Source organism: Fibrobacter sp. UWB15, assembly GCF_900177705.1.
Classification (GTDB): domain Bacteria; phylum Fibrobacterota; class Fibrobacteria; order Fibrobacterales; family Fibrobacteraceae; genus Fibrobacter.
In genome coordinates this window covers 286370-517055 of sequence record NZ_FXBA01000001.1, presented here as the reverse complement: position 1 = coordinate 517055, position 230686 = coordinate 286370, and the positions used below count along the sequence as shown (strand labels likewise).

Annotated in this window: 197 protein-coding genes, 3 tRNA genes and 1 pseudogene (2 of these 201 cut by a window edge); 112 read left to right on the top strand and 89 right to left on the bottom strand. The window is 50.2% G+C overall.

Annotated elements, in window-relative coordinates; translation table 11 throughout:
* The 4 genes from ilvB to B9Y58_RS02175 form a co-directional block, all read left to right on the top strand.
* On the top strand, nucleotides 1–642 hold the 3' end of the coding sequence (gene ilvB, locus B9Y58_RS02190; RefSeq protein ID WP_073053863.1) for a biosynthetic-type acetolactate synthase large subunit. It extends 1077 nt beyond the left edge of the window; 642 of the gene's 1719 nt are visible here — the last part of the coding sequence; its start codon lies off the left edge, out of view; it ends in the stop codon at nucleotides 640–642.
* Nucleotides 643–653: 11 nt separating this feature from the next.
* On the top strand, nucleotides 654–1151 hold the full coding sequence (gene ilvN / locus B9Y58_RS02185) for an acetolactate synthase small subunit (protein WP_072799415.1): 498 nt from the start codon (nucleotides 654–656) through the stop codon (nucleotides 1149–1151).
* A 209-nt stretch (nucleotides 1152–1360) separates the two neighbouring features.
* On the top strand, nucleotides 1361–2008 hold the full coding sequence (locus B9Y58_RS02180) for a hypothetical protein (protein WP_073053861.1): 648 nt from the start codon (nucleotides 1361–1363) through the stop codon (nucleotides 2006–2008).
* A complete protein-coding gene (locus B9Y58_RS02175; RefSeq protein WP_073053859.1) occupies nucleotides 2005–3087 on the top strand; it encodes a radical SAM protein in 1083 nt (360 codons plus the stop codon). The genes B9Y58_RS02180 and B9Y58_RS02175 overlap by 4 nt, the downstream gene beginning before the upstream one ends.
* 4 nt (nucleotides 3088–3091) lie before the next feature.
* Here B9Y58_RS02175 and B9Y58_RS02170 read toward each other — a convergent pair whose 3' ends face one another.
* A complete protein-coding gene (locus B9Y58_RS02170) occupies nucleotides 3092–3505 on the bottom strand; it encodes a hypothetical protein (protein ID WP_073054722.1) in 414 nt (137 codons plus the stop codon).
* A gap of 328 nt (nucleotides 3506–3833) precedes the next feature.
* Here B9Y58_RS02170 and B9Y58_RS02165 point away from each other — a divergent pair, with 328 nt between their 5' ends.
* Nucleotides 3834–5174: a CobW family GTP-binding protein gene (locus B9Y58_RS02165; protein ID WP_073053857.1), complete on the top strand. Its 1341-nt coding sequence runs from the start codon at nucleotides 3834–3836 to the stop codon at nucleotides 5172–5174.
* 51 nt (nucleotides 5175–5225) lie between these two features.
* Here the strand turns inward: B9Y58_RS02165 and B9Y58_RS02160 are convergent, their stop codons facing one another.
* The 8 genes from B9Y58_RS02160 to B9Y58_RS02125 all read right to left on the bottom strand — a co-directional run bounded on the left by B9Y58_RS02160 (nucleotide 5226) and on the right by B9Y58_RS02125 (nucleotide 21440).
* The gene (locus B9Y58_RS02160; protein WP_073053855.1) at nucleotides 5226–5765 is read right to left on the bottom strand and encodes an RBBP9/YdeN family alpha/beta hydrolase; all 540 of its coding nucleotides are present in this window, start codon (nucleotides 5763–5765) and stop codon (nucleotides 5226–5228) included.
* A gap of 91 nt (nucleotides 5766–5856) precedes the next feature.
* The gene (locus tag B9Y58_RS02155; RefSeq protein ID WP_073053853.1) at nucleotides 5857–7218 is read right to left on the bottom strand and encodes a glutamate synthase subunit beta; all 1362 of its coding nucleotides are present in this window, start codon (nucleotides 7216–7218) and stop codon (nucleotides 5857–5859) included.
* A gap of 7 nt (nucleotides 7219–7225) precedes the next feature.
* Entirely contained in the window at nucleotides 7226–11644 is a 4419-nt protein-coding gene (gene gltB, locus B9Y58_RS02150) for a glutamate synthase large subunit (RefSeq protein ID WP_073054720.1), read from the bottom strand.
* Nucleotides 11645–11866: 222 nt separating this feature from the next.
* Entirely contained in the window at nucleotides 11867–14179 is a 2313-nt protein-coding gene (gene feoB / locus B9Y58_RS02145; protein ID WP_073053852.1) for a Fe(2+) transporter permease subunit FeoB, read from the bottom strand.
* Nucleotides 14179–14418, bottom strand: a complete 240-nt coding sequence (locus tag B9Y58_RS02140; protein WP_072799394.1) for a FeoA family protein — start codon at nucleotides 14416–14418, stop codon at nucleotides 14179–14181. Before B9Y58_RS02140 ends, feoB (B9Y58_RS02145) begins: the two co-directional genes overlap by 1 nt.
* Before the next feature lie 11 nt (nucleotides 14419–14429).
* Complete coding sequence (locus B9Y58_RS02135) at nucleotides 14430–14849, bottom strand: metal-dependent transcriptional regulator (protein WP_073053850.1); 420 nt, start codon at nucleotides 14847–14849, stop codon at nucleotides 14430–14432.
* 257 nt (nucleotides 14850–15106) lie between these two features.
* Nucleotides 15107–20695 carry a M26 family metallopeptidase gene (locus tag B9Y58_RS02130; protein ID WP_073053848.1) on the bottom strand — a complete coding sequence of 1863 codons (5589 nt, stop codon included), beginning with the start codon at nucleotides 20693–20695 and terminating at the stop codon, nucleotides 15107–15109.
* A gap of 28 nt (nucleotides 20696–20723) precedes the next feature.
* Nucleotides 20724–21440 carry a RipA family octameric membrane protein gene (locus tag B9Y58_RS02125; RefSeq protein WP_073053846.1) on the bottom strand — a complete coding sequence of 239 codons (717 nt, stop codon included), beginning with the start codon at nucleotides 21438–21440 and terminating at the stop codon, nucleotides 20724–20726.
* Between the two features lie 538 nt (nucleotides 21441–21978).
* Between B9Y58_RS02125 and rhuM the strand changes: the two genes are divergently transcribed.
* Entirely contained in the window at nucleotides 21979–22968 is a 990-nt protein-coding gene (gene rhuM, locus B9Y58_RS02120) for a virulence RhuM family protein (RefSeq protein ID WP_073054719.1), read from the top strand.
* 78 nt (nucleotides 22969–23046) lie between these two features.
* Here rhuM and B9Y58_RS14710 read toward each other — a convergent pair whose 3' ends face one another.
* The 4 genes from B9Y58_RS14710 to B9Y58_RS02100 all read right to left on the bottom strand — a co-directional run bounded on the left by B9Y58_RS14710 (nucleotide 23047) and on the right by B9Y58_RS02100 (nucleotide 28052).
* Nucleotides 23047–24447 (bottom strand): hypothetical protein, encoded by a 1401-nt coding sequence (locus B9Y58_RS14710; protein WP_199220933.1) that lies wholly within the window; start codon nucleotides 24445–24447, stop codon nucleotides 23047–23049.
* Nucleotides 24448–24680: 233 nt separating this feature from the next.
* A complete protein-coding gene (gene feoB / locus B9Y58_RS02110) occupies nucleotides 24681–27326 on the bottom strand; it encodes a ferrous iron transport protein B (protein ID WP_109639636.1) in 2646 nt (881 codons plus the stop codon).
* Entirely contained in the window at nucleotides 27326–27610 is a 285-nt protein-coding gene (locus tag B9Y58_RS02105) for a FeoA family protein (RefSeq protein WP_072799378.1), read from the bottom strand. The genes feoB (B9Y58_RS02110) and B9Y58_RS02105 overlap by 1 nt, the downstream gene beginning before the upstream one ends.
* Nucleotide 27611: 1 nt before the next feature.
* A complete protein-coding gene (locus B9Y58_RS02100) occupies nucleotides 27612–28052 on the bottom strand; it encodes a metal-dependent transcriptional regulator (RefSeq protein ID WP_073053844.1) in 441 nt (146 codons plus the stop codon).
* Nucleotides 28053–28548: 496 nt separating this feature from the next.
* On the opposite strand from B9Y58_RS02100, the gene B9Y58_RS02095 reads away from it, so the two are divergent.
* The 7 genes from B9Y58_RS02095 (at nucleotide 28549) to B9Y58_RS02065 (ending at nucleotide 36132) form a co-directional block, all read left to right on the top strand.
* Nucleotides 28549–28977 (top strand): MMPL family transporter, encoded by a 429-nt coding sequence (locus B9Y58_RS02095; protein ID WP_085534743.1) that lies wholly within the window; start codon nucleotides 28549–28551, stop codon nucleotides 28975–28977.
* 15 nt (nucleotides 28978–28992) lie between these two features.
* Nucleotides 28993–29781 carry a ZIP family metal transporter gene (locus tag B9Y58_RS02090; RefSeq protein WP_073053840.1) on the top strand — a complete coding sequence of 263 codons (789 nt, stop codon included), beginning with the start codon at nucleotides 28993–28995 and terminating at the stop codon, nucleotides 29779–29781.
* Between the two features lie 33 nt (nucleotides 29782–29814).
* Nucleotides 29815–30936, top strand: coding sequence for a cysteine desulfurase family protein (locus B9Y58_RS02085; protein ID WP_073053838.1), 1122 nt, complete (start codon nucleotides 29815–29817; stop codon nucleotides 30934–30936).
* A 20-nt stretch (nucleotides 30937–30956) separates the two neighbouring features.
* A complete protein-coding gene (locus B9Y58_RS02080; protein ID WP_073054715.1) occupies nucleotides 30957–31817 on the top strand; it encodes a tRNA 2-thiocytidine biosynthesis TtcA family protein in 861 nt (286 codons plus the stop codon).
* An 84-nt stretch (nucleotides 31818–31901) separates the two neighbouring features.
* Nucleotides 31902–34253 (top strand): efflux RND transporter permease subunit, encoded by a 2352-nt coding sequence (locus B9Y58_RS02075; RefSeq protein WP_073053836.1) that lies wholly within the window; start codon nucleotides 31902–31904, stop codon nucleotides 34251–34253.
* A 93-nt stretch (nucleotides 34254–34346) separates the two neighbouring features.
* A complete protein-coding gene (locus B9Y58_RS02070) occupies nucleotides 34347–35324 on the top strand; it encodes a hypothetical protein (RefSeq protein ID WP_073053834.1) in 978 nt (325 codons plus the stop codon).
* A gap of 19 nt (nucleotides 35325–35343) precedes the next feature.
* Entirely contained in the window at nucleotides 35344–36132 is a 789-nt protein-coding gene (locus B9Y58_RS02065; RefSeq protein ID WP_073053832.1) for a ZIP family metal transporter, read from the top strand.
* An 8-nt stretch (nucleotides 36133–36140) separates the two neighbouring features.
* On the opposite strand, the gene feoB (B9Y58_RS02060) is transcribed toward B9Y58_RS02065, so the two are convergent.
* Nucleotides 36141–38180, bottom strand: a complete 2040-nt coding sequence (gene feoB, locus B9Y58_RS02060) for a ferrous iron transport protein B (protein ID WP_073053830.1) — start codon at nucleotides 38178–38180, stop codon at nucleotides 36141–36143.
* A 2-nt stretch (nucleotides 38181–38182) separates the two neighbouring features.
* Complete coding sequence (locus tag B9Y58_RS02055) at nucleotides 38183–38434, bottom strand: FeoA family protein (protein WP_233247805.1); 252 nt, start codon at nucleotides 38432–38434, stop codon at nucleotides 38183–38185.
* 667 nt (nucleotides 38435–39101) lie between these two features.
* Between B9Y58_RS02055 and B9Y58_RS02050 the strand changes: the two genes are divergently transcribed.
* The 3 genes from B9Y58_RS02050 to B9Y58_RS02040 all read left to right on the top strand — a co-directional run bounded on the left by B9Y58_RS02050 (nucleotide 39102) and on the right by B9Y58_RS02040 (nucleotide 42812).
* Nucleotides 39102–41270 carry a fibrobacter succinogenes major paralogous domain-containing protein gene (locus tag B9Y58_RS02050; protein WP_073053828.1) on the top strand — a complete coding sequence of 723 codons (2169 nt, stop codon included), beginning with the start codon at nucleotides 39102–39104 and terminating at the stop codon, nucleotides 41268–41270.
* Between the two features lie 303 nt (nucleotides 41271–41573).
* A complete protein-coding gene (locus B9Y58_RS02045) occupies nucleotides 41574–41885 on the top strand; it encodes a hypothetical protein (protein WP_143154626.1) in 312 nt (103 codons plus the stop codon).
* The gene (locus tag B9Y58_RS02040; RefSeq protein ID WP_073053824.1) at nucleotides 41886–42812 is read left to right on the top strand and encodes an FRG domain-containing protein; all 927 of its coding nucleotides are present in this window, start codon (nucleotides 41886–41888) and stop codon (nucleotides 42810–42812) included.
* Nucleotides 42813–43018: 206 nt separating this feature from the next.
* On the opposite strand, the gene B9Y58_RS02035 is transcribed toward B9Y58_RS02040, so the two are convergent.
* Nucleotides 43019–43951: an Rpn family recombination-promoting nuclease/putative transposase gene (locus B9Y58_RS02035; protein WP_073053822.1), complete on the bottom strand. Its 933-nt coding sequence runs from the start codon at nucleotides 43949–43951 to the stop codon at nucleotides 43019–43021.
* Nucleotides 43952–44173: 222 nt separating this feature from the next.
* On the opposite strand from B9Y58_RS02035, the gene B9Y58_RS02030 reads away from it, so the two are divergent.
* From B9Y58_RS02030 to B9Y58_RS02005, 6 genes are all read left to right on the top strand, one after another.
* Nucleotides 44174–46549: an efflux RND transporter permease subunit gene (locus B9Y58_RS02030; RefSeq protein WP_083532174.1), complete on the top strand. Its 2376-nt coding sequence runs from the start codon at nucleotides 44174–44176 to the stop codon at nucleotides 46547–46549.
* Nucleotides 46550–46564: 15 nt separating this feature from the next.
* The gene (locus B9Y58_RS02025) at nucleotides 46565–47341 is read left to right on the top strand and encodes an outer membrane lipoprotein-sorting protein (protein WP_073054709.1); all 777 of its coding nucleotides are present in this window, start codon (nucleotides 46565–46567) and stop codon (nucleotides 47339–47341) included.
* Between the two features lie 98 nt (nucleotides 47342–47439).
* Entirely contained in the window at nucleotides 47440–48624 is a 1185-nt protein-coding gene (locus B9Y58_RS02020; protein ID WP_233247803.1) for a DUF1302 family protein, read from the top strand.
* Between the two features lie 9 nt (nucleotides 48625–48633).
* On the top strand, nucleotides 48634–49350 hold the full coding sequence (locus B9Y58_RS02015) for an energy transducer TonB (RefSeq protein WP_073053819.1): 717 nt from the start codon (nucleotides 48634–48636) through the stop codon (nucleotides 49348–49350).
* A gap of 38 nt (nucleotides 49351–49388) precedes the next feature.
* Nucleotides 49389–49970 carry a MotA/TolQ/ExbB proton channel family protein gene (locus tag B9Y58_RS02010; protein ID WP_073053817.1) on the top strand — a complete coding sequence of 194 codons (582 nt, stop codon included), beginning with the start codon at nucleotides 49389–49391 and terminating at the stop codon, nucleotides 49968–49970.
* Entirely contained in the window at nucleotides 49971–50366 is a 396-nt protein-coding gene (locus B9Y58_RS02005) for an ExbD/TolR family protein (protein WP_072809024.1), read from the top strand. It begins immediately after the preceding gene.
* Nucleotides 50367–50383: 17 nt separating this feature from the next.
* Here B9Y58_RS02005 and B9Y58_RS02000 read toward each other — a convergent pair whose 3' ends face one another.
* Nucleotides 50384–51385: a nickel/cobalt transporter gene (locus B9Y58_RS02000; protein ID WP_143154625.1), complete on the bottom strand. Its 1002-nt coding sequence runs from the start codon at nucleotides 51383–51385 to the stop codon at nucleotides 50384–50386.
* Nucleotides 51386–51640: 255 nt separating this feature from the next.
* Between B9Y58_RS02000 and B9Y58_RS01995 the strand changes: the two genes are divergently transcribed.
* The 3 genes from B9Y58_RS01995 (at nucleotide 51641) to metF (ending at nucleotide 55948) form a co-directional block, all read left to right on the top strand.
* Complete coding sequence (locus tag B9Y58_RS01995; protein ID WP_073053813.1) at nucleotides 51641–53761, top strand: glutamine synthetase III family protein; 2121 nt, start codon at nucleotides 51641–51643, stop codon at nucleotides 53759–53761.
* 213 nt (nucleotides 53762–53974) lie between these two features.
* Entirely contained in the window at nucleotides 53975–54949 is a 975-nt protein-coding gene (locus B9Y58_RS01990) for a hypothetical protein (RefSeq protein WP_073053811.1), read from the top strand.
* A 111-nt stretch (nucleotides 54950–55060) separates the two neighbouring features.
* Complete coding sequence (metF, locus tag B9Y58_RS01985; protein WP_073053809.1) at nucleotides 55061–55948, top strand: methylenetetrahydrofolate reductase [NAD(P)H]; 888 nt, start codon at nucleotides 55061–55063, stop codon at nucleotides 55946–55948.
* Between the two features lie 9 nt (nucleotides 55949–55957).
* On the opposite strand, the gene B9Y58_RS01980 is transcribed toward metF, so the two are convergent.
* The 6 genes from B9Y58_RS01980 to B9Y58_RS01955 all read right to left on the bottom strand — a co-directional run bounded on the left by B9Y58_RS01980 (nucleotide 55958) and on the right by B9Y58_RS01955 (nucleotide 64821).
* Entirely contained in the window at nucleotides 55958–56644 is a 687-nt protein-coding gene (locus B9Y58_RS01980; RefSeq protein WP_073053806.1) for a hypothetical protein, read from the bottom strand.
* 37 nt (nucleotides 56645–56681) lie between these two features.
* Nucleotides 56682–57764, bottom strand: coding sequence for a glycosyltransferase (locus B9Y58_RS01975; RefSeq protein WP_073053804.1), 1083 nt, complete (start codon nucleotides 57762–57764; stop codon nucleotides 56682–56684).
* A complete protein-coding gene (locus tag B9Y58_RS01970) occupies nucleotides 57761–60250 on the bottom strand; it encodes an NPCBM/NEW2 domain-containing protein (RefSeq protein ID WP_073053803.1) in 2490 nt (829 codons plus the stop codon). Before B9Y58_RS01970 ends, B9Y58_RS01975 begins: the two co-directional genes overlap by 4 nt.
* Before the next feature lie 101 nt (nucleotides 60251–60351).
* Nucleotides 60352–62010, bottom strand: a complete 1659-nt coding sequence (locus B9Y58_RS01965; protein ID WP_158278302.1) for a bifunctional diguanylate cyclase/phosphodiesterase — start codon at nucleotides 62008–62010, stop codon at nucleotides 60352–60354.
* Entirely contained in the window at nucleotides 62000–63877 is a 1878-nt protein-coding gene (locus B9Y58_RS01960; protein ID WP_073053801.1) for a sensor domain-containing diguanylate cyclase, read from the bottom strand. Before B9Y58_RS01960 ends, B9Y58_RS01965 begins: the two co-directional genes overlap by 11 nt.
* Before the next feature lie 116 nt (nucleotides 63878–63993).
* Nucleotides 63994–64821, bottom strand: coding sequence for a Cof-type HAD-IIB family hydrolase (locus B9Y58_RS01955; RefSeq protein ID WP_073053800.1), 828 nt, complete (start codon nucleotides 64819–64821; stop codon nucleotides 63994–63996).
* 37 nt (nucleotides 64822–64858) lie between these two features.
* On the opposite strand from B9Y58_RS01955, the gene B9Y58_RS01950 reads away from it, so the two are divergent.
* Nucleotides 64859–65818 (top strand): DHH family phosphoesterase, encoded by a 960-nt coding sequence (locus tag B9Y58_RS01950; protein WP_073053799.1) that lies wholly within the window; start codon nucleotides 64859–64861, stop codon nucleotides 65816–65818.
* On the opposite strand, the gene B9Y58_RS01945 is transcribed toward B9Y58_RS01950, so the two are convergent.
* Both B9Y58_RS01945 and B9Y58_RS01940 read right to left on the bottom strand, forming a co-directional pair.
* Nucleotides 65815–66441: a LysE family translocator gene (locus B9Y58_RS01945; RefSeq protein WP_073053798.1), complete on the bottom strand. Its 627-nt coding sequence runs from the start codon at nucleotides 66439–66441 to the stop codon at nucleotides 65815–65817. The two genes, B9Y58_RS01950 and B9Y58_RS01945, sit on opposite strands and share 4 nt — an antisense overlap.
* Nucleotides 66442–66503: 62 nt before the next feature.
* Entirely contained in the window at nucleotides 66504–66992 is a 489-nt protein-coding gene (locus tag B9Y58_RS01940; RefSeq protein WP_073053797.1) for a hypothetical protein, read from the bottom strand.
* A 57-nt stretch (nucleotides 66993–67049) separates the two neighbouring features.
* Between B9Y58_RS01940 and mraY the strand changes: the two genes are divergently transcribed.
* From mraY to B9Y58_RS01925, 3 genes are read left to right on the top strand one after another with little or no spacing between them, the layout of a single operon-like run.
* Nucleotides 67050–68198 carry a phospho-N-acetylmuramoyl-pentapeptide-transferase gene (mraY, locus tag B9Y58_RS01935; protein ID WP_073053796.1) on the top strand — a complete coding sequence of 383 codons (1149 nt, stop codon included), beginning with the start codon at nucleotides 67050–67052 and terminating at the stop codon, nucleotides 68196–68198.
* 3 nt (nucleotides 68199–68201) lie between these two features.
* Nucleotides 68202–69536 carry a UTP--glucose-1-phosphate uridylyltransferase gene (locus B9Y58_RS01930; RefSeq protein ID WP_073053794.1) on the top strand — a complete coding sequence of 445 codons (1335 nt, stop codon included), beginning with the start codon at nucleotides 68202–68204 and terminating at the stop codon, nucleotides 69534–69536.
* Nucleotides 69537–69569: 33 nt separating this feature from the next.
* A complete protein-coding gene (locus B9Y58_RS01925) occupies nucleotides 69570–70406 on the top strand; it encodes an LpxL/LpxP family acyltransferase (protein WP_073053792.1) in 837 nt (278 codons plus the stop codon).
* Here B9Y58_RS01925 and B9Y58_RS01920 read toward each other — a convergent pair.
* Nucleotides 70403–71188, bottom strand: a complete 786-nt coding sequence (locus B9Y58_RS01920; RefSeq protein ID WP_158278301.1) for a transporter substrate-binding domain-containing protein — start codon at nucleotides 71186–71188, stop codon at nucleotides 70403–70405. The genes B9Y58_RS01925 and B9Y58_RS01920 overlap by 4 nt on opposite strands.
* A 203-nt stretch (nucleotides 71189–71391) precedes the next feature.
* Between B9Y58_RS01920 and B9Y58_RS01915 the strand changes: the two genes are divergently transcribed.
* Both B9Y58_RS01915 and B9Y58_RS01910 read left to right on the top strand, forming a co-directional pair.
* Complete coding sequence (locus tag B9Y58_RS01915; RefSeq protein WP_073053788.1) at nucleotides 71392–71862, top strand: Smr/MutS family protein; 471 nt, start codon at nucleotides 71392–71394, stop codon at nucleotides 71860–71862.
* A gap of 78 nt (nucleotides 71863–71940) precedes the next feature.
* Nucleotides 71941–72014, top strand: a tRNA-Pro gene (locus tag B9Y58_RS01910).
* Between the two features lie 273 nt (nucleotides 72015–72287).
* Here B9Y58_RS01910 and B9Y58_RS01905 read toward each other — a convergent pair.
* The 3 genes from B9Y58_RS01905 to B9Y58_RS15110 all read right to left on the bottom strand — a co-directional run bounded on the left by B9Y58_RS01905 (nucleotide 72288) and on the right by B9Y58_RS15110 (nucleotide 73280).
* Nucleotides 72288–72584, bottom strand: coding sequence for a HigA family addiction module antitoxin (locus B9Y58_RS01905; RefSeq protein ID WP_073053786.1), 297 nt, complete (start codon nucleotides 72582–72584; stop codon nucleotides 72288–72290).
* Nucleotides 72585–72773: 189 nt separating this feature from the next.
* Nucleotides 72774–73085, bottom strand: coding sequence for a helix-turn-helix domain-containing protein (locus B9Y58_RS01900; protein ID WP_072977374.1), 312 nt, complete (start codon nucleotides 73083–73085; stop codon nucleotides 72774–72776).
* Between the two features lie 3 nt (nucleotides 73086–73088).
* Nucleotides 73089–73280, bottom strand: coding sequence for a type II toxin-antitoxin system RelE/ParE family toxin (locus tag B9Y58_RS15110; RefSeq protein WP_199220932.1), 192 nt, complete (start codon nucleotides 73278–73280; stop codon nucleotides 73089–73091).
* A 391-nt stretch (nucleotides 73281–73671) separates the two neighbouring features.
* Between B9Y58_RS15110 and B9Y58_RS01890 the strand changes: the two genes are divergently transcribed.
* From B9Y58_RS01890 to B9Y58_RS01870, 5 genes are all read left to right on the top strand, one after another.
* Entirely contained in the window at nucleotides 73672–74796 is a 1125-nt protein-coding gene (locus B9Y58_RS01890; protein ID WP_109639634.1) for an FISUMP domain-containing protein, read from the top strand.
* Nucleotides 74797–74856: 60 nt separating this feature from the next.
* The gene (locus B9Y58_RS01885) at nucleotides 74857–74952 is read left to right on the top strand and encodes an LEPR-XLL domain-containing protein (RefSeq protein ID WP_158278300.1); all 96 of its coding nucleotides are present in this window, start codon (nucleotides 74857–74859) and stop codon (nucleotides 74950–74952) included.
* A 487-nt stretch (nucleotides 74953–75439) separates the two neighbouring features.
* Nucleotides 75440–76345: a PD-(D/E)XK nuclease family transposase gene (locus B9Y58_RS01880; RefSeq protein WP_073053782.1), complete on the top strand. Its 906-nt coding sequence runs from the start codon at nucleotides 75440–75442 to the stop codon at nucleotides 76343–76345.
* A 269-nt stretch (nucleotides 76346–76614) separates the two neighbouring features.
* Nucleotides 76615–76884, top strand: a complete 270-nt coding sequence (locus tag B9Y58_RS01875) for a type II toxin-antitoxin system RelB/DinJ family antitoxin (protein ID WP_073053781.1) — start codon at nucleotides 76615–76617, stop codon at nucleotides 76882–76884.
* Nucleotides 76881–77174, top strand: a complete 294-nt coding sequence (locus B9Y58_RS01870) for a type II toxin-antitoxin system YafQ family toxin (RefSeq protein ID WP_073053779.1) — start codon at nucleotides 76881–76883, stop codon at nucleotides 77172–77174. Before B9Y58_RS01875 ends, B9Y58_RS01870 begins: the two co-directional genes overlap by 4 nt.
* On the opposite strand, the gene B9Y58_RS01865 is transcribed toward B9Y58_RS01870, so the two are convergent.
* Entirely contained in the window at nucleotides 77175–77774 is a 600-nt protein-coding gene (locus B9Y58_RS01865; protein WP_073053777.1) for a fibrobacter succinogenes major paralogous domain-containing protein, read from the bottom strand.
* A 49-nt stretch (nucleotides 77775–77823) separates the two neighbouring features.
* Between B9Y58_RS01865 and B9Y58_RS01860 the strand changes: the two genes are divergently transcribed.
* Both B9Y58_RS01860 and B9Y58_RS01855 read left to right on the top strand, forming a co-directional pair.
* Nucleotides 77824–78396 carry a hypothetical protein gene (locus tag B9Y58_RS01860; RefSeq protein WP_073053775.1) on the top strand — a complete coding sequence of 191 codons (573 nt, stop codon included), beginning with the start codon at nucleotides 77824–77826 and terminating at the stop codon, nucleotides 78394–78396.
* Between the two features lie 363 nt (nucleotides 78397–78759).
* Nucleotides 78760–81312 (top strand): ATP-dependent Clp protease ATP-binding subunit, encoded by a 2553-nt coding sequence (locus B9Y58_RS01855; RefSeq protein WP_073054707.1) that lies wholly within the window; start codon nucleotides 78760–78762, stop codon nucleotides 81310–81312.
* An 89-nt stretch (nucleotides 81313–81401) separates the two neighbouring features.
* Here B9Y58_RS01855 and B9Y58_RS01850 read toward each other — a convergent pair whose 3' ends face one another.
* The 3 genes from B9Y58_RS01850 to hisC all read right to left on the bottom strand — a co-directional run bounded on the left by B9Y58_RS01850 (nucleotide 81402) and on the right by hisC (nucleotide 87086).
* Nucleotides 81402–85025 carry a FlgD immunoglobulin-like domain containing protein gene (locus B9Y58_RS01850; RefSeq protein ID WP_073053773.1) on the bottom strand — a complete coding sequence of 1208 codons (3624 nt, stop codon included), beginning with the start codon at nucleotides 85023–85025 and terminating at the stop codon, nucleotides 81402–81404.
* Between the two features lie 145 nt (nucleotides 85026–85170).
* Nucleotides 85171–85980: a histidinol-phosphatase gene (hisN, locus tag B9Y58_RS01845; protein WP_109639632.1), complete on the bottom strand. Its 810-nt coding sequence runs from the start codon at nucleotides 85978–85980 to the stop codon at nucleotides 85171–85173.
* Between the two features lie 14 nt (nucleotides 85981–85994).
* Nucleotides 85995–87086: a histidinol-phosphate transaminase gene (gene hisC, locus B9Y58_RS01840; RefSeq protein ID WP_073053770.1), complete on the bottom strand. Its 1092-nt coding sequence runs from the start codon at nucleotides 87084–87086 to the stop codon at nucleotides 85995–85997.
* Between the two features lie 45 nt (nucleotides 87087–87131).
* Here hisC and B9Y58_RS01835 point away from each other — a divergent pair, with 45 nt between their 5' ends.
* Nucleotides 87132–87839, top strand: coding sequence for a hypothetical protein (locus B9Y58_RS01835; protein ID WP_073053768.1), 708 nt, complete (start codon nucleotides 87132–87134; stop codon nucleotides 87837–87839).
* A 47-nt stretch (nucleotides 87840–87886) separates the two neighbouring features.
* Here the strand turns inward: B9Y58_RS01835 and B9Y58_RS01830 are convergent, their stop codons facing one another.
* The gene (locus B9Y58_RS01830; protein ID WP_073053766.1) at nucleotides 87887–90217 is read right to left on the bottom strand and encodes a DNA internalization-related competence protein ComEC/Rec2; all 2331 of its coding nucleotides are present in this window, start codon (nucleotides 90215–90217) and stop codon (nucleotides 87887–87889) included.
* A gap of 96 nt (nucleotides 90218–90313) precedes the next feature.
* Here B9Y58_RS01830 and B9Y58_RS01825 point away from each other — a divergent pair, with 96 nt between their 5' ends.
* Genes B9Y58_RS01825 through B9Y58_RS01810 form a run of 4 tightly spaced genes read left to right on the top strand, consistent with a single transcriptional unit; the run spans nucleotide 90314 to nucleotide 94089 of the window.
* Nucleotides 90314–91573: a zinc metalloprotease gene (locus B9Y58_RS01825; protein WP_233247801.1), complete on the top strand. Its 1260-nt coding sequence runs from the start codon at nucleotides 90314–90316 to the stop codon at nucleotides 91571–91573.
* A 4-nt stretch (nucleotides 91574–91577) separates the two neighbouring features.
* Complete coding sequence (locus B9Y58_RS01820; RefSeq protein WP_073053762.1) at nucleotides 91578–92147, top strand: DUF4416 family protein; 570 nt, start codon at nucleotides 91578–91580, stop codon at nucleotides 92145–92147.
* Nucleotides 92144–93130: a tetratricopeptide repeat protein gene (locus B9Y58_RS01815; RefSeq protein WP_143154624.1), complete on the top strand. Its 987-nt coding sequence runs from the start codon at nucleotides 92144–92146 to the stop codon at nucleotides 93128–93130. The genes B9Y58_RS01820 and B9Y58_RS01815 overlap by 4 nt, the downstream gene beginning before the upstream one ends.
* Before the next feature lie 11 nt (nucleotides 93131–93141).
* Nucleotides 93142–94089: an asparaginase gene (locus tag B9Y58_RS01810; protein ID WP_073053758.1), complete on the top strand. Its 948-nt coding sequence runs from the start codon at nucleotides 93142–93144 to the stop codon at nucleotides 94087–94089.
* A gap of 52 nt (nucleotides 94090–94141) precedes the next feature.
* On the opposite strand, the gene fabV is transcribed toward B9Y58_RS01810, so the two are convergent.
* Nucleotides 94142–95344, bottom strand: a complete 1203-nt coding sequence (gene fabV, locus B9Y58_RS01805) for an enoyl-ACP reductase FabV (protein WP_073054706.1) — start codon at nucleotides 95342–95344, stop codon at nucleotides 94142–94144.
* A 177-nt stretch (nucleotides 95345–95521) separates the two neighbouring features.
* On the opposite strand from fabV, the gene dtd reads away from it, so the two are divergent.
* The 3 genes from dtd (at nucleotide 95522) to B9Y58_RS01790 (ending at nucleotide 98712) form a co-directional block, all read left to right on the top strand.
* A complete protein-coding gene (gene dtd / locus B9Y58_RS01800; protein ID WP_073053757.1) occupies nucleotides 95522–95956 on the top strand; it encodes a D-aminoacyl-tRNA deacylase in 435 nt (144 codons plus the stop codon).
* Nucleotides 95957–95971: 15 nt separating this feature from the next.
* Nucleotides 95972–97765: a homoserine O-acetyltransferase MetX gene (locus B9Y58_RS01795; protein WP_233247800.1), complete on the top strand. Its 1794-nt coding sequence runs from the start codon at nucleotides 95972–95974 to the stop codon at nucleotides 97763–97765.
* 65 nt (nucleotides 97766–97830) lie between these two features.
* The gene (locus B9Y58_RS01790) at nucleotides 97831–98712 is read left to right on the top strand and encodes a YicC/YloC family endoribonuclease (protein ID WP_072798762.1); all 882 of its coding nucleotides are present in this window, start codon (nucleotides 97831–97833) and stop codon (nucleotides 98710–98712) included.
* Nucleotides 98713–98784: 72 nt separating this feature from the next.
* Here the strand turns inward: B9Y58_RS01790 and B9Y58_RS01785 are convergent, their stop codons facing one another.
* Nucleotides 98785–99711: an FISUMP domain-containing protein gene (locus B9Y58_RS01785; protein ID WP_073053755.1), complete on the bottom strand. Its 927-nt coding sequence runs from the start codon at nucleotides 99709–99711 to the stop codon at nucleotides 98785–98787.
* A 25-nt stretch (nucleotides 99712–99736) separates the two neighbouring features.
* Nucleotides 99737–100852, bottom strand: a complete 1116-nt coding sequence (locus B9Y58_RS01780) for a glycosyl hydrolase family 8 (protein ID WP_073053753.1) — start codon at nucleotides 100850–100852, stop codon at nucleotides 99737–99739.
* A 94-nt stretch (nucleotides 100853–100946) separates the two neighbouring features.
* On the opposite strand from B9Y58_RS01780, the gene B9Y58_RS01775 reads away from it, so the two are divergent.
* Nucleotides 100947–101813 carry an NAD(P)/FAD-dependent oxidoreductase gene (locus B9Y58_RS01775; protein WP_073054702.1) on the top strand — a complete coding sequence of 289 codons (867 nt, stop codon included), beginning with the start codon at nucleotides 100947–100949 and terminating at the stop codon, nucleotides 101811–101813.
* 36 nt (nucleotides 101814–101849) lie between these two features.
* Nucleotides 101850–102683, top strand: coding sequence for a radical SAM protein (locus tag B9Y58_RS01770; protein ID WP_143154623.1), 834 nt, complete (start codon nucleotides 101850–101852; stop codon nucleotides 102681–102683).
* Here B9Y58_RS01770 and B9Y58_RS01765 read toward each other — a convergent pair.
* From B9Y58_RS01765 to B9Y58_RS01720, 10 genes are all read right to left on the bottom strand, one after another.
* Nucleotides 102680–104062 (bottom strand): TldD/PmbA family protein, encoded by a 1383-nt coding sequence (locus tag B9Y58_RS01765; protein ID WP_073053749.1) that lies wholly within the window; start codon nucleotides 104060–104062, stop codon nucleotides 102680–102682. The two genes, B9Y58_RS01770 and B9Y58_RS01765, sit on opposite strands and share 4 nt — an antisense overlap.
* A 1-nt stretch (nucleotide 104063) precedes the next feature.
* On the bottom strand, nucleotides 104064–104855 hold the full coding sequence (gene hisF / locus B9Y58_RS01760) for an imidazole glycerol phosphate synthase subunit HisF (protein WP_073053746.1): 792 nt from the start codon (nucleotides 104853–104855) through the stop codon (nucleotides 104064–104066).
* Between the two features lie 5 nt (nucleotides 104856–104860).
* Nucleotides 104861–105184, bottom strand: coding sequence for a thioredoxin (gene trxA / locus B9Y58_RS01755; RefSeq protein ID WP_072798747.1), 324 nt, complete (start codon nucleotides 105182–105184; stop codon nucleotides 104861–104863).
* 40 nt (nucleotides 105185–105224) lie between these two features.
* Nucleotides 105225–105872: a DUF3575 domain-containing protein gene (locus B9Y58_RS01750; RefSeq protein ID WP_073053745.1), complete on the bottom strand. Its 648-nt coding sequence runs from the start codon at nucleotides 105870–105872 to the stop codon at nucleotides 105225–105227.
* Between the two features lie 48 nt (nucleotides 105873–105920).
* Nucleotides 105921–106508: a DUF1007 family protein gene (locus tag B9Y58_RS01745; RefSeq protein WP_073053744.1), complete on the bottom strand. Its 588-nt coding sequence runs from the start codon at nucleotides 106506–106508 to the stop codon at nucleotides 105921–105923.
* Between the two features lie 15 nt (nucleotides 106509–106523).
* Nucleotides 106524–108068, bottom strand: a complete 1545-nt coding sequence (locus B9Y58_RS01740) for a hypothetical protein (protein WP_073053743.1) — start codon at nucleotides 108066–108068, stop codon at nucleotides 106524–106526.
* Between the two features lie 45 nt (nucleotides 108069–108113).
* Nucleotides 108114–108875, bottom strand: coding sequence for an RsmB/NOP family class I SAM-dependent RNA methyltransferase (locus B9Y58_RS01735; RefSeq protein ID WP_073053742.1), 762 nt, complete (start codon nucleotides 108873–108875; stop codon nucleotides 108114–108116).
* A gap of 52 nt (nucleotides 108876–108927) precedes the next feature.
* Nucleotides 108928–108998: transfer RNA gene (locus tag B9Y58_RS01730), tRNA-Gln, on the bottom strand.
* A 44-nt stretch (nucleotides 108999–109042) separates the two neighbouring features.
* Nucleotides 109043–110446: a hypothetical protein gene (locus B9Y58_RS01725; RefSeq protein WP_073053741.1), complete on the bottom strand. Its 1404-nt coding sequence runs from the start codon at nucleotides 110444–110446 to the stop codon at nucleotides 109043–109045.
* Nucleotides 110443–111294, bottom strand: a complete 852-nt coding sequence (locus B9Y58_RS01720; RefSeq protein ID WP_072798739.1) for a TIGR02147 family protein — start codon at nucleotides 111292–111294, stop codon at nucleotides 110443–110445. Before B9Y58_RS01720 ends, B9Y58_RS01725 begins: the two co-directional genes overlap by 4 nt.
* Before the next feature lie 94 nt (nucleotides 111295–111388).
* Between B9Y58_RS01720 and B9Y58_RS01715 the strand changes: the two genes are divergently transcribed.
* The 3 genes from B9Y58_RS01715 (at nucleotide 111389) to B9Y58_RS01705 (ending at nucleotide 113705) form a co-directional block, all read left to right on the top strand.
* Nucleotides 111389–112345 carry an alpha/beta hydrolase gene (locus B9Y58_RS01715; RefSeq protein WP_143154622.1) on the top strand — a complete coding sequence of 319 codons (957 nt, stop codon included), beginning with the start codon at nucleotides 111389–111391 and terminating at the stop codon, nucleotides 112343–112345.
* Nucleotides 112346–112480: 135 nt separating this feature from the next.
* A complete protein-coding gene (locus B9Y58_RS01710) occupies nucleotides 112481–113230 on the top strand; it encodes a hypothetical protein (RefSeq protein ID WP_073053739.1) in 750 nt (249 codons plus the stop codon).
* 16 nt (nucleotides 113231–113246) lie between these two features.
* Complete coding sequence (locus tag B9Y58_RS01705; RefSeq protein WP_073053738.1) at nucleotides 113247–113705, top strand: hypothetical protein; 459 nt, start codon at nucleotides 113247–113249, stop codon at nucleotides 113703–113705.
* On the opposite strand, the gene B9Y58_RS01700 is transcribed toward B9Y58_RS01705, so the two are convergent.
* On the bottom strand, nucleotides 113702–114427 hold the full coding sequence (locus B9Y58_RS01700; RefSeq protein WP_073053737.1) for a UDP-2,3-diacylglucosamine diphosphatase: 726 nt from the start codon (nucleotides 114425–114427) through the stop codon (nucleotides 113702–113704). The two genes, B9Y58_RS01705 and B9Y58_RS01700, sit on opposite strands and share 4 nt — an antisense overlap.
* Before the next feature lie 57 nt (nucleotides 114428–114484).
* On the opposite strand from B9Y58_RS01700, the gene B9Y58_RS01695 reads away from it, so the two are divergent.
* The 3 genes from B9Y58_RS01695 to lnt all read left to right on the top strand — a co-directional run bounded on the left by B9Y58_RS01695 (nucleotide 114485) and on the right by lnt (nucleotide 117756).
* Nucleotides 114485–115057: a hypothetical protein gene (locus B9Y58_RS01695; protein WP_073054701.1), complete on the top strand. Its 573-nt coding sequence runs from the start codon at nucleotides 114485–114487 to the stop codon at nucleotides 115055–115057.
* 1 nt (nucleotide 115058) lies between these two features.
* Nucleotides 115059–115742 carry a 16S rRNA (cytidine(1402)-2'-O)-methyltransferase gene (gene rsmI / locus B9Y58_RS01690; RefSeq protein ID WP_073053735.1) on the top strand — a complete coding sequence of 228 codons (684 nt, stop codon included), beginning with the start codon at nucleotides 115059–115061 and terminating at the stop codon, nucleotides 115740–115742.
* A 70-nt stretch (nucleotides 115743–115812) separates the two neighbouring features.
* The gene (lnt, locus tag B9Y58_RS01685) at nucleotides 115813–117756 is read left to right on the top strand and encodes an apolipoprotein N-acyltransferase (RefSeq protein WP_233247799.1); all 1944 of its coding nucleotides are present in this window, start codon (nucleotides 115813–115815) and stop codon (nucleotides 117754–117756) included.
* On the opposite strand, the gene B9Y58_RS01680 is transcribed toward lnt, so the two are convergent.
* Nucleotides 117753–118391 carry an alpha/beta fold hydrolase gene (locus tag B9Y58_RS01680; RefSeq protein WP_073053733.1) on the bottom strand — a complete coding sequence of 213 codons (639 nt, stop codon included), beginning with the start codon at nucleotides 118389–118391 and terminating at the stop codon, nucleotides 117753–117755. The two genes, lnt and B9Y58_RS01680, sit on opposite strands and share 4 nt — an antisense overlap.
* Before the next feature lie 280 nt (nucleotides 118392–118671).
* Between B9Y58_RS01680 and B9Y58_RS01675 the strand changes: the two genes are divergently transcribed.
* Genes B9Y58_RS01675 through B9Y58_RS01665 form a run of 3 tightly spaced genes read left to right on the top strand, consistent with a single transcriptional unit; the run spans nucleotide 118672 to nucleotide 120402 of the window.
* Complete coding sequence (locus tag B9Y58_RS01675; protein ID WP_073053731.1) at nucleotides 118672–119421, top strand: TPM domain-containing protein; 750 nt, start codon at nucleotides 118672–118674, stop codon at nucleotides 119419–119421.
* A gap of 7 nt (nucleotides 119422–119428) precedes the next feature.
* Nucleotides 119429–120118 (top strand): hypothetical protein, encoded by a 690-nt coding sequence (locus tag B9Y58_RS01670; RefSeq protein ID WP_073053729.1) that lies wholly within the window; start codon nucleotides 119429–119431, stop codon nucleotides 120116–120118.
* Nucleotides 120119–120132: 14 nt separating this feature from the next.
* Nucleotides 120133–120402: a hypothetical protein gene (locus B9Y58_RS01665; protein WP_073053727.1), complete on the top strand. Its 270-nt coding sequence runs from the start codon at nucleotides 120133–120135 to the stop codon at nucleotides 120400–120402.
* 51 nt (nucleotides 120403–120453) lie between these two features.
* Here the strand turns inward: B9Y58_RS01665 and B9Y58_RS01660 are convergent, their stop codons facing one another.
* Nucleotides 120454–122253: a CotH kinase family protein gene (locus B9Y58_RS01660; protein WP_073053725.1), complete on the bottom strand. Its 1800-nt coding sequence runs from the start codon at nucleotides 122251–122253 to the stop codon at nucleotides 120454–120456.
* A 360-nt stretch (nucleotides 122254–122613) separates the two neighbouring features.
* Here B9Y58_RS01660 and B9Y58_RS01655 point away from each other — a divergent pair, with 360 nt between their 5' ends.
* The 10 genes from B9Y58_RS01655 (at nucleotide 122614) to B9Y58_RS01610 (ending at nucleotide 138276) form a co-directional block, all read left to right on the top strand.
* Nucleotides 122614–123741, top strand: coding sequence for a DUF3300 domain-containing protein (locus B9Y58_RS01655; protein ID WP_073053723.1), 1128 nt, complete (start codon nucleotides 122614–122616; stop codon nucleotides 123739–123741).
* Nucleotides 123742–123788: 47 nt separating this feature from the next.
* Nucleotides 123789–125468 (top strand): glutamine--tRNA ligase/YqeY domain fusion protein, encoded by a 1680-nt coding sequence (locus B9Y58_RS01650; RefSeq protein WP_073053721.1) that lies wholly within the window; start codon nucleotides 123789–123791, stop codon nucleotides 125466–125468.
* Nucleotides 125469–125716: 248 nt separating this feature from the next.
* A complete protein-coding gene (locus B9Y58_RS01645; RefSeq protein WP_073053719.1) occupies nucleotides 125717–127477 on the top strand; it encodes an AAA family ATPase in 1761 nt (586 codons plus the stop codon).
* 94 nt (nucleotides 127478–127571) lie between these two features.
* Complete coding sequence (locus tag B9Y58_RS01640) at nucleotides 127572–128900, top strand: hypothetical protein (protein WP_109639630.1); 1329 nt, start codon at nucleotides 127572–127574, stop codon at nucleotides 128898–128900.
* 32 nt (nucleotides 128901–128932) lie between these two features.
* Complete coding sequence (locus B9Y58_RS01635; RefSeq protein ID WP_073053715.1) at nucleotides 128933–130114, top strand: LysM peptidoglycan-binding domain-containing protein; 1182 nt, start codon at nucleotides 128933–128935, stop codon at nucleotides 130112–130114.
* A 40-nt stretch (nucleotides 130115–130154) separates the two neighbouring features.
* Nucleotides 130155–132218 carry a sensor histidine kinase gene (locus tag B9Y58_RS01630; protein WP_073053714.1) on the top strand — a complete coding sequence of 688 codons (2064 nt, stop codon included), beginning with the start codon at nucleotides 130155–130157 and terminating at the stop codon, nucleotides 132216–132218.
* 2 nt (nucleotides 132219–132220) lie between these two features.
* A complete protein-coding gene (locus B9Y58_RS01625; RefSeq protein WP_073053712.1) occupies nucleotides 132221–132925 on the top strand; it encodes a response regulator transcription factor in 705 nt (234 codons plus the stop codon).
* Nucleotides 132926–132943: 18 nt separating this feature from the next.
* Nucleotides 132944–135457, top strand: coding sequence for a hypothetical protein (locus B9Y58_RS01620; RefSeq protein ID WP_073053710.1), 2514 nt, complete (start codon nucleotides 132944–132946; stop codon nucleotides 135455–135457).
* A 158-nt stretch (nucleotides 135458–135615) separates the two neighbouring features.
* On the top strand, nucleotides 135616–137358 hold the full coding sequence (locus B9Y58_RS01615) for an ABC transporter substrate-binding protein (protein ID WP_233247798.1): 1743 nt from the start codon (nucleotides 135616–135618) through the stop codon (nucleotides 137356–137358).
* Nucleotides 137359–137466: 108 nt separating this feature from the next.
* Entirely contained in the window at nucleotides 137467–138276 is an 810-nt protein-coding gene (locus tag B9Y58_RS01610; protein WP_073053709.1) for a CDP-alcohol phosphatidyltransferase family protein, read from the top strand.
* On the opposite strand, the gene mpaA is transcribed toward B9Y58_RS01610, so the two are convergent.
* Genes mpaA through ruvC form a run of 3 tightly spaced genes read right to left on the bottom strand, consistent with a single transcriptional unit; the run spans nucleotide 138273 to nucleotide 140208 of the window.
* The gene (mpaA, locus tag B9Y58_RS01605) at nucleotides 138273–138947 is read right to left on the bottom strand and encodes a murein tripeptide amidase MpaA (protein ID WP_073053707.1); all 675 of its coding nucleotides are present in this window, start codon (nucleotides 138945–138947) and stop codon (nucleotides 138273–138275) included. The two genes, B9Y58_RS01610 and mpaA, sit on opposite strands and share 4 nt — an antisense overlap.
* A 5-nt stretch (nucleotides 138948–138952) precedes the next feature.
* A complete protein-coding gene (locus B9Y58_RS01600) occupies nucleotides 138953–139630 on the bottom strand; it encodes a M15 family metallopeptidase (protein WP_073053706.1) in 678 nt (225 codons plus the stop codon).
* Entirely contained in the window at nucleotides 139627–140208 is a 582-nt protein-coding gene (ruvC, locus tag B9Y58_RS01595) for a crossover junction endodeoxyribonuclease RuvC (protein ID WP_073053704.1), read from the bottom strand. The genes B9Y58_RS01600 and ruvC overlap by 4 nt, the downstream gene beginning before the upstream one ends.
* 75 nt (nucleotides 140209–140283) lie before the next feature.
* Between ruvC and B9Y58_RS01590 the strand changes: the two genes are divergently transcribed.
* From B9Y58_RS01590 to B9Y58_RS01565, 6 genes are all read left to right on the top strand, one after another.
* The gene (locus B9Y58_RS01590; RefSeq protein WP_073053702.1) at nucleotides 140284–142176 is read left to right on the top strand and encodes a CHC2 zinc finger domain-containing protein; all 1893 of its coding nucleotides are present in this window, start codon (nucleotides 140284–140286) and stop codon (nucleotides 142174–142176) included.
* The gene (locus B9Y58_RS01585; RefSeq protein ID WP_073053700.1) at nucleotides 142176–143363 is read left to right on the top strand and encodes a glycosyltransferase; all 1188 of its coding nucleotides are present in this window, start codon (nucleotides 142176–142178) and stop codon (nucleotides 143361–143363) included. The genes B9Y58_RS01590 and B9Y58_RS01585 overlap by 1 nt, the downstream gene beginning before the upstream one ends.
* Nucleotides 143360–143677: a Dabb family protein gene (locus B9Y58_RS01580; RefSeq protein WP_073053698.1), complete on the top strand. Its 318-nt coding sequence runs from the start codon at nucleotides 143360–143362 to the stop codon at nucleotides 143675–143677. Before B9Y58_RS01585 ends, B9Y58_RS01580 begins: the two co-directional genes overlap by 4 nt.
* A 74-nt stretch (nucleotides 143678–143751) precedes the next feature.
* Entirely contained in the window at nucleotides 143752–144246 is a 495-nt protein-coding gene (locus B9Y58_RS01575; protein ID WP_109639628.1) for an SRPBCC family protein, read from the top strand.
* A 12-nt stretch (nucleotides 144247–144258) separates the two neighbouring features.
* Nucleotides 144259–146115 (top strand): UbiD family decarboxylase, encoded by a 1857-nt coding sequence (locus B9Y58_RS01570; RefSeq protein WP_073053694.1) that lies wholly within the window; start codon nucleotides 144259–144261, stop codon nucleotides 146113–146115.
* Nucleotides 146116–147765 carry a hypothetical protein gene (locus B9Y58_RS01565; RefSeq protein WP_073053692.1) on the top strand — a complete coding sequence of 550 codons (1650 nt, stop codon included), beginning with the start codon at nucleotides 146116–146118 and terminating at the stop codon, nucleotides 147763–147765.
* 41 nt (nucleotides 147766–147806) lie between these two features.
* On the opposite strand, the gene B9Y58_RS01560 is transcribed toward B9Y58_RS01565, so the two are convergent.
* The 4 genes from B9Y58_RS01560 to B9Y58_RS01545 are packed head-to-tail and all read right to left on the bottom strand — an operon-like array spanning nucleotide 147807 to nucleotide 153358.
* Entirely contained in the window at nucleotides 147807–149375 is a 1569-nt protein-coding gene (locus B9Y58_RS01560; protein WP_233247797.1) for a glycoside hydrolase family 57 protein, read from the bottom strand.
* Between the two features lie 39 nt (nucleotides 149376–149414).
* Nucleotides 149415–150605, bottom strand: a complete 1191-nt coding sequence (locus tag B9Y58_RS01555; protein ID WP_073053688.1) for a DUF4912 domain-containing protein — start codon at nucleotides 150603–150605, stop codon at nucleotides 149415–149417.
* 24 nt (nucleotides 150606–150629) lie between these two features.
* Entirely contained in the window at nucleotides 150630–151868 is a 1239-nt protein-coding gene (locus tag B9Y58_RS01550; protein WP_073053686.1) for a hypothetical protein, read from the bottom strand.
* Nucleotides 151868–153358: a hypothetical protein gene (locus B9Y58_RS01545; protein WP_073053684.1), complete on the bottom strand. Its 1491-nt coding sequence runs from the start codon at nucleotides 153356–153358 to the stop codon at nucleotides 151868–151870. The genes B9Y58_RS01550 and B9Y58_RS01545 overlap by 1 nt, the downstream gene beginning before the upstream one ends.
* A 117-nt stretch (nucleotides 153359–153475) precedes the next feature.
* Between B9Y58_RS01545 and thrC the strand changes: the two genes are divergently transcribed.
* Nucleotides 153476–154816: a threonine synthase gene (thrC, locus tag B9Y58_RS01540; RefSeq protein ID WP_073053682.1), complete on the top strand. Its 1341-nt coding sequence runs from the start codon at nucleotides 153476–153478 to the stop codon at nucleotides 154814–154816.
* Nucleotides 154817–154887: 71 nt separating this feature from the next.
* Here the strand turns inward: thrC and B9Y58_RS01535 are convergent, their stop codons facing one another.
* Complete coding sequence (locus tag B9Y58_RS01535) at nucleotides 154888–155067, bottom strand: hypothetical protein (protein WP_073053680.1); 180 nt, start codon at nucleotides 155065–155067, stop codon at nucleotides 154888–154890.
* Between the two features lie 169 nt (nucleotides 155068–155236).
* Between B9Y58_RS01535 and sufB the strand changes: the two genes are divergently transcribed.
* Nucleotides 155237–156652 (top strand): Fe-S cluster assembly protein SufB, encoded by a 1416-nt coding sequence (gene sufB / locus B9Y58_RS01530; RefSeq protein ID WP_073053678.1) that lies wholly within the window; start codon nucleotides 155237–155239, stop codon nucleotides 156650–156652.
* 7 nt (nucleotides 156653–156659) lie between these two features.
* Here the strand turns inward: sufB and B9Y58_RS01525 are convergent, their stop codons facing one another.
* Nucleotides 156660–157205: a DJ-1 family glyoxalase III gene (locus B9Y58_RS01525; protein ID WP_073053676.1), complete on the bottom strand. Its 546-nt coding sequence runs from the start codon at nucleotides 157203–157205 to the stop codon at nucleotides 156660–156662.
* A 138-nt stretch (nucleotides 157206–157343) separates the two neighbouring features.
* Between B9Y58_RS01525 and B9Y58_RS01520 the strand changes: the two genes are divergently transcribed.
* Both B9Y58_RS01520 and thrH read left to right on the top strand, forming a co-directional pair.
* Nucleotides 157344–158222, top strand: coding sequence for an Hsp33 family molecular chaperone HslO (locus tag B9Y58_RS01520; RefSeq protein ID WP_073053675.1), 879 nt, complete (start codon nucleotides 157344–157346; stop codon nucleotides 158220–158222).
* A gap of 4 nt (nucleotides 158223–158226) precedes the next feature.
* Nucleotides 158227–158844: a bifunctional phosphoserine phosphatase/homoserine phosphotransferase ThrH gene (gene thrH / locus B9Y58_RS01515; protein ID WP_073053673.1), complete on the top strand. Its 618-nt coding sequence runs from the start codon at nucleotides 158227–158229 to the stop codon at nucleotides 158842–158844.
* Nucleotides 158845–159281: 437 nt separating this feature from the next.
* Here the strand turns inward: thrH and B9Y58_RS01510 are convergent, their stop codons facing one another.
* From B9Y58_RS01510 to B9Y58_RS01475, 8 genes are all read right to left on the bottom strand, one after another.
* Nucleotides 159282–159932, bottom strand: a complete 651-nt coding sequence (locus B9Y58_RS01510) for a fibrobacter succinogenes major paralogous domain-containing protein (protein WP_143154620.1) — start codon at nucleotides 159930–159932, stop codon at nucleotides 159282–159284.
* Between the two features lie 145 nt (nucleotides 159933–160077).
* Nucleotides 160078–160821 (bottom strand): tryptophan synthase subunit alpha, encoded by a 744-nt coding sequence (trpA, locus tag B9Y58_RS01505; RefSeq protein ID WP_233247796.1) that lies wholly within the window; start codon nucleotides 160819–160821, stop codon nucleotides 160078–160080.
* A 122-nt stretch (nucleotides 160822–160943) separates the two neighbouring features.
* Complete coding sequence (gene trpB / locus B9Y58_RS01500; protein ID WP_083532166.1) at nucleotides 160944–162269, bottom strand: tryptophan synthase subunit beta; 1326 nt, start codon at nucleotides 162267–162269, stop codon at nucleotides 160944–160946.
* A gap of 462 nt (nucleotides 162270–162731) precedes the next feature.
* Nucleotides 162732–164294 carry a bifunctional indole-3-glycerol phosphate synthase/phosphoribosylanthranilate isomerase gene (locus B9Y58_RS01495; protein WP_073053667.1) on the bottom strand — a complete coding sequence of 521 codons (1563 nt, stop codon included), beginning with the start codon at nucleotides 164292–164294 and terminating at the stop codon, nucleotides 162732–162734.
* A complete protein-coding gene (locus tag B9Y58_RS01490) occupies nucleotides 164291–165484 on the bottom strand; it encodes an SLC5/6 family protein (RefSeq protein WP_073053664.1) in 1194 nt (397 codons plus the stop codon). The genes B9Y58_RS01495 and B9Y58_RS01490 overlap by 4 nt, the downstream gene beginning before the upstream one ends.
* Nucleotides 165485–165594: 110 nt before the next feature.
* Entirely contained in the window at nucleotides 165595–166521 is a 927-nt protein-coding gene (locus tag B9Y58_RS01485; RefSeq protein ID WP_073053662.1) for a LysR family transcriptional regulator, read from the bottom strand.
* A 124-nt stretch (nucleotides 166522–166645) separates the two neighbouring features.
* Nucleotides 166646–168241 (bottom strand): bifunctional anthranilate synthase component II/anthranilate phosphoribosyltransferase, encoded by a 1596-nt coding sequence (locus B9Y58_RS01480; protein ID WP_073053660.1) that lies wholly within the window; start codon nucleotides 168239–168241, stop codon nucleotides 166646–166648.
* 1 nt (nucleotide 168242) lies between these two features.
* Complete coding sequence (locus B9Y58_RS01475; RefSeq protein WP_073053658.1) at nucleotides 168243–169691, bottom strand: anthranilate synthase component I family protein; 1449 nt, start codon at nucleotides 169689–169691, stop codon at nucleotides 168243–168245.
* Between the two features lie 416 nt (nucleotides 169692–170107).
* Between B9Y58_RS01475 and B9Y58_RS01470 the strand changes: the two genes are divergently transcribed.
* The 17 genes and pseudogenes from B9Y58_RS01470 (at nucleotide 170108) to B9Y58_RS01395 (ending at nucleotide 186345) form a co-directional block, all read left to right on the top strand.
* Entirely contained in the window at nucleotides 170108–170776 is a 669-nt protein-coding gene (locus B9Y58_RS01470) for a hypothetical protein (protein WP_073053656.1), read from the top strand.
* A 33-nt stretch (nucleotides 170777–170809) separates the two neighbouring features.
* Nucleotides 170810–171535, top strand: coding sequence for a hypothetical protein (locus B9Y58_RS01465; RefSeq protein ID WP_073053654.1), 726 nt, complete (start codon nucleotides 170810–170812; stop codon nucleotides 171533–171535).
* Between the two features lie 25 nt (nucleotides 171536–171560).
* Nucleotides 171561–171932, top strand: coding sequence for a hypothetical protein (locus tag B9Y58_RS01460; RefSeq protein ID WP_073053651.1), 372 nt, complete (start codon nucleotides 171561–171563; stop codon nucleotides 171930–171932).
* Nucleotides 171933–171973: 41 nt separating this feature from the next.
* Complete coding sequence (locus B9Y58_RS01455; RefSeq protein WP_073053649.1) at nucleotides 171974–173050, top strand: TIGR04133 family radical SAM/SPASM protein; 1077 nt, start codon at nucleotides 171974–171976, stop codon at nucleotides 173048–173050.
* Between the two features lie 355 nt (nucleotides 173051–173405).
* Nucleotides 173406–175550 carry a RelA/SpoT family protein gene (locus tag B9Y58_RS01450; RefSeq protein ID WP_073053648.1) on the top strand — a complete coding sequence of 715 codons (2145 nt, stop codon included), beginning with the start codon at nucleotides 173406–173408 and terminating at the stop codon, nucleotides 175548–175550.
* Nucleotides 175547–176140 carry a hypothetical protein gene (locus B9Y58_RS01445; protein ID WP_072798612.1) on the top strand — a complete coding sequence of 198 codons (594 nt, stop codon included), beginning with the start codon at nucleotides 175547–175549 and terminating at the stop codon, nucleotides 176138–176140. The genes B9Y58_RS01450 and B9Y58_RS01445 overlap by 4 nt, the downstream gene beginning before the upstream one ends.
* A 27-nt stretch (nucleotides 176141–176167) precedes the next feature.
* Nucleotides 176168–176548 (top strand): NADH-quinone oxidoreductase subunit A, encoded by a 381-nt coding sequence (locus B9Y58_RS01440; RefSeq protein WP_073053647.1) that lies wholly within the window; start codon nucleotides 176168–176170, stop codon nucleotides 176546–176548.
* Nucleotides 176549–176561: 13 nt separating this feature from the next.
* Nucleotides 176562–177035, top strand: a pseudogene (locus tag B9Y58_RS15105) (NADH-quinone oxidoreductase subunit B); the annotation flags it as partial.
* Nucleotides 177036–177089: 54 nt separating this feature from the next.
* Complete coding sequence (locus B9Y58_RS15100) at nucleotides 177090–177812, top strand: NADH-quinone oxidoreductase subunit C (protein ID WP_369827938.1); 723 nt, start codon at nucleotides 177090–177092, stop codon at nucleotides 177810–177812.
* Nucleotides 177809–178951 carry an NADH-quinone oxidoreductase subunit D gene (locus tag B9Y58_RS01430; protein ID WP_083532165.1) on the top strand — a complete coding sequence of 381 codons (1143 nt, stop codon included), beginning with the start codon at nucleotides 177809–177811 and terminating at the stop codon, nucleotides 178949–178951. The genes B9Y58_RS15100 and B9Y58_RS01430 overlap by 4 nt, the downstream gene beginning before the upstream one ends.
* Before the next feature lie 3 nt (nucleotides 178952–178954).
* Nucleotides 178955–180073: a complex I subunit 1/NuoH family protein gene (locus B9Y58_RS01425; protein WP_073053645.1), complete on the top strand. Its 1119-nt coding sequence runs from the start codon at nucleotides 178955–178957 to the stop codon at nucleotides 180071–180073.
* Between the two features lies 1 nt (nucleotide 180074).
* Nucleotides 180075–180548 (top strand): 4Fe-4S binding protein, encoded by a 474-nt coding sequence (locus B9Y58_RS01420; protein WP_072798601.1) that lies wholly within the window; start codon nucleotides 180075–180077, stop codon nucleotides 180546–180548.
* Nucleotides 180548–181129, top strand: coding sequence for an NADH-quinone oxidoreductase subunit J family protein (locus B9Y58_RS01415; RefSeq protein WP_233247795.1), 582 nt, complete (start codon nucleotides 180548–180550; stop codon nucleotides 181127–181129). The genes B9Y58_RS01420 and B9Y58_RS01415 overlap by 1 nt, the downstream gene beginning before the upstream one ends.
* Nucleotides 181126–181431, top strand: coding sequence for an NADH-quinone oxidoreductase subunit NuoK (gene nuoK / locus B9Y58_RS01410; RefSeq protein ID WP_072798596.1), 306 nt, complete (start codon nucleotides 181126–181128; stop codon nucleotides 181429–181431). Before B9Y58_RS01415 ends, nuoK begins: the two co-directional genes overlap by 4 nt.
* Nucleotides 181424–183379 (top strand): NADH-quinone oxidoreductase subunit L, encoded by a 1956-nt coding sequence (nuoL, locus tag B9Y58_RS01405; RefSeq protein WP_073053644.1) that lies wholly within the window; start codon nucleotides 181424–181426, stop codon nucleotides 183377–183379. Before nuoK ends, nuoL begins: the two co-directional genes overlap by 8 nt.
* A 12-nt stretch (nucleotides 183380–183391) precedes the next feature.
* The gene (locus B9Y58_RS01400; protein WP_073053643.1) at nucleotides 183392–184903 is read left to right on the top strand and encodes a complex I subunit 4 family protein; all 1512 of its coding nucleotides are present in this window, start codon (nucleotides 183392–183394) and stop codon (nucleotides 184901–184903) included.
* 8 nt (nucleotides 184904–184911) lie between these two features.
* Nucleotides 184912–186345, top strand: coding sequence for an NADH-quinone oxidoreductase subunit N (locus B9Y58_RS01395; RefSeq protein WP_073053642.1), 1434 nt, complete (start codon nucleotides 184912–184914; stop codon nucleotides 186343–186345).
* A gap of 168 nt (nucleotides 186346–186513) precedes the next feature.
* On the opposite strand, the gene B9Y58_RS01390 is transcribed toward B9Y58_RS01395, so the two are convergent.
* The 3 genes from B9Y58_RS01390 to B9Y58_RS01380 are packed head-to-tail and all read right to left on the bottom strand — an operon-like array spanning nucleotide 186514 to nucleotide 189353.
* Nucleotides 186514–187842 carry an FISUMP domain-containing protein gene (locus tag B9Y58_RS01390; protein ID WP_073053641.1) on the bottom strand — a complete coding sequence of 443 codons (1329 nt, stop codon included), beginning with the start codon at nucleotides 187840–187842 and terminating at the stop codon, nucleotides 186514–186516.
* 10 nt (nucleotides 187843–187852) lie between these two features.
* Nucleotides 187853–188317, bottom strand: coding sequence for a hypothetical protein (locus B9Y58_RS01385; RefSeq protein ID WP_073053639.1), 465 nt, complete (start codon nucleotides 188315–188317; stop codon nucleotides 187853–187855).
* 1 nt (nucleotide 188318) lies between these two features.
* Nucleotides 188319–189353: an outer membrane protein gene (locus B9Y58_RS01380; RefSeq protein WP_073053637.1), complete on the bottom strand. Its 1035-nt coding sequence runs from the start codon at nucleotides 189351–189353 to the stop codon at nucleotides 188319–188321.
* Nucleotides 189354–189617: 264 nt separating this feature from the next.
* On the opposite strand from B9Y58_RS01380, the gene B9Y58_RS01375 reads away from it, so the two are divergent.
* Nucleotides 189618–192755, top strand: coding sequence for a GH116 family glycosyl hydrolase (locus tag B9Y58_RS01375; protein WP_073054690.1), 3138 nt, complete (start codon nucleotides 189618–189620; stop codon nucleotides 192753–192755).
* Between the two features lie 101 nt (nucleotides 192756–192856).
* Here the strand turns inward: B9Y58_RS01375 and B9Y58_RS01370 are convergent, their stop codons facing one another.
* From B9Y58_RS01370 to B9Y58_RS01355, 3 genes are read right to left on the bottom strand one after another with little or no spacing between them, the layout of a single operon-like run.
* Nucleotides 192857–194419 carry a hypothetical protein gene (locus B9Y58_RS01370; RefSeq protein WP_073053635.1) on the bottom strand — a complete coding sequence of 521 codons (1563 nt, stop codon included), beginning with the start codon at nucleotides 194417–194419 and terminating at the stop codon, nucleotides 192857–192859.
* Between the two features lie 15 nt (nucleotides 194420–194434).
* Entirely contained in the window at nucleotides 194435–195220 is a 786-nt protein-coding gene (locus B9Y58_RS01360; protein WP_073053633.1) for a hypothetical protein, read from the bottom strand.
* Nucleotides 195213–196046, bottom strand: coding sequence for a TIGR02147 family protein (locus B9Y58_RS01355; RefSeq protein ID WP_073053631.1), 834 nt, complete (start codon nucleotides 196044–196046; stop codon nucleotides 195213–195215). The genes B9Y58_RS01360 and B9Y58_RS01355 overlap by 8 nt, the downstream gene beginning before the upstream one ends.
* A gap of 228 nt (nucleotides 196047–196274) precedes the next feature.
* On the opposite strand from B9Y58_RS01355, the gene B9Y58_RS01350 reads away from it, so the two are divergent.
* The gene (locus B9Y58_RS01350) at nucleotides 196275–197267 is read left to right on the top strand and encodes a bile acid:sodium symporter family protein (protein WP_073053629.1); all 993 of its coding nucleotides are present in this window, start codon (nucleotides 196275–196277) and stop codon (nucleotides 197265–197267) included.
* A 2-nt stretch (nucleotides 197268–197269) separates the two neighbouring features.
* On the opposite strand, the gene nrdG is transcribed toward B9Y58_RS01350, so the two are convergent.
* The 8 genes from nrdG to B9Y58_RS01315 form a co-directional block, all read right to left on the bottom strand.
* Complete coding sequence (gene nrdG, locus B9Y58_RS01345; RefSeq protein ID WP_073053627.1) at nucleotides 197270–197827, bottom strand: anaerobic ribonucleoside-triphosphate reductase activating protein; 558 nt, start codon at nucleotides 197825–197827, stop codon at nucleotides 197270–197272.
* A 1-nt stretch (nucleotide 197828) separates the two neighbouring features.
* Nucleotides 197829–197975 (bottom strand): anaerobic ribonucleoside-triphosphate reductase, encoded by a 147-nt coding sequence (nrdD, locus tag B9Y58_RS15005; RefSeq protein WP_073053625.1) that lies wholly within the window; start codon nucleotides 197973–197975, stop codon nucleotides 197829–197831.
* A 25-nt stretch (nucleotides 197976–198000) separates the two neighbouring features.
* Complete coding sequence (locus tag B9Y58_RS01340) at nucleotides 198001–200331, bottom strand: anaerobic ribonucleoside triphosphate reductase (protein ID WP_073053623.1); 2331 nt, start codon at nucleotides 200329–200331, stop codon at nucleotides 198001–198003.
* Nucleotides 200332–200731: 400 nt separating this feature from the next.
* A complete protein-coding gene (locus tag B9Y58_RS01335; RefSeq protein WP_073053621.1) occupies nucleotides 200732–201505 on the bottom strand; it encodes an SIMPL domain-containing protein in 774 nt (257 codons plus the stop codon).
* A gap of 20 nt (nucleotides 201506–201525) precedes the next feature.
* On the bottom strand, nucleotides 201526–203019 hold the full coding sequence (locus B9Y58_RS01330; RefSeq protein WP_073053619.1) for a sodium:solute symporter: 1494 nt from the start codon (nucleotides 203017–203019) through the stop codon (nucleotides 201526–201528).
* Nucleotides 203020–203049: 30 nt separating this feature from the next.
* The gene (locus tag B9Y58_RS01325; RefSeq protein WP_073053617.1) at nucleotides 203050–204885 is read right to left on the bottom strand and encodes a sensor domain-containing diguanylate cyclase; all 1836 of its coding nucleotides are present in this window, start codon (nucleotides 204883–204885) and stop codon (nucleotides 203050–203052) included.
* Between the two features lie 10 nt (nucleotides 204886–204895).
* Complete coding sequence (locus tag B9Y58_RS01320) at nucleotides 204896–206035, bottom strand: LptF/LptG family permease (protein WP_073053615.1); 1140 nt, start codon at nucleotides 206033–206035, stop codon at nucleotides 204896–204898.
* Complete coding sequence (locus tag B9Y58_RS01315) at nucleotides 206032–207444, bottom strand: LptF/LptG family permease (RefSeq protein WP_073053613.1); 1413 nt, start codon at nucleotides 207442–207444, stop codon at nucleotides 206032–206034. Before B9Y58_RS01315 ends, B9Y58_RS01320 begins: the two co-directional genes overlap by 4 nt.
* Nucleotides 207445–207508: 64 nt before the next feature.
* Between B9Y58_RS01315 and B9Y58_RS01310 the strand changes: the two genes are divergently transcribed.
* Genes B9Y58_RS01310 through B9Y58_RS01295 form a run of 4 tightly spaced genes read left to right on the top strand, consistent with a single transcriptional unit; the run spans nucleotide 207509 to nucleotide 211848 of the window.
* Complete coding sequence (locus tag B9Y58_RS01310; RefSeq protein WP_073053611.1) at nucleotides 207509–208363, top strand: outer membrane protein assembly factor BamD; 855 nt, start codon at nucleotides 207509–207511, stop codon at nucleotides 208361–208363.
* A gap of 45 nt (nucleotides 208364–208408) precedes the next feature.
* The gene (locus B9Y58_RS01305) at nucleotides 208409–209230 is read left to right on the top strand and encodes a hypothetical protein (RefSeq protein WP_143154619.1); all 822 of its coding nucleotides are present in this window, start codon (nucleotides 208409–208411) and stop codon (nucleotides 209228–209230) included.
* The gene (locus B9Y58_RS01300) at nucleotides 209230–210807 is read left to right on the top strand and encodes a CehA/McbA family metallohydrolase domain-containing protein (protein ID WP_073053607.1); all 1578 of its coding nucleotides are present in this window, start codon (nucleotides 209230–209232) and stop codon (nucleotides 210805–210807) included. Before B9Y58_RS01305 ends, B9Y58_RS01300 begins: the two co-directional genes overlap by 1 nt.
* Nucleotides 210808–210816: 9 nt before the next feature.
* Nucleotides 210817–211848, top strand: coding sequence for a rhomboid family intramembrane serine protease (locus B9Y58_RS01295; protein WP_073053605.1), 1032 nt, complete (start codon nucleotides 210817–210819; stop codon nucleotides 211846–211848).
* Nucleotides 211849–211965: 117 nt separating this feature from the next.
* On the opposite strand, the gene B9Y58_RS01290 is transcribed toward B9Y58_RS01295, so the two are convergent.
* Nucleotides 211966–212649: a tetratricopeptide repeat protein gene (locus B9Y58_RS01290; protein WP_073053604.1), complete on the bottom strand. Its 684-nt coding sequence runs from the start codon at nucleotides 212647–212649 to the stop codon at nucleotides 211966–211968.
* A 109-nt stretch (nucleotides 212650–212758) separates the two neighbouring features.
* On the opposite strand from B9Y58_RS01290, the gene B9Y58_RS01285 reads away from it, so the two are divergent.
* The 3 genes from B9Y58_RS01285 to B9Y58_RS14520 all read left to right on the top strand — a co-directional run bounded on the left by B9Y58_RS01285 (nucleotide 212759) and on the right by B9Y58_RS14520 (nucleotide 214134).
* Nucleotides 212759–212831: transfer RNA gene (locus tag B9Y58_RS01285), tRNA-Thr, on the top strand.
* A 150-nt stretch (nucleotides 212832–212981) separates the two neighbouring features.
* The gene (locus tag B9Y58_RS01280) at nucleotides 212982–213962 is read left to right on the top strand and encodes a hypothetical protein (RefSeq protein WP_073053602.1); all 981 of its coding nucleotides are present in this window, start codon (nucleotides 212982–212984) and stop codon (nucleotides 213960–213962) included.
* A 16-nt stretch (nucleotides 213963–213978) separates the two neighbouring features.
* Nucleotides 213979–214134 (top strand): hypothetical protein, encoded by a 156-nt coding sequence (locus B9Y58_RS14520; RefSeq protein WP_158278299.1) that lies wholly within the window; start codon nucleotides 213979–213981, stop codon nucleotides 214132–214134.
* A 109-nt stretch (nucleotides 214135–214243) separates the two neighbouring features.
* On the opposite strand, the gene B9Y58_RS14320 is transcribed toward B9Y58_RS14520, so the two are convergent.
* The 5 genes from B9Y58_RS14320 to B9Y58_RS01255 form a co-directional block, all read right to left on the bottom strand.
* Nucleotides 214244–214927 carry a hypothetical protein gene (locus B9Y58_RS14320; RefSeq protein ID WP_143154618.1) on the bottom strand — a complete coding sequence of 228 codons (684 nt, stop codon included), beginning with the start codon at nucleotides 214925–214927 and terminating at the stop codon, nucleotides 214244–214246.
* A 170-nt stretch (nucleotides 214928–215097) separates the two neighbouring features.
* Nucleotides 215098–216873 carry a DNA repair helicase XPB gene (locus B9Y58_RS01270; RefSeq protein WP_073053599.1) on the bottom strand — a complete coding sequence of 592 codons (1776 nt, stop codon included), beginning with the start codon at nucleotides 216871–216873 and terminating at the stop codon, nucleotides 215098–215100.
* 86 nt (nucleotides 216874–216959) lie between these two features.
* Nucleotides 216960–217703: a YebC/PmpR family DNA-binding transcriptional regulator gene (locus B9Y58_RS01265; RefSeq protein WP_073053597.1), complete on the bottom strand. Its 744-nt coding sequence runs from the start codon at nucleotides 217701–217703 to the stop codon at nucleotides 216960–216962.
* A 29-nt stretch (nucleotides 217704–217732) separates the two neighbouring features.
* Nucleotides 217733–218533: a hypothetical protein gene (locus tag B9Y58_RS01260; RefSeq protein ID WP_073053595.1), complete on the bottom strand. Its 801-nt coding sequence runs from the start codon at nucleotides 218531–218533 to the stop codon at nucleotides 217733–217735.
* Nucleotides 218534–218557: 24 nt separating this feature from the next.
* Nucleotides 218558–220171: a phosphohexomutase domain-containing protein gene (locus B9Y58_RS01255; RefSeq protein ID WP_073053593.1), complete on the bottom strand. Its 1614-nt coding sequence runs from the start codon at nucleotides 220169–220171 to the stop codon at nucleotides 218558–218560.
* Nucleotides 220172–220366: 195 nt separating this feature from the next.
* Between B9Y58_RS01255 and B9Y58_RS01250 the strand changes: the two genes are divergently transcribed.
* From B9Y58_RS01250 to B9Y58_RS01240, 3 genes are all read left to right on the top strand, one after another.
* Entirely contained in the window at nucleotides 220367–220876 is a 510-nt protein-coding gene (locus B9Y58_RS01250) for a hypothetical protein (RefSeq protein ID WP_073053592.1), read from the top strand.
* A 67-nt stretch (nucleotides 220877–220943) separates the two neighbouring features.
* Nucleotides 220944–221900, top strand: coding sequence for a 4-hydroxy-tetrahydrodipicolinate synthase (gene dapA, locus B9Y58_RS01245; protein WP_073053590.1), 957 nt, complete (start codon nucleotides 220944–220946; stop codon nucleotides 221898–221900).
* 109 nt (nucleotides 221901–222009) lie between these two features.
* Nucleotides 222010–222708: a hypothetical protein gene (locus tag B9Y58_RS01240; RefSeq protein WP_073053588.1), complete on the top strand. Its 699-nt coding sequence runs from the start codon at nucleotides 222010–222012 to the stop codon at nucleotides 222706–222708.
* Between the two features lie 325 nt (nucleotides 222709–223033).
* On the opposite strand, the gene B9Y58_RS01235 is transcribed toward B9Y58_RS01240, so the two are convergent.
* Both B9Y58_RS01235 and B9Y58_RS01230 read right to left on the bottom strand, forming a co-directional pair.
* The gene (locus B9Y58_RS01235) at nucleotides 223034–224518 is read right to left on the bottom strand and encodes a DUF1846 domain-containing protein (RefSeq protein WP_073053586.1); all 1485 of its coding nucleotides are present in this window, start codon (nucleotides 224516–224518) and stop codon (nucleotides 223034–223036) included.
* 114 nt (nucleotides 224519–224632) lie between these two features.
* Nucleotides 224633–226009, bottom strand: coding sequence for a GGDEF domain-containing protein (locus B9Y58_RS01230; protein WP_073053584.1), 1377 nt, complete (start codon nucleotides 226007–226009; stop codon nucleotides 224633–224635).
* Nucleotides 226010–226290: 281 nt separating this feature from the next.
* Between B9Y58_RS01230 and B9Y58_RS01225 the strand changes: the two genes are divergently transcribed.
* From B9Y58_RS01225 to B9Y58_RS01200, 6 genes are all read left to right on the top strand, one after another.
* Nucleotides 226291–227757 (top strand): amidophosphoribosyltransferase, encoded by a 1467-nt coding sequence (locus B9Y58_RS01225; RefSeq protein WP_073053582.1) that lies wholly within the window; start codon nucleotides 226291–226293, stop codon nucleotides 227755–227757.
* A gap of 219 nt (nucleotides 227758–227976) precedes the next feature.
* Nucleotides 227977–228414, top strand: coding sequence for a 30S ribosomal protein S16 (gene rpsP, locus B9Y58_RS15070; RefSeq protein WP_073053581.1), 438 nt, complete (start codon nucleotides 227977–227979; stop codon nucleotides 228412–228414).
* Between the two features lie 114 nt (nucleotides 228415–228528).
* Nucleotides 228529–229086 carry a ribosome maturation factor RimM gene (gene rimM / locus B9Y58_RS01215; RefSeq protein WP_073053579.1) on the top strand — a complete coding sequence of 186 codons (558 nt, stop codon included), beginning with the start codon at nucleotides 228529–228531 and terminating at the stop codon, nucleotides 229084–229086.
* A complete protein-coding gene (gene trmD / locus B9Y58_RS01210) occupies nucleotides 229083–229787 on the top strand; it encodes a tRNA (guanosine(37)-N1)-methyltransferase TrmD (protein ID WP_073054688.1) in 705 nt (234 codons plus the stop codon). Before rimM ends, trmD begins: the two co-directional genes overlap by 4 nt.
* Before the next feature lie 15 nt (nucleotides 229788–229802).
* Nucleotides 229803–230150 carry a 50S ribosomal protein L19 gene (rplS, locus tag B9Y58_RS01205; protein ID WP_073053577.1) on the top strand — a complete coding sequence of 116 codons (348 nt, stop codon included), beginning with the start codon at nucleotides 229803–229805 and terminating at the stop codon, nucleotides 230148–230150.
* 22 nt (nucleotides 230151–230172) lie between these two features.
* Nucleotides 230173–230686, top strand: the 5' portion of a protein-coding gene (locus tag B9Y58_RS01200; protein WP_073053576.1) for a cyclic nucleotide-binding domain-containing protein. 404 nt of this gene lie beyond the right edge of the window; only the first 514 of its 918 coding nucleotides appear in the window; it begins with the start codon at nucleotides 230173–230175; the stop codon falls past the right edge of the window.

Sequence of the window (230686 nt, the reverse complement as noted above, 5' to 3'; positions counted from 1 at the left end):
CAGGGCGGTCTCCGTATGCAGCACATTGTTCAGACTGTTAGCGACCTAACGCAGGGCAAGGCCATTGTCACGACTGACGTGGGCCAGCACCAGATGTGGGTGGCTCAGTTCTTCCACACCAATTATCCGCGCCAGCTCCACTCCAGTGGCGGCGCAGGCACCATGGGCTTTGGCCTCCCGTCTTGCATTGGCGCCGCTTTCGGCAACACCACCGGCTGGCCGGTGGTGACCTTCTGCGGTGACGGTGGTTTCCAGATGACCGAAGCAGAACTTGCAACAGCCGCCATCCACAAGCTCCCCATCAAGATCTTCGTGATGGACAACAAGTACCTGGGCATGGTGCGCCAGTGGCAGGACATGTTCTACGACAAGCGCTACAGCTGCGTGGACATGAAGGGCAACCCCGACTTCGTGAAGCTCGCCGAAGCCTACGGCATCCTGGGACTCCGCATCAAGCGTAGTGCCGACGCCGAACGCGTGATCCAGAAGGCTCTGGAATACAACGAAGGCCCGGTGCTCATCCACTGCGAATGCGAAAAGGAAGACAACGTGTTCCCGATGATTCCGGCCGGAGCTCCGATTACGAGCATGATTACCGAACAGCCGAAGACTCAACTTGAAAAGCCCACGGGATCGACCTAAGGAGATAAGCCATGTTAAAGGATAAAGCACATTCTATTAGTTTGTTAGTTGCAAACCGCCCGGGCGTGCTCGTGCGCATCGCCCTCGTGTTCTCCCGCCGTGGTTACAACATCGATTCCCTGGTGGTCTCCCCCACGCTCGACCCGAACTTTAGCCGCATGAACATCATCGCTCACGGCAATCCCGAGATCTTGATGCAGATTATCAAGCAGCTCGAAAAGCTCGTGGACGTGGTGCAGGCCAAGGACCATACCGATACCGACGCCGTGGAAAAGGAACTCGCACTCATCAAGGTGCGTTGCACTCCGGACCAGCGTACCGAAATTCTGCAGCTTTGCGACCACTTCCACGCCAACACCGTGGACATGACCGCTACTTCGATGATCATCCAGATCACCGGAAACAGCCAGAAGGTCGACACGCTCAAGAGCCTGTTGCAGAAGTTCGAAATCGTCGAATACATTCGCACGGGTAAGGTCATCATGCTCCGCGGCGAAGAACAGACGTAGCGAACGCAAAGCGTTCGCAGTAGGCAGTAAACAGTAGACAGTAGACAGTTTTTGTAGACAGCTGCAACTCTTGCGCCTAGATTTTAGGAAATCCGCTCCGAAAGGGCGGATTTTCTTGTATTTGGTCACAGGTTTTTGCAAAATTGCCTTTCTTGTACAAAGCGGGAGGCGATTTATATATATTTTAATCAGAAGGAAGGAGTTCTGCTATGAAAATCGAGAAGAAAATCGTCAAAAACAGCACGAAGCTAAGCATTGCCGCCAAAAGCGCCATTGCTGCATCGCTTGGTATTGCGGCCGTTGCATTGACCGCTTGCGAAGAAAGTGGCACCGCAGCGGCCCCTGATCAGACCAATCTCGAGAATCCTGAAACAGGAGCTCCCGAAAACGAAACTCCGAGCAGTTCAAGCGTTGTCGATATTCCCCTGAGCCACGAGGCTCTTAGCAGTTCGGCCGTTGAAGCGCTGTCGTCTGCAGCAGAACCTTTGAGCAGTTCATCGTTTGAAGAACCGTATCCACCCCCTGAAGCGGGTACCATCGCCGCACCCACCGACGATGACATTTACGGTCCGAACTCCAGTTCTTCTTCAGATGAGGAAGCACAAAGCAGCTCCGCTGAAGAACCGGTACCGCTCGCAGGCGACCCAATCTTTATCGACGACTCCTTAAGTTCGGTCAACTCCTCAAATTCAGAAGACCCCGCCTCGTCCAGTTCCTTCAACCGCTATCAGGGCGAATGTCCCAATGGTCCTGCAAGCCCTGACTGCAACGTACGACTTTGCGTAGATCCTGACGGTCCTTGCAACTTGATAGTCAGCATGGTTACTACCTACGAGCCGGGCGATATTCGAACATGAACTTAGTTCTATGCCTTACGGAACAGTGTAACTTGCGCTGTTCCTATTGTTATTACAAGGACACGCAATCCGCTCGCCACAACGTGATGGATGACAAAACGCTCGAGCAGGCGATTCGCGTGGGGCTAGAGCGCAGCCTGTTTTTCAGGCAGACTTATCTGAACATCACCTTTTTCGGTGGCGAGCCATTGTTGCGCAAGGACGCTATTTTCAAGGGCGTGAACATCGCCAAGGCATTCCTTGCCGAGTCCATGGACAAAGGCGAAGCGCCCAGCAACTTCAAGCTCAATTTTGCAGTCAACACGAACGGCACGCTCTTTGACGATTCTTTTTTTGACTTTTGCGAACGCGAGCATTTTCGCATTTACCTTTCGCTTGACGGTCCGGAACACCACCACGACATTGCTCGCCGTACCATAAACGGCTGCGGGAGTTTCAAGGAAATCAAAAAGAACATTCCGCGATTCGTAAAGTTAGGCGCAGTCGCTCTAAGCACCGTAACGCGAGCCCACATAGAAACCCTTGCCGACAGCGTCAAGTGGCTGCATGAGCAGGGATTCAGGAGCCTTACCACGAGCGTCGACTTTGACGGCAAATGGACCGGCGAAGATTTTGACAGGCTCGCCCTACAATACCAGAAGATGGCTTTGTACTGGAAGAAATGTCGCGATAAAGGCGACAAGATGTTCTTGGGCACGATTCAGGACAAAATAAAATTATACCTTACGAATTTACGGTATAGGCAATATTCTTGCCATGTATACAACGGAGCCATTGGCGTTGCGACCAATGGCAACATGTTCCCTTGCACCAGGTTCATTACCTCAAACAATAATCCGCCTTACTTACAAGGTAACGTCTTCACCGGATTTAACGAAGACGCCTGCGAACAAATTAGACTGTTCTTGGACAACGACAAAAAAGAATGCGAAGGTTGCGACATACGCTACCGCTGTTGCGCCCATGAATGCGCCTGCACGAGCTTTTACAGCACCGGTTCTATTGAGGGCGTTTCGCCTGAAGTCTGCACGCATGAACGCATGCTTACTGAAATCACAGACAAATTAATTATTAAATAGAGAATCAAAAACCGAGGACAGCTTCGGAAATTTCGTTGGCTTCGTCGGAATAATCGTCGGCGTAGTCCGGGTTGAATTCGCCCCAGCCATCGCTGACACCGCAGCCCACGCCCACATCTAAAGAAGACCACTTGAATGCGCCGTACACGCGTTCGAAGCGATCCATAAGATCGGCAAAGAAATCTTCGGGAAGTTCATCTTCGATGAGTACGGAGCCATCCATTGCCAAGAGTTCGCCTTCGGGCAATTCTTCGAAACGGCATTCATATTCATCCATCATGACGTCGTCAACCGAGTACCACTCGCCAGAGTCCTCGCTGGGCAGGTCCATTTCGGGGTACTGCTCCATCAGGGCATCATAAACGGCGGAAAGTTCATCGGTAGTTCCGACGAAACGCATCAGTATTCGACAATTCATAGAATCTCCATTCATCAAGCAAATATAGCCGTTTTTGGCTCAAAAATGAACCTTTGATTACAAAAGCATCGATCAAAGCCCCCAAAAAGCGAAAATGGGACATTTTGTACCATCACTTCCTTCAAAATCACACAAAAATTACAAAAATAAGGAATATGTAAGAAATATTTCAGTTATTTACTTGTCGGAACATCCAAATTTTTATATCTTATACGACAGAACTCTTTGTTCTCCTCCTAACCCCCAAAAAACTAGTCCGGCTCTGCTGGGCTAGTTTTTTTTATGTTTTTTGCCGAAAAAAGCAAAAAAAGCTAAATTTGGGGATACTATGAAAAAGTCAGTACCTATTACGCTGCTCACCGGCTACCTCGGAGCCGGAAAAACCACCCTTCTCAATTTTGTTCTCAACAACCAGCAAGGTTACCATGTCGCTGTGATTGTAAACGACATCGGCGAAGTGAACATCGACCAGACGCTCATCGAAAAGGGCGGAAACATTACTAAAGAAGACTCCGGCAAGGTGGTGCCGCTGTCTAACGGCTGCATTTGCTGCTCCCTGAAGACCGACCTTTTGGAACAAATTGCCGAACTGTTGGAAATGAACAAGTTCGACTACATTTTGATTGAAGCAAGCGGCATTTGCGAACCGATTCCTATCGCACAAACGATTTGCATGGCCGGTGCCCAGTTGCAGAGCCGCGACGGCCGCCCACTCCCCTGCCACCTGGACAACATCGTATCCGTTGTTGACGTGGCTCGCCTCGCCGACGAATTCGCCGGCGGACAGAAACTGCTCGACAAGGATCTCGAAGAAGAAGACATCGCCAACCTGCTCATCCAGCAGATTGAATTCTGCAACACGATTGTGATGAACAAGGTTGATAGTTTGTCTAAAACAGACCTTGAACACGTGAAGGCCGTGGTTCGCGCCTTGCAGCCCGATGCCAAGATGATCGAGACGAATTACGGCAAGGTCGAAATGAAGGATATCTTGGACACCAAGCAGTTCGATTTCGAAAAGGTCGGCAACTCCGCCGCCTGGGCCAAGGAACTCATGAAAGAAACGTCTCCTGAAGACGATGACGATGACCACGACGAGCATGAGCACCACCATCATGACCACGATGACGATGACCACGACGAGCATGAGCACCACCATCATGACCACGATGACGACGATCATGACGAACACGAGCATCATCATGATCACGAGCATGAGCACGAAGACCACAGTCACTGCGACCATGAACACGGCGTGTGCCACTGCGGTCACCACCATGACAAGGACCATCCGCATGGTGACGAATACGGCATCGGCACGTTCGTGTACGAACGCCGCCGTCCGTTGATTCGTGAACGCTTTGAAGTGTTGCTTGACGACTACCCGACTAGCATTATCCGCACCAAGGGTCTCGTGTGGTTCGAAGACGAACGCGATAACAGCTACCTATTCGAACAGGCTGGTAAGCAGGCATCTGCCCAGAATTTCGGTCCTTGGTTTGCAAGCGAAAGCGAAGCCGAACAGAAGCGAATTCTGCGTGAAAATCCGGACTTGCTTAAGGTGTGGGACGAAAAGTACGGCGACCGTATTATCCGACTCGTCTTCATCGGCCAGCACATGGATAAGGGTAAGATTATCGCTGCAATGGATTCTTGCTTAGGCGAGTAAAAAACAGCTCTATCGCATAATTTCGCCCCGACAATGTCGGGGCGTTTTCATTTAAAGGCTTGATTCGAATTCGGCGAGGAAGCCGCGGCCTTGTTCCCATTCGCGAAGGTCGGAATCAGAATTGATGTGGCCAAGAGCGCCGGCGTTGTAGACCTTAACGCCCCAGGCGTTTGCGAAGAACAGCGAACGTTCCATGGTGACAAACGGATCGTTTTCGCTGGCCACCACACAAGCAGGAATCGGCAACTTTTCAAGCGGCATGGGAGCAAAGCTCTTGATGACGTCTATATTGTCAACATCGCTCGGAGAAACGAGGAATGCACCCTTGACGTGCGCAGGCACGCCTCCGCACGAAGCGGCCTTTAAAAGCCAGTTTACGGTGGTGCAAACACCCAAGCTGTGAGGAATCAGGATAGTATCGCCCTTCAAAGCGCGAACAGCCTTATCGAGAGTTTCAACCCATTCGCCCTTTTCGGGATTGTCCCAGCAACGTTGCTCCACGCGCGTGGCGTTAGGCAAGCTCTTAGCCCAAAAAGTTTGCCAATGTTTCGGTCCAGAATTATTCAAGCCAGGTACAATTAGATAATTCATCTCGTATTCTCCGTTTTATTCCCTACAAAAATAGTATAAAAGAGGCCTAAGCGGAACTTAAGCCTCTTCTATTTATGTCTATGGCGCAATTTTAAAGGGAAGCAACTTTCGCCTTAGCATCGGCCATGGCGCGGACCACAAGGGACGCGCCATTTGCGCAGTCGCCGACTGCGTAAATGTGGCGAGCCGGGTCCGGAATGATCGCTGTTCGCGGGGTAAGTTGCAGGCCCAGGTCATTCACGATTCCCTCGGCAGGCACGCCGGTGAAGCCCATGGCGAGCACCACCAAGTCGGTATCAATGACTTCGGTAGAATTCGGGACTTCAGCAGGCTTGAGGGGGCGGCCCTGCGGCGACATTTCCCATTCCACGCGGACAGCTTCCACACCTGCCACGCGGCCGTCTTTCACGATAAACTGCTTGGAAGAAACATTCCAGCGGCGTTCGCCACCTTCGTGCTGGGCGTAGCTGGTACGCAGCATGTACGGCCAATCCGGCCACGGAGTGGACGGGGAACGTTCCTCGGGCGGCTTGGGCATGAATTCCACCTGGAGCACGCTTTCGCAGCCTTCGCGAATCGCCTTACCCACGCAGTCGTTACCCGTATCGCCACCGCCAATCACCAAGACCTTGCGGCCCTTGGCGCTGAACTTTTCAGGATTCGTTTCGCCGGGCTTGTTTGCGCCGTGCAAGAAGTCGAGCGCAAGGAAGATTCCTTCGGCTTCGCGGCCCGGGATTTTCAAGTCGCGGGCGTTCGGCGTACCGATAGCGAGGAAGACTTCGTCAAAATTCTTGTGGATGTATTCCGCCGAAATGTCCTTGCCGATTTCGGTGCTGCAGACAAACTTGATGCCCGCTTCTTCGAGGAGCTTGACACGGCGATCGATGACCGACTTGTCGAGTTTCCAGTTCGGAATGCCGTAGCGTAAAAGACCGCCCACCTTTTCGCGCTTTTCGTAAACGGTAACGGCGTAACCCTTGCGACGGAGCGCTTCGGCAGCAAAGAGGCCTGCAGGACCCGAGCCGATAACCGCGGCTGTCTTGCCGTTCCATTCGACAGCGGGGAGCGTTACGCGGCCCTCTTCGAAGGCGGTTTCGATGATGTACTTTTCAATCTGGCGAACCATCACCGGATCGTTATGCACATTGCCCGTACAAGCGGATTCGCAAAGCGCGGGACAAACGCGGCCCGTAAATTCGGGGAAGAACGCCGTCTTGCTGATGATGTTGTAGGCACGTTCAGCATTCCCTACAGCGACAGCCGCATTGAATTCAGGCACCAGGTTACCGAGCGGGCAGCCAGCACCGTGACAGAACGGGATTCCACAACTGTGGCAGCGTGAACCCTGCTGCACGATTTCCAATGAAGTCAAGCGGCGTTCGACTTCGTTGTTGTCCTTGATTCGCTCTTCGACAGGGCGGTAAACATCTGCGATTCTTTTAACTTCTTGCATATTAACCTCAGCCCTTCTTAGCCAATGCGTTCCTGTAATCCACCGGGAAGATTTTCACGAACTTGGGACGTTCGCTGTTCCAGTTTTCAAGGATGCGCTTGCCCTTTTCGCTACCCGTTGCCTGAACGTGCTGCTCAATGAAGTCGAGGAGCTCGCGTTCGCTTTCAGTACCGGCAATCACACTTTCAAGGTCCACGGAGCCCACGTTGCAGCTCAGGTCGAAGTGACCCGTTTCGTCGTACACGTAAGCAAAGCCACCTGTCATACCTGCGGCGAAGTTCACGCCCACGCGACCGAGTACCACCACGCGGCCACCCGTCATGTATTCGCAACCGTGGTCACCCACGCCTTCACTTACCAGGAGCATACCGGAGTTACGGATACCGAAGCGTTCGCCCGCAAGGCCGTTAATAAACACCTTACCCGACGTACCACCGTAACCGATGACGTTACCGGCGATGACGTTGTCTTCGGCCTTGAAGGTGGCGTTGTGCGGCGGGCGCACGATAATCTTACCACCCGAAAGTCCCTTACCCATAAAGTCGTTGGCTTCGCCTTCCAGATCGAGCGTGACACCCGGAGCAAGGAAGGCTCCGAAGCTCTGGCCCGCGACCCCCTGAAGGTGAATGCGGATGGTATCTTCGGGGAGGCCCTTCACGCCAAAGTGTTCGTCCACTTCGCCGGAAAGTTCCGTACCCACCGTACGATCGGTGTTGTGCACCATCGCGCTGAGTTCCACGGCAGTCCCCTTTTCGAGCGTTTCCTTGACAAACGGCAAGAGTTCGCGGCGGTCGAAGTTGACCAGTTCTTCCTTGACATAGTTCTTGTCAAAGGACTTGACGCCACCCTTGACGGTTTCGAAAATCTTGGAGAAATCGAGGTTCTTTGCCTTGTAGAAGGCGATGGCGGAATCCTTTTCGAGGAGGTCGCTACGGCCGCAGGCTTCTTCGAGAGAGCGGAGACCGAGGCTTGCGAGGATTTCGCGGACTTCGTCGGCGATGAAGAAGAGGAAGTTTTCGACATATTCCGGTTTACCGGCAAAGCGCTTGCGGAAGTCAGCATCCTGCGTTGCAATACCCATGGGGCACTGGTTCGTATGGCACTTGCGGTCCATCACGCAACCAAGGCTAACCAACAAGTTCGTGGCAAAACCGAATTCTTCAGCACCGAGGAGGGCGGCCACCACAATATCGCGGCCCGTCTTGAGCTGACCATCGACCTGGAGCTTGATACGACCGCGCAAGTCATTGAGCACAAGGGTCTGTTCCGCTTCGGCAATACCGAGTTCCCACGGAAGGCCGGCATGCTTGATAGAAGTCAGCGGAGATGCACCCGTACCGCCATCGTGGCCAGAAATGAGCACCACATCGGCATGGGCCTTGGCGACACCCGCGGCAACCGTACCCACGCCCACTTCGGACACGAGCTTCACAGAAACACGGGCCTTCGGGTTGGAGTTACGCAGGTCGTAAATGAGCTGGGCCAAGTCTTCGATAGAGTAAATATCGTGATGCGGCGGTGGAGAAATCAGCGACACATTCGGCGTACTATGACGGATGCGGGCCACGAATTCGTTCACCTTGTGGGCCGGCAGCTGGCCACCTTCACCAGGCTTTGCACCCTGAGCCATCTTGATCTGCAAATCTTTGGCATGGCGCAGGTAATCGATTGTAACACCGAAGCGGCCCGAAGCAATCTGACGGATTGCAGAGCTACGGATATCTCCGTTCGGAGCCGGAGTATCGCGATCCGGGTCTTCACCACCTTCACCGCAGTTGCTCATGGCACCGATGCGGTTCATGGCGATAGCGATGGTTTCGTGAGCTTCAGGGCTCAAAGAACCAAGGCTCATAGCGCCTGCCACAAAGTGCTTGACAATGGATTCGCGGCTTTCGACTTCAGAAATATCGATCGGAGTCGCTTCCTTGAACTTGAAGAGGCCGCGGAGCGTTGCCTGACGTTCAGACTGATCGTTGATGAGCTTGCTGTAAACCTTGAACTTTTCGTAGTCGCCGCCCTGCACAGCCTGACGGAATGCAGCCAAGGACTGCGGAGTCCACAAGTGCTTTTCGCCTTCTTTGCGGTAAGCGTACTGGCCACCGGACTGAAGCACCTTGCTTGCGTCGGCAAAGGCAATCTTCTGACGCTCGCCCACTTCAGCAGCGATTTCTTCGAGGCCGATACCTTCGATGCGGCTTGCTGTCCCCGGCAAGAACTTTTCGACGAGTTCCTTGCTCAGGCCGACCGCTTCGAAAATCTGGGCGCTGCGGTAGCTACGGAGGGTAGAAATACCCATCTTCGACATAATCTTGAGGAGGCCCTTATCGACAGCCTTCACGTAGTTGGCGGCAGCTGTCACCGGATCCACATCGAGGTCGCCGTTGTGGCACATGTTGGTAATGCTCTGGAAGGCCAAATACGGGTTGATGACCGTAGCACCGAAACCGAGCAACAAGGCAAAATGCATGACTTCGCGGACTTCGCCGGACTGCACCACCAAACCGATTTCAGGACGTACACCGGCTTCCACAAGGGCGCGGTTCACGCTGGCCGTGGCAAGCAGCGACGGAATAGGCACGTAGCCCCAATCGATGTTCTTATCGGTCAGAACGATGATATCGAAACCGTCATTCACGGCACGCACGGCATCGCCAGCGAGGTTCTGCAAGGCGGCTTCGAGGACTTCCCCATTGCCACCGAGCGGGAACTGCATCTTGAGTTCCTTGGCCTTGAAGGCCTTATCGCCGATGTTTTCAAAGCGGCGGATTTCGTCTTCGGTCACGATCGGGCGCGGAATCTTGATGAGGTGCGCCTGCTCCGGAGTCTCTTCGAGGATATTGCCGTGGTTACCGATGTAAGTCGTAAGGCTCATCACCAGTTCTTCACGAATCGGGTCAATCGGTGGGTTCGTCACCTGGGCAAAGAGCTGCTTGAAGTAGTTGAACAGCGGCTGCGGCTTGTCCGAAAGTACGGCGAGAGCGGCGTCGTTACCCATAGAACCGATAGGTTCTGCACCGTTCTTGGCCATGGGCTGCAAAATAATGGAGAGGTCTTCGGCAGAGTAACCGAAGCGCTTCTGCTGCACCAGAATATCGTCAGGAACGTCGGCCGGGTTGATTTCGCTAAAGAGGCCACGAACGCTCATCTTGTTTTCGGCGACCCAGCGGCGGTACGGCTTGCTACGGGCCACGTAAGCCTTCATTTCGGCATTCTTCAAGATGTGGTGATTTTCGAGATCGAGGTAGATGATTTCACCAGGTTTGAGGCGGCCCTTTTCTTCGACTTCGTCGTCGGCCAAGTCGAGCACGCCTGTTTCAGAGGCCATCACGAAGAGGCCGTCTTTACATAAGGTGTAACGAGCCGGACGAAGGCCGTTGCGGTCGAGGATTGCACCAGCATTCACACCATCGCTGAACGCGACAGCGGCAGGGCCATCCCACGGTTCCATAAGCATGGATTCGTATTCAAAGAAGCCACGCACGTCGCGGCCGAGGTAATGCTTCTGGCCCCAAGCCTGCGGCAGAAGCATCATCATCGCATGCGGGAGGCTACGGCCCGCTGCGACGAGAAGCTCAAACATGTTATCAAGGCTAGCAGAGTCGCTCTGACCCGGCATAATGAGCGGCAAGAGCTTCGGCAAATCTTCACCGATGACTTCGCTCTTCAGGAGCGGTTCGCGGGCGCGAAGGCTGTTCAGGTTACCGCGCAAGGTGTTGATTTCACCGTTGTGAGCGAGATAGCGGAACGGGTGCGCCAACGGCCAAGTCGGGAACGTATTGGTAGAATAACGCTGGTGCACGAGAGCCAAGGGGCTTTCGAAATCGAGATCGTTCAGGTCCTTATAGAAGCCTTCGATCTGGCTTGCAAGCAACAAGCCCTTGTAAACAATGCTCTTGCGGCTGCAGCTGCAAACATACACGCCCTTGCAGGTCTTTTCGACCAAACGGCGCACCACGTAAAGCTTGATATCGAATTCTTCGTTGGTCTTAAACTTGGAACCGTCAAAGAACACCTGGCGAATGTGCGGCAAGGTTTCGCGGGCCGTGTGACCGATGGTAGCGGGATTCACCGGAACTTCGCGGAACTGAATGACATCGACACCTTCGGATTCGGCAACGCGCTTGATTTCTGCATCCAGAGCATCGGCGGCAAGCGTGTTTTCCACAAAGTACATTGCCACGCCGTAACGGGCCGGAAGGCTCGGGTAGAGCTTGCGGAAGAACTTATGCGGCATAGAAAGCAAAAGGCCAGCGCCGTCACCCGTTTCAGGGTCGCCACCAGCCGCACCGCGGTGCATGAGTCTCTTCAAGACCGTAATACCCTGCAGCACAATCTGGTGCGAGGCAACATTATTAATATTGGCAACAAGACCGACACCGCAGGCGTCGTGTTCGTTGGCCGGATCGTAAAGTGCTTGAGCGTTCATAAATAATCCTTGTTTTACTTTTTTGCGCTCCGTATTTGCAAAATCCGTGCCAAATGGACGAAACACCCGCCAATTATTGAAAAAGCGGTCAAAAATGTAAAACAAAAGCCGAATCTTAAAATTTGGCTAAATTTTCAATTTCAAAAATTGTAAAGAATTACACTGGTTTTACAATTTACGTAAACACCCGTAAATCAGACGCAGATTGCGCGAGAACGGGCGTTATTCGAACACTTTCTTCTTGCGTTGGTCGCGACCGATCAAAATGAGGCTCACGACCACACCGGCGAGGAGCACCACCGAGGTGATAATCAGCGCGACAGAATGTCCGCAGGTCAGTTGGAAGAACAGCACCGAGAGACTCCAGCCGATAACCGTCTGAAACACCATCATGAGCGTTCCGTAGAAGCGCCCGAGTTCACGGAAGGCGGTTCCCATGGCGGCAAGGCACGGCACGTAGAGCAATATAAATAGTAAGTATGCCAACACCTGGAAACGCCCCAGGTTGAAATGCGCCTGCATGGTCTTGTACGCGCCTTCGTTTCCAGCACCTTCGGATTCTTCAATCGCAGCCTTGACTCCCAGCGGGTTCGCAATGGAGGTAAAGACTTCCACTAAGTTCGCGGGGATGCTTACGAGAGCTTCTTTTACCGTAGATTTCAGGCTAAAGCTTTCGTCAGCGTCGGCAGTTGCAAGCGCGCCGGCCTCCCCCACAGCGTCAGCGTCGCCCGTGCCCTCAATGGCATACAGCGAATTGAGCGTTCCGACAATAGCCTCCTTCGCAAAGAGTCCCGTAAAGAGCGCCACCGAAGCAGGCCAATTGTCGCGTTCAACACCGAAGGGTTCGAACACCGGCGTAATCACCGTTCCCACGGCGCTCAGCACCGACTTTTCGTTGTTGTCGTTGCCGAAACTTCCGTCCGTGCCGACGGAGCCCATAAAGCCGAGCACCGTCACCATAATGAGCACGACCTTGCCCGCGCGGAAAACGAATTCCTTGAGGCGGAGCCATGCGTGACGGAAAAGGTTACGCGCCTTGGGCAAATGGTAAGGCGGCAGTTCCATGATGAACGTCGATTCCTTGCCCATGAAAACCGTATGGCGCAAGAGCAGGCCGTAAATCAGCGCAATCACGATGCCCGTCAGGTAAATCCCGAACACGAGCGTGCCTGCGCTTTCGCCGAAGAAAGCCGCACCAAATAGCGCATACACCGGAAGGCGCGCCCCACAACTCATGAACGGCACCAAGAACAAAGTAAGGAACCTTTCGCGCTTGTTTTCGAGCGTACGCGTGCCCATGAGCGCCGGCACCGAACAGCCAAAGCCAACGATCATCGGCACGAAAGCCTTTCCCGGGAGCCCGAGGAACCGCATAAAGCGATCCGCCACAAACGCCGCACGCGACATGTAGCCAGAATCCTCGAGGAACGAAAGGCAAAGGAACATGAAGAAAATGACAGGTATGAACGTCGATACCGTCTGGATACCCGTACCGATGCCGTTCGCCAACAGCGCCACGACAACGCCCGGCGCACCAATCTTCGTCAGAAGTTCCGTCATTCCGTCCACGAAAATTCCGCCGAACAGGATGTCGAAGAAATCGATGAACGCGCTGCCGACCTTCACCGCAAACCAGAACACCAGATACATGGCAATAAGGAAAAGCGGTATTCCTAGAATACGGTTCAGAAATAGTTTGTCGAGCTTGTCGGTCCGCGTGCGCTTGGTAGTATTGTCGCGGATGACGGCCTTCGCGATGTCGCGGGCATAGGAGTAGCGGGAATCGGCCAGTGCAAATTCCACCTCTTCGCCCAAGTCTTCTTCAATCTTGTCGTGCGGGATTTCGACACCGAGTTCGTCGGCAAGTTCCTGCACTCGCCCGCTATGCTCCAGGTACTGCACCGCCGTCCAGCGCGGGCTTGCGCCAAGCTTGTCGGCTACGGGCTTGAGCGGCACCGCAATTTCTTCAATCAGCTTTTCCAGAACTTCGGAATGCTTGACCGCCTTCGGGAGCGGAAGCTCGCGGCTGTTATGCAGCAACTTGTGCAAGTCGTTCACGAATCCTTCGCAGCTCTTGGGCGAAACCGCCGTAAGGCCAATCGCCGTCACGCCGAGAATTTCTTCGAGCTTGTGCAGGTCCACATGGATGCCGCGACTCGCCGCGATATCCATCATGTTCACCGCCAAGACCATCGGCACGCCCTTTTCCATCAGCTGGCTCGTGAGGAACAGGTTGCGTTCCAGGTTCGTAGCATCTAGAATGTTCACGACCAGGTCCGCCTCGCCCTTGAGCAAGTAATCGAGAGCGGCGCGTTCGTCTTCAGAATTCGCAAACAGCGCGTAAATACCCGGCAAGTCCACCACGCGAATCGTGTGGTTGTCGAGCTTGAACTGGCCTTCCTTCTTTTCGACAGTCACGCCAGGCCAGTTGCCCACAATCTGGTTCGAGCCGGTAAGCGAGTTAAAGAGCGCCGTCTTTCCGCAGTTCGGATTGCCTGCAATCGCAATCGTGAAAACTTCTTTCTCGATAGGCATCAGACTCTCCTCAACTTGAGCACATTGGCTTCTTGTTTGCGGAGCGAGAGCCTGTACGAAAGCACGCTCACCTCGACCGGGTCGCCGAGCGGAGCCACCTGCAAAACCTGCAGCACCACGCCACGCACAAGCCCCATCGACAAAAGTTTGGACTTGTATTGAGAATCACCCGTGTTGTATCCAATAATTTCGGCCTTGTCGCCTTTTTTTAGTTCCGAAAACTTCGGTTCGTTATTCATACACCAACGATTTACTTTTTCTTAGATTTAGCGGCGTTCGGCTTTTTCGCCGATTCATTGGGCGTGTTCACAAATTCCTCGATTTTCTCGAGAGTCTCCGCCGAAAGAATGTGTTCCATGCAGCAGGCATCCTTGTCGGCAATCGCCTCGGAGATACCGAGCTTAATCAGGAAACCCTTCAGCAGGATGTGACGGTTCAGAATCTGGGACGCCACAAGCGCACCTTCCGACGTGAGTTCGATGCCGCTGTACGGTTCCTGCGTCACAAGGCCCAGCTTCTTGAGTTCAATCACCGCCTTGGCAACCGACGGCATCTTGACCTTGAGCGCCGCCGCAATGTCGCGGACACGGGCAATCCCGTTCGCAAGGCGCAGCATGTGCACCATTTCCAAGTAGTCTTCAAGGCTCTGGCTTAACTTTACTTGTTCCATAGGACGGCTCCGATTAGACGAAAAACACACCTTATATATTAGTCAACGCTAAATTTAGAAAGCCACGGCTAATTAGTAAAGGCTAAGCTATGGAAATTGGGGGTAAAAAGGGGTGTTACCCGGCTCGTCCCTCGCCGGGTCGGGCTATACTCGCTTCGCTCACCGAGCCTTGCAAGCAAGTCTCCGCCCTTCGGGCGACTATCCCTAACGCAAAAGGGCGGACATGACGTCCGCCCAAACTTCGCTTTTGTTGGGAATTATTTTACGCTAATTCTCTGAACATGATTTCCGATTCGTATCATATAATTACCTGCTTGCGGTACGGCAATATTGAAATTGGCAGATTCAACATAGCCGTTCTTCAACACACTCCCCTGCACATCAAAGATTGCATAAACAGAGCCTACCGGAGCAGTTGAAATCTGAATATTGCGAGAAATTACGCTTACAGACATTTCCAAATTAGCAAATTGATTATCCATTATTCCGGCCAACTTCGTACTATCGAATACCGCATGATAGGCAGCCTCGCCAACAACTTTCTCTATCTTAGGGGACCAACCTGTAAATTCATAGCTGTAATTCTTTGTCGAAGCCTTTGTTGGTGTTTTGCCAGTGTATTTTGGCGAATCTCCATAAGCAATAGAATCTTTTTGCAGGGTATCTCTGCCATTCACAAAAGAAATCTGATACATTCTAATTGTACTGTCGAATACAGCCTTGTATTCAGCATCTCCTGCAACGGAAACAAGCGTTGGGAACCATCCCTTGAATTGGTATGTATAAGCCGTACTCATAGCTTTTTTAGGATTAGATGTCTTCAAAACCGGCATTTTTCCATATTCAATTTCAGAAGACTGCAAAAGACTATCTTCGCTATAAAAACTAATGGTGTATTTGCGAATTGTGCTATCATAGACTGCTTTATAAGAAGCGCTACCAGCAACCTTTACAATTTCGGGAGACCACCCTTTGAAGGTATATACATATTGAGCGGATTCTTTCTTTGGCAAATCTCCATCAAATTGAGGTAGATCCCCATATAGCAATGTATCTACCTGTAAAGTATCTTTGCCATATGTAAATACAATCACATTTCTCTTAACTGTTAAAGGAATTATTGCAGTTGCAGTAAGGTGATTTTGTGCATCCGCAGGAACGAATGTAATTTCATAGCCTTTATTTACTACATCCGGAATCACATTGGATTCAGACCAGATAAAAGAGCCATCCACATTGGCATCGCCGCCGTCAATTATCGCATCTGCCAATGTTTGACCGAAATAGACATCCTTTGCAGTCGGTAACTCTAAAATTGTCGAAGGGGCCTTTTCAATAATAAAATCAGCCTTTGCGGAACCAGAGTAATTACCCGTAAGAACGGCCTGAACAGAGCCCTTCCCCGCGTTAATGTTATTAGTGTAAAATAATCGATAATCTATCGGGTTTATCACGGTATCGGCAACTAGCACTGAAATATTTGGCGTTATAGAATCTCCATTATAAACCTGATTATCTATTGCAGCGATAGAAACAGCTACGTTTACTGGAGAAATCTCAAAAGAAACAGGTTTACACCCTGAATACGTCCCAATTCCACAAATATTTATTATAGCAGTTCCAGCATTTACATTATTTTGGTATGAAACCGTATAATCGGTTCCTTCATATAATGCTGTTCCGTACAATGTTATAGACTTCACAGCAGGCTTTTTTTCTTTGCCGTCATAAACAAAATCTTTAAGCGAAGCTGTTTCCACAATCGCCTCGGCAAGAGTTCCTACGAACCATGATAATCTTGGGTAAGACTCTCCGATAATTCTCCATGTATCTATAAAGTCCCAATTTCCATAAGTAGACGATGATTGCATTGCAGCAGTCGTTTGTGCTGGAGAATTAGAAATTGTGGCGATTCCCGTCTTGCCTTCAAACGTAAGATTACATTTTTCGCTATCAAAATAGGAATCCGCTATTTCCATAGAGCCATTTACATAGCCTACAATACAACCTGTATAAACGGGACCATCTTCAATGCCTTTTACCGAGCCACTTACATATGTTTCGGAAACAGACCCCTTTCCATAGCCAATCAAGCCACCGATATAGAAGTTTCCCACTTCATCGGCTGGATTTCCATAATATGAACCAGTTACATTTCCCTGAGCATAACTCTGCGAAATACTTGTTCCATCAAATCGACCGACAAGTCCCCCTAATTTTGTCGTTCCGCTAACATCACCTATAGCCAATGATTTTGAGATAGAGCCTTTATAAGCATACCCGACAAGACCACCCAAGTTATCGTTACCGGCACTAGAATTGTCAACATCGCCAATCACATTACCCGTTGCATACGAACAAGAGATATTTCCATAGGAACTTCCAATCAAACCGCCAACGTTATCGTCACCTTTGACATTTGCAGTCGAATAGGAAGAATCTACTCGACCATTCACGACTCCGACAAGACCTCCCACTTGGTAAATGCCTATTACAGAATCGCCAATAAAGTAGGATTTAAAAATATCACTTTCCGCAGATCCAGCAACGCCACCGACAGAATCTTTTCCAAAAGCATTTCCAATAAAAAAGGAATTTTCAATACTACCACCTTTTCCAACAATCCCTCCCACATTATTTACACCAACAACATTTCCCTGTTTGTGACAAACATTATTTATAATTCGAGAATTTCCTGCTATGCCACCAACAACATCTCCTGAAGCGAAGACATTTCCTTCTGACGACGAATTCGTCACCTCCCGAGCATATCCAGCTAAGCCTCCTACAAGTTTTTCGCCTGTAATATCCCCACCTATATGAGAAGACGAATCAATTTTTGTAACCGCATAGCCAGCAACACCCCCAACATATTCGCCAGATCCTTTAACATCGCCAATAGAATTGGACATTCTTATCGTTCCCGTATATCCCGCGATTCCTCCGACATAATTTCCGCGTCCATACACATTCCCTTTTGAATATGAATTTTTTAAATACGAAGCATGACCGACCAGGCCACCCACATACGAGGCTCCCTTTACATCGCCATTGATATGATAGATTGAATCAATTGGGCTAATGCTGCCAATCAGAGCTTTACCCGCAACTCCACCTACATAATCACCGGAACCAACTACTAGCCCTGAAGAATGAGTATTTCGCAAATACCCTGCCCCATTTTTTGTTTTAGATGAAATAAATCCTACGGCGCCTCCAACATAGTTTCCACCCATCACATCACTCTCTGAAAAACAATCAACTACATATGAAGCATATCCTACGACGCCGCCTACATAATCGGTTACGCCCGAGACATTTCCTTTAGAATAAGAATTCTCAATTTCTCCAAACAATAATCCTGCAACACCACCGACAAATCCCATTCCTTCTATATGTCCTTCTATATGAAACGAAGAATCTATATGCATACTATAATGTTCTTCATCTGGATAATCGGTCCTTCCCAACAATCCTCCGACATAATCATGTTTACCAACAACTCTACCTTTAAAATGTGATTTATAAATTATTCGAATTGGGGTATTTGAAATTTGTTTATAAAGAATAGTATCTGCATAAAAATAATCGGTTCCAACTAATCCACCGACAAAATTTTTACCATATACATCCCCCGTAGCATACGAATTCTGTAAAACTTTGATTTTTCGAGATTCATGAGTTGAGACCGCATTGCCATCTGATTGAAAAGCATAAAAATTCAATCCAACCAAGCCGCCAACATAATCGCATTCGCCAATCACAGATCCTTCCGAAAAGCTATTCGTTATAGATCCGGTCAATTGTCCAGCCAATCCTCCAACGTAGGAGATCCCATTTATACTACCATCCATATGATGTACTGACTCCATCAGCAAGAAGGAGTTTTTGACGCCATAATTATAATTTGATTTTCCAAGAACTCCTCCAACATAATTCCCCTCAGCCGTTACCGTCCCTTTAGAATAAGAATTATACATCACTTTGGTTATTAACGATAATGTTGTTATAGTATCTACGGTCGTCGAATCGCCATTGTAAATAGAGTCTAAACCCACGAGACCTCCCACATAATTTTGTCCTCGAATATCACCTATTGCATATGAGTTTCGCACAACATGAACAATTGTATCTCTGTCTGTTTTGCTATAGAAATAAGAATGTCCAACCAACCCTCCTATATAATTCTCACCCTCGACATTCCCCAATGAATGCGAGTTGAAGATTGTTCCCGACGATTGACCAACTAAACCACCTATGAAATTGTTTAATCCCGAGACATTCCCCTTTGAATAAGATTCTGTTATGGATGCTAAAGCAAAACCAACTAGACCACCAACATAGTCAATACCACCTACATTTCCTTCTGAATATGACGAATCAATCGTTCCACTAGCATAGCCGGCGAGACCACCAACAAAGTTATCTTCGCCCACAACATTTCCTTCTGAATATGACGAACGTATTCGGTTTGCATTTCCTACTAAGCCTCCTACATAGGCATGACCAGTTATGTCACCACCAATATGATAAACTCCATTCAACAAACCTTTTGAAAAACCAACAGAGCCGCCAACATATTCAGTTCCATTTACATTTCCCTTTGAATGCGACGAATCAATCGTCCCTCTAGCATAGCCGGCGAGACCACCAACAAAGTTATCTTCGCCCACAACATTTCCTTCTGAATATGACAAATGTATTCGATTTGTATTTCCAGCTAATCCACCTATATAGGCGCGACCGGTTATGTTACCACCCGTATGATAAACCGTACTTAACAATCCCTTTGCAGATCCAACTACACCACCAACATAACTTGAATCTCCTATAACATCTCCTTCTGCATAGCTAGTATATATTGAATTACTAAAGCCGGCTATTCCGCCAACATAATGACCACTTCCAATTACATTTCCCACGCAATGATGAACATTTTTTATCTCTTCTGAAATTCCCGCAATTCCTCCTACATAAGAAACACCCCTCACAGAACTTTCTGCGAAGCTGTTATTTACAGAAGAACATTGTCCAACCACGCCTCCAATGTAGGAACCTAAGCCAACAACATCACCACCTTCGTGATGGGAACCAGATATCACTGCAGACGCGCCAGCGATTCCACCAACATAATTACGACCTTGAACATATCCTTTGTCGTGAACGCTAGATTCAATTTCATCAACATAACCAGCAACGCCACCAACAGAATCTATTCCCAAAACACGACTTTCCACAGAACTTGCATTTAATTTTCCCGTTGAGAAACCTACTAAGCCTCCAACACAATTGGCTCCTGACACATTCACCTTACTATGTACATTCGTAATGATTGCGTTTATCGCATATCCCGCAACAGCTCCAACATAATTTTGGGCAGTAATACTTCCTGCAACTAAATCAAGGTTACTCACCTTTAAATGTTCTGTGTATCCAAAAAAGCCCGCATAATCATTTCCATTCTTAATGTACAACCCGAATATTTTGCGATTATTTTTCCCTGCTAGCGCATCAAATTCTCCCCTAAAAGGATTTTTTTTAGTTCCAATAGGAGTCCATTCAGTGTGAGAAATATTATACCATGAAGTATCTCCGATTCCTGCAGTATCATTCAAGAAAATATCAAATCCTAAAGTAATTGTTTTACCATCAAAATCAGATGTTCCCTCATTCACAAGCTTTGCAAGACCTGCGAGCTGTTCCGCAGTGGTCAGGTTATAAGCTTGCGCCCCGGGTTCATACCAAGAAATATCGGCTGAACCATCCCAAATTGCGGGTGCAGCATTCAGCACGCCAATCCATGTGGCACAAACCAAGGCAATCTTTTTGATTTTTTGCATCATCATAGAAACCTCTTGTATAAAGGTTAAGCGTTTAGGCTTTGTTGCGACAATTTGGGGGAAGTGGAGACTCCACAGAAAAATGCTCTCTAGTTGTACGCTTCAATTTATAATGATCTTCTACATTGTCTTTTATTTTTTCCCGAATACGCCCACAAACGATTATTGAAGCAAAAACAACGCAGAAAATTATCAGATACACTACAACTGGATAAAAAACGAATAAAAATTGGAAAATTTCTGTAATCTGTTTGGACGCAAACAATAGAATTATCGAAAAGAACCAGCCAATAATCATTAATTCGACAAAAAGCATAGTCAATTTCTGCGTCGAAAAACTTGATGGTTTTGTTAAAATACAGGAATCTTTATTGCAATCATAATACAGCCCATACACAAAACATGCTTCGTGAACAGAGAGACCACTGTTTAAACGTTCTTCATAATATTTAACCACATTAATCCAACTTATAATCCAGGAATAGTACCCTTTTACACTGCACAACCATAAAATGGATGTAATCATTCCCAAACAAGCAACTAACACAGCATATAGTTTGCAATCACCCTTTCCTAACAAGGTATAGAAAGCTACAAACAATGCACCAGTAAATATTGCGTATAAATTCACATATTTAACATAATGGTTATAAAAAGCATTCCTTCCTTCTATAGCCTTTTCGTAAAATTTCCACAATTCTTCACGATTTTTTTCGTTCTCAGATTTCACCATTTCTACTTTGAACGGCATACGGCATTCCCCTTCATTAACGCATAGAGATTAACTCTGGCGCAAAGAACCCAGTCAATTTTAGGAACACAAAAAGGCGTGAGTCGTTGCATTTACCACATTGAGGCTCGGGAAAGGGCCCTTACACGATAAACGCAAACGACCCACGCCCCGAAAGGGCTGTTGCCCATTGGTCATGCAACCAAAGGCCGACTAAAAGTCGGCACAGCAAACTGAAACACACCGCAAAAACGGCGTGCCTGCGTGAGCGTTCGCCTTGTCCTCGTGTAAGTTGAAATTTTCCCGATTTCAATGTGAGAACAAGAGCTAAAACTCTATTTACTTTCAAAAATACATAAATATTTACAAAGTGAGCGATAATTACAGAAGAAAATACCATCTAAGCACAAGAATAGGCAAATTTCGGTAAAATCATCGATTTTGGCATAGTCCAACTTGGAATAGTATTGTATATTTCATTCTGCGTCGGAAGTACTGACGCTTTTTTATATCCCCCGACAGGGGCCCGTTACGGGGCATGCGTTCCATAGGTAAGGCTATGGGAAAAACCAAGGAAAATGGAGATTCGTTGAATCCGATTGCGAAATCGGATTCTGGTGAAATCGTCCTTTACCAGCCGGAAGGTGAAGTCCGCTTGGAGGTGCGCGTTGAAAACGAGACGGTCTGTCTCACGCAGGCACAGATGGCACGATTATTCGAGAGAGATCGTTCCGTTATTGCAAAGCACATCAAAAACGCGTTCAATGAAGGCGAATTAGATTCCAAAGTGGTATGTGCAAATTTTGCACATACCACTCCGCATGGCGCAATCAAAGGGAAAACACAATCTTCGGAAGTCGTCCTATATAATTTAGATGTCATCATTTCCGTCGGCTATCGAGTCAAGTCCATTGCAGGAACACGTTTTCGCCAGTGGGCAAATAAAATCCTGAAAGACTACATGCTCAAAGGTTATGCCGTAAATCAACGAATGGTTGCGACTGGAATGCAGATCGCCAATCAGTTTCAGGAACAACGGCAATTAATTGAAAACCAGGGAACGAAACTCGAAAATGTGGACAATCGTCTTTCGACCGTTGAAAAACATATTGATTTCTTTGTCAAAGCCGTCCAAACACCCACAGGAGGCATCCTTGCGACAGGAACTCGGTTTGACGGACTTGTTCTGATTGCTGATTTGGTGAAATCCGCGAAGCGGTCCGTGGTGTTTATCGATCCATATGCAAATCTCGAGGTTTTAAAATTTGCCGCAATGCGTGCGAAAGATGTTAAGGCTGTCATTTATTCCGCACGTATCACTCCCGAATTTAAGGCAGCCAAGGACATGCACAATAAGCAATATCCCGACTTAGAACTGAAGACCATGCGCACTATTCACGATCGATTTTTGCTTGTGGATGATACGGTTTATCACTTTGGAGCCTCGTTCAAGGACATGGGTAATGAAATGACGGCTTTCAGCGTTTTGAATTTCGTGACGCCAGAAGAAGTCATCGCCAAAATCCAGGCAAGTATGAAGGGGAAATAAGCCCGCCATTCCCCTTCACATAAAAAAAGGACCGCGGCAAAACGCCACAGTCCCCTTTTTGCGCATTATGCGAGGTAATTAGAAGCTGTACACCGTTTCAAGACCGAAACGCAGAGCGTCATCGTCTTCGTTATCCTGCACGGCAACATCCACCATGCCGAAAGCGGTGATTTCCAGGTTTTCGACCGGAGTGATGTAGACGCGGGCACCGACATCGAACGTAGCAGCGGTATCGTCATCATCATCCAAAGTGTGCGTGTGGTATTCTACAGGAATGCCAACCTTGATGAATTCAGCAAACTTGAAAGCCGGTTCGGCGTACAGGAAGAAGTATTCCGGGATTTCGCCGTTATCAAGGTCGCTAGCATCCTCGGCTGCATCACCTCTGTCGATGAGGGCGTAGAAGGCAGTCGTCTTGATATCAAACATACCCACTTCGAAAGTCGGCTCAACCAAGAAGGCGTGGGCAGTAGAAGTCCAGTCCTGACCTTCCACGACATCACCGTCGTCCATCAGGTAATCAGCATGGAAACCATACACAGCCCTGAAGCCAAAGCCACCGAGAGAGAGGCCCGCTTCTACACCGGCATGGAGTTCGTTATGCTGAGTGGTCTGGAAGCTCTTGTAGTCCACATACGGACGCAAGTGCTGACCGGCATAGTCGAATTCGTAAGCGGCGTGGACATCGTAAACCTTGGCACCATCTTCGTCGGCCCAGTCGTTACCGCCACGACCAAAGCCAAAGCCAAGAATAAAGCCAGCCAAGTCAATTTCAAAACCACGGATATCATGTTCCTTCATGCCAGCAGCATTGTCAGCAGGATCATCGTAGTCATAGTAGGCAACAAATGCACCTTCCGAGAAGGTCAGGTCACCCAGCTTGACGGCGAAGAATTCAGCCGGCTGATACTGAATGTAGGCACCATTGTAAATGGCAAACGGATCCGTCGTTTCACCATCGGCTTCAAGACCCACGAAAGCAGACCACTTTTCATTGAACTTGACTTCAAAATTCAGGTCAAAGGTAGAAGCATAGGAATGGTTCAGGTCTTCATCTTCCAAGACATTGCCCGTGTAGATGTCAAATTCAACTTCGCCATTATACTTAACTTCCATCTTGGCTTCAGAAGTACCTTCGCTCATGCTGGCCTTGAGCATGTCGAAAGCGTTACCGGCAGCGTCGGCCACTTCGCCCGGGTTTGTATTTTCAGCAGGAGCAGATTCAGCGGATTTTTCTTCTTCAGCAGGAGCGGCAGCGACAGGCTGTTCAGCCGGTGTTTCCTGTGCCGGAGCGACGACAGGGGCTTCCTGAGCAGGAGCGGCCTGAGTTTCAGCAGGGGCTGCAGCAGGAGCTTCAGCAACAGGGGCTGCAGCGGGGGCTTCGGCGGCAGGGGCGGCTTCCTGAGCAAATGCAGACACTGCAAAGAAGGAAGCGGCGGCAAGGCCGAACAAAAGATTAGACGTCAAACGATTCTTCATTTTTCTCTCCCTTGACGGATTTATTTTCTGTTTTTGTAACACTCCGTCAGGTTTTTTACAAATAGTGCTACAAAAACGCTTGGCTATCGCCTTCTGTGTGCTATTATTGCAAAATGCGTGCCAAGATGTTTCAGTTTAGTTTCACAAATTAGACAAATCTAATTCAAGCTTTTTAATTAAGGGCTGGCAGGTTTTGGGCCTACCAGCCCTTAATAGTTCTTGATTCTAAAAGACTAGTCTTCGAATCTCTTTTCCTTGTTGGCCTTCATGCCGAAGAGCTTGAGGAAGATTCCCGTACCCACCAGCGCCACGATGGCAGCGACGATCCACTTGGTATCGCCTCCAACCGGCACCTGATAGAGGAGAACCGCCACAGCCCAAGCAAGAATCGTCTGAACCGTTGCCATAAGGATAGCAAGGCCGAGGCCGATTTCGCGGGCTACGACACCCATTGCAGCAAGGCAAGGTACATAGAGCAAGATAAAGATGAGGAATGCGAACACCTGCCAGTTAAAGCCATCCACCGGGTTACCGTTCTTATCCGGATTGTGGAAGTAAGAGCGGAGGTTAGCGTAGATGTCGGCTGTTTCGGAAAGGTCGCCTTCTTCGAGAGCGCCCATTTCGTCTTCATCGAGCGTGATGCCAGCAGCAGCGAGCTTTTCGAACACGGCTTCGCGGGTCTTTTCATCCTCTTCTTCTTCGCCGAAGGTAGCGATGGCAGCAAATTCTTCGCAGGTCAGCACCTTGGCGTCGGTAATCTTGTCGAGAGTTTCTTTCTTGAGTTCGGCAGCTTCCTGGCCTTCCAATTCACCGGCGGTTCCGAGAATGTCGGTGAGCGAGCCAAAGACTTCAGAGAGATTTGCCGGAATCGAGCCGAGAGCTTCGAGCACGGCACCCTTGATATCGGGAGCGCCACCTTCTTCCTCTTCTTCGGCGGGGCATTCGTCTACACCGGCGATAAGTACCTTTTCTTCTTCAGCCTTTTCTTCAGCAGGTGCTTCGGCAGCTTCTGCAGGAGCTTCTGCATTTTCACCGGCCATGGAATACAGCGAGTTCATGGTACCGATAACGGCTTCCTTGGCCAAAAGACCCGTGAACAGAGACACAGAGGCCGGCCAGTTTTCCTTTTCGACACCGAACGGTTCGAACACCGGCGTAATCGCCTTGCCGATGGTAGAAAGCAAGCTGTTTTCGGAGTCACCGTTACCGGCTGTAAATTCAAAACCTGCCGGTTCATCGGCCGGAGCATTTTCGTCCGCAGCCTTCTCCACAATACCGAAGCTATTCAGGAAGCCAAGTATTGCAACGGCAAGCGTAATCACCTTACCGGCACGCCAAATGTAGTCGCGCAGGCGCTGCCAGCAGTGGATCATCAGGGACTTGAACTTGGGCAAATGATACGGCGGAAGTTCCATCACAAAGTTGCTGGCCTGGCCCTGGAACAGGGACTTCTTCAAGAAGAGACCGTAAGCAACAGCGAAGAGAACGCCAGCGAGGTAAAGCAGGAATACGACCGTGCCAGCCATCTTGCCAAAGAATGCAGCAGCGAACAGCGCATACACCGGAAGGCGAGCGCCGCAGCTCATGAACGGCACCAAGAAGATGGTGAGGAAACGTTCACGCTTGGATTCCAGCACGCGAGAGCCCATAATGCCAGGCACGCCGCAACCAAAGCCCACCATCATCGGCACGAAGGCGCGACCCGGAAGGCCAAGGAATCTCATGAAGCGGTCTGCAACGAAAGCGGCACGAGCCATGTAACCCGAGTCTTCCAAGAACGAAAGGCACAGGAACATGAAGAAGATGACCGGAATGAAGGTCGAAACCGTCTGGATACCGGCACCGATACCGTCGGCGAGAATAGCGGACACAAAGCCCGGCGCATGGAGAACATCCGTGAGCACGTAGCCGAGGCCGTCCACAAAAATTGCACCAAACAGTACATCAAAGAAATCAATGAATGCAGAACCGATAGTGACTGCTACCCAGAACACCAAATACATGATAACAAGGAAGATCGGGAGCGCCGCCCAGCGGTTCAAAAGCACAGCATCAAGCTTATCCGAGAAGGTCTTCTTCTCGCGTGCAGCGACAATTGCCTTGCCTGCCACACTGTGCGAAATGGAATAGCGGTTTTCGGCCATCGCAAATTCCGGTTCTTCGCCAAGAATCTTTGTAACGTCGGCCTTGTTAATCTTTACGCCAGCTTCGGCAAACTTATCCGCATAGCTATTTTGGTTACCCAAATACATGAGCGAAACCCAACGAGCGTCCGCATCCAAGAGCTTTGCGACCGGAGCCACCTGCGGTTCCAAAACCTTGACGGCTTCTTCAATCTTGTCACCATAAACCATCTGTTTCGGGAGCGGCATCGGAGATGCCAGCACATGGCCCATTTGGCTGATAAAGTTAGTGACGCTCTTTTCGCTCACAGCGGAAAGCGGAATGCACGGCACGCCGTAAACGTCAGAAAGCTCATCGAGATCCAGCTGGATTCCACGATTTTCGGCGATATCCATCATATTGACGGCAATCACCATCGGGATATGCATATCGGCAAGCTGACTCGTGAGGAACAGGTTACGTTCCAGGTTCGTGGCATCGACGATGTTGATGATCAAGCTTGCTTCGCGGCTAAGCAAGTAATCGACAGCAGCGCGTTCGTCTTCGGCATTTGCGAACAAGGCGTAAGTACCCGGAAGGTCCACCAGGCGAATCTGGCGGTCGCCAAGTTCAAAGTAGCCTTCCTTCTTTTCGACCGTCACGCCGGGCCAGTTACCCACATGCTGACGGGCACCCGTAAGGGCGTTAAAGAGAGCCGTCTTACCGCAGTTCGGGTTACCGGCAATAGCAATCGTCAAAAGCTTTCTAGCAGCCATTATACCCTCCTCAGCTTGAGAACGTTGGCTTCTTCTTTACGGAGCGAGAGTCTATAAGAAAGCACAGCAACTTCGATCGGGTCGCCGAGCGGGGCAGCTTGCAAGACTTCGATCTGGACGCCACGCACAAGCCCCATCGAAAGAAGCTTGGACTTGTAGCGAGAATCGCCTTCGTTATAGCCGACGATTTCCACCTTGTCGCCCTTTTTGAGTTCCGAGAACTTGGGCTCGGTACTCCACTTTTTCGTTTGCGACTTTCCGCCGCAACCACAATTACAGCTCATATCATTCCTTTGTGTTTTTGACAACCCTTAGTTTTTTCACCGAAGAAACTTTTGCCGAGGCAATCGCATTCGACGGTTTCACAAAATCTTCAATCTTACCGAGCGTTTCTGCCGAAAGAATGTGTTCCATACTGCAAGCATCCTTGTCGGCAATCGCCTCGGACACGCCCAACTTAATCAGGAAACCCTTCAGAAGAATATGACGGTTCAAAATCATGGCAGCAACGCGCTCTCCCTCTTCGGTGAGTTCTACACCGCTGTAGGGTTCCTGCCTTACAAGGCCCATCTTCTTGAGTTCAACCATGGCCTTTGCGACCGACGGCATTTTCACGGCAAGAGCCGCCGCAATATCCTTGACGCGGGCAAGCCCGTTCGCTAGGCGCAACATGTGCACCATTTCTAAGTAGTCTTCTAAACTTTGAGTTAGTTTCGTATGGTCCATTTTAACCAGCCTTATTTAGACGCGGCTAATATAGTTTAATAAATCTAATTAGGCAAGGCTAAAATTATTACCGAAAGCGTATTTGTTTAGACAAAACTAATATTATAAGAAAAAATTTACATTTATTTCGCGATTTTGCCCTTGTTTTTGTAGTTAGTTTTATCTAACTTTTAATTAGTCAAGTCTAACTCTGGTTGTTGCCATAGCATTCAGATTCGGGCTTGCTAGGTTGAATCAAAAAAATCCAATTCCCTCTTTTGTGTCTCTTTGGGAATAAAGGTGCCCCCGCTCAAGTAGCTCTGAGCGGGGGCATTTTTTGATAATTTAGGTGATTTTTGAGGGTTGCGGCCCTACGCGCGTTTTAGCGGGGTCATACTCTTGGCACAAATCGCCATGGTCGAGAGGTTGTGCAGCAGGGCCGAGGTCGAGGGCGCCAAGAAACCGAAGAAGCCTGCCGCCAGTAACGACGTGTTGAAGGCCACAATAAAGCGGTAGTTTGCCTTCGGGCAGCATCAAGGCGGGCCTTATCGGGATGATTCCAAACATAGCGCCCGTTCTCCTGATTGGCGGCGTCATGGGCTATTCGGGCATGCCGCTCGACATGATCACGATGATCGTGATGACAATGATTTTGGGCATCGCCGTCGACGACACCATCCACATGAACAACCACATCAAATACGGCTTTGAACGCACAGGCAGCTACCGGCAAGCGCTCCTGCTCTCTTACCGCGAAATCGGAAAGACCATGGGCATGACCACCTTCATTCTTTGCGCGATGTTCCTCGTATTCATCTTCAGTCCCATGGGGGCCCTCCACAACGTGGGCCTGCTCTCCATCGTGGGTCTCGGTGCCGCACTCCTTGCCGATTACACGCTCACCACGGCGCTCGTGTACCTGAGCAAACCGTACGGGAAAGGTTAATACTATCTTTATGGCATGAACGAACCCGTCTTACAAATTGTTCAAGGTCTTGCCATCCCGTTTTTAGGGACGGTTCTCGGCGCTGCGTGCGTGTTTTTCATGCGAAATCAGATGAGTCAAAACCTCAAACGCGGCCTTCTCTCTTTTGCGGCAGGCGTCATGGTGGCAGCCTCCGTTTGGAGCTTACTTTTGCCTGCGATAAGCGCCAGTGAATCGATGGGGAAATTGGCATTCGTCCCGGCGACAGTCGGCTTCTGGGCCGGTATCCTGTTCCTGTTTATTCTAGATAAAATCACGCCGCATTTGCATTTAGGCAGCGCGACACCCGAAGGTCCCAAGGCAAAACTCAAGCGCACGACGATGCTCACGCTGGCGGTGACTTTGCACAACTTGCCCGAGGGCATGGCCGTCGGCATCGTTTTCGCTGGCTGGCTTTCGGGGAATGTGGCCATCACGCTTTCGGGTGCGTTTGCGCTTGCCATAGGCATCGCCATCCAGAATTTCCCTGAAGGGGCGGTGGTTTCGCTCCCGCTCCGTGCCGAAGGGGCTTCCCGCAAAAAGGCTTTCGCCTTGGGAGCGCTCTCCGGAGCCGTAGAACCCGTAGGCGCGTTAATCACGCTGCTTGCGGCTGAGGCACTTTCGCCGTTTATGCCCTACCTGCTCTCGCTTGCAGCGGGTGCCATGATTTACGTGGTTGTGGAAGAAATGCTCCCCGAAGTCAGCGAAGGCGAACACTTTGATGCCGGCACCATCCTTTTCGCCGTGGGCTTCACGCTCATGATGGTGCTCGACAGCGCGCTATAACCGCTCCCTCATTTTTCTATCTTTTTGGTAGTTATGTCCTATTTCGACTACACGGCAAATACCCCGGCATGCGAAGAAGCCTTGCAACGATTCTGCGAAGTTGAACGCGGGTTTATCGGCAACGCCAATTCGAATCACGAAGCAGGGCATGCAGCAAAAGCTTTCCTCGCCCAGGTGACCGATTCCATCGCGAAACTTTTGGGCGTAAACCCCGACGAGATCATTTACACCTCGGGCGCAAGCGAAAGCAACAACACCGCCATCCGCGGCATCGTCCAGGCCAAGCGCCATGTGGGCAAGCACATCATCACGAACCCGCTGGAGCATTCTTCGGTAAGCGCCACGCTCACGGCTCTGCAAGAAGCAGGCTACGAAATAGAGATGGTAAAAATCGGCACCGACGGGAAAATCGACCTGGAAGACTTGCGAAGCCTGCTCCGCAAAGATACGGTGCTCGTGACGGTGAACGCGGTGGATAGCGAACTCGGGACGGTGCAGCCGCTGGAATCCATCAGTAATATTGTACGCGAATTCCCGAACTGCAGCCTTCATATGGACGCGACGCAGGCCATCGGGAAAACGCCTATAAACCTGAATTTGGCAGACACGGCAAGCATCGGCGCGCACAAGTTCTACGGGCTTTCGGGCAGCGGGCTTTTGTACAAGAAAAACGGAATCGCCATGGAACCGCTCATTTACGGCGGCGCAAGCACCACTATTTACCGCAGCGGCACCCCGACGCTCGCGTTGGACGCGTCCCTCGAAACGGCACTGTCGCTTGCCGTGGAGCATTTCGAAGAACGATTTGCCCGCATCAAGGAGCTGCGAAAGATTTTGCAAGAAAAACTCTGCGGCTATCCGAAAGTCCGCATCAATTCGCCCGCAGACGCAGTCCCGCACATCTTGAACCTGAGTGTCGCGGGAGTCCGCGGGAACATTTTCCAGAAAGCTCTTTCGGACAAAGGAATTTACGTGTCGGTCAAGTCCGCCTGCAGCGTAGATGCGCTCCCCTCCCGCGCCGTTTTTGCCGTCTGCCGCGACCGCAAAAATGCTTTGAACTCCTGGCGCATAAGCCTTTCGCACCTCACCACCGAAAAAGAAATCGGCGAATTCATAGCCGAATTCGACAGCTGCTACAAGGAACTTTGCAAGTAAACGCAAAAAAGGTAATGAAAATGGCAAGAGAACTTTCATTTGTACAAAGCGTAGAACGGAGCATTTCGAAGACTTACCGCGAAAGGCTCTGGACGCCGTTCATTACCGCCATCAAGAACTACAAACTCATCGAAGAGGGCGACAAAATTGCCGTCTGCATTTCCGGCGGCAAGGATTCCATGCTCATGGCGAAGCTCATCCAAATGCTCCACCGCCACAGCGACGTGAAATTCGACGTGGAATATCTGGTAATGGATCCTGGCTACAACGAAATCAACCGCCAGAAAATCGAGAGCAACGCAAAGCTCCTGGAAATCCCCATCACCGTTTTCGAGACGAACATTTTCGACGTGGCGAACAACACGGAACGTTCCCCATGCTACGTTTGCGCAAAGATGCGCCGCGGCCACCTCTACCACAAGGCAAAGGACCTGGGCTGCAACAAGATTGCGCTGGGCCACCACCTCTCCGACGTCATCGAAACGACCGTCATGGCGATGTTCTACGGTTCGCAACTGCAGGGCATGATGCCCAAGCTCCACAGCCTGAATTTCGGCGGCATGGAACTCATCCGCCCCATGTATTGCATCAACGAGCAAGACATTATCAACTGGAAAAATTACAACGGGCTGCAGTTTATCCAGTGCGCCTGCCGCTTTACCGAAAGTTGCACCGTCTGTGACAACGGCGGTGGCGGTAGCAAGCGGCAAGAAATCAAGATGCTCATCAAGCGCCTCAAGCGCGAAAACCCGAATATCGAAAAGAGCATCTTCAACAGCCTGCACTCCGTCTGCATCGAGACGTTCCCCGGCTACAAGGCCGGCGGCGAGCTGCATTCGTTCCTGGAAGACTACGAAAATCGCGAACCGCAGAAAGGGTAAACGAGTCGTGTTTTTGAACCCGTCCGTTTGGAGTAGAAAAAACGGCGCTATGGCTCTATTTTTCCCTCAAAAATTGAGGGTTTTATGCAAGTTTCTCGTGTCAACAAGGTTTTTGCCCGATTGGGGCGTTTTCAGGTTCGTTTTCGCTGGTTGATTCTGCTGGTAACGGCATTTATAACGGTTTTGGCGAGTCTCGGGCTCCCGCATCTGCAGATGAGTAGCAGTGAAGAGGACTGGTTCGATGACTGGGATAAGGTGAAGATTGACCAGGCGCATTTCAACGAAAAATTCGGTAGCGACGATGGCTACATGGTGATGGTCCGCGCCGCCGACGTTTTTGCGCCAGAGGTGTTGCAGGCAATCGACAGGCTTTCGCGTAGGCTCGAAAACGAGGTCCCGTATGCCGACCGTGTGGTTTCGCTGACGCACAATTTGTCGATTCCGGTCGCAAATGACGAAGGTTTTGAAGTCATCGATCCGTTTGAGGAAGGCGTTCCCAACGACCCGCAGGAACTGGAATCGAAAAAACAGTTGATTCTTTCCCGCGAATCCCTCGTAAACAACATCGTCTCGGACGACGCGAAAGAAACCTGGATTATTCTCGCGCTAAAATCATACGAGGGCGGCATCAATTTTGGCAAAGACAGCATTGCGCCTTTTGCACGCGACATCATCTATTCCGACGAATTCAAGAGCGACAAGTTCGAAATGCTCCCGACGGGCATGAGCTACACGGAGATGGAAGAAAACGAGGTCATTTCGCGGGAATGTGCCATGCGCATCGGTTTCGGATTCCTGGTGATGCTCGTATGTCTTATCCTGTTTGTTCGTTCGCTGCGCGGCGTGGTGGTGCCCGCAATTGCAACAGTTGGCGGCATCGCCTCGGTGCTCGGCATCAATGCGTGGCTCGGTGTTGTCGGCGACGAGAGCATGGTCGCGCTCCCGGTGCTTTTGGGAATGGCGCTTTCGGTGGGCTATTCCATCCACTACATCAATTCATTCCGCATGCATTTTAGGCGCACGGGCAACCGTCGCGAATCCGTAATTTGCGCCGTCGAAGAAACGGGCGGGCCCATTCTCTTTACCGTCATTACTACGGTCGCATCGTTGATTTCGTTCCTGTTCGCGGGAATCCGCCCCATCCGCTGGATCGGCGGCATTTCGGCAGGCATCGTCACGATGGTTTATCTGTATGTCATCATCCTAATTCCGATTCTCATGAGTTTCGGCAAAAACGCGAAACCGAACCCGACGCAAGTAAAATCGGCAGGAGCCACCAAGGCAGACATCCTCTTTGAATTTTTCGGGCGCAAGGTTTGCAGACACAGCTGGATTGTCGCAACGATTTCGGCTGCAATTATGCTATTACAAGTTCCGGGCATGATGCATATCGACGTGAACATGGACTACACCGAGACCATGGGCGAAAAGATTCCCTTCGTAACGCGGCTCAAGGACATGCTCAGCGGAAAACTCGGAAGCCTTTACGACTTTAACGTGATGGTGGAATTCGAGAACGACGACGCGCTCAAGGATCCCGCCAACATGAAGCGTATCGAGCAACTCGAAAAGAAACTCGGCACGCTCCAGCTCACGAAAATTTCGGGCGACAAGCCGCGCGTGCAATCGGTGACGCGCCTCGTGAAAGAGATGAACCGCACGCTGAACGCCGACAGTATCGAGTATTACAAGATTCCCGACGCACAGGACATGCTTACGCAACTGCTTTTTCTGTACGAAATTTCGGACCCGGACGCACTCTTTGAACGCATGGACGAAAATTACAAGACAACCTTCATTCACATAGAACTCGCCGGCTACGATGCCAATAAAATCGTCGAGGACCTGGATTCGGCCAAAAGCTACGGCGCACAGATTTTCCCCGACGCAAGAGTTTCTGTCGTGGGCGAAGTCGTGAACTACGCCGAAATGAATGGCAAGCTGGTCGGCGGGCTTTTGCGCTCGTTCGGCGGGTCGTTCGTGATTATCGCCATCATGATGATTCTTGCATTCGGGAGCATCAAGGCGGGCCTTATCGGGATAATTCCAAACGTCGCGCCGGTTCTCCTTATAGGCGGCGTCATGGGCTATTCGGACATGCCGCTCGACATGATCACGATGATCGTGATGCCAATGATTTTGGGCATCGCCGTCGACGACACCATCCACATGAACAACCACATCAAATACGGCTTTGAACGCACGGGCAGCTACAGGCACGCGCTACTGCTCTCTTACCGCGAAATCGGAAAGACCATGGGCATGACCACTTTCATCCTTTGCGCGATGTTCTTCGTGTTCATCTTCAGCCCTATGGGCGCGCTCCACAACGTGGGCCTGCTCTCCATCGTGGGCCTCGGTGCCGCACTCCTTGCCGACTACACGCTCACCACGGCACTTGTTTACCTGAGCAAGCCATACGGGAAAGGATGGTAGAACAATAGTCCCCCTTATATTCTTCATAAATGCAAACGATCTGTTTGACAAACAAGTTAAAAAAGCATATTTTTTGGATATAAGGAGACAAATATGAATCGCTACATCTATCTGTTAGCATCAACTTTATTCTTTTTCGCCTGTTCCGACAACAACAGCGCAAGTTCATCGGAAAATTCTGAAACTTCAGAATACCAGCATGTGTCTATAGACAAAGAAAAACATCGCATCGTTGTCGATCAAGACGCTCATACCGAAGAATTTTGCACTTTGTACCAAGGCTCCTTTAACTGGGGCGAAATCTCTTATGAAGCGGACCAGGGCTCTGATGTAACTACCTACGAGATTCACGGCGACACTCTTGTCGTTTTTTTCTATGGCAATACGGATGATCCGCACTACTACCTTGGCGGTTCTACCGATAAAATTTATGGTACATGGAAGAATATTAATTGCTCTAAATATCAAGACAAAACAATTTGTCAGCCTCAGGAGGAGCGCGACTTTAGAGAACAATATGACGAATTCATTTTGACTATTTCCGAAAATAAATTTCAGGAAGAGGTTGTATATAAGCCCGCATATTTTAAATATGACGACTACATGAATTCTGTATACATTCCCAACCTTTATGCGGCTCTTGAAAACGATTACACATGGCCATCTATCGGCATGTTCGGCACATTGTTTTCTCCCGAACAGACGTCCTACATAAAGGCTATAGAAAAAGAACACAACATCAATGTTTTAGAACAGACAAAAACAGCGAAAAAATTCAAGTTGGAAGGAAAAACTTATGATGTCAAGATAACAGATATTGAGCGTGATTCCTTGAACTACAAGGTCGCTATCAGCGTAAAATCGGGTGACAAGGAATGTACGTACGAAGAACGTCAAGTAAACGTGACGAAAAAAAACTGCAAGGACCAGACTACAGAAGGTTTACAAGACTACGATGCCGACAGGGTCTTCAATGAAGAGCTTGCCATCAAGGGAACAATCGTGTACACGAAGGGACTCGATGAATTTGACAAGTGCATCAATGAAATCTCGGTATACTACGGAAGATAAAACATAATATCATTTCAGCATGAACGAGCCGGTTATACAAATTGCCCAAGGTCTTGCCATTCCGTTTTTAGGGACGGTTCTCGGTGCCGCCTGCGTCTTCTTTATGAAGAAGCAGATGGGGCAAAATCTCAAACGAGGCCTTTTGTCGTTTGCGGCGGGCGTCATGGTGGCAGCTTCTGTATGGAGTCTGCTTTTGCCTGCAATCAGCGCGAGCGAGTCGATGGGCAAACTGGCCTTCGTCCCAGCGACGGTCGGATTCTGGGCCGGCATCCTGTTCCTGTACATTTTAGACAAAATAACGCCGCACTTGCATTTAGGCAGCGCGACACCCGAAGGCCCTAAGGCAAAACTCAAGCGCACGACCATGCTTACGCTGGCGGTAACATTGCACAACTTGCCCGAGGGCATGGCTGTCGGTATCGTTTTCGCAGGCTGGCTTTCGGGGAATGTGGCCATCACGCTTTCGGGTGCGTTTGCGCTTGCCATAGGCATCGCCATCCAGAACTTTCCCGAAGGGGCGGTGGTTTCGCTCCCGCTTCGTGCCGAAGGGGCTTCCCGCAAAAAAGCTTTTGCACTGGGCGCGCTCTCTGGAGCCGTAGAACCCGTAGGAGCCTTAATCACGCTGCTTGCGGCCGAAGCGCTCTCGCCGTTCATGCCTTACCTGCTTTCGCTTGCAGCGGGTGCCATGATTTACGTCGTAATCGAAGAAATGCTCCCCGAAGTCAGCGAAGGCGAGCACTTTGACGCAGGCACCATCCTCTTTGCCGTGGGCTTCACGCTCATGATGGTGCTCGACAGCGCGCTATAAAATTTCACTTAGAAAATCAGCAATCCGATGTGGTAGCCGACAAAGGCGAGCCCAAGCGAAAGGGCGAGATAGTAACCCATGATGGTTGCTAGCCACTTGAACGAGCCTGCTTCGCGGTAGGTGGTACCCATCGCCAGCACGCAGGGAACATTGAACATCGACGCAAACAGGAACGCGAGCGCTTCGGGCTTGCTGATGGTACTTGCAAGCACCTCGCCCAGGTTTCCGCTTGCAGCCACGCGGGTCACAAGAGAGAACGCCTCGCCAGTGTGGTTGAAGAGCGTACTCATGATGCCAAGCGAAGCTTCCTTGCTGAACATGCCGCCCAGATACGACACGAAAAGTTCCCAGCGCATGCCAAAGAACATCGTCACCGGCTCAATCGCATTGCCAATCTTGTAAAGGAGCGTATTTTCTACATTGCCGTCGCCCGCGTAAGAAAGCGCCCAGAAAAGGGCCGCCACCATCAGGATCATCTTCAAGGCCTTCTTGAAAATGCCCCAGGTGCTGCGCCCGACCATCGCGGCAATCATCTTCCAATGCGGTTTGTGATACGGCGGCAATTCCATAATCATGCCCACGCGTTCATTCTGCGGGACAAGTTTTTTGCCGAACAGGCGCGAAGACAGATAGAAGCTCGCAAAAATCAGCGCCACATAACCGACGCCGAACAACGGAGCCGCCGACCCGAAGAATGTTGACGCAAGGAACAGCACCACCGCCACCTTGCTCCCGCACGGAATCGCCCACAACAGAACGAGCGCAAGCAAGCGTTGTCCGCGGGTATCGAGTACGCGCGTACCGCAAACCGCACCCGCCGTGCATCCAATTCCGGAGAACAGCGGCATAATCGCCTTGCCCTGCAGACCCAGACGCGAAAGCCAGTTGTCAAACGCATACGAGAAACGCGCCATGTAACCGATTTCTTCGAGAATACGGAATACGAAAATGATGGAGAAAATAAAGCTTGTCATGCAGATGGTTATGCATGTACCGCCAACCAGAACTAGCTTGACAAACGAAATGACGACAGGCCAGACGCCGAGCGCATTGCCCACGCGCTCCGCAAGCGATTCTAGCACAGGCTGCAAACCAAAACCGATTCCCATGCCAGGGAACGCAAGAATCATACACGCGATCAGCGATACAACCATGATGCCGAACGCAAAGAACTTGCCCTTGATATGGTGCGTCGCGATGCGGTCCCACTTGCTGAAAACTTTCTCGATGGATTTCGGCGTTGCCGATTCGCGCACAATCTTCGAAACCCAGCGGTACTTGGCTTCACCGGTGAGAATTCCGCCATCGCGCCCTTCTTCGCTATCGAGGATTGCATCAATTGCATTCTTCCTCGCGAACGGAAGCATTTCATTCACGACACCGCAAATGAGCTTGTCTTTTTCAAGGAGTTTTTCCGCAATCCAAACTTTTTCACAAACGCCGTACGCAAAATCGCCGAGGGTAGCCTCGATACGGCTGATGACATCTTCCCCATTTGATTTTTCACCGACGAGTTCCTCGCGCAAGCTACCACTATCAAGGCAAACAGGAGTCTTGATGGCCGAAACCATCTTCTTGAAAAATTCAGGATAACGTTCCGTTTCGGCCGCACTGAAGCCAAGCACCGGAACGCCGAGGCGCTTTTCAATCGCAGCCACATCAATCTTCTTGCCCGCCGCTTCAGCCACATCCATCATGTTGAGCACCAGCATCACAGGCATGCGAACGCCCACAAAATCCGCCAGCATGTAAAGGCTGCGCTCCAGCTGCGAAGCGTCCACCAGAATGCACACGAGGTCCGCCTTACCGCTCTGAATGTAGTCGCGGGTAACGACTTCTTCTTCGGAGTTCGCCGAAAGTCCGTAACTCCCTGGAAGGTCAATTACTTTATACGTCGTACCGTCAAAAACAAATTCACCCTCAGCCTGCTCCACCGTTTTGCCGGGCCAGTTGCCCACGCGCTGGTGAAGTCCCGTAAGGTTGTTAAAAAGCGTCGATTTACCAGAATTAGGCTGTCCGAGCAAAGCAATAGTCTTGATTTCGCTCATTTTTACAATTCCACCTTAACAAAAATCTGTGAACTTTCCTTATGATTGACGGCAATAACCGTATCGCGGCAAAAAACGAGCACCGGCGAGCGCCCGTCGTTCTTGAGGAGCGTAAAGGCGGAACCCGGCGTAAGCCCGATGGAAACAATTCTTGAAATAAAGCGGGAATCGCCCTCGATCTGGGCGACAGTTCCGCAACGATTCTCGCCCATTTCGGCGAGGCTCAAACGGTCGACAAATTCAGCGTTTTTCATGCGCCAAAAGTAGCCGAAAAACGCCCAAAAAACCGCTCCAAATAGGTTTTGAATACTCCGAGGAGATTTGAAGGGGAAAGTGTTCCCCTCGCTTCAGCCCCGCCCCACCCTTATTGTCATCGGGCATCTCTCATGCCCACCCTAGCGGGGCTTCCGCTACCCTTTCTAGCGGGCTTCAGACGCCAGCCCGCAACGCCTGGCTAATTAGCACATGCAATATCCTTATGCCAATTCACCTTCTAAATCGATTGGCAATAGATAAATTCATTCCAAGTTAGACTATGCCAAAATCGACGATTTTAGTGAAATTTGCCTAATTTTGTGTTTAGGCGCATTTTTCTTCTGAAAAAAAAGCTCTCTTTGTAAATATTTATGTATTTTTAAAGTTAAATAGAGTTTTTGCTCTTGTTCTCCAAACGAAATCTGCAAATTTCAAATAACCGAGGACAAGGCGAACGCTCACGCAGACATGCCGTTTTACGGTGTGTTTCAGTTTGCTATGCCGACACTTTGTCGGTCTTTGGTCGTATGACCAAGGGCAACAGCCCTTTTGGGGCGTGGGTCGCTCGCATTTATCGGTTATAGGCTTTGCAGAGCCTCGTTTGGATAAATGCAGCGACTTGCGCCTTTTTGTTTTCTCACAAAATTTGGCAGGATTTCTTGCAGAATGAGACGAAACCCTAATGCTAAAAAACATGGAGAGACCTGTGAGCAAAAAATTGACATCTTCTATAATTTGCCAACTCTTTTGTTAACAAAAAACAAGCATGCTTGGGGAAATCAGCTCTTATCAAAAGCGCTTTCACCCTACATTAATATCGAGGGACTTATGATTATAAAGAATCTATGTCAATTAATTTTATTTCTTGTCTTAACAAGTTTTGCAAATATTCATCCCGGCTTAAAAAATGCTATAGACAGGGGCGATATCAAGACAGCTGAAAATCTAATTAAGAAGTTTAATGTAAAAGACATATACTGTCCAGCAAGTCTTTCTTATGAAGACGCATTGGTAATATATGAACGTCCCTTTTCAAACAATCCATCTAGTATGTGGGAAAAATGTGACTCCATTTTTATAAAATCTGCAGAAAAGAATGTTTGTAAGACATCCGTTCCATTATGTAAGCTTTATCTAAACCAAATTTTACATGATGTAGATTCTGAAATTCTAGACACAGTATTTGAAGACATTCTGCAATCAAAATTGTTTGTTCAAAAAGAAAAAAGACTTGTTGAAAAAAAAGTAACAAAAAAAGCGTCAATACAAGAATGTCTAGAACAACTTGAAAACCTAAGGATAAACACGATTGATTCTGTTATAGGGGTATACAAAAAAGAGTGTATAGAAATTTTCGACGAAGAATATTGTACGAAAATGTTCAACAAGATTGGAACAGCCAACATTGATTCAATCAACAAATCTTTTTCTAGCAAAGCCAAACTATGCAATAAAAAACCTACAAAAACAGAGGTGGAACATGTTGAACAAGTGCTCTCTGTTAACCCATTTCTTTATGAAATTGAATATTACAACATTAAGTTATCCAAAAGAATGAAAAATCCGTTTTACACAAATATGAAGCCCATTGAAACTTATAAGAAATTGAAGAGCGTTTACATTCCTCTAGAAAAAAAGGATAATATACGTCCCGTTTTAGACATGGATGCTGCAGCATATTGTATTGCTTTTCCAAATAAAAAGTCGCGAGTTGAATTATGTCATGAATCTATAAAACAATATACAGATTCTTTAAATCTATCTTCTAGTAAGAACGAAGTCATCAAGAAAATATCTAATGCATATGCAATTTCTGGTTTCGTATCAGATTCTCTAATAACATTTTCTTGCAAGCTTTATCCTAAAATTGATAAAGACTTTTATGATGTTATGGAAGTGAATGTTTTTGATTGCAATGTTGTTAGCCAATATAATTCGGAAAATGAAAAATGTGCAAATTCTAGTAAAAACTACATCCAAACTTTTTCTTCAGGAATCAAATATGTTTGTGATAGTAATAAATGGAGACCACTTAAGCAAGGAGAAAATGAATATGGAGTTTGTTCTAATGAAGGCGATGTCAAAAAGAATATGTATTGTGCAAAAAATGTTGGATGGATAAAAAATGCAGGTTACAAGACATTTACAGACAATCGTGATAATAGAGTTTATCGTGCTATAAAAATAGGAAATCAGATTTGGATGGCCGAAAATTTAAACTATAGAGCAAAAAACAGCCGCTGTTATGAAGATGATAAAGAAAACTGCGAAAAATATGGGAGATTATATACATGGCGTTCAACAATGTCTGAAAATGACAACGGTTGTATGGATGACGGCAGATTAGCTTGTTTCAACAACGGTCTTATTCAAGGAATTTGTCCAAGCGGTTGGCGACTGCCGTCGAAGGAAGATTTAAAAAAATTAATTTCTACTGTTGAAAAAAATAATTGGTCTGTAGATATCAAATCTGAGAGTGGTTGGGCAAATGACAATAACGGAGTTGACACCTATGGTTTTAATGTTTATCCCACCGGAGAATGGTGTTCTGAAGGGTGCTTAAGAGGCAATCACAAAAAATCTTTTATAGAAAAAGAGTATAGTACAGGTTTTTGGAGCTCTTCTTTAGAAAATTCTTATTCAGCCAACATGCTATCTTTCTGTAATTACAATTCTTGTACAGGCATAAATACAAGAGATCTGACAGATGGATACTCTATCCGTTGCCTAAAGGATCTAAAACCTAAATCAGATAAGAATGATGTAAAAAAAGTTGGAATAAGCTCAAGTTACGCAAAGCTTCGTGCAAAGCAATTGAAAGAAAAGAAGAAATAACATTTGTAAATGTTATAAAAAAGTGCACTCAACCTAGTGAGGAATATGTCCTGAAAAACGCCATTTGTCGAATATAACAGACAGGCAAGATTTATAATGATGGAAGCCTTATGTTCTAAAATGATTTATGCATGCTCATCGACATTATGTATCAATTAATGCAGGAAAAACAGGATTTTCTCTTCGTTGTATAAAGGACTGATTATGAGTTTGACGAAAGAATCAATAACATACGGGTTCGCGTTTATTGGTTTTAGCGCACTAGTTTGTTACGTATCAAACAAATCAAAAAGGAGTTCAAGTATGGCGGAATACACAATCGTTGCAAAGATTACAAAAATCACATCTGATTCCGTTTTCATTAAAGGTGTAGGAAAATTTTGCTACGAAGATTCTAATAAAAAACAATGGAATCTTTTAGAAGGGACAAACAATTCTGCGCAACCAACGCTAATTAATACTGACACATCTTTTTCTATTGGAATAAATGAAAAAATCTCTTTATCTCTTTTGTCCCAAGCATTATTCCATCAAAAACCCTTGAAATTGCATATTCAGAATGAAGGGACAAAAGACGGTCTAAAATATAAAATCACCGCTGTGGAGATGCCTTAAATGGAATACGAAATCAGATCCACTGCGGAATATATTGAGAGTCTGAAAGATTTGTCAAAGAACGGCATAGATGGTTATCGAAACGAAAAAACAAACCTATATTACCGTGGAGAACCTGAAGATTATGGAGCTACTGCAGGACAACCTGGAATTGCTCGTGGAAAATGGCTAGAAAGCAACAACGAATCTGAGTTGTTTCGCGAGTGCGAAAGAAGACTTAGCCATGAATTTGTGAATTGCAAATCAACCTTTGAAAAGCTTGTTTTGATGCAACATTATGGTTTGCCTACAAGGATTCTAGATGTTTCTTTAGACCCGCTTCAATCGCTATTTTTTGCATTGTATTTAGACCCCAAATCCAAGTCTGATGACAGCAAAGACGCCGTCGTTCTCGTATATGAAGTTCCTAAAGCGAGTGTGAGAAATTATCATTCAGACGTTGTGAGCGTCATTTCTAATATAGCGGTATACCATTTTGATGATGATGCGTTATCAGTCAAAGACATGCCTTACACCGATGATCAATGGGGTAGAGAAAAATTTAATAAAGAAGATTCTATTAGACATTTAATTCACGAAATCAAAGCAGAAAAGCCTTATTTTAGCAATTGGATAAAAAAAGACAACATGGAGTCTATTTATTGTGTTCATCCGTTATTAGACAATCCGCGAATCCGTTCTCAGCAAGGAGCATTCCTCCTTTTTGGAATTGATGGCGACAAACACCATTTGGCAACACTTGAATCAAATAAAGGTCCGAAAATCCGAATGACTAAAATTCGCATTCCGCAATATGCGAAGACGCAAATTCGTGAAGAACTCAATTTACTTGGAAAAACAATAGATACAGTATATCCCGATTGGACTGGCGTGTCGGATTATTTCACAAGATTCTACAACAAAGAAGTTGAAGAGTATTACCGCTAAATTTGCGTTAGGGGGCGTCGCACTTTTGTGGCGAGACTTGCGATAGATCCTTCGACAAGCTCAGGATGACACATCGCAAGGCTCGATGAGCCGAAGGCGAGCAGCACCCGACCCGGCGAGCCGGGGAACGCCCCAAAACAGATTGTAAAAACACAAAAACTGGCCCGTAAGGACCAGTTTTCCTTTTTTGAATATCTGTATTTTGCTTAAAGCCCCTGTTCGCGAAGCGCCCTGCGCTTCTGAATTTCTTCTTGCGGAAGCCCCGAAACAACAGAAATGTCTTCGTCGGTCAATTTGGGCATGGCAAGCATGGCATCGACCATTTTGAGCTTTATTTCTTCTTCTTCGACTTCGGCGATGGACTTGTAGCCGTAAACTTCACTGCATTTCTTGAAATCCATTTTAAACTGCTCCTTGGCATCGCCGTTGAACCACTGTTTCAAATATACAAATGTTTGGGATAAAAACTCCTCGGCTTCTTCACGGGGAAGCGACTTGAGTCCTGCCATAGCCGCTTTCAGATGCTTTTTGAGTTTCTCCCCATTAAAAACATACTTCAAAGCAACCAGCGCAAGAGCAATCTTGGGCGAAATCCGAGGGATTTCCTCGTCCTCGAAGATATCACTCACGTCAATGAGTTCCAACAAAAACGGCAATCCAATCTTGTGGTAGTATTCGGGGTAATTCGGGAACATCGTCTCCTTTTCAATGCGCCAAGGATCCTTTCCATTGTAAAGGACAATGGCGATTGTCGGGATATTTTTCTGGTTACGGACCATAATCTGGAACCAGTATTTGACCAATTGCGGGATGATTCCCGTTTCGGGATAGCTCTTGTGTTCCTCGATGATGCCCACAAGGAGTTCTGCTTGCTTAGGTTCATCGCTGGCAATTTTTACAGTGAAAGCCAAATCACCATCACCATGGGTAACCGTGTCACTGAAAGCCTCGGAAATTTCTTGCAAAGTGTCGAGATTCACTGTCGCAAGGAACTGGGCAAGATTACTATTCTTTCTGGACGCAAGGCGAAGCAGCTCCGCCGTGCGAGCGGGATCCTTCAGCACCGAGCGAACATAAGGGTCGTGCGGAAATTTTTTGGTCGTAGAAGTTACTCTTTCAATATTTTCATTTTCAGACATTAGCGTGTCCTTGTTTTAAGGTGGCCTTACGGGCTCCCCCGCAAGGCGACAAGAACTTGGTCCTTGTCTATACTATACACGCTTTTTTTGGTCCCTCTGCACCAATTTTTCGAAATATTTATTTCTTTTTACAATCGTCCGTTCGGTTTTGCACAAAACCATTTGGAGTAGAAATTTTAGGTCCAAGTCCCTATTTTTGCACCGCAAAAAAAAGAGGATACAATGAGCCTACCAAAGATCAACATTGAAAAAATCAACGAGCGATTCGGCCGTTTTGGCGAATTTTTGCTCGGTCACCGCGCCATTTTGCTGGTGGCGTTTATCGTTTTGCTCGCGGTTTCGGTCGTGGGCATGAAAAAAATCTACATCGAGGCCTCGTGGGACAGCTACTTTATCGAAGGCGACCCGATGCTTGTCGAAACGGACAAGTTCAAGGAAACCTTCGGTAACGACTACTTCGTGGGCGTGCTGGTCGAAAGCGACCATTCCATCTTGACGCCGGACAACCTAAAGCTTTTGCGCGAACTTTCGAACGAACTGCGCGATAGTCTCTCGTATTCCGACGGCAAAGCGACTTCGATTGTCGATTTGGAATACATGCTCGGCACCGAAGAGGGCATGGAAATCACGCAGATTGTTCCCGAAGAAATCCCGACGGATGAGGCTGGCATCGCTGAAATCGAGAAGCGCCTAGCCGACAAGCCGGAACTTGCAAAGAAGCTGATTTCGACAGACCGCAAGCAAGCCTTCATCAACATCAAGCTGCGCCCCTTCCCCGAAGATTCCGTATGGAAGGCTGAAGGCGAAGCGAAGGGCGAAAAAGCAGAAGCTCCCGACATGAAGACGGGCCGCGAAACGGCCGCAATCATCGCGAAGGAAAAGTATGCACCGCTGAACCCGCGTGCAACAGGCATGCCTTACTTGAGCTTCGAGAAAATGACCTACATCGGTCAGGAAATGGGCCGCATTTTCATCATGACGATTCTCTGCGCCATCATCGTGATGTTCTTGGTGACGCGTTCGCTGCGCGGAATCGTCTCTCCGTTGATTACGACATTTGCTGGCGTCATTATGACTTTCGGTCTAGTGGGTTACCTTGGCCTTTATATGGACGTAACCAACATCATGGTGCCCGTGATTTTGGCCTTCGCCGTTTCGATTGCATACAACATTCACATCAATTCGTTCTTCCGCAAGAACATGATGCTTACAGGCAAGCGCAAGGAATCGGTGCTTTACGCCATGCGTGAAACGGGCTGGTCAGTGCTGTTCTCCGGCCTTACCACCATCGTGGCACTACTTTCGTTTCTGTCGGTGATGCTTAAGCCCATTCGTTCCGTGGGCATTCTTTCATCGATTGCGATTGCGTTTATTCTTCTCGTGGCACTGACGGTTTCGCCGATTCTCCTGAGTTTCGGTAAAGACAAGAAACCGAACGCGAAGGTGCTTGAACGCGGCGACACGCGCATGGGAATCATTCTCGATTCTATCGGCAAGTTCGTTCTCGGGCACGGCAAGCCGATTGCGATTGTATTCGCCATCGTAACTGCAATTTCGGTTTTCGGGCTCACCAAGATAGAACCCGCCTTTGACGTGGAACGCACCATGGGCCGCAAGGTCGAATACGTAAACAAGATGCTCTACGTGGCAGAATCCGAAATCGGAAGCTTCTACTCTTACGACTTGGTGATTGACTTTGGTACAAACGACAAGGCCAAGGAAGTTGAGAACCTGAAAAAATTGGAACAGTTGCAGGATCACGCAGGCAAGTATCCGCTCACCAAGCGTTCTACCTCCATTCTTGATATTGTCAAGGATTTGGACCGCACGCTGAACGAGAATCGCCAAGAAATGTACGCCATCCCCGAAAACGAGGAACAGGTGGCACAGATGCTCTTGCTCTACGAAAATGCGGGCGGCAGCGAGGCAACTTACTGGATGGATTACGATTACAAGAAACTCCGTTTGATGATTGAAATTTCGAGCTACAACTCCAACGAACTCCAGAAGGAAATCGAGGACTTGCAGAATTTCGCACGCAAGCTTTACCCGGACGCAAAGGTGACTGCCGTAGGAAACTTGCCGCAGTTCACCGCCATGCAGCAATACCTGGAAGTAGGCCAGATGACATCGTTCCTGATTTCTGTAGTCATCGTGGCAGTCCTTTTGATGATCGTTTCCGGCAGCATTCGCACGGGCCTTATCGGCATGATTCCGAACATTGCGCCGGGTATTTTCGTGGGCGGTTACCTTGGACTCACGGACATTCCGCTTGACATGATGACGGCGACGCTTATCCCGATGATTATCGGCCTTTCCGTTGACGATACGATTCACTTTATCAACCACGGGCATGTGGAATTTGACCGCACCCGCGATTACCGTGAATCGATTCTCAACGTATTCCGCACGGCGGGCCCGGCACTCGTGATGACGACGATTATCATGGTGGCGACCTTTGCGGGCTTTACCACCTCGGCCGCAACGCAGATGTTCAACTTCGGTTTCGTAGTGTTTATCGGCCTTGTTTCGGCATTGCTCGCCGACCTGTTCGTAACACCGCTTTTAATCAAGAAATTCAAGATTTTTGGAAAATAGGAGAAAAATATGAATATGAAATTCGCAAAAACAGCCGCAACAATTATTGTCGCCTTGACCGCCATGGTGAGCGCAGAAACTTTGACCGGCCGCGACATTGTACAAAAAGTGCATGACCGCCCCGATGGCGACACCCGCAGTTCCGAACTCTCGATGACACTCATCAACAAGAGCGGAGCTAAGCGCGAACGCAAGATTACCTCATTTGCAATGGACGTGGGCAAAGACACCAAGCAGATTATGTTCTTCCGCTACCCCAACGACGTGAAGGGCACGGGATTCCTGACCGTCGATTACGACGACATCAACAAGGATGACGACAAGTGGCTTTACCTGCCCGCCATGAAAAAGACGCGCCGCATTAGCGGAAAGAGTTCCAAAACGGATTACTTCATGGGCTCCGACTTCACTTACGACGACGTGGGCCAGCGCAACATCGACGAAGACACCCACAAACTCCTCCGCGAAGAAAAGGTCGACGGAATCGATTGTTGGGTGGTTGAATCCGTGCCGAAAAAGGGCGACGAAATCTTCTCGAAGAAAATTTCCTGGATTCGCAAGGACTGCCTGATTGCCGCCAAGGTGGAATACTACGACAAGCTCGGCAAACTGCACCGCTCGCTGAAGGTTGAAAACGTGGTTCAGGTAGACGGATTCTGGTCTATCGCCAAGATGAGCATGGAAAACGTGCAGACCAACCACAAGACGCTTCTTGAATTCGACGATATTAAGTTCAACATCCTGCTAGACGCAAAGACATTCACCGTGCCGCGCCTGGAAAGAGGACTGTAAAATAGTAGGCAGTAGGAAGTAGGCGGTAGGAAGTGTTAATAAATACGTCATTGCGAGCGAAACGAAGTGCAGCGAAGCAATCCATTGTTGCATTTTTATTGGCGGCAGCGGTCGCGGCAATCGCCCAGGATTCCCCGTTTCAATTCAACGGGTTCGTGGACACGTATCACGCCGTGCAAACGCAGCATCCTCACGATTTTACCACGTCGCGGACGCGCCTGCGCGCAGAACTTCGCGTAGATTACGAGAACGCCTACTTGTTCACTAGCCTGAATGGCGTGCACAACAGCATTCTCGAAGACCGCACTGGAGTGCAGTTGCAAGAGGCGTATTTCAACTACCAGAACGACTTCCTTGAAATCCGTGCAGGCCGCCAGATTGTGGTGTGGGGCGTTGCCGACGGGCTTCGCGTCACCGACCTGATTTCGCCTGTAGATTACACCGAATTCATGTCGAGCGATTACGATGACATGCGCATGGCCATTGACGGTTTCCGCATCAAGTACCCCGGCGAGCGCGTGAATGCCGAAGTCGTTTACGTGCCCGTGCCGCGATACTTCCAGATGCCCATGCAAGAAGAAAACCCCTGGCGTCCTGAATTGCCCGAAAAAGCGAGCATCAATTTCCCAGAAGGTCCCGATGCCAAATTCAAGAACGGAGATTTCGGAACGCGAGTTTCGTTCTTCCTCTCGAATCTGGATTTCTCCATTTCGGCGCTTCATACGCACAACCAGTCGCCCGTTACGGTCGCAGGCTACGACCCCGTCAAGGATTCCATTGTCATCCATGGCATTCACAAATCGATGACCATGTTTGGTGGCGACCTCTCGATGCCTGTCGGCGAATTCGTGCTGCGTGCCGAAATCGCAGAATACTTTGGCGAAGCGCTCGGTTACGCAAGCAATCTCGATTACGCCCGCAAGAACACGTTCAATGCCCTCGGTGGAATCGACTGGTACGCCGGCGACAACTGGACTTTCATGGTGCAGTATTTACACAAATATATCGCCGACTATTCGCACAACTTGGCTGCCGAAAAGAATTCCTCCGAAATGACCTTCCGCGTTTCAAAGGAACTGCTGAACAACACGCTCAAGTTCTCGCTCTACGGAATGTTCGATATAGACAACCTCGCTTATTACGCTCGCATTTCGGGCGATTACTCCGTCACCGACCAGGTAATGATTTCGCTCGGCTACGACCACTTCGGCGGCAAGCGCGGACAACTCGCAGGCTACGACAAAAATCGCGAAATCTGGGCGAAAGCGAAATACTACTTCTAATAAGATCTAATGAATTTTGAAATTGAACCGACATCGCGCCCGCGCAATCCCTATTCTGCATTCACGATGCGGCGCGTGTTTTGCGTCGGCATTGTTGTTGCCGTCTTGCTGCATGCGGGCTTTTACGCCTGGGGATTCTTAAAGCGGACGCAGGTGGTTACCACCCGCGAAGATGCCGAGGTGATTCATGTGGAGCGTTTGCTCTTGCAGCCGCCTCCGCCACCGCCTGAAGTCAAGAAAATCGTGAAGAAGGTGGTTCGCGCGAAAATTATTCCGAACATCGTACAAGATACCGTTCCGGAATCTGAACCCGAGCCAGAGCCGGAACCGATTGTGGTTACGGATGCCGAAACCGTTGTCGAAGCGCCTCCTGAACCTGTGGCACCGCCCCCGCCGCCACCTCCACCGCCGAAGCCATCGAAGGATTCGCTGATGAAGGTGACGAAAGCCTACCTTATCGGGCTTTCCAAGGCGTTCGAAAAGCAGAAGGACTACCCCGCTACGGCCCGCCGCTTAAAGCAGGAAGGCACCGTGCGCGTGCAGTTCACGGTTGCAAAAGACGGAAGCATCAGCGGAGCGGTTGTGGCAAAGCCCTGTCCGTATTCTTCACTGAACGAAAGCGCGCTTGCCGCCGTGCAAGCCGTGCCAAAGTTCGACCCGATTCCAGCGGTACTCGGCAAGGACACCTGGAAAATGGAGATTCCAATCAAGTATAACCTTCACTAATAAAGGAGATTCCCGGTCAAGCCGGGAATGACAAAACAATGAACTACATCTTAGATTTTATTCAACAGGGCGGCGTTATCGCCTACGTACTCGTGGCGATGAATTTCATCGGCTATTCCATCATCGTATGGAAAATCATTTCGCTGATTCTCTTTAACAGGAGCATCCGCAAGCGCCTTCCTTCCAAAATTCTGCACCGCGTGGTGAGCCACAATACCGACCACCACATCATCATGGAAAGCATCCGCACCGAAATCGCACTCGCTTTCTCGCCGTTGCAAAAGGGAATGACCACGATTGAAAATATCGCAAGCATTTCTCCGTTACTCGGCCTTTTGGGCACCGTGTTCGGCATATTCAACGCCTTCAGCGTCATCGCCGTTTCGGGCCTTTCTGACGCGGGCGCATTCGCAACAGGCATCAAACTCGCCCTCATTACGACAGTGATTGGCCTCGTGGTCGCCATTCCGCACGTTATCGCGTTCAACTACTTGAACGCAAGCATGGAATCGGAGCAGGACAACGTGGAAAACGATGTGCTTTTGCAGCTGGGCCGCATTCTCAAGGAAAAAGACCACATCCGTTCTCAGAGCGCCGATTCCGCAAACGAGGATGCATAAATGGCCAAGCGCACACGCCGAATCCGCCCCGACATGACGCCGCTCATCGACTGCGTCTTCTTGCTACTCGTATTCTTCTTGGTAACCTCCGTCTTCAAGCAAGACGAATCGGTGCTCAAGCTGATTCTGCCCGAAACTCAGACCGAAACCAAGCGCGACACGCCCGAGGGCCTGTACATTGAACTTTCCGAGACGGAGCTCGCCTTTAACGGCCAGCGCGGCACACCCGACGAACTCCGCGAAAAGGCCGCGACGGTGCAGAATAAGAAATCCCCTGTCGCCATCAAGATCGACAAGGGGACCACTTACGAACGCATCGCCGTCATCCTCGATATTTTACAGGTGCAAAAGCTGTACAATATCCAGCTGATTAACGAGATGGAAAGCGCGGAATAAGGCCGCTTGCGGCGTCGCTACACGCGGCCCGCGAACTGGTTCGTAAACAACAACAGCCCCGAAATAAAGATTATAACACCGCCTGCGAGAGTCACGACGGTGTATATTTTTGTCGCAATACGGGTATGGGCACTTCCCTTGTCAATTCCCTTGCGGAATGCAACTGCCGCAATACCGAAAGCCACATTCGTAATCGTCATGCCGACGCAAATGACAAGCGCTCCCAAGAGCGACAGCGCCACCATGGAATTCAGCAGGCAGAAGAGAACAATCAACGCCACAGCCGGGCAAGGTACGATTCCCGTAACGGCGGCAACGCCCAAGATTTCACGCCAGCGGGCAACCGGAGGCAATTTAGATTCCGCGACAGCACCTTCCGCAGACTCAAGCCGAGCGGAACATCCACAGCCCTTGTGCGACTTGAACACGTCGCGAATCGCAAGCACCACGAGCAACACACCCGTGAGCATAATGAGCGCATAGCTCGCCCGTTCGATTCCGATGCGGCCCGTCTCGAACGCCGTAAACACGGTCGCCTTGAAAATCGCGTACAAAATAAGCAGCAAGACAACCGCACTCATCGTATGCGTCACGGTAATGCCTGCGCCAAGCGCAACACCCTGCCGCCAGCGCCCCCGACGCGCAATAAAGTAACCTACCACAATCGACTTGCCATGCCCCGGGCCAAGCGCATGTAGCATGCCGTACACAAGGCAAATCGCAAGGAACTTCCAGATAGCATTCCAGTCGCCGCTTTTCATCGCCGAAATCGCCGCCGTCAACTTTTCGCGAAGAACCTTCTGTTCCTGCGCAATCACCGTATAAAATGAACGTGTTTTTCCCGCCGGTTTTTCAGGCACCGCAGCTACAGATTTCGCAACAGCAGTTTCCGCGGCAGCCTCCGGCACAGCAGACGCACCTTCAGCAGGCGCCACCATTTCCGTTGCAGCCGGAGCTTCGCCCCCACCCACGTCAAAACGTTTCTTCTTGACAGCCGCCGAAGCCGCCATTGCAAGCATAAAAACCAGAATACAAACAAGCAACTTATTCAATGGAAATCCTTTTTTATATAAGATAAAAAATTTCAAGCGATTTTCGAAACTTTTTACATTTTACAAAAAACGTAAGATTACAATCTATTTTTCAAATTTTGGAAAGCTCCGAATTTTTGTAACAGCTTTAAATTTGCGATTTTGTAACGAATTCGCCAATTTTTGATTTTGGCACGCGTTTTGCTTTTATGGCACCGAAAACAAAATTCATAGGAGATTGCCATGAGCAACGAATACAGATTAAAAGCTATCAAGGAAATCGCCAGCGAAAACGCCGGCGCCAACCTCCCCGCAGCACCCGCAAACATCGACTTCTACGGCGAAGACGTATTCAACGCCGAGGCCATGCGCGCATATCTTCCCAAGGACATTTGCAAGAAGCTCTTCGCCACCATCGATGGCGGCGCACCGCTTGACCCAAGCATCGCCGGCGAAGTCGCCCACGCCATGAAGAAGTGGGCTATCGACCGCGGCGCCACCCACTTTACGCACTGGTTCCAGCCCCTTACCGGTTCCACCGCCGAAAAGCATGACTCCTTCCTCGAACCCGAAGACGGCAAGGCCATCATGGCCTTCAGCGGCAAGAACTTGATTGTTGGCGAACCCGACGCGTCCAGTTTCCCGAGCGGCGGCCTGCGTTCCACCTTCGAAGCCCGCGGCTACACCGCCTGGGACCCGACCTCTCCGGCATTCATCAAGCGCCACGGCAACGGTGCCACCCTCTGCATCCCGACCGCATTTTGTAGCTATACCGGCGAAGCCTTGGACAAGAAGACTCCGCTCCTCCGTTCCATTCAGGCTCTCCAGAAGTCCGCCGACCGCCTCATGGGTCTCTTCGGCGTCGCCCAGCAGAAAGTCACCGTCACGCTCGGTGCCGAACAGGAATATTTCTTGATTGACAAGCGTTTCTACCTGCAGCGCCCCGACCTGTACCAGGCCGGTCGCACGCTGTTTGGAGCCGCTCCGGCAAAGCACCAGCAGATGGAAGACCACTACTTCGGTAGCATTCCGGCACGCATCATCAACTTCATGAACGATGTGGAAAAGGAACTTTGGAAGCTCGGCATTCCGGCCAAGACCCGCCACAACGAAGTCGCCCCGGCCCAGTTCGAACTTGCCCCGATGTTCGAAGAAGTAAACCTCGCCTGCGACCACAACATGCAGATTATGGAAGTGCTCCGCCAGGTTGCCGACCGCCACGGCCTCGTTTGCCTGCTGCACGAAAAGCCGTTCGCCGGCATCAACGGTTCCGGTAAGCACAACAACTGGTCCGTAAACTACGGCAAGACGAACCTCTTGAACCCGGGCAAGGACCCGCACCAGAACGCCATCTTCCTCACCACGCTCTGCGCCGTCATCTATGCTGTCGACACCCACGCCGACTTGCTCCGTATGGCAGTCGCTAGCGCCGGTAACGACCACCGTCTCGGTGCCAACGAAGCTCCTCCGGCAATCATCTCCATGTACCTCGGCGACCAGCTCGCCGACGTCATCGACCAACTCGAAAAGGGCGATCCGAAGTCCAGCAAGCAGGCCGGCGCCCTCAAGCTCGGTTCTGACACGCTTCCGCCGCTCCCGCGCGACGCTACCGACCGTAACCGTACATCGCCCTTCGCCTTCACTGGCAACAAGTTCGAATTCCGCGCTCCGGGTTCTAGCCAGAGTTGCTCTGAGCCGAACGTTATCCTCAACACCATCGTTGCCGAAGCCTTCGACCTCATCGCCGACAAGCTGCAGAGCGTTCCGGCCGACAAGTTCCACGAAGATCTGCAGAACCTGTTGCAGAAAATCGTGAAGGAACACAAGCGCGTCATCTTCAACGGCAACGGCTACACCGACGAATGGGTCGAAGAAGCTGCCAAGCGCGGCCTCCCGAACATCCGCACCACCATGGAAGCCCTCCAGGCTCTCAACAAGAAGGAAAATGTGGCCCTGTTCGAAAAGTACGGCGTGTTCAACAAGCGCGAACTCGACTCCCGTTACGAAGTTAACATGGAAGATTACCACAAGAAGATTCACATCGAAGGCAAGATCGCTTTCGACATCGCGAAGAACGTGGTGCTTCCGCAGGTGCTTTGCGCCTACAGCAACGCCCTCAAGACCAACGAAATGGCCAAGACCCAGGGCTTCTACGCTGTTGACGGTTACGCTCGCGAACTCGGCGACAAGCTCAAGGAACTCGAAGCCGCTGTTGCTCAGATGGAAGCCGCTCTCGGCGACAAGCACGAAGCAATCCTCGACGCAATGGCAAACCTCCGCATTATCGTCGACAAGATCGAAAGCATCGTCCCCGACGAAAAGTGGCCGCTGCCGAAGTACCGCGAGATGTTGTTTATCTATTGATAAACAACATCGGCCACGCGTCAAAGGTGCGTGGCCAAATGCCAATTTATTTACTAATCAAAAGTGTCATCCTGAGCGAAGAGGCGAAGCCTCGTAGTCGAAGGATCTCTACTCACACTTCATATCCTGAACCTCAAAAATGCAATTCGTCGGCCTCGCGCCGGCGGATTGCTTTTTACATGATCCATCAATAAATAAACTATATTAGTCGCCATGGAAGCCGCCACGAAAATCCGACTTTTTCCGAAACTCATTCTTTCGGTTTTATTTTGCACGTCTCTGATTTTCGCCGAAACAGCCGATAGCGATTCCCTGCTATTCGAGAAAGAACACAAGCTTTCCATTGTCGGGATTATCCTCCCCCACAATTCCCTGAAGAACTCGGAAACGTTGCACAGTTGGCCTTTCTTTGCATTCCCCGCTCCCGCTTGGCTATCGAATTACAAGTGGCAAAAACCAGGCAAACTCGCCACCATCAAAGGTTCTGCCGTCGGCGAAGCGAACTTTGCCGGATTGGGGCTAAAGCTAGATGTTTCCGTGGAACTGATCCACCTGCTGGAACTTGGCATTCAGGCGAACGGAGGGACAGCCCTCAACTACGGAAAGACTTCTACCTTCATGGGCGTCTACGACGCAGAAGAACGCAACTACCATCAAGACATTATCTTTACAGAATATGCCTATGGCTTTACCTACAAATCGTCCTTGACGCTCCCCCTATTGGTTTTACTCCCCAAAAGCAAATGGACAAAAATCATCTTGAAACTTTCGGGGGAATACGCCTACTCCGCCTACACCGGCGCCGACGACGGCGAAGTCTGGAAAGCGGGCAACGGCAACATGGTGAACGGCTTCCATTACAAATGCGGGGGCACCTTAATCTACATGACGCCCTTTAAGCGATTCCCCATGGCCATGCTGGCGGCTAACGTGAGCGGATACAAGCATGCCTACGATTTTGCCCACGTCTACAAGGATTACAATCCCGCATTCAAGACAGTAAGTATCGTGCCCATGCTTTCGTTCAAGCTCAACGAAACCTGGAACGGAACGCTCATGGCCGCCATATCGAGAGACCGACGCTATGAGCAGGACCATTACGAAGCTAACGAAGAACTCTTGCAAAAACAAGTCGGCGCGGAATGGGATCTTCGCACCATCATGTGCATTTTCACGAGAAAATTCTAAATCAATCCTATTTTAGTATTGCCATATTACTAGAAACTTTATATATTTATGCATATATTCAAATTTTTGCATAAACCAAGGGTGCCGGTTCGACCCGCCCACGGAGAGATTATGAAGATTGTAGACATTCTGAAGCAAGACAAGATGAGCCTTTCGTTCGAAGTGTTCCCGCCTAAAAAAGAGACGAGCTTCGAAAGCGTCAAGGCGGCAACCGAATCGATTGCAGCCCTTGGTCCCGCCTTCATGAGCGTTACCTATGGTGCAGGCGGTGGCGTAAGCCACTTCACTCTTGATATTGCCAAAAACCTCAAGCAAAAGTTCGGCATTCCGATGCTCGCCCACCTGACCTGCGTTTCTAGCAGCAAGGAAACCGTGCACCAGCGCATCGAAGATATGAAAGCCGCAGGCATCAAGAACGTCATGGCTCTCCGCGGCGACTTGACCCCGGAACTCATAGAAAAGGGCCGCGACAACTGCGACTACCACTATGCCGTCGAGCTCATCCGCGATCTCAAGGCAGCCGACGCCGATTTCTGCATTGGTGCCGCTTGCTACCCCGAAAAGCACCCCGAAAGTGCAAACCAGGCCGAAGACATCCAGCACCTTAAAGAAAAGGTCGATGCCGGTGCAGATTTCTTGACCACGCAGATGGTGTTCGACAACAACCTGTTCTTCAGCTTCCTCTACAAGCTGCGCGATGCAGGCGTCAATTGCCCGGTGCTCCCCGGCATTATGCCGATTACGAACGCGAACCAGGTGGAACGTGCTATCAAACTTTCCGGTTCATTCATGCCGCAGCGCTTCAAGTCGCTGGTCGACAAGTTCGGTAGCGATCCCGAAGCCATGAAGCAGGCCGGCATCATTTACGCAAGTGATCAGATTATTGACCTGTACGCCAACGGCATCACGAACGTTCACGTGTATTCCATGAACAAGCCTGATGTCGCAGAAGGCATTCTCAAGAATGTTTCTGCGATTCTCGGAAAGAACTTCAAATAAGTTCCGACTTTACCTTTTAATCAATCTGAAGATCCCCTGCTTATTGTATTCAGGGGATTCTTTTGGAAATGGATTCTTCGCTTCTTGGCGAAGCACATAGTGGACGCCTTCGCCCAAATCCACTTCGGAGCCGGACTTGGCAGGAACGCCATCGCCGAACAGACTGTCGGCAGCCATGAGCAACGCTTCCTGCGGATCTTCGGCCGAAGCCGCAATACACAAATCCGGAAGCATGAAGGTCGCAAGGCCCAGCGTATAAATCGTCTCACCGGCTTCTACGAAGTTTATCCACGGATCCATCGGGTATTCACTGTCGCCCAATTCTTCGCGGAACCCCGCATCGGTCCAAGCCGCACCACATTGCTGCATGTACACGCCCAAGGCTCCGGCGTTGAACACCTTGAGAATCGCCATGTTCACCTGGGTCACTTCTTCGATATTCTTGACTTCGCCAAGCAAGAACAGCAGAGACTTGTGCGCTTCAATTGCCGCAGCAGCATCTGCAGAAATGTCCTGATGTTCCTTAAAAATGTCAGCAAGACCAGCCACACGTTCCTTACGGATGACCTTGAACATCACGCTGCATCCGGGAACAATCACCGACTGTGCGTCAGCGGCCAGCGTTACGGTTTCAGTCAAGGCGAGAGGTTCGCCAACATCTTTAGTCAAAGGGAATGCGAGAATAAATTGAGGCATAAATAGTTGAAAATAGACAGTGGTTAGTGGTTAGTGGTTAGTGGTTAGAGATCAACTCACAAATAGCATTTTTCAAAAGATTGTTTTCACTTGGTTTTGGGAGGGCGACGCGGGCTTTTTCACTAATCGTTGCAAGCAGGGTTTCCGTCGAAAACTTCGATTCATCGATAGTCGCGGCAAACCCTTCGCGGGCAAGGTCGCGGCCTAGAATCACCTGTTCATACTGTCCGGGTGTCGGCACAAAAATACAACGGGCTCCGAGTACAGCCATATCCATCACCGTACTGTAACCGCCGCGGGATACCACCCACTGGGCTCCACGAATGACTTCAGCAAATTCTCTATCGGGCAAATGAGTATGGAAATCGATATTCCCTTCGCTCCAGGATTTCACGCCTAGAATAGGCTTACCCAAAATAATGGCATGACGCCCAGGAACTTTGGCAAGCTCCTTGCGCAGCAACGATTCAAAGCGACTCCGCGCCGGTTCCACACCCGAGATTACAGCCACGAACTTGTAAGTCCGCGGAACATCAGTCCCTAGATTATTTTCAAAACGGGACAACGCCCCCACATACTTTACCGGCACCGGAGAATGTTTTACATGCGAAAGCCCCGCCGCATACCCCGGAAAATCAGGCAAGTCCGGCACCCAGACTTCATCGAAGTGCTTCATGACCGAAGCATGCCAAAGCATACCTAGAGGTTCAAAAGCCGAAAGCACCTTCGGGAATGCGATACGACGCTGATGCGTCATGTAAATGGATTTTGCATGGCGGCTATAGAATCCGAAACGATTGTCGGACACAAGGACATCGTAATGGTAGCGTTCCACCATTTCTTCGGCAAAGCGATGCTCGTAATTCATCACCGTCCGCAAGTGGACACCATTCTTAGCCAGCCACAGTCCCATGTTATAGCCGTGCTTAGGGTAAACGATATTGTAGGACGGCGCCAGACGCTGACGAAGTTCCTGGAAGAATCCTCGCAGCAAGGTGGCGTTCGAACGCACCACAGCCAGTTCCACCTCTGCACCTTGTTTCAGGAATTCACGAACCACGGGCACGCAACGGGTTGCATGCCCCAGCCCCCAATCCAAAGGTGCTACAAGGACTTTCAATGATTAGCCTCCAGCCAGGCATTCGCCCAGTCTCCGTGGTCGTAATCCTTATCGTGCTTATCGCCTTCATCTAGGCGCAATTCCAAGATGCGCACACCACTGACGTCAACAGATATTCTCTGCTTTTCGGTGGAATACATGCGCTTGCTGCGGAAGAGTTCCCGATCATCGCCCAGCACAATAAAGGAGACTCCATCGCCGCCCACACTTTCGTCATCAAGACCGATGGTGGCATAGAAGGTATCAAAAGCCCGAGGCAACTGGAACTTCATAAACGAAGGAGCGTGTGACCCGATTCCGTAACGGAAGATTTCCTTGTCAATCGTAATCTTATGATGTTCTACCGAAGCGTTCTTCTGGGGCTGTCCCCAAGCCTGTTCAAAGCTTTCCATCTTCAGTTCAGAAAGCAGCAACACCTCAGGCGATTTCACAAAGAAATCCTTCACAAGCTTAAGGGTATCTGCATCGGGCATGACACATTCGAAAGTCACGCGGTTCATGCCAGCCTTAATCTTGGTCGAATCCAGCAGCAACGTATCCGACGGCAACGAAAGCATCAGTTCTTCCTGCAATTCCCCATTCAAGGAATAAGAATAAGTAATCGTTTCGGGGAAACGCTTGTTCACGATCATGGCATTATTTTCCATATCGCTCACAAAGAAATTCTGCAAGTAGGTAGACACGCCCTTTTTGGCCGAAATCTTGTAAATCGCCAAAGGATAGCCAAAGAGTTTCGGTTCAATCAAAACACGTTCGCTCTTGTAGTCGTTCAAGATTTCGTCCACCTGGTCAGTCGTCTTGAAACCCACCACACGGGACTTACGGTTGAGTTCGCCATAGCCGTCCTGACCGCGCACCATGTAAATGTTTCCGCCCGACACCTGCTGCCACTTGGCAAAGGTTTCGTTATCCCAACTCATAAAGGAGCGTTCACTGAACGAACTGTGTCCCGAAGCAAGCATCTGCCAAGGGCGAGCATAAATAAAGATGGAATTTTTCGGGTAGCTTTCAAGAGCCTTGTCGAGGTAGTCTTCTTCGCCCAGCAACTTATTCTTGTAATAGAGCATATTGTGGCGGTAGCTATCCCCATGGTAAATCATGAGGCCCACCGAAAGAGCTACCGAAACCGCGAGGATAATCTTTCCAGCCGCCTCAGGCTTCATCTTCGTGGTAAACGCTAGCGCATCATATAGGCCGAGCGCCATAATCAGGGCAAAAAGCGGAAGCGCCACCAGCACGTAACGCTGGTTAATATCGATAGTGAACGTACCCGACACATTCAAAAGAATCACAAAGATCTGCAGGCAGAACAGAACGCCAAGCAAGGCACCGCGCCAATAGCGGCGAGAATAAATCAGGCGGAATAATAGCCAGACCGTAGAGACAAGCAGAATAATCGTAAAAGTCGTATAGAAGGGATTCTGCATAATGCCGCCAAAAGACGGATCCTGGTCTAGATTCATCATCACTTCTATATTCGTCTTCAAGTTGAACCAGAAATTTTCTAGCGAATGGGCTGCGTGTTCCCCACCCTGGAAATCGTAGCCACGGTAAGCCGCCATCGTATTCACCGAGGGCCAGCTCACGGCAATCACAGCCGCCACAAACAGCGGAAGCCTGTGAGCCTTTTCAAAGAAATACTTGTAATAGTAAAGAGCGAACGGAATAAAGGCAAACACCGTTTCCTGCCTAGTCTGGGCAAAAAAACCAAGCAGCGGCACCGTAAGCAAGAAATGTTTCCAGTTCACCTTGTTTGCCGGCACAAAGGCATACCACGCCATAAGGACAGCAAGCAGGAATATATACAGCACTTCGGTAGATGCCGAACGGGCCTGCAAAAGGTAAATCGGCATGCCGCCCAAGAAGGCCGTCGCAGCTAGAGCCGCCCATTCATTCTTGAACCACTTGGAAAGCGCAAAGAAAAAGAACAGAAGGCTCAGCAAGTAGAACGGAAAGTTGACCAACAGGGCTGTATCGCGGTTGGGTTCCATAAAGTTGAACACCAAGGAATACACAAATCCGAGAGCTTTGCCCTTGAAGTTATTCACTTCGGTTTTGCAATCCAGCACACCATCGGTCCATACACCCTCGTTACAGATTCCGCCCGTATGCTGAAAATACATCTGGAGTCCCATGGACTCCCAGCTCGTTTCGTCACTCAAAACACGGTGCGTATTGCTGATGTTCCCGAACATGAATACCGAAAACACAAGCGCAATGCCAGCAAAGGCACAAATACTTTTACCCGAAGGCTTAAAGCCCTTCCACCCTTGCGCAATGACTGGAATGTTGACCAACACACCCACAATCAGCAGAATGAAAGTCAAAAGGATGGAGTAGTAACCCCAATCGATATCCCAACGCCTAGCGTAAGAAACGGTCAAATTATTGAAAATAAGGAACGCGACTACCAGAACGGCAAGCGTAATTCCAATTACAGCAAAATGCCTGCGGCCAATGCCCAGACGTTCAAGAATATTCTTCATGCCGTAAATATAACTAATAATTACCAGTTACTAGTTATTAGTGAGTAGCGTGAAATGTGTATTAATAGCACATTACACATTCCACATTGTGCCGCAGACACCTACACATTCACGTACTTGGCCATGAACTCGTCAACCGGCAGCGGTTTCGAGTAGTAGAACCCCTGCAGGCTCTTGACCTTGAATCGCAGCAGGAATTCTCGCATTTCGGGCGTTTCGATACCTTCTGCAGTTACCGACGACGAGAAAGAATCCGCCAGTTCCGAAATAAAACGAACAGTCTTCTGGTCAGAAGTATCCTGTTCGATATTCATGACAAAGCTGCGGTCGATTTTCACCGTAGTCACCGGCAGTTCACGCAACACGCCAATAGAGCTGAAGCCGGTACCGAAGTCATCGAGCGCCACCTTGACACCCTTATTGCGCAGCCGCGTAAAGATGTCTTTAAGAAGAGCCATGTCCAAAAGGCGGCAACGCTCCGTAATTTCCAGGCACAGGTTCTGCGGCGGGAACGATTCCTCTTCCAGAATAGAAAGCACGTTCTCGACAAAGTCAGGCTTTTCTAGCTGCGTGTACGAAAGGTTCACGTTGATTACAAACCCCGGGTACGATTCAAGGATTACTTTTGCATCCTTGATTGCAGTCCTTAGAATCCACTTACCCAGTTCCGGGAACAAATTATCTTGTTCCAAAATATCGACAAATTCTACCGGAGGTACAACGCCGTACTCCTCATTTTTCCAACGGATCAAAGCCTCGGCGCCAATAATCTTTTCGCTGTTGGCGTCCACAATCGGCTGGTAGCACAAGTAGAACCCATCGCAATGATTCACGATGCTATTGCGAATCACATTGATACGCTCGATGGCGAAACGCTTGTCGTCGTTTACGTCGTTCTTAAGAATATACAACTCACCCAAGTGATTATTCTTGGATTCGTAATAGGCAAAGCGCAGGCAAGAATAAACGGTTTCTACGCTGACATCGAATTTTTCGAGGTTGATGGCTCCTGCGACAAACGAAAGAACTACGCGAGTTCCATCCACATTAAAATCATGAAGGGAATTGTACTGGATACGTTTGTACAGTTTTTTCAGGTCTTCAACAGAGGCTTTCTGGCAGACAATAGCAAACTTGGTTCCATCCATTCGGTACCAATCACCCAGGCCATGGGCCTCGACCTTGATCATCTTTGAAAATTCCTGGAGCACGCGGTTTCCGAACGTGTAGCCGTAAATTTCATTCAGACGAGAAAAATCATTAATGCCCAAAATCATCACCTGCAGGCTTTTACCACGCCAACTCGTCGACTGCATGTCTTCCAAAAAACCATAAAGGCTTCTCATGTTGGAAACATCGTCATAATAGCTTAGGGTGTCATTGTTCTTGATCATTCCGCCAAAGTAGTTCGGGTTTCCGTGTTCGTCACGGAGCAGAACACCTCGACAGGTGCAAACAATGTAGCGGCCACTTTTTGTCAACACGCGATACTGAAGATTATGTTCGTTCATCTGGCCGGACATGACCTTGTCAATATTTTCTTTATAGGCGGCGCGATCATCCGGGTGGATTTTTTCCATCCAGGCATAAGCTACCCCCTGCATATATTCGTCAGGTAAGCCAAAATAGTGAACAGCCTCTTTAGACCAGCGGGTCCAATCTGTTCTCATATCGGTAACATAGATGTATGCCCCATTCGCAAGTACCGAAAAAGCCTCATACAAGGAATCAATTTTCGCTTTGACAACGCTATCCATCATTTTCTCCTTCAGACACCACAACGCAGTTCTTGCCGTTTTTCTTGGCTCTATAAAGAGCCTTGTCAACGCGAACGATTGCGGCATCAGCGCTTTCGCCCTTCCGAAGTTCAATTACACCTGCACTCACGGAACGACGTCCAGCTTTTTCAAATGTAATATCATTGAACGCGACACGCACCCTATCAGCAAAATCTATAGCCGTTTTTAACGAAGAATCCTGCAAAAGCACCATGAATTCTTCACCACCCCAACGGCCAATGGGAGATTTTACATTCAGAATCACAGGAACAGGCTGTAAAGAGTCTCCACCATGAAGTTCGTATTCCTTTGCACACATCCCCTCAAAATCAGTCATATTAAAGCCAGCCGCATCGACCCCGGATAATCCGGTTTCATCGGCAACTCTTCTCAAAAGACGGCTGATTTCTTGAATAACGTTATCACCTTCCTTGTGGCCCCAGGTATCGTTAATTTGTTTAAAATTGTCGATATCGAACATTACAAGGCAGGCAGGTCGTCCTGACGTCACGCACTGGGTAATTCGGCGTTGAATTTCGCCACGGTTAAACACCTCCGCCAAGGAATCCGTAATAGAGGTCAACTGCAGTTTCGCGTAAGTTTCGGCTTGCTCCTGTGCCGTCACATCGATAAAAGTCGCCAGACGGTTAATCATGGAAACCTTGCCCGAGAACGCCTCCTCGGGCATTTCGAAATCATAACGTTCCCCACCCTTGCCTTCGCGCATTCCTGCAATCACAAGAGTCGCATTGTGCTGGTTCACGCAACAGCCCGTGCGCAAGAATTCGCTAGAGGAATAAAAACCCGAAGTAAACGCAATGCTCTGCAGCGGGAGCGTTTCACTACTGATTTCTTCTTTGCCCCAAAAGATTCGACGTACTACACAAGAAAACGCCTTGATTATTTCAGGGCTAAACACCCCTATATTACGGCCGTCTTTTCGGACACTTGCAAGAATTGTCCACGGGTCGCCATAAGCAAGGCGCACCTTCACGCCTTCTTCGATATCCGACGACATGACTACGGAACCATCTTCGTTACAGGCTACCGGCGCACGCATGATGTCAATTCCATTGCGCTTGTAGAACAACGGGAATTCCAGCGTGTTGTAAATGAAGTGTTCGTCATTCTGGATATTCAAATAGCGGTGATAGACTTCATAAGCGGGCTCGCCATTCAGTTCATACAGCACCGGCCCCTTCGCTTTTGTCACCACAAATTCACGGCCAAGGGGTTTCCAGCCAATCACATGGGTGGTATAGACAAAGAAGTCTTCACCTCCCATCAAAAGTACTAGGACACCCTTTCCTGAATACCCGCCCACATTCGAAAACACGCATGTTTCCGTACTTGTCAGACTCGGATTAATGGCGCCACCGCCAAAAATCGCAATCGAGGGGTCCACATCCTTGAACGCATCGCAAAACGGTGTCATAGAAACACCAAGAGTCGTCAGCTGCAGTTCAACCGCCTTCACCCACGGATTCGCCTTGATTTCTTCTTTAATACTGCCAACCACATCAACGGCATTGTCCGCATCCATCGTATACTGCAGCAATTTTAGCTGAGTCGTAGGATATTCAAAAATCGTACAGACAACGGAAATTTCGGCATTTGATATATGCCCATCCACAATGTTGCCAGCCGTGGAACAACCCATGTAAATGGAATCCGGAAAATTCTGCGAAATGACGTCACAAACCAGGTCTATCTGCCCACGATCCATGGAGTTCGAATAAATCTGGAATACCACATGAGAAAACACTCGTGATTTACACCAGAGACTAATCTTGTCAAGGTCGCGTTTTAACGTAGTGATACTGTGGTAATCGAACTGGAATTGTTTCATGTCTCTGAGATATCCCTATAATATGTATCAATATAGAAGATACTACAAAGAAGTGCATTACGTTCGAAAAAAGTTACCCTATTTATTCCAAATTGGAATATTTGTGGTAAAAGTGACTAAATCACGAATTTTTGGATAATTTCGGCAATTCCACCGTGGTTGTTGTCCGCTTTTGTGACATAGTCGGCCACCGATTTAGCCACATCGGAAGCGTTCGCCATGGCAATTCCTACACCTGCGGCCTCGATCATGGGGCAGTCGTTTTCTTCGTCGCCCACGGCGATGGTATCCGAAAGCGGGACCTTGTAAAAATCGGCCATAAAACGCACCGCATCGCCCTTGTTGGACTGCATGTGCGAAAATTCGAGCATTTCGGGCTTGCTGAACACGTCAAAGAGCTTGCCCGCCGTGGTCTTGCGCATCTCGGCGCGAAAATCGAGCAGGCTATCGTGATTAAACGGCGTAATGATATTCACCTTGATGGGAGGCTTTACCACCACATTGATAAAATCACCGTAGTAGTCGCGAATATCCTTGACAACCACGTAGTCCATCTTCATCAGCCGGCAATACGTCTTGAGTTGTTCCGTCTCGTATTCCGAGACAACGAGGTCGCCCGAGTACGTGTGCGCGTGCATGCCCGCCTTGTGGGCCGCATCCATAATGAATTTGACCGATTCTACCGGAATGTAGCGCGTCAGAATGGACTGTTCGGTGGAGTAATCGTAAATGAGCCCGCCGTTGAAACTCACCAGGAAAAAGCCCGGCTTGTCGAAGCCGTACCTTTGCGCCAGTTGCTTGGCGCTCGTGAGCGGACGCCCGGTGCAGAGCACCAACTTGTGCCCGCGTGCAAGCATTCCCTCGATGGCTTTCATGTCCACATCGAGAATCCGCTTGTCGTCGGTCAGGAGCGTACCGTCAAGATCAGTGAAAAAGAGTTTCATAGTTCAAAATATAGAAATGTTTGCTATATTCCCAACTATGAGAATTGATGAATTTTTAAGCGAAGCAAGTTCCGTAGCCATTTTCGGGCACGTGCGCCCGGACGGCGATTGCGTGGGTTCTACCACAGGCATTTACAACTACATCAAGGACAACTACCCCACCATTCAGGCGGACTTGTTCCTTGAAGAATTCCCCGACAGCTACAAGATTTTGCGCGGGGCAAGCGATGCCCACTCAGCCTGGACAGCCGAATGTAACAGCGGCAAGCCCTACGACCTCGTCTTCCTCATGGACACCCCGAGCTTTGAACGCGTGGGCGCGAACGGCGCCGAATGCATCAAGTCAGCCAAGAAAAACATCAACATCGACCACCATATTAGCAACCCGCTGAACCTTTGCACCCTGAACCTCGTGGAGCCCGAAGCAAGTTCTGCAAGCGAGGTTCTATACGTAAACCTCGACAAGGCTAAAATCAGCCGCGACACCGCCAGTTCCCTTTACCTCGGCATTGTACACGATACGGGAGCCTTCAAGTACAGCTGCACCGGCAAGCGCACCATGCAGGTGGTGGGCGACCTGATTGAAGCTGGCGTCGACTTCGCAAAAATCGTGAATGAGACTTACTACACCCGCACCTACAAGCAGACGCTCATTACGGGCTATGCCATGCAGCAGAGCAAGCTTGGTTTAGGCGGCAAGGTCGTCTACAGCTACATTACGCCCGAAGACATGGAACGTTTCGGTGTCACGCCCGTGGAACTTTCCACCGTCATTGACACCATCCGTGAAGTCGGCGGCACCGAAGTGGCCTTGCTTTTGTATCCCGTAAACGGGAAGTACAAAATCAGCCTGCGCAGCAACTATGTAGTCGATGTAAACGCCATCGCAAAAGAATTCGGCGGAGGCGGCCACACCCGTGCCGCCGGCGGCGACACCAGCGATGCGCCCGAAGTCGCGATTGAAAAAATCCTGAAGTTGATAGAAAAACAGCTTTAAACCAAGAACAGCGCCACGGCCAAGAGTACGAACACGCAGCCGCTGAACCAGTTGAGGTTGCGGTTCGCCTTCGGGCTATTCAGCAGGAACTTCTTAACGGCGCCAGCCAACAGGGCGACCGAACCGAACACAATCATGGTCGCCACAATGAATTCTGCGCCAAAGATTGCCATTTGCAGGCTCGGGTGAATCGGGCGGTCCAAGCGCACAGCCGGCGGAATAAACGACAGCAAAAAGAGAATCACCTTCGGGTTCGAAATGTTCATAATGATTCCGCGCAGGTAAAGCTTGCGGGCAGAAGGATGGCCGACATCGCTGGGCTTATGATTTTCATCATCTATAGCCACGTTTCCGGCGCGAACTTGAAAACTCCGGTACGCCAAATACAGCAAGTACGCCGCCCCCAGGCACTGCATCACAAAGAACGCCGTCGGGCTTGCGGCAACCAGCGCCGAAACCCCCGCGACCAGCAGCCCCGTCTGCACCATGATTCCCGTGCAAAGCCCCAAAATCACGCAAAAACCGGCTCGGGCGCCGTGGGCAGCACTTTGGGCAAGTACGAATAAATTATCTGGCCCGGGGGCAATCCCCACGACAAGCGCTGCAATAAAGAATTCAAGCATGATTAGTAGACGGTAGGAAGCAGGAAGTAGACAATAGGAAGTTGGCTGTAGAAGGTTTAATTCTATAGCTTATCCAAGAAGCTGTCGACATCGAGTTCGTCGAGGTCTTTTTGCAAATCGGCAAGAACATCGTCCGAAATAACCGCCGGTTGCACCTTTTCAGCATCGTTAGATGCCATGGCGCCAGCGATTTTTTCGGCCACATTTTCAAATTCCGAAGGAGCGGATCCTTCGCGCGGGCTGGGTAAGTTTTCGCCCTTTTCGGTACGTTCTTCGGCCAAGGCTTCGGAGGCATCCACCATCTTCTTGAGGGCTTCGGCGACAGCCCCCATGGCACCGCCGTTGCTGACAACAGCGTCTATGGCGCGGCTCAACTTTTTACGGAGTCCGGCAAATTCTTCTCGATCCAATTCTGCGACCTCACCATGATAATACATCAAAGGAGTCTTGCAGCGGGCGCAGCAAAACACCATCATGTTCGCAGAATCACCATGAAGCTGGGCGTCAAAGGAAACTCCACAATGGGGGCAGTTGATATGGATCTCACTCATGCCCTATAATTTAGAAAAATAAAGCCAAATGTGCCTATAATTTTTTATTATTACGGCATGCTTTGTCAGTGGCTTTATCATTTAACGAATATCGATCTTTTTGATGGCCGTCTGTTCCGCGCAGGCACAGCAGCCATGCTCTCTATCATCCTCGTCATGACCTTCATGCCAATCTACATCCGTAAACTCCAGAGCCTCGATGCGACATCGGACTTCGATAAAGACGGCAAATCCAAGTCTCCCCCGATTATGGGCGGACTTCTCCTTGTCATTGTGGTAGAAATCGTGTCGCTCCTAGTATGCAAGATGAACGGCTACACCATTTCGACTCTGATTGTGCTTGCCGCGTTTTCTGCCGTGGGCGCCATCGACGACATCGCCAAAGTCAAGGCCAAGCGCCTGATCAAGCTCGGCAAGCTCAAGGCCGCCGACTACATGGACAAGGCCGACGGCATTTCCAGCAGCCTTCGTCTGTTCCTCTATTTCTTGTTTAGCCTGGTCGTTGCCATTTTCTGCTACAAGTTCATTCCCGAACTCAAGGGCGACTTGACCATCCCCTTCTGCCCCATTAGTGTTTTCCAGATTCACCTGCCCAACTGGATTTTCGTCGGGTTCATGACCTTCGTGATTGCAGCTTCTGCCAACGGAACGAACTTCACCGACGGTCTCGACAGCCTTGTCTCTGTACCGATTCTTTCGAGCATGGTGTTTGTGGGCCTCGTGGCCTACGTGAGCGGCAACTTTATCTTTAGCCAGTACCTGAGCGTTCCGTACCTGCCCGGCTGCGACGAACTATTCCCGCTTGCGATGTCGATTGCGGGTGCACTCCTCGCCTACTTGTGGTTCAACAGCCCTCCGGCCGAAATCTACATGGGCGACGCCGGCTCCGTAGGCTTTGGAGCCGCTATCGGTATTATGTTCATTCTAGTGCAGGCAGGGCTTTTCCTCCCCATCGTTTGCATCATCATCATTGCCGAAGCATGCTCCGTGTTGCTCCAGATTAGCTGGTTCAAGTTCACCAAGAAAACCACCGGCGAAGGCAAGCGCATCTTCCTTTGCGCGCCTCTCCACCACCACTACCAAAAGAAGTGGGAAGGCCGTTTCCCGAGCAAACCCCTGATGAATTCGAAGATTGTGTGGCGCATGCACCTCATCAGCATCTTCGCGCTCATCGTAAGCATGGTGATTTTCTTCGGCATTAGGTAAAATATGGACATAATTGAAACTTTGAATGCGGCGGGTCAGCAAGAGCTGGTCGCCAAGCTTGAATCTTTGAATGGCGATGCCCGCAAGAACTTGGAGCGCGACATCGCAAGCCAGGACTGGGAAGAACTGAAGGCTCTTTACACCGAAAAATCCAGTGCCTCGCTCGATGACAACGTGTCGGGCGAATTGAAGCCGATGCCGTTCAAGATTGCAACCGACGACTTGCGTTACGACTTCTGGAAAGAGACTGGCGAAATTCTTCTCGGCAAGGGTCAGGTGGCCGCATTCTTGGTTGCAGGCGGTCAAGGTTCGCGCCTCGGTTTCGACGGTCCGAAGGGTATGTTCGATATCGGACTCCCGAGCCACAAGAGCTTGTTCCAGCTGCAGGCAGAACGCTTGCAGAACTTGGCCGCCCAAGTAGGACATGCGATTCCGTGGTGCATCATGACAAGCCCGCTGAATCACGAAGCGACTGTGAACTTCTTTACCGAGCACAACTTTTTCGGTTACGCCCGCGAAAACATCCGTTTCTTTGAACAAGGTACAATTTGCGCGCTCGACCCGAACGGAAAAGCCGTCGTCGACGAGAACAACCGTTTGGCCCTGGTGCCCGATGGCAATGGCGGGTGCTTTAGGGCTCTCGCCCAGAGCGGCACTCTCGCCTGGTTGATTGAAAAAGGCGTGCGCTACGTATTCCTTTACAGCGTCGACAACGCGCTTTGCCGCATTTGCGACCCGGCTTTTATCGGGGCACTCGCAAGCGAAGGCCGCAGCATGTCGGCATCCAAGGTGGTGCACAAGGCAGGGCCCAACGAAAAGGTGGGCATTTTCGCCTTGCAGAACAACAAGCCCGGAGTCGTGGAATACAGCGACTTGCCCGAAAACTACCGCGACATGACCAACGCTGACGGAAGCCTGACCTTTGACGGCGGAAATATCGCCATTCACTTGTTCAAAACCGAAGGCTTGCGTAAGTTACAGACAAGCAAGCTCCCGTGGCACACCGCCCGAAAGACCGTTTGCGGTATCGAAAAGTGCTGGAAGTTCGAACAGTTCCTGTTCGATGCATTCCCGCAGCTGGGCACGATGATGCCGTTTGGAGTTGTCCGCGAAGAAGAATTCAGCCCGGTGAAAAACGCCGAAGGAAACGACAGTCCGAAGACTGCACGCGAAATGATTGGCAGACTCCACCGCGAATGGTTGCGCAAGGCTCATGTAGAAGTGAAACCGGGCAAGCTTTACGAAGTGTCGCCCACACTCAGCTACGCCGGCGAAGGACTCAGCCGCCGCGTGTTCGAACGCGAACTCGGAAGAAACATTCTGGAATTCGATGAATAGTAGACAGTAGACGGTTGGAAGTAGGAAGGATCAATGAAGAATTTCAGGTTCGTTCTGTACAAAGCGACTTTCCATTTCCTGCTCCGCCTGCCAAACGCATTCTACGCTGCGCTATTCACACTCGCTTTTCCGATTTACAAGGCGTTGCATACCAAGCGCGCTTACGGCCGCACGGTAATGCACCTTGCAAACGCGAAGGCCTACTTAAAAACAAACGTAAGCGCACGCGACATGTTCAGAGGCATTTTCTGGAATGCACTCGATTCGTACCGGGGACTCGCCCGCTTTAAAAGTGTCGAAAATCGAATCGTTTACGAAAACGAAGAAATCATCCGTGAAGCGGTAAAGCATGGTCCAGTTGCCGGCATCAGCATTCACCAGGGTGCATTCGAACTTTTGCACCGCGCCCTTTGCCGTTATAGCGAACACGTGCACCTGATTACTGATTCTGTCGGCAACGACGCATTCCGCGAGGTACTCAAAGAACTCCGCAGCGACCCGCACCTGACCGAATACCACCCCGAAGAAACCGGCAAACTTATCCGCGATTTGTTCAAGACCAAGGGGATTCTTGCAATGGTCTTCGACCAAGGAAAGAATACCAAAGGCAACGAAGTCCAGCTTTTCGGGAAAGCGAGCACGCTCTACTTACGTCTCCCGCAAAAAGTGAACCAGATGGGAGCATCCGTCGTCACGTTCCGCACGTGGACCAACACAAAGCATCAAATCGTCATCCGTTTTGAAAGCGTCTATCCGCCCAAGTCCGATCCCGAAAAAATCATCGCGGACATTGCAAAAGAAACTGAAACGTGGATTTCCGAGTACCCCGAACAGTGGAGTTGGAATTACCACGGAAACTTTAAGGTTTAACCCCCGAAAAGGGAATCCTTGATGCGCTGGAAAGTTGATTCATCTTCGCCACTGCGCACCATGACCACAATTTTCGAAGTGGCATAGTTATCCGTAAAATTGATGACCTGTCCGCGTTCTTCAGTGACCGAGAACGCCGCAAGACCAAGGTCCGCTTTTCCGGCTCGAATAGAATCGATGATATCGTCAAAATCCATATCGATAATTTCGACCGGACGTTCCAGGTAATTAGCCACGTAGCGAGCAATTTCGATATCGATCCCCACGATTCCGCGTTTTTTGCAACGGAATTCAAACGGAGGGAATTCGGCATTGGTCGCCACTCTAAGAACAGGACCACTCACCGAATCAGTCTTAACGTGATACTTGGATTGTCCGCCAATATAGGCATCAAAAATCGAATCGTAAACGCCCATCGCACGCATCTGGATTAGAGCGATATTGACAGAATCAAGCAAGCCCATGTTTTCTTTAGCGACAATGCCTGCATACGATTCTTCCTTGAAGATTTCATTCAAAATTCTGAGAGAGGGATTTTTGCGGGCAAAGACCTTGGCCGGAGTATCGTCCGTGAGCACGGCATCAATGGAACCATTCAACAAGGCGTCCACCGCCTGTGCAAGCGTTTCAAACTTTTCCAACTGGAGTCGAGTAGAGTCCGTACCGTAATCGGCTGCGTAAATTTCGCCCGTTGTGCCGATAAGCACACCGACCTTCTTGTTCGCCAAGTCGTCAAGCGAAAATACCCTGTTTTCAGGGACTTCGTTTTTTACACAACCCATAAATACCAGCAAGGCAAATAGAGCTGTAACAACCCGCAAACGACTCATATTTACAAAAATCTCAACTTTTTATTACAATATAAGAAAATAGAGTCCAAATTCAATGCAAAAAATTGTAATAATTGACGATTAGAAGGCAAAAACGGATTCAAAAACAGCATTTTCGGCAAAAAAATCTATTTTTACCGCAAAAAGAGAGAATCATGGCGCTAAACGAAGAAGAAGAATTCCAGCTGCAGTGGATCAACAACCACCACATGGAAGACAAGGACGAGCAGGCGCGGAAAGAAGCCGAAGCGGAAGCCGCCGCACGCCCCGCGCGCGCCCCGCGCGGGCGCAAGATGCGCCGTAACCCGGCCGCCTGGGAACTCCCCGTGCCCGAAGATGAAATCGACCTCCACGGCATGACATCCGACGAGGCGGCCGAAGCCGTGGAACGGCGCATCGATGACCTGATGATTGCTGGCCTCAAGATTCTCAGGGTCATCCACGGCGGCGGAAACCCGAGCTACGGCAACGTCAAACGAATCATCGACCGCAAGGTGCGTTCCGAATGGAGCAACCGCATCCAGCTGTACAAAGTCGAGCCCGACAACGCCGGTTCGAGCATCATGATCCTCGGAAAACCGCGCCCCGCCCAGGCAAAAGCCACCAGAAAGCCCGCCAAGAAATAAAAATTCGACTTTTTTCATTTTTTTGCACCTTTCCCCTTTAAATTCTTCAAGTTTTTTTCTATTATTGGACCACCGAACCGGAATATAGCTCAGCCTGGTAGAGCGCTTGCTTCGGGAGCAAGAGGTCGTGAGTTCGAATCTCGCTATTCCGATAAAAACGAAAAGGACACCATTTGGGTGTCCTTTCGTTTTTTTATTGCAACTAGCGCGAGAAGAGAACTCACGAAGTGAGTTCGACTAAATCACGCCATGAGCGAAGCGAATTTTGCGTGATTTAGAGATTTTGGCGAAGCCAAAACCCGCAGGGCAAAAGTTGAAACGAAGTGAAACTTTTGTCTAATCTCGCGTTCACTGATGAATGCTTAGACAAAAATGAAACGAAGTGAAGGCTTTGTCTAATCTCGCTTCAACAGGCGTCGATTTCGCTATACCGGCACAAAAGTCTTAATTTTGTTCAATTCCTCGGCGATTTCGATTTTAAGATTACGAATGTCAATATCATCTTGCAAAGAGATGAAGTAATCGTCAGAAACTCCAAAGAACCTGGCGAGCCTCAAAGAAGTGTCGACTGTAATTCGCCTGCGATCGTGAAGAATGTCCTGAATTCTTGAAACAGGAACATTGATTGCCTGGGCGACTTTGTAAGCAGACAAACCCATAGGCGTAAAAAACTCTTCATTCAGAATTTCTCCGATAGTAGGCGTTTCAATATGTTTGCTCATGGTTTGCTCCTAGTGGAGTTCCGTTTCTCTGTCTGCAAAACTTTGTATCATCCAATATACCTATTTTATGTGTATATGTCAAGTAGGTAGAGTGTATTTTCGGCGCACCCCTATTACTATACACGCCATTTTCAGGCAATTGAATACCAATTTCGCGAAAATTTATTTCTTTTTACAAGAAGTCAAATGTTACGCCGACAACGTCTTCAGCAATTCCTTTTTGGTCGCACCTAACGCGAAGAACATCTTGATCATCAGTTCAAGGGAAACGCTGGAGTCCGCATGTTCCACTTTGGCGTAACGAGACTGGCTCGTTTTCGCGATAATTGCGGCAGAGACTTGTGTTTCACCAAGAGACTTCCGCTTGGCAACCAACGCCTTAGCCAAAGCGACCTTCATTTCAACAATCGCCATTTCAGCAGGACTCAACCCCAAAAAATCGTCGACATCCCCGACTTTCCACCCCTTTTTCTGCAATCTTTCTTTTTTCAACTTATCCATAAACTAATCCTCCGCATCATAAGTTTTCAATCGTTGACGACACAACTTAAGAATTTCATCAGGCGTTTTGCTCGTTTTCTTTTCCGTCCATAAAATCACAACTATTGCATCCGTATCAATCCGATAAAATAATCTCCATATCTTATTTTCATCTCGAATGCGAAGCTCATGACAATGTGCTCCAATCGACGGCATCGGGCGACTCTGTGGAAGCGACAGATTCATTCCCGATTACAGTAATCGTAACAGATATCCGGTTTCTATCCTCGCTTTTTGAGATAACGGTGGTGTCTGCGGTTGCTCATGCAACCAAACCAATGGTTTATGACTCGGACTCATAAAATATATATCAGATTTGACATAATATCAAGGGTTAAGGTGAAATTTTTTACCCCCTATTACTATACACGCTGTTTTGGGACGTTTGAATACCAATTTTTCGAAAATTTTATTTCTTTTTACAAAAAGAAAAAAAATTGCACCGAAATCCATATAATCGGTCGCGAATTGCAGAAAGTATAAATTTGATTATTTATATTTGCCCCAAAATGAAAGTTTGGTGGGATTTTACAACTGGAGGTCTTCTGTGAAGATTTTTAAAAGCGTTTTGGCCCTGTCTGTTCTCCTAGCCCTGCTCGCAGCATGTGGCGATGAATCTAGTAGCTCCGCTCCCGATCCAATCGGTGAAATCTCGTCGAGTAGCAATGACGACAATGGTTCTGCATCCTCGTCTTCTCAGAAAGATTCTAAAAAATCCAGTTCCTCGGTATCAGAAAAAAATTCTTCTAGCTCCGTAAGTGGAAAGAATAGTAGCTCGTCGGTGGTCGAGTCGAGTAGTAGCGCGCGGAATTCTAGCAGCAGTTCTGCGATTTTATTTAAACAATGTGAAGAAGGTGAACAAAAAATAGTTGTTTCTGAAATAGACACAGGATTTGTGAGTTGTAAAGATGGCAAGTGGGTTGTTGATTCTATTGTGGATGTAGTAAAACCCAAGGTCTATCCGAATATGGATAGCGTGTTTAATCCGGCTGTGACTTATGGCTCGTTTAGGGATCCTCGCGATGGAAAGGTTTACAAGACCGTTCGATACTATATAAAACTTCAAAGCGGCGAAACGACTTTCATTGATTCTTTTACGGTGATGGCTCAGAATCTAAATTACGCAGATACAACAATTGACAGTACAACGACGGTTTTTGATGATTCGAAGGTTGAAAAACGTTGCTACCAAGATGACCCTTGGTATTGTGACAATTATTTCGGAGCACTTTACACTTGGAGCGAAGCGTTGGGACTTCCCAAAGTGTGTGACAGCGTCGGCGTTACTGATGACTCAAGATGTAACATAAAGCTTGGTTACGATGCCAAGGTGCAGGGAGTGTGTCCGGAAGGTTGGCATGTGATGAACGAAACCGAATGGAAACACTTTGCGTCACCTCGGGGAATAGATGCTAGTTATACTATGTTGTCTCGTGCTGTATGGGAAAACGAAAAAAAGACTAATTCCAGTGGAATGTCATTACTGCCTAATGGGGATGAAAATCCGAGTAATGGTCTTGCTACGTTTTGGTTGCCTGAAGAAAAAGCTGATGATGGCCTAGGCGCCATAATAGTTAACATTTCGTCTTCTCTTATCATTTCGCCGACTTATAAGAAGGGTGCACTTCCGGTTCGCTGCGTAATGGACGAAGGCGATACCTTCATCAAGTAAAATTTTAATAAAAAATCGAAGTCAAAAGGCTTTCCTTAAGGAATGCCATTGGGAGTTATTATGTCCAAAAAGAACATCAAGAACAATAAAAAAAATTCCGTTCGCAAGAACTTTAAAATTGAGGCGCTTGAACCTCGACTGATGATGGACGCCTAAAGAAAGCGACGGCGAATGCCTGGCCGCTAAGCGGACAGTAAAGGCCGAAGGCCGTAATGTGTCCGCGTGCGGAGCAGGCTGAGCCGGAGCGCTGTTTTTCAGGGATGGGAGAAGAGAAGCCGGGTTTTTTAAGGGGAGGAGCGCCCTTAGGCGAGGGAGTAACGTCAGACACGGCGATAGCCTGGCCGCAAAGCGAACATTCCGGAACGGCCATGTGAGCTTAAAGCCCCATGCGTTAAGCTGGGGCTGTAGTGAGAGTGAGACGCAAGTCGAACGGTCATGTAAGAGCGAGACGAGCACTTTTCTGGAGCCGTGGGCATTTTGAAGCCGGGGCGTTGCGGGGCGGCGAGCGCCCGTTAGAAACGTGAAAACATCTTTTTACATGGAATTCAGTCTCAATTTTGCCTAAAAAAGCGTGTATATATAAAGATAGGGACAACTCTCTATTCGCTTTTCGGGGGCTGTTCCCCGGTTTAGGAAAAATAGAATGAAACGTGATGAATTCGCGCAGTTTCTTGGTGAACTCAGAAAAACGAATGAAAACGGGCAAGACATTGACGCATTTGTCAAACAATACGAACACAGGAACGTGTATTTCTACAACGACGGATGCATCAAGAAAATCCTTGCCAGCGAAAAGAACTTGATTCTCACGACGGACCTTGTGAATGCGGCTCTGGGCTTGATCGGCTCGGACCGCATCGCTAATCCGAAGCTCGTGAACCCGTTCATTCCTGGCGAGCTTGGTTACCACAGTGTCGAACCGGACATTTTGCTGACGAATGATCGCGGATCAGATGCACCGCGTGATCGCATTTCGATTGAGGTACAACACGAGGACAGCAATTCCTTGTTCAAGGATCGTCTTGTCCTTTACGTGGCCCGCCTTACAAACAATATGGTGAAACAGGGCGAAGTTCCGCAACTCGAAAACTTGCACGTGGTCAGTTTCCAGTTCTTTGACGCGTTCGCGAAGTCGCCAAATTACCGCCATACGGTGCAGCTGAAAAATCAGGAACAGGAGGTTTACTTTGACCGCCAGACAGTGACGTTGGTTGAAGTGGCGAAGTTTCTCAAGAACGCGAAGGACTATGTCGGCGACAACTGCCGCTTGGCTCAGTGGCTCCGCGCCATCGACACGTTGAATCGCGAAGCCGATTTCAGTGAATTTGCAAATGATCCCGTGTTCAAGCTCTTGCAAAACGAGGTGAAATTATGTAATTTCAGTTCGAGGTATCTTATGACTGTAGACATGAGCGATTTCGACCGGGCTGTAGCCGAGTATTCGACGAAAATGGATATTGCGAAGAAAATGCTTGAAAATAAAGAGCCTCTTCAAAAGATTGTTTCTTATACGGGACTTCCGGAAGCTAAAATTCGCAACTTGAAGTAAATCTTTAAACAAACGTGGCGGTCGAAAGGCCGCCGATTCCATATATGGCGTGCGGAGCAGGCTGAGCCGTGGCTAGAGTTAGGGGGATGCTTCCCCCTCCTAAAAACAATCGCAATTTTGCAATCAATTGATTGCACGCATTAGACTTTTCTTGTTTTATCTTTGGGCAAGAATTAAGGAAATTGCGAAAAATGACAAGGCCGCCCACTTTACAACATTTACACCACAGACACTTTACAAACGCAACTAATTGTTGTATATTTAGAGGTATGAGTACCGTGGTAACAAACATACGAATCGACAAAGAGCTCAAGGCTCAGGCAACCGAACTATTCAACGACTTGGGCTTGACGCTCTCCCAAGCGTTTACGGTTTTCCTGAAGCAAGCCATTCTGCACCACGGCCTGCCTTTTGCCGTTACAAGACCTCCGTCCAAAGAACTCCTCGAAGCCATCAAGGAAGGCGAAGAACTCGCCCACGATCCTAATGCAAAAACTTATGCTTCACCGCAGGAGCTGTGGGACGAACTTGGCATATGACAAATCCATATAAATACACTGTTCGAGCAACCAGCCGATTTAAGAAATCGGTCAAGCGATTAACAAAGCGCAGAAAAGATTCCCAAAAACTAAAAGATGTAGTTGAAATTCTCGCAAAAGGGGAATCCCTTGCGGATTCTTATAAAGACCATCCCCTTGTCGGAAAATGGATTGGCCATAGGGAATTACATATTGAATCGGACTGGTTGTTAAACTACAAGATCGAAGAAAACATTCTTATTCTAGAACTTGTAGACACCGGCTCTCACGCCGATTTATTCGGGAAATAATTACCTCACGCACCTGACCGAGAATCCGAAGTTCTTGGGTTTGGACATGTAGCCGAACGCCATGGACTTGCTGGTGAGGTACCACACGCGGGCAGAGCCGGGAGCAACGCCTTCGGAGGAATCGTCAGCGCTCCAGAAGAAGGCGAACTTGGCGGTGTTGCCGTAGGTTTCGTCGTCAAAACGGTTGCCGGCGGGCATCGCCGAGAATTTGAGAGTGTCGTTGCCGTTGGTGTCACCCGACCAGCCGTAATCTGCTTTGATCAAGTAACCCGCGTTAAAGTCGGCGCCCGCCGCAGTCCAGAGGCTTTCAAAATCGGCATGCGTGGGCAAGCGGAACCCGGCGGGGCATGCCTTTTTAGCCGCATCCCAAGTGTAGAGCCTGCCGTAAACCATGCACTGGTCGTCATCGTCTTTGTAGCAGAAACTGCCCTCGGTTTTGTAATTCAGGTTGTCGCCCAGCCATTCGAGGCCGGCAATTTTCACCGTGCGGTACGTCTGCTTGTCGCGCGGGTCCTTGAACTCGTTTTTCTTTTTGAATTTAGGTGCCGCCGAGGCATAGGCTACAAGCAAACTTACAAATAAGGCAAGCCAAAACTTCATGGCCCAAAAATAACTAATTTTCTATTTTCTGAAAAAAAAACGGAGTCTTATGTCCTTTTCTAAAACACTCGCCATTTTCGTGTGCGCCACAGCGTTCTGCTTTGCCGCCAACGATTCGACCGCAAAAACCCAGGCTCCCGCACAGGCTAGCACCCAGGCTCCCGCAATTTCGCAAGAAGAAATGCTGATTTTCAAGACTCTACTACAAACTCCGCTTTTCAAGGACAACTTTGTACAGTCTTGCACGGTGCAATCCATGGAATGGCTCGGCGTAAACCAGGCCGACAAGACCTGCAATTGCGCATTTGACCGCCTTGTTAAAGATGGCAAGTTTATCAACCAGATTATGAGTTCGATCAACGGCGACAACATCGATTTTGAAAAATGGGGATTTGAATTTATCGAGCCGTGCATTCCCCAGAACTACCCCGCCGAAACGGACAACGCCTTCGTAAAAGAATGCCTTAAGGCCGGCGACGTGGACAAGGCCACCTGCGAATGCGTGCTGAACTCGATCAAAAAGGATTACAGCGTGCGCGACCTGATGAAGACCGCCTTCGAGGACCAGAAAAAGCTGGAAGTCGACATTATACTTAAATCGGCGCAGTGCCTTTCGAAATAACCAAAAAAACACCCCTATAAAAAACTAACGGCATCCCCCCCAAGGGATGCCGTAGTTGGTGTTTGGGATGTTTGGTTTCGTACCTATAAGATAGATTCGTACGGGGGCAAAAGGTATAGTGGCAAGACACAAAGCGTTGTTGTGTTTTACAACACCCCAGGCCCCGTTTCAGTCTCAAAATGAGTCAAAAAAGCGTAATTTTTTGAAAAAATGGCATTTTTTTATTAAACAGCCCGCGATGGAATTGTTGTAAAAGACCCATTTTTAGACAAAAAAAGCCCCAAAACGGCCCAATTTTCTTTTTTCAGGGCGTTGGCACGGGTTTTGCATCTGGAAAGCGGTAAAAATAAAAAAGAGGCAACTATGTCCGATTTCAATAACGATGCAGAAAAAGTTTTGGCGAAGGCGCAGAGCCTGCGCGACCGTTGCTCGCATTCCTACCTGGGTGCGGCGCATTTGGCTGTGGGCCTGGTAGAAGGCCCCGATGCCACCTTGAAGAAACTCTACAAGTCGAAGGGCGCGAAGACGAATGAGCTTCGCGGCAAGCTGGAGCCGTTCGTGCAGAAGATTCCGCGTATGGAGGGCGTGAACCCCGATGTGGAACCCGATAACGACTTGAACCGTATTTTGCGCGCCTCGGTGCAGGCGGCGCGTCAGGTGAACCGCATGGTGACCCCGGGCGACATGCTCGTGGCCCTCATGAAGTTCTCGGGCGACCGCGGCCTTGCGAAGGTTTTTGAAGATGCGCTGGGCAGCGTGGAGGTCGTGGAAACGTGGCTGTCGGACCCGTTTGCAGGGGCCGCCAATGCCGAGGAACAGTCCCCGCTGAAACTGTACGGCCGTGAACTCGTGGAAATGGCCGCCGACGGAAAGCTTTCGCCGGTGATTGGCCGTGAAGAGGAAATCCGCCGCGTCATCTTGATTTTGAGCCGTAAGACGAAAAACAACCCGTGCCTGGTCGGTGAACCCGGCGTGGGTAAGACCGCCATTGTGGAAGGGCTTGCCGAGCGTATCTATCGCGGCGACGTGCCCGACGCCCTGAAGGGCAAGAAGTTGTTCGCGCTGGATTTGTCTGCCTTGATGGCGGGTGCAAAATACCGTGGCGATTTTGAGGAACGTTTGAAAGCGGTGCTTGACGCCCTTGAAGAAGACGGCAATACCTTGCTGTTCATCGACGAAATCCACACCATCGTGGGTGCGGGCAAGACGGAAGGCTCCATGGACTTGGGCAACATGCTCAAGCCGAAACTCGCCCGTGGCGAACTGCACTGCATCGGTGCTACCACTACGCAGGAATACCGCAAGTACATCGAGAAGGATTCCGCATTGGAACGCCGTTTCCAGCCCGTGCAGGTTGACGAGCCGAGTGAAGAGGAATCCATTTCTATTCTCCGTGGCATCAAGGACGGCTTTGATGCGCATCATGGCGTGCGTCTGCACGACAATGCGCTTGTGGCCGCCGTGAAGCTTTCGAACCGCTACATCAGCGACCGATTCTTGCCGGACAAGGCTATTGACCTGATTGATGAAGCCGCAAGCCTTGTGAAGACGCAGATGGATACGGTGCCCGAAGCCTTGGACACCTTGCAGCGTAAGGAACTCCAGATGAAAATCGAGGAGCAGGCCTTGGCGAAGGAAACCGACGACACCAGCGTAAAACGCCTGAAAGAGCTGCGTGAAGAACTGGCGACGACGGATGCTGCTGTAAAGCTGATGCAGGACCGTTGGCAGGAGAGGCGTGCGAAAAACGCCGAGTTGCAGGGGCTTAAGAAATCCTTGCAGCAGGCGAAGGACGAGATGGAGCAGGCGGAAGCCCGCTACGACTTGAACCGCGCCGCCGAACTCAAGTACAACAAGATTGTGAACCTCGAAAAGGAAATCGCCGCGAAGACGGAAGAAATCAAGAAGTCTGCAGGCGACGGCGACCTGAGCGAAGAGGTGACCGAAGAAACCATCGCCCTTGTGGTGAGCCGCTGGACCGGAATTCCGGTGACGAAGCTGTGCGAAGGCGAAAAGGCAAAGTTGTTGCACCTGGACGAACGACTGCATGCCCGCGTGATTGGCCAGGACGAAGCCGTGGAAGCGGTTTCGGAAGCAATCTTGCGTAACCGTAGTGGTTTAAGCCGCGAGAATGCGCCGATTGGCAGCTTCTTGTTCCTCGGCCCGACGGGTGTGGGCAAGACGGAACTTGCGAAGGCGCTTGCCGTGGAACTGTTCGACGACGAGAACGCGCTGGTGCGTATTGACATGAGCGAATACATGGAAAAGCACAGCGTGAGCCGTTTGATCGGTGCGCCTCCGGGATACGTGGGCTACGAAGAAGGCGGCCAGCTGACCGAAGCCGTGCGTACGCATCCGTACTGCGTGATTCTGCTGGACGAAATCGAGAAGGCTCACCCCGACGTGTTCAACACGCTGTTGCAGGTACTTGACGACGGTCGTTTGACCGATGGCAAGGGCCGTACGGTGAACTTCAAGAACACCTTGATTCTCATGACGTCGAACCTGGGTGCCGCTCATTTCCAGAACCGCGCGGGTGATGCAAAGCCCGTGACCTTGAAGGAAATCGAGCCGGAACTCCGCGGATTCTTCAGACCGGAATTCCTGAACCGTCTGGATGAAGTGCTGGTATTCCAGAGCCTCACAAAGCCGCAAATCAGGGACATCGTAAGGCTCAAATTCAAGGGACTCGCCGAACGCGCCGCCCGTCAGGATTTGCAACTGACCCTGACCGACAAGGCGCTCGATGCCATTGCCGACGGCGCTTACCAGCCGGAATTCGGCGCGCGGCCGATCCAGCGTTACCTGGAAAGGAACGTGGAACGCCCGCTGAGCCACGCAATTCTCGCCGGTACCGTGAGTGCCGCAAAGCCCGTAGTCATCGACTACGACGGGAATGCGTTCACGGTGAAATAATTTCTCCAATCATCCCTCCTCCTAACAAAAAGACCCGCACCAGTGATAAACTGGAGCGGGCCTTTTTTTTGCTTTTTAGATGGTTCTATTTATTTCAACGAAACAAACTTGCCACTCACCTTCCCGTTCTGGGAAAGCGTTACGAGGTAACGACCCGAAGGTACGTTGTCGGAATTCCAAGCGACAGAATGCGTTCCGGCTTCGAGATTGCCCGCAGAAACGCTCTTCACCATAATGCCATTAGCAGACATGACGCTGATTTTAACGATTCCTGCCGACTTTGTCTCGAACACAATACCATTTCTGCTAAAGCCCTTCAATTCCGCTGCGAAAGAAGACTTTGCAACGGCTTCATTTATGACATTTTCATTTGCAGGGCGTTGTTTGAACAAACCATCTCCGATCACATCATCTTCAGAGGGATTGTCATTTTCCGCAACTACGGTTTCCTGATTTTCGTTTTCATCACCGGCGTCCGGATTCTTTTCTTCAACATCAGGATTTTCCTCTTCAACTTCAGGAACAAAGGGATCGTAATCTACTCTGACAACTTTGGTTCTCTGGTGAACAATTGCGATATCAGCATAGAATCGACCATACATCAGTTTGTTAGAGGCCTGTCCAAATATAACATATGAATAAGGAGCATACAACGTTCCGGCCCAATTAATGCCGAGTGTATACAGACGCTCGCTCTGCATATAGGTAATCAGCTTGAATCCACGAGCAACCAAAGGCAGATCCTTGTTAATAATTTCGGTTCGCCAATTCAAGAAATCCATAGCAACAACCTGAGTCGCCTCGCCTGGTTTTGCAAACTCAACACTTGATTTTCTATCCAAAATCAGTTCCTTGGCAATAAACGTTCCCGGATTGAGAACCAATTTACCACCAGCTTCTACTTTAAGCGTCTTATACTTGTCGTTCTCCTTCCATTCAAATACTTCGCCATCTTTGACAACATGTTCAAGTTTCGGTTCCTCGTCAAGTGTCCATGTATCAAATTCATCGGAATAGGGGAAGGCTATGGTATTGAGGGCATCCGATTTTCCACGAATAGTCACATCAATATCTTTTTTAATCGGATGCTTTAACGACGGAAGCGTGTACGGGGCAACAAATCCATCGACAACCGATCTAACACGAAGCCACATTCCTCCGCGAGTATAAATGTTACGAACCGTTGCCCTTACGCCAAGTATAATTGTACTTTGCGAGGCACGAGAAGAACTAACAATATCACAATAATCCCCATCAGTTTTAGTTGTATTGTAGCAGACAACTCCATCGTTAAGGGCCACTCTTTCTCTACCGAAAATAGTAATACCATCCGGAAGGTCATATGTTTTTTGAGTGATTTCTAATTTCTTGTCATCCGATTCCAGATACGGATCAGTTTCACCTGGGTCAACTTCACCATTTCCGTTTAAATCTTCTGCGCCATCCTTTACGCCACCATTATCAGAATCCGGATCTTTATAAGTAGGAAGGCCGTCTTCATCAGAATCGTAATAATCGTAAACTCTGCAGCCATGATAAGTTGTATATGATTCACCATTAACGATATCTGTTTCAGAAATGAACGTACACTTCTTAGTCATTGCATAAATTTCATTATAGTCGCTCACACCGTCATCATCGGAATCATCGTCATTAACTTCTGTTTCAAAACGATATTTTTCATCGTAATCAATAACGCCATCATCATCGCTATCTATTTTTTCTTGTGCAAGGAGAGGGTCTCTATTTAATACGAAATCAGGTTTTCCCATGACAAAGTAGAACACCACATTAAAGGCATCTTTAGTCAGCCAAGCACTATACCCATTATTATCAATGTTCACATAATGGAAGAAAGGCTCCCCTTTTTTCATTATAAGTTCTTCAGTGCTTGATCGATATAGATCATCTACACCTTCCGCATAGCCATCAATAATCATCACATGTCCCGAACCCGAAACTGTAGCTATATATACCGGATTCTTTTTAGCAATGGACTGCTTGATAATTTCAACATCGTCATCATTTAACGGAGAATTTTTACTACGACGAATAAGCGTTGCCTTATTAGGATTAATTGAGCTTGGAGTAGGCGTCGGCATTATCGTTGTTGTATTTCTGTCAAAGATATCCTTTATCAGATCTACAAAAATAGATAATTCAGACAATTTAAGACCGCCATCATCACCTAGCATGAAATAGTCTAGAGCAGTATAATTTTTATACTTCATGCCCATAATTTTGATTTCATCTTGAGTAAGGGTTCCACCATAAAATTTATTCAAGATGTTAAATCCCACAGCCCAACAGCGCATTTTTTCTTCCGGAGTTTTTTCTTCAGACAGAGTGTGTTCGCGATTCCACCCCCATTCTTTGGCCTTGTTGCCCATGCTTGTTGCAAGCATTTTCGTATCTTTTCGAGCTCCAATAGTGGGGGCATTCAACAAAGTTACATTCGTTAAAAATTGGCCCTGTTCTTCGTCAAAAACCACAACGTAGCTAAGGTCTCCGTTTTCAAACACCTTGGCACCAAAAGTAAGTTCCACCGGTTCAACATTCCACAAATATTCGCCTTGGGGAATATCTGCATCAACAAACGTTTTTTCTGTTTGCTTCTGGAAAACTAACGAAGTATCATTAGCATTGTAAACAGACAGTATGTAAGACTTTGCTCCAGAAACTTCCATCCACGCAAAACGTGGCTTTTGATTTTCGCTCAAGACAATGGCACTACCATCAGGAATATTATAACTCCTCGCAGACGGAAGCGCATTTTCATATTTATCAATTTCTTTACTACTGAAAATTTTCCAGCCAATATTATCAATATAGCGGAAGAACGCTCCATTGTAATATGATTCATATTCACCTAAAATTTCAACAGGGCTCGTTGATAAAAAGGATGCCCCTCCCATAGTCCCCTGCTTACCCCATGCCACATAATCAACGGCATTATCACCAAGAGTAAGCTTAAGTTCACCGGAATTACCAAAAGAAAGGTTCTGGATAACAGTTGTAAAGCTATCTACAGGGCATTCAAGGGTAATATCTTGGCAAATACGGAGTTTATCACCTTGTTTCAAGGTGAAATCGCCAATAGAAGCTCTGTGCGATTCCGAATTTTTGAGGACAAATCGGGACAGGTTTACAGATTCCTTGCCGTAGTTTTCAATTTCGACCCATGCTGAGCGCGTGTCAGAATTTTCAGGCTGAATGGCCTTAAAACGTAACTTGGCTGCAGACATCAAAGGCGGAAGTTCACCCGTCAGCCACGCGCCATTTTGCATTACAACAATATGGGGAGCGGATTTAAAATTGCCCTTACCCGGATAGCTGTAGTCACTATCCTTATAGAACTTTTCACCATCGGAATAGACCATACCAAGGCTGATTCCGCTTTCATTGGGATAAAAACCGGGAGCAACCGCGTTTACATTTATATTAACGACAAGATAATCGCTCAAGGTATCCAGCGTGTATGTCGCATTGGGCATATAGTAGGGATAGACATTAAGCGTTCTAGAATCATCCCTTTCAATCAGGTATTTCGCCTGAATATTACTCAGCGTTTCTGCAGTATTATTTTTTAAGCGCAGGCGCAGCGTAAGTTGTGTATTATTATTAGATTGTTCATCGAAGGCTTCAACGGTAAGGCCGCTTTGAGCCCAAATGCATGAACATACCAAAAAAACAGAGCTAAAAACTCGTTTCATTTGTTCTCCTGATTTATGTTATACCGTAAATTTGAACTAAATTAATTAGAACAAATTTAAAAACGCACCAAATATATTAATTTGGTACGAAATTTAAAAGGAAAAAATTAAAGAAAATTAGCTTATATAAGTTTTTTGCAATAAATTACACAAAATAACAGCCAACTTCGTCATGAATCAGGCCATTCGAGGCCATACTGGTGTAGCCTTCGTAAATCGGGGCAACCGGCTTGCCGCTTGTGTCAAACAGTTCGGTTTTGCCGTCAATGGTGCTGAACTTGCCGCCCGCCTCCTTGAACAGGAGCGGATACGGGGCGATATCCCAAAGGGATACCACAGGGTCAATCATCAGTTCGGCACGGCCGGCGGCCACCAAGTAGTAGCCGTAGCAGTCACCCCAGCCGCGGTGCAGCTTGGCTGCGCGACGCACGGCCGCGTACTTTTCGCCGTAACCTGCGGTTTCCATGGTATTCACCGTGCCCGAAAGCACCAACGATTCCGAAAGTTTTGCGACCTTGGAACAGCGGATTTCACGGCCGTCTAAGAAGGCTCCGCCATCTTTGACTGCCCAGACCGCCGTATTCATCGCGGGAATGCGAATGAGGCTTGCAATTGGCGTTCCCTTCTTGTACAAGGCAATGAGCGTACCGAACAGGGGTACGCCGTGAATGAAGGCCTTGGTGCCGTCAATCGGGTCAATGACCCACTGGTATTCCGCATCGGGATTTTCGATACCGAATTCTTCGCCAATGACGCCGAAACCCGGAGTTTCCTTTTCCCAGAACTTGCGGGCGATTTCTTCGGTGCTCTTGTCGGCGATGGTAACAGGCGTATTATCCTTTTTCCATTCCACGCCGACACTTGCCTGAAAATACTTCATGATATTTTCTTGGGCAAGCTCGGCCGCCTTGAGCGCAATTTTCAGAAGTTCTTGATTTTCTGCGGTCGCTGCCATAACACCTCCGGCGATTAGTTTTCTGCCTTCCACTTCTTGACAAGGCAGACCAGAAGTTCGTTTTCTTCACGCTTGCCGAGAGTCACGCGGATGTGTTCCGGAAGACCGAAGCTCGTAAGCCCGCGAACAATCATGCCGTTCTTTTCGAGGAACAGCACGAGGTCCTTCGCCTTGGGGCCAATGTGCACGCAGATAAAGTTACCCTGAGTCGGCAACACCTTGAAACCAAGTGATTCAAATTCCGGTGTCAGATACTTGATTCCTTCGGCATTGAGTTCAAGCGTTCGCTTGACGTGATCCTTATCGCCGAGAGCGGCAATGGCAGCCACTTGAGCGGCCTGGTTCACGTCGAAGGGCGGCTTAATTTTCCACAAGGCGCGGATTACATCAACGTTACCGAAGGCATAACCAATGCGTAGCCCAGCAAGGCCGTAAATCTTGCTGAAGGTGCGGTTGATGAACAAGTTCTTGTACTTGTCCAGCATGTCAATCAGTACAGGATAATCGCTTGCCGTTGCAAATTCAGAATAAGCCTGATCAAGGAAGACGAGCACATTGCTCGGAACCTTATCCAGGAATTCAAGCAATTCCTGCTTGTTGTAGTAAACGCCAGTCGGATTGTTCGGGCTGCAGATAAAGACCACGCGTGTCTTGTCGTTGATAGCCTTCAAGAGTTCCGAAAGTGGCGTCTTCTGATCACCCACGCCGACACCGATAAAGTCGGCACCATTCGAAAGCGTCGTAAACTTATAGACCGAGAACGTCGGCGTAATGCCTACGCAGTTGTCACCCTGACGAATGAACGCCTTACCCACCATGTCGATGATTTCGTCGGAACCGTTACCGATGACAATCTGGTTGGTGTTCACGCCGTAGAAATCAGCTATGGCATTGATCAGCTTCGGAGCATCACCGCGCGGATACAAGTGTAACGCATCCGCAATTCCGTGGTAAGCTTCGACAGCCTTCGGGGAAGCTCCGAGCGGGTTCTCGTTCGAGGCGAGTTTGACAACATCGGTAAGCCCGTACTTCGCACGGATTTCTTCCATGGATTTGCCGGGAACGTAATCAGAAAGTTTCAAAAGCTCTGGACGCGGATCAATCATGATATCCTCTTTTTTTGCGCCTAAAATTTAGCTAAATTGGAGCACATGAAAATTTCCCATTTCATTATTTTTGTATTAATAGGCCTTTGCATTCAAAACACCTTCGCTTTGGACCGCATTTGGAACATGCGCTACACTTTTGGCCCCGAAACACGCCCCTCGCCCAAGTTTGCCGCTGGTGTCGGTATGCGTTCCGACTTTGGAGACAACGTACTTTTCCCCATCAACATCATGGGAGCCATCAACAAGGAATGGGAATTGGGCGCTAAGGTGGACATGTACACTTACAACAAGATGGACAACATGGAAGCCTCCATTGACATTGGCGGAAGATACCGTATGGGCGCAGGCCGTTTTCTTGAGCTCGACGGCTATTTCGGACTCAACCGTAACAACGGTAGCGCCGTCGTCTTTACCTACGGTAAGGATGTTTATATTGCCAGCAACTTTTCCAACTTCTACGAAGCCCGCGCAGGTTTTATGGAAGGTGTTACCGGCGAAGATGGCTACGTTAAATTCTCGCTGGGAACCTCCCCCACCCTCCACTTTGGCAGAAGCGTCTTGTGCATCATCGAAATCACCTCTAGCGGAAGTGCAGGCCATTTAAAGGACGACTTTATGGTAGACATCATTCCCAAGTTGGAAGCCGCCTTTGGCGGAACCCGCGTCCGCGTAGAATTCGACATTGGCATTATGCAAGAAGACAACAACAATCAAAAGAGCATTACCCTCTACGTGATAACGGCATTATAAATGCAGAATTTGCGATGTCTAGTGTGGGATAACATCGCTTATTCAAGCTAGTCTATCATAGTATTAACAAGCATCGTATCGGAACGAAAGATAATATCAATCGTTCCTTTTTCAGCGGTATTCAAATAGGGAATCCTTAGCGAATCTAACCTTTGAATCACCTGTTTACTCGGATGGCGGAATCGATTTTTTCGGCCACTAGAAACAATCGCCAGCTTCGGATTCACTTGTTTCAAGAACTTTCGGCCACTTGAAGTCTTCGAACCATGATGTCCGAGCTTTAACACATCGCTTTGCAAGAAGACATCCGTCTCCATGATTTCTTTTTCACCTTGCACCGTCAAATCCCCCGTCAGCAAGGCGGAATGTCCCAAACCCTTCGCCCTAAAGGTAATACTCTGGGTGTTAGCATCTATGCAACGACCCGTTTCAGGATGCACTACCTTGAATTCAAAGAAACGTTCCTTGTATAAAAAGCCGCGTTTGATGTCTCGAATCAGAATTTTTCGCCGGTAGGCTTCGGAAATTACTCGCTGCCAATTTTCTTTTTCGTCGATTCTTGCGCATTCGGTAATCCAGAGTTCCTTGACCGGAAACGTCTTGATAATAGAATACGCCCCGCCAAAATGATCTTGGTCGGCATGTGTAACGATTAGAGCATCTAAGTGAGAAACTCCGATATGGTGCAGGTACGGAACCACAATGTCTTTACCGGAATCCAGGCGTTTCGTGTCGCCTGCATCCACCAAAAAATGCTCCCCCGAGGGCGTAGTTATCAAATGGCTATCCCCTTGTCCCACATCGATTGTCGTCAATTTCCATGTCGGCTTTATAACCGCCCCATACCCTTGATGGGCAAAAATTGCCGCAAACAGCAATATGCAACACAACGAAAATCGCCTGGCAATGCGATTTTTAGCAAAAAAGGGAACCACCACAATCAAGAATCCGCACAGCAACAATACCCACGGCTCAAAAGGGCCAACTGTCACAGACGCCTGCGAAGAATCCGACAGCAAGCAAGTCAACAGCGATGCAAGTCGCAAAAAGAACCGGGCCGCATAACAGAAATATTCCCGCAAAAAATCAATCGGTGAAAGTAGCGCAAAAAGTCCCGCCTGCATTCCCATGGAAATCGCCGGTACCACAACGATGTTGCCAAGCCAGGCAAAAGGCGAAAGCGTCTTGAAATGGTGAATCAAGAAGGGCGACGTAGAAAGTGTGGCGCACAAGGTCACGTAAGTCGGCTCCACCACAAGCGATTGCAAACGAGCCCACCACTTGTTCTTCTGAAGTTCTTCAGGCAAGTTCTTCAGCGGGTTCCAAAAGCCGCCCATCAATATTCCCATGGTCGCCGCCACCGAAAGCTGAAAGCCCGGATTCCAAATGACAGACGGTTCAGGAATCATAATAAAGAGGAGTGCCACGCCCAAGCTATTCAAAGTATTGGCCGGCCTTTGGAACAATGCTCCAACCTGCGGCACAGCAAACATAAGCACCGCCCGCCTTACGGCCGGCGAACCGCCCGTTACAGGAATGTACAGGAACAACAAGACAATCGCCGCAATTCGCACCACTCGATGCGGAAGTCCCGTCGCCTTCAAAAACACCATCAGCATCCCCGCCAAGAGCACCACATGAAAGCCGCTAATGGCGAGAACATGCACAAGTCCCGAGCGTTGAAAGTCACTCCGCAATGCATCGGGGATTCCACTACGATCCCCCGCCAAAAGCCCAAGCAAAAGCCCTGTTTCTGCCGAATCCAGATATTCGCCAAAACGCAACCCGATCCACTTGCGGAACTGATAAAAACTGCGCTCCGGTACCCAGGTTTCGCCGTGAATTGTCCAGTGAACGAACTTTCCATAGGCTTGAAGCCCCTGAGACTTGAGCCACCCACGGGTATCGAACGCCCCTGGTACCGTAGGCGGTGTCACCGGATAAAAAGAGGCTTCGTAGCAAAGCGAATCACCCGGCAGGGGGTACCGCGGCAAATTCCGCTTTTCTGTCAATCGAACGCGGTAGCCGTGATTGATAATCGATGTCATTCCGCTCTTTTTTTGCTGCGTAGACTCTACTACCCCACAAGCTTTAGCCGGAAGGTTTATATGCAATGGATTTCCTTTTTGAATCCTAGCATATTCATGGCAAATAACACCCATCGCAAGGCTAATCAGCACCACCCATTGTAACGTTCGCGGAAACACATGAGTCAATGCCGCCAAAACAGGCAAAAGAACACAGGCGTAAATCGGTTCGTCAAGACTCGCAAAAATGATCGTAACCACGATTGCGCTCAATAAAGCCGGTTTACCCATAAGCGGGGTGAGAAGATTCTGTAAATCGATCAGATTTTTATTTTTTTTGCTAGATTTCATAATTAATGACACCTTTAAAAGAGTCCCTCTTCTATACACGCTTTTTTAGGCATGTTGGAGACATTTTTTATGAAAAATTTTTGTAAAAAATTTTGTTTGCTGTCTTTTGTCGGTCTTGTCCTATTCTTTACCGCATGCGCCGAGAGTGAAACTGAGGAATTTACACTTTACCCCGACAACCAAGGCGATATTTTTCTCCGCAGACTTTACCCCAATGATTTAGCCAAAAACGATTCTGCCGCAGCAAACATCGCCCATGGCATTACGCTAGTCGTTCACCCTAACGCCACCTATCAGCTGTCTTTCGACGTAGACCCCAATTTTGATGCTCCTACATTGCAGCTTTTCAGGCTATACTTGAACAAAGAGCAAACTGAATGGCATGGTAGCAAAGTCCGTTCGCTGAAACCCGATATCGAAAACGGACGATACGTTTACTCTTTCATTTGTGAGGAAAATTCATTTACCGAATGGGCCACATCGCTGGTTCTTGACGAAACCTACTACAAGGGGAGGGTTTCAAACATTCGTTTCACCGGGAACGGAGCGTATTCTGACCATTTTTCAATCAACTTGATCCTAGTCGGCAACATCGAAGAGGAAATCGAAGGCTACACCATAGACGAGCTCGCATCAAACCTATTGCAAGAATTCCGCGCACAATACACATCCGTAACGATTGACACACTCTATATAAACTACGCTTCCAAGCACCCCACTCTGGGTGCCAAATATCCGGCAAATGAACCCTGGCTGGCAGGAGCCTCTTCAGAAGACTTTTTCCTTTCGGAACTAGGCGGATGGCCCGGTATTGAAGACGCCCTGGATATTGTATTGGTCCACTACATTAAAAACGATGGGGTATTGGGCTACTCAAAGCCTTTCAGCGCAAATCTTGGAAAGGGCGCCGGCAGCACCGTTGTTCTGGGAACCCACATCAAGACGCCCTACGGCGAAGACTCTATCTCCATGAAAGATATTGTTGAAACAGCTTTGCACGAAACAGGTCATTTCTTTGGGCTCAGGCACACCACCGCCACCAAGGCAGACATTGAAATTCTCCAGGGCGATTACGACATCGGTGACTATTCGAATTTAGACGACGGACTTGACGACACGCCTTATTGCAGCGTAGGCTACACCAAATCCTTAATGAAAATTAAAAGCACCGACATCGTCAAAGTTCCTGGATTGTCCCGCATTTATATTGCAGGAAACACAACCACCTTCAATGTCAACAACTGTCCTGACGCCGACAACTACATGTTCCCCACTACCGTGAAGGACAAGGTACTTTCGTTCAGCAAGCAACAGCTTGATATGATCCGCAAGAACCTGATGATTTTCCCGCACTAAGTTTATGAAGTCTTCTCAATTTTCTGAAAACGCACAACTATTGGCTTTTGTCTTGCAGCCCGGCGAACAGTGGCTGCCCGAAGTGATTGACGCATTGGAACGCACTTGGGGCAAAATCCGCCACAAGGGCAAGCTTTTCGCATTTGACCAGACGCCCTATTACACCCCCGAAATGGGCGAAGGCCTGTACCGCGGCGTGGTTTCTTTCGAAAAGGAAATTCCGCCCGAAACAATTGCTTTCGAAAAGGAACGCAGCAATGCTCTCGAACTCACGATGGCGCAGGCGAGCGATCCTGATGCACGCCGCGTGAACATCGATATCGGCTACATGGACTTGGACAAGGTGGTGCTCCCCAGTTACAAGCGCGGCCCCTTCAAGCTTTACGCCGGCAAGGGCGTGTGGCTCGACATGCTGTTGACTTATGCAAAGGGACAGTTCCACCCCACCGCCTGGGCGTTCGAAGACTTTAAGCGGAATCCGTACCAGCACGACTTGCAGCTCATTCGGGAGCGTTACAAGAAGGCGGGCGGCGGAAAAAACGGTTCATCTAAAGAATCGGCGGTACGGCTTTGAAAAATTTGGTCTCGATAGTCATTGGCGTAATCGTCTTGCTTATTGGTGTCCGCTGGTTTATGCAGCAGTCGGCGGCCAAGGAGGCTTTCGACAAGCACGAAGCGTTAATCGCCGAGACAAACGAGTGCCTTGAAATGGCCGAATGGAACTGCGCCGAGAAAAACGTGCGCACGCTCCTCAAGGAAACCCCTGACGACCAGAACTTGCAACTGCACCTGGCAGGAATCCTTTTCGAGCAGGAACGCTACGAAGACTGCATCGCCTATGTACAATCGCGCAAGTTCAAGCATGGTGACCTCAACTTCTTAAAAGAAAAGTCGGAGTCGCTGATGCGTGAAATGGCTGAATTGCAACTGGAACGTTCGATGCATTTCCGCGTGGAATTCGAAGGCCGCCCCGCCAGAAGCGACATTGCCGAAGCGCTCGCCGTGCTGGAAGTCGCCTACGATTCGCTATGCCACCTGTTCGATTTTCATCCTGAAAACAAGATGCACCTGGTGCTTTACGAATCTTCGCAGTACCAAGGGGTTGGCCCTCGCCCCGAGTGGGTCGGCGCCGTATTCGACGGAAAACTTCGCATTCCGGTAAACGTGATGGCCTACCGCGAAATTTACCGCCCGATGTTCTTCCATGAACTCACGCACGCCTTCATCCGCGCCATGACTCGCCACCACATTCCGCTCTGGGTCAACGAAGGTATCGCCCAAGTGATTGACGCCTCGCGCACGGGAATGCAACGGCCCGAAGGTGGCGCCCCCAGTATCGAGGCTCTCACGACCCCGTTCGTGAACGAGAACAACACCGGCACGGCCGTTAAGCTCTACTGGTATTCGCAGGCCATGGTGGAACGCCTTTTGGCCCGCAATGCAAGTCTCGTGCACTTCAGAGAATTCATCCAGAGCATGCGCACCTTGGGCGACGAGTCTGCTTTGCAAAAGTTCTATGGCGTGACAACGCAGCAGCTGCTCGACGAAGTAAGGTAGCGGAGGTTTCTATGGCAAAGAAAAAACACATCGTGATTCTTGCTACGGGCGGCACGATTGCCGGCGTCGGTGAGCCCGGCAAAAATACGGGCTACGTGTCCGGGCAGATTTCCGCTGAAGACTTGGTGGCATCCGTGCCAGAGCTTTCGGAGTACGCCGAAATCACGACTGAGCAGATTTGCAACGTGAATTCCGACGACATGACGGACAAGCTGTGGATTGCGCTTTCGAACCGCATCGCCGACTTGCAAGCGGACGAAACGGTGGACGGCATTGTGGTCACTCACGGCACCGACACCATGGACGAAACGGCCTACTTCGTAAGCCTTACGGTCAAGTGCGAAAAGGCGGTGATTTTTACAGGCTCCATGAAGCCCGCTACCGCCAAGGATCCCGACGGCCCCGCAAACTTGCTGGGCGCCGTGCGTGCGGCAGCCGGCTTCGCGGTCGACGACGACCCGCCGGCGAACTTGGTGTGGGTGTATTTCGCAGGCGAACTTTTCGACGCCCGGAGCGTTCAAAAGTGCTCTGCCTCGGCAATTAACGCGATGGGCGTAAGCGCTCCCGGCGAAGGCTCTAACTGGAACGCCTTAAAGGAACAGAATTTTTTCGACGTTTCCAAGCTCCAAGGCCTGCCGCGCGTGAACGTAGTCTACTTTACCGTAGATGCGAACCCGAAAATTCTGGAGTACGCCGCCTGCGTCTCCGACGGCCTCGTGATTGCTGGCGCAGGCGCAGGCGAATTCAGTATCGCCTGGGCCCGCGCCCTCGAAAAGATCGATATTCCGGTCGTCATCGCAAGCCGCACTCACCACGGGCTCGTGACTTTGAACGAATCGCTTGCGCCTGGCCGCATCTGCGCTGGCCGCCTGCCGCCTCAAAAGGCCGCAGTCCTCCTCAAGCTCGTGCTCACCGCCACCACGAAAGTGGACGAAATCAAGCGGGTTTTCGCGCTATAAAAAGACGCGGTTTTACCCGCGCCTTTTTTAGCTTCACAACATAAGACTCTAATTAAATCGTTTCGACGCTCTTCACGTCAGCGCTGTAGTCCACGCCCTCGATGTCAAAGCCGTTCGTCGCCAAGAAATCGTGACGATAGCCTTCGAGGTCGCCCACCTGCGCCAAGTTTTCTTGCGTGATGGTCGCCATGCGTTTGTTCACTTCTTCTTGCACCTTCGGGTCGAGTTCCCAATCGTCAATGCGAATCAGGTGTTTTTCATCCGTCGGAACGGCGCTGCCCGTATACAGGCGCTCGTTCATCAGGCGTTCCATCTGCTCGATGCAACCTTCGTGGCTCCCCTGTTCCTTCATCACCTTGAAAAGCACCGAAAGGTACAGCGGGATAATCGGAATCACAGCGCTGGAGCGCGTGACCAAGCCCTTGTTCACGGACACATAGGCTTCGCCCTTCAACTCGCGTTCAAGTTCTACGTTCAATTCGCGCGCGGTTGCTTCCAGGTGCTTCTTGGCGCCGCCAATGGTACCGTCGCGGTAAATCGCATGAGAAAGTTTCGGACCGATGTAGGAATATGCCACCGTCTTCACACCTTCGGCAAGCACGCCGGCATCCTTGAGCTGACGCACCCAAAGCGCCCAATCTTCGCCGCCCATCACCTTCACGGTGTTCGCCATTTCTTCTTCGTTGGCGGGTTCTGCGCTAATCGTGCTAATTTTGCCCGTCATGCAGTCAATCGTTGCACCCGAGAAAGTTTCGCCAATCGGCTTCAAAACGCTGCGGTAAAGGGTTCCGTTATCCGGATCCACACGCACGCTCGATGCCACGCTGTACACCAACAAGTCTACCTTGCGGCCCATCTTGTTGAGCGTATTGATCACGTTCTTGCGCATTTCATGCGAGAATGCATCGCCATTAAAAGTCACCGATTCAAGCCCCGCTTCATGAGCGAACTTGTCAAAGGCCATGTTGTTGTACCAGCCGGGAGTTCCCGTTTTCTGACGTTCGTCGGAACCTTCTTTTTCAAAAGACACGCCAATCGTTGCAGCACCGAATTCAAAGGCTGCAGAAATGCGACTTGCAAGTCCATAACCGGTCGAGCATCCCAATACCAGAACCGTCTTCGGAGCTTCTTTCGGAGTTCCGCGTTCAGCGCGCTTCTTTTGTACGTATTCAATCTGGCGCTTCACATCCATGGCGCAGCCTTGGGGGTGGGCATTCACGCACATATTGCTGCGGATCATCGGCTCAATCACCATAAACATTTCCTTTTGTTTACATTTTTCGCGGCCAAATCTAGAAAAGAATGGATTTTTTTGTACCCTTTTGGAGCCCTTCCCTTGTTTTTCGCAAGGAAAAGATATTTTTGTAAGCTTTTTGACAGATTCAACAATCGAAAAGGCCGCTATAGAAAAATTTTATTATTTTACAGGCCTATGAAATTTCTGATTCAACGCGTTTTGAACGCCCAAGTCGATATCGACGGCGAGACCGTCGGAAAAATCGGCAAGGGCTACATGATCCTTATCGGAGTGGGCGAAGGTGACTCCAAAGAGATCGCCGACCGCTACATCCGCAAAATGCTTGCGCTCCGCATCTTCGCCGACGAAAACGGAAAGACCAATCTTTCGATTAAAGATGTCGGCGGCGAACTCCTACTGGTTTCACAATTTACTTTATACGCAAATTGCAACAAAGGAAACCGCCCCACGTTCAACGGAGCCGGAAACCCCACCCTAGCAAGCGAGCTATATGATTATATTATAGCGGAATGCAAAAAGGAGATTCCAAACGTGCAAACAGGGCGCTTCGGCGCTGACATGCAGGTGAGTTTAACCAACGACGGACCGTTTACGATTATGTTGGAATAAGCTATATTTATGCATATGAGTGAATTTTTGCATAAATACAGCGTCGGCCCAGTGGTGCCCCAGACCTTTACGAAGGATTACGGGGACGAGGGTTTTAAGCTCGAAAGTGGCAAGACCCTTCCGGCGCTGACCATCCGTTACGAAACGTACGGAACGCTAAACGCCGACAAGAGCAATGTTGTCTGGGTGTGTTCTCCACTTACGGCAGACGCACACGTTGCCGGCTACTATACCGAAAACGACAAGAAGCCCGGTTGGTGGGATGCCCTGATTGGCCCCGGAAAACCGGTCGATACAGACAAGTTCTTTGTCGTGTGCAGCAACATTTTAGGTGGTTGTAAAGGCACCACAGGCCCGGCAAGCATCAACCCGCGCACGGGCAAGCCCTACGGCAGCACCTTCCCCATGATTACCATCGGCGACATGGTGAACGCCCAGCGAGAACTCGCCAAAGGCCTCGGCATCGATCAGCTCTGCTGCGTGATCGGAGGTTCCATGGGTGGTTTCCAGGCCATGAAATGGGCCATTTACTACCCGGACCTTGTTCGCCGTTGCATCGTGATTGCAAGCTCTCCGCGATTCAGCAGCCAGGCTCTCGGTTTTGAAATCGTCGCCCGCGACGTGATTACCCAAGACCCGAATTTTAACGGCGGCGACTACTACGAATCGACTCACCCCGATGTCGGCCTTTCGAACGCCCGCAAGCTCGCCCACATTACCTACCTCAGCGCCGTGGGCATGGAACAAAAATTCAAACGCGCCCAGGACCAGGAAAGCCGTAACCACGCTGTCACCTACAGCACACCTTTCGACCTGAACCTTCCGCTCGAAAGCTACCTGCGTTACCAGGGTGCCAAATTCGTAGACCGCTTCGACGCCAACAGCTACCTGCACATTGCACACGCGACCGACAGTTTCGATCTCGAAACGGAATACGGTTCCCTTGAAAACGCTTTCAAGGGCGTGAAGGCTGAATTTCTGAACGTGAACCTGAGTACCGACTGGCTTTTCCCGCCGCATGAATCGCGCCGTATTACAAGCGCACTCTTGAATGCCGGCAAAGTAGTGACAAGCCTCGAGCTCGACACGCAATTCGGTCACGACGGATTCCTTATTGAAGTCGGCGACCTCGGAAAGGCCGTAGGCCGTTTCCTCGACAGTAAGATTATTCCGACCAAAACCGAAACGCAGGTCATGCCCGTTTTCCACGACACCGAAGACTTCGACTTCATCGGAAGCCTCGTCAAGGAAAATAGCAAGGTGCTCGACCTCGGCTGCGGTAACGGCGAACTTCTCGATTTCTTGAACAAGAAAAAGCATGTTGAAGTTCTCGGTATCGAGCGCAACTTCAAGAGCATCATGGATTGTCTCGAAAACGATGTGCCCGTGATCCAGCGCGACCTTGACGAAAGCGGCATTCGCGATTTCAAGGACGGCAGCTTCGATTACGCCATCATCAACCGCACCATTCAAGAAATCCGCGACCCGGTGGCTCTCTTGAACGAACTTCTGCGTGTAGCCAAGCGCGCCATCGTGACCTTCCCGAATTTCGGTCACTGGACAACCCGCGGAAGCCTGATGCTGCACGGACGCATGCCGAAATCCAAGGAATTACCGTACGAATGGTATGACACGCCGAATATCCGCCTCTTGACGGTGAAGGATTTCCATACCCTTTGCGACAAGGAAGGCTTGAAAATCGAAACTATCAGCTACCAGAACGAACACAAGCTCAGCAAGTTCCTGACGGCTATCGGTTTTGCAAACTTCGGCGCAGAACATGTAATTGCAATGGTGACCAAGAAATAGTTGCAACGTCATTGCGAGGAACGCAGTGACGAAGCAATCTATTAATGAATGCAAAAGGATTAAATATGGCTATTTTATCGATGACGGGGTTTGGAAAAAGCGAGTCCATGTACCAGGGTGCAAGCTGCGTGATTGAAGTCCGCAGCGTGAACAACCGCTTTTTGGACATCTCTTGTAAGTTGCCCAAGAACTTGGCCTACCTTGAGAATAGTTTCAAGAATCAGATTAAGGACAAACTGGTCCGCGGCTCCGTCATCTTTAGCGTGACACTCGGTGCAGGCACCGGCGGAAATATTCCAGTTTCCTACAACGAAGCCGCCATCGCCAAGTTCGTCGACATTACGCGAGCCATGCAGAAAAAGTTTGGCATCGAAGGTAACATCACTCTGGAAAACATCCTTGCACTCCCCGAAGTGCTGCAGTTTACCGACGCCGATGCGGACTCTGAAGCACTCGAAAAACATTTGGCAGCGGAACTCGACAAGGCTCTTGACCAGGTGAACGAAATGCGTGCCAAGGAAGGCGCAAACCTCGCCCGCGATCTCGAAGGCCGCGTAAATCATTTGAACGCTGTTCTCGACAAAATCGAAGTCCTCGACCCCCAGCGCATCGAAGTCTGGAAAGACAAGTTCAAGGAACGCATCAACGTGCTTTTGAAGGATTCCGAAATCGACGACGTCCGCCTGCTGCAGGAAGCCTGCATCATGGCCGACAAACTCGACATTCACGAAGAAATCACGCGCTTCCGCAGCCACAACAAGTTGTTCCTGAACGCCCTCAAGGAAGGCGGCGCCCAAGGTAAGAACCTCGGCTTCATTCTGCAAGAAATGGGCCGCGAAGCCAACACCCTCGGCACCAAGTGCCAAAGTGCCGACATCGCAGCGCTTGCCATCGAGCTCAAGAACGAAGTCGAGTGCATCCGTGAGCAATCGCTTAACATTGCTTAATCGCGACTCATTTCAAACCATTAAAAAAGGCGCCATTCGGAGCGCCTTTCTCTTTTTCATTCTTAAATCTGCTTAGTCCTTAATGCAACGCAAACTGGCGCCGTATTCCGGATTGAACTTTTCGAACTTGGCAATGTCCTTGTCGTAGAAAAATACGAGTACTTCGCCTTCAGCCGTCCAGAAGAAAGCCCTCTGACCGGCGGCTTCGAACTTGCGTTCCTTCAGCGGAACATCGCTCTTTGCAAAGTGTGCGCCACCGGCCTTGGCTCCGAAGCCGAGTTCATCCTTGCCGTTGCCATAGTTGTTCGTGCCCTTGATCGGGTCCCAGCCGTAGCCAGCCTTCAGCACGACGCCCACCGGTTTTTCCTTGCCCGCAAAAGCAAGCAACTCATTCCATTCGGCCTTAGTCGGCATGTGGAATCCATCTAGGCAGGCCTTCTTCGCATTTTCAAAGTTGTAGAGACGGCCCCAGTGATTGCATTGGGCGCAAAGGGAACCCGAAGCTGTCGCATAATTCATATTTTCTGCGGTCCAAAGCTGCGAACCAATGCGAATCCATTCGTAAGAGTAACCATCGCGCGGGTCCTTATAAGAACCGCTCGTTGCCGGTTCGCCATTTTCGTCGAAGTATTCGCCGAAAGCAATCTGCTTGTTCTGCTTGTATTCGGCCTTGGATGCCACCTTACCATTCTTATGGTAGCGAATCACCGGCCCCTCAATGTAACCGTCGGCATAAGTGTATTCCGCTTCGGGAATACCGTCTTCATAATATTCCTTCACCACCCCTTCGCGACGATCGTTCACGTAATTGGCTTCACGCTTCACGTTACCGTTTTCGTAGTATTCCTTTTCGGGGCCTTCTTTCTTATCTTTGACATAGGTCGTCTCGATACGGATTTTCCCGCTAGGGTAATTTTCAACGCGAACATCTTCGCAACCTGCAAAGATCAAGGCCGCAGCGACAGCCCCCGAAACCATCAGTGCATTTATCTTGTTCATTTCTTCTACTCCTTTTCAAAAAAACTCAGATTCTGATTTTTCCTGCCGTAGCAAGAAGTCCAATCAGATAAAGCATTCCATCGTAGTAACGCCAAAAGCGGTAAGGCACAGACAACGCAGCCAAGTCCTTCACAAAAGGCTTGATGCGCGGGTCATCCGCAGGCAGCACCTGAGTGGCAGCCGCATTCATGGCAATCACACCCGGAGTCGCATTACGACCCGGACGGGGGAAATCACCACCATCAATAGAATAGTCAGCCAGATACGGACGCTTGCTATTGAAGAAGTTGAGCATCTTTTCGCAAATCTGCTTTTCGCATTCATGGCCCTTGAACAGCGCATAATCCAGACTCAGGTTCATGGCGACACGCCAGGCATCGCCACTGAAGCAATCACTTTCGGGGTACCACGGAGTCGCACGCGGAGTGCCATCATATTCGGAGTATTCGCTGCAAAGGCCCGTTACAGGGTGTGCAGCCTTCTGCAAATATTCAAGGCTTTTTTCTACAGTCGTATACCACCTTTCGTCTCCGGTCGCTTCGGCAAAGGCTCGGTAGAAAGCAATAGTGTTGTAGCTCGGATCCGTAAAGTCATTTCCCAATACAGGAGAGAACTTCACTAGATTCTGTTCAGGGTCAATCATCGGGCCCACAATTCCATTATTCGGCTTGTTGCGCATCCAGTTAATGAGACCGATGGCTTCGTCCTTAAGGTCCGGACGATTAAACTTTTCGGCAGCAATCAAAAGGGCCATGGCAAAATATTCTTCGCCATCGGGAGCGGCACCCGGGTCCATCTTGCAAAAATCCGTTGTCGATACCTGCCAGGCAAAATAACCGACATGTGGACCGTCATCGTTACGCAGGTAACGCTTCGAGAAATTCCACAACTTGTCAAACTGGCGTTCATGACCGGTCAATGCCGTGATATACATTCCGTAGCTCATGCCTTCGGAACGAATATCGTCATGTCCGATATCGATGATATAGCTCATGTCATCGGAGGCATCGAAGCAGACTCGTTCATTAATCGGGTCTCCTTCGAATAACTTGCTATAGGCATTTTGTATAAGCTGAGCTGCAAAACTGGGACCATAACCAGCTTCAACAAACATATCGCGTGGGGTCAATCGTTCCATCATAATCCTTTAAACTTTTTTTCAAAAGCGAGCTATTCCATAAGATAAATAATTTGTATTTTATCGTTGTATAGAATAAGTCGATATGGAGGCTTTTATGACAGATATGCTGATTTTAGGCTACGGGCCTGCAGGAATTTCAGCCGCACTCTACGGATTGAGAGCAGGCCTGTCCGTTCAACTGGTTGGTAAAGACGGCGGTGCCCTGGTTAAAGCCCACATGATCCAGAACTACTACGGACTTGAAAAGCCCCTTAGCGGCGAACAACTTTTGGACGTCGGCCACAAGCAGGCCACGGCCCTTGGTGCCCAAATTATCGATGACGAAATCACCGACCTCATGTTTGACGGTCAAGGTTTTTCTGCAAAAGGCCTCGTAGGCGAATACCACGGGAAGGTCTGCATCATGGCCACAGGTGCCGCCCGCAGCAAGCACCCCGTCGCTGGCATGGCAGAACTGGAAGGTCACGGCGTGAGCTACTGCGCCGTATGCGACGCCTTCTTCTACCGTCAGAAAAATGTGGCCGTTCTTGGCAGTGGCGAATACGCCCTCCACGAAGTCCAGGAACTTTTGCAAGTCGTCAAGAGCGTCACGCTTCTTACAAACGGAGCCGCCTTAGCCACCTCTTTCCCGCCCAGTGTCCGCATCGAGAATCGACACTTGCAGTCCCTTGTTGGCGAAGGTCAGTTCAAGGGAGTTCACTACGAAGACGGCACCGAAGAAAACTTCGACGGATTATTCGTAGCCCTCGGCAGTGCAAGCGCAACGGATCTCGCCAAAAAAGCCGGTGCAGGCTTTGACGGACCCACATTAGCACTCGACAAGGATTTCCAGACAACGGTTCCTGGACTTTTCGCTGCAGGCGACTGCACCGGAGGCACACTCCAAGTTGCCGTTGCCGTGGGCGAAGGCGCCAAGGCGGGCCTCGCTGCAATCAAATACATCAGGGAACACAGGGCCTAGATCGAATTTAGAATTCGTTCAGTTCTAAATTTAATCATGCGTCGTATTACTCTACTCACCAACCCTGACAAGTGCAATTTACGTTGCGCCCTATGCTTTTTAAGGCAGCGCGGCGTCATCACGTACGCCGGGGAAATGCCCTTTGAAACCGCCAAGGCAGCCATTGAAAAATACGCCGCTGATCTTGACGAATCCGGAAAGCCTTTACTTAAAGAAGTGATCCCCTCCACCATGGGGGAACCTTTACTTTATTCAAAATTCGAAGACCTGATGTATCTTTGCGAAACGACCGGCATCAAGATGAACCTCACCACCAACGGAACATTTCCCGGCAAGTGGGGCACGCCCTCGGTCATGTTCGAATTGGTTCAAGCCTGTAGCGACATCAAAGTCAGCACGCTCGCCTACGAAATGGGCGGTTTTCTTCGCAACCTGTGGCGAGAAAATGTCGAGAAACTCATCGATTGCCGCAAGCGCAGACTAGATTCCAGCGCCACCATTTCATTGCAAGTGACTTTGCACCGAGAAAATCTCCAAGACTACAAGGATCTTGTCTCCTGGGCCGAAAAAGCAGGCGTCCACCGCATCAAATGGAACCCAGCCGTATTCATACCGGATTCGGCAATCCTTGAAAGACGTTTCAAGCTCAGCAAGCAAGAACTGGACTCTATCCGCCACGAACTTCTAGAAGGGTCTCTCCGTTCAGACAAAATCAAATATGAAGGTTCCCTATTCCTAGAAGACCCTACGGAAGACTGTCCCATGGGCGGGTCCTGCGAAAAATGTCCTTTTACAGAGGAAGTCTGGATTTGGCCAGATGGTCATGAAGACCACTGTCCAAACCCCAGAAGACGCTGGAGTAAAATCTAACGACCACCAACCAGAATCTGGTCTACCTTAATCGAAGGCTGGCCCACTGTTACGGGCACATGGCCGGAGCTTGCGCCGCAAACACCTGCGGCCACTTCCCAATCGGAACCAACCATGCTAATGCGGGGCATGATTTCATGGCCCTTGCCGATTAAGGTAGCACCACGCACCGGCTCACAAATTTTACCGTTACGAATCACATAACCTTCGTCTACAGCAAAGTTGAATTCACCCGTCGCCGGGTTCACGGACCCACCCGCCATGCGAGCCGCATAGAGTCCGTTATCGACACTTGCAATCATCGAATCAAGCGTATCCTTACCGGGGGCAATAAACGTATTGCGCATGCGGCTTACAGGTGCATACTTGTAGCTTTCGCGACGGGCGGAACCCGTAAGGCCGATTCCTACTTCCTGAGCGCCCACACGGTCACTCATGTAAGTTTTCAAAATGCCGTTTTCAATCAAAGTCGTGCGCTGAGTGGGTGTACCTTCGTCATCGTACTTAAGGCTACCCCACACGCCTTCCATGGTACCGTCATCAATAGCGGTCAAGCAAGGTTGGCCAATAGCCTCCCCCAATTTTCCGCAGAACGGGCTTGCTCCGCGACGGACCGATTCCGTTTCAAGCGGATGTCCACAGGCTTCGTGGAAAATCACGCCGCCAAAGCCATTGCCCATCACCACGGGCATCTGGCCGCCCTTAATGTAACCCGCTGAAAGCATACGGAGCACACGCTCGGCGGCTTCAGTAGACAACGCTTCAGGCGAATAATTTGCTAAAAGTTCATAACCACCCAAGGCGCCAGGAGCCTCGTGCGTTGTCAATCTTTCGGTTCCGTCGGACACCGTTACGGTCACATTCACGCGCAGGCGTGCACGATTCATCGACAAATTCAGCCCTTCGCTATTCATAAGCGTAATAGTCGAGCAAGAATCAGTCACCGAAGCACCCACTTGCACTACTTTATCCGAAATCTTACGGGCAGACTGATCCGCACGGAACAAGAAATCCTGCTTTACCGCCTGTCCCAGTACTCGGGGATCCTTGAAAGCATCCACATTGTAATCGGCAACGCGTTTTTGCGAAGCAAATTCAAAAGATTTCGCAGACTGCCCTGCAATACGGCCAAAGGCAAGAGTTTGTACAAGTTTCACCAAGGCATCTTCGGAATCATCGCTGGTAAAGCCGTAAAGCACCTCAGTTCCGTAAATCAATCGGATACCGATGCCGTATTCGGTTCCTGCTGTTGCAGATTCAATTTGGCTAGATTTAAGACCAAGCATGGAGCTGCGAGTTTCTTCTTCAAAAATTTCGACAAAATCCGCACCAGCACTCTTGCCCGCTTCAAAAATTTTAACTGCAACAGAAGGATTCAAACTACACCTCGCCGTTCATTTTCTTGCGCACAGGGATTCCTGCCGCAAGCATTTCTTTCTTTATTCCGGGCACCGTGTAATCGCCAAAATGAACCATGGATGCCACTAGCGCCGCATCGGCAGAAGTCTTGTGGAACAAGTCCACAATGTGTGCCGGAGTTCCGGCACCGCCGCTAGCAATCACTGGCACCTGCACCGCACGTGCCACTTGGTCGGTAATATTCAATTCATAGCCGTTGCGAACGCCATCGGTATCGATTGCGTTCAAACAAATTTCGCCAACGCCCAGATCCTCGGCCTTCTTGGCCCATTCAACGGCATCGATGCCCATCGCCTGGCGACCACCACGAATATACACTTCGTAGCCACTTTTAAACTTGTCCGAAACACCGACAAACTTGGCATCCATGCCTAGCACCACGCACTGGCGACCGAAGGCCTTCGCACCATCTGCAATAATTTCAGGGTGAAGCACGGCGAGACTATTCACACTCACCTTTTCGGCACCGGCCAAAAGGGCCTCATGCATATCATCCAAGTTACGAATGCCACCGCCCACCGCAAAAGGAATAAACACGCGGTGCGCAATCTGGCGAATCATTTCCATATCGCAAGGGCGATTTTCTGCACTTGCGGTAATATCATAAAAAACTAGTTCATCGACACCGTCAGCACTATACTGAGCACCCATTTCCACAGGATCACCGATATCGATATTGCCTTTAAACTTGACGCCCTTCGTCACCTTGCGGTTGCGGACATCAAGACATACAATCAATCGTTTGGTCAGCATGGGGCCTACAGGTTGCGGTCAATAACGCCTTTAACGGTAGCCTTAGGTACGGCACCCACCACGTTGCCCACTTCCACTCCATTCTTGAAGAGCTTCATGTTGGGAATGTTGGTAATGCCAAAGCGGGCGCAGATATCGCTCACACCGGCATCGTCCACATTGATTTTCGCAATGACCGCACGGCCATCGTATTCATCGGCAAGTTCATCGACAATGGGGCCCATCATCATGCATGGACGGCACCAGGTTGCCCAGAAGTCCACAAAGACCAGCTGGCCCGAAGAAATCACCGAGTCAAAATTTTCTGCAGTCAAATGAATTGCTGGCATAAAAATCTCCGTTTTTTTTCACAAAAATAGAAAAATACGACTAGAAAGCGAAACCAATCGAGTAATTTATGTCGTAGCCCGAGCCCACTGTAGAGACATCCTCCACATCCTTCTTTTCCTTTTCCGAAACAGAGTACTTGGCATAGGTATATCCGATATCCCAAGACGAGGTAAAGTGTCCCGAACGGATCTTATGACCAATGTAAATCCCGAAGCCAAAACCATTTGCGTGGGCATCATAGTCATCGCGATGGTCCCCTTCGTACGTGTATTCCAGACCTACACGATTATAATTAAAATGAGCCGATAAATACAGGCCCCGGTGTCCATCACCAAAATAATAGCGCAAGCCTTCCGAAATACCGAACAGGTCTATCTCCAGTTCTTCGTCACTATCCGAGAATTCTCCCCAAATAAAGCAGGGACGCGTAATCAAGGAAAAATGGCTCCCCAAGTTTCCTTCAATTGTCAAATAAATCGACGGAATATCAAACAACGATAAAACCAACATCGATATAGGATGAATCGACACCGCAAACATCGGCTCATCATTTTCGGTATGGTTAATATCCATCACAGGTGTTTCCTGTTCCTGGGCACCAGATGTATAAGCGTAAGGGTCATCAACCACTTGTGCCGAAGCAAATGCAATGCCGAATAGGCAGGCCATCATCAATTTTTTCATCATATCATCTCCTTGTATTCAAAAAATAAAAAAACAAGGAGCCTTCCCGGATTATTTCTTTTTAAATCTCAAGTATAAGCCTTCAATATCAGATTGAAAAGCCCTAAACAGAGTCAGTCCTTGCAAACCATCATTAAAGAACTCGATATCAAAAGATTCAGGTCCGTCCACATCTGCATTTTCCATGTCGGCGGTTACCTGAATGTAGTTGGACGGATCGGCCACCGCAATCACGAGCATAGTATAATCGGGGCCAATCGGGCTCGAAAACTTCGTTTCAAAGTCCAACATCAAGCGGTTATTTTTGAATGAAGCCTTGAAGTTCGAAAGCCCCTGGGCCTTCAAAAAAATCGAACCCGACTGCACATAATTGTAATAATTGAATTCCTTGAGAGGTCCAAGAATCGTTTCCAAAAACCACTTGTTTTCCGATTCAGAAATTTTTCCATCGCCGTCAGCATCGCCCGACGACATCATCGCGGAACTATAGATTTCATCATAAACCCAGTGATTTTTCACCGCCGAAAATCCGGCGTTGTCGAACATCACTTTGATTTTTGCATCTACGAATACGTGAGGGTGCGCGCACACCAGCGAAGCCGCACAAAGCAAACATACAAGCAAGGGCTTCAATGACATCGCTTGCCTACAACGCTAGAACGCAAGAATAATGCCAGCCGTAAGGAGCCCAAGGCCCAAGGCGCCAAGACCGACAGCCACGCCGCACTTGGTATCGCCGCTGTCATTCAGTTCATGGTTATCCTTGACCATCTGTCGGGTGTCGTCACTATCGAATGCAGACAAACGTTCATAGGCATGCTTCTTGTCGGCAGCCTTGCTCCAATCCCGTTCTGCCAGGTACCACATGACACCACCGGCAATAATCGGGACAATGGAACTCCACAAAAGCCCGCGACCGATGCGCCTTAAGCCACGTTCCTTGTTAAAAGCATTCTGGCCTTCGATAAATTCAAGATCGTCCAGCACAGGCGTCATGTCCACGTACACAAGGTTCGGCATGTAGGGTTTGATTTCAGTGGTCACGGAAGTATCGCGGTACCCCACCTTTCTAAAGTAGACAGTCGTCCTCACCTGCGGTTTTACGTTATCTACAATCATGTCGGTCATGTAGTGCGGCATCTTGTTCAAAGACGGAGCCTCACCCACGTAAACTTCAGCCGCTTCAGGGTTGGAGTTCAGCGTCAAACGGGTCGAGGGACGCAGAACAGGAATAGTCACCTTGTTTACGCTGTCGGCATTGATGCGCACCACAGCGGACCCCCACCATTCCACGTCCTTCAAGACCTTCATTACAGAAATGGTGTACTTGCCCGGCTTGATATTTCTAATGGTATCGGGAGCCACCTGCTTCAAGGGGATTCCGTTCACAAACAGCGAGCACGCAGCCGGTTCCGAAACCACCAGCAAGTTGGCATTTCCCGGCGGATAAAGTTCAATCGTTTCTTCAACGACTCTCTTTTCAGGAACCACATAGTTCGAAAGGGACAGGTCAATCATCACCTCGTCTTCCATGTTGTAAAGACGCTTCAGTTCAAACCTGAAAATTTTGATATAAGGATTCTTTTTTGCGGCGGCAATACTATCTTGGATTTCGCGTTCGCGGATTTCTTGTTCCACCTTCGCGATTTCTTCCATTTTCACGCGTTTGTCTTCTTTTTGAAGCGCCGTTTCCAAATCGTCATCGGCGCCATCGTCTACCGGCGCTACCTCAACCTTCGTCGTATCAGACTGAGCCGCCATGGAATCCTTGATAGCATCCGTCATAATGATTTCAGCGGGTTTCGCATTCAAATCGACTTCTTCGTTTTCGTCTTCAGTCTGCTCGACTTCCTGACCGTTGCTTTCTTGCAAGGCAATCGCCTGCTGATCGGTAATATGTTCGATATGCTTGAGCTCAGCTTCGGTCGGCTTTTTCAAGTAAACCGTGTCATTTTCGATTTTGACAAAAATCGCTTCCAGTTCTACAGAATCCCCGTTCACCCAGTAGCGAACAGGAACCTCGCGGAATTTGGGACCTTCAGGTTCTTCCGACGAAGAAGACACCACCGCAGAAGAAGACGAGGCCTCCGAGGAAGAAGACTCGACCTGCGGAGCAGGTTGTTCAGTCACAGCATCGTCGGCAAATGCGAAAACGCTTGCCAACGCGAAAAACGACGAAAAAACGATTCGCTTAAACATATTGTAAAGATAAATAAAAAAATCGGGAAAGTCTCTAAAAAAACGCTATTTTTCTTTCACGAGCTTTGCACAGTAAATAGGGCCGCGGCCCTGCGAGTGGTCCGGCAGAATATGTACGCCAAATTCGGTGCGGTCGGCGCCTGGCAACAGATCCTCGATTCTTTCGAAACGCATGGCGGGTCGCTTCTTCAAAATTTTCTTGACAACATCGTCATTTTCCATAGGCGACAGCGCACAAGTTCCATAGACAACAGTTCCGCCCGGTTTTAAAGCATCTACAGCCGAAGCCAGGAGCGCCCCCTGCTCTACAGAAAGCCGTTTCACCCGTTTTGCAGACCACACTTCCAAATGAGTAGGCGAATTCAGCACATGCCTGTCCGAAGAACAAGGTGCGTCCAGCAGAATCTTATCAAAGCATTCTTTTTTATGGAGCCCAAACTTCACGCCGTCATAACCAGTCACCTTGATGACGGAACGCCAACTTTCGGGTAAGGAATTTTCAATCACGCGCTGAAGCCTTAAGCGGCGATCCGGCGAGCGGTCGTTACTTTGTAAGGATCCTTCGCCTTTAAGCAGAGACGCAATCACGAGCGTTTTTCCACCCGGGGCAGCACACATATCCAGCACATCGTCACCAGGCTCAACACCTAGCGCTTTCGCCGCAAAAACAGAAGCATCATCCAAAAAATACGGTTCCAAACCATCGCCAAAACGCAGCTCTACCGCGCACCCTTCACCTTTCAGGGATTCCAGCAAGGCAGGCCATCGTTCGCCAAAAAGCTTCTCGTAGTAATCGAAAAATTCCATGTTCCAAAAATAAAAAACTCTCTGCTCAGGGGTATGAGCAAAGAGTTATTCGTTGAGCTACCAGGATTCGAACCTAGACAAACAGAGTCAGAATCTGTTGTGCTACCATTACACCATAGCTCAATGCGCCCCCAAAGTTAGTAAAAGAAATTCACTTCGGCAAGGGGTTATTTAAAAATATTTTGATTAGGCGGAGTGTAAGTCATCCACTGCTGCTCCAAAGTATTCCCTTCGGGGAGCGACACTGGCGTAAATGTCACGTAGAACTGCGTCGGAGTTGCCGACTGACGCAATTTTGCCATCACCTTCGGATCACCAGAGTAGAGCACCACCTGTTGTTCACCGGCAGGCAGACCATCCATGACCATCATGTAGCAGGTCATGTCACGCACAAAATGCGAGGTACCCTTGATACCCACCACCACGCTATTCACCATGCAGTTGTTCGACTGGGTCGTATCTTCGCGGTCAACCACCAGTCTCACACCGCTCAGCAAAGACGAAGCCTTCGCCATGTTGGACTTCCCGATATCCAAGGTATCCTTCAGGCCTTCGACATCCTTCTTGGTCAGGTAGCGGGATACGCCGACCAAAGTCTTTTCGCCATCCTGCAGTCTGCGGAATTCAAAACGGAACGAATCTGCCGGCAAGGAATCGGGAACAGGCAGCCACCAACGTCCCGAACTATCGGTCTTGGTCTGTGCCAAAAATTCAAGGGAATCCCCTTCCACGAATTCGAATCCATAAATATCGCGAATTGTCATCACTTCAACACCGGCGCAAGGCTTATCACCCTTGCAAAGCACCGTTCCTGAAATGCGAGCGACATTCTTCGTCTCTTTTTCGGATTCCTTGATCAGAGTATCAGCCTTAGCCGTCGTGCTCCACACGATCGGGCCCGGACTCACCGTATCGCCTTCGTAAATACGTTCCAGGCTCAAGCTGCGGTAAATCAGGCTGTCATCAAAGCCAAGAGACTGCATACGGGCCACCATCATGGAATCACCCGGGAAGATTTCCATACTCCAGTTGCCTGCCGGAACCAGCATATAGAAACTGTCCGCAGCAAAAACATCTTCGCAGAAGGGCGTACCCGACAGGCAGGTCATAAAGTGACCTCCCACAGACACGGCGGAATCTTCAACTTCTTCAAAATAGAGCACACTCGAAACAACGGCGGCCTTAGCAAGCTTAATGCTATCGTAGGCCTTGGCCTGCAAGGTCGTACGCGGCAAGAAGAACACTTCCACGGCAGACGTATCGATAACGGCAAGTTGGAACGTGTCGGACAGAGCCGAATCAAATGCATATACACCGGCAGAGTCCGTCAGCACTTCAATTTGTTCAGGAACATGCAGCACGGAATCGTAAACGGCCATGCGAGCCATACGGACCATGGCATCCGATGCAGGAGATCCATCTACACGAAGAACCACACCCGTCACCTGGGCGTCGGCAGTAACCGTATTTCCCGTATCGGTCACCGTACCGGCAACCTTTTCGTTACTGCACGCAATAAAGGCAACCGCAAACGAGGCTAGGCATGCTAGCAAAGAAAATTTCTTGCTCATTTTTCCTCCTCGGTTTCTGGCGGCAGATCCACCTTTTCCTTACTGAGCGGGAAAAACTGGATATTCATCTGGCACACCATGGTTTCACCTTCGTCCGATCGAACGATGTCGACCACTTCTTTGCGGAACAAGTCAATCTTGCTGATAATGCGTTCCAGGCCTTCGGCAGAAACACTCATCGTCATACAAGATACATTTCTGCGTTCGGTGCTGTAATGGTCCAAGGCGTCTTTGCCTAGGTCCATCATCTGCTTCTGGAACTGATGGACAAACAAGGGCGCGATTTCGGAACCGCTAAAGATAGCCTTGTTCACCGAACGGTAAAAACCCTTTTCGTCAAGTTCGATCAACTGCATCGACAAGAGCAGTTGGATAGCCTGCTTTGCCTGCGGCAGCGTAATGCGGGGGTTCAGGAACAAAGCCAGTTCCTGGATATTCTTCGGGCCGACATTCAAGACGGACAGAGCCTCGCGGACGGCGACGTAATACCACTTACTATAGTATTCCTGCTGGCTCTTGGTCAAAGACTTGATGGCGTTCGGGAGCAGAGCGGACATCTGCTCGAAGATGGCTTGCTTGGAAGCCGGCGTGGTGGCATGCGTAAAGTCCACCATCAACGTAAAGTAGCGACCTTCCTTTTCGTTAAGGCCTAAAGCCGCTATAAACTTGGGCAACATTTGGGGCGTAAGGGACTTGCGCCCGCGGACCAGGTCCAGATAAAAGCCAGACGAGGAATACCCCGCCTTCTTGGCAAAGGACCTATAAGAAAAGTATCGTTGCACGGACTTACGGTAGTCGTAATAGTCCTGCAAGAACTTTCGGTAGTTGTAGTAAGCGTATACGTTCATCAGTCTAAATATAAATTTTTTGTCAATTTTTGGGAACACCTTTTTTCAAAATAGTTATGTAAATTCCCGTAAATCTTGCAAAAAAGAACAATTCGTGAACACTTTTGAAAAAAAAGGTGATACGCTCGCCCATTTTTTTAGATATATTCAAGGAACACCCAATCCCATCCTTTGGACTTTCGTCTGGAACCAGGCGAAAGTCCTTTTTCTTTATAGTCCCTTTTTTATGATTATTCTAAATTTGAGCCCGATGATCCGCAATTTCAAAATCACCTCGTTTCTGAAGAACATGCTTTTCCGCATTCTCCGCCTGGCAGGAATTCTTGCAGTTATATATGTGAGCATGGTGTTTTACCTCGCCCTGACCGAACGCAGAAATGCATTTCCGCGAGCGATTTATCATAAAGAAGCGAACGAAGCCATCCAGAACAAAGTGAAACAACTTTCTTGTTCTTTAGAAGACGGCACCATCTTAAACGGATTCAGTCTCGGAAACGAAACGGACCCCACACTACTTTATTATCCAGAAGCCGACGAAGACGCTGCACAATTTTTAGCACAGCTCGACTCGCTCCCTGGTGTGAGCGTCGTCACATTTAACTACCGAGGTTCCGCACAAAACAAGGGAACACCCAGTGAAGAAACCTTCGCACAAGACGCCGCACAAATTGCAGAATGCGCCACACAAGTCAACGGCCAATCGCCGCGAGCCCTTGTGGGACGCGGCATGGGCGCAATCGCAGCCATTAACCAGCAGTCAAATCACGAACAAATCATCTTAATCGATCCTATCTTGGACATCGCCGACGCCATTCACCAAAAGTATGGTTTTCTATACCCGAAATTCCTCGTACGAACAAATTTCAAAGCTGACTCAGACAAGCTAAAAAACGCACAAAAAAACACAACTGTAGTCAGTGACAAAAAGCAATTTGAATCCCGTACTTACTTGGAATATTCCAAGTTGGGAAACGCGAAACTGATTCTCCGTAACGGAGAAAGTTTACAAAAATTGCTTTTTTCGGCGTTAAAAAGCAGTTTATTCCAATAAAATCGGACAAACTCTAATTTCCCAAGAAAACCTTTTGGGAACAGATTTTGTTGTTTTTTTCTTATCGGTATTGCCCGTATTTGAAAAAATTATTAGTTTACATTGAAAACCACAAATAAACAAAAAGAGGTGTTTATGGAAACGATCATTGTAAAAATGGATATTCGCGGTTTTCTGCGTTTTCCGGATCAGGCCATCAAGACGATGAAACTCGACAAAATGGCAAAGCAGGAATCTTCCAAGAAGGGTGAAATCGTCGAAATCGGTCCCTATGCCGACATCGAAGTGGACCCCATCGGAAAGCGAGTCGCCATTACCCCCACCAAAGAGGCCAAGACAACGTCTTTCCGTTTCATCGTGGGTGTAAACTCCACCAAATCCAAGTTCCTCTACTTCAAGGGAGCCCTGAACGCCATCGGCGAAAAGATTGTGACCGGTCCTTATGAACTCGAAAAGGAAGGCAACAAGTACATTTTCACCAGCAGGAATTCTACCAAGAAGAAAGGCCCGTGGAAGTTGATTGCCTGCCGCAATTCCATTGCAAACAAAACAATGCTTTCCATTGACTCTCGCGGAACCATCATTTTCGACCGTCACACGAGAGACGCCGTGAACACCCAGGTGAACAAGACCATGATCGCCGATTACGATCGCGTGAAGAAGGTCTTCAAGCTGTCCTTCAGCAAGGACAAGGGGTTCATCAACGTTCGCACCATTGCAAGTCATGCCAACGCCTCCTTCATGGGGACCTTCTCTTCCCATGGGCTCGCTCTTCCCAAGCAGAGTTTCCGTACTGAATGTAAGGTCGAAGGCAAGACGGTTACCTTCAGCGTAGCCTCCCTGGTCGCCGAACAGAAGGCTGCCGAAAAGAGCTCCAAGAAGTAATTAGCCGAGGAATAATATGATCGACATTCTTAAGTTGTTTTACACGACCCACTATAACTTGGGTGCTTTAGCAATCTTAATGCTCATGCTCTTGATATTCTTCTTGTCCAAGAAGAACTTCAAGGGAGCCATTATTGTCGGCATTCTTCTTATAGTGTACAATGTCGGTATCTACAAACGAACCGAAGGTAAATCCTGGACCATCGAGATTGATCCGCCAGAAACTGCAGCAGTAAACGATGGATACGGCAACTTCAACAAGCCGGAACCCGTCAAGATGACCTTCACCGCTACTCCGGAGAAATGGTCCATCACTGATGAAAAGGGCAAAACCCATCACTGGTGCTGGGTTGACGACATGTGGGATCGATTCTCGAACACCGACATCGTTGCATGGATCTGGGGTGAAAACGCCAGTAAAAAGATGATGAAGTCAACGGAAACCCGCGCAAACAGCGCAGGAAACAACGATTAATCATCGTAATTCAGAATATTAATCTCGCCTGCTTCCATCTGGAGGCAGGTGAGTTTTTTTATCCAGTCTCCGGCCGAAGCGACCACGCCGTTTTCCACATTCCAGACGCCCGAAATATGGTGATGTCCCAAAATGCAATAGTCGGCGCCCGTCTTTTTGAGCATACAGTTGGCCCACTGCAAGTACTCTTCCATCTTGATGACGCGAGATTCTCCCGCCTTACGACTGCTACGACCCACAAAACGGGCTAATGCCATTCCCCAATCCGGATGAATTTGACGGAAAAGGAACCGATTCATCGGGAAATCCAGAATGCGACGGAACAACCGGTAACCGAAGTCGGACTTGGCCACGCCATCGCCATGTCGGAAATAAACCCGTTTTCCTTGGATTTCCAGAACCAATTCCTTGTGTACTTGAACTCCTATGGACTTCGGAAAGAAATCTCCGTAGGCAAAATCGTGATTTCCCTGTATTAAATGGACTTCACAGCCGGATTTCACCAGTTCGTGCAGAGCAAAAAACAAATCGAAATGGTTACGGCATACATAATCGTTGTATTCATACCAAAATTCGAACAAATCGCCCACAATGACAAAATGCGAAGCTTTACCCTTGATTGATTCAATGAACCGAACAAGCGCTTTTTCGCGATCAGGAACGGCCTTCGGCGGGTTTACCCCAAGGTGCGCATCCGAAATAAAGTAAGCAGACAAGTTCATCGAAAAAGAATATAGCAATTGAAGTCTAGTCATTGGTCATTAATTATATTTATGGCGATGAAATTATCCTTATCAAAATCATCGTTATTCGTTGCATGCGCAGGCGTTTTAGCCGCATTTTTTGCAGGCTGTTCCACGAGTCTCACGAAATATGACTTGCAGGAATACCCAAAAACGATACCCTTTTTCGAGCCGATTACCATTTCTTATGCGGGAACCACTGCGTACCTGGATACGAATCTGCAAAGAGCCTACTCGCTTGCCGTCGACACTGCCAGCTACCCCATGGAAAGTTGCCGCGGAGTCGCCCACATTGACGCAAGCGTCACCCCCGACGGCGAGCCCAGTTCCTGGAATATCGGCGCCACGATTATCCCCTTTTGGCCAGCTCTTCCTGTAAGCGAGACCTGGCATTACCGCATGGAAGCCCGAATTTTCTGTCACGGCTCATTGACCTTCAAGGTCGAATTCGAAGAAAGCGAACACGTAAAAGCTTTCTGGTACGGACGCATGCGATCCGACCTCGTCAACGACGCATCCCAGGAAATGCACCGCAAGCTCCTGGAACGCTTGAAATTTGAAACCCGCCTCGGTCGCAGCACCGATTTGAACCTAGCGCAAGACTACTGATATGCACACACTCTATATCGTCGCGACCCCCATCGGGAACATGGAAGACATTACCTACCGCGCCGTGCGGATACTAAAGGAAGTCCCGTTGGTGCTTGCCGAAGACACGCGCCACACTCGCGTGCTGTTTGACAATTTCGGCATCAACACGCCCATGGAAGCCTATCACGACTTCAACAAGGAAAAAGTAACCCCAAAGTATGTAGAATACTTGAAGAACGAAGGCGATATCGCTTTGGTCAGCGACGCAGGCACTCCCGGTGTTGCAGACCCGGCATTCAATCTGGTACGCGAATGCGTCCGTGAAGGAATCGACGTGCGTGCCATCCCTGGCCCCTGCGCCATGATTACCGCCCTTGTTTCGAGCGGCATGCCTACGGACCATTTCACCTTCCAATATTTTTCGCCTAAAAAGAGCGCCCAGCGTATTCACCTGCTCGAAAAACTGAAAGACGAAGAAGCGACCCAGATTTTCTACGCAAGCCCGCATAACATCGACAAATTCGTCGAAGAAATCGGCCAAGTCTTTGGCGAAATCAAGATTGCCCTGATGCGTGAACTCACCAAGAAATTCGAAGAACACCTGATTGGCACTCCGTCCGAAATCACGGTTCACTTCAAGGCTCACCCGCCCAAAGGCGAATTCGTACTGATTTTCAATCCCCAGGACAAAAGTGGACTGTAGTGGAATGTGTGATGTGGTATGAAAAAATCATACTTTTCTCATTGATAAAAATGCAAAATAGTTAACGGATATGTTGAATAAGATTAAGACTCGACTTAAAGCGCTCCCGACGATTTACTGGGTTTACGTAGCAGTTCTTTTTATTGCAGAAGTGATTGTTTTTTCGCTGCGTCCCGACAAGCCGGGGCTTTACACGCAGGTTTTGCAAGTACTTCCCCTGGCAGTAACGATTCCGTTTCTATTTTTCAAAGACACCCGAAAAAATTTCAAACGCACGCTTTTCACGTTCGCAATCGTTTCTTTTGCATTCCTCGCGCTTGACTACAACATTGGCGACTTGAATAAAATCGGACACGCCGGCCTAATTCAGATCATCCTTACAGCATGCCCCATCGGCATTTTCTGGATTACTCTTTTTGTCCGTTGGAATTACAGGCACATCAAGACCCGCGAATCGCGCACGGCTTTATTCCTTTCCTGTTTTGCATGGGGCCTATACGCTCTCGCCTACCCGCCCATGCCCTTGGGTCCCGCAGCTTTACTGTTGCTTGTTCCATGGTTCATCGTCCTTAACCGATTCACCCGCGGTCAAGCCATGTTCGCCACCTTCTGGTCGGGCATGCTTTACAACACCATCAACTACTACTGGATTTACAACGTCATGCACGTGGAGACTGCACCTTCGGGGCTGATTCTCCTCGGACTCTTTTTGCTGATAGCCTTCTTTAGCGCCTACAACACATTGGCCGGATTCGTGTACACGCTTGCAAAAGAAGCCCCAGCCAAAATTCGCATCGTATTGCTGATACTTTTCCCGATCTTTTACGCAGGCCTTGAAATGACCCGCACCTATGGCGACTTCGCCTTCCCGTGGAGCCACTTGGGCTATGTTTTCGGTAACAGCCTTGAACTTTTGCAGATGCTCCCCTATATCGGAATTTTTGGCTACACGATTTTGGTCATCGCTTCGAACCAAGCCGTAGCCCAGACACTTTGCAAAGTTCAAGACATCAAAAAAGCAATCCCTGTTCTAGCCGTCCCCCTTTCCATTTTTGTAGTGTTACTCATTCAAGGCAGCATCGTCTTGTCTAAAACCGAAGCCCAACCGTTCTACAATGCAGACGCCGAAGGCAACCCCTCTATTGCCCTTGTACAGCCAAGCATTGCACAGGGTGCCAAATGGAGCAAGGAACGTTTCGATAACATTGTCAACAAGACTCTCGGCATGGTCAACGACAGCATTAAGGAACATGCTGACCTTATCGTGCTTGCCGAAACCGCAATCCCCGACCACATTCGCAGGCAGCCCGGCGTCATTGAACGCCTGCACGAAGTCGCAGACAGCAAGAACTCTCAACTTTTAGTAGGCGCACTCGACTACCGTCGCAATCCGCGCGGAAGCATCCGTAAGTTCGACGTCTACAATGCCTCGTTCCTGTTCACTCCCGGCGATTTTTACTTCCCAAAGCGCTACATCAAAAAGCACCTGGTGCCTTTTAGCGAACGAATTCCGTTTGACGAAATCTTCCCGATTTTAAACTATGTGGATCTTGGCGAAGGAGACTTTGTCGCCGGTAAAGAAACCCCCGTCTACCAGCCGTTCCTGTGGACACCCTACATTTGCTACGACGCCATTTTTGGCGACCTGGTGCGCGAAGCGATCCGCGAAGGCTCCCGCCTCATGGTCAACATTACCAACGACGGCTGGTTCGGCCGGAGCACCGCCCCTTACCAGCACCTGAACTTGATCCGTTACCGTGCCATCGAAAACGGCATGCCGGTGGCACGCCTCGCCAACAGCGGTGTTTCCGCATTCATCGACCAGTACGGCCACTACGACGGCAATACCGAAATATTCACCGATCGCGTTGTACAAAGAAAAGTGCCGCTCAAGACCCGCGACACTCTATACAGCCGTATTGGCGACTTTGTTGAAATGTTCTTGCTGTGCTTTTTCGCAGCCTACCTGATCGCAACGCTTTTGCTCTCTTTTATCAACCGCAAACGCGGCTAGAACAAAAGTAGAGGCGGCCAATGTCCTGCCTTGGGGCGTTCCTTGAATTCCACCCCAGGCATAAATTCCTTGAGTTCCAAGGTCATAGCCGGCGGAACGGCACCATCCATGCGACCATATAGGACCAGTGTTTCAGCCGTAATAGGAACAGGCTCATCAATTCGGTTCTTCGCAATATACGAGAGTCCCTTATACAAGGCTTCAGGATTAATCGCCTTGGCGGCTTTCATCCAGTCATCTTGCCATTCGCCAAATTCATTCTCGATCAATTCGTAAAAAGCGTTCAGAGTAGCATCGACAGCAGTTTTCGTCTGATGCGCAATAAAAGACAAATTTTCGTTATTCCATTCACTGTGTTCAGAACAATAATCCGCATAAGGCGAAAGGAGAATCCATTTCTGGTTCTTGGGGCGGTTGTGAGCATTCTTTAAAAGAACGAAAGCCCCCAAGCCCCATCCAACAACGGTAGACGCCTCTGCAATACCAGGCAAACCGTAAACATCATCAAGAACAGACACCATCTTTTCGTATGTCACGAAAAGGTGTTCTGCATCAGGCGCTATGCCGACCAGATCGTCTTCCCATATCCCCATATCCGAGGCAAAATCCGGGAGCCATGTCCATTTCTCATTCATAATCCAATCCTATTGTTCTGTTCGTAACCCAATCCTAAATATATAGAGTTTTTTTTCAATAAAGCACCTATTACGAAATAAAATCACCCTTTTTTTATATTCCAAGCAAGAATATTCCATTTCGTAAGACATAAATAAACTTTGTTGTCAAAATCGTATGAAAAAATAAGTTCACGCTCATCTTTTTGGAAATAAACTTTATATTTTCAAAGTGATGTTTCTATTAAGGCGTTTTTCCATACGTATTACACTCCTTTGCCTGGGGCTTACACTCGGGGCAATGGCGGAAACATCTTTTGAAGACCAAAGATTTCCCCAGAAGCCCAGCGAAAGTCAAATTTACGACGACAATCATCTACTGAATGCTTCCGAGACCAAACTTTTTAACGACCTCGCCCAAAAGTTTCACCAAGAAACAGGAATCGAGCTTACCTGCGTGCTAATCGACGACATCGGGCACGCAAACTTATTCGAAAAAGGGGACAAGTACGCGAGGTACACCGCCAAACAGTGGAATCTCGGCAAAGAAAACGGCGAAGGCATCATGATTTTCGTCGCTCAAAAGCAACGCTGGAAAAACATCATCGTTACGCCCAGTCTCGAAAAAATCTACAGCGAAAAGAAACTGGCCAAGGTTCAACAAAAGACACTCCTTCCCGCCTTCCGCGAAAACAACTACAGCGAAGGCATCCTTTCTCTTTCGTACGCGCTCGCTAAAATCGGCGCCAAGGCAAAAGGCAAAAAGCTTAACATCGACGAAACCCCGTACAAGCTTAGAGAAAACAGCGTCTCCTCGCTCATGATTCTATTCATCCTCTTTGTTTCGTTCCTGTTGCTGATGGCAAAGTTCAGCGGCGGGCGTGGCAACGGAATCTTCTGGTTCCTATTCGGCGGCGCCATCAAGAACAAGAAGAAGGACGAACCCGAAGTCGGATTCGGCGGCGGATTCGGAAGCAGCCCGCGAGGCTTTGGCGGTGGATTCGGAAGTGGTTTTGGCAACAGCGGATTCGGAAACCGGAATTCCTGGTGAGGTTGATATGAAAAAGAACCTGAGCATCGTAGAACTTCAAAGATCCAACTGGCCGGGCATGCTACAGCAAGCTCTGGGCGACAACCTGATTTCGGCGTTCATTCACGGCGATTGCCTGGTCGAAGGATTCAACGCGCTCGAAAGCCCCTGGACAATAAGTTTTATCTTGCGCGACAATTCGACCGCAAGCATCAAGCCCCTGCAGAACCTGTTGCGCGAAGCCAAGAAAGAAAACATCGAGTTCCGCTATTTCTTTACGCTTAAAGAAATCCAGACATCCGAAGACGTTTTCCCGCTGGAATTTTTGCATATTGCCAACAGGAATGTCGCACTCGCCGGCGCAAAGCCGCTGCCCAACTACCAGCCGAATGTGGAATGCCTGCGCCTGGAATGCGAACGCGAATTGCGCGGACTTTTGATTCACCTGCGCGAAGCCTACATTTACCTGCAGCAAGATCGCAATCCGCTCGGATTCTTTGCTCGGGCCAATGCGACTCTCCTCCCGATTATGTACGGGGTCTATTACTTGCTTCACAAGACCTACCCCGAAAACCACCAGCAAATCTTTAGCGCCTACCCTGCGCTCCGCGCACCAATCAGTAGCCGGAACGAAAAGGCTTTCATCGAGAGCATAAATAGCTATATTGCGACCGTCACTGAAATCGTAAACCAGGTCGACTCCATGGATGCGGTTTAATACGGGATTTTTAAATGATTTGCAATAGCATTCTAGGCACCATCCATCACGGCACCTACAAGAAGGTTATCGACGTCCTGTTCGAACGTCACGAACTCAAGGAACATTCTATCCGCCGCATCGCCCGCGACGGAGTCGAAATCGAAATCGACATCAACGAAGACATGCAAGAAGGCGACATCCTCGTCGAAACCGAGCATTACGTGTACGCTGTCAAGATCTACGTACCCAAGCCCCCAAAAGAAAACCTTGACCCCGTCAACAAGGTCAAGCATTATCTTTAATCAAAAAAATCCGGGCGAAACCCGGATTTTTGTTTTCTATGATTTGATGTTTTACCGTCCGAGCATTTTTCCGTTGAGAGTTGCAATCCAATGCTTGTTCATCGCCTTGGCCGGAATTCTCATTGTCGTAAGCCCCTTATTGATACGGGTCTTGAACAACACTGTGCCATTCAAGTCTATGAGTGCAAAGGTTCCGCCCAGGCTTGTTTGAATTTCAAGAGATTCGCCGTTTACTGTAAAGAAGTTCGTCGGAGAAAGTCTGCTGAAATCATCCAAACCGACATTCATCGGAGGGGGGTCTGTCTTGTTTTTTTCGTCGCTCTTCCAGTCCGGATCATGAATGACGGGTTCCGTTACAATCGGATTGGCCGGTTCCGAGAATCCGAGTTGCTGGTCCATCCAGGCAATTCTTTCTTTCATTTTCTTGCGAAGATGTTCAAATTCGCCATCCCAAGTAGTAGCATTATAGCCGCCCATAGCCATACCAAAGCCGCCACTCTGGCTATTGCAGTACTTCATCGGCTCCGGATCAGGATCGTTCTGGCCACTAGCCTTGCCCAAGTTCGGCCAACGCTTGAAGTTTCTGTCGGCAGCGTTCTTCAAATAGATTTTCATGGAATCCAAGTATGCATCCATCGTCTTGGTGTGCCATACACCGCTACGGAGTTCCGCCCAGCGCTTCTTCAGTTCGCTCTGGTAATGGCTGTCTTTCCACATTCCCAAAAGCCAGTTCGGAGCTTTCAGAGAGCTTCCCATACCCCACATGCCACCATTACCTGATTTCTGGCTATTTTCGATTTGCCAACCGGTAACGCCGGAACTTCCAAAGCCGTTTCCACCGCCGCCAAAGCCCCACATACCACCCTGACCGCCTTGGCCACCGCCATTTTCAGGCTGGCTTCCGTTACTCATGGCAAGGTTAAAGTCCCATGCCGGGCCAAGCGTCACCTTACCGCCCTTACTGTCCTTGGGCTTGTGCAAGAAGAAACTGCACCAGTAAGAGTCCGCATTGTTGGTAATTTCTTCGTGCAACACGTAATCGAGTGCCGAAGTCATGTCCACATAGTTTTCGTATCCGCTACCGTTCTTGCCGTTCTTGAACAAGCCTTCAAGATCGTTCAGGTATTTTTTCAGGTATTCTTCCTGGGCCTTCTGGATATTTTCCTTTTTCGGGTAATGCAAAATGACGTTCAGGCCGTCCGAAGTATTGAAGCCTTCCTTTTCGATGGGACCGCTGCCTGCACCACCCGTATTGGTACCCGTCTTGTCGAATGCCCAAATGTAACCGCCGGTAACGCTGTCGCCCGCGACATCGGTTTCTTTAAGCTTGCTCACGTTCACACGATACTTGCCGCGCTTAATCTTTTCGAGAAGCACGTACACACCGCGATAAACACCGTTGATGTACAAGTCAAAATGCCTGCTACGGGGGCTATAATGCCCGGCCTGCCTAAAGAGCCAATGGGCAAGCGCATTACGCATCATACTCTTGTCTACATACGGACCGTGGAACACCCAGTCGTCACCAGGAGGGAGCCCAAACAGGCTCACGTCCATGCCTTCGCCTTTTTCGTCGCGGACTTCCACGCCATAACCAGGCTTCGGGAACATGGCCGAAGACTGACCACGAACCTTGATACCGATATCATAGCGTGTGCCCTTGGCACTGTCAGCCACATTGTTCGTTTTTCCGTCCAGCACCTTCATGGTTGCAGGAATTTTTTCAGTGACCTTGTTATCGAGGCACTTGCCCTTGGTGTCAATAAACACTATAGGCAAATCGTATGTCTGCGCAAATGTAAATGACGCAAATAGCGCCGTTGTAGATATAATTTTAGCCCAATAGCCCATATAGCCTCCAATCTAGCTATAAGAAAAATAGATTAAAGTGTGTAAAAATTAATGTTAATTTTAGTTAATGTGTTGTGTAAAACAACAACATGAAAAACGTTATTATTTGACCTTTTTCTAGAAATTTTGCCGTTTCACCATCCATTTTCATTCATTTTTCGCTATTTTCAGCACTAAAGCCATAATCATCTTTCCGTTTAAGAAGTGTGTAAAAATAAAATCGTCCATAGTGGACAAATCGCAACCTGGGAATAATAATCCCGAAAAAGAGCTCACACGCAACCAAAAGCGACTTTCCTGCATCTAATTAGCATGGAATTTTTGTATAATATTAGTAACCTTAAACTATAGGAGGTAAACATGTTTACCGGTTTAAAGGCTGAAAAAAGTTTAGCAAATCCATTTACAGCCAAGTTCGCTTGGCTGTGGTTTTTACTTGCAGTCATTTTATGCACGCCCACTTCTGTTCGTGCAAACGAGCAATTCACTGCGGCGGAACTCGACACTCTAGTTTCGACCATTGCGCTCTACCCCGACCCGCTCCTGGTGCAGGTACTGGCAGCTTCTGTTCATGGTGACGAAATTCCGGGAGCGGCCGACTGGGCAAACCAGAACAAGCACCTCAAAGGTCAAGAACTCGCCGACCGAATCAAGCTCGAAGACCTTCCTTACGACGAAAGCGTACAGGCGCTCATCCCCTTCCCGACAGTGCTTGCCACCATGGCCAAATATCAAACGTGGACCGACCAATTAGGCGATGCCGTCGCCACCCAAAAAGAAGCCGTGATGGACGCCGTGCAGCGCATGAGAAAAGCCGCCTACGACCATGGGCACTTACAAACTAACGAGCAGGTCAAGGTCGTTAAAGAAAAGACAATTATCATTGAACCCGTTCAAAAGGAATACGTGTACGTCCCCGTATACAACCCCCATGTGGTCTACTACGCCTATTCCAATGGATACCCCGGACTGCGCTACCGCACGGGCGTATGGGTCGGAGGCTATTACGATTACTGGGGCTGGGGTACCAGCCGCTTTGAATGGGACACGCACCTGATTTACGTTCACGATTACCGCTGGTACCACAACAGACCGCGTCCGCACCATCCGTCCCGTTACCATAACCCCCCGCCGCCAAGGCACCACAATCCTCCCCCACCAAGGCACGACCATTACGCCGCACCGCCAAGCAGACCTGCAAAAGTTCCCATGAACCACCATACGGCTCCTGCGACGCGAAGTATCGCTCCGGCTCAACCTGCTACTAACGCAAAACGTCCTATGAGCGCCCGTTCTTCTAGCGAATACTGGCAAGAAGACAACAGCAAAAACAGCAATCAGGGTTTTGGAAACATCAAGACGACCCGTAGCAGCCAGAAAAACTACGACGATTCCCGCAGTAGCCGAAACAACAACAGCCGCAGTAACGGAAACAGCAACCGAAACGGCAATAGCCGCGGAGGTTTTGGCAAAAGCATGAGAAAATAACAGCCATTTTACTATATTTTCCGGCGTTAAAAACTAAAGGATTAACCATGGAAATCCCTGAATCTTCGAATTTTGTACAGGACATCATCGTTAACGACCTCGCCACGGGCAAACGCAAGAGCGTGCACACCCGTTTTCCGCCGGAACCGAACGGTTACATTCACATCGGTCATGCCAAGTCCATCTGCCTGAACTTCGGTACTGCAAACAAGTACAAGGACTTCGGCGGCATCACGAACTTGCGCTTTGACGACACGAACCCCACTAAAGAAGATGTGGAATACGTCGATTCCATCCGCGAAGACGTGAAGTGGCTCGGCTTTGAATGGAAGGGTGGCGAATACTTCGCCAGCGACTACTACGACCAGATTTACGCCTTTGCCGAAAAGCTGATTGAAATGGGCAAGGCCTATGTAGAAGACCTGACTCGCGACGAAATGCAGGAATACCGCGGCAACGACGCCGGTAAGCCGAGCCGTCCGAGCCCCTACCGCGACCGCAGCGTCGAAGAGAACATGAAGCTCTTCCGCGAGATGCGCGACGGCAAGTATGCCGACGGCGAAAAGTGCCTGCGCGCCAAGGTGGACCTTTCTAGCCCGAACATGAACATGCGCGACCCGGTGATCTACCGCATCAAGCACTGCACCCACCACCGCACCGGCGACAAGTGGTGCATCTACCCGATGTACGACTTTGCTCACCCGCTCAGCGACTGGATTGAAGGCATTACGCACTCCATTTGTACGCTTGAATTCGAAGCGCACCGACCGCTGTACGATTGGTTCTTGATTGAACTGGGCCTCGACAACCGCCCGCAGCAGATTGAATTTGCCCGCTTGAACCTCACCTACACCATGATGAGTAAGCGTAAGCTCTTGGAACTGGTGCAGACGAAGGCCGTGATGGGCTGGAACGACCCGCGTATGCCGACGGTTTGCGGTTACCGCCGCCGCGGCTTTACCCCAAGTTCCATCCGCGAATTCTGCGACCGTATCGGCGTTTCCAAGGCCGATTCCATGGTCGACGTGAACCTACTCTACTTCTGCATCCGCGAAGAACTGAACCAGACCGCCAACCGCGTGATGGCAGTGATTGATCCGGTCAAGCTCGTGATTGACAACTGGGAAGCGGGCAAGGTCGAAATGATCGAAGTCGAGAACAACCCGAACGACCCGAACGCAGGCTCCCGCCAGGTTCCGTTCAGCGGCGAACTCTACATCGAAGCCGACGACTTTATGGAAGAACCGCCGAAGAAGTACTTCCGCTTGAAGCCGGAAGGCGAAGTCCGCCTGAAGGGCGCTTACTTCGTGACCTGCAAGAGCGTTGAAAAGGACGCCGACGGCAAGGTGAAGGTGATTCACTGCGTTTACGACCCGCTGAGCAAAGGTGGCGAAACTCCCGACGGTCGCAAGGTCAAGGGCACCATCCACTGGGTTTCCGCCGCTCACGCCGTGGATGCCGAAGTGCGCCTGATCGACAACCTCTTCACACTCGAAGACCCCTCGGCAGTTCCCGAAGGCGAAGACTGGCACGACTACCTGAACCCGGATTCCATGGTCGTGAAGCAGGCCAAGGTGGAACCGAGCCTTGCAAACGCGAAACTCGAAGACCGCTTCCAGTTCATGCGCCAGGGCTACTTCTGCCTCGACAGCGAAGATTCCAAGCCGGGCCACCTGGTGTTCAACAGAACGGTGGGCTTGAAGGATAGTTTCAACCCTTCGAAGTAATTCGTTTATAACCGTCGTGATACTTCGTTACGTTCACGCCTCACGTACTAATTGTACGCTACGGGTGAACGAGGCCTCGTCTCACTCGGTTCTAAACCGAATTAAATTCAAACACAAAATTTTGTATAAATTAATACTTTAACGTTTTAGAGCTTTTCTAGGGCGTTTTTGCATACATTTTGCACTTTTAAGTGCCCTCTTGTAAATAAAAAAGCTACATTCAATACGATAAAGCATTCGAGGCGCTTATGGAAAACGCAAAAAAGACCATCAACCTGTTCCTGAAGAACAAGTATAGTCCGAACGAACTCAAAGCCGAGCTCTACAAGGCGGGTGTCGCCGCTATGGAAGAAGGTTGGACCTTCATGGACGCCAGTTTCCAGCTCGGCGGCAAGGCCCGCGACGATGGCATGGACGGCGAAGAGGTCGAACAGACTCTTCGCCGCGCGTTCTCCGCCGAAAAGCGCACGGCAGAGCGCCCTCAGGAACAGCCGGCTCCGGCGCAGAACGCCCAACCGGCTGCGGATGGCTCCATGCCCCATGCACAAGCAGCGGCCGCCCCGCAGGCGGTTGCCATGCCAATCATCACGCCGCTGTCGGCGAACATGATTTCCATGGAACAGATGCTTGCCATGGGTCTTGACACCCAGTCCTTGGAACTGCTGCAGAACTTCAAGATTGACCCCGAAGCGCTTTCTATTCCCTGGCCTGCCGCCGACTGGCGTAAGGACCTCGCCAAGCTTCTAGAAGCCGCATTTGACCCCGAAGAAACAATCTCGTTCAAGGTATCGAATACCCCGGACAGCACCGAAGAGCTCGTATCGAACATCATTGGGCAAGATGACTCTATCAAGAAGATCATGAAGAGTCTCGACAGTCCCGAGGGCGCCCTCCTGTGCATTAACGCCGTGAAGGGTGGCGACGATGTTACGGACGAATCGTTCCGCTACCGCTATGTAGTGGTCGATAACCCCAAGATGTCCTTGGCCAAGCAGCTCGCCTACTACAAGGCCCTGAACCTTCCCTGCGCCGCCTTGGTGAACACAGGGGCAAATTCCGTGCAGGCATGGGTAAAGATTTTCGCAAACGACGAAGAAGAATATAACGAACGCGTTGACTTCCTTTTCAAGACGCTTGATTCCCAGGGATTCAAGGTCGACCCGAGCAACAGCAACCCGCACATGATGGTGCGTATGCCGGGCGTGCTCCGCGGCGGAAAGCAGCAGTACTTGATCGGTCTTGAACAGGGTGCCAAGAACTTCAAGGAATGGCAGGAATGGGTGGAATATTCCCTCGACGGAAAGCCGCTCATTGAACTGGCAAGCGATACCGAAGAAGCTCCCAAAAAAGACCAGACAATTGTTGAAAACATGCTCCGTGCCGGTGAATTTTTCCTGTTCACCGCACCTCCGAAAAGCGGAAAATCCCTTGCCCTCATGGACTTAGGCCTTTCTATCTGCTATGGCGAAGACTGGTTCGGCAATGCAACGTCTTCGAGCGACGTGTTGTTCATCAATTTCGAACTGACCAAATCCGTGTTCCTGAACCGCCTTTATTTGCTGGGCGGAAAGCGCAACTTGAACGCAAGCACCCCGAAGTTCGGCTTTCTGAACTTGCGTGGTACGGCACTTTCACCTATCGAAACGGCACAACTTATCGCCAAGCGTATCCAAGGCGCCAAGCGACTCGAAAACCACGACTACCGCGTGGTGGTGATTGACCCGATTTCTGCCGTATTGCATAACCCGAAGTCCACACGACTGAACGGAGCACCCCACCAGATTTTAATGCAGATGGTCGATACCATTATCGCCCTCACGGGTTGTGCAGTCGTGTCGTCTTGCAACCTGGACGAATACCCCTACCTCGAAGCCCGAGCGGACTCGCTCATCAAGCTTTCACCGGTGGAAGGCAGCCTGAACCTTTACCAAATCAACGGAACCTTCCGCGAATTCCCGAAAATGCTCGCCCGCGAATGCTCTTGGATTTACCCGAGATTCCTGGTGTAGTTGGAAGTAGGAAGTAGACAGTAGACAGTAGACAGTGGTTAGTGGTTAGTGGTTAGTGGTTAGTGGTTAGTGAATTAGTATTGAGTAATGTGTAATGAAACAAGAAAGAATGAAAGACAATTTTAGAAGTACAAACAATCGCGCACGCGGATATTCCGTACGTCGTGACAAGATTCAAGACAAAGCCCCGAAAGCCGAAAAGCCTGTACGCAAAGCAGCGCTGACTTTTGAAGATATCAAGCAGCAGCTTGCCGCATGGGCCGAAAACGAACGCATTCCCGGTAAGTTTCAGGCATGGTTTACAACAGATGCTAATCCGGAACATTCCGACTGGCGCATTATCAAAACTTATCGCGGCCAGCAGGAATCGCTTTCGATTGACTCTCCCGCCCGCGGTATGGACGTACCCGAACTTGTCAGCCGCATTTTTGAACAGGTCAAGAAAGAACACCTGCACATTTTCAAAAAAGCACTCCGCCAAATTTGGTTCCGCGCCGTCGGTGACGGACGCTACGCGATGCTCGTTCAAGTTAACCTGAAGGGCAGATTCTCTGCTCACGGTTACAAGACCTTCGTTGATTTTATACAAAGAAACTGCCCGGAAGTCATCAGCTGTCACCACATTCAGTGCATGCCAGACCAGCCTTTTGATCCGGCAGGAACGATTCCGATGAAGGTGGAAGCCAAGAGTGCTTTCGGAAGCGACTTTATGCCCATTGGCGAAACTGGTATCAGCATGCATGTGCTGGACTGGACGCCGCGAATTCATGACGCCTGGATGGGACTCCCCAAACGTATCGAAGAAGCTATTCACCCGAATGCCGAAGACAGTTTCTTTGAATTCTATTCTGGAAGTTCCTTTGTGAGCGCAACTCTTGCAAACCGATTCAAGAGAGTCGTTGCGATGGACTGCCGCGAATACGCCATGATGTCGTCGCGCTTGAACGCCCGCAACGCCATCGATGACAACATGAAATTCATCCGCAGTCACGTAGAACAGGATTTCTTCGGCAAGTTCTTCAGCAAGCCCGAAAACGAGGGCCGTTGGACATTCTACTTCAACCTGCCCGGCGACGAACCGCTTGCACAAGGCGTAGCACAGGCCGCCGCCCTTTCGAGACCGGAACGTATTCTCTTGCAGACATCGAACCTCGAAGTGGCCGCGCGAACTATCAAGCAGTTTAGAAACGAAGGCTACATGTTGCGCAAGAATATTCCGCTGTACCTGGAACCGGGCTCCGGAAAATTCGAAATTCTGTTCCTGTTCGTACCTGACCGCGTAGGAATCCTGGGGCAGAATCCGGCACAAAAACAGCGTTCCAGAACCATTCAGCGCCCGAAGGAACGCGTTTTTAGCCAAAAAACGCAAGAAATTTCACGTTTTAGTCAAAAAGCCCCTACCTTTAAGCAAAGAAAAGGTTAAATTATTGGTATAACAGCCTGTAAGGGATTATTATGCGATTTTTGAAATGTGCATCCATCTGTCTGGGACTTTCTGCCTTGTTGGCGTCTGCCTACATCGTTAAAGAAGGCGATACCCTTTGGGATTTGAGCGACGAATTCCTCAAAGACCCCTTTGCCTGGCCGGACCTTTGGGAAAACAACCGCCACATCGAGGACCCGCACTGGATTTATCCGGGAGACTCCATCTACTTGGGCGATACCATTCGCGAAGGCAACGTTCTGCAAGTTGACAAGAAAAGCAAGTATCCCTGCAATGCAACTATTTCAGATTCCGCCCTCCCCAAGGGCAAAGGTCTAACCGTCGCCAATGCCGGTTGCGACAACGGTGACGAACGCAATTCCGACTTTGAAGGAATGCTCGGCAACTTGCGCGACAAGGATAAGAAGGGCGTCAAGAAAGCCAAGGCCAACGACGAATACTACTACAAGCAGCGCCCGGCTCCCAAGATTTTCAACGGTTACTATCAGCTGCACGCTCCCGAAATCTACACGCTCGATTCCCTGAAAAAAGACAAGCGTTTTATTTCGATCAAATCGGGCGAAAAAAAGGAGCCCTTGATTCACATGCCTGAAACCGAAGTCGTGGTAGGAATTGGCAAAAAGACAGACGCCAATTTGAAACGCGGCGACCTCGTCGAAATTGTTGACGCAAAGGCCATTGATGTTCCGGCGGCTCAGGGTAGCGGCTTTGACCGTTACGCATTGCTCCGCCTTTCCGGCATCGCCAAGATTACGGCTATCGGTGACACGCTTTCACGCGCAAAGATCGTAACGACATTCCGCGAAATCAAAATCAACCAGTCTAAGGCCCGCATGAAACAGCCTCTCAAGACGCTGAACGTGGCCGGATACTCCAAGGTTAAGGAAGCCAAGATGGATTCCTTGGCCATGATCCGCTATTCCATGGACCCCATGCTGATTATCGGCGCATTCTCCTATGTGCTTATCGACAAGGGCGCCCAGCAGGGTTACAACACCGGCGACGCAGTGGCCGTGTGGGAAGAAGACAAAACCGACGAATCGCTTCCACCTCGTTTGATTGGCCGTGGCATTGTCGCAAGGGCTGCTGAAAATGAAGCCAGCGTCCTGATCCGCGAAATCTACTCCAACAGCAGGCGTATCGAAGTTGGACACAGGGTATCGGTGACCCACCGTGCAAAGATTGTCCAATAAGAACATCGACTTAAGTCCCCAATTACCGTAAGGACTGGCAATGCAGGTTTCACGTAATAATCTGCTATTTGTCCTTTTATTCGCGGGAGGAATTGTCCTCCCGACGGCTATTCTTTCGTTTCTGAGTTTCAGGAACATCCAGAACGAGATTTATCTTTCGCAGAAGAACTTCGACGAAAGCCTGACTGCATTTCAGAACGATGTCGAAGATGCTATCGATAAAGAGCAAGCAAAAATTTATCAAGAAACCAAGGCGGCCTCCCTGTTCCTGTACGAACAGCCTCAGGGTCTCCTGGACTTCGGTCATGCGACCGAGTTCAAGTCTGTCGAAGGCATTGACGCCATCTTCCTATTCAACAACGGAAACCTGATTTACCCGGACCTTTCGTCCAAGAAATTTTTCAAGTCTTCCAATTTTTCAAATAGTGTTCCTTCGGCCCTGGACAAAAAACTTTACCACGAAGAAACGAAAGGTCTCAAGGACAGCATTTCGCTAAAACTGTATCTAGAACAGCGCTCCCGCAGTCTTAGACCTACAAGCTTTTTCTTTGAATCCAAGGATGAACAAATCCAGAATATTCTTGGTCTGATTCGATTTTACTACAAGAACAAAAAATACGACGAGGCATTGCAACTACTTACCTTTCTTGAGAACAACCCCCACCAACAGGGATACTTGCATGCCGACTTGACTTATGCCGTCAACTTACTCCACTTTGAAATTTTAGTGAATCAAAGAAAGCACCAGGAAGCCCAGGACTACTGTCTTTCGGTACTAGCCCAATTCCTGGAAAAACAGAACATTGACGACATTTCTTCGTCTAGGCACTTTTTTGAATCGACCTTTACCCAGATTCTTTCTTTTGAAAACCTGTCTCAAGAAAAACGTGAAGCCTTCTGGAACCTGCGAGAAAACTTCAATCGCCAGCTAGGCTACATGGACATTCTGTATTACAACCGTGACCTGTTCCATGAAATTCTAGACGACGACGTTTCTTCCAAGGAAGGGATTCTTTACAAGAATACCGACGAAATGACCATGTTCAAGATGTCCTATCCCTACCTTTCCGGCGACCAGGTAGTCATCGCGGTCATCAATAGGGATTCGTACAAGGCAAGGCTTCAAAGCAAGTTGAAAACCGTCGTACAGACCTTCAAGAACATTCCCTTCTCGATTACTGAAAGCAATGATAAAGTTATTATGGGCGAAATTCCGGATAACGCACCAGTCATTGCACAGCACTACATTTCCGAGGCTTTAAACTGGGAATTTACCTTGTACGAAAAAGATATGCAGGACATTCATAAAGAAACGAAACACCGCATGTTCTTGATGTATGGACTTATGCTTTTCGCCCTCATTACCGTTATTTTCGGATCGTTCTTCATGTTCCGCTTTATAACGCAGGAGCGCAAACTTTTGGCCATGAAGGCAAACTTCCTATCTAGCGTATCTCACGAATTGAAGACCCCCCTGACATCCATCAAGATGTTTGCCGAAATGATGGCACGCGGGCGTTTGCAACGTGCCGAGAAGGTGCAGGAATATTCTACGCTCATAGGCAAGGAAGCCTCGCGACTTGAAAACCTGATCGGAGCCATTCTCAATTACACCCGCATGGAGCACGGCACTGGCGCCTTCAAGTGGGAACGCCTTGACTTTTCTATTTGCGCCAAGAAAGTGTTTGACGCCGTCGAAGACATCGGTGTAGAAAAAGGCCTTATCTTCTACACGCATTTTGAACCCAACGTATTCGTGATGGGTGACTACACAGCACTATACAGCTTAGTACAGAACTTGATTGACAATGCCATCAAATACACCGAAGCACCCGGAGAAATCAAGATCGATGTCAAGAGCGACAGCGAATGGGTCATATTCTCGGTTGCCGACACAGGCATCGGCATTGCCGCTTCTGAACAAAAAAATATATTTAATGATTTTTATAGAGTGGGTGACGAAATGACCCGCAGCACTAAAGGTTCGGGACTTGGCCTAGCCACAGTCAAGCGCGTCGCCGAAACCCACAAGGCAACCATTTCGCTTGTCAGCAAGCCTGGTAAAGGATCCACGTTCACCGTCAAATTCAAAAAGGCAGAATAACCATGAATTTCAAAATACTCATCGTAGAAGACGAAGAAATCATTCGCTTGGGTCTCCAGGACAATTTCGAAATGGAAGGCTACACCGTAGAAACGGCCTGCGATGGTGAAGAGGCTATTGCAAAAGCGGATTCCTACCAACCCCATTTGGTGCTTTTGGACTTGATGATTCCCAAGAAAAGCGGTTTTGAAGTTTGCCGTTACATTCGTAACAAGCACCCCGAAACCTATATCATCATGCTCACCGCCAAGACAGAAGAAACAAGCAAGGTGGCAGGCCTCGAAATGGGAGCAGACGACTACGTGACGAAACCCTTCTCGATTTTGGAACTTTTGGCTCGCGTCAAAGCTTTCCGCCGCCGCATCGAGCCTCAAACAAGCAACAACAACGTAGCCGTGCCTGATGTTCTTGAATTTGCAAACATCAGCATCAACGTGAAGAAATTCGAAGCAACCAAGGGCGGCGTACCGCTGGACTTGACCACCCGAGAATACCTGATTATGAAGTTTTTCTGGGCGCACCGCGGTGAAGTCATTTTGCGCGAAACATTGCTAAAGGAAATCTGGGGCTACACCGACGAAAACATGCCCTCGACCCGTACGGTGGACAATCACATCGCCAACCTTCGCCGTAAAATCGAAGACGACTTGGACAACCCGAAGTTCATTATTTCTGTGAGAGGCGCTGGTTACAAGTTTGACGCATAAAGGAACAGGAAGTAGAAAGTGAATTTCTTTGAAGCAAAAACTTATTCCAGAACGCTGCGGGCGGCACTATCACTAGTGTGGTTTTGCAGCGTATTCGCATTTGCCGAAAAAATGGAATCGAGCATTCAAGAAGCACTCTACCTGTTCGAAATGAAAGGCGAAACGTCCGAAGCGATCAAGATGCTTGAAAACGCAGCCATACAAGGCGACGAAGACGACAAGGAACAAGCCTACTTTTACCTGGGTAAAATTCAGGAACTTTCGGACAACAAGACATCGGCTAATTTCTACTACGAACAGAGCCTCGCAAGGACAAACGAAGTCGCCAAGGCCTACTGGCTATCGGAACGCGAAAGCGCTACCAGCAACAAGCCCGAAGCCTTGTTGCGCGCTCCGATTCAATTAAAGAGCTCCATTCAGAAGACTTTTGGAAAGAACCCCACCTACCTGCTTTTAAGCGACGGCTCCATTTGCAAAATCAAGGATGACCGTATCGAAAACATTGCAAAGGCCCCCGACAACAAGCTAATATTCAATATAGACCGTCAAGGAATCTGGTACCAGCCGGCCGATCAAGATAGTCTTGTGTTCAAGGCGTTCTACACGAGCAGTTCTACCAAGAGTTTCCCCATTACCGATATCACCCACTTTTTGACGGCCGGAAACAAGGCCATCGTCCAAACGGAAAAGCAACTTTTCATTCTGAATAACAAGCGCATCGTAGCGCAAATCGAAGACAAGTATAGCGGTTGCATCCCTGAAGGGTTCTTCGCCTCCACGAATGAATTCATTCTGAACTGCACCGACAACGCGCTTCACTTTATTTCGTCCGAAGACGGAATGACCAAGAAATCCATCGCCCAGTTTGACGTCATCAAGAATGTCTTGATTGACAAAAACATGCTTTATCTGGTATCGGGCAATTACCTTTACGCCTACTACCCCAAACAAAGAATTGCGCCCGTCTGGAAAATTTCAGCCAGCAATATCGAAAGCATCTTCCCGTTCGAAAGGGAACTCGCCTTACTCGACGCCTCCGGAAGGATTTTCCTTATTGACAAGAAGAGCGGTCTCACCCGCAAAACGGTTCGAAGCGACGCCTCTTCCATTTATCCACTTGCCAAGGGAACCCTGGGACTGTTTTCTGCCGAAGGCGCCATCACTGCAGTGGACACGCTCTTGAATCCCCTATGGCATTTTAACTTTGCCAAGCCGGTAGAACAATCGCCCATTTACACCAACGGTAACCTCTACTTGTATTTCGGCGACCGAAAGTTGGTGTCTCTCTCGCCGCATTACTATGGCAAAAAGGTTCTGCTTTCCGAAATTCTTGCAAGACAGGCTGCCGACATTACCGAGCACGAAGAATGGGAAGACCTGCCGCCGGTTTTGGATTCCCTGTTCAAGCTGGAACCCGGAAACGCCGAAGGTTGGTTCTTCAAGGCCCTTTATTTGGAGCAGAATAAAGGCAACGAGCGCGACAAACAAAAGGCTTGGTCCGAAGCAGTTCGTCTTTCAGGAAGCAACCCGCAGACAACCCAGCTGATTTTAAACCGTTACGGCAAAGCCATTGGAGCCAAATTCGTCGCCCTGCTTCCGATTTCCCCGAAGACTCGCTACCCCCAATTTTTCAGCAACAAGAAATACCTGTACACGATTGACCCCGCCGCAGATAGGCTTCTCTGCATTAACGCCGAATCAGGGGAGCTTCGCTGGACCAAGTACATCGGAGCTCTCGACAACAGCCCCGTCATCGAAAACGACGAAAACACCTTGGTTATTGCGACGGGCTACAACATCGCCATTTACGACCTGAACAAGGATTCCGCCCCCATTATGCTGCAGCTCCCCGGCAAGGCTTTCAAAATGAACATCACCGAGGACGCCATCTACATTTCTACTTGGAACGGATTCTTGCTCAAAATTCTGAAATCGGACAATAAGCTCGCCTGGTCCAGAAAGATTTTCTCAGTTCCCTTCTTGCATTCCAAATCAGACAAAACCATTTACGCCTGCAACCTGGAAGGAGAAATGGTTTCTCTCGACAACGAAACCGGACAGACCCAGGAGAACTCTACCCGCAAGATTCCGGGACAGGTTTCGCACCTGCTTAGCACAGATTCCATTACCGCCGTCGCTAGCGGAAACAAAATCTTCCTTTTCAACCAGAAAAAGAAAGACGCCCCGCTTCAGATCCTGATGGAAAATGCGATTTCTTCACTGCAAGTCGTCCAGGACCACAACGAAAGAAAAATCCTCGTGGGTCTTTCGGACCAATCCATTTTGCTTTACACCGAAGCCGGAGCTCCCCTATGGAAATTCTCCGGCAAGAACGCCATTTTCCCCAAGCCATTCGTTAAAGACGGCTTTGCCTGGATTGACCAAGGAAACGAAGTCATTGGGATATCCCTCAAAACCGGAAAAAAAGAACAAAAGTTCAGCACTCCGGGTGGCGCCGGCACACCGTTTATCCTGAATCATACGTTATTCAGCGCTTCTCCGAAACGCCTATTGTACGGATTTTCATTATAACATAAAAAACACCCTTGAAACGGGTACTTTTTAACTCTTGTAAATAAATTTTGGTGGTTTTTTTGTCTAAAACACACTAAATTTAAGGTATGGATTATGGGAATATAAAGAATTCTTTGGGATGCTCGGTTAAAACTCATGCATCGAGATTTTTCACTTTGGCAACCACCCTCGGTGCCTTGTTCTTAGTCGCATGTAACGAAGAAAGCAAGGCTACTCCCGAAAAGGTGGAATCGGAATACAACCGCAGCGAAACTCTGTATATCGGCGGTTTCGACTGGGCGCCTCCTTCTACGTTTAACCCGCTGGACTACGACCCCAACTTCCCCATTGATGGCAACTGCAGAATCACCTATGAAGCTTTGCTTGCCTATAACCAATTGAGTGGCGAATTGGAACCCATGCTGGCCGACAGTTACACCAGCAGCGAAGACAAAATTACCGTTCATCTTGACCCCAAGGCCAAATGGAGTAACGGCAAGCCCGTTACCGTTAGCGATGTCTTATACACCTTCAAGATAGACTCCATACTTCCCACTCCGCGTCATGGCAACTGGGAATTCTTGAGCGAAATCACCGATGACGGCGACAACAACATTTCCTTCCACTTTGGCAAGAACAAGAATCCCTTAATCATCCTGAACGCTCTTGCGGAAACGTCCATTTTGCCCAAAACAGTCTTTGAGCCCCTTGTCCAGGGGGCGAAGTCCGGCAAGAAATACGACATGAGCCACATTACCGCCTTCAAGAACGATTCCATGCCGATCGTTTCAGGTCCGTACAACATCAAGACCTATTCCCCCGAACAGATTGTATTGGAACGTAACGACAAATACTGGGGCAACTACAAGCATAACGGCAAGAAGCCCTCTCCCAAGTACATCATTCATTCCCTCTACAACGGAAATAACCATTTCAACAGCGCCATGACCAAGGGCAACTTGGACATTTCGTCGGTGTTCCTGCCCCGCATTTGGGACAAAGCCAAGGACAGCATCCGCGCCTGGAGCCGCAACGAACCGTACCACCTCCCTGGGTCCATCACGACTCTTCTCATCGCACATCAGAGCGCTCCCTTCAATGACGTGGCTCTCCGCCGTGCCATGATGCATGCCATCAATTTCGAGAAGATCAAGGCTCGCGCCGTTTCGAACTACACCCCCGTCATTCAACCGGGATTCATCCTGCCCTTCGGCACCGAATCCAAGTTCTTCAACAAGGAAGATGCTGACAAGTACGGCTACGCCTACGACATCGAAAAAGCCAAGTCTATCTTGACCGCCGCAGGTTACTCCTGGGACGAAAGCGGCAAGCTGATCGACAAGAAGAAGCAGCCCGTCCGCAACTTCACCATCGAATGTCCGCAGGGGTGGACCGACTGGGAAGATGCCATCAAGGTTATTGTGGAATCGCTACACGAAATCGGTCTTACCGCCGAAGAAAAGTTTGTAGACTATAGCGTATGGGACAAGAACCTGAGACTGGGCACCTTCGACCTTGCCATGAAAACTCAGACGGCAGAACTTTCTGCAGCCTCCCCCTGGAACCGCTTCGACCAAGTCATGGGTTCCGTTTCCTTCAAGGAAATCGGTGAAGAAGCCTTTGCCAACCAAGGTCGCTACAAGAACGAAGAAGCCGACAAACTGCTCCAGAAGATTCCCGCCCTCACCAACGAGAAGGACCTGATTACGGCCTACCGTGAACTGAACCGCATCTTCATGGAAACGATTCCGGTGATTCCGGTGATGTACCGCCCGACGCAGTACTACCAGTTCTCGACCAAGCATTGGACGAACTTCCCCACTGAAGAAGATCCCTATGCTCCGCCCCAGAGTCTCGTGGTCGCAGCCGGTGTAAAAGCCCTTTGGAAGATTACGCCCATCGCTGTACCTGCGAAATAAAAAAAACAGTTTTACTGCTTTTGAAAACGCCCGTTTACAGGGCGTTTTTTTTGCTTTTAGCCCATAAAAAAACTATTTTTAGCTCAATACTTCTTAGTGGAGGCCCCTATGGGTAAATCTCGTTTTATTTTGCCGAATGCGTTTACCAGCATGAATTTTCTTTTGGGCGTTTTCGCCATCTGTTGGGTAACCGGTGCTTTCAGTTCCTTTACGACATCTGATCCTATTCGTACCGGAGCCTATTTCATTATCTTGAGTGTTCTCTTGGACAAGCTGGACGGATTTGCCGCCCGCCTCGTGAATGCAAGTTCCGAATTCGGCGCCCAGTTCGACAGCCTCGCCGACCTGATTGCATTTGGCCTCGCTCCGGCTTTTACGGTTTTCTTCACCTACAAGACTTTGTCCCCGGATTGGTTCCAGGCAAACGGAGTACTTCTGATTGTGACGTTCTCCATTTATGTGCTTTGTGCCGCCATGCGCCTCGCCAAGTACAACGCCTGCGACTCTGACACCTACCATCACCACTTCTCCGGTCTTCCGTCCACCTTCGCAGGTGCAATCAACGCAATCCTGATCGTGTATCTGAAGTCCAACGGCCTGTTCGAAAATTCCGAAAGCCCCATGATGGTGATTCCCGTGCTGGTGATGCTCGTGACAGGTCTTTTGATGGTAAGCCCGCTGTTCTTGCCCAAGCTCCAGCCCCGCAAGAACCAGCTGTTCAACATCGGCCAGGCTATCTTGATCGTCATCACCTACATCTGTGGTTTCCTGTTCATTTCAGAAAAGGTTCCCTTCATTTTGGAATACCTGCTGGTTCTTTGTTCTACTTACCTGGTTGTCGGATTCACCATCGGACTTGTCCAGCGTAAGCGTATCATTGAAAACGCCGAAAAGAACAAAATTGAAGAACGCCGCTAGACCATTTTAAGCCACTGCGCAAACGAATGGGCGTAGCGGTCAAACAAAGCCTCTAAAGACATTCTAGGAAGTTCCAGAGTAATGCACTCTGGACTTTTTTGTTGCTTGCACCAAGTACCGAGGCTGCCGGGTGTCGGGTACCCGATATCGGGCAGCCAAGGAACGCCGAAGATTTCACAGAGCGAATCCACCATCGCCGAGCGCACAGGGGAATCGACACAAGCAATGGGCGCATGCATCGAAAGAACTGTTTTAGGGGCAAGCTTTTGAATCAACGAAATGAGAGCTGCGGTTTCAGGCTCACTGCAGGGAGCAGCCCCTGCAGAAAGAAACGTATCCCGGGGAGCTTCAAGAATGGAACGGGTTTGTACCGGTTCGCCGCTCCAGTTGTCGGTCGGAAAATTGCGGTTCAAGTCTACCCCATTGGCATTTCCGCGGGTACCAAGCGAGACTCCATCGGGATTGGCGCAAAGGACCAAGGCCACCGATTCAAAAGGCTCTTCGAACATGCGCATGGCACGACTCAAAAGGAAGGTCGTTTCAGGTTCTTCGCCATGAATACCGGCTATCACCAAAAGGCGGCAACGGCCCTTGCAAGGAATGTAGCGAAGTTTCGCTCCCAAAACGGAGTGGCCATATTCAGAAAAGGATTGCGAAAGGGTGGAGCGCATCGGTCTTACACAAAATAAGGATAGATATAATCGTAGGCAAGGCTTTCCAGATTATCCAGCAAGGCGGACTTGCAGGCAATATCGGTTTTCTCGTATAGAGCGCGAAGTTTCTTCAGTGAGAAACTTTCCAAATATTTCCGGGAAGTGGGCAAATGCGCGATATGCCATTTTTCGGGCAGGATTCTTCCGCGGCCGGGAACAAAGATGCGCTGGAAGCCGAAGGACTCCCCCGCCCCCATCAGTTCGGTCAATTTCTCATGGAAGGGGCGGAACATGCCGTCACATTCTGCAGGCGTGAGTTCCACCTCGTAGCCGGCAGGGCAGGCATTGCCATCGACCACGTCCAGGTCGGTCCCTAAATGGTGACGGCTTGCGCCAGGGAGCGCCGACCAAGTTAAAATTGCATACATCAAATCTTCTTCGTCACTCGGGCGCTCCATGGGGAGTCCTTCGGCGGAAAGAAGCTTCAGTTCACCGCTAGCTTTGCGGTTCCAAATCGAAAGTTGCCTTTCAAAAGGGCGGTATGCCGATTCAATACGAAGTGCAAAGCCGAATTTCGAAAGCAATCCTTTTAATTTGTTGTAATCTTCTAGAATTTGTTTGTCAACGACATAGCCATCAACCTTCACAAAATCGGAAGAGTCTACCTCACGAAGCCCAAAACAATCCATCAAACAGCTCATTGAACGCTGCCTCCCATTTTTTCAATCAAATCTAGCCATTGCTTTGCGGTAGCCTTTTTCTTGCGCACCACCTTCTTTTTACCCAGCACCTTAGAGACGGCATCGTTTAGCGGAGAAGGATTTGCATGGGTCCATGCAATGGCTAGAGCGTCAGAAGCATCCAGTGGAAGATCGCCACCTTGAATGCCAAGACGCGCAAAAATCATATTGGCCACCTGCTCCTTGGAGGCATTGCCATCACCAGTTACCGCCTGCTTTACCATACGGGGACTGTATTCAGAATAGGTCATTCCGCGTTTACGGCAAGCCACCAAAACAGCACCGCGAATATGTCCAAGCACTAGAGCACTCTTTGCATTTTTGGCAAAAAAGATTCCTTCCATCCCAAATGATTCCGGTTTGTACTTGTCCAGTAGCTTTTCCAGTTCCGACACAATATGCAGCAAGCGGTCTTCAAGTGCATGACTTGCAGGTGCATGCAGCGTTCCGTACTCAAGTACATTCGGCTTTGCCGAACCCATTTCTATAAAAGCGTAGCCAGTCGTAATGGAACCAGGATCTATACCGAGGACAATCATGCAATAAAAATAAATTTCTATACTCCCATGGAAAAGAAATAACTAGATTTTTAGTGTATAAAAGAGAGGCGTCCGATGATTATCGATCAAGAACATGCAGGAATTGTGATGCGAGCGAAAACCCATCCGCGACAGCTGGGCATTCCCTTAAGTCGCTGGGGTCGAAACCTGATTGCATGCTGTCCGTTTCATTCGCCCGAAGAAACGTCTTTGTTCTTTTACGATGCTCTAGGTTACTGGCGCTACCGCTGCCTACAGTGCGGAAGCGAGGGTGACCTCGTCGAATTCGTCATGCGTAGCCGCTTTAACGGCATGGACGAACCTGCCGCCCGGGCTGAGGCCGTCAACTTTTTAGGAAACCTCGAGCCGGAACACGACCTGCAAGAAGAGCACCCGTGGATCAAGGAAATCGGTGGTGAAAAATCCAAAGTCCTCGAGAACTTCGTGCGCTATTGCCACTGGGCCGCTTGCAAGAGTCCGTCTTCTGCAGAATTCCTGGCCGCACGCGGCTGGAGCATCGGCCAAGCCCAGCTTTACGGCATAGGCTATTATAGTGGCGACCCGGAACCGTTCGTCAGTTTTTGCATGATGTCGGGCATCGAACGCCACCAGATCAGTTTCTATCTGGACAACCTGGACGCCTACCACGAACCGCGCATTACAATTCCCGCTCGCAATTCCAAGGGACTGATTCATTCCGTTTATGGCCGACTGATTAACGAAAACGATGGACCGCACACGTATGTTTCTTACGCCTCGGGCCCAAGCGACATTCCGTTCAACATCCAGTCCGATGTTACAAAGCCGATTGTTGTCGAGGGGTTCTTTGACGCATTGACAGCCGACCTCGCCGGCATTCCCGGAGTTGTCTCTACCATGTACCAGGAAATCTCCTTGAGTCACCTGTACAAGTTGAAGGCCTGTGGCGCAGAATCGGTCACCGTGATTCTCAGACGCGAACAGGATCGCCGCGAGCAAGAATACCGCATTCAGAAATACCTGAAGATGGCGGACCATCTGAATTTAAAACTCAAATCTATCGTACTTCCCAAAGACGAAACCGTCGACCTGGTGGTTCGCAAAAACGGTGCCGACCAGTTGATTTCCTTGGTGGAGAATACAGGAGTCGATACAGTTCACACGCACCGTCGTTCCATGCTGTTACAAGACATCAAGGAAAACTTCGATACGGCCATGGGTTGCCCGCCCAACGTGAGCGTAGGCTATTCCCTGAACACATTCCCGAAACTGACGCAAGAAATTGACGGCATCCAGTCCGGTTGCTTCTATGTATCTTCGAAGCCCTTCGGTCTCAAGACGACGCTTCTTTCGAGCCTTGCCTTGGATTTAATCCAGAGCAACCCCAACCTCAAGCTGATTTACATCGCCCTGGAAACGCCGCGACGCCAAATCTTTGACAGGCTTGTTGCCATGCTCATTGGCGAATCGGTATTGACGGTCCGCAAGCAAAGCGAAGACGAAGCCGTGAACCAGAAGATTCTGGAAGCCACTCGTGACCTGATGGCTTTCGTGCGCAACAACCGCCTCGAAATTTGGGACGACCAGAACAATTTCGACAACATCGTCTTGCTCCAGAACCTGAAAGAAGAAGTCAAGGAACACCAGAATTTGGTCGTTGTCATTGACGGCATTGACCACCTGAAGGTTTCGGACCATATAGACCTTTCGGATATTCACGAAAGACGGTCCTCGGTGATTCTCGACCTGTACAAGGCACTGGACATTCCGATGTTCTTGGGCGGCGAACTCATCGATTCCGAAAAGGGACTCGTGGGCCCGCGCGCCTACCTGCGCGATTCCGACGCTATTTACTGGCTCGAATCCAAGGGTGGCAACATGTTCCTGACAGTCGATTCCAAGCGTCTGGGCAACAACCAACTGTACCAGGGCACACTTTCGATCGATCCTCTTTCGAATCGAATGCAAGAAGAAATTGAGATTAATTAATGTTCACCATCGTCGACTTTAACAATTTCTGGAGTCCCTCGGGCGGTGGTGTCCGTCGCTACCATTTGCAGAAAATGGCCTTCTACGAGAGTCAGGAAGAAGTCCTGTCCGTTTTCGTGATGCCAGATTCCAAGACATACACCGAGCAAAAGAGCAAAGGGCTCATTATCGAGCACGTAGAAGCCTACCGGTTCCCGGGCAAGTGGGAATACCGCTTTATGTGGCGGTCTTCGCAAATTAGGCCCGTGCTTGAAAAATACAAGCCCCAGGTGATCGAAGTCGGTTCGCCCTATATTTTGCCCACAGTGGTGCGCCACGTGGCTAAGCAGGTGGTACCCGAAGCAATACTCTTGAGCTTTTGGCACGCCGACTTCCCTATAACCTATGTGCAGCGCCCGGTCACGAACAAGTTTGGTCGCACGTTAGGCATTCTGGCCAAGAAGGTCGCCTTCTGGTACGCGAGGCAAGAATTCAAGCATTTTGACGGCATCCAAGTTTCTTGCGACGAAGTCCTGAAGCGACTCGAAAAGAATCACCTGCCGAAATCACACTGGATTCCGCTGGGTTGCGATATCCAGATGTTTTCGCCCGAAAAGCGAGACGAAAAACTGGTTCAGCAGCTAAAGGCCGGAAGGCCTGAACGCCTCACCATCTTTTTCCCGCACCGCTTTTGCGAAGAAAAAGGAATCGAACTTTTGCTGGGCGCCTACCCGCTGATTGCTGAAAAACTGGGGTGCGAGCCGGCACTTGTCTTTGCAGGCACAGGACCGTACCTGCCGCAAGTAGAAGAAGCCGTCCAGAAGCACTCGCACATTCAGTACGCCGGTTTTATTTCGTCTATCGATGAAATGGCAAGACATTATGCCAGTGTAGACCTGGGACTCGCCCTTTCAGGCTGGGAAACCTTTGGCCTTTCGATTCTGGAAAGCATGGCCTGCGGAAACGCCCTGATTGGCGCAAGCACCGGTGCCGCCGCCGAGCATGTGCAGAACTCCGGCGCAGGCGTCATCTTGAGAAAGCGCACGCCCGAAGCCTTGGCAAACGCCATTGTAGAACTGTACCGTTCGGATTTAAGCCAGAAGAAGGCGAATGCCCGAACCTACGCCGAAAAATTCAGCTGGAACGATTGTTTTAAGCGGCAATTGGACCTGTACAAACAAATTTATAACCAAAAGAGGAACGCATGATCCGTCACATTGTTTTTTGGAAATTGAAGAGCGAAGCCGAAGGTGCTTCTGCAAAAGAAAACGGCCAGAAGATGGTCGACGCATTCCACGCCTTGGCTGGCAAGATTCCTGGACTCTTGAGCATTGAATCGGGTTTGAACTTTAACAAGGCCGAACTGGGTAACGGGGACGTAGAATACGATATCGCACTCGACACGACATTCCATACAAAGGCAGCTCTCGACATTTACCAGAACCATCCGGAACATTTGGCAATCGTTTCCTTTGTCAAGAAGGTCGTGACCGAACGTCGCGCAGTCGATTTTGAATTTTAACGAAGTGCAACAAAAAGCGTAATTTATTTTTTTACGACACTCCAATTGAAAATTCTTTTGCTAAATTATTAGATATGGTTCAATACAGTCAAACTTCATGGCAGGAATATACTCTGGCGAATTTGCTGGAGACCATGCGCTATGCGCCCATGAACGTGACTATCGGAAAAGTTCCCATTATTCATTACACTCTGCCCCAGGCTATCGAAGCTGGCGAAATCGTCCGTTACACAGTGATGGTCGGTTTCCACAAAATCAGCTGGACCGGTCGCATCAGCGCTATCAATAACGGGAAAATCATGGTCCGTCTCGACAAGGGACCATTCCGCGGTTTTAATGCGAGCCACATGTTTACTGACGAAGGCAACTTGACCGCCTGCTACGACGAATTCTCGTTCCAAGGTTTCAACGAATTTCCGGAAGAAACCTTCGCCAAAGTAATGGACAGCGCCTCGATTGTATATGCGATTGCTAGCCGCAAGGACACCCGCGATGCCCTCGCCGCTATCGAAAGCAAGAAACAGACCCAAGGGTTCAACGCCATCGACCAGTCCGCTACCGCCGGATAAAACGGGATTTCCATGTACAAAAACTTGGAACAGGCACTGCTGGATCTTGAACGAGCTGGCATGCTTAAACGCATTCAGCGTGAAGTGGATCCGTACCTGGAAATGCCCGAAATCGCGCGCCAAGCTTTTGAAAACAATGGCCCAGCCATTCTATTCGAACATGTCAAGGGAAGCCCCTTTAGGGCCGTCTGCAATATCTTCGGCACTCAAGAGCGGCTTGATTTTTTATTCCGCGACACCCTGAAAGGGACGCAGACCGCCGTAGTTTTCAAGTCGAATCCGGTAGAGTTCTTTAAGCACGCCTCGCCTGCCAAGCTTTTGAGGGCCGCCCGCACCGGCCTGCATTCGCTCCCGAAAAAGAGCGGAAGCATTCGCGATTTTAAGGAATGCAAACTTTCGGACCTGCCGCAAATTGTCTGCTGGCCTAATGACGGAGGCGCATTCCTGACTCTCCCGCAGGTGGCCTCGCGCCCCGCCGAGAACGCCTCGGTCATGACGACAAACGTGGGCATGTACCGCGTGCAGATTTCAGGCAATGAATACGCCCAAGACGAATGCGGGCTGCATTACCAAATCAAGCGAGACATCGCTAGACACCACCAGAAGGCCATTGAAGAAGGCCGCCCCCTCAAGGTGAGCATCTTTATCGGCGGTACGCCCGCGCAAACGATCGCTGCCGTCATGCCCATGCCCGAGAACCTGAGCGAGCTCCTGTTTGCAGGCATGCTGGGCGGGCGCAGATTCCGGTATTTTGAACACGACGGTTACCTGGTTTCGAGCGACGCGGACTTTTGCATTCTGGGCGAGCTCCAGCCGGATTTGAAGCCCGAAGGCCCCTTCGGCGACCACATCGGCTACTATTCCGACAGGCATCCGTTCCCGTTCCTGAAAGTCAAGAAGGTCTTATGCAAGAAGAACGCCATCTACCCCTTTACCGTCGTAGGGCGCCCGCCGCAAGAAGACACCCTATTCGGAAGCTTTATTCACCAGATTACAAGGCCCATGGTTCCGGCATCGATTCCGGGACTTGTGGCGCTCCATGCCGTTGACGACGCCGGAGTTCACCCGCTTTGCCTGGCGCTTGCCCACGAACGCTTTAGGCCTTACGCCAAGCCCGAAGACCGCGAGCCTCTCGAACTTTTGAAAACAGCAAACGCGATTCTCGGGTTCAATCAGGCGAGCCTGACCAAGTACCTTTTGATTGCCGCAGCCGAAGACGAAGAGACTGGCCGTAAAATTGACGTCAACGATGTGGCCGGATTCTTCGGCCACGTGCTGGAGCGAATTGACTTTAGCCGCGACTTGCATTTTGAAACGAGTACGAGCATCGACACGCTCGACTATACAGGAAGCAAACTGAATCACGGTTCCAAGCTGACTCTTGCCGCCGCAGGCTTAAAGAAGCGCGAACTGCGAAACAATCCCGAAGACTTGCAATCGCTCAAGATTCCGGGAATCACCGCAGCCAAAATCCCGATGCCAGGCGTGATTGTTTTGCAAGGTCCCGCTTATGAAAGCAGCGAGCGCGACGCCTTTATGGTCCAAATCGAAGAATCGCTTGCCCGCTGGAAATTCCGCGAGAATTATCCCTGGATTTCGATTGTTGATTCGGCGCCGATTCTTGACGGCTCGCTTGACATGAGCAACATTCGCGATTTCTTGTGGATTACGTTCACCCGTTCTGACCCGGCTAAAGACGTTTTCGGCTACCGCTCCCAAATTCGCGAAAAACACTGGGGTTGCGCAGCCCCGTTGATGGTGGACGCCCGTATCAAGCCTCACCATCAAAAAGCGCTTACCGTTCCCGAAGAAATTCGCAAACGCGCGCATCAAGTTTTAGAGGAAGAAAAAGTTTTTGGGGGAGTGTAAATGAAGAAATCTGTTCTCGCCTTTGTCGCATTTTTTGTATTCGCCACAAGCTCTGCCTTTGCCGAACACCAGTGCGGCACCGCACAAATAATGAATTTCCTGAACAGCAAAAAATACAAAAACGTCAAGCAGGCAATTGCCTATACCAAAGCATACGCACGCTCGGCAAGTTCAGGCTGCACATCTAAAGATTACTACGATAGTGTCTATTCCCGCACCACAAAACACTTCGAAATATTCTACACCTTGAATGGCCCGCACAAGACAACTGTTGCACACATCGATTCATTAGAAAAGGCCCTTGAATACGCTTGGGACTTCCACGTCAATAAAACCGGGATGCTTCCGCCCAAGGGAATATCCGAAACGCACCATTACGAAAAAAAAGTTCAAGACGGTCTCTACCCTGTCGAGGTTATTGACATATACCTTCTGCGGAATTACAATGCAGTAATGAATTCTCAGTGCAGCACCTGCTTTGGGCTTACAATCCCTTTCGACAACGAAGAAAGCGAAATGCTGATGGAAAACGATTTCAAGCACGTATCCGAAGCAAACTCCATTATCGACACCATAAAATTCAACGACAAAGTCTGCACCTACCCCCGCGCCACCGAAGAATTCACCAACGAGACTCACAATTACTCCTACGCCAAGAATTTCATGCCGGCGCTCCGCGTCACCTCAGCCCACGAAATGTACCATGCGGTTCAATTTCGCTATTCCAGCAAAATGCCCCAGTACAATTTCTGGTTCGAAGCCTCAGCCTCCGGTGTCGAAGAATTAGCCGTCCCCGATGTAGACGACTACTTTACCTACCTTCCCAAATTGGCGGGGAACGTGGGATTCCCATACAAGAATCTAGACAAGCCCTATGGTGCAGGCATATTCTTCTTGTACTTGCACAACCACGTCAGTCACAAGACCAACAGGCTTATCTGGGAAAATTTCTCAAAGGCGCCCACCAAGACATTCCAATACCAGCTGGACCAGGTCGCTAAAAACCAAAATCTTTCTGCAGATTCCCTATTTCACGATTTCGCCATCAGGCTTTCTTTTACTGGCAACAGAAGTACTCTAGTCGATTCAGCTTTCTGGATTACAAGCGATCAACCTCGGTGGCCTCAATTCCATACAAAATCTGAATCGGGCGTTTTCGAAACAGCCTCTCTTGACAACACCGCCTACTACTATCATGTAAACGGCTCTCCGGACATGTCTAAATTCGTAGGAACAGCCTCGGCTATAGCCATTAAGCCGAACGCTTACACAATCCGCTTTTTGCCCTCCACCAACAGCATTGATTCCGCCCGTACAGAATTCCTTCGCAAATCCAGCGTCGATTCTATTCTTTGGGTATTCAGCCGCTTTAACGAAGAAACCACCATTCCGACACACCTTAAGGACTCCACCTTACGAGCCTACCCCACCCCTTGGCGTCACGGAGCCCTGTGTTTTACGCCGCTTCCCCAAAACAAGGACTACATCGAAATCCGCAATCGCCGCGGAAATCTAGTCCATAAAATCAAGTACGACAACTACACCCATTGCCTTGACGAAAGCGAAGTCAAGTCCCTTATGGTTCCCGGGGTATATCGCTTTAGAGCCGGCAACAGCGGCAAGCTAAAAGACTTTATAATCGTTTATTAAAAAAGTGGGATGTGAGATGTGTAATGAATAATTATTCATTACTACAGCCACTTAAAGATATTGTCATTTGCTTCAAGCTTCGGCAAGATGGAATTCGCGGCAGGCTTATCGCTATTGCGCAAAATAGCCTTGCAAGCTTCCGCAAATAAATCATGACCATTTTTATAATGGTCGTCCAATCGGCGACGAGCATAGTCTTCTGCGGAATGGTTGTGAATCATGAACGCCCAGTCCGAAGATTGGAACAGCATCAGTTCACGTTCCATTTGCTTGATATAGCGAGTAAGAAGTTTACCACGCGGAGAGCCTTTGCCCATCTTTTCACGAATCGTCACCAAATGATCAATCATGGCGCGCATGCGGTATGATTGCGGGTAATACTTATCTGTTTCGCCGTTGATCCAAACAGAACCGAAACCGCCTTCGCCCCAGCTGGAGAACGCCGGTTCATGCACATCGGGATCAGCAGAATCGGTCATCACCTGGTCTGCGGCGGCAAACTCCACCACCGACGAAGACGCGGCGCGCATCAGCATTTCTTCGAGGAAGATCGGGCCTTCAAACCACCAATGTCCAAAAAGTTCGGCATCGTAAGGGCAAAGCATCGCGGCTTTGTGGCCATCCATATTCACCAGCAATTCCGAAATGGTCGCTTCGCGATTCACCACAAAGAGTCGTGCATGGTCTTCGGCAAGCTTCATGGCATTCCATGGGCGGTAAATTTCCTTATGTTCGCCACCGGTAATGCGGTTGTACTTAAAACCGGAATCAATGGGCGTATCGCCAGCAAAGAAGTATTCGCCTAGGTAGTCGCGCGGGCGGTCTTTAGCAATATCGGTAAAGAATTCACGGTATTCGGGATGCCCCGGATAACCGGTACGGCGGCTCCAGACTTCCATGGAACTTTTCTGTTCGCGGCCCATGCAGTAAAGCCCCTGCGTGGTACGCAGCGGCGTGAACACGCCGTACTTGGGCGTGGGCGAAGCAAGCAACACTCCATGGGTTTCCAAGAAGAAGTAATGCAGGCCATATTCAGCCAGGTACTTATCAAGGCCCGGGAAATAGCCGCATTCCGGGAGCCACACGCCCATGGGCTTACGGCCAAAGGCGCGTTCGAATGTACGCACCGTTACATCGAGCTGCATACGAATAGAGGCAGGATCGCTCTGGTACGCCGGCAAAAACGGGTGCGTCCCCACGCAAGTGAGCAAGTTTAACTTTCCGGCTTTTTCGAGTTCCAGAAATTCGGCCAGCAAGTTGCGATGAATTCGATTTTCCCACAAATCAATCAGCGTGTGCTGGCGAGACAGGTAAAAATGCGAAAGAGTTTCTAAGTCCGTCCCCGCATTGCGGGCCACTTCTTTTTCAATCAGCTTTAGCTGTTGTTTCAAGTGCTCCGAAAACTTATGGAGCAGGCTTTCGTCCGAAAGCATTTCGATGAGCGGGGGCGAAACACTCAAGTTAAGCGTCCCAGGCACGCCCTTTTCCAAGAGACGGCGCATGGCCTGCACCAAGGGCAGGTACGTTTCAGAAATAGCTTCGAACAGCCAGTTCTCTTCGAAAAAGCGTTTATATTCCGGATGCCGCACAAAAGGTAAATGTGCGTGCATCAGGAAAATGATTTTTCCGGGAGCTCCCATTAAAACGGATTACTCCGTGCGCTTTACGACAATCGGAACGATCGTGGTCGGGAAATCGCCATCCTTGTCGGTCGCAAACACCGGAATGATCTTCGTAGAATCCGGCAGGTCTTCTTCAAAGCTGAAGGTACCATCCGGATTCAGCGGGAACGGTTCGCCGCGCACCTGGAGGTGAGCATCCGGACGAGTTCCACCGTAAACGATCAAGCGGGTCTTGACCCACAGGAAGAAATCCTTACCGTAGTTCACGGAATCCTTAGCGACTTCAATGTTGTTCGACTGGAGGGCTGCGCTAGAAAGGGCTCCCGAGAACATCGATTCCGAAGAGCTACCGAAGTTACCACCGAGCTTCTTGAGCCAAGATTCCGCCGTCTGGCTCGAGAATCCGGAACTCATGAAGTTGCCGAGCGTGTTGCCACCGAGAGAAGCCTTGGCAAAAGCATCGTCTTCGGCAGGAGCGGCAGCAGACTTGTCAAAAGTCATGACCGGAGCCGATTCCACGATGGGCATGAAGTTCTTGCCGGATACAGCACCGAGAACGGCCACGCAGGATTTGCCGGCGGTATTTTCGACATACCAGCTACGGGCATTTGCGGGCACTTCGATGTCGCGGAACTTACGTTTCTTGCTACGCTGCACCGTAAGGTCATCGGCAATGTCGAACAGGCGAAGAACGATTTTTCCCTTACCGTGCTTTGCTTCATTAATTCTGTTTTCAGATACTTCCCAGAAGGCATGCATCCAGTTCGGGTCCTTCTGCATGAGTACCAGGTATTCGGCATCGAAAGACTGCGCGAGCTTGGCGACATCCTTTTCGGATGCCTTGGAAGCCTTAGCAGAAGCAACCTTAGCATTTGTCTTAGCAGCAGTCTTCGTTGTCGTTGTCTTCGCGGCAGCGGTCTTCGTTGCGGTAGACTTTGTTGCTGCCGTCTTCGTCGTAGCCGTCTTGGTAGAGGCAGACTTCGTCGCTGCGGTCTTGGTTGCAGCAGCCTTTGTTGTTGCCGTCTTGGATGCAGTCGTCTTCTTGGCTGCGACCTTCTTCACTTCGTCCGAAATCTTGGACACCTTGGTAGCTGCAGCTTTCTTTACCTTGGCTACGGCCTTCACAGCCTTCTCTTCAGCATCTTTCATTGCCTTGAGAGTCGCAGATTTCGCAGTCTTAACCTTAGACTTTGTTTCAGTTTCTTTTTTTATAGCCATACTAGGCCTCCTTCATTAAAAATCCTATCGGGTCTGTCCCCAAGCAGCGATACCAGTCAAACCGATTCGAAGTCCGATAAACATTTCTTCCCACTCCGACTTAGTATCGGCAAAGCGCTTACCACCCTGCAAGGCGACGTCAACCGTGGTTCCCTTACGGCCCAGCGGGAAACCCCCACCAAGAGAGCCGCCCACTTCAAAGACGTCCTTGACATACCAATTTCTATACCACGCACCGGCACGATAGTTGATTCGGTTCCAATAAGATTCATAGAACAGCGGCGAACCATCGCACTGGTAACCCAACGACACCATAAAATCCGTCTGTGTTTCGGTGGTCGCCGGCATATTCCAACCGCCGGCGATGTTTTGAACATCCTTGTCCCAAGCACGCCAGGTCAAATCCATCATGATGTTGTGGCGCTTGGCCAGACGGTAATTGATACCGGTAGCGAGCATAGCGGGCACTTCGATTTCACGGACAGAACGAGTTGCAGCCAAAGTGTCCAGTTCACTAAATCTGAAATTGTAATCAAGAGTGTTGCTCAAGGTGTAGCCCGTGGTATAAGAGAAGAAGTAGGACACCATCTTTCCACGATACTGGAGTGCACCCGTATAATAAGCAGGATGGTTCTTGATTTCCCATGTACCGTCCACGTAATCAGAAATCACATAATTACCGGAAGCCCAGGTATCCCCTTTATCGACGGAGGAATCATCACCACCAAGAGTCAAATTCCTAGAGGTATTACCCATAACGACATGGGCAGACGCACCAAGAGAGAGGGATCGCCAGAACGGCAAACGAACCGCATAGGTCGGCACCAGTTCATAAACGCTACCTTGGTATTCCAGTTTCACGTCCGATCCGATTTCCTGGTTCTTGGATTCTTCGCTAAACGAAGACGAATAATGTTGCCAAAGAGAAAGGCCCATAGCGCCAAAAGACCCCATCGGGAACGACAGGTTAAAAGACGGCATGGACATGTTGGAAAGGGAATAATGGTGTCCCTTATTTCGGGCATCTTCCATTTCCATGGCAAAATTCAAGTTGAACACGACTTTCGCATCGAATGCCAAACGAGCAGGGTTCACAACAGACAAACCTTCGGCATCACCAGTCTTGGCATTACCGGCAAAACCGCGACCTGCAGCAGAAGCAGTACCGCCCATGACCTGTTCTTCGCCCAGGGCTTCAAGACCAATCATCGAAGAAAAGGCGTAGCCAGAAAATACACTTAAAGCGAGCAAAAACTTTTTCATTATTTATCCCCCCGCTTGGAAGCAAGCCAAAGTTTGAGGGTCATCGGATTTTCTACAGCCGTCGAGAAATCGTAACGGGCATAATCGAAGTAACTGAAATACTTGGTAATGGTATCGCCCTTGGCCATATAGAGAGGCGTTCCATCGGCCATATAAAGCGTATCTTCCGTATTCGTCCTGTAATCGGTATAAAGCGACTTCTTTTCTTGCAAGAACGGCATGCCCAAACGCATGGCAAACTTCATGTTGCGGCCATCGCTTGCCTTATTGATGAAATCTCGAAGACCATAAGTCAGCTGAAGCGTAAGCGAATCGCCTTCGTGGAAAACCAGATTCTGGTGTCCCGACTTCACGATGGTCGCAGAATCAGGCAGATATCTTTCCATGCGGCGGTACCTCAGGTCTTCGTCGCCATAAGCCATATCGGCACTATCCACATAAGAGCCGAGAACCACTTGGATAGGCCAATTGAATTCCTTGCTGCCATTGGAATCGTCACGAGCCATAGTCAACTGCGCAAAAATCACCGTTTGGCGGACATCATTTTCATCATTTCCTTCGTAGGGGAATTCATCACCGTAGAATTCGGACAAGGCATCAAGGATCGGCTCCGGCGAGAACTCCACGACCATGGAATCAAGGACTCCACCGCTGACACCACCATGCAAGACCGGGCAATCGGAACAATCCTCATTGCTCTTTACGAGGCCCGCCATACGAAACGGACTGGGAGCCGGGTTAAGGTACGTTGTCGAATCGGAATAAAGAGCGAAAAGGGGCGGGTAATCCGTACCAGCGCCATAGAAACGGTAAATACGTTTTGCCTTAGGAGCGGAAAGACGCAGCTGCAAGCGAGCAGAGCCTTCCATCGCTTTCAAGTCTTTCACCAATTCAGAAGGAAGATCCAAGCGGATAGAAGTATCACCTTTGGCCATCTTTACATTGTAAACCGTATCTACAGAACCTGTCGCTTCCCAGTTTGCCAAATCGGCGTACCAGGTGCTGTCATCGATGCCCATGATACTATCCAAGAACTTCTTGTTGGTGCTAGTTTGAAGAATCCAACTCACATTCACGTCGAGATCTTCATCATAAGGCAAGGAATCTGACGGGAAAAATTTTGAGTTATACAGAGGGCGTAACCAGAACAGGCCGAGGTACACACCCGATGTATCGGAAGCCTTCAGCTTATTCAAGAAGTTCGTATCGGCACGGAAACCGATATCCATGACAATATCATGCGAAAGATTCGACACTTGTCCCAAAACGGCATTCGCATTGCCCGATTTCGGCGTCGTATCAAGGTAAGTCTTCGCAGAGGCAACCTTGAGGTCTTTGATGGTCAGGGTCTGCACCTGGTAATTACTAGGCATACCGCGGTCAGAAAGCCACGTTTCAAGGCCATCGTCATCGGACTCGAAAATGCACGCAGATAGAGCAAAAGCGATTGTTGCAAAAATTGATAAAAAACAGAACTTTTTCTTTTTCACTCAGAACTCCGAGTTTGTTGTATTCCGGGGAAGAATATAGCAAATTAGATGTGAAAAGTTACCGATAACCAGCCATAAGTTTTACTATATTTACCCCCGAAAAAACTAGAGGATATTATGGCTCAATTCAATGCCCATTTTAGGAACATCAACGGGGACGACACCTACCCGCTGACCGACGTCATTTACCGCAGCAAGGTGGACGGAAGCCTGCTCGAAGTCGAACACGACCGTAAGGCTCTTGCCGAACGCAGCCCGGAAGAATGGAAGAAGCTTTTTGCCGAACGCCGTATGAGCTTTGAACCTGCCGACATGAGCGGCATCTGGAGCAAGCGCGAAATGGTGCTCCCCGACATGCCCCTCGAAGACATCGTCACGATGCGCGAAGGCTGGAGCCCGCTCTTTGACGCAGCCCCGCTCGCCAAGGAAATGGGCATCAAGAGCCTCAAGGTAAAACTTTGCGGCAACTCCCACACGGGTTCTTTCAAAGACCTCGGCATGACGGTTCTCGTGAGCCAGGTGAACCACATTATCAAGAAGGGTATTCACGAAATCGACGCCGTGGCCTGCGCCTCTACCGGTGACACCTCAGCAGCCCTCAGCGCCTACTGCGCGAAGGCAGGCATTCCGAGCATCGTATTCCTCCCCGCCGGCAAGACAAGCGTTGCCCAGCTGATCCAGCCGATTTCTAACGGCAGCATCGTCTTGGCCCTCGACACCGACTTTGACGGTTGCATGAAGATCGTGCAGCAGGTGACTGCCGACAACCGCATCTACCTCGCCAACTCCATGAACAGCCTCCGCGTGGAAGGCCAGAAGACGATTTCTCCGGAAATCTGCCAGGAAATGGGCTGGAAGGTGCCTGACACCGTGATTATCCCGGGCGGAAACCTCGGCAACGTGAGCGCCCTCGCCAAGGGTTTCGAAGACTGCAAGGCCATGGGCCTCATCGACCGAATCCCGCGCATCATCGTCGCGCAGGCCGAAAACGCCAACCCGTTCTACCAGGCTTACGAACGCGGCTTCGACAAGCTCGTCCCGATGCAGGCGAAGAAGACGCTTGCAAGCGCCATCCAGATCGGTAACCCGGTCAGCTATCCGAAGGCCGTCCGCGCCATCCAGAAGACCAACGGCATGGTCGTGAGCGTCACCGAAGAAGAACTGGCGAACGCCGCCCACCGCGGCGACCGCATCGGTCTTTACTGCTGCCCGCACACGGGTGTCGCCCTCGGCGCCCTCGAAAAGCTCGTTGCAGCAGGCAAGATCGACAAGGAAGAAAACGTGGTCGTCATCAGCACGGCACACGGCCTCAAATTCACCGAATTCAAGGTCGGCTACCACGAGAAGAAGCTCGAAAATATCTGTTCCAAGTTCGCGAACCCCGTGTTCAAGGCCCCGGCAGACCTCGGCGCCGTCATGGACATCCTCAAAAAAGAGATGGCTGAAAGACGTCGCTAATGCGACAAATCGTCATTCCGGCCACCGCCGGAATCTAGAAAAGCTCCGCTGCAAACGCGGAGCTTTCTTTTTTATGAATTTTGAGCGGAATCCAGGCGTTCCCCGATAACCAAGCTCAAATAGGCAATTGCAGCCGACACCGATGCGACAACACTGCCGGAACCGTAGAACATGACTCCAAACACAGCCGGGGCAAGCATCAGAAGCGTGGAAAACAAGATGTTGTTATTTGCAATGCTAAAGCGATTCATAATTTACCTCTCTTTTACGCTCCTAAAATTAGGTTTTAATCAATGACAAAAACTGTCATTTTTTAGAAAAATTGAAATCATGTAAATACAAAGCTATACACACGACTTAGAATGGACGAAAGGGGCTTATTTTTCTATATTTGCACCGAAATTTGAAAACGAGCATAATATGAGCGAAAATTATAAATACGGATTTGTCACGGATATCGAAAACGAGGCCTTCGAGAAGGGCCTGAACGAAGATGTCATCCGAAGAGCCTCCAAGCTCCGCGGCGAACCGCAGTTCATGCTCGATTTCCGACTGAAAGCGTATGAAAAACTCCAGACCATGAAGCAGCCGAACTGGGGCGAATTGAACTTTGCGCCGGTTGATCTGCAGGACATAGTCTATTACTCCGCCCCGAAGACCAAGAAGAGCCACGAAAAGATTGAAGACGTGGACCCGGAGTTGCTCGCCACCTTCGAAAAGCTCGGCATTCCGCTCGACGAACAGAAGCGTCTGGCGAACGTAGCCGTGGACGCTGTCTTTGACTCGGTGAGCATCTACACCAGCCATAAGCGCAAGCTCATGGAAATGGGCATTCTGTTCTGCTCCATCAGCGACGCCATCAAGGAATACCCCGAACTCATCGAGGAATACCTGGGAAGCGTGGTGCCCGCAGGCGACAACTATTTTGCGGCTTTGAACAGCGCGGTATTCGGCGACGGAAGTTTCGTCTATATTCCGCCCGGAGTCAAGTGCCCCATGGACCTTTCCACCTACTTCCGTATCAACAACAAGGAAGCTGGCCAGTTCGAACGCACCTTGATTATCGCTGATGAAGGAGCGAGCGTGAGCTACCTGGAAGGCTGCACCGCGCCGGAATACAGCAGCAAGCAGTTGCACAGCGCCATCGTAGAACTTGTAGCGAAGGACAACGCAAGCATCAAGTATTCAACCGTGCAGAACTGGTACGCGGGCGACCGCGAGACGGGCGCTGGCGGCGTGTACAACTTCGTCACCAAGCGCGGAAAGTGCGCCGGCAAGAACAGCCGCATCAGCTGGACGCAGGTTGAAACCGGCTCCGCCATCACGTGGAAGTATCCGAGCTGCGTGCTTCTGGGCGACAACTCCGTCGGAGAATTCTACAGCGTTGCCCTCACCAACGGGCACATGCAGGCCGACACCGGCACCAAGATGATCCACATCGGCAAGAACACCAAGAGCACTATCATTTCGAAGGGCATCAGCGCCGACTACTCCAGCAACGCCTACCGCGGCGAAGTGAGCATCCGCAAGTCGGCCGCGGGAGCCCGCAACTACACCCAGTGCGACAGCATGCTCGTGGGTGACAAGAGTGCCGCACACACGTTCCCCTACATCACTGTCGCAAACGCGAGTTCCACCACCGAACACGAGGCGACCACCAGCCGCATCAGCGAAGACCAGCTCTTCTATTTCGAAAGCCGCGGCATCAAGCGCGAAGACGCCATACAGGCGATGGTGGGCGGTTTCTGCAAAGACGTGTTCAAGGAGCTCCCGGGCGAATTCGCCACGGAAGCCCGTCAGTTACTGACACTCAAGCTCGAACATTCTGTAGGTTAGCGGCAATCTATCGAGCCACGACCTGCTTGCGGATTTTTTCCGTAAGTTCGCGGCCGCCAAGCTGCGCAATGCATTCAAAAGCAAATTCTTCGGCAGAGCCTGCGCCACGGCTCGTGACGATGTTCCCGTCTACGACCACGCGGTCTTCGACGAACTTTTTACAGACAAGTTCACTTTCGCAGCCCGGGAAACAAGTCGCAGTCTTATCGGCAAGGATTCCCGCCTTGCTGAGCACCAGCGGAGCCGCGCAAATCGCAAAAATCCACTTGCCTTTGTCGTTGAATTCGTGAATAACTTTTTCCACTTCGGCAGAGGCCTTCAGATTCTTGACGCCAATGCCGCCACCGGGCAAAAGAATGCCGTCAAAAGCGGCTGTATCGGCACCCGAAAGAGCAAAGTCCGTCTGAATTCTAAGGCCGCGCAACCCAATCACCTCGGCCTTGCCGGAAACGCTTGCAAGAGCGACCTCAAAACCCGCCCGCTGCAAATAATCAAACGGAGTCACAAACTCGGTTTCTTCGAAACCATCAGCCAACAAAAATAAAATCTGCATTGTTTACCTCTTTTTTTAAAAGAAATTTAAATAAAATTTTTAAGAATCACGTCCCAAGCTAAAGTTTTACGGTTTATTCAGATTTAATACTGTCTACCGTCTACCGCCTACTGCCTACTATTTTTCTATCTTTGGGCCATGAATTTCAAGGACCGCATTATCCGCGCTACGGGCAAGAAGACGCCCTTCCGCCTGATTGTCGTCGACTTGACCGCGACGATGAACGAAATCGGCAAAAAGCATAACGCACAGGGTTTCGCCCTCAAGCTCTTGGCCGAAAACTCCATCGCAAGCATTTTCTTGAGCGCCTCGCTCAAGTTCCCGGGCACCGTGAGCTTTACCACCCGTTTTTCGGGCGAAATCACGCTGGTGCAGTCGGACTCCACGCCGCAGGGCCTGGTGCGCGCCATGATTCCGCAGCCGGAACTTCAGGCTGTTGGCGGTAACGAACCCGCTCTCATTCCGCAAAGCGTGCGCGTCATCAAGCTAAACGAACAGGGCAAGCGCGTCCACGAAAGCATTATCGAGGCTCCCGCCGTATCCATGGGCCAGAACCTCGCCACCTACCTTTTGCAGTCCGAACAGATCCGCTCGGCCGTAGGCATCGAAGCTGCCTTCAACAAAGAAGACCCGAGCAAGCTCGACTACGCCGCCGGATTCTACATCGAAGCCTTCCCCGACCTCGAAGACAAGGACATCAACCTGATCGAAGTCATTATCCAGAACTTGCCGAAGTTCTGCGACATGAACACGCCCGAAGGCTTTGACCTGGACGAGCTCCTGGACCAGCTGCGCGGCCCCTACGAAATCGATATCGTAAAAGAAATCGACCCGAAGGCCTACTGCCCCTGCAGCCGCGAACGCACCGTGGCAACGCTTGCAACGCTCCCGCTCAAGGACTTGCAGGACCTCGAAAAAGAAGGCAAGGACCTCGAAGTGATTTGCGACTTCTGCCGCACCCCGTACCAGATTACGATTGCGGATTTGCGCTCCATCATCAACGAACGAAAGAAATAGCCCTATGTTTACCAAGCAATGTGTCGTTACCCTGGACCTTGAAGGTGTCCTCGCCCCTGAAATTTGGATCGCCGTCGCCGAGAAAACCGGCATCAAGGACCTGCGCCTGACTACGCGCGACATTCCCGACTACGACGTGCTCATGAAGGGCCGCATCAAGATTCTCGAACGCGAAAACATCAAGCTTTCGGACATCCAGAACGTGATCGCAAACCTCGGACTTCTCGACGGTGCCCGCGACTTTATGGACAAACTCCGCGACGAAGCCCAGGTGATTATTCTTTCGGACACGTTCCAGGAATTCGCCTACCCCATCATGAAGAATCTCGGATTCCCGACGATCTTCTGCCACAACCTGGAAGTCGAAAACGACATGATCAAGGGTTACCACCTGCGCCTCACCGACCAGAAGACAAAAGTCGTGAAGCACCTGCAAGACCTCAACTTCAAGGTGTTCGCCAGCGGCGATTCCTTCAACGACACGGGCATGCTCAAGCAGGCCGACAAGGGCTGCTTCTTCTGCGCGCCGGATTCCATCGTGGCCCAGTTCCCGCAACTTGAATCCACCAAGACCTACGCCGAACTTCTGGAAAAGTTCCACCAGTTCCAGGCAACGCTGTAGATTTAGACGAAAGAACGCCGCTCCGCGGCTACAGACGAAAGACGAAAGGAATGTCATCCTGAGCGAAGTGAAACGGAGTCGAAGGATCTAAAAAAGGGGGAAGCCCCCCTGGTGCGCACTCCGTTGCTCTACACATCCACGCCTAATGGCGGACAGCACTAAGCAACTTGTTGCTTAGTGCGCATGGCCACCAAAGTGGGGCTCCGCCCCCTAAAACCCCTGTAGCGAAAGTAGCATCTATGCGGGCTTGACAATGACCAAGCACAAACAGTTTCTGCAAAACGTACGCAGCATCACTTTCATTGGCAAACGTATTCTTTTTTTTACATTAGGCTGCAAAAATTACAAAGAGCGGTATGAATTTTATTTAAGAGGAACGGATGACACCAAGGGACGGAAGCACCAGAAAATCGTTCCCTACAGGGTATTTTTCTAACTCAATTCTTCACGCAACGGACACTGACACCGGCGTCCTTGTAGTTTTCAAACAATGTTGCGGCGTCGTTTTCGTAACGCAAAACCAAGGTAATCGACTCGTCGTCATCGACCTCGGTGGCGCTCCAGAAAAAGGCTCCCGAATTGACGAATGACTGATGTGTCTTGCCCTTTTGCGGGAGGCGCACGCCGCCCGGCAATGCGGTAAAGCCGTAATCGTCGGTGCCATCTTTGTAACGCCCCTTATCGCTCCAGGTAGTCGTGGCCTTGAGAATCTTCCCTGCCGTGGCAGAGTCTCCGACAAATTCAATCAAAGTATTCCATTCCGCCTGGCTTGGCAAGCGCCAGCCGACGGGGCACGCGGTCTTCGCTTCGTCCCATGAATAAAGGCAGCCGTACAAGGTAAGGTATTCCATTTCTCCGCAGATGCTGTTGGCAGTTTCATAATCAAGGTTTTCGGCCATCCAGACTTGATTGCCGATTTTCACGGTCTTGTAAGCCTTGCCATCTCGTAAATCTTTAACCGTATTCGATACGGGATTATATTCGCTAGCAGCCTCATTACCAGAACCGCCGATAACTCCGGTAGAAGACCTGTCACCACTACAGGCAACAAGAAAAGCCAAAACAGTCAATGCACAAATTTTTTTCATATCGGCACAAAAGTAGTTTTTCACGACCTAGCTCACATAATAAACGATAAAATGCACCCGTTTTCGGGCGCATGTTTTTTATTTAGAACAAACAAAAAGCCGATGGAGACAATCCACCGGCTTTCTCTCTCAGAGAAAATAGATTTTAATTTCCTGCAATTTCCTTGGCCTTCGCCTCGATTTCGGCGATGGCTTTTTTGCGGCCTTCGGCAGAGTCTTCGTTAGAGAGTACGATGTTCACGAACACGGAGCCCGCCACCACGGCATACACATGCTTGCTAAGCACCTTGGACTGTTCACCGTTACGGATACCGAAGCCGCCGAGAACCTTCGCGCCACCCTTACCGACCGTGTCGATAAAGTCGAGCGTTGCCTGGTCAATGGTAGTTTCGCTACCGGTCGTACCCGCGCGGAGTGCTGCGTAAATATACTTAAAGCCCTTGGAAGCCATCGTTTCGAGGCGTTCCTTGGTCATGGAAGGTGCCGCGACCGGGATGTTTTCGAGACCGTGCTTCTTGCAAGCTTCAGTCAGGCCTTCGTCGCCGTCGAACGGCAAGTCCGGAATGATGCAAGCGGATACGCCCGCGTCCTTGCACATCTTGACAAAGTTCTCGACACCCGGCGTAAAGGCGAGGGAGCCGTAAGTCATGATGTAGATCGGCGTTTCGGGGTGGCGTTCGTGAATTTTTCTAACGATTTCAAGCCCCTGCTTGGTCGAATAACCCTTGTCAAGAGCAATGGACGATGCCGTCTGGATGGCGGGACCGTCGGCGCTCGGATCGCTGAAGGCAAGCTGGATTTCAAGGATGTTCGCGCCACCCTTCACAAGAGCGTCGGCGATGGCGATAGAAGTTTCTGCGTCCGGGAACCCGGCAATGAGATGAGACATTAAGTTCATAATTAATTCTCGCGGCTTTGCCGCTGTTAAAAGGTTTTAGTAGGAAGTAGGAAGTTAGAAGTAGGAAGTGGAATACGGGACATCACTGTCTACTGTCTACTTCCTACTGTCTACTACTTATTCATTATCTCCGCGTCGTGGATGTCTTCGTTATTTTCGAGGCGCTTGAGTTCGGCCTTCAGGAATTCCTTCCACTTTTCGGGGCGGAACACGGGGCTCGTGATAAAGATGTCCTTGTCGCCGCGGCCACTCATGTTAATGACGAGCGCCTTGTCCTTCGGAAGTTCCTTCGCAATCTTCATGGCGGCGGCGCCAGCGTGAGCACTTTCGAGCGCGAACAGAATGCCTTCGTTACGGGCAAAGAACTTGACCGCTTCCAGGGCTTCCTTGTCGAGGATTGCCGTGAATTCCACGCGGCCCGATTCGCCGAGGGCGGCAAGCTGCGGGCCGATTCCCATGTAGTCAAGCCCCGCCGAGATGGAACGAGTCGGCAGCGACTGACCGTCTTCATCGATGAGGAAACGGCTCTTGTAACCCTGCAGAATGCCTTCGCGGCTGGCATTACCCGTCATGCGGGCGGCATTTTCACCCTTGTTCGGACCGATGCCACCGGCTTCGGCACCAATCAGGCGCACATTCTTGTCTTCGATAAACGGAGTGAACACGCCGATAGAATTGCTACCGCCACCCACGCAAGCGACAACGGCCGCAATGTCGATGTTGCGTTCTGCGGCCTGGCGCTTGACTTCTTCACCGATAATCGACTGGAAGGTACGAACAATATCCGGGAACGGAGCCGGACCGAGAGCAGAACCCAGCACATAGTGCGTGTTCTTGAAATTCGTGGCCCAGTCGCGCATGGCTTCGTTCACGGCATCCTTCAGGGTGCGGGCACCACTCGTGACCGGCACGACCTTGGCACCGTACATTTCCATAGTCGCCACATTCGGCTGCTGACGGCGCACGTCCACCTCGCCCATGTACACCACACATTCGAGTCCAAGTTTTGCGCAAGCGGCGGCAGTAGCAAGACCGTGCTGACCGGCACCAGTCTCTGCAATGATGCGGGTCTTACCCATCTTCTTAGCGAGCAGGCACTGACCGATGGCATTGTTAATCTTGTGGGCACCGGTGTTGGCAAGGCCTTCAAGCTTGATGTAAATCTGAGCGCCACCCAGAAGTTCCGTTGCGGTCGGAGCGTAATACAGCGGAGTCTCGCGCCCGATGTAATCACGCTGAATAATGCGGAGCTCTTCGAGGAATTCCGGATCGTGAATGTACTTGTTGAATGCCGCTTCGAGGTCGTCGAGCGGGCGGCGGATGATTTCGGCAACGTACTTGCCGCCGAACTTGTCAAAGAAACCGTTGTCAGAGGTTATGAGGTGTGAGGTCGCGCCTACGGCGCTTTGAGGTGTGGGGGTTATAGTTGCGTGAGTCATTTTGAGCGGAGAGGTTGGGGTTAAAATCTTTGTTGAGGGTAAAAAATTAAAGGCCTTCGGGAGTCCGAAAGCCTTTTACAAACACTTGATGAAATCAGCAAAACGGACTCTATTTAGTAGAGCCCCACCACCAACGGTTGAAACGGATTGCTGAATTCATCTTCATGTGCGCTAATTTAGGAATGTCTCTTTAATGTGGCAAGGGGTACAGCATAAAAAAAGTGAAGACTCTCGATGATCGAGAGTCTTCCGTTAAACACTTGATGAAATGGCAATGCCTAAATCCCTTCTTTGAGAACCTCGTCGATAGCGGCGCTAGCGTCAAAGCGGATTGCCAATTTCATCTTTATGTCTTCAATATATATACTAATTCGTTGTCTGTCAATAGGTTAGCGTAAGTTTTTTGTAAAATTTCCTTCGTAATTTGTACAAAAAGGCCTAAATTCGGCTATTTGGGGCAATTTAGGAAAGAGCAGCAAACAGAGCTTTGAGTTTCTCGGCGTTTTTTATTCCCGGTGCGTCTTCGACACCGCTGGAGACATCGACGAGTTCCGGGTGGAACTTTTCGACTATCCCGCACACATTTTCGGGCGTGATGCCGCCGGCAAGCCAGAGGGGCAAATCCCCCGCTTTTTCGCGAAGCAAGTTTTCGGGAATGGTCTTACCCGTACCGCCAGGAATTCCTTCGACTTTCGCATCTAGGAGGATGCGGGGTTCGCCACTCTTACGGAGGGCGGCGACCTTGTCGAAATCGGATTCTTCGCCAACGCGGGCGGCGCCGTAATGCGGCAAGTCGCTGAATTCGGCTCCAGGAGCTACGCCGTGGAACTGCACTGCATCAAGCACGCCTTCTTTGGCAAGCTTGATGGCGGTTTTGCCTTCAACCGATTCGGAATCGGTGATAACTCCAACAAGGAGAGGGGATCCTTCGACGCGCTGCGCTTGCTCAGGATGACACAAGCGAATCTTTTCGGCAAAACTGCGCACAAATTTCTCAGTGGTCAAGCGCTTGGTCGTGCTGAATACAAAGCCGAGCATGTCTGCCCCGAGTTCTGCGGCGAGCAAGCCGTCTTCTTCGCGCGTGATGCCGCAGATTTTGACTAACGGACGATTTGTGCCATGGATTGCTTCGTCACTTCGTTCCTCGCAATGACGAGTTTGTTTCTGCTGTTTGCGCTCTGCAAACTTTTTCCAGAACTTGCCGCGGGCATTTTCGGAGCCCGATTCAAACGCATGCACCACTTCTTTAGCAAGCGGTGGGTTCTTGGCAACCGCCTCGCCCACCAGGATTCCCGTAAAGCCGAGGTTGCGCGCATAAGTCGCATCGGCCGGGCATAAAATCCCCGATTCAAAAACAGCCTTGGCCGGGAGCTTGCTACGCACCGACGCCGGCACCAGCGGGTCTGTATGGAAGGTTGCCAAATCGCGGGAATTCACGCCTGCGACAATCGTCTTGGCCGCAGATTCGCCAAGAGCTTCGGTCACGACTTTCAGCTTGCGCAAGTCGTCAGTTTCGCGGACTTCCACAAAGGCCTGCATATCAAACGATGCAGCACGCTTCGCCATGCGCACGAGCTGTTCGTCATCAAGAATGCGAGCAATCAAAAGCACTGCATCGGCACCGCAACGGTAAGCAATATCGATTTCATCTTCGAATAAAAGAAAATCTTTGCGAAGTACGGCGCAGGCATGCAAGCCCTGCTTGCGGCGGCGTTCCATCAGATTCGCCACGGCAATCAAGTCGCGCAGCGTTCCCTTGAAAAAATTCGTTTCAGTAAGCACTGAAACCGCCTGCGCATGAGCCTCGGCATAAGTCGTCGCAAGCCCTACCGGATCGAGATCCAGCGCGATATCGCCCTTCGAAGGCGATGCTCGCTTGACTTCGAGAATCGCACCCGCGTTTCCAAGAAACTCTGTATGGCCCACCTCGCGCTTTTCAGGAATTTCAATTCCAAAATTCAGGCCAAGCCGCTCGATATCCTCGCGGCGCATCCGTACGATTTTCGCTAAAATGTCTTCGCTCATGAATTTCCCTTAGGCTTCAAAGTCAAGGTTTTTGAGAAAAGATAGGAAATTACAAAAGACACGACGACAGAAAGCAGCGTGGGACCAAGGAATACCGATTCCAAATGGGCCGCATACTGGTACACCGCAAAGCCAACCAGCCAGGCGAACAGGTTTCCAATCCAAAACGCCTTGCCGACTTTGCTGTGGTCGGTGAGGTAGAACGACACCAAAAGCACAGCCGCCATCGGGGCAAACACCGAAGCTATAAGGTAAAGGAAGCTGATATAATGTTCCATAATACCCGAAATGGCAAGAACGGAACTCAGAAGGGCAACAACAACACCCGCCGTCTTGTGCTTTACCTTACCATGAATGACCTTAATCGATTCACCCGCAGAGTTTGCCGCGAGAAAATTAGTCGTAACCGTAGATGCAACCACAATGATAATCCCCGGAACGCCAAAACCGGCAAGCAAAATAGCCTGGGCAATATCGTTATTCACGCCGAGTCCAGAAATTTCAACACCCAGAATATACATCCAAAGGCTTGCAATCGTATACGCGATAGCAGATGCCGCCGTGGCCGAAAGCGGATTTTCAGCATCTTTCGTATAGTCCGAAATCACCGGCAACCAAGAAAGAGGCATGGCAATCGAAATTTCAAAAATCGTCCAGAAACCAAACAGGTGCTTTGCAGTAGAGCCTGTCGGCGTCACGTCGATTCCAAGCAACTTCACCGAGAAAGCAACAAGCAAAACCGTAAGGGCCGCAACCACGACCGTTGCCACATTCGCCGAACGCTTGAGGCCGACCTTGACCCAAATCGCAATCAGTACCGCAAGAATCACGCACGAGGCCGGGAACGATATCGGTAAATTCAGGCCGCCCAGGGCGCGGGCACCTTGGGCGTTCAGCACAGCCACCCACGCAAGCAACTGGAATGCGTTAAGGGTCGCAAAGAACTTGGAACCGTACTTTCCGAATGTGGATTCCGTGGTCTGCATGGCATTCAAGCGAACACGGGCACCGATAAGCCCCACGAAGAACAGCAAAATACCACCTAAAATATGCCCGAGCACCAAGGGTAGCCACAGGGAATCGTGAGCGGATTCTGCACCTATTTCGATACCGGCTTCAATTTCGGAAACCGAAACGGCTACACCGAACCAAACAATTCCATTCGTAAGCAAGCCATAACGCTTTTTCATGTCTATAAACTCCTGATGAATAACGCGCGCAAAATAAAAAAGCCCATGCCCTTATACAAGGTTTGGGCTCATACTGTTTTTTGATGTTTCGTTATAGTAAAAATCGATAACTACGAGCCGCAGGTTGCAAGATAACGTTGCAGTTCTTCGACATAGCGCTCGCCCACCAGACCAAGCAACATGTTGCGCTTGGCGATGTAGCCGATTTCCATGACGCGGCGGGATTCTTCGCTCTTGTCCTTGAAGGGTACGGCCAAGTAATCGGAACCGTTCAATTCTTCGCAGATAATGCCGGAACAAAGCGTGTAACCGTTCAAGCCAATCATCAAGTTCAGCATGGTAGCACGGTCGTTCGCCTTAATGGTACGTTTGTATTCATTTGTACTCAATATTTCTTCGGCAAAATAGAACGAGCTGTTGTCGCCCTGTTCAAAGGAAAGGCACGGGTATTCAGCCAGTTCGTCGAGCGTAATGAACTTGTTGTTGGCAAGCGGATGCCCCTTCCACAAGTACACATAGGCCTTACAGTCAATGAGTTTATGGAACGCGAGGTCGCGGGCATTCAGCAAGTTCATGATAACCTTGCGGTTGAAATCGCTCAAGTAAAGGATACCGATATCGCTCTTAAACGAGGCCACGTCTTCGATGACTTCTTTGGTGCGGGTTTCGCGAATGGCGAATTCGTACTTGTCCGTATCGAAAAGTTTGACTGTTTCCACAAAGCTCTTGACCGCAAAAGAATAATGCTGCGTCGAGACGCCGAATTTCTTTTTACGCTTGCCGATTTTGCCGTACTTGTCCAGCACCGTTTCGTAGTGATGGTAAAGTTCGCGGGCGTACGAAATGAATTCTTCGCCTTCGCTAGTGAGCTTGACTCCGCGGCTGGTACGATTGAAAATGAGGATGTTCAGTTCATCTTCAAGATCCTTGATGGCGGCGGTCAGCGACGGCTGCGAAATGTAAAGCTTTTCGGCGGCCTTATTGAAAGAGCCTGTTTCTGCAATGCCGATGGCATAACGTAATTGTTGTAGAGTCATGTTTTCGGCCTCCTGTTAAAAATCGTAGCTTTTTATTTTCCTAGTTGTTTAGTAGGAATAAAAATATAGTTAAAAGCTATAAGGTTGGCAAGGGGTTATAAAACCCTTTGCCAACCATACCTATTTACGAGTTCGTCGCCACCTTGACTTCCTCGATTTTCTTCAGCACGGAGCCGTCTTCCATCGCCATCATGGCCTTGTCGAAGCCTTCCTTGATGCTGGCTGCCTTCTTGCTGATGTAGAGGGCGGCACCGGCGTTCAGGGCGCAGGCGTACTTGATGCCCGGGCGGCCCTTGCCGTTCAGCACATCGAGAGCGAGGTTGAAGTTGTCGACGCCCGTACCGCCGGCGAGGTCTTCGGGATCCACGGAGGGGATGCCGAAGTCCTTCGGGTCAATGCGGTAAGTCTTGTACTCGCCATCTTCCAGGATTTCGGCGATGGTCGTCGGCACGCAGGGCGAAATTTCGTCGTAGCCGTCATCACTGATGGCGACCATCACTCGCTTCGCGCCGAGGGCCTTTGCCGCCTTGGTGAACGGTTCCAGCACGGTCGTGCTATAGACGCCGAGCATCAGGTACTTGGCTTCGGCTGGGTTCGTGAGGGGGCCGAGCAGGTTCATGATGGTCTTCACGCCGAGAACGCCGCGAACCGGGCCGGCAAAGCGCATGGCACTGTGGTAGACCGGAGCCATCAGGAATACGAAGTTCGTCTTGTTGATGACGCTTGCAGCCTTGTCCGGAGTCATGTCAAGCTTGAAGCCTGCAGCCGTATAGAAGTCGGCGGCGCCGGACTTACTGGAAACCGCGCGGTTGCCGTGCTTTGCAATTTTTGCGCCACAGCTTGCAGCAATCAGGCCGGAAAGCGAGCTCACGTTGAAACTGCCCTTGCCGTCGCCACCGGTACCCACGATGTCGGTGAGTTCGTCACCACTGTAGGGGAACTTGCGCTTCTTGCTGCTCAAAACCTTCGCGCAGCCAGCGATTTCGTCGGCAACAGGGCCCTTGCTGGAAAGTGCAGTCAGGATAGCGGCCATCTGGCGTTCGTCCATGATGCCGTCGGTCAAGTCTTCCATGAACATTTCGGCGGTTTCGCGGCTCAAGTCCTTGCCTTCGGTAAGCGTATTCAGAATTCCACGCACATCGAGCGGTTCGCGACGGTAGTTGAGGAACGCCTTGAAGAATTCGTCGGCGCGGCCGCTCGCGATAGATTCCGGGTGGAACTGCACGCCTTCAATCGGGAGCGTCTTGTGGCGGATGCCCATGATGTCGCCGTCGGTAGCGCGGGCGGTCACTTCGAAGTCCGGAGAGAGTGTCGCTTCGTCAACAACCAGGCTGTGGTAACGCGTGAAGATGTTCTTCTTGCCGATGGTGCGGAAAAGTCCCTTGCCGTCCAGGTCGATTTCTTCGGCGATGCCGTGCTTGATAAACTTGGCCTGCACAATCTTTGCGCCGAAGGCGTAACCGATGGCCTGGTGACCGAGGCAAACGCCCAAAATCGGGAGCTTGCCCGCAAAGTGCTTGATAGCTTCCACGGAGACGCCCGCATCTTCGGGGCGGCCCGGGCCCGGGCTCACGATGAGGCGGCTCGGGGAGAGCTTTTCAATGTCGGCGACGGTGCATTCGCGGCTACGGAGCACGCGGATTTCTTCGTTAGTGATCTTGGCTAGCGCCTGATAGACGTTGTAAGTAAAAGAGTCGTAGTTATCGATAATGACGATCATCTTAATTTTCTCCTTCGAGCACGGCGCGGATGGCACCCAATTTTTCATTTGTTTCTTCAAATTCGCGGTCGGCGTTGCTGGCCGCGACAATGCCACCACCGGCCTGCAGGCTGATGGTCTTGCCCTGCTTGAGGCAGCAACGGATGGCGATGCAGAAATCCAAGTCACCGTCGGATTCCATGTAACCTACCGCACCCGCATAGAAGCGACGCTTGACCTTTTCGAGGCCAGAAAGAATTTCAATCGCGCTAATTTTCGGGGCACCGCTCACCGTACCTGCCGGGAAGCTGGAGCGCAGCACTTCAATCGCCTTCTTGGTCTTGGAAACCTTGCCCTGCACGTCAGAGACCAGGTGAATCACGTGGCTGAACTTTTCGCATTCCATGTACTTGGTGGTTTCCACCGTACCGGCTTCGCAGACGCGGCCGAGATCGTTACGGGCCAGGTCCACCAGCATCAGGTGTTCGGCGCGTTCCTTCGGGTCACCCTTCAGGTTCTTCATCAGGGCTTCATCTTCGGCATCGTCCTTGCCGCGGCGACGGGTACCTGCAATCGGGTGGATCGTTGCAATGCCTTCACGTACACGCACGAGGCTTTCGGGCGAGGCACCGATAAACTGGTGCGTACCGTAATCCAGGAAGAACATGTACGGAGACGGGTTCACCGTGCGGAGCCTGCGGTAAATATCCAGCGCCGCGATGTCGCTTGCAAACTGGATGCGGCGAGAAGGCACTGCCTGCACGATGTTGCCAGCGATGATGTGCTTCTGCAAGGCTTCGACCTTTTCCACGTATTCCTTGCGGGACTGTTCCAGGTCAGTCATGGTAATGCCCTTGCCGTACTGCTGTTCGGGTGCGAGGTAGCTGAAGTCGAGGTCAGCGAGGCGGGCCTTCACCTTTTCGATGGCCGCCTTCAAGTCAATCTGGTGTTCCTCGTAGTTCAGGGCGAACAGGTGAAGTTTTTCGGTAAAGTGGTCGAACACGATGTAGATGTGACCCACCAAAAATTCCGCTTCGGGAATGTTGAGTTCGTCCACCTGCGGGGCAAGGCGGATAGTATCGCAGCGGGCGCAGAATTCGTAGCCGAGGTAGCCCACGCCCGAAGAGGGAATCGGAATCTGATTAGGCGGCACCGTATTTTCGGCAGAAATCAGCGTCAGGGCATCGAGAATATCGCCCTCGCCTTCCTTGAGGAACACACTTTCCTTGCCGTCAACAACGATGCTCACGTCCTTGTCGTTCTGGCGCAGACGGAAGCCTTCGTCCACCATCAGGGTCGAATAGCGGCTACGACCGTGGGAGAAGCTTGCGGATTCGAAGATAGCCTTCGCACCGAGCTTCTTGCCGAGCGAAAACGGGGTGTAACGTTCACCGGGCAGTGCCACGTAGATACTGTCGGTACGGGGTTCGAAGTTGGGGCTTTCAGTAATGTGCCTTATGTTCGTTGTCATTTTTAATCCTCTGGTTTAAAACTCTTTTGCCTTTTCGTTTCAGGTTTCGCAAAGGCTTAGGTCCCGGAGGATTTCAATGATTTTGGTAAAAGAGAAAGGCCTCCGTGAGTCCGGAAGCCTTTGCTTTAAAATCTTGGGTGATTTGCGACAAATACCGGGCTCTATGTCAGAGTCCGCGCCACCAACGACGGTTAAGGGTTGCTGTAGTCACAAAATTCATCATGGCACCAAAAATACCTAACAAAATCCCCCTTGGCAAGGGGTATCCCTATATTTTTCGTAAAAAAAAGAAAATATCGGTTCCAAAAAGACAAAAAACAGCCCCTGTTATCACACAATTTTGCCCCCAAGTTGCAAGGTTATAGTCATTTATATATATTCGTCTTTTAGATAAAGAAATTAAAAAGGAGAAATCCATGCTGTACAAACATTGGAGAAAAATTGCCCTTGCCTTGACTGGTTTCTTTTGGGCAAGTTGCGACAGCGATACCACCTCTGCAAACGGATCGGATGATCCCAGTTCCAGCAGCGTTGCCACACCCGAATCCAGCTCCAGCGTAGCAACCGGAAACGAAACGACATCCAGTTCTAGCGAAAAGCAGGCTCAGGTCTCAAGTTCTAGCGAAGCGACTGAAGTAAGTTCCAGCAGCTTCGAGCAGATTATGCCCGCTTATGGAGTTCCGGACGATCCCATTTTGAATTCCAGCAGCAGCGGCGACACACTAGTCGAAGCCCAACCTTTATACGGCGTTGTCATGGACAAATACATTTGCACCCAGGTAAAGGGCGAATCCACGATGACATGCGCTGACGGCGCCACCTGTACGCAAAAAACCGAAGAGCGTTGGGGTGGACTCCCCTGTAGCGACGAAATCTGCCCCGATTACGGAGTGGTACAAATTTCTGAAAACACCTACGAATGCGACGGCATTAAATACAACGAAGCTCAATTCCGCGCCCGTTACGAAAAGAGGACCGTGGTCGAAGATCCCGAGCAGGACACGACCTTCAACGGCGAAATGCAACCCGCCCTTTACGGTCCGCCCTGCGTATTCAACGGCACCTGCGACGATGCAGAGAAATAAAAATTAGTCAGAAAACTTTTGGGGAAATTGAATATGTTCTACAAACACTGGAAAAAGATTGCACTTACATTGACCGCCCTGTTTTGGGCAGGTTGCGACGACTCGGCATCTTCATCGGAAGTCGTTCTTTACGGCTGTCCCGACGATATTTGTGCGCCTGCACCCGAAAGCAGCAGCGATTCAAACACGCCAGAATCCAGTTCCTCTAAAGAGGTAACATCAAGTTCTTCCGAAGAAGTAAAATCGAGTTCCAGCATTGCCGAGGAATCGAGTTCTTCTGAACAGGAAAAGTCTAGTTCCAGCAGCGAATTCGTCGCCGGCCTTCTTTATGGTGTCGAGCCTCCCGATTCCATTGACGTCAAATGTTTCCCCACGGATTCCAGTGTATCCTATTTTTATGATGATTACAACGCAGATGTAAAAAAAATGTGGAGCGAGCAAGCGGCCAAGCGCGATGCAGCCGCAAAGATAGACTCCATCAAGACCACCCTGGTAGAAACGCCCATGTGCCTCGAAAACCTGCGCATGGAACTCGAAAGTCTCGTGGCCCTTTACGGAGCCCCGGTCACCATCCATAATGCGGTAGAAAAATGCATTGACGGCTCCATCAGGCCTAGCGAAGAATACGCCAAGTTCCTGAAGATGAAGGAAGAATGGGAGGCGAACAAGCCCGCCCTCGACGAAGAACTCCAGAAGGTCTACGAAGACAAGATGAAGGAACTCGAGGACCGGATTAACAAGTGCTTGAATGATAATTGATGATTGATAATGGATGATGTAAATTATGTTGTATAAGCATTGGAAAAAATTTCTATTAAGTCTGTTCGCTATCTTTTGGAGCGGCTGCAGTGACGATTCCTCTAGCGACAGCAAGGATCTGATTGCCTGCGAACTTGAACAGATATGCCCCGAATATGGTATTTTCTACGATTGCGAAAACGAGGAAGATGCGATTGCCGGGAACTTCGAGAATTGCACCATGTCGTATCCGGCGTGCACGGACACGTACTATTGTGAAGACGACGTTACCTGTTTCCAATCGACCGACGACGAAACGAAAACTTTCGACTGTCGCGACGAAAAGGATAAAAAGACGCTCTATAGCAAAGACGAATTCAAGTCAAAATACTACGTGGATGGACAACGCATCCATTAAATTTCACACATCACACTCCACATTTCACACCCCACATTTTTATGCAACTCTCTCTTAAGAAAAAACTCGCTCTCGAAGCTTATCGCCTTTACCGCCACAACGAAATCAAGGCGCACCCGCTTACTTACTTTTTCTGGGAATGCACGCTACGCTGCAACCTGCACTGCCTGCACTGCGGTAGCGACTGCGTGAAGGACGCCATCCCCGACATGCCTCGCGAAGATTTTATGGGCGTACTGGATAAACTCGCCCCGCACATCGACCCGAAGCATTTTATCGTGGTAATTACCGGCGGCGAACCCTTGATGCGTCAGGACCTCGAAGAATGCGGGCAAGAAATCAAGAAGCGCGGTTACCCCTGGGGAATGGTCAGCAACGGCCTTGCGATGACACCCGAACGCTACACCAAGCTGCTGAATGCCGGGCTGCGTTCGCTCACGATTAGCCTGGACGGCCTCAAGGAAAGCCACAACCATTTCCGCGGCGCCCCCACGAGTTTCGATAACGCACTCCGCGCCATCGACATGGCCGCCCACACGCAAGGTCTCACCTTCGACGTGATGACCTGCGTGAACCGCCAGAACCTCAAGGAGCTCCCGAAGATTCTCGACATCCTCCTGAAAATCGGCGTGAAGCGCTGGCGTATCGCGACGGTGTTCCCGAAGGGCCGCGCCAAAGACAATCCGCTGTTCCAGCTCACGAACCAGGAATTCCGCCAGGTATTCGACTTTATCCGCGAAGTCAAGAAACTGAACGTCATCAACGTGAACTACGGCTGCGAAGGCTTCCTCGGGAGCTACGAGAAGGATGCCCGCAACTACCCATTCTTCTGCCGAGCCGGCGTGAACGTCTCTTCCGTGCTTTGCGACGGGAGCATCTCGGCATGTCCGAGCCTGCGCGGAGATTACATACAAGGCAACATTTATAAAGACGACATCTGGGATGTATGGCAGAACCGCTACCAGGTAATGCGCGACCGCAGCTGGGCGAAAATCGGCGATTGCAAAAAATGCAAGTACTGGCGCTACTGCGAAGGTTCCAGTCTGCACCTCCGTGATGAGAAGACTAAAGAATTGGCCTATTGCCATGTAAAGCGCCTCGAAGACGCCGGCGCATAGATTTCAATATTGTTGAATAAAACCGATTCAGTCTTACAACAAAGCCGTGCCCCGCAAGTTGGGCACGGCTTTGTTCGATAGGTGAACCCATCGAAGGCTAGACTCTTGACCGCAGTTGTTCTATCCCCCAAACAACTCCCTAGGCGGTCAAGAATATATCCAAACCAATCTCTAGCCTTAGGTGTTATAACCTAGCCGCAAATTAGGTATTTAGAACCTCAAGTTAAATAGTTGAGAAAAACAAAGTGTTGTTCGCAAAAACAACAGACAACTGTTATGCAAAAACCCTTATTTTTCGCTTATTTCGCAAAAATCGTCATTCCAAGAAGCTTTTTTTTAGATATTATTTAGGGTGATGGTACAAGCGAGCCTCACATCGAACCAAACGCACATTGTAGATGTGCTTTTAAAGAAGAATCCCAACCTTGACCGGGAGATTCTTGAAAAGGCTGTTGCCTTTATTGCCGAGGCTCATGAGGGTCAATACCGCAAAAGCGGCATGCCCTACACCGAGCACCCCTATGAAGTGGCCAAAATCCTTGCCGACCTCAAACAGGACCAGTCAACGGTCTTGGCCGGGTTGCTCCATGACGTGGTCGAAGATACCGACCATTCCCTCGAGGAAATAGCCGAAAAATTTGGAAACGACACCGCCTTCATGGTGGATGCCGTCACTAAGATTACTGCCGCCCAAGAATCAAGCAAAACAGCCCAAAAAGCGGAAACCTACCGTAAACTGATTACGGCCATGGCAAAAGACCCCCGGGTCATCATGATCAAAATCGCAGACCGCATCCACAACATGCGCACCATGCGGTACATGAAACCCGAAAAAAGGCAATTGATCGCCCAGGAAACCCTGGACATCTACATTCCGCTTACCCACCGATTCGGTCTCTATAAGCTGAAAAACGAACTTGAAGACTTAAGCTTCAAGTATGTGAACCCCGACGAATACCAGAAGCTGGTGGATCTCCTTATCGAAAACAAGGAATCCCGCGAGAAGTATATCCAGTCGGTGATTGGACCGTTACAAATCAAGATGGCTTTGGAAGATTTTGACTGTACCATCCAGGGCCGCACCAAGAACATTTACAGTATCTACAACAAGATGCTCAGCCGTGGCTGCCAGTTCGAAGACATCTTCGACATTTTCGCCATCCGCATCATCGTCGATACAATTCCCGAATGCTACCTGGCCTTGGGCTACGTCCACAACCTATGGACGCCCCTGCAGAGTCGCTTTAAAGACTACATCGCAACCCCAAAGCCCAACCTTTACCAGAGCATCCACACCACAGTCATCGGCCCAGAAAACAAGATGGTAGAAGTCCAAATCCGCACCAAGGACATGGACCTTACCGCCGAGAAAGGATTCGCCGCCCACTGGGCCTACAAGATGGAAACCCAGCACGAAGGTGAAGAACTGGAATGGCTCAACCACATGGTAAAGCTCCAGTCGGAAATTTCCGACTCCAAGGAATACCTCGACTTCTTGAAGGTGGACCTGAAACCTTCGGGCATGACCGTATTTACCCCCAAGGGAACTTCTATCGAACTGCCTCAAGGTTCCATCGTCTTGGACTTCGCATTTGCGGTCCACACCGAACTGGGCCTGCATTGCATTGGCGCAAAAATCAACGACGAAGTGGTGAATCTGGACACGGTAATCAAACATGGAGCTACCATCCAGGTGCTCAAGAGCCCGAACCAGGAACCCAGCCCCGAATGGCTCGATATGGTCAAGACTGTGAAGGCCAAACAGGAACTGCGCCGCTGGATGAAAAGCAGCATCATGAAGCAGGCTTTGGACTTGGGCAAGGAAATCTGGGACCGCGAACTCAGACTTCAGAAAATCGAAAAGGATAAGCGCCCTTCCGAAGAGTCTATCTGCAAGTACTTTGGTACCCCCACCCTGGACGACTTTTACGAACGACTGGGTCAGGGCGAACTGCCCCTGTCGGACATCCAGCGTTTCTTGAACGGTGGCGAGACCACACAAAAAGAATCGAACTCCCTCCGATTCTTCCCCATGTTCAACAAGGACCAGAAGGCGGACCGCAGAGACGAGATGCCCCTGCAGATTGGCCAAGAAACCAGTTTGGTGATTCACTTCGCCAAGTGCTGCAGCCCGATTCCGGGCGATCCGGTCGTGGGAGTCCTGCGTCCGAAGATTGGTATCGAAGTCCACAACGCCGACTGTCCGCAGCTTAAGAACCTGCCCAAGGAACAACGCATTGCCGTGGAATGGAGCGAGGACATCAAGCATTCGTTTGAAACGCACCTGACCATCGAAACTGAAAACCGCAAGAACATGACCTTCGATGTGTTGCAGGAACTCAAACGGGCAAACGTATTTCTGGAACGAATTTCAGCAGCAAGCCAACATTATTCGGGACGAATCAAACTCGTATTCAAGGCTTTCCGCAAAGAACAGGTGGATACAATCATTACCGCTATCAAGAACATTGCTGGCGTTAAGCAGGTGGTAAAATCATGATTTCAAAGCTCCACCACAGCGACTACACTTTAAAGAACCGCGCCTTCAACTGTAGAATGCGTAACCGTTATTACGAAGAAGTATACTATGCGTTTAGGGCTATTTTCCCAAACGAAGTCGCCGAGCGGACCGAGAAAAATTCCGTGGCGGACACCATCTGGTTCCAGAATTTGAGCAAAGAAATCAAGCGCTACGAAAGATTGATTATGACCTGTCTAGAATACGCTCAGGCAGCCATTTTCTATGGCAAGGCCGAAAACAAGGCCATGTATTCCAAGGACAAACGCTGGGGTATATTGCAAGAAGAAATCTTCTTGGTTCACTTTTTGCAAGAGCTACTATCTACCACACGTTACGTGATTGCCCGAATCGAAACCGACCAAATGGTGCAGCGCTGGGCTGGCGAAATGCAAGACCTCAAGACCAAGCCTGTGGCCTCGGGTTACGTGAACGCCATTCAAGAAAAGCTGAACGAAATGAACGCCGCCACCTTGGACGAATTCAAGGACTTGTTGCGGCACGTGCTGGACCGATTCCAAATAGGCAACACGCTGTTTGGAACGGTTCAGGAGCTACAGAACTTTTACTAAACGAGAGAAAGACAAGAGACACAAGAAATGTCAGAGTACATCATCCTTTCAATCTTCCTTTTCCTGGGCGCGTTTATCGCGGCAGCGGCTACCGTTACAGGGCTTCTGCTGGGTTACCGCACCAAGAAAACCAAAAACAAGATGGCGCCCTACGAATGCGGTATGGAAACCATCGGCAATGCGCGAATCCAGTTCAAGGTAGGCTACTACCTTTTTGCGCTTCTATTCTTGGTGTTCGACATCGAAGCCCTTTTCCTGTTCCCCGTTATGGCGAATTTCAAGGAAATCATGGCCGGGAATTCTCCCCTCTCGCCGACGATTGTCGTCATTGACTTAGTGATCTTCATGGCAATTCTCCTTTCGGGACTTGCATACGCCTGGAAGAAAGGCATCCTCAAGTGGGAATAACACGATGGGAATTATAAACTTCGCCCCTAAGATTTTAGACCCGATACCCGGTGGAAAGTACGTCGTCAATGCGATTGACTACGTTGTCAACTGGGCTCGAGCCAACTCAATTTGGCCCCTTACTTACGGCACCAGCTGCTGCGCCATCGAAATGATGTCGAGCTCCATGGCGCGCTACGATATCGCCCGCTTTGGTAGTGAAGTGTTCCGCGCTTCGCCCCGCCAGGCGGACCTTTTTATTATCGCAGGAACCATTACCCGCCGTATGGCGCCCGCTCTCCAGATGCTCTGGGAACAGATGCCTGGCCCCAAGTACGTGCTTGCGATGGGCGCCTGCACCATCAGCGGTGGCCCCTTCATTTACGACAACTACGCTGTGGTGCGCGGGGCGCAGAACCTGATTCCGGTGGACGTATTCGTTCCCGGCTGCCCTCCTCGCCCAGAAGCACTGTTCCACGGTCTACTCACGCTCCGCGAAAAGATTTTGAAAGAAACCTGCCGTGACCCCTGGCACGAAGGCGAACCGAAGGACGTTTCGACCATGGACCGCTACCGCGAAGCCGCGAAGACCTGGGCCGCCCTTGAACGCATCAAGGACGAGGAAATGGCCGAAGCCCGCGCGAAGTTCAAGGAAGAAAATCCGGATTACAAGAGCAGCTTCAAGCCCGTGCGCGTGAAAAAGGAAGACTTCCCCGAAGTGGAACGAGTCGCCTGCAAGCGCTTTGGTTTAAGCCAGCTCGACATTTACAAGAAACTCAAGGCGAAGTTTCCGGACATCACCGTGCATACACACAGCGAAGACCCCATCGAAGATGTGGTGGCCGCCATGCCCGCCGACCGTCCGCTCGAAGTGATGATCAGCGTCGAAGACTACGTGCCCGCCGTGGAATACGTCAAGAACGATCCCGAATTCAAGATGAATTACCTGATCGACGTCACGGCAATCGACTACGACGACCACTTTGACATGGTGACGCAGCTCCGCAGTATCGAAAAGGGCCACAAGGTCTTCTTCTGCGTGCAAATCAAGAAGAACTTCGACATTCCCGAAGAAGAACGCCCCACAGCGCTGCTCGGAAGCGTTCCGACCATCAGCCACCTGTACCCGGGTGCCGAAGTCAAGGAACGCGAAGTCTACGACATGTTCGGCATCAACTTTGAAGGGCACCCCGACCTGCGCCGCATTTTCCTGGACAAGGACTTTGTAGGTTACCCCTTGCGCAAGGACTTTACCCACCCGCAAATGATCAAGAGGCCCGTATGAGTATGACAAGACTCCCGCCGGGATTCAAGATTACCCGCGATACCAATACCGAAGAATTTTTCATCAACATGGGTCCGCAGCACCCGAGTACCCACGGCGCCCTCCGCCTTGCGCTGCGCATGGACGGCGAAACGATTGTAGAAATCGTACCGCATTTCGGCTACATCCACCGCGGCATAGAAAAGCAGGCGGAATCCATGAGCTACCTGCAGTACATCGCGATGTCCGACCGCCAGGATTACTTGACGGCCATCCAGAACAACCTGGGGGTCGTGATTGCCCTTGAAAAAGGCATGAACATCGGCGTTACCGAAAAGGCCGAATACATCCGCGTAATGCTTTCGGAGCTAGGACGTATCGCGAGCCACCTGGTGTTCTTCGGCTGCTTCGGCGGCGACTTGGGCGGCCAGACCTGCTTGCTGTTCGGCTTCAAAGAACGCGAAATGATCCATGACATTCTGGAAGAAGTCACCGGGTCTCGCCTGACTACCAACTTCTTTAGACCGGGTGGCAGCCGCTTTGACGTTCCCGAAAACTTTATCGACCGCGTGAAGGCTTTCCTCAAGCACCTCGAAGGCGCCATGAAGGACTACGAAAGGTTCCTTTCGAAGAACATCATCGTGCTCGAACGCAGTAAGGGCATCGGCATTCTTTCTGCCGAAGACGCCATCGCTTACGGTTGTTCCGGTCCGGTGCTCCGCGCAAGCGGCGTCGACTTCGATGTCCGCAAGGCGAACCCCTACAGCATTTACGACCAATTGCAATTCGATGTGCCCGTAACCTACACCGGCGATTGCTACGACCGTTACACGGTACGTATCGCCGAAATTCACGAATCCATGCGCATTCTGTACCAGTGCATCGAAAAGTTCCCTAAAGAAGGACCGTGGAGAGCCAAGGAAAAGCCCGTGCGCCTTCCGGTCGGTCGCTACTACAGCGAAATCGAAACCGCAAAGGGACTGTACGCCACTTACGTGGTGGCCGCGACGACCGGCGAAAAGCCATACCGCATTCACACGCGTGGGCCCAGTTTCCCGCACATCGCCGCCCTCAACAAGATGGCGCAGGGCCACAAGATTTCCGACCTCGTGACGATTATGGCGACCCTCGACCCCGTGATCCCCGAAATTGACAGGTAATATATGTTTGTACCTACTGTAACACATCCGATTGGCGACTTTGTTCGCGACTGGGTCCCGAAACTTACGGCCTACCTTCCGGACTACCTGCACAACGCGACCCTAGACAGCGTCATCGCCTTCCTCGTGAACGCAGTGATTTGCATTGTGGCCGTCTGCGCGGTGAACATCGGTTCGGCTCCGATCCTTATCTACATGGAACGCAAGGTGTGCGCCCACGTGCAATGCCGCCTGGGCCCCATGCGCTTGGGCTGGCACGGTACGCTTCAGACCATCGCCGACGTGATCAAGATGCTCTTCAAGGAAGTCTATTCCCCGAGCGGCGCCGACAAGCTGATGTTCTATGCGGCACCGCTGATTGTGCTCATCGCACCTTTCATCGTCTGCGCCCTGATTCCCTTCGACAAGAACCTGGTGGTCGCCGATATCGACATGGGCATCCCGATGATCATCGCCGTGAACGGATTCGGAGTGCTTGGCATTTTGCTCGGCGGCTGGAGCAGCAACAACAAGTATTCCCTGCTCGGAGCGCTGCGCAGCGGCGCCCAGATGATCAGCTACGAAATTTCGTTTACGATGATTCTCCTGTTCGTCGTGATGGTTTCGGGTTCCACGAACCTGATGGACATTACCATGAGTCAGTCCGGCACCGTTCTCGACTGGTTCATCTTCAAGATTCCGGTCATCGGTTTCATCGCCTTTATCCTGTTCTTCATCTCTTCTACCGCCGAAATGAACCGCGCTCCCTTCGATATCGCCGAAGCGGAACAGGAACTCACCGGCGGCTACCACACCGAATACAACGGCACCCCGTTTGCCATGTTCTACCTGGCCGAATACATCGCCCTGGTCACGAACTCGGCACTTGCCGCCACCTGCTTCCTGGGTGGATTCCACGCGCCCTGCATCGGAGTCGAAGCGATCGACACGTACCTGCAGATGGTTCCGGGATTCGTGTGGTTCTTCGCAAAGATTTACTTCATGATCTGGTGCTATATGATGGTCCGGTGGACCTTCGTGCGTCCCCGCGTGGACCAGCTCATGGACTTTGAATGGAAGTTCCTCTTGCCGGTCAACTTGGTTCTCCTCGCCGCCGGTGCAATTTACATGATTTTGGTCTAATATGCAAGAACGAATTTCAACACGTCGATATATCAAGCGCTACCTGAAGCGCTGCATTACGGGTCCGTGGAGCCTTATCTGCGGTTTGTCCGTATCGCTAAAGTACTTTTTTGACCCTCGGCGCATTGTTACGGAACAATACCCCGAGAACAAGAAGACTCTCAAGATGCACGAACGTTACCGTGGCCGTCTCGAAATGATCGAAGACGCCGACGGTAACAACCATTGCACCGCCTGCGGCATGTGCGAACGCGCCTGCCCCAACGCATCCATTAACGTACTTTCGACCAAGAACATCGCCGGCAAGAAGGTGCTGGGCCGCTACGTCTACCACTTTGCCAGCTGCACCCAGTGTGGCCTTTGCGTAGAAGCCTGCCCGTTTGGAGCCATCCGTATGAGCCAGGCCTTCGAAGTCGCCACGACCGACCCGAATACGCTCGAAATGATTCTTAATAAAAAGGAGGGCCAAGGCTAATGATCCAGAATCTGTTAGCAGGGCTTATTCCGCAGAATGTCGCCTTCCCGATGGGTGGAATGGACTTGGCATTTTACGTGGTCGCCTTTATTATCCTTGTAACCGCAGTCTGCACGGTCGCGGTCAAGAACATTCTGCAAAGTGCCGTGTTCCTGATTTTCAGCTTCGTTGCAACAGCGATTCTTTACCTGCTCTTGCATGCGGAATTTACCGCACTCGCCCAGGTGATGGTCTATGTGGGCGGCGTCGTGATTTTCGTGGTATTCACGATTCTACTCACAAGCCGCCTCGGCGAAGACGCCTTCGCAGTCAAGATTCCGAGGGTATTTGCCGCATTCGCGCTCTCGATTATCTTTGTGCTCGTGATGGTCAAGTGTCTGCTTCCCATCGAAGGACTTTCGAGCGGAGCTGTGGCCGCGCCCGAAGGCTACGCCTCGCTGAAGGCATTCGCTCTTAGACTGCTGGGCTACGGCGAAGACGGATTCGTGATTCCGTTCGAAGTCGTGAGTATCCTTCTCCTGATGACGCTGATTTGCGCCATCACCATCGCCCGCAAAGGCAAGGAGGAAGAAGAAAAATGACCCTGATGAATTGTCTCATTCTCGCATTCCTGCTTTTCGGCATTGGCGTCTGGGGCCTTATGCGCCGCCGCCACTTAATCGGCATGCTGATTTCCATCGAACTCATGCTGAACGCCGCCAACATCAACTTTATTTCATTTGCCTACTTTAGCGCGAAGGACTCTACGGCAGGTGCGCTCTTCAGCATCTTCGTGATTGCAGTGACCGCATGCGAAATGGCAATCGCTCTCGCCATTATTGTGTCGATGTACCGCCGCTACAAGAGTCTGGACGTTGAACAGTTGAGGGACCTCCATGATTAACGACGTTTCCATCAGCTACCTGATTTTCTTGATGCCGCTTCTCGTATTCGCGGTAAACGGGCTGTTCCTCGGTCGCAAATCGGACAAGGCCGCCGCAGGCTTCGCCGTCATCGGTAACGGAATCGCCATGATTGCCGCCCTGATTGTGGCAGTCCACTATTTCAGCTCCACATTCGCGCCTCAGAAAGCGGTTCTATTCGACCTCCCCTTCCTGAATTTCGCAGAAAATTTCGCCGCAAAAATCGGCCTCCTGATTGACCCGCTGTCCGTCATGATGCTTGTGGTGGTCACCGTGATTTCATTCCTAGTGAACATCTACAGCATTGGCTACATGAAGGGCGACCGCTCTGCTGGCCGATTCTTCTCGCTCCTTTCGCTGTTCAACTTCAGCATGCTCGGCCTCGTTGCCGCCACCAACCTTTTCCAGATGTTCATCTTCTGGGAACTGGTGGGCGTATCCAGTTACCTGCTCATCGGTTTCTGGTACCACAAGCCCTCGGCCGTGAGCGCTTCGAAGCAAGCCTTCATCCTCACCCGCTTCGCCGACAGTTTCTTCTTGCTTGGCATCGTGATCGTGAGCTATGTGGTGCAAAGCTTTGACTTCTTCGCCCTGAACGGTCTCACCCTTTCCGCTTTTAAAAAAGAAACCATTGACTTGGGCCTCATGGTCGTCACCAAGGCCGACGCCCTCATTCTCGGATCCATTCTTATCTTTACCGGAGGCTGGGGCAAGTCCGCCATGTTCCCCATGCATATCTGGCTTCCCAACGCCATGGAAGGTCCGACTCCAGTTTCTTCTATCATCCACAGTGCCACCATGGTGGTGGCCGGTGTTTACCTGGTCGCACGACTTTTCCCCTTCTTTGCCGTTTGCGGCAACTCCCTTACATTGATCATGTGGGTGGGCGCCTTCACTATGGTCTTTGCCGCAGTCATTGCCTGCACGCAAAAGGACATCAAGCGCATACTCGCCTACTCCACGCTTTCGCAGCTGGGCTACATGATGTTTGCTTTGGGCGCCTGCAAAATCGGCGACGCCGTCATTACCACCGGCTGGACGGCCTCCACCTTCCACATCTTTACGCACGCCTTCTTCAAGTGCGCCTTGTTCCTGATTGCAGGTAGCCTGATTCACCAGGTGCATACTAACGATCTCGACGCCATGGGCGGCCTCCGTAAGAAGATGCCGCTCACCTATTGGAGCAGCCTCATTTGCGTATTGGCAATTGCGGGTATTCCGCCTTTCTCCGGATTCTTCTCCAAGGACGAAATCATCTTGGCCGCCTTCCAGGGGCACCATTACGTGGTATTTGCCTTGGCACTCATCACAAGCGGTCTTACCACCTTCTACATGTTCCGCCTGTTCTTCCTCGCCTTCCACGGCAAGCCCCGTTGCAAATCCGTTGCCGAAGGCCATGTGCACGAAGACTTCTTCATGACGCTCCCGATCGTAATTCTTGCCGTACCCGCCCTCTTGAGCGGTCTTTTGGGCAAGGGCCTCTTCGAGCATTATTTTGTACCGGGTAGGCTCCGTGTTCCGCAACTGGTATTGCTTCCCCACGCCGAATGGATTCCGTACGTGGCAGTCGCCGTAGCAGCCGTCGCGCTCTTTATCGCCTGGTTCTTCTACGCAAGCCCCAAGGCTAAAGTGGAACGCGCACTCGACGACACCAACCGCAGCGGTCTGTACAAAGTGGTCTATCACAAGTTCTACTTCGACGAAATGTACTACGCCGTAGTTCGCCAGTTCGTCATTGGCGGAATCGCTCGTGTAGCTAGATTCATTCAAGACTACATTATCGAAGGAATTCTCGCGTTTGTCGTGTGGTTCACACACAAGCTCGGCGACCTGGTACGCTACGCACAAGGCGGAAACCTGAGTTTTTACCTGGGCACGCTTATTGTCGGCGTAATCCTGTGGCGTTTCTTGGGGCAGCTTCCTATTTAAGCAGGTTTGACTATGGATACTTTGCTTTTTAACCTTATCTGGATCATACCACTTTTCACGGTCCTAGTCTGCGCACCGATTTCTTCGCAAAAGGAATCCCTGCTTAAGACAATTCATGCCGTTTCGGGCACCTTTGTGTTGCTGCTTGTCGGCTACCTTACCTACAGGCTCTACACGCTTGGTTTTGACACAGCCGCCAAGGAATCAGCCCCGCTTTTACTCCATTACTACATGGACATCCCGTGGTTGCATGCCTTTAACGCCCATTACGCCGTCGGCGCCGATGGACTGAACATGTTCCTGTTGTTCCTTACGGCAGTGATCGTCTGGGGCGGTATCCTGGTCAGCTGGAACATCAAGGGAAACCAGAAGGTGTTCTTCGCTCTCATCCAACTCTTGGCCACAAGCGTCTACGGCGTGTTCATGAGTATGGACTTGGTGTTGTTCTTTGTGTTCTACGAAATGGAAGCCCTGTGCATGTACCTGATGATTGCAGGCTATGGTTCAGGCCGTAAGGACTACGGCGGTAAAAAACTGACGTTAACGCTCGCCTTCGGTTCTTCCATGATTTTGGCGACGCTCTTCGGTCTCTATTTCGAAAGCGGAATCAACAGTTGGAGCCTAGTGGAACTTTCCAAGGTGACACTTCCCATGGACTTCCAGATGTGGGCATTCCCGCTCATGTTCATGGGCTTCGCCGTTTCTAGTTCCTTGTTCCCGTTCCACTTCTGGAGCCCGGACGGTCACTCCGCCGCACCGACTGCGGTTTCGATGCTTGCCGCCGGCGTGATGATGAAGATGGGCGCTTACGGCTGCCTTCGCATCGCCATGTTCCTGATGCCCGAAGCCGCCAAGATTTGGCTCCCGTACGTGGTAGCACTCCTTATTTTCAACGTGGTGCTGGGCCCCTTCATTGCACTCCGCCACAAAGACCTCAAGTACATCACCGCCTACAGTTCCATTAGCCACTTGGGCCTCATATTCCTCGGCCTTGCGGCCATGACTCCCGTGGGTCTCCGCGGCGCCAGCCTCCAGATGATTTCTCACGGTTTCTTGACGGGGCTCTTCTTTGCCACCATCGGCATGATTTATGAACGTACCCACACCCGCGACATCACCGAAATGGGCGGCATTATGCGCAAGCTCCCCTTCCTTGGCGTGGGCTTTGTCATTGCAGGCTTTGCAGGTCTCGGTCTCCCGGGCTTTAGTGGATTCATCGCCGAAAGCAACATCTTTATCGGAGCCTTCCAGCAAGATTCCACCATTACACGTGTCGTGACTGTTTTGGCAATTCTATCCATTACGACGACCGCCGTTTACATTTTGCAGACGGCCAACCGCATGTTGCACGGCAATATGCCAGCCAAGTACGAATCTCTTACCGACGCATGCTTCCGCGAAAAGCTCGTGGTGGTGGTATTGGTACTTTGCCTCCTTTTGATTGGTGTGTTCCCCGGATGGATTGCAGACATGCTTGACCAAAGTATTGCACCTATTTTTGCAAAGATTAACTCCGCATTATAGATTTTACCATGTATATACATAACTTCATTATCCCAGACCTGCTACTGCTTCTATTCCCGTTTATCGTTATCGGGAGTAGGCTCTTTTGCACCAACCGTTCCAAGGTATCCTGGCGCATCGCAAACATCGGATTCATTCTGATTTTTGTGTTGCTGAACTTCATTCCACTAGCCAGCGGAACGGGTCGTTTCTTCATTAGCAACTGGCACATTGACGACTTTGGCGTGCTCATGCGCGAAGTGCTGATGGTCTCGGCCATTCTCGGAATCTGGCTTGCCAAGGATTACTTTGAACACGGCGGCGACGGCAAGCCCGCCATGCACCAGATTGCAGAATTTATCGGAACCGTGGCTTTCGCAACCTTCGGCGGAGTCACCGTCGTCTCGGCTTGCGACTTGCTCACCTTCTTCTTGGGCCTTGAAATTGCAACCATCCCCATGTATGCCCTTGCCGCTTGGAACAAGCAAGACCAGTATGGTTCCGAAGCAGCCACCAAGTACATTTTGATGGGTTCAGTGGCAACCGCCTTTGAACTTTTCGGATTCAGCTACCTTTACGGCTTTGCAGGATCCATCCACTTCGACGCCATTCAGGACGCAGTGGCAAACGGCCCCTCTCCGCTTCTGTGGATTGCAGTGCTGTTCCTGTTTGCAGGTATCGGTTTCAAGTTGACTCTGTTCCCCTTCTACACCTGGGCCCCCGACGTTTACGAAGGCGCCCCCACTCCGGTAACCGCCATTCTCTCGGTGACTTCGAAGGCAACCGCCATCGCATTCCTCGTAGTTCTCGTCTTTGGCCCCCTCGCCCCGATTCAAGAACAGGTTGCACCGTTCATCGCCCTACTGGCGGGCACCACACTCTTTGTCGGTAACTTGGGCGCATTGAAGCAGACCAGGCTCCGCCGCTTCATGGCGTACAGCTCTATCGCCCAAGCCGGTTACATCATGGTTGCCCTCCTTGGTCCGGCCACAACGGCGAAAACCGCCATTATTTACTACCTATTCGTGTATGCGGTTTCGAACTACCTCGCCTTCTTCATCTTTGGCATTATCGGACACCACCGCGAAGAGACCTTCAATTCCTTGCGCGGGCTTTCTAAGCAAAAGCCCATGCTCGCCATCGCTCTTGCGGTCGCCATGTTCAGTTTGGCTGGCATCCCGCCCCTTGCAGGATTCTTCGGTAAGTTCCACCTGTTCTTCAGTGGTGCTTCTACCGGACATTACGGCATCGTGGCGTTTGCAGTCCTCAACAACGTGCTTGCACTGTTCTACTACTTACAGCTTATCAAGAGCGCCTGGATTGACGAAACGGACGACCACCTGAATCCGCTGCGCATGACCAAGCGCCAGCGTGGTGTGATTGGGCTCTTGACCGTAGCCGTGATTGTACTCGGAGTGCTGCCGTTCCTGAGCGACAACATCTTCGCCGGCTTTACGTTTTAAGACCGGGCTGGCTGCAAATAAGTCGGTTCTTACCATTGGCCAGCCCTCTCGCAACCGCCCCTGTTTAATAACAGGGGCTTTATTGCTCACGATAAGACCGCTCGCGCCCTTTCGTATAAGCAAAACGCCTCGTTGTACGAGGCGTTTGTTGTTTAATCATTCTTCTTATTATTCTTTCATGCAGCGAACGGCGTAAGCATTGTTCTTTCCGTTCTCAACCATTCTAAAAGATTCATCTGAATACCGCAGGCCCACTGCAACAGTATCTTTGATTCCTTGGTCTTCGTACGATAAATCAAGCCACAGATAAGCCGTATAGCCCATATCAAAGAAAGATTCGCTGCCTATATCGTAACCACCAGAAGGCATCAAGTTAAGCCCGGACAAGTTATTCCCCGGTTCACTTTTCCACCCTTCTACAGATTTTGTTTCTTCGGCTGTATAACCAAAAAGCGCGCGTTTTTTTCCCATAGATCCAATAGTCTCGGCCAAGCCTTCGTTACCTTCATCATTATCAAAAACCGCATTTCTCATTAAGCGCCAGCCTTCCGGGCAAACCTTCACAGCGGTTTCTTTGTCATACAGGCGGCCGTACTTTTTGCAGGAATCGGTACTGTTGTTGTAGCACCAACTGTTTCCTGTTTCGTAATTCATGTTTTCGGCCATGTAGGTTTTACCCCAAATTTCAATGGTCTTGTAGGTTTGGCCCTGATAATTTAATTCCCCTTCGTGCATGGGTATTTCTTCAAGATAGGTGGAATCAAAATCACCTTCGACATGAAGATCTGACGTCCCCCAAGATTTCACGCAACGCACCGACATTCCGTGACCCTTATAGTATTCACCATAACCCAGGACATCCGATTCGTAAGTCAGTTGCCAACCTTTGGCGATATCCGGCTCTGTAAAAGACGAAGTACTTGTCCAGAAATAAGCAAACTTACCTGTAGGAAGCCACCCCCCTTCAATGTTCTTACGCCCTGCCGGAAGTCCGTAAAAACCAAACCTATTCGTCCCTTGCAAAATCCCTTCGGCATTTTGCCAAAGGTCTACCGTTTTCAATTTAGTTCCCGCAGGCTCTATCCTATAGCCGACAGAGAGTTCCAAATCACTCCATTCATCATGTGACGGCAACTTCCAACCCTCGGGGCACGCTTTTTGCGCAGCTTCCCAGTTATAAAGGCGACCATATACCTCGCAACTATCTTTACTGTCGTTATAGCACCAGGAATTTTCTTCCAATGTAGAATCAACGTAATCCAAATTTTCGGCAAACCACAAATAATAATCGTCTGAATACGAATACGGTCTCTTGATTTTCATAATCCGATATTCGTGATTATTTCGCTTATCGGTATAATAACCGTCTTTAATGACAACTCCGTTTAAGTCATAATCCGAAATGGTCTTGACCACCTCTTCTTCCCCATCTGAACATGCCGAAAAGAATACGGAAAATAAAATGACTCCCGAAACAAGGCTCCACAACGACTTCATAGGACCTCAACTAATAAATGGGTTTATCCCAGACGCTTCCGCCCGTCGTAGAAGTTGTCCCCGAAGAGGACGAAGGAACAGGAGTGGGTTCTTGTTGCCAGGAATACACTGTCTGGGGAACCTTATCCTGATTAACAGGAATTACTATTTCGTCAGGGTACGCCTGATAGATAAACAACGAAAGGCAATAGGTGAAGGGCATCCAAATGACACTCGCAAACGTTATTTCGCGGGAAACAATATCCTGGCCCACAACCACGTCGCCCCTCTGGGCTTCAAACAACGTCTTGCCCATGCCACCACGGGTCGTTATGGAGCAATCTCCATCCGTAGAACAAATATAGCGTCCATCGGCATAGATGTCGTAATTTCCGCCATCTGAAGTCCTAATCGCGGAGCGGCCAAAATAGCAGCCAGAAAGCAACGCCGTCACCATGGCGAGCGTTGCTATACGGAAAATTCGCAGGGCGAACATATTAGAACCCGTAGCCGATACCTACGTTAAAGATAAACCCCTGAATGGCGTTATCCTTGGCAGTAATGACAGCTCCATTATCAACTTTCTTATAATTATAGACATCGTTCTTATAGAAGTTGATCATGTACTTCGCCTGGGCAACGAACATCACTCGGCTAGAACGGTTGAACATCACACCGCCGCCAATGAAACCCGTGAGGCCCGAGCTTTCGTCTTCGAATTCTTCATCGCTGTCGTAAAAGCTATAGTTGAAATTGGTGCTACGATATTCTCTCGGAATGTCACTTTGATAGCTCGTCTGGCTAAAGGCAAGGCCGCCGCCCACAAAGGGGGTAATTGCCCTGGTGCCGAACGGGTAGTAGGCAGAAATGGCAAAGTCCATATAGTCAAGAGGAGTATCGTCACCCAGACCGTACATATCCCAGTCGATACCGAACAAAATCACCTGGGCATCGTAGAGTAGCCAGAAATCAAGTCCGGCAAACACTTCCACATCGGGCTGCACTGCCATAAGGCCACCTACGGACATACCGATATAGGCGTTTACACCCTTACGCTTGGGAGTTTTAGTTTCCTGTTCAGTGACACTGTAAATATCGGAATCATCCACAGCCTTGTGCTTGGTGCCGATATTGCGGGCCACACGCTGAATAATCGGGTCAAAATCGTCCGGGTTGCGGGCCTTGAGGCGGTCATCCCAAATGGGAGCTTCCTTGTCGACGCTATAGAGCTTGAACGACATGATTACACTTTCTCCAAGACGAGTAAATTCTGCAATAATGTACTTGGAGCATCCCTTTTCGGTAGCCTTCTGACGAACGGCAACCTGATTATCTGCCTTAACACCATCTTCGGCAGTACCAACCACCAAGATAAAGCGGCCATCGTCTTCAATGTATGCCTTCATAAGCTTGGACGAAGCCACGGCATAGTCGTCATGCATACCCGTGAGGCCAACCGGAGCAAGATATACCTTTTCGGCGGCAAACAGGGCAACAGCAAGAGCGAGTACACTTAATAGGATCTTTTTCATAAGTTCTCCTTTTTTAATTCTTCCTAAATATACTTTATTGCAAATCACAATGCAAACATTCTGAAACCTGTTTTTTGCATTTCATCGGCCTTTTCATCCATTTTTATGAAAAATCTGTTTTTTCTGCAAATTTGTGTGAGGAAAGACACGTTGGAGAAAACATTCAATTTGTGTACACATTTTGGAAAATCGATTCATTTTACAGTTCTTAGAATTTTTAACTTTTAACTCGTAAAAATTTAACCCCAATTCATGGAATTGACTATGAGCATTAAAGATTACCTCGCCGGCGCAAAACAGGCCGGTTCCGTCCAGAAGCTGATGACCCCGGGCCTCGCCGTGGAATTTATCCAGCCCTGGTACACTCCGCTTTCTACGACTCCTTCTACCACGGGTATTGCTGTCGGCGGTATCGGTTCGACTTTCACCGCAACGCCTGCGGGCACCACTCCCGTGATGAACGTGATGCCGGGCGTGCAGGTTCGCACCGAAAAGCCCACTGACCTCCGCTTCAACAATTTCTTCTTCCGCGAATCCGTAATCGACGCGAAGGCCGCCCTCGAAATCGTCGACTTCGCCGGCTTTACGCAGATGCTCGCCAAGTACCCGCTCGTAGACGCGAAGGGCGAAGCGCTCTTCAGCGCCGCTGAACTTGCCAACCAGAAGAAGGCCGAGGCCAAGCTCAACAAGGCCATCGCCGAAAAGGATTTCTTCAAGAACAACGCCGCCGCGTTTGAACGCTGGCACATCGAATGGAGCGACCGCACTGCGGCCCTTTTGAACAAGGCCGGTGCAGAACTCAACCGCAGCGCCGTCATCGACTTCTTCAACGGTGTCGTTGGCGAAAAGGCCGTGCGTCAGGGCGCCCTCACCGCCGCCTGGGCAAACGACAATGTATTTCTGGGCCAGGCCGGTTACGATGCCGCCAAGATGCAGTACGCCGCCCTCTATCCGGTGAGCGAAACCAAGTACGAAGGCAAGGGCGTGCAGATTACCAAGACCCAGTCCAGCTACGTGACTCCGGGTGACGAACGCCTCTCCAGCCTCCCCGTGAACGCCACCGTGTTCACTCTCGAAAACACCACCAAGGAAACCCGCGAAATCACGATCGTGCAGGTGCAGGACTGCATCGCCGGTTACATGGCGAAGAAGGACCGCCAGGGCGTTCAGGACTCGAGCTTTGTGCTCGTGCCGTCTGCACGTTTCCCGAAGGGCGTCAAGTTCAGCAAGCAGGCCAAGGACGGCCGCGAAGTCCGCGGTCTCGAATTCTACAACGAAAAGCCGCTCGTCGAAAGCGACTTCAACGGCTGCATGGGCGTGTCCGTCGCTTGGAACAAGAAGGATAACCTGAACGTTTCCGTGAAGCCGATGTTCTATCAGGATGACGCAGCCTCCGTGCTGAAGGGCGCTCTCCGCAGCGGTCGCGTTTGCGAAGCCTGGGTCAAGAACGTTTACAGCGGCCGCGAAACCATGGCCGGCGCTGTTGCTGTTACCGCCGTTTTGAAGCCGAAGCAGAAAGTCAGCTTCCAGTTCAACCTGGTGCTCGACTTCCCCGAAATCAAGCTGAACAAGCTTACTTCCGCCAAGAAGTACACCGCATTCTTCCCCGAAGCTTATGGCCGCGTGGGCGCCATCCTCGAAGAAGCCCTCGCCGCCGACAAGAACATGGACGCTCGCCTCAAGGCATTCGAAGCCCTCGTCCCGAAGAAGGCCGTCGCCAAGCTCTACAAGACGGCTGCCAAGCAGGACGAATTCAAGAGCCTCGCCCTCAACACCCTCAGCTTCCTCGCCGAAGCCACCGTGTGGGACAAGGACGACCGTTTCCTGGTTCGCGAATGCGCCGACTATCCGTTCTTCAACTCTCTCGACGTTTACTTCTACGGTAGCTTCAGCCTGATGGCCCTGATGCCGCGCCTCGACGGTGTGGTGATGAAGCGCTTCGGTGATGCTATTCTCGCCGTGAACGACAACCGTCGCCGTCACCACGAATACGTGAACCATCCGTTCGCCGACCTTCCGGACCCGAAACTCGAAGGCCCGCGCGCCGTGCGTGGCGCCGTGATTCACGACCTCGGAAGCCCCTTCGATGCTGAACCCGATGCCTACGACTGGCACAACGTGAAGGAATGGAAAGATCTCGCTCCGAAGTATGTTTTGATGGTTCTCCGTCATTACGTGAAGACGCAGGACAAGCAGAACTTGCAGGATTGCAAGGAAGCCGTCTACGCCGCCATGGAATACCTCGAGAAAATGGTGAACGAGGGTGAAAACTTCCCGCTCACCCACGGTACCGACGACACGTTCGACAACCTCTCCAGCCACGGCATTTCCGTGTACTGCGGTAGCCTCTGGATTGCAGGCCTCCGCGCAGCCGCCAAGATTGCCGAAATCCTCGGCGATAAGGCACAAGCCGACACCTGGAACGCCAAGGCCGACGCCGCCAACAAGGAATTCGACGAAGCCCTGTGGGACGAAGCCGAAGGCTACTACCACTTCTTCGTGACTCCGATGGAAGCGAAGGATGTTGTTGCAGACAAGCTCCCGCAACTCGCCGACGCCATCAAGGAAACGCTCGTCATCGACGGTTCCAACGTGAAGGCCGCCCTCAAGACCATCAACGAATGGCTGAACTCCGGCGAAATTCCCAGCGACGTGGAACTTTCGAAGAACGAACTCCGCGGCCTCAAGAAGGCATGGCTCACCGCCCAGTGCAAGGAAGCCTTTACCGCCAGCTGGAACGCAAAGATTGCAAACGACTGCGACGACGTATTCGCCGACACGATGCTCGCCGACACTTACCTGCGCCTGCTGGGTCTCAAGCCCATCAGCGACGAGAAGAAGGCGAAGGCCAACCTGCTCCGCGTCTACAACACGAACTACAAGGCCAATAGCCCGCTCATCGGTGCCGCCAACCTTGTTCGTAAGGACGGCTCTCCGCTCGACGAATTCAACTTCCAGGCTCACGACGTGTGGATCGGTATCCAGTACAGCATCATGTGCGCCATGATGCACCACGGCCTCGAAAAGCAGGCTGCCGACATGGGCGATTCCATGATCCGCAACCTCTACGAGGAAGCCCGCATCCCGTTCGCCGCACCGGAAGGATTCAACGGCTCCTGCCGCCTGCACCCGGAAGCACTCGTGAAGGCCTTCGGCCTTAGCGCTACCGCCGCCGACAAGATGCACAAGGAACTCCTGAAGAAGGGCGCCCTCCTTGCCGACAGCCGCATCAGCCCGAAGCTCCCGCGCAACCTGCCCGCCTTCACCAAGGCATTCGGCAGCATCGCCAAGGCCAATAAGGTTGAAGCAAGTGCGCTGTTCATGCTGCTCCACAGCACGGCACTCAAGTACACCGCCGGTAAGTACTTCCGCCCCGGCATGGTGTTCGCTTTGCTTTATTAAGATTGCATTCGCAATACTAATAAGCTCCGTTTTTTCGGATATAAGAAAAACAGGCGTCCCGAGCGGGCACCTGTTTTTGCTTGTAACAAGGAGTATTCCGATTAATTGGGCACCTCAATCACGTGCCTTTGCTTCACAATTTGCATCATGTTGCTCGGATTGGTGTTCCAGCCGTAGTCGAACACGAGGAACGTCGCATTCCTAAAGGCCTCCTCCGCTTCGATATAGAAGTCGAGTTGCGTCGAGCAGATGCAATCGGCTTGCGGGGCAGATTCGTCAATGTTCGGCCTCACGTAGAGGGTGTCACCCCCAACGGAAACATCGATATCTTTGAACTGCACGCCGCAAGGCATCTGAACTGTCTCGATAACAATCTGCGCCTTGATTCCCAATTCATACATGTAGGCTACCGGAGGAATTGCGCCGTCGCCTGCATGCGGGCCGTGATCTGAATCGCCATCCGTCAGCGGGTCATCCCCACTGTTCGAATTGCGACATTGGGCCGATACATCCTCAATAATCTGACGCGGACGATCCTTTGCCGCATCGATAACTTCCGTCGGGCCGTTGTTGTCAAAGGCGGTATAGCCGAAACCGGCATACTGTCCGTCGAACAGGAATTCCACTCGCGCATTGCACCCGCATGTATAATCAACACCCTTGCTGCGATCAATATTCACGAAGAGCGTATCGTTGATAAGGTTCGCTCCAGAACGAGCAATAGCGATTTTAGCTTCCTTCAGCGCAGAATCGGGTTCAACACCACAAGCCATGTTCAAATACGCATTGATAATGGTGAGTTTCGCCAGTCCGTCGATTCTCGAGATAGAACCCATGTAAGGATAAGGTTCCGCCAGGACATCGGTCGGAAGAGTTTTCCCGTCAAAACTATGATTAGCCTTGCATTCAAGCGAGATATTGCTTACCGGCACCGCGACACTCCTGCCAGTAACCGACGAGGAACTCAGTGCTGTCGACGACGAAGAGGCTACATAGGATTCCTTGTCGATGGTCGAACGTATGACATCATCCACGACTATAAAGGTGGCGTTCGTAAAGGCAGGCTCATCCTTCATCACGAAATGGAATTCAGCCACGCACTTGGAGTCATCCTCCGCCTTGGCCTCGTCCACAATCTGCTTCACGTAGAGGGTATCGCCCACCGCCATGACCTCGATGCTGTCGAGAAGCGCCGGATTCACAATCATCCCGGCAAACCCGCTAATCTGGTAAACCGGCATCATCACATGGTCCACGGCAACAATCACCTTGTCGGAACCATCTTCCTGCCCCATGAGGGCGTGCGGCGGGAGCGCGAGGCCGTCCCCTCCCGGAATATCGGAACGCCCCTTGGATTCCATGCACTTGCCAAAAACCTTCACCTTCTGCACCGGGTTACCCGCAATGGACGAAGACGAATTATCGGAGCCCGAGGATGCAGGCTGCGAACCGGAAGACGAAGGCTGCGAACCGGACGATTCCACGCCCGCGCTCGATGTCGGGTCCTCGGCACCCGAAGAAAATGCGCCCGACGACGAGCATTCATCGCCGCCGGTTACAGGCGCTGTCGACGACGAATCGTCGCCGCAGGCAAGTAAGCCAAACGAAAGTGTCATCGCAGCCGCAACAGAGACAACTGTTGCAAAAATCGAATTCTTTTTCATGATTTCCTCCTTTAATTAATTTCCTAACGGAATCGCCCTTTGATTATCGAAGACTGCAGAATCTAAGCCAGGGTAGAACTGGTCCATTTTGAATCCGGCATCCGCCACGCAGAAACAGCCATAATCCAAGCCCTTGCTCCGACTAAAGGCTGCATACAGCGTACTCCCATCAAGGCCTACTATTGCGCCAGATTCGTTGACATCATTCAAGAATGATGTCCGTTGTTCTTCGTCGCAAGGAACATCGAATTGGACATTTTCAAACAGAATCACTTCTGAATTTCCATCCATGTAGAAGCGTGCCGAAGGAGGTTCGATTTCGGGGTCGACAACGGGAATATCGTTTTTATTATAAAGTGAATAATCCTTGCACCGCAAACTGAAATCCTCTGTATGGACACGAAGATTATGGTATTCAGGCAAAGGTACATCAGAATCGCTTGCAGATGATTCCGGCTCCGGTTGCGGTTCCAAGCCATTGCTTCCCTTAGAGTCGTTGCTGCTATTCGGCTCAGAATTTAGACTGGATGAACTGCCAACCGGAACAAAAGGCTGAGTGTCCGTTCTTTTTTCACTCGACGAACTGGATTCTTCCAGCGGGACATCCGGAAGATTTCCTTTGTCTTCGGACGAACTGGATACCGCAATGGTATCAACATCGTTGGACGAACTGCTTACCTCGGCAATGGAATTGGGATCGATGGTTCCGCCCGCCAAAGAACCGCCCGCGGAATCGTCGGAGCAGGCCGCCATAAAAGCAATCGAAAATGCCGTTACAGAAAAAACAAACTTCTTAAGCATGGCGCACCTCTTTAATTTTGTCCGTTACCGGGAAAAACTGGAAATTGATTCTACAGACCTGATCCTGATCATTGTATTCGTTCGCAATCGCAAGCACTTTTCTGCAGCAGGCATCGAGCTCTTTTGCAATCCGTTCGCTTGCCTCTTGATTCACGCTGAGCGTGACACCCGTAAAATAACGTTCGTTCGGCGCATAGCGATCCACGGCACGGGCGGCCATATTCGCCATCTCTTTGTGCATGGCCCGAATGGCGATAGGCAAAGCCTCTTTAGAGCCAATGACAGTCTGTTCCGTCTGCGAATAGACCTTTTCGCCATCCTTTTTCAGGAAACCAGCCTTCACCAAGAAATTCAACACGTCGCGCACTTCCTCGGCAGACACATGTTCCTTGCACGCATCGGCCAAATCGCGGGGAGAGGCCCCCGGCATCATCGGGGCGAGTTCACGAAGCACTGGATACTTCCAGGATTCATAATACTGGAAAGCATCGCCATCGACCACGCGCACCTTATGTTCCAGCGCAATCCTCTGCATTTCAAGGAGGGATGCCTTCTTGGCATCGTCTTTGTCCGCATTGCAAAACAGGACCATTTCGCGGAAATAATCCGCCTCGTAGCCGGCAAGGCCCATGGCCTTCGCCACGTCGTCTATTTTGACCTTGCTGAGCTTGCTCTGGCCCATGCACACAAGCTTCAAGAAGTTCGGCGAGGTAAATCCGGCACTCTTGCAGAATTCACGCCACGAGAACGCACCGATACGTTTGCGTTCGTCGTAGTAATCCTGCATAAAGAGGTGGTAATCTTTGTATTCAAGTACCGATTTCATACTAAGGAATATATATTTTTCCTACACCCAGTCAATAAGTTTATTATACAAAAATACACATTTCTACTTAAAATAAGCAAATTTTGTAGCGCAATTACATATATTTTCATCTAAATTATACAACGTGTATAATATAGCGAAAAAGCCGTATAGCGCGAAGTTTCTTTCGAAAGCAATTGATATAGCACCTTCAGAACCATTCGTCCCGTTAATATCTATATTTGCAACATGTTTAAGATAGTTAAGGCTTTTTGCTGCATTCTTTCTTCTTACGCTTCCCCTTTCGTCATCGCAAGCGCAATCGTCGCATTCTTCCTCCCCGTCGCTTTCGGGTGGGTACACGGAAACGTTTCTTCCGTGATACTCGGCATCATTATGCTGAGCATGGGACTTACGATTTCGATGGACGATGTGCGAAACCTGATGAAGCAGCCGTTCCACATTCTGCTCGGCGCCGTCGCACAATACACTATTATGCCTTTTGTCGCCTTCGGACTCACGAAAGTGTTCGGACTCGACCCTTACCTGGCCGTAGGCATTATTCTGGTGGGTTGCTGTCCGGGCGGCGTTTCTAGCAACGTGATGAGTTTTCTCGCCAAAGGCGATGTAACCTATTCGGTGAGTATGACCATGGTCTCGACGCTCCTTGCCCCCATCATGACTCCGCTTTTGGTCTTATGGCTCGCCGACACGAGCATCGACGTGAATGCGAAGGGCATGTTCTTGAATATTCTGTATGTAACCGTCGCCCCGATAACGATCGGGTTCCTTTGCAACCATTTTTTGGGCAAGCGAACCGTATTCAAGGAAATCCAGGCAAACATGCCTGCAGTGAGCGTGATTGGGCTTATGTGCATTGTAGGCGGCGTGGTCGTGACGGTACGCCCGCAGCTTTTGACAAACGGCCTCGGCCTCATTTTCTTGGTACTTGCGGTGGTGTTCTGCCACAACACCTTAGGTTACGTTTTGGGCTATAGCGTGGGCCGCCTTTTCAAGTTCAATACCGCCAAAAAGCGCACTATCGCCATCGAAGTCGGTGTGCAGAATGCAGGAATGGCGACCGTTCTTGCGGCCGCCTTCTTCGCGAATCCTGATAATGTTGCGCAACACCCCGAAGCGGTGCTTTGTGTTGTTCCTTGCGCCCTGAGCTGCGCCTACCATTCTATTAGCGGAACGGTACTCGCAAACCTCTTTGCCTGGCGCGACAAGAAGAAAGCGTAAGATTACGCCGGCACCAGTTCCGGACGAGTTTTTATTTCGTCCAGCTGGATTTGGTGAAGCACCACATGGCCTTCTACTAGACTCTGCTGCACATCGATAATACGCTGGTTCGTAGAGCCCCTGAACTTGATTTCGAGCGATTTTTTCGCCATAATGAAGGGGCCGTCGATTAAAATGTCAGCAAAAGTCAATAGTTCGAACATGTCCGGGCGCTCGTGCGCAAGGTCCATCAGGCGTTCGTAGGTATAACCGGTAAAAATCACCAAGTTGAGCCCACGTTCCTTGATTTCTCGTGCAAGCGGAATCAAGGCCGCCGCCTGATCCATCGGGTCTCCACCACTGAACGTAATACCGTCGAGCAGCGGATTCTCCTCGATCATTTCGAGGATTTCGTCAATATCAATAAAATGACCCCCGTTGAAATCGTGGGTCTGAGGATTCTGGCACCCTGGACAATTATGATGACAACCTTGGGTAAAGATTGTCATACGGATTCCGGGACCGTCCACGAACGATTCGGGTTCGATTCCGGCAATCCGCAAGCGAGGGTATTCGTCCATATTATACGCCATGCTTCACGCGATCGTTCACTTCGGCACGCTTGGCGTTGTTGAAGCGATCGATGGTACCAACGAGGTAGCCCGTGATGCGGCGGATGCGTTCGAATCCGATTCCTTCACCATACTTGTGCAGTTCTTTTTCAGACATTGTTGATTCTCCTTACTAGAAATTTTTAACGGATGCCCTTGAAGGCGGGCATTCCCGGATAAAGTCTACGCAGTTCCTTCAGTTTTTCTTCGGAAATGGCGTGGCCTTCGCTACGTCCGCAACGCGGGCAGCTGTCACCGATCACACCCACGAATCCGCAAACCGGGTCGCGGTCCACCGGGTGGTTGATGGAGCCGTAACCGATACCCACCTTGGCCATGTGCTGCACGATCTTTTCGAAGGCATCCAGGTTCTGCGTCGGGTCGCCATCGAGTTCGACGTAGCTGATGTGACCGGCGTTGGTGAGTGCGTGGTACGGGGCTTCCAGAGAAAGCTTCTTGAAAGCCGAAATCTTGTAGTACACCGGAACGTGGAAAGAGTTGGTGTAGTAATCGCGGTCGGTAACGCCCGGGATAATACCGAACTTTTTCTTGTCCATGCGTACGAAGCGACCGGAAAGGCCTTCAGCAGGCGTTGCAAGCAAGCTGAAGTTGAGGCCCAGGCGCTCGGATTCCTTATCGCAGAATTCACGCATGTGGCCGATAATCTTGAGGCCGAGCTGCTGGGATTCTTCGGATTCGCCATGGTGCTTGCCCGTGAGCATCACCAGGGTTTCGGCAAGTCCGATAAAGCCGATCGAAAGCGTACCGTGCTTGATGACTTCACCCACGGTATCTTCCCAGCCGAGCTTGTCGGAATCGATCCACACGCCCTGTCCCATGAGGAACGGGAAATTCTTGACCTTGCGCTTGCTCTGCACGGCAAAGCGTTCCATGAGCTGGTCGCTCACCAGTTGCAACATGCGGTCGAGTTCCTTGAAGAACAGGTCCACGGACTTCATCTTGATGGCGATACGCGGAAGGTTAATCGACGTGAAACTCAGGTTGCCACGGCCGAAGCTGATTTCGCGGCTCGGGTCGTAGTGGTTACCGATCACGCGGGTACGGCAGCCCATGTAGGCAATTTCGGTTTCAGGGTGGCCCGGCTTGTAGTACTGCAAGTTGTACGGGGCATCCTGGAAGCTGAAGTTCGGGAACAGGCGCTTGGCGCTCACGCGGCAAGCGAGCTTGAATAAGTCATAGTTCGGGTCGCCCGGCTTGAGGCTGATGCCGTCCTTGACGCGGAAAATCTGAATCGGGAAGATTGCCGTTTCACCACCACCCAAGCCTTCTTCGGTGGTGAGAAGCAGGTTACGCATAGCCATGCGAGCTTCGGGCTCGGTACACATACCGTAGTTGATGCTGGAGAACGGAGTCTGGGCACCGGCACGGCTGTGCATGGAGTTCAGGTTATGAACGAAAGCTTCCATAGCCTGGAAAGTAGCCTTGTCGGTTTCTTCGTAGGCCATCTTTTCGGCAAACTTCTGGGCGTTCTTCACCGTTTCTTCGCCATAGGTCTTGGACAATTCGCGGGCTTCGGCTTCCACGAACTTTTCGTTCGGCACGAGCGTCGCTACCATGCCCATTTCGGCCATTTCGGTATGGAGTTTCTTCACAACCGGCTGGATTTCTTCTTCGGTCTTGCCGGTAAGAAGAATGAGAGCCTTGACCATGTTGGAAAGGTAAGCCTTGCGGTAAGTGATACGCACGCCGTCGGCCATGGCATAGTCAAAGTTCGGAATGGACTGACCGCCGTGCTGGTCGTTCTGGTTAGACTGAATGGCAATAGCAGCCAAAGCAGCGTAGCTACGGATATCCTTGGGTTCACGAAGGTGACCGTGACCGGTATTGAAGCCATTCTTGAAAAGCTTCTTGAGGTCGATCTGGCAGCAGGTCATGGTAAGGGAATAGAAATCCAAATCGTGGATATGGATATCACCTTCCATGTGGGCGCGGCTGTGCTCGGGCTTGAGCATCATCATGGTGTAGAAATGCTTGGCCGATTCGGAACCGTACTTAAGCATGGTACCCATGGCGGTATCGCCATCGATGTTTGCGTTTTCACGCTTGAGGTCGGATTCCTTGGCAGAGCTGAAGGTAATATCGCGGAGCGTATGCATGAGGCGAGTATTGACTTCGCGCACGCGGGTACGTTCAGCACGGTACAAAATGTAGCTCTTGGCGGTATCAGCATAGCCACCTTCGGTAAGAGCCTTTTCGACAGCATCCTGAATTTCTTCGATTTCGGGAACGTTCTTGCCCTCGGCTTCGAGCTTGCCCACCACATCGGCAGACACCTTGAGGGCCGTGCTCGTGAGCACGTCGTCGTTTCCCAACAAATTCAACTGACTTTGAGCGGCCTTGATCTGTTCGTCGAGCTCGCCCGATGCGCGGAATGCCTTGACAATAGCGTCGGCAATTTTTTCAATGTTGAACGGCATCTCACGGCCGTCGCGCTTCCTTACAGAAACAATCATCTACCAATCCTTGCTGCTCGACGAATTGGCTCCCTATAAGCAAAATTCGTGTCGAGCATACTTTTTTCTTTCAATTCCGATATTTACTATATCTTGTGCCTAAGTTTCGGGATAAAGCACAAGATATGGAAAACAATATAATAAATGTGCGTGTCATTGGAAGACATTTTTCAAAAAAATAACGCTTTTTGCGTAAATTTAAGATTACAAAAGAAAATTTATCAACAATCCAAAACAGAGACGCTTTAACCTGTTTTGAACAAAATAAACGCAAAAAAAGCTAACGCCTTTATTTATAAGCAGTTAGCTAATTATAACCATTGAAGTCACTTATCAACAGAAAAATAAAAGTTTTTTATAACCAATGTCTTGACAAATAAAATTAGTGTGACTAGCCACCCTATTGGAGCAATTCTACGACCAAATGAACCGATGCAGAAATGCTCACCGAGTCTGCAATGGATGCCAACATGGCTTCTTCACTATAGCCGTTGAACTTGGCTGTAGCCAAGACGGTTCTTCCGTAGGCAATGCCGTCGTTGTTACCGTTTTCGCTGACAGAGATTACCTTACCAAGAGAGCCGCCAACACTTTCAGCATAGCTTCCTGCCTTGTCCAAAGCTTTCTTGCCCACCAAAAGAACCAATTCCTTTCGCAAGGAATCCTCGCTCTTAAGACGCGCGGTCGTACGATCAATTTCCACATCCAGTTCAGCAGAAAGTACCGCCACTGCGGCTGCAGCAACAGACCTCGACGAGCAACGGATTGCAAAAGACTGACTCACCACATAACCCGTAAGGCTACGAGTTCCCTTGTCGTAGGACCATTCCTTACGCATATCGACACTGTTCTGTTCGATATCGGCATTCTGGATATCGAGTTTATTCATTTGTTCAAAAATCGCTTGGCGACGAGCTTCGAGCTGCTTATAGAGCAGTTCCTTGTCGCGGCCGCGCAATTCAAGCATCGCCACCGTCACGAACTCGTTGGCTTCGTACTTGCGTGATTCCGAAGCGGACACCTTTACCGTAGACATCTGCGCATCGCTTACCACAGACGGGACCTTCAAGGATTTCGGCATGGCATTCTGCATAGCGTTTTCTTTATTGGTCGTGAGCAGCAGGAAGCCGAGCAGCACCACCAAGAAGACGAGACCCAATGTAACTTTGTTCATATTCAACCCCTATGACAAGTTCATTTCTTTGTTGAAACCAAATTGGTAACCGCATTAATAAGCAAGGCCATCACGATTGTCGTGGTCATGCTAATAAAGGGCATCCAAGGCCAGCTGAAAATTCCTCCCAACACCGCAGGCACACCAAAGGCAGGAATCCCTTGCACCAAGATAAGGCTTGCCATTCCCAAAACTACAGCCACAATAACAACCCAACCGCGAAGTTTCTTGGAACCCGTTCCAAAGACCTTGTCGGCAAAGAAGGCGAGCAAGAACATTCCCAAAAGTGGCCCTGTGAAAAGTCCGGTAAAGAACAATGCATTCTTGAGAAGGCTCCCCTGCTGGGTTGCAGCAAACAAGGCAAAGAAAATCCCCAGAATTCCCCAGACGGCAGTCCAAATCTTGGCACGCTTAAGCCCTCCGATTCCAGCATTTTCATCCCAGCCCAAAAAGTCGCGTTCCGAGGTGTTACCCAAGGAATTGATGGCCCCCGAAAGACTACTCATGGCTGCCGCACAAATGGCCGCCACAATCAGCCCCGTCACACCCACCGGAAGTCCATTTACAATAAAGTAAGGAAACACGTCATTTTGCCCTAAGCCTTCGGGAAGAGGCGCTGCATGAGCCTTCTGGTAATAAACATAGAGTGCTGCGCCCACCCAATAGAACAAGATCGAAACGGCACAGCCAAGCACCATAGAAAGAATACTGGAACGATTTGCGGCCTTCACGTCTTTACAGCTCAAGTAGCGTTGCACAAACTGTTGGTCGCAACCGCGAATGGCTATTTCAAGAATCGCATAGGCAAAGCCCGCCGAAACAAGCGTACGCGCATTGGAGATATCCATCGATGCATCCCACCACTTGGTCTTGCCCGCTTCGCTTGCAAGGGCCGCCATTTCACCAAAGCCACCCACCGAATTCGAAATGATCAAAAGCACCAGAACTCCGCCGCCAAAGAAGACGACAAACTGCATGACATCGGTCCAGATGACCGCCTTGATACCGCCAAACCAGGTATAGAAAATTGCAACCGCCGCCGAAACGATAATCGCAAGTTTCAAGTCGATATGCAAAATCTGCGCAAGCACAAGCGACGGCGCAAACAAGAGAATTCCTGTGCGGAGCAGCAGGTGCAAGCAATAGAAAATCGCCGCAATTCGACGCACCGGGCGCGAGAAACGAACTTCAAAAAGTTCGTAGGCGCTATTAATACCCGAAGTACGGAATCGGGGAATAAAAACAAAGCCCACCACCACAATACTGATGAGGGCTCCAATCTGGAACATGAGGAACGTCATGTTGTCGCCGTACACATCGGCAGGCGCACCCAAGAACGTCGTGGCACTGACAGAAGTTGCAATAAGGCTAATGCCCACGGCCACCCAAGGGATAGAACCACCACCCAACATGTATTCTTTGAGATTCTTGTTCCCGCGGGAAACAAACAAACCGATTGCAACAGAGAGCAACAAGTAAGCAACGAGAACAATCCAATCAAGTAGTGTAAACATAGAATACAGGGGTTAATGGTTAGGAACGCCTTACACTGCGGCCGGTTCGGCTTCGGCAGTCTGGAATTGCACCACTTGGTTACGGCCACCTTCCTTGGCACGGTACAAAGCCTGGTCCGCATTGTTGATTGCCTTCTGCAGGTCGCCATTAAAGCCCTGCGTGAGCAAGAAGGCACCAACGCTCACCGTGACACGCAAAGGTTCTGCCTGGTGGACATCGAATACCAGTTTTTCTACCGACTTGCGGATTCGTTCTGCGGTATCCACCATGCCTTCGGCATTGGTATCGATCAAGGCTACCACGAATTCTTCACCGCCAAATCTTGCAACGATATCGATTTCACCACGGATTTCTTTACTGATGGTGTCGGCAATTCCCTTGATTACCACGTCACCAATCGGGTGACCATAAGTATCGTTCACATGCTTGAAGTGGTCGATATCCATCATCAAGAGACCTATGCTATACTTGCTACGATCGGCGCGAACCTTTTCGGCACGGAGTTTTTCAAACATGGTCTTCTTGTTAATAAGCCCCGTATGACCATCGCGCATGGCCTGGTCGCAGCCCTGTTCATACTTGCGGGCGCGATTGTAGGCAAAGCCCGCCACACCTGCAAACGCCTTGAGCAATTCCTTCTCGTGATCGTTATAGGGCATAGAACTGCTGCTTTCAAGGCAAATCGCAATTTCAGCCGTATCGGAATCATGTTCGGCTGCAATAGGCATCACCAGAATCTGGCGCAGGTTCAAGTTCTTACGTTCAGAATCGTTCAACCGAGGCAGGTAGTCCTTAAAGCCAGGCAAGAAGGAACGTTCCATGGGACGGTTGCGCAAGAGCGCGAGAACGAAGACCCCCTTGTCCGAAAGCGTAAAGGTCTTGTTTGTAAACTGTTCTGAATCGACACCATCACAGAATACCACGCGACCGTTCATGTCGTCCCCCTGATCCATGGCGAGAATCGTCAAGCGGTCATAGGCCATATTCGCCTTCACATAATTGATAATCTGCTTGTAAATGTCCTTCACCGTCATGGTCTGGAAGAACTTGCGCAGGTAACTGTAAAGTCCACCATACTGCTGCAGGGCAATATGCTTTTGTGCCGAGTAGAAACCCTTATAGTCCAGCATCGAAATAGCGCTTGCGATAAACTTGAGCGCATTAGCCGTCATGTCGTTAAACGCATTCGGGTACACGGAATCCATTACAAGTGCACCTACGCGAAGCCCGGAAGCATGATCGATCATGGGGACGGCCACCATCGACTTGATAGACGGATTGTCGAGATAGTACATCACGCTCTTCGCCCCCGGAAGGTCGCCTTCCAGAAGACGGTTCACATTGTTGCGGAACAATTGACCCAAAAGGCCCGACGTTTCGGTAATGCGCGTGCGGAGGTTCACCGAAATTTCTTTATCATTTGCAAAATTGCGGATACCCCATTCCCTCTGGTTTTCCATCTGCGTAAACACGATGACAGAATTCACATGCGGAACCACGATCTTGAGCGCAAGCAGCATGTCGGTCATGGAACGGTTGATATCGGCATTGGCGCGGGCCCAGACCTGACTCACCTTGAGAGCGGCTTCAGGTTCATTAGCCATACCCTTGGGGGCATTGGAAAATTCGTTCTGCAAAGTCGGGGTAATAATCGGGGTGTTCGTCGTCGAACGTTTCTTGAAAATCGTCGGAATGGGAGCAGTTGGAGGCTGCTGGGAATTCGGGCCGGCAAGGCGCGGGCGGTTCATGCAAGCAAGTACGAACGCGACAACGGCAAAGGGAATAAGGAACAGGAACATTCCCCCCTGGAATGCGAGGCCAAGCAAAAGGCCCGCGACCACGAATAAAATTTCTGCAACAGACATATCTTTCCCGCTATAAACGGAAGGAACGGTACAACATTACCACCGAGACCCCGCCATATACAAAATGACTGATCCATGCCGCCCAAAAAGGCGAAAGCGCACCATTTTCTCCCATCTTCAAACCAATTCTTTCTACGATATAATAGCTAAAAACAATCAATAGGCCAACCCCGAACTTCTGTGAAAGGCCTCCAGAACGACTATAGCGGTGACAAAGGGCTGCACCGATGAGTAGTACAATCAAATTCATCCAATGAGCAGAACGCTTAAACTGAAGCGCCGTTTCCATGGCACGGGTATCTTCACCAGAACGCCTAAGCACGTTGATTCGGGCCATCACCATCTTGGAATCCATTTCGTCGGCAGTCTGGCGTTCGTTAATCAAGTCGCCCGGATAGGTAGTCACCTTGTCGCACAGCTTTTCACGCTGAATCGGGTACACGTTAACCGTACCATCTTTATGGAATTCACGACGGTAGCCTCGTTCAAACTGCCAACAGCCCGGCGGCGGGTCAATGCTAGAAAGCCTTGCGATAGAATCGAGCGAATCCTTGGGGGCATCTTCGATCCAGCGGGCAATTTTTGCATCGTAGCGTTCCACCAGGCGGCCATCTTCGCGAAGGAGCAAAACCACGTCGCGACCAAAGCGGCCCTTGCCGGAATAATGCCTAAAGAACCAGCTGGCCCGTTCGCTATCGATAAAGGTAAAGTCGCGTTTTTCCTTGATGCGGGGATTCTTCTTTTTCTGGGCATTGGTTTCCATGGTCTCGAGACGCTTATGATTAGCGTCAGGGAGCCAAAGTTCACTCATTTCGTACGAACCGATAGACACTAAAACTCCGAACAAGAAAATCGGAATCAAGGTTTTGAAAGGAGCCTGCCCGGAACTCTGCATGGCACTCATTTCAAGATGGCGAGCCATGTTGCCAATGGAGGCTAACACCGCAATGAACAAGGCTACCGGAGAAATCAGGTAAAGCATGTAAGGCAGGTAGCTTACGTAATAATCAACCGCATCCTTGGTGTCGCGGGCAAGCCAAGTCTTGATGTTACCTACGAAGTCGATGACCGCAAACATGAGGATTGCGCCAAGCAACACAATCAGGAACATCTTCATGAAATTCCACATCATGTACCGTGAGAATTTCATCCGATCCTCCTAGTAAAGATGCCAAAAATTTTCTTGAAGAATCCGCCAATGGCTCGCAGCACCCTGAAGAACCTGGAATCACCCGAGAAACGGTCTCGCACCATCGCAATCGTAATGAAAATGCCAAAGGTGCCAATGATAATGTTCGACGCCCACATGGCAAGGACCGGATCGATCAGGAGCCTGTCGGCCATGTTTTCGCCGCCAATCAAACAAATCCAGTAAATAACAAAGAAGGCCAGGCTATAAAGAATACCTGTACCGATACCGCCCTTGCGAGCCATAATACCGAGAGGAGCGCCAATCAAGATAAAGATAAAGCAAGCGAAACCGGTACTGTACTTCTTGTGGATTTCTACCGTGTACTGCGCCTTGCGCTTGAGTTCCGATTCCATTCTGCCGTACAATCTTTCGGTAGTACGGAGTGCCGCAATTTCCTGCACGCGGAGTCGCTGCAAGGACCGCCTGCGCTGGATAGAATCAATCTTGGTTCCGCTTTCCACCGATTCGGGAACAATCGAGTCCCCCAAGATATGCGACCGCAATTCGACAAGCGTGTTCAGACGTTTTTCAAGAGCTTGGCTCCTATATTCGCCGTAGCGTTTTTCGGCATCTTCGACCACCTCGTTCATCATCTCGATCGGCATTTCGCGGTCGCTACGGTAACTGCGGCTGCGACGTTCCAAGCGGTCATCCACATTCTTCATGGCAAGATCTTGCGAGAAATAGCGGATGCGGAAATAGTTTTCTGGATTGTCCGCATCGGTCATGTGGGTTTCACCACTACGCAGGCGAAGCATGAGGGTCGCCCCATTGTCTTCGTATTCCATGGTCGCACTGTCGGCATAGACGATACGGGGCGCCCCCTTCTTTTCCATTTCAAAAATCTGAATTCCGTACAAAGTTCCCGTTACAGGATCGATACGGTTCACCCACAGCTGAACATCGGGGAACTGCGTAATAAGCCGACCCGCATCGATGAACACGTGGGGCTTTTTGCGGGACACCGCATTCATCAGTTCTACGGAGCGGTGGTTCGCTTCGGGAAGCACCCAGTTATTGAACACCACCATCAGTACCGAAATCAGCATCGACACAAGAAGCACCGGACGCATGAGCGAAAGCGGCGATACACCAGCCGCCTTGCAGGCCGTGATTTCCTGGTCACCCGAAAGCCTACCGAAGGCCATGAGGCTTGCCACAAGGACCGCCATCGGAATCGAAAGCGAAAGCATCCACGCCAGATTCAACGCGAATATTTCAAGAACAGTCGAGGCGGGAAGCCCCTTCGACAGCACATTATCAAGAATTTTGACGAGAAAATCCACCACGAACAGGAACGTGATCCCAAAAAGAGCGGCCAAAAAGGGACCGATGAGCTCTTTCAACACGTAGCGGACTAAAATCATTTTTCTGAACTTACAAAATTTTCTACTTTACGGGAGTAAAATTAGAATTAACCAAAGAAAAAAAATGAACCTGTTCAAGAATATTCCCTTATTCCTTTGTATTTTAGCTGAAACTGCATTTTTGGTAGGTTGTTCTTCTAGCGGCAAATCCAAGATGAAACACACTGAGTGGTGCCGTATTCGCTTTGAAGGTGCAGAGGAACTTTTCAAGAAAGAAAAATATGGCCGCGCCACAGACAGACTGGAGGAAATTCTTTCGACTTGCGCCGGCACGGGCTATATGGAACAGGCTCAGTTCTTGATGGCCGAAAGCTATTTCAACATGGAAGAATGGATTGACGCCCGCGGTGAATACGGAAGCTTTATCTTGAACTTCCCGGGTTCGCCCTTTATCGAGACAGCCGAATTCCGTAAGGCCATATCGTCGTTCAACATGGAATTCCGTGTGAGCCGTGACGAGGCGAACACTACCATCGCCATGAAGGACTTCGAACGCTACCTGTCCAACTACCCCGATTCTCCGCTTCGCGATTCGGTAAACTACTACTACAACCTGCTTGTTGAACGCTTGGCCGAAAAGGAATTCCAGACCGCAAGACTTTACCTGCGCATGGACAAGTACCAGGCTGCAGTGATTTATTTCAAGGAATTCCTGGAAACCTACCCCAACAGTAAGCGCCGCACCGAAGCATTGTTCATGATTGCCCAGGCCTATAACGAACTGGACCAATTTGAAACCGCCAAGCTTTACTTGAACATCGCCCGCAACGAAGCGAACCCCGACGACAAAAAAATTCAAAAGCAGATTGCAAAGACCGAAAAGAAAATCGACAAGGCCGAAATCGCTTTTGCCAAACGCATGAAAAAGGATTCTCAGAAGAAGCGTTTCTTTAAGGAAGACCGCGAAATGCAGAACTAATGGTTTGTAGGCCGTAGACAGTAGGAAGTTGGAAAAAATCAAACGGTGAAAGTTCTTTTGTACATTCTCCTTGTGGCGATTCTTGCCACATCTGCGATGGCCGCCGAAGAAACTTCGACCCGCGACCGTTCCAGGCTTTCCATTTTCTTGCAGCCAGCCGTTTCTTTTTTGGATTTTCCCGAACGCGAATACTTCCAGAACGCAATCGACACGCTGTACCTAAGTTTTAGGGAAGACGCCCTCACCGAAAGTGAATCCTTGAGTGTCGCCAAGCAGGACTTTCAGAAGGTAAACTTCTGCTTCCCCATCTCGGCCGGATTACAGTACCAGATTTTTCGGGATAACTTCATCAGCGCGGGCGTCAGTTTTATCTACGACAACGAATCTGTCGTACTTACCGACCGAAAGAACCGCAGCCACAATTACAGCTACACCATTCAAGGCATGCCGTTTTTCTTAGAATACCGTCTAGGCATTCCCAAGAACCTTATGACGCTTTCGGGCGAAAGCCTCTTTAGTGTGGCCGTGCGCTGGTACTGGGTACTGCCCGGCACCGAAATTTACTCCACCTGGGGCAGAATGGAAGCCAAAACGCCCCTGCTGGGAGCAGGCTTTGGCGTAAGCGTCGGCTACTTGATCGCAAACTGGAAAAATTTCAACATTTACGGAGATATCGGATTCAGCAGCATCAAGGTTGAATCGAACAAGAAATTCTCTAGCATTGTTCCTGATGGTCCCGAAAAGAAGGCCAAATGGAACATCGGCGGACTCACGATGCAGGTGCGTATCGGCTTTGGGCTCTGGAACGAACCGGAACCTAAAGAAGATAAAGACGACGATGATGACAAGAAATCCCCGGAGGAATAATGAGTCTTATTCCTGGCGAGAAGTTGCATTACGCCGAAACGCATTTTAAGTTCAAACTCCCGTGGTCGTTACTGTACAGGCCGTGGCCCGAAATTCTGGTAGATGCACCCTTTCAATTTGTTCCCGGCGTAAAACCGATGCTGTGGATTGTGGTGCGAGACGCCCAACGGTTTCCGACTCTAATTGAAAAGATGGAAATCAACATCCAGGGAACCGATACAGACTCTAAAAATATCCCAGAAAGATCACTGGACCTGCAATATCGCGCAACCGAACAATTCTGCTTTTACCAGATTTATTTAGGCACCCTCCCCGCCGGAAATTACGAAATCCGTTGCAAGATTCTCGCAAGACGAATCGATTCCAACAGCGGAGCCGATTTAGGCAAAACAAAAATTTTTGAACGGTGGAATCATCCTGGGCTCAAGTCTGTTCCTCTAAAAATTCAGGTACTTGCCGAAAAACCGCCTAAGGCCCCGGGATTTGTCGCCGGCGAAATGCATTGCCACACGTACTATTCAGCAGACCATGTGGAACACGGCGCAGAGCCTGCCGTATTGCAACAGGCGGCCAAGGCTGTCGGGCTTGACTTCGTGAGTTGCACCGACCACGCCTACGATTTTGCCTACACCACCGAAGATTACACCAAGGAAGCGGACACTCCGCTCACCCGCTTCGACGCCCTGCGCGAAGAAGTCCGCGAACTAAATCAGAATGCAGATATGCCACTTATGATTGCCGGCGAAGAAGTTTCGGCAGGCAACTCCAAAGGCGAAAACGTGCACATGACGGTACTCGGGCCAGAATGCTATTTGCCAGGTCTCGGCGACTGCGGACGCAACTGGCTCGACAACAAGCCGACATTCCGTATTCCGAAGTTGCTCGAAATGACAAAGGCGCATTGCTTTGCCGCCCACCCGATGCAGCCCATAGGCTACCTCGAAAAATTCATTTTCCGCCGCGGCTATTGGAGCCACAAAGACTTGAATCTGGATACGAACCATAAAATTCGAGGAATCCAGTTCTGGAACGGTATTCGCGACGAAGGCTTTAAGCTTGGAAGAGAATGGTGGATCGAGGAACTCGGCAAGGGGAATTACTTGCTCCCCATCGGCGGAAACGACGCGCATGGAGATTTGAACGATACGACTGCCGTCGCGATCCCACTCGTATCGCTAAAGCATAGTCGCGACCATGTTTTCGGGAAGGTGAGAACGGTTGTTAAAATAGACGAGAGAGGATTATCGCTTGAATCACTCAACGAGGCTTTCGCAAGCGATAACTGCTACATTACCGATGGCCCAGCCCTCTGGTGGGAACGCGGCGAAAAGAAGGTTACCTTCCACGCCCGCAATACGCAAGATTTCGGCGGAGCCTTCCGCTACATCCGCATTTATGGCAGGCGCCGTAGTAACAGCGGGAAGCTCGCCGTCCAAGAAAGCATCTGTATGGAAAGCCTAGTCTTGCCGCCTTCTAAAACGGACATTACCGTAAATGCTGACGACTTTGCCTACTTGCGCGCCGAATGTGAAACCGCCACTGGCAAATTTGCGATGACATCCGCCGCCGTACTTTAGGAGAGACTCATGCCACGATTCATGTCGCCCATGCGCCCCCGATACATGCGTTCTCCAGCGGACATTCCCAAAGAAGGCCTGCAGGTACAATCCATAACGGCGACACCCGAGGCTCCGAAAAACGTCGCATCCATAAATGCAGCCGCAAACGAGGATTCGCACGAACCGCAAGAACCTGAATATCCTGAAATTGTCTGCGTGTCCGAAGGTACGTTCCGCCAGATTCGCGATGACAGCCTGGTACTCCTTTCGCAAGGAATTTCTCACCGACTGTTGCGCAGTATCGAAGGCCCGTTTCTGATTTTCGTCTTGCCCGAACACGAAGAGTTTGCACGCCTACAGCTCGCCCTTTACCGCAAAGAGAATCCTCCCAAAGAAGAAAACCCGCCGATTCCCTTGAGCTTTAGCCTGCAGCCCCTATGGGTTTTACTTGCACCGACTATCGCCACGTTGATTGATTTTACAGACAAAGTAAATCTTCATTCACACGGAATCTCGGATGCCGGCAAGGTCCTTAAAGGAGAATGGTGGCGTACCCTCACGGCACAGACCTTGCACGGCGACGTAAGACACTTGGCTTCGAATTTAATTTGCGGCTACATCGTGATGAACATGATTACCTTCCGCATTCCGCTGCTGCGGCTTGCGCCGTTTATCGCGATTGCGTCTGCAATCGCGAACCTGTGCGTTTCATTGACGGTGCAGACGAACTTTCGCTCGCTCGGGTTTTCAACATTCGTATTCGCTGCCATCGGCTGCCTCTCGGTGATTGAATTCAGGCTTATGCCCAAAGAAACCCACGGTCTGCTCCGGCGTTTCGCACCGCTTTTCGGCGCAGCATCGCTTGCCGTATTCCTCGGACTCGGTGAAAACGCCGACATTCTCGGTCACGCCTACGGCTTTATTGCAGGACTCTTCTGCGGGTTCATACCCAGCAAAAAGGCGCTCCGCTGGGGGACGCCGCTTTCTACCATCGACGGAATCGGCCTGTTGCTTTACTACGCGTTCTACATTGTCGCGTGGAAAATGGCGATGGCATAAAAAGCCGCACGAAGACCCGTTATTTACACATACAAAAAGGCGGTCTTAGACCGCCCTTAAAGTAAATTTCAATTTCTTTAATTAATTCCGAAATCCGAGTTCCGTATTCCGAACCAACTAGATGTTCAAGAACTTCTTGGCCTTATCAGCATAAGCCTGGTTGTCACCGTAGACCGTGAGAATGCGTTCTGCAGTCTGCTTGGCCTTGTCGGCAGCACCAAGTTGCTCGTAAACGAGCGTGAGCTTCCACATGGCATCAGCTACCATCGGGACCTCGTCCACCGGTTCGTCCTTTTGGTAACGGTCTTCCTTATCGCCCGTACGCTTGGCAAATTCAGCAATGTACTTTTCAAGGAGACCAGCAGCGGCAGAATAGTCCGCTTTTTCAATCTTCACAGAGGCAAGACCGTGCATGGCAGCCGAACGGACCAGAGCCACAGAGCCAGCGTTATCGAGGCTCTTCTGGAAGAACACTGCAGCGGCATCAAAGTCGCCAGCCTGGTACTTGATATTACCAGCATAGAGAGCAGCCTTGGCCAGTGCCACACCAGAAAGTTTGCCGGAATTAATCTTGGATTCGAATTCCACGAAGGCAGAGTCCTTCTGATCTGCATAAAGGAGCGTCATGCCCGGTCCGAGAAGTTCGGCCTGTTCAGCTGCGGCAGCCTTACGATAGTCACGGAACTGCACCACGCCCACCACAATAACCATCACCACCACGAGGGCTGCAATGACCTTGGAGCCATGTGCGACAAAAAATTCCTTAATTTCAGAATTGTTGGTATTCGATTCGTTAGCCATTTTTTTGGTCCATGTTTAAATTTTTGTGTTCCAATCATAGAAAAATTTTAATGTGTTGTCAGCACACCTTGACAAAACACCCCCCTTTTGCTAATTTTGCGCCTACCATGCCACTCTAGCTCAGCTGGTAGAGCAGCTGATTCGTAATCAGCAGGTCGGCAGTTCAAATCTGCTGGGTGGCTCTAAAGCCCTGGTTCACAAGGAACCAGGGCTTTTTTGCATTTTAATTACGCATTCTTTACTTTTTTCATACAACGTAATTTTTTATTGCAAAAACCCAATTATTTTTCTCAATTTCGCCTCGCTTTAAGCAAATTAACATAGGGTTAATCATGAAGACAAAGATTCTTTTTAAGACGACTGCTGCAGTCGTTACCTTTGCAGCATTTTCATCCGTCGCTTGGGCAGACGAGCCTAAGCCCGACTGCGAGTTCCCTGGTGGCGCCTATTACGATGCAACAAATACACTCCGTTTGGAATCGTTCACCGATGACAGCGCCAAAGTCGAAATCAGTAACGAAGCCGCTCAGTGCGTAAATAGCAAAACAAGCGAATTCAAGCTGATTGTGGCACGTAACACGGCTCTCGCCGCCAATTCCACTATCGTTCTTCCGGCTAATTTCAAAATCCAGAACGATTGTGTCAAGCTCTATGAACCTGTCGAATTTTCTACTGATGCCGAAGGCAACTGGAGCGTCACTGCTTCGCACCTGAAGGGCGAAGGTGATGGCAACAAGCCCATGCTGATGATTACCGACACAGACAGAAATGAATGCCAAGACATCAAGGACATCGAGTTTACGGGACGCGAATTGCGTTCTACAGAACATGCAGTCACCTATGTTTGGCTTTACAACAACAAAACTCAGAACAACGACTGGTCCCTTGAAGGAACCTACTCCTTTATCCGTTGGGAAAAGGACAATGCCGAATTGGGCATGGTTTACGGCTACGCCGCCAAGGAAAAGGGAAAAGTCACTCCAGGGCAGTTTGTCCAAGTCGGTTCCAATGCCTACATTCCGCCTCTGCGCGCCTATCTCAAGTACATCGGCAAAGAACCTCTATCCCAAAAGAACAAGGCTCTCGCCAAGACTGCTGAATCGGCACAAGACAACGGGCAGGTTTTCGCTCTTCCGAAAACGATTGATGTCCACCTCATCGAAGACGACGGCACAACCAGTCTCGCGAAGTGGAACACTGCAACCGGCGAAATCAAGAAGTTGAATCACTGGTACGATCTGAAAGGTCGTAAGTTCCAGAACAAACCCACGAACAACAGCGTGTTCATCAACAAAGTACGCGCCAACCACTAATTTGGGGGACAGAATAATGAAAAAGAGAGAATATTTCGCACCGAAAATGGAAATCATCCGTTACAATCACGAGACAGTCCTCCTGAGCGGAAGCGGCGAAGCCGAATGCGACAGCGAATACTGCGACGAACTGGGCTTTAATATTCCTGAAGCCAACAACAAGAAAGTCTAACCGATATTCCCGAAGTTCCCTGATATTTGGGAAAAGAAATCCCGCTCTTGGAGCGGGATTTCTTGATTTTACTGGACTTTGTAAAGTTTAACCTTGGCCTTTTAACCGGCTACTGCAATGTCGTGTTTTCGGTGCGACAGTATTCAGTGGAATCTCGTTCGAACGGAATGATTTCGGTTCTCATGACTTCCATTTTGCCGTTGCTAGCCGTCACGGAAACAATGAGGCTGTAGACGCCGCATTCGGTGAATCCCGGATCCAGCAAGTTGATAGACACGTAGACAGAATTCATGGAATTCAAGTCAATGGCGTCCAGCGTGGGGGTGAGAATCGGGTTGGAATTGACCATCACAGGAGCGATAGTCATGTTATTGACATCATTACCCTTAGCGACTTTAAATTCAATACCGATAAAGGCTTTGTAGAAAGAGCTGTCCATGACGGTAGTGCCACCGGCAAGATCCAACATGAATTTTCCCATGAAACGCACTTCATCGCCAAACACTCTTGATTCAAACTCAGTGGCTTCGATAACAAAATCGCTCTGATTAGGAGCAACAATCTCACTGTTACTTGAATTTTCAATAAAACTACTAGACGAAACCTCCTCCGCAGAACTGCTCAAAAGTACTTTTGAAGAGCTTGATGCTGGTTTTTCGTCCAGCTTTGCGGAACTGCTAGATTCAACTTCATCAGCATCGGAAGACGACAAAAGCTCGGACATTCCATCTGACTCGACTGACGAAGAATCGTCAGAGCACCCCACAAACATAAACGCAGCGACAAGACTCATTGCAGCAAAGCAGCGAACAACAAATTGATGCCTCATAATCATCCCTTAGTAAATTGATTATACCACCACAAATGTAGCCAACGATTTAACAACGTCAAGGATTATTTTATACCGAAAACAAAAAATCCCGTTTTTTCACGGGATTTCTCTAGACGAAGTTAGAAACGAGGCTACCCTCGAGCGGCTAATTCTTCTGGCGTACGGGCTAGAATATCCCAGTCGCCGCGCTTGATAATCTTGTAGGCGTAACCTTGTTCGGTAAGGAACAGCTGGCGGTTCATGGCGAATTCCTGTTCCTTGGAATCCTGCGTCACGATGCTGTAGAAATGCGCCGCGCCACCGTCGCTCTTCGGGCGGAGCACGCGACCGAGGCGCTGGGCTTCTTCCTGTCGGCTACCGAAGGTACCCGAAATCTGAATCAGCACGTTGGCATCGGGCAAGTCAATAGCGAAGTTACCCACCTTCGAAACCATCAAGTTCTTCTGCGTTCCGTTACGGAAGGCGGCATAAAGCTTTTCGCGGTTCTTGTTCGGCGTCTTACCCGTAATCAGCGGAATCTGCAAATCTTCGGAAAGGGCTTCGAGCTGGTCGATGTACTGGCCAATGATCAGCACGCGGTCATCGGGCTTGTCGAAGTACTTGAGCAGGCGTTCTACGATGTCCGTCTTTTCGGGATTTGTAGATGCCAGCGTAATCTTTTCGCGGACAGGCGCAAGCGCATACTTCATCTTGAGTTCCGGTTCCATCGGAATGCGGATTTCGTTACAGTCGGCAGTTGCAATCCAGCCCTGGGCTTCCAGAATACGCCACGGAATGTCGTACTTTTTCGGGCCAATCAAGCTGAACACTTCGGTTTCCTTGTGGTCTTCGCGCACGAGCGTTGCCGTAAGGCCCAGGCGGCGAGTGGCCTGCATTTCAGTACTCAAGCGGAACACCGGAGCCGGCAGCAAGTGCACTTCGTCGTAAATCATGAGGCCCCACTTCTCCTGACTGAACAGCGGGAAGTTGGCAAGTTCCTTCTTGACTTCTTCTTCGGTCAAATCGTCGATATCGGCATCGGCTTTTTCGTCAGCCTTCTTGGCACGCTTGCGCTGCGTCAGAATCTGGTAGGTCGCCACCGTCACAGGACCGATTTCCTTGACTTCGCCGGAATATTCCTTCACCTGGTCAAGCGTCAAGTCCGTCTTGTCGCAAATTTCGCGAATCCACTGACGGCTAGCCGAAATGTTCGGCGTCAAAATCAAAGTCTTAGTTTGTACCAAAGCCATCGTGGCAAGGCCAATCACCGTCTTACCCGAACCGCAAGGCAGCACAATCACGCCAGAGCCGCCCTTCTCGGAACCGCTCGCGTAGAACACCTGGGCAGCTTCTTTCTGGTAATCGCGCAGGGCAAAAGGCTTTCCGCCCACAGTCGTTTCGCGCAGGTGAATCGGAAGCGGATCGCCCACGGTATAGCCGGCCAAGTCTTCGACCGGGAACCCGGCGTTGGTAAGCGCCATCTTCAAGTGGCCGCGACGTTCCGGATCTACTTCAGCATGCAAGTCATCGATAAAGTGAAGCACGTACGGCTGCACTTCTTTAAGGTTGCAGATTTCGGTGAACATGTACTTGTCATCGGATTCTACAATCAGCTTGTCGCCTTCTTTTTTCAGACGAAGCAATCCGTAACGAGACATGTAGTCTTCGATTTCGGTCACCACGGATTCCGGAATCGGGAACCGGCTCTGGCTTTCGAGACGTTCGAGCACTTCTTTCGCACGGAGCCCGGTTGCCGCGGCATTCCACAGGCTTAGGGGGCTAATCTTGTAGGTGTGTAAATGTTCTGGGCTCTTGACCAATTCGGTAAACGGTGCAATCGCATCGCGAGCCGCTTCATAAGTGGGGAGATCGACCTCCACCATGATTTCCATATTACTCTGAACAATAATGGCGCCATTCGGATTCATAGGCGCCAAATTTAGTAAAAAAAAGTCTCCCGCGTTTAAGCGGGAGAACAAAGATATCTTTAAATAAGAAGATTAAGACTTACTGACTACTCAGCGTCCATATCGGCTTCGTCGATTTCGGCGTTGTGGTAAACGTCCTGGACGTCGTCGTGGTCTTCGAACTTGTCGATGAGCTTGAGGAGCTTCTGGGCATCTTCGTGACCGAGCTTCACCGGGTCGTTGGCGACGTAGGTGATTTCAGCACTCATCATTTCGATACCGGCAGCTTCGAGAGCCTTGGAAACGGCATCAAAGGCTTCCGGAGAGGTGGAAATTTCATGCACACCGTCTTCGGTGCTCATATCTTCGGCACCAGCTTCGAGCACGAGGTCCATGACCTGGTCTTCCGGATACTTTTCTGCGTCAACGATAATCACACCCTTGTAGGTGAATGCCCAAGACACGGAACCGGATTCACCCATGGCGCCGTTGTTCTTGTTGAAGATGTTGCGAATTTCGGCAACGGTACGGACCTTGTTGTCGGTCAGGCACTGCACCATGATGGCAATGCCGGCCGGGCCGCGACCTTCGTACAGCGGTTCCGTCATTTCGGTACCGGAGTTAGCACCCGTACCCTTGGCAATGGCGCTTTCGATATTCTTGGTCGGCAAGCTCTGGCTCTTGGACTTGAGGATTGCCGCACGCAGACGGGGGTTTGCGTCGGGGTTTCCGCCGCCGAGCTTAGCAGCAATGGAGATTTCCTTGATCAGCTTGTTCCAAGCCTTGGCGCGAGCAACGTCAGTCTTGGCTTTCTTACGTTTGGTGGTGGCCCATTTGGAGTGACCTGACATAGATTACCTCTAGTTGGATTAGTTTAAAATTACTTTTTTTTCAGCTGGCAGCGACGCTTTTCCTTGACCGAAAGACTCGGGTCATCACATTCATCGCTTACTTTTTTTTTCTTTTTCTTCTTAGCGACCGGAGCAGCCTCGGGTTCTGCATCGACGCGACGCTTACGCTTATTCATCGCAGCATCATCTTCGACCGGCCTTGCCTTTTTCTTTTTCGGGGCGACATTTTCGTCAGCCTCTACGCGGCGCTTGCGAGTCGTAATCGTCGATTCGTCATCCGAATTATCGGAGCTCTTTTTCTGCATCGCACGGAGTTTAGCCTTGTCGAGCGGGTCGGCGGAGGCCCTGGTAATGGCCTTGTCATACTTACCGCCCCACACGTTACCAAGAAGCGAACCGGATTCCAGAGCATCCTTCAAAATGCCCATGGCCCATTCGTCATTTGCCGGCGGCAAAAGCTTAAAGCGCAGGTTACGGATTCGGGTCGGTTCGTCTTCAAAGTAGAGCATCATGTCAAAGAAGCCCACCTGGTATTCCTTGTTGTCGGAGCCAACGGCTGTAGACGGAACATAGGCAAGCATCGCATAGACATCGCCATCGAAAAGGCCCGTGATCAAGGCATCGCCGTCACCGCCCGGGGCCTGCACTTCACCGTCAGCCTGGAAAGCCCACGGAGCGACATCCACCGTCAAGCGGAACTTGTGATAACCCTTATTGGCCTTTTTCAGCTTGAGCAGCGCACCCGAAAAAGCCTGGAACTCAGGCTCCAGCGTCTGCGCCGAACAAACCGCAGCAAAAACCAAACAAAGCAACACTATAAGTTTTTTCATAGGAACCTCCCTTTGAAAAGCTTATTAATTCTTGAAGAACAGAGCCTTGGCAGCCTCGAACATCGGATCCTTTTCATCCGGGTTGCGGCATTCCGTATAGATACGGACCTTGGGTTCCGTACCGGACGGACGCACCAGCATCCAGGAGTCGTCGTCGAAAATAATCTTCACGCCGTCGAGCGTCAAAAGCTGCTTCACGGTCTTTTCGTTGTTACCGACCATGACCTTTGCACCCGGCTGGGCGATGGTAGCGATGGCGTCGACCTTGGCCTTCAGCGGGGCACCCACGAGAGACTTGTCCACTTCGAAGCCCGAACGGGTCGGGTAGAAGCGGCCATATTCTTCGTACAGGGCGTCGAGGTATTCGCCGAGGTTCTTGCCAGTCACCGCCATGATTTCGAGAGCGATGAGGAGGCCGAACTGGGCATCCTTTTCGAGCGTGTTGTTCAGGCCAGAAATACCGTCGGATTCTTCGAAAGCCACGAGAGCCTTCTGCTTCGCATTGCGGCTGAGCCACGGGCGGAAGTTCTTGAAGCCCACCGGAGTTTCCATCACAGGCACGCCGAGCTTTTCGGCGATGATGTTCACAAAGTTAGAGGTAGCAACGGACTTAGCCACGCAACCCTGTTCCTTGCGCCAGGTAGCCATGTAGTGGAAAGCGATAGCACCGAACTGATTCATGTCGATTTCGCGCGTGCCGTCGTAGAAACGGATACGGTCACCATCCGGGTCAAAAATGGCGCCCAGGCGGAACCAGCTCTTGCTTTCGTCCAGCACCTTGCGGACCTTCTCGAGGTTCTTGCTGGACGGTTCGGGGGCGATGCCGCCGAACAGGGAGTCGTCTTCGTTACGGAGCGTAATCAGGCATTCCGGATTATCGAGGAGGGCGGCCGGACGGCGACGGGTAGAGCCGTGCACGTGGTCACAAACGAGAGTGAGGCGGCCCTTCTTGATGAATTCCTTGATGCGGTCGAACTTGATGGTTCCCTGCTTCACGAGGAATTCCTTGTAAATCTTGAGGGAGTCAATGATTTCCCAGTCAACCTTGCCCACCGGTTCAAACTTCCAGGTGGCCATCATTTCGTTGCTGAGCTTGGTAATGACGTTCGTGATTTCCGGACCTGCAGGACCGCCGTCGGCCGGGTTGAACTTGATACCGTTGTAGTGGCTCGGGTTGTGGCTCGGGGTCATGTTGATGGAGCAAGCGGCACCGAGCATCTCGATGCAGGCGCTGAATTCCGGAGTCGGCATTTCGCCACCGTAGTAGACCTTCACGCCGGCCTTGGCAAACTGGTCAGCCACGGCTTCGCAGAATTCGTGACCGAGCAAGCGGTTGTCGTGGCCAACGACCACGCCACGTTTCTGGAGTTCGGCAAAATCCTTCACGCCGAGAGCTTCGAACAATTCAGGAGTAGCTTCCTTGTACAGGCGCACGATAGCGGCACCCACGACCTGCAGATTGCGGAGCGTAAATTCAGAGCCGATTTCGCCGCGCCAGCCGGACGTACCAAAGCTCACCTTGGCGGGCTCCTGGGAGGTCAGTGCGACTTGCTTTACCTGTTCGACCAGGCCCATATCGGTAGCCGGGTTGAATTCGGGGGACTGAATCTTTTTCCAAATCTGGGTAATGTTTTCCATAAGGGTTCCTGTGTTTGATTTTTTTGCAGAGAAAAGATAGAAAAAGTTGGCAAAACACAGGATTTTAAACCTATAGAAAGGGGCAAGTTTTCCCCTGATTGCAGCCCGCAAAGCGGTCTTCCATCACCCCTTCGAGCGGGGGCACCCCGCAACGCCCCCACAAAATCACATTACAGATTTTGTTAAATTACGAACATGAATCATTTTTTATACAAAGTATTCTTTTCCTTGATTTTCCTCTCAACATTCTGTTTTGCCCAAAACGAGCCCCCAGTAAAACAGGAAGTCGATTCTGCCGCCTACTATGAACAACTGTACCAGTACAATCTGGACAAGTACAATTTTGACAAGAAAGCGGCTAACATTGCTTTGATTACAGCAGGGGTCTCTATAGGACTGGCGATGGTGTCAGGATTTTCAATCACCTTTTACGTTTTCGAACAATATTCCGAAGGCAACAAAAGTCCGCTTTCCATGTCACACCCATGGGCAGTCACAACATTTATATTATGCGGCATCGGGGCCACCTCTGCCTTTGTTTATGGCGGATTTGAAATTGCGGCCGCGGTACGAAAGGACAACTACTCGAATTACAATATACGGCGAAAAAAATACTCCGTACGGCAAGCTACAAAAGTAGGTTTCGCCCCGATTGTAGACCCGATAAACAAAACTTACGGCGGAGCATTAGCTCTAAATTTCTGAAATAACCACAACAATTCACCGCCTACTGCCTACCGCCTACTGCCTACTTTTATATATTTACAGCACTATGCAGATTACTAACGCTTCTCAACTTACTGGTGTTTTCCCCGCGTTGTTCACCCCGCTCAAGAACGACGATCCCAAGAACCTTCGCAACTCCATCGACTACAAGAAGATGGGCCAGATGATCGACGACGTGATCGCTAACGGCGCAAGTGGCGTGCTCCCTGCCGTGACCACGGGTCAGAGTGCGACGGTTTCTCCACAGCAGCACCTCGATGTTATCAAGTTTACGCTCGACTATGTGGACGGCCGCGTGCCCGTGATTGCCGGTGCCGGTTCCAACTGCACCCGCGAATCTATCGAGATGATCGAAAATGTCCAGAAGATTGCCCCGGTGGCAGTCCTCTGCGTCACGGGTTACTACAACAACCCGCCGCAAGAAGGTCTTTTGAAGCACTACCGCACGCTCAGCAGCGAAACGGGCGCCAAGATCGTGATTTACAACGTTCCGGGCCGTACCTCCAGCTACGTGCACCCCGACACCTTGATTGAACTTGCCGAAGACAAGAACATCATCGGCCTCAAGCAGGCGGTCGAATTCGGCTTTGGCGAAAAGTTCCACGAAGACACCATGCGCGTCATCAAGGAAACGAAGGGCAAGGACTTCGCCGTCATGAGCGGTGAAGATGGCTTGTTCGCAGACCTCCTCGAGATGGGCGGCACGGGCCTCATCAGCGCTTCGGGCAACATTCCTGAAGCCACGAAGACGTTCGTGGACCTGTACAAGGCTTTCCAGGCCGGCGACAAGGAGAAGGCGCACAACCTGCAGAAGGACGCCCGCGACTTCATTGACATCACGTTCTGCCGCAAGAACCCGATTCCGCTGGGCACGCTGTTCAACAGCCCGCTGTTCCAGCCGCTCGTGAGCGTGAAGGATACCGCAAACGGTGCAGACGCTGTTGCCCGCATCATGAAGTTGATTGAAGAAAAGGCCCCGAGCCTCAAGAAGTATCATGTTTAGTAGACAGTAGGAAGTAAACAGTAGACAGGCATAATTTGGCGGCAAAGCCGCGACTATAACTCTTCCTACTTCTAACTTCCTACTTCCAACATTTTTCCAGGAGAATCCAATGGCTAAGATTCAGAAATCCATCAGTGACGAAATCTGCGACTACCTCAAGAAGCAGAAGCTCTCCCCCATTCCCGTTCAGACCTTGAACGAAGACATGGAAACCACCCGCTACTTCGGTGGCGACCTCAAGGAATTCATTGCCGCCGCCAAGACTCTCGGCGCCAAGGGTATCTTTGTTGAAACCCTGTACCTCGAGGAAGACGAATTCTACTACGACAGCGGCATGGACGACGAAGAATACGCCGCCCTCTATGGTAACGATGACTGCTGCTGCAACGGAGAATGCAAATGCGGCAAATGCGACGACAAGAAGAGCAAGAAGAAGGCAAAGGATGACGACAGCGATGTCGACGCCGTTTACTTCGAACCCGAAGATCTCGACGGTCTCGACCTTACGCTCCTCAAGCCGGAAATGGCAAAGTACCTCGACCGCATCGGCGAAGCCTGTGGCGCACGCCTCACCGTTCCGGGTGTTGACCACCTCGAAGTGGAAATCTTTGCCGACTGGTACGACGATTTCGCCGAACTCGTAGACGAAGCTTCCGAAGCAATCGAAATCAATCCGACCGACACTCTGAAGCAGGCTCAGGCCATTTTCGAAGCCGAAGAAGCCGAACTCGCTAAGGCCGAAGACAAGAGCGTCAAGAAGATTGCGGTACACCCCCCGAAAAAGACCGCAAAGTCTAAAAAGAAGTAGTAAAAGTCGATAAGACTTTGCTCTCGCCGACACGACTCGTTAATACGAGTCGCTTACGGCTCACGGAAGACCGCAAAGCCCAAGAAGAAGTGGTTTTTAACAAACTATTTCAAACAAAGTTTAAAGGTCGCGAGAAATCGCGACCTTTTCATATAAAAACATTTTCCTAGAACGTTGGATTAGCGAGCATAGCAAGGTCCTAATCACTATCTTGTAGCGGAAACAAGTTTCCGACAAGATAGGATTACGACATCCTTCGACGAACAATGAACAGAGCTCATTTCCCGCACTAAAGTGCGGAGTCTCAGTAGCCGCAGCCCCTTAATTACCCGTGATAAAGCTTACTCGTCTGATACGTCGGTTCCGTAGTCAAGTTCACACCCAATCGGCGGAACACGCCCACGTCGACCTGCGAAAGAATCACGCTGGAATGCACTTCGCAGTGGCGAAGTTCCGGGAGCTTTTCCATGGCAATTTTCGCATTATAATCCGTGAGGGCGCAAACAGAGAGGGCCACGAGGACTTCGTCCATGTGCAGGCGCGGATTCTTGTGGCCAAGCTGCTTGGTCTTCAAGTTCTGAATCGGTTCAATCACCATCGGCGAAAGCAGGCGCACTTCGTCAGGGATGCCGGCCAAGTGCTTCAGCGAATCCAGAAGCATTGCAGAAGAGGCTCCAAGCAGCGAGGACGTTTTACCCGTAATGATAGCGCCATCGTTCAGCTGGATTGCTACAGCCGGGCCTTCGGATTCTTCGGCCTTCTTGACGGCAGCCGCAATCACGGGGCGGTTTGCAGTGCTGATCTGGGCCTGTTCCATAATCAGTTCCTGCTTGTAAACTTGATCCTTGTCGGCGTTGCCCTTACGCACGTCGCAAAGCGTGTTGTAGTAGCGGCGGATGATTTCCTGGCGGGCGGCTTCGCAAACGGCGTCGTCATCGACAATGCAGTTGCCGGCCATGTTCACGCCCATATCGGTCGGACTCTTGTACGGAGATTCACCGAGAATGCGGGTAAACAGGGCGTTCAGCACCGGGAAGATTTCCACGTCGCGGTTGTAGTTGATAGTCGTCTGTCCGTAGGCTTCCAAGTGGAACGGGTCAATCATGTTCACGTCGTTCAAGTCGGCGGTGGCGGCTTCGTATGCGAGGTTCACCGGGTGCTTGAGCGGAATGTTCCAAATCGGGAAGGTTTCGAACTTGGCGTAGCCGGCCTTCACGCCACGCTTGTTTTCGTGGTAAATCTGCGAAAGGCACACAGCCATCTTTCCACTTCCGGGACCAGGTGCCGTCACCACCACAAGTTCGCGAGAGGTTTCGACAAATTCATTCTTGCCGTAACCGTCGTCGCTCACTACCAGCGGAATGTTGCTCGGGTAACCCGCAATCGGGTAATGACGATAAACCTTGAGGCCAAGATCTTCAAGCTTTTTCTGATAGGCAACAGCACTCGGCTGTTCCTGCCAGCGGGTCAGCACCACAGAGCTCACGTACAGGCCATAGCCACGGAAGGCATCAATCAGGCGCAAGACATCTTGATCGTAGGTAATGCCCAAGTCGCCGCGAACCTTGTTCTTTTCGATATCGCCGGCGTTAATGGCGATAATGACTTCGGCCTTGTCCTTGAGCTTTTCAAGCATGCGGATTTTACTGTCGGGCGCAAAGCCAGGCAACACGCGGGATGCGTGATGGTCATCGAACAGTTTTCCGCCAAATTCCAGATAAAGTTTTCCGCCGAACTTCGCAATGCGCTCGGCAATCTTTTCGGACTGCGTCCTCAGGTACGCGTCGTTATCAAACCCTACTTTAAACATCTTTTTTGTCCATCTAGAAAATCATAAAAATTATCTGCACAAAAATAAAAAAAAGAACGTCATTGCGGGTAATGCTATGACGTTGCAATCTACCATGAAGAGCACGGCAAGGCTCTAATTAGTTACTTTGGCTCCAATCGATTGAATAATCGTTCCGATAATTTCATCATGCCCATTCTTCATGCGCACTTTGTTTTTATACATGAGCGCATCGGCTCGTTCAAAGACAGACGAAACATCCTTGTCATGTTCCTTGTCAAATACAGAAATTCCACAAGCAACCACAACCTTATGTTTGTCAGCGTTTTTCTCAATCGCTTCAGTAAATTCCTTTTCCAGCTTTTCACGGTTTTCGAAATCGGAACCACGCAGAATCGCAACAAATTCATCGCCACCAATACGGAACACCGGGCTATGGGCAAAAGTCTGGCACACAAGCCTACTGGCCGAGCGAATATATTCGTCACCGGCAATGTGCCCCAGCGTGTCGTTCACCGTCTTTAAACCGTTTACATCGCACAAGGCAATTGCGAATTTCACGTTTTCGCCCGACTGGATTTGCTGGTTCAGTTTAGATTCAAATTCACCATATGCGGTCTTATTCTTAATCCCGGTCAAATCGTCGCGGCGCGCCTTTTCGTAAGCAGCACTCACCTCTTCCCTGATTTTTTGTTCGCGGCGAACCTGAGCATCAATATTGGTCACGCTGATAACAACATGCTTTTTATCGGCATAAACCGCCACCATGTTTACATACAAAGGTCCTTTCGGAGTGTTCAGGCGGTACGTCAACGAAAACACTCCATTATCATCAAGTTCCTTTAAAAGCGTACGCCTATCCAAAGCATTCACAATCAAGGGAATATCTTCTTTGTAAATGACGTTTAAAGCATCCTTTTTCAGCTGGTTAAAGAAATCTTCGCCTTCGAGTGCCACGCTCAATTCGCAGAACACCCGTTCACTCTTGTACAGCGCATAATGGTTCGTATCCAAATCGACCATATAAAGGGCGTCGTAGCGTTCGGCAAGGGCCATCACGATTTGGCCATAAAGTTCACTCTTGGTCGCTTTCTGTTCAAGAGCCAAGCGCTCACGTTCCTGGGTATCGATATTGGTCACTCCAATAATCAAGTAATTGCGTTGTTCCGCACGCCCAAGAACCACCTTCATGGAATACCAGACAGGTTTATCCCCTGCCATAATACGGTACTTTCCTCTAAAAGCTTTACCGTCTTGTACCGAGGCAATCAGCGAATCCTTGTTGGCAATGTTTTGACCAAACCATTCCCTGTCGCCTTCATAAACAAACGTCTCGAGGTTTACCCGGCAATCCGCCCAAAAATTGCTGGTTTCACTCAATTCCAGATTTTTATGATTCCCGCCAAATGCGAACATGGCATAGTTGTCACTTTCGATATCGACAAAAAACACGCACTCGTAATCAAGCGATAGAGCAAGCGACACATCATTAATGGACAAAAGCGAATTCATAAACAGGTCCAAAGCAGAATCAAGACATCTTTAAAATAACATTATTTTAACAAGAGGGCATTGCAAATAGAATTTTTCTACAAAAAAATCTAGATAAGGCCGCCTTCCGACAAGAGAATGCTCATACGTTCACTTCGAATTGCGCTTTAAGCGCCCTAAACCCCATTTATGTCTTGATTGTAATTTTCTTGGAAAGCAATAATAAGGAATTTCATTCCACCATATCTCGCAAAATTTCTACCTTTGAGTGCAAATTTTCCCCAATCACTCAAGGAGTATTTATGGGCGGCTTTTGCGGTGTTGTTTCTAAAGAAGATTGCGTAAGCGACCTCTTCTTCGGAACCGACTACCATTCTCACCTGGGAACCCACCGTGGCGGTTTGGCGGTTCTCAAGTCCAACGGACATTTCCATCGTTCGATCCACAACATCCAGAACACCCCGTTCCGCAGCAAGTTTGAGCATGACTTGCCCTCTTTTGCTGGAAACGTAGGCATCGGTGTTATCTCGGATACGGACCCGCAGCCGCTCGTCATGACCTCCAAGCTCGGCACGTTCGCTATCGTGACCGTCGGCTTGATTACGAACATCGAAGAAATCAAGAACGAGCTGTTCAAGAACAACTGCATGCAGCTCCAGTACTCCACGACCAGCGGAATGGTCGGACCGACCGAAGTGGTATCCGCCTTGATCGCCACGCAAGATTCTATTGTCGAAGGTCTCAAGTACGTACAAGAGAAAATCAAGGGTAGCTGCTCTGTTCTTTTGATGGACGAAACCGGCAAGTTCTACGCAAGCCGCGACAAGTGGGGCCGTACGCCGATCGTACTCGGCAAAAAAGACGGCGCCATGATCGCCCTGCAAGAAAGCTGCGCTATCCATAACCTCGGCTTTGAATACGTCCGCGACATGGGGCCGGGCGAAATCGCCGAACTCACACCCGATGGCGACAAAACGCTCGTCGCCCCGGGCAAGAAGATGGCAATATGTTCGTTCCTGTGGGTTTACTACGGTTACCCGGCATCAAGCTACGAAGGACGCAATGTCGAAATGACTCGCTACCGCTGCGGTTCCGCACTCGCAAAGCGCACCCCCACCGAAGCCGACGCCGCCTGCGGCATTCCTGACTCCGGTACGTCTCACGCCCTCGGTTACGCCCACGAAGCCGGCATCAAGTTCGCCCGCCCGTTCGTGAAGTACACGCCGACTTGGGCCCGCTCCTTTATGCCGCAAGACCAGAAGCAGCGCGAACGCGTGGCTTCCATGAAACTGATTCCGATTCCGGGACTCATCAAGGACCGCCGCCTTGTGTTCTGCGACGACTCTATCGTGCGCGGCACGCAGCTCGGTAAGCAGGCCCAGAAGCTTTATTCGCTCGGCTGTAAAGAAACCCACATGCGTATCGCATGCCCGCCGCTCGTTTACCCCTGCAAGTTCATCAACTTCTCCCGTTCCAAGAACGAATACGACCTGATTACCCGTCGCTATATCCGCGACCAGGAAGGTGAGAATCCCGATTTGGACAAGTACACCGACCCGGATGGCGACGCCTACAAGGGCATGGTGGAATACATCCGCCAGAAGCTGAACCTCACGACGCTTGCGTTCCAGCGCATCGACGACCTGATTCACGCTATCGGGCTCCCCGCCGACCAGCTCTGCACCTTCTGCTGGAGCGGTAAGGACTACGCCGAAACGGGTGACTGCTATCATTGTCCATGTCACGGCGACGACAGCGACAAAGAATAAAAAGCAGTAAAATCACCGATTTTAGCCCAAAAACGACGTTTTTGGGCTTTTTTCGTGCTTAAAAAGCCTTAAATTCAAGTTAGTTTGTCCGTAAAGAACGGAAAAATTTTACATTCCGTCCTTTACACACAAGATTTTTTTTGCTATCTTTGGCCCAAAACAATAAAACAAACCCCATTTTCCCTGAAAAACGGGAAAATAAACAAATAAGAGGTTAAAATGGCAACCGTTATCCGTCTCGCTCGTTTCGGCAAGCGTCACAACCCCATCTACCGCGCCGTGGTGATTGACTCCCGCAAGGCCCGCGACGATAGCTTTATCGAACAGGTCGGTTTCTACAACCCGAACCAGAAGACCCCGGACATCAAGTTCGACCAGGAAAAGGTTCTGAAGTGGCTCCAGACCGGTGCACAGCCGTCTGACACCGTTCGCAGCCTCCTCAAGAAGGTCGGTATCATGGACCTGTTCCACGAAATCCGCGCTGGCCGTTCTATCGAAGGCAAGTCCGCTACTCCGCGTGCTGAAAAGGCCAAGAAGGCCAAGCTCGGTCCTAAGGCTCTCGCCAAGATCGAAGCTGAAAAGGCCGCTAAGGAAGCCGCCGCTGCTGAAGCCGCAGCCGCCGCCGAAGCTCCTGCTGAAGCCCCGGCCGAAGCATAATTTTCGCTTGAAAAGAAACCTCGTGCCTCAAAGCACGGGGCTTTTTTATCTAGCAAAAGCCGCTTGAACCCAAGTAATCACCTTCCGCTGATTCAAAACCCCACTAAGTCTTTCATGTCTGAATCCCAAGATTACATCACCGTATGCCAGCTCATGCGCACTCATGGCGTCAAGGGCTACATCAAGGCGATGCCGTTCACTCATGACATCAACCGTCATGAGATGCTTAAGGATGTGATGCTAAAGAAGACCAATGGTGAAACGGTACAATTGACTCTGGAAGATTCCAGGCTTGCAAACAATCTGTGGTTATTAAAGTTCAAGGGGTACGACACGCCGGAATCCCTGGTACATTTCGTCAATGCAGACGTAATGATTCCCGAATCGGAGAGGCTTCCCGCCCCCGAAGGTGAATATTACCTGGACGATTTGGAAGGTTTCCGCGTAAAACTGGAAGACGGCCGCGACATAGGCGAAGTTCTTGAAGTCCAGGAACTGCCTACCGTGAACGCGTTTCACGTCAAGTTCGACGCCCCATTCCAGAGCGAATTTTCCGCAAAAACAATCCTCGCTCCCTGGATAGACGACTGTGTCTTGAACATAGACGAAGAAGGCAAGAGCATCAAGTTCAGCGCAGACTACCTAAAAAGCCTGTGCCCGGAGGAAAGGTGAAGATCGACTGTATCACCATCTTTCCCGAGATGTTTACTCCCATGAAGCAATCGATCATGGGTCGCGCCCAGAGCAAAGGCCTGATGGAATTCAACACCATCTTCCTGCGCGACTTTGCCATCAACGACTACGGCCAAGTGGACGACGTGCCCTATGGCGGCGAACCGGGAATGGTCATAAGACCCGAACCGCTCGCAGCAGCCATTCGCAGCACGGGTGTCAAGGAAGACGGCGGTAAAGTCATCTACTTGACTGCTGACGGGGTTCCCTTTACCCACAAGATGGCCAAGGAACTTTCCAAGGAAAGCCACCTGGTGCTTGTCTGCGGACACTACAAGGGAATCGACGACCGCATCCGCCAGTCCGAGGTCGATCTCGAAATTTCTATCGGCGATTTTGTCGTGAGCGGGGGTGAACTCCCTGCCATGCTCGTGACGGATGCCGTGGTGAGACTCCTGGACGGGGCGCTCGGCAACAAGGAATCCGGCGAAACGGACTCTTTTGCGCAGGGCGTACTGGGATGGCCGGTCTATACCCGACCCGAAGTTTTTGAAGGAAAAAAGGTGCCCGAAGTGCTCTTATCGGGTCATCACGCGAACATTAAAGCCTGGAGGCGCCAAGAATCGTTAAAAAGAACGCAAGAAAGACGCCCAGACATCTTTAAAAATCTTGAAGAAGATACTAAATTTGGCATCAAATAAAAACGAGGTACACAAATGTCCCTGAACATTGAAGCAATCCATAACGAAAACTTGAAGACCGACCTTCCTGAACTCCGCGCTGGCGATACCGTCACCGTGAACGTGAAGGTGATCGAAGGCACCAAGGAACGTATCCAGCCGTTCAAGGGCGTCGTGATCCAGAAGAAGAACACCGGTATTTCTGCAACTCTCACCGTTCGCAAGATGTCCGGCTCTGTGGCCGTGGAACGCATCTTCCCGCTCCACTCCCCCCGCATCGACTCTATCGTGCTCGACCGCGCCGGTAAGGTTCGCCAGGCTCGCATCTACTACATGCGCGACCTCCGCGGTAAGGCTGCTCGTATCGACGAACGTCAGGCTTAATTAGCCTTAACACTCGAGGAATATGACCTCGCGTCAACAATTAATCCCGCCTACGCATCAAAGCGTAAAGGCGGGTTTTGTTGTTTATTCGCCCAAAAGCGAAAAACGAAGCATTATTATACTCGAAGAAGGCGAGCTTGTCGCCCGCGAAACAACACCACCTTATTCAATCGTCTTTACCATGAGACCAGGAGACCTGGTCGGTGTTGCAGCCCTGCTGGAACGCGAACCGTTCAAGTACGAACTTTCGGCAAGCAAGGATTCCCGCATCACTGTCGTAACCGAAGAATGCATGGAATCGGAACTCAAGCGGCTCCCCCTCTGGCTTTTGGCTTTGATCCGAAATCTTTCGGCAAAGACCCACCTGCTGAAACGCGCCGCTATAGAGACTCGCGTCAGGAACACCCTCAAGAGCCTCGCCGAATACCTGAGCCACAAGCCTAGTGACATAGACTTCAACCTCGCCGAATTGCTTCGGGAATTTTCGTTCTTGACTAAAATCTCGATCACGGCGGCACAAGAAGATTTCAAGTCGC

Excerpts from the sequence above, each read along its gene's own strand:
- B9Y58_RS01565 (WP_073053692.1), top strand. The coding sequence starts at position 146,116 with ATGAAGAAATCTGTTCTCGCCTTTGTCGCATTTTTTGTATTCGCCACA.
- B9Y58_RS01340 (WP_073053623.1), bottom strand. The coding sequence starts at position 200,331 with ATGATTGTTTCTGTAAGGAAGCGCGACGGCCGTGAGATGCCGTTCAAC.
- B9Y58_RS01495 (WP_073053667.1), bottom strand. The coding sequence starts at position 164,294 with ATGAGCGAAGACATTTTAGCGAAAATCGTACGGATGCGCCGCGAGGAT.
- B9Y58_RS01645 (WP_073053719.1), top strand. The coding sequence starts at position 125,717 with ATGGAAAACGCAAAAAAGACCATCAACCTGTTCCTGAAGAACAAGTAT.
- B9Y58_RS01400 (WP_073053643.1), top strand. The coding sequence starts at position 183,392 with ATGGATACTTTGCTTTTTAACCTTATCTGGATCATACCACTTTTCACG.
- B9Y58_RS02085 (WP_073053838.1), top strand. The coding sequence starts at position 29,815 with ATGTCCTATTTCGACTACACGGCAAATACCCCGGCATGCGAAGAAGCC.
- B9Y58_RS02005 (WP_072809024.1), top strand. The coding sequence starts at position 49,971 with ATGGCCAAGCGCACACGCCGAATCCGCCCCGACATGACGCCGCTCATC.
- B9Y58_RS01455 (WP_073053649.1), top strand. The coding sequence starts at position 171,974 with ATGCAACTCTCTCTTAAGAAAAAACTCGCTCTCGAAGCTTATCGCCTT.
- B9Y58_RS01665 (WP_073053727.1), top strand. The coding sequence starts at position 120,133 with ATGATTTGCAATAGCATTCTAGGCACCATCCATCACGGCACCTACAAG.
- B9Y58_RS01940 (WP_073053797.1), bottom strand. The coding sequence starts at position 66,992 with ATGAGTGAGATCCATATCAACTGCCCCCATTGTGGAGTTTCCTTTGAC.
- B9Y58_RS02025 (WP_073054709.1), top strand. The coding sequence starts at position 46,565 with ATGAAATTCGCAAAAACAGCCGCAACAATTATTGTCGCCTTGACCGCC.
- B9Y58_RS01870 (WP_073053779.1), top strand. The coding sequence starts at position 76,881 with ATGACAAATCCATATAAATACACTGTTCGAGCAACCAGCCGATTTAAG.
- feoB (WP_109639636.1), bottom strand. The coding sequence starts at position 27,326 with ATGGCTGCTAGAAAGCTTTTGACGATTGCTATTGCCGGTAACCCGAAC.
- B9Y58_RS14320 (WP_143154618.1), bottom strand. The coding sequence starts at position 214,927 with ATGAGTCTTGTCGCTGCGTTTATGTTTGTGGGGTGCTCTGACGATTCT.
- B9Y58_RS01440 (WP_073053647.1), top strand. The coding sequence starts at position 176,168 with ATGTCAGAGTACATCATCCTTTCAATCTTCCTTTTCCTGGGCGCGTTT.
- hisN (WP_109639632.1), bottom strand. The coding sequence starts at position 85,980 with ATGGCAGCGACCGCAGAAAATCAAGAACTTCTGAAAATTGCGCTCAAG.
- B9Y58_RS01810 (WP_073053758.1), top strand. The coding sequence starts at position 93,142 with ATGGCAAAGAAAAAACACATCGTGATTCTTGCTACGGGCGGCACGATT.
- B9Y58_RS01660 (WP_073053725.1), bottom strand. The coding sequence starts at position 122,253 with ATGGGCTATTGGGCTAAAATTATATCTACAACGGCGCTATTTGCGTCA.
- B9Y58_RS02080 (WP_073054715.1), top strand. The coding sequence starts at position 30,957 with ATGGCAAGAGAACTTTCATTTGTACAAAGCGTAGAACGGAGCATTTCG.
- B9Y58_RS01785 (WP_073053755.1), bottom strand. The coding sequence starts at position 99,711 with ATGAACAAGATAAATGCACTGATGGTTTCGGGGGCTGTCGCTGCGGCC.
- B9Y58_RS01835 (WP_073053768.1), top strand. The coding sequence starts at position 87,132 with ATGAAAATTTCCCATTTCATTATTTTTGTATTAATAGGCCTTTGCATT.
- B9Y58_RS01250 (WP_073053592.1), top strand. The coding sequence starts at position 220,367 with ATGAATCATTTTTTATACAAAGTATTCTTTTCCTTGATTTTCCTCTCA.
- B9Y58_RS02140 (WP_072799394.1), bottom strand. The coding sequence starts at position 14,418 with ATGAATAACGAACCGAAGTTTTCGGAACTAAAAAAAGGCGACAAGGCC.
- nrdD (WP_073053625.1), bottom strand. The coding sequence starts at position 197,975 with ATGTCTGAAAAAGAACTGCACAAGTATGGTGAAGGAATCGGATTCGAA.
- B9Y58_RS01960 (WP_073053801.1), bottom strand. The coding sequence starts at position 63,877 with ATGAAACAATTCCAGTTCGATTACCACAGTATCACTACGTTAAAACGC.
- rhuM (WP_073054719.1), top strand. The coding sequence starts at position 21,979 with ATGGGAAAAACCAAGGAAAATGGAGATTCGTTGAATCCGATTGCGAAA.
- B9Y58_RS01885 (WP_158278300.1), top strand. The coding sequence starts at position 74,857 with ATGTCCAAAAAGAACATCAAGAACAATAAAAAAAATTCCGTTCGCAAG.
- thrH (WP_073053673.1), top strand. The coding sequence starts at position 158,227 with ATGTTTACCAAGCAATGTGTCGTTACCCTGGACCTTGAAGGTGTCCTC.
- B9Y58_RS01430 (WP_083532165.1), top strand. The coding sequence starts at position 177,809 with ATGAGTATGACAAGACTCCCGCCGGGATTCAAGATTACCCGCGATACC.
- B9Y58_RS01695 (WP_073054701.1), top strand. The coding sequence starts at position 114,485 with ATGAAATTATCCTTATCAAAATCATCGTTATTCGTTGCATGCGCAGGC.
- B9Y58_RS01460 (WP_073053651.1), top strand. The coding sequence starts at position 171,561 with ATGTTGTATAAGCATTGGAAAAAATTTCTATTAAGTCTGTTCGCTATC.
- B9Y58_RS01335 (WP_073053621.1), bottom strand. The coding sequence starts at position 201,505 with ATGAACAAAGTTACATTGGGTCTCGTCTTCTTGGTGGTGCTGCTCGGC.
- B9Y58_RS01830 (WP_073053766.1), bottom strand. The coding sequence starts at position 90,217 with ATGAAATCTAGCAAAAAAAATAAAAATCTGATCGATTTACAGAATCTT.
- B9Y58_RS02160 (WP_073053855.1), bottom strand. The coding sequence starts at position 5,765 with ATGAATTATCTAATTGTACCTGGCTTGAATAATTCTGGACCGAAACAT.
- B9Y58_RS01865 (WP_073053777.1), bottom strand. The coding sequence starts at position 77,774 with ATGAAGTTTTGGCTTGCCTTATTTGTAAGTTTGCTTGTAGCCTATGCC.
- B9Y58_RS01795 (WP_233247800.1), top strand. The coding sequence starts at position 95,972 with ATGAGTGAATTTTTGCATAAATACAGCGTCGGCCCAGTGGTGCCCCAG.
- dapA (WP_073053590.1), top strand. The coding sequence starts at position 220,944 with ATGCAGATTACTAACGCTTCTCAACTTACTGGTGTTTTCCCCGCGTTG.
- B9Y58_RS01640 (WP_109639630.1), top strand. The coding sequence starts at position 127,572 with ATGAAACAAGAAAGAATGAAAGACAATTTTAGAAGTACAAACAATCGC.
- B9Y58_RS02125 (WP_073053846.1), bottom strand. The coding sequence starts at position 21,440 with ATGCCGTTCAAAGTAGAAATGGTGAAATCTGAGAACGAAAAAAATCGT.
- gltB (WP_073054720.1), bottom strand. The coding sequence starts at position 11,644 with ATGAACGCTCAAGCACTTTACGATCCGGCCAACGAACACGACGCCTGC.
- B9Y58_RS02130 (WP_073053848.1), bottom strand. The coding sequence starts at position 20,695 with ATGATGATGCAAAAAATCAAAAAGATTGCCTTGGTTTGTGCCACATGG.
- B9Y58_RS01290 (WP_073053604.1), bottom strand. The coding sequence starts at position 212,649 with ATGGCTAACGAATCGAATACCAACAATTCTGAAATTAAGGAATTTTTT.
- trpB (WP_083532166.1), bottom strand. The coding sequence starts at position 162,269 with ATGACTCACGCAACTATAACCCCCACACCTCAAAGCGCCGTAGGCGCG.
- rsmI (WP_073053735.1), top strand. The coding sequence starts at position 115,059 with ATGCACACACTCTATATCGTCGCGACCCCCATCGGGAACATGGAAGAC.
- B9Y58_RS01385 (WP_073053639.1), bottom strand. The coding sequence starts at position 188,317 with ATGTTCGCCCTGCGAATTTTCCGTATAGCAACGCTCGCCATGGTGACG.
- B9Y58_RS01720 (WP_072798739.1), bottom strand. The coding sequence starts at position 111,294 with ATGAACGTATACGCTTACTACAACTACCGAAAGTTCTTGCAGGACTAT.
- B9Y58_RS01655 (WP_073053723.1), top strand. The coding sequence starts at position 122,614 with ATGTTTACCGGTTTAAAGGCTGAAAAAAGTTTAGCAAATCCATTTACA.
- B9Y58_RS01965 (WP_158278302.1), bottom strand. The coding sequence starts at position 62,010 with ATGATGGATAGCGTTGTCAAAGCGAAAATTGATTCCTTGTATGAGGCT.
- lnt (WP_233247799.1), top strand. The coding sequence starts at position 115,813 with ATGTTGAATAAGATTAAGACTCGACTTAAAGCGCTCCCGACGATTTAC.
- B9Y58_RS01820 (WP_073053762.1), top strand. The coding sequence starts at position 91,578 with ATGAAGTCTTCTCAATTTTCTGAAAACGCACAACTATTGGCTTTTGTC.
- B9Y58_RS02000 (WP_143154625.1), bottom strand. The coding sequence starts at position 51,385 with ATGCTTGCAATGGCGGCTTCGGCGGCTGTCAAGAAGAAACGTTTTGAC.
- B9Y58_RS02165 (WP_073053857.1), top strand. The coding sequence starts at position 3,834 with ATGAAAAAGTCAGTACCTATTACGCTGCTCACCGGCTACCTCGGAGCC.
- B9Y58_RS01520 (WP_073053675.1), top strand. The coding sequence starts at position 157,344 with ATGAATTTCAAGGACCGCATTATCCGCGCTACGGGCAAGAAGACGCCC.
- B9Y58_RS01370 (WP_073053635.1), bottom strand. The coding sequence starts at position 194,419 with ATGAAAAAGAATTCGATTTTTGCAACAGTTGTCTCTGTTGCGGCTGCG.
- B9Y58_RS02065 (WP_073053832.1), top strand. The coding sequence starts at position 35,344 with ATGAACGAGCCGGTTATACAAATTGCCCAAGGTCTTGCCATTCCGTTT.
- ilvN (WP_072799415.1), top strand. The coding sequence starts at position 654 with ATGTTAAAGGATAAAGCACATTCTATTAGTTTGTTAGTTGCAAACCGC.
- nuoL (WP_073053644.1), top strand. The coding sequence starts at position 181,424 with ATGATTAACGACGTTTCCATCAGCTACCTGATTTTCTTGATGCCGCTT.
- thrC (WP_073053682.1), top strand. The coding sequence starts at position 153,476 with ATGGCTCAATTCAATGCCCATTTTAGGAACATCAACGGGGACGACACC.
- B9Y58_RS01770 (WP_143154623.1), top strand. The coding sequence starts at position 101,850 with ATGCGTCGTATTACTCTACTCACCAACCCTGACAAGTGCAATTTACGT.
- B9Y58_RS02055 (WP_233247805.1), bottom strand. The coding sequence starts at position 38,434 with ATGAAAAACGCTGAATTTGTCGACCGTTTGAGCCTCGCCGAAATGGGC.
- B9Y58_RS01905 (WP_073053786.1), bottom strand. The coding sequence starts at position 72,584 with ATGAGCAAACATATTGAAACGCCTACTATCGGAGAAATTCTGAATGAA.
- B9Y58_RS01945 (WP_073053798.1), bottom strand. The coding sequence starts at position 66,441 with ATGCTTGAATTCTTTATTGCAGCGCTTGTCGTGGGGATTGCCCCCGGG.
- B9Y58_RS01525 (WP_073053676.1), bottom strand. The coding sequence starts at position 157,205 with ATGCAGATTTTATTTTTGTTGGCTGATGGTTTCGAAGAAACCGAGTTT.
- B9Y58_RS01980 (WP_073053806.1), bottom strand. The coding sequence starts at position 56,644 with ATGCCTCAATTTATTCTCGCATTCCCTTTGACTAAAGATGTTGGCGAA.
- B9Y58_RS01560 (WP_233247797.1), bottom strand. The coding sequence starts at position 149,375 with ATGCACGCACATTTACCTTTTGTGCGGCATCCGGAATATAAACGCTTT.
- B9Y58_RS02040 (WP_073053824.1), top strand. The coding sequence starts at position 41,886 with ATGGAATACGAAATCAGATCCACTGCGGAATATATTGAGAGTCTGAAA.
- B9Y58_RS01295 (WP_073053605.1), top strand. The coding sequence starts at position 210,817 with ATGCCACGATTCATGTCGCCCATGCGCCCCCGATACATGCGTTCTCCA.
- B9Y58_RS01880 (WP_073053782.1), top strand. The coding sequence starts at position 75,440 with ATGAAACGTGATGAATTCGCGCAGTTTCTTGGTGAACTCAGAAAAACG.
- B9Y58_RS01320 (WP_073053615.1), bottom strand. The coding sequence starts at position 206,035 with ATGAAATTCTCACGGTACATGATGTGGAATTTCATGAAGATGTTCCTG.
- B9Y58_RS01700 (WP_073053737.1), bottom strand. The coding sequence starts at position 114,427 with ATGAACTTGTCTGCTTACTTTATTTCGGATGCGCACCTTGGGGTAAAC.
- B9Y58_RS01705 (WP_073053738.1), top strand. The coding sequence starts at position 113,247 with ATGATCGACATTCTTAAGTTGTTTTACACGACCCACTATAACTTGGGT.
- B9Y58_RS01745 (WP_073053744.1), bottom strand. The coding sequence starts at position 106,508 with ATGTCATTGAAGCCCTTGCTTGTATGTTTGCTTTGTGCGGCTTCGCTG.
- B9Y58_RS01900 (WP_072977374.1), bottom strand. The coding sequence starts at position 73,085 with ATGGATAAGTTGAAAAAAGAAAGATTGCAGAAAAAGGGGTGGAAAGTC.
- B9Y58_RS02105 (WP_072799378.1), bottom strand. The coding sequence starts at position 27,610 with ATGAGCTGTAATTGTGGTTGCGGCGGAAAGTCGCAAACGAAAAAGTGG.
- B9Y58_RS01270 (WP_073053599.1), bottom strand. The coding sequence starts at position 216,873 with ATGAATCCGAATGGCGCCATTATTGTTCAGAGTAATATGGAAATCATG.
- B9Y58_RS01350 (WP_073053629.1), top strand. The coding sequence starts at position 196,275 with ATGTTTAAGATAGTTAAGGCTTTTTGCTGCATTCTTTCTTCTTACGCT.
- mpaA (WP_073053707.1), bottom strand. The coding sequence starts at position 138,947 with ATGCGCTCCACCCTTTCGCAATCCTTTTCTGAATATGGCCACTCCGTT.
- B9Y58_RS01395 (WP_073053642.1), top strand. The coding sequence starts at position 184,912 with ATGTATATACATAACTTCATTATCCCAGACCTGCTACTGCTTCTATTC.
- feoB (WP_073053830.1), bottom strand. The coding sequence starts at position 38,180 with ATGAGCGAAATCAAGACTATTGCTTTGCTCGGACAGCCTAATTCTGGT.
- B9Y58_RS01610 (WP_073053709.1), top strand. The coding sequence starts at position 137,467 with ATGGGTAAATCTCGTTTTATTTTGCCGAATGCGTTTACCAGCATGAAT.
- B9Y58_RS01510 (WP_143154620.1), bottom strand. The coding sequence starts at position 159,932 with ATGAAAAAAATTTGTGCATTGACTGTTTTGGCTTTTCTTGTTGCCTGT.
- B9Y58_RS01325 (WP_073053617.1), bottom strand. The coding sequence starts at position 204,885 with ATGTCTGTTGCAGAAATTTTATTCGTGGTCGCGGGCCTTTTGCTTGGC.
- B9Y58_RS15100 (WP_369827938.1), top strand. The coding sequence starts at position 177,090 with ATGGACCGCTACCGCGAAGCCGCGAAGACCTGGGCCGCCCTTGAACGC.
- B9Y58_RS01260 (WP_073053595.1), bottom strand. The coding sequence starts at position 218,533 with ATGAAAAAACTTATAGTGTTGCTTTGTTTGGTTTTTGCTGCGGTTTGT.
- B9Y58_RS02045 (WP_143154626.1), top strand. The coding sequence starts at position 41,574 with ATGGCGGAATACACAATCGTTGCAAAGATTACAAAAATCACATCTGAT.
- hisF (WP_073053746.1), bottom strand. The coding sequence starts at position 104,855 with ATGCTGACCAAACGATTGATTGTATGTCTTGATGTCCGCAACCGCAAG.
- B9Y58_RS01725 (WP_073053741.1), bottom strand. The coding sequence starts at position 110,446 with ATGAGCAAGAAATTTTCTTTGCTAGCATGCCTAGCCTCGTTTGCGGTT.
- B9Y58_RS02135 (WP_073053850.1), bottom strand. The coding sequence starts at position 14,849 with ATGGAACAAGTAAAGTTAAGCCAGAGCCTTGAAGACTACTTGGAAATG.
- dtd (WP_073053757.1), top strand. The coding sequence starts at position 95,522 with ATGAAATTTCTGATTCAACGCGTTTTGAACGCCCAAGTCGATATCGAC.
- sufB (WP_073053678.1), top strand. The coding sequence starts at position 155,237 with ATGAGCGAAAATTATAAATACGGATTTGTCACGGATATCGAAAACGAG.
- B9Y58_RS01390 (WP_073053641.1), bottom strand. The coding sequence starts at position 187,842 with ATGAAGTCGTTGTGGAGCCTTGTTTCGGGAGTCATTTTATTTTCCGTA.
- B9Y58_RS01635 (WP_073053715.1), top strand. The coding sequence starts at position 128,933 with ATGCGATTTTTGAAATGTGCATCCATCTGTCTGGGACTTTCTGCCTTG.
- B9Y58_RS02175 (WP_073053859.1), top strand. The coding sequence starts at position 2,005 with ATGAACTTAGTTCTATGCCTTACGGAACAGTGTAACTTGCGCTGTTCC.
- B9Y58_RS01470 (WP_073053656.1), top strand. The coding sequence starts at position 170,108 with ATGCTGTACAAACATTGGAGAAAAATTGCCCTTGCCTTGACTGGTTTC.
- rplS (WP_073053577.1), top strand. The coding sequence starts at position 229,803 with ATGTCCCTGAACATTGAAGCAATCCATAACGAAAACTTGAAGACCGAC.
- B9Y58_RS01330 (WP_073053619.1), bottom strand. The coding sequence starts at position 203,019 with ATGTTTACACTACTTGATTGGATTGTTCTCGTTGCTTACTTGTTGCTC.
- B9Y58_RS01555 (WP_073053688.1), bottom strand. The coding sequence starts at position 150,605 with ATGGCTATAAAAAAAGAAACTGAAACAAAGTCTAAGGTTAAGACTGCG.
- B9Y58_RS01955 (WP_073053800.1), bottom strand. The coding sequence starts at position 64,821 with ATGAAACTCTTTTTCACTGATCTTGACGGTACGCTCCTGACCGACGAC.
- B9Y58_RS01925 (WP_073053792.1), top strand. The coding sequence starts at position 69,570 with ATGAAGAATTTCAGGTTCGTTCTGTACAAAGCGACTTTCCATTTCCTG.
- fabV (WP_073054706.1), bottom strand. The coding sequence starts at position 95,344 with ATGGTGATTGAGCCGATGATCCGCAGCAATATGTGCGTGAATGCCCAC.
- B9Y58_RS01990 (WP_073053811.1), top strand. The coding sequence starts at position 53,975 with ATGGAAGCCGCCACGAAAATCCGACTTTTTCCGAAACTCATTCTTTCG.
- B9Y58_RS02075 (WP_073053836.1), top strand. The coding sequence starts at position 31,902 with ATGCAAGTTTCTCGTGTCAACAAGGTTTTTGCCCGATTGGGGCGTTTT.
- B9Y58_RS01590 (WP_073053702.1), top strand. The coding sequence starts at position 140,284 with ATGATTATCGATCAAGAACATGCAGGAATTGTGATGCGAGCGAAAACC.
- B9Y58_RS01625 (WP_073053712.1), top strand. The coding sequence starts at position 132,221 with ATGAATTTCAAAATACTCATCGTAGAAGACGAAGAAATCATTCGCTTG.
- B9Y58_RS02155 (WP_073053853.1), bottom strand. The coding sequence starts at position 7,218 with ATGCAAGAAGTTAAAAGAATCGCAGATGTTTACCGCCCTGTCGAAGAG.
- feoB (WP_073053852.1), bottom strand. The coding sequence starts at position 14,179 with ATGCCTATCGAGAAAGAAGTTTTCACGATTGCGATTGCAGGCAATCCG.
- B9Y58_RS01375 (WP_073054690.1), top strand. The coding sequence starts at position 189,618 with ATGAGCATTAAAGATTACCTCGCCGGCGCAAAACAGGCCGGTTCCGTC.
- B9Y58_RS01255 (WP_073053593.1), bottom strand. The coding sequence starts at position 220,171 with ATGGAAAACATTACCCAGATTTGGAAAAAGATTCAGTCCCCCGAATTC.
- B9Y58_RS01630 (WP_073053714.1), top strand. The coding sequence starts at position 130,155 with ATGCAGGTTTCACGTAATAATCTGCTATTTGTCCTTTTATTCGCGGGA.
- B9Y58_RS01670 (WP_073053729.1), top strand. The coding sequence starts at position 119,429 with ATGAAAAAGAACCTGAGCATCGTAGAACTTCAAAGATCCAACTGGCCG.
- nuoK (WP_072798596.1), top strand. The coding sequence starts at position 181,126 with ATGACCCTGATGAATTGTCTCATTCTCGCATTCCTGCTTTTCGGCATT.
- B9Y58_RS01850 (WP_073053773.1), bottom strand. The coding sequence starts at position 85,025 with ATGAAACGAGTTTTTAGCTCTGTTTTTTTGGTATGTTCATGCATTTGG.
- B9Y58_RS01235 (WP_073053586.1), bottom strand. The coding sequence starts at position 224,518 with ATGTTTAAAGTAGGGTTTGATAACGACGCGTACCTGAGGACGCAGTCC.
- B9Y58_RS01710 (WP_073053739.1), top strand. The coding sequence starts at position 112,481 with ATGGAAACGATCATTGTAAAAATGGATATTCGCGGTTTTCTGCGTTTT.
- B9Y58_RS02180 (WP_073053861.1), top strand. The coding sequence starts at position 1,361 with ATGAAAATCGAGAAGAAAATCGTCAAAAACAGCACGAAGCTAAGCATT.
- trxA (WP_072798747.1), bottom strand. The coding sequence starts at position 105,184 with ATGCCAGCAATTCATTTGACTGCAGAAAATTTTGACTCGGTGATTTCT.
- B9Y58_RS01355 (WP_073053631.1), bottom strand. The coding sequence starts at position 196,046 with ATGAAATCGGTACTTGAATACAAAGATTACCACCTCTTTATGCAGGAT.
- hisC (WP_073053770.1), bottom strand. The coding sequence starts at position 87,086 with ATGATTGATCCGCGTCCAGAGCTTTTGAAACTTTCTGATTACGTTCCC.
- nrdG (WP_073053627.1), bottom strand. The coding sequence starts at position 197,827 with ATGGACGAATACCCTCGCTTGCGGATTGCCGGAATCGAACCCGAATCG.
- B9Y58_RS01585 (WP_073053700.1), top strand. The coding sequence starts at position 142,176 with ATGTTCACCATCGTCGACTTTAACAATTTCTGGAGTCCCTCGGGCGGT.
- B9Y58_RS01915 (WP_073053788.1), top strand. The coding sequence starts at position 71,392 with ATGGCGCTAAACGAAGAAGAAGAATTCCAGCTGCAGTGGATCAACAAC.
- B9Y58_RS01875 (WP_073053781.1), top strand. The coding sequence starts at position 76,615 with ATGAGTACCGTGGTAACAAACATACGAATCGACAAAGAGCTCAAGGCT.
- B9Y58_RS01315 (WP_073053613.1), bottom strand. The coding sequence starts at position 207,444 with ATGATTTTAGTCCGCTACGTGTTGAAAGAGCTCATCGGTCCCTTTTTG.
- B9Y58_RS15110 (WP_199220932.1), bottom strand. The coding sequence starts at position 73,280 with ATGCCGTCGATTGGAGCACATTGTCATGAGCTTCGCATTCGAGATGAA.
- B9Y58_RS01535 (WP_073053680.1), bottom strand. The coding sequence starts at position 155,067 with ATGAATCGCTTTAGCATTGCAAATAACAACATCTTGTTTTCCACGCTT.
- B9Y58_RS01230 (WP_073053584.1), bottom strand. The coding sequence starts at position 226,009 with ATGAATTCGCTTTTGTCCATTAATGATGTGTCGCTTGCTCTATCGCTT.
- B9Y58_RS01240 (WP_073053588.1), top strand. The coding sequence starts at position 222,010 with ATGGCTAAGATTCAGAAATCCATCAGTGACGAAATCTGCGACTACCTC.
- B9Y58_RS01860 (WP_073053775.1), top strand. The coding sequence starts at position 77,824 with ATGTCCTTTTCTAAAACACTCGCCATTTTCGTGTGCGCCACAGCGTTC.
- B9Y58_RS01570 (WP_073053694.1), top strand. The coding sequence starts at position 144,259 with ATGTACAAAAACTTGGAACAGGCACTGCTGGATCTTGAACGAGCTGGC.
- B9Y58_RS01790 (WP_072798762.1), top strand. The coding sequence starts at position 97,831 with ATGGCTATTTTATCGATGACGGGGTTTGGAAAAAGCGAGTCCATGTAC.
- B9Y58_RS02035 (WP_073053822.1), bottom strand. The coding sequence starts at position 43,951 with ATGTCTGAAAATGAAAATATTGAAAGAGTAACTTCTACGACCAAAAAA.
- B9Y58_RS01750 (WP_073053745.1), bottom strand. The coding sequence starts at position 105,872 with ATGATGAAAAAATTGATGATGGCCTGCCTATTCGGCATTGCATTTGCT.
- B9Y58_RS02090 (WP_073053840.1), top strand. The coding sequence starts at position 28,993 with ATGAACGAACCCGTCTTACAAATTGTTCAAGGTCTTGCCATCCCGTTT.
- B9Y58_RS14710 (WP_199220933.1), bottom strand. The coding sequence starts at position 24,447 with ATGAAGAATCGTTTGACGTCTAATCTTTTGTTCGGCCTTGCCGCCGCT.
- B9Y58_RS02015 (WP_073053819.1), top strand. The coding sequence starts at position 48,634 with ATGAATTTTGAAATTGAACCGACATCGCGCCCGCGCAATCCCTATTCT.
- B9Y58_RS02030 (WP_083532174.1), top strand. The coding sequence starts at position 44,174 with ATGAGCCTACCAAAGATCAACATTGAAAAAATCAACGAGCGATTCGGC.
- B9Y58_RS01995 (WP_073053813.1), top strand. The coding sequence starts at position 51,641 with ATGAGCAACGAATACAGATTAAAAGCTATCAAGGAAATCGCCAGCGAA.
- B9Y58_RS01415 (WP_233247795.1), top strand. The coding sequence starts at position 180,548 with ATGATCCAGAATCTGTTAGCAGGGCTTATTCCGCAGAATGTCGCCTTC.
- B9Y58_RS01425 (WP_073053645.1), top strand. The coding sequence starts at position 178,955 with ATGTTTGTACCTACTGTAACACATCCGATTGGCGACTTTGTTCGCGAC.
- trpA (WP_233247796.1), bottom strand. The coding sequence starts at position 160,821 with ATGTCTCATCTCATTGCCGGGTTCCCGGACGCAGAAACTTCTATCGCC.
- B9Y58_RS01580 (WP_073053698.1), top strand. The coding sequence starts at position 143,360 with ATGATCCGTCACATTGTTTTTTGGAAATTGAAGAGCGAAGCCGAAGGT.
- B9Y58_RS01300 (WP_073053607.1), top strand. The coding sequence starts at position 209,230 with ATGAGTCTTATTCCTGGCGAGAAGTTGCATTACGCCGAAACGCATTTT.
- B9Y58_RS01445 (WP_072798612.1), top strand. The coding sequence starts at position 175,547 with ATGATTTCAAAGCTCCACCACAGCGACTACACTTTAAAGAACCGCGCC.
- B9Y58_RS14520 (WP_158278299.1), top strand. The coding sequence starts at position 213,979 with ATGAAAAAGAGAGAATATTTCGCACCGAAAATGGAAATCATCCGTTAC.
- B9Y58_RS01735 (WP_073053742.1), bottom strand. The coding sequence starts at position 108,875 with ATGGAATTTTTCGATTACTACGAGAAGCTTTTTGGCGAACGATGGCCT.
- B9Y58_RS01550 (WP_073053686.1), bottom strand. The coding sequence starts at position 151,868 with ATGAAAAAGTTTTTGCTCGCTTTAAGTGTATTTTCTGGCTACGCCTTT.
- B9Y58_RS01380 (WP_073053637.1), bottom strand. The coding sequence starts at position 189,353 with ATGAAAAAGATCCTATTAAGTGTACTCGCTCTTGCTGTTGCCCTGTTT.
- B9Y58_RS01485 (WP_073053662.1), bottom strand. The coding sequence starts at position 166,521 with ATGACTCTACAACAATTACGTTATGCCATCGGCATTGCAGAAACAGGC.
- B9Y58_RS02050 (WP_073053828.1), top strand. The coding sequence starts at position 39,102 with ATGAGACGAAACCCTAATGCTAAAAAACATGGAGAGACCTGTGAGCAA.
- ruvC (WP_073053704.1), bottom strand. The coding sequence starts at position 140,208 with ATGATTGTCCTCGGTATAGATCCTGGTTCCATTACGACTGGCTACGCT.
- B9Y58_RS01930 (WP_073053794.1), top strand. The coding sequence starts at position 68,202 with ATGGACATAATTGAAACTTTGAATGCGGCGGGTCAGCAAGAGCTGGTC.
- B9Y58_RS01310 (WP_073053611.1), top strand. The coding sequence starts at position 207,509 with ATGAACCTGTTCAAGAATATTCCCTTATTCCTTTGTATTTTAGCTGAA.
- B9Y58_RS01970 (WP_073053803.1), bottom strand. The coding sequence starts at position 60,250 with ATGAAGAATATTCTTGAACGTCTGGGCATTGGCCGCAGGCATTTTGCT.
- B9Y58_RS01600 (WP_073053706.1), bottom strand. The coding sequence starts at position 139,630 with ATGAGCTGTTTGATGGATTGTTTTGGGCTTCGTGAGGTAGACTCTTCC.
- B9Y58_RS02070 (WP_073053834.1), top strand. The coding sequence starts at position 34,347 with ATGAATCGCTACATCTATCTGTTAGCATCAACTTTATTCTTTTTCGCC.
- B9Y58_RS02010 (WP_073053817.1), top strand. The coding sequence starts at position 49,389 with ATGAACTACATCTTAGATTTTATTCAACAGGGCGGCGTTATCGCCTAC.
- mraY (WP_073053796.1), top strand. The coding sequence starts at position 67,050 with ATGCTTTGTCAGTGGCTTTATCATTTAACGAATATCGATCTTTTTGAT.
- B9Y58_RS01225 (WP_073053582.1), top strand. The coding sequence starts at position 226,291 with ATGGGCGGCTTTTGCGGTGTTGTTTCTAAAGAAGATTGCGTAAGCGAC.
- B9Y58_RS01920 (WP_158278301.1), bottom strand. The coding sequence starts at position 71,188 with ATGGGTTGTGTAAAAAACGAAGTCCCTGAAAACAGGGTATTTTCGCTT.
- B9Y58_RS01780 (WP_073053753.1), bottom strand. The coding sequence starts at position 100,852 with ATGATGGAACGATTGACCCCACGCGATATGTTTGTTGAAGCTGGTTAT.
- rimM (WP_073053579.1), top strand. The coding sequence starts at position 228,529 with ATGTCTGAATCCCAAGATTACATCACCGTATGCCAGCTCATGCGCACT.
- metF (WP_073053809.1), top strand. The coding sequence starts at position 55,061 with ATGAAGATTGTAGACATTCTGAAGCAAGACAAGATGAGCCTTTCGTTC.
- B9Y58_RS01265 (WP_073053597.1), bottom strand. The coding sequence starts at position 217,703 with ATGTCAGGTCACTCCAAATGGGCCACCACCAAACGTAAGAAAGCCAAG.
- B9Y58_RS02100 (WP_073053844.1), bottom strand. The coding sequence starts at position 28,052 with ATGGACCATACGAAACTAACTCAAAGTTTAGAAGACTACTTAGAAATG.
- B9Y58_RS01740 (WP_073053743.1), bottom strand. The coding sequence starts at position 108,068 with ATGTTTAAGCGAATCGTTTTTTCGTCGTTTTTCGCGTTGGCAAGCGTT.
- B9Y58_RS01465 (WP_073053654.1), top strand. The coding sequence starts at position 170,810 with ATGTTCTACAAACACTGGAAAAAGATTGCACTTACATTGACCGCCCTG.
- B9Y58_RS01420 (WP_072798601.1), top strand. The coding sequence starts at position 180,075 with ATGCAAGAACGAATTTCAACACGTCGATATATCAAGCGCTACCTGAAG.
- B9Y58_RS01855 (WP_073054707.1), top strand. The coding sequence starts at position 78,760 with ATGTCCGATTTCAATAACGATGCAGAAAAAGTTTTGGCGAAGGCGCAG.
- rpsP (WP_073053581.1), top strand. The coding sequence starts at position 227,977 with ATGGCAACCGTTATCCGTCTCGCTCGTTTCGGCAAGCGTCACAACCCC.
- B9Y58_RS01450 (WP_073053648.1), top strand. The coding sequence starts at position 173,406 with ATGGTACAAGCGAGCCTCACATCGAACCAAACGCACATTGTAGATGTG.
- B9Y58_RS02170 (WP_073054722.1), bottom strand. The coding sequence starts at position 3,505 with ATGAATTGTCGAATACTGATGCGTTTCGTCGGAACTACCGATGAACTT.
- B9Y58_RS01650 (WP_073053721.1), top strand. The coding sequence starts at position 123,789 with ATGGAAATCCCTGAATCTTCGAATTTTGTACAGGACATCATCGTTAAC.
- B9Y58_RS01490 (WP_073053664.1), bottom strand. The coding sequence starts at position 165,484 with ATGAAAAAGCGTTATGGCTTGCTTACGAATGGAATTGTTTGGTTCGGT.
- B9Y58_RS01680 (WP_073053733.1), bottom strand. The coding sequence starts at position 118,391 with ATGAATGAGAAATGGACATGGCTCCCGGATTTTGCCTCGGATATGGGG.
- B9Y58_RS01480 (WP_073053660.1), bottom strand. The coding sequence starts at position 168,241 with ATGATCGTCATTATCGATAACTACGACTCTTTTACTTACAACGTCTAT.
- B9Y58_RS01775 (WP_073054702.1), top strand. The coding sequence starts at position 100,947 with ATGACAGATATGCTGATTTTAGGCTACGGGCCTGCAGGAATTTCAGCC.
- B9Y58_RS01280 (WP_073053602.1), top strand. The coding sequence starts at position 212,982 with ATGAAGACAAAGATTCTTTTTAAGACGACTGCTGCAGTCGTTACCTTT.
- B9Y58_RS01575 (WP_109639628.1), top strand. The coding sequence starts at position 143,752 with ATGGTTCAATACAGTCAAACTTCATGGCAGGAATATACTCTGGCGAAT.
- B9Y58_RS01360 (WP_073053633.1), bottom strand. The coding sequence starts at position 195,220 with ATGCTTAAGAAGTTTGTTTTTTCTGTAACGGCATTTTCGATTGCTTTT.
- B9Y58_RS01950 (WP_073053799.1), top strand. The coding sequence starts at position 64,859 with ATGAGAATTGATGAATTTTTAAGCGAAGCAAGTTCCGTAGCCATTTTC.
- B9Y58_RS01475 (WP_073053658.1), bottom strand. The coding sequence starts at position 169,691 with ATGACAACGAACATAAGGCACATTACTGAAAGCCCCAACTTCGAACCC.
- B9Y58_RS01675 (WP_073053731.1), top strand. The coding sequence starts at position 118,672 with ATGGCGGAAACATCTTTTGAAGACCAAAGATTTCCCCAGAAGCCCAGC.